Below are 230,686 nucleotides of genomic sequence, written 5' to 3' on the forward strand. Positions count from 1 at the left end.
CTCGCCGGCACGCACGCGGCCTCCACGCTGCGGGAACTGGCTGCGCCGCAACGGCTCCCGGACGATCAGCTGCGCGAGGCGCACGAGCTGATCTACCGGCCGCTGCGGCACCCGGACGGCCCCCCGCAGCCGCAGGTCGAATACAAGCTGCGGCGCTTCGTCAACGACTACGTGGCGCCGCCCAAGACCGCGGCCAAGCTGTCCATCGCGGTGCGCACCTTCGACCGGATGCGCGAGGAGATCGCCGAGATGGGCGCCCACAACCCGCACGAGCTGATGCGCGCCGTGGAGGTGTCGTTCATACGGGACTGCGCCGAGATGGCCGCCCGCTCGTCGCTCACCCGCACCGAATCACGCTGGGGCCTCTACCACGACCGCGCCGACCTGCCCGGCCGTGACGACAGCCAGTGGGGCTACCACCTCAACCTGCGCAAGGGGCCCGGCGGCGAGATGGTGTTCCTGAAGCGGCCCGTCGCACCGTATTTCGTGCCCGTCCCGGAGCTCGACGGCCTGCCGCCGACCGATCAGGCGGTGTACGAGGTGGAGCAGCCGCCGCTGGTCGGCGGGCAGGCCCCGCCCACCACCCGGTCCCGGATCGCCGCGCCCGCAACGGCGTTCGAGCCGCCGTCGCCGCGCATCGCCGAGGTCCTGGCGCTGCAGGAGCCGACGATCGCCGACCTGCGGCCGTACCTGGCCGACGCCGATCCGGGGGTGCGCCGCACCGCGGTGGTCACGCTGACCGAGCACATCCCCGACGGTTACGCGCCCGCCCTGTTCGCGGCGCTGGACGACACCGACGCCGCGGTGCGCCGCGCCGGTGCCGAGGGCGTCCGCGAGCTGGTCGAGGTGCTGCCCGACCCGGGCGGTGTCGAGCCGTACCTGCGCTCGGCCGACACCGTGGTGCGCGCGGCCGCCGTCTACCTGCTGGCCGCGCGCCGCGCCGGTGACGGCGCGCAGTACCGGCGCGCGCTGGACGATCCGGACCACCGGGTGCGCATCGAGGCGGTGCGCGCACTGGTGTCGGTCGACGACGTGGCCGGGGTGGTCGCCGCCACCGGCGACGAAAGCCGGGAGGTCCGGATCGCGGCGGCCGCGGGCCTGGCGACCCTGGGGGACGGTGGTGCGGCGGTGAGCGCGCTGGTGGCCGACCCCGACCCGCTGGTGCGCGCCGCCGCGCTGGCCGCGCTCGGTCAATTGGGTTGCGGGCCGGACGATTTCGCCGCTGTCGAACGCGCCCTGCGGGCGCCGGCCTGGCAGGTGCGGGAGGGCGCGGCCCGCGCGCTGTCCGGCGCGGCGGCCGGGCTCGCGATCCCGCGCCTGGGCGAGGCGCTGGCCGACGCGCACCTCGACGTGCGCAAGGCGGCCGTGCTCAGCCTGACCCGGTGGGCGGGAGAGCCCGCCGCCCGCGACGCCCTGGGCATCGCGCTCAAGGACGGCGACGCCGACGTGCGGGCCTACGCGCGCCGCGCGCTGGACGTCACTTGAGCATGCTGCCCGCGTCGATGGTGACGGGCAGGCCGGTGATGTAGCGGGATTCGTCCGAGGCCAGGAACAGCACCGCGTTGCTGATGTCGGCCGGCTCGACCCACCCGATCGGGAGCACGTGCATGAACTGCGCGGCGACCTTGAGGTCATCCGGGCCCGGGTTTTGCAGGTCCGGCCGGAACAGCTTCATCGTGCCCTCGTTCATGAACATCGGGGTGTTCACGTTGGTGGGGTGCACGGAGTTGACGCGGATGAAGTGCTGACCCAGTTCGACCGCGAAGGTCCGCATCAGCCCGACCACGCCGTGCTTGGCGGCGATGTAGTGGCCGGTGTGGGGGTAGGCCTTCAGGCCGCCGACCGAGCTGGTCAGGATGATCGACCCGCCCTGGCCCTGGGAAATCAGGTGCGGGACACCGGCTTTGACGGTCTTCCACACCCCCGACAGGTTGACGTCGATCATGTCGCGCCAGTCGTCCTCGCTGGTCTTGTCGAGGGTCTGGCCGCCGTTGCCGATTCCGGCGTTGGCGCAAATGATGTCCAGGCGGCCCAGCTGCTCGACGCCGCCGTCCACCGCCGCCTTCAGGGCGTCGTAGTCGCGGACGTCGACCTCGGCGGTCACGATGCGGCGGTTGAGGTTCTTGACGAGGTCGGCGGTTTCGGCGAGGTCATCCGGTGTCGACGGCGGGATCACGGTGTTGCTGCTGACCGGCTTGCAGATGTCGACCGCGATGATGTCGGCGCCCTCCTCCGCCAGCCGCAGGGCGTGACTGCGCCCCTGGCCGCGGGCCGCCCCGCTGATCAGCGCGACCTTGCCCTCCACCCGTCCACCCATGACTGCACCTCACTTGTGTTTGTCGATCGATCAGGAAGCGTTACACCATTCGGTCGCGGTGTCAACCGCGCGGCGTCGCTGCCCTCAGCAGGTTCAGCTGGCGTTCGGCGAAGGCGCGCAGTTCGTCGTGCCCCTGGGTGACGCCGACGGCGCGTTCGTTGCACAGGCTGCGGGCGGTCTGCGCGATCAGCATCGAGATCGCCACCGGCGGGTACTCCTCGAGATCGAAGCCGTTGGCCCGCAGCACCATCGTGACGGCCGCCGTCTCGATGTCGCGCACGCGTTCGGCGTAGGCCTTCAGCTCCGCGCCGATGTCCTTGCGGTGGTTGGCCAGCGCCATGAATTCGGCATTGAGCGTGGTCAGAGCGGGATCGCTGTTCATCAGCCACAGCGCCTGCAGCGGGTCGTCCTCGGCCAGCAGGGCGCGCATGCGCGCCAGCGCGGCGTCGGCGCCGGCGCGCAGCACCGCGACGAACAGGGCGTCCATGGTGGGGAAGTAGTAGTAGACGAGCGCCTGTTTGACCCCGGCCTCGGCGGCCACCCGACGGGAGGTGGCCGCGGCGTAGCCCTCGTCGCGCATGATCCGGGCGGTCGCCTCGATGAGCTTGCCGCGCGCCCCCTCGTTGCTTGACCGGTTCGGGCTGTCCGTGGTACGCATACCGCATCCTAGCAATTTGGTCGATCGATCAAGTATCGAAAGGTTCTGGACCCGTGACCGGTGTCGCCGACGTCGACTACTTCAGCGACCCGCACGTCGCGCAGGATCCCTACGAGTACTGGGACTATCTGCGCGACCAGGGGCCCGTGTTCGGCGAGCCGCACCACGGGGTGGTGGCCGTCACCGGCTACCAGGAGGTGCTCGCGGCTTTCAAGGATTCCGATTCGTTCTCCGCGGTCAACGCGATCGGCGGCCCGTTTCCGCCGCTGCCGTTCACCCCGGAGGGCGACGACATCAGCGAGCAGATCGAGGCGCATCGCCACGAGTTCCCGATCTTCGAGCACATGGTCGTCATGGACCCGCCCGAGCACGACAAGGCCCGTTCCCTGTTGGGGCGGCTGCTGACGCCGCGCCGGCTGCAGGAGAACAAGGACTACATCTGGCAGTTGGCCGATCGGCAGTTCGACGAGTTCATCGCCAACGGCCGCTGCGAATTCCTCGGCGAGTACGCCAAGCCGTTCGCGACGCTGGCGATCGCCGATCTGCTCGGGGTGCCCGACGGGGATCGCGCGCAGATCCGCCGCAACCTTGGCGCCGGCAACGCACCGGGCGCGCGGGTCGGCGCCCTGGATCACGAGCCCGTCGGCAGCAACCCGCTGCAGTACCTCGACGACCTGTTCAGCGGCTACCTCGCCGAGCGTCGCGAACGCCCGCGCGAGGATGTGCTCACCGGCCTGGCCACCGCCACCTACCCCGACGGCTCGACACCCCCGCTGCTGGAGGTGGTGCGCCCGGCGACGTTCCTGTTCGCCGCCGGACAGGAGACCGTGACCAAGCTGCTCAGCTCGGCGGTGCAAGTGCTCGGTGACCGGCCCGAGTTGCAGGAGCGGCTGCGCACCGACCGCGGCCTCGTCGGCGCATTCATCGAGGAGGCGCTGCGCATGCAGAGCCCGACCAAGGTCGACTTCCGGCTGGCCCGCAAGACCACCACGCTGGGCGGGGTGCGCATCCCGGCCGGCACCGTGCTGATGCTGTGCCTGGGCGCGGCCAACCGTGATCCGCGAAAGTTCGACAACCCCAACGAGTTCCGGATCGACCGCAAGAACGTGCGCGAGCACATCGCCTTCGGCCGCGGCATCCACACCTGCGCCGGCGCCCCGCTGGCGCGGGTGGAAGGGCAGATCACCATCAACCGGTTGCTCGACCGCACGCGCGACGTCGCGATCAGCGCGGCCGAGCACGGTCCGCCCACCGACCGCCACTACCGCTACGAGCCCACGTTTTTGCTGCGCGGGCTCACCGAGCTGCACATCGAGTTCACCCCGGTGGACTGAGCGTTACCGCAGGATCCTGGCGTACAGCAGGCTGTCCTGCGGCTCGGGGCCCATGGTGGGGTAGACGGCGTGCCGCGCCAGCCGCCCCTCCAGGACGAAACCGGCGTGCTCGAGTAGGCGCGCCGAGCGCTCGTTGTCGGGGCTGCACGTCGCCCAGACCCGGTACACCGTGGGGTCGGCGTCCAGCGCGGTCAGCAGCAGCTCGAGCACCTCGGACATGTAGCCCTTGCCCCACCACCGCCGGCCGAGGCAGTAGCCGATCTCGACCGAGTGCGGCACGGGGCGCCGGCAGCTGGCCAGCCCGATGACGTCGCCGCGGTGCTTCAGAGCGATCGCCCAGGTGCGCTCCTCGCCGCTGGCGTTGAGCTTTTCGGCGATCACCCGCCGCGTCGCGGCAACGTTGAGGTGCGGCGCCCACAGCAGGTACTTGGTGACCGCGGGATCGCGGGCGACCCGCTGGAACAACGCGCCGGCGTCGTCGAGCACCGGCGGGCGCAGTACCAGCCGCGGCCCCGCGATGCGGTCGGGCGGGTAGGCGACCATCGCGTCAGAGGCCGAGCGCTTGATAGGTCCGGCGGACGAACTTCGGTTGCGCCGTACGAAGTTTCGCGAGCGACGTGTTGCCCGCGACGGCCGTGGCCGCGTCCACGGTCAGGTCGGGCAGGTTCTGGATCAGATACAGCAGGATCAGACCGTCGGCGGACGGGTCGGCCTGCCACCACGTGCCGTAGGCGCCCGGCCAGCTGAACGTCCCGGGCCCGCCGGGCCCGAACAGCGGTGTGGCCTTGGCCGGGTCCGTCACCACCGACAGGTTCAGCCCGAAGCCGCGGCCGACCCAGTACGGCGCGCCCAAAAAGTTGTGGCGCTTCTGCTCGTCGGTGAGCCGGTCGGTCCGCATCAGGCGCACCGACTCGGCCGAGAGCACCCGCACCCCGTCGACCGTCCCGTCGTCCAGCAGCATCCGCACGAACCGCAGGTAGTCGTCGGCCGTCGACCACAGCCCGCCGCCGGCGTTGCAAAACGACGGCGGCGTGATGTGCGGCGGGCCCATGACGCCGTGCTGCAGCTCGTGCTCGTCGGTGAGCCGGTACATCGTCGCCGCGCGCCGGCGCGCCTCGGTGGACACGAAGAAACCGGTGTCGGGCATGCCCGCCGGGCCGAGCACCCGCTCGTCGAGAACCTCGTGGAACGGCTTGCCGTCGACGCGAGAAGCTATGACGCCCAACAGGTCTATGGCGTGGCTGTAGGTGACCCGCTCGCCGGGCTGATGCACCAGCGGCAGCTCGGCCAGCCCGGCGAGCCAGGCGTCCGGCCCCTGGTGGAACGGCAGCCGCATGTAGGCCTTCGCGATCGGCCCGGACACCGAGAACGCGTAGGCCAGGCCGCTGGTGTGGGTGAGCAGGTCCTCGATCAGGATCGCGCGGCGCAGCGGATGCGTGCGGTCCAGCGGGCCGTGCGGGTCGTCGAGCACCCGCACGTCGGCCAGCTCCGGGGCCCACCGCACGACCGGGTCCTTCAGCGACAGCTTGCCCTCGTCGACCTGGCTCATCACCGCGGCGACGGTGACCGGCTTGGTCATCGAGGCGACGCGAAACAGCGTGTCGCGCTGCATCGGCAGGCGCGCGTCGATGTCGCGGTACCCGATCTCGTTGACCTGCAGCAGTTCTCCGCGCTGCCAGACCATCGTCACCGCACCGGCGAGCAGTCCGGCGTCGCACACCTCGCGGATGGAGGCCTGATTGACGTCCAGATTCACGCTGTTCAGGTTAGTGGGCGCCGCGTCGTGGCCGACCGGCGCCAACCTAGGCCGCATGCAGGTCGGCGAGTTTGATCGCGATCCGGGTTTCGACCTCGCTGAGGTCCACCCGGGGACGCCCGGGCGCCGGTGGCGCACCGGATTGATAACGGGCACCTGTGGGAGTGACGAATTCCGCAGTGTGGCAACCCATTTCGTCCACTGACGTCGTGACGCGCCAGCCCGCCGCCTCCTTGGCGTAGTTGCATAGCTCGCACGATCCCAGCCCGTTGGCCGCGGTGGTCGGGCCGCCGCGGTGGCTCGGTTCGGCGTGGTCGCGGTGGCGGATCGGGGCGTCGCAGTAGGGGGTGCGACAGCGTTGATCGCGCAAGCCGATGAACGTCGCCAGCCCCTTCGGGAAGCAGCGCGCCCGCGACTCCATAGTGAGCAGGGCTCCCGAGCGGGGATGCCGGTAGAGGCGACGCAGCGTGGCCCGGGACCGCTCATCGGCGACCGCGTCGCTCACCAGGTGGCGGGCGACCGCCGCCGGGATCGGGCCGTAGCCGTCGACCACCGCGGCGCTGTCGTCGTTACCCAGCAGCGTCTCGTCGGAGAGGCCCAGGTTGACCGCGATCGGTTCGGCCACCTCGGCGGGTCGCCCGGTGACCCGCTCGACCAGCGTGTCGGCCATCACCTGGCCGCGGGAGCGGCCGTCGAACGTGGTGTCGGCCGCGCGCTTGAGCGCCGCGTACACCGCCACGCCCTTGGCCACGGGAAGGAGCGCCGACACCCAGGTCATGGTGTCGGGGGCCGGCCGGATCGTCACCGTGCGTTCGGATTCGGCCTTCGCCGCCCGATCGACCACCGCCTGCGCGTTGAGCCGGTAGGCGATCGCCCGGGCCGCCGCCGCGATGCGCGCATCACCCATCCCGTCCAGCTTCGCCCCGTCGGCACACATCTCGGCGTCCAGCGCGCGGCGGTCCTCGACGTCCAGGCACGCCGATTCCCGCACGATCAGGGTGGCCCGCCACTCCGACAACCGCCCCGCCTCGAGTGCGGCGAGCGTATGCGGCATCTCGTGCACGAGGGCTTTGGCGAATCCGAGATGCCGCCCTCCCCGCGCCGGGGAATCCCGTCGCGCCAGGGCGATCTCGCTGGCCACCCCGCGCCCGCGCTGGGCGGCCGGAACTCCCGCGTCGGCCTCGTTGGAGCGGCGCAGCGCTTCGAACGCCGCGGCCGCGTGCGCCTGGCCCGCGGCGGCCGCCGACTTGACCGCCTCCAGCTCGGCGATCCGCGCGATCAGCGCGGCCTCGTCGGCGTGCGGATCAACCGCGGCGAGTCCCCGGGATTCGAACATGTGTTCGACACTACCACACCGTCCGTCGGGCTCGACTCGGTGCCACCAACCGCGACCGCTACTCGGCTACCACCCGAAGGCCGCGACATGACCACGGCCGACGAGCGTGGCTAGCCTGTTTCGGGCCGCGCATCACGGTGGGGGGGCGCCGTTGGTGCCGGGGGAGCCGGGGGTGCCGGGGCCGGCGCCGGGTGAGCCGGCATTGCCGGGCGTGCCGGAGCCGCCGCCGTTGTCGTCCCCGGGCTGACCGGCGGCGCCGCCGGCGCTGTTCCCGGTTCCGCCAGTGCCGGCATTGCCCCCGAAACCGCCGACGCTGTTGGGTCCGGGACTCAACGAGTCACCGCCGTTGCCGCCGTTGCCACCGTTAGCGCCGTAGCCGCCGAAGCCGTTGCCGCCGTTGCCGCCGCCGCCGCTGGGCTGGGTGGGGCTGCCGGCACCGCCGGTGCCTCCGGCCCCGCCGGCCCCGCCACTCGTGGGGGCGTTGCCGCCGTTTCCGCCGTTTCCGCCGTTGCCCGACCCGGCGGCGGTGCCGCCCGTGCCGCCGGACAGTCCGTAGCCGGGGTTGCCGCCGTTGCCGCCGTTGCCGCCGGTCCCTCCGGGCGCTTGGTCGGAGGCCGCACCGCCGGTGCCGCCCTGACCGCCGGCCCCGCCGAGGCTGCCATCGCCGGCGTTGCCGCCGGTGCCGGCGTTACCGGTGCCCGCCGCGTTCGTCACGTTACCGCCGTTGCCGCCCGCGCCGCCGTTCTTGCCGTAAGCACCGTTGCCGCCTTGGCCGCCGTTGCCGCCCGCTTGGGTGCCGTTGGCCGCGCCGCCGGTGCCGCCCTGTCCGCCGGCCCCGCCGACGGTGGCAGCGGCGCCGTCCGCGCCGTTACCGGCGTTGCCCAGCGCGGAGTCGCCGCCGTTGCCGCCGGAACCGCCGGTGCCGCCGAAGCCGCCGTCACCTCCCTGACCGCCGTTGCCGCCCGCCTGGGTGGCCGAGGCCGCGCCGCCGGTGCCGCCCTGACCGCCGGTGGGGGCCGCACCGCCGGCGGCGCCGGCGCCGCCGTTGCCGCCGGTGCCCGACCCGGCGGCGCTGCCGCCGTTGCCGCCGGCTCCGCCCCCGCCGGCGCCGAACACGAAGCCGCCGCCATTGCCGCCTTGACCGCCGGTACCGCCCGGCTCGGTGGCGGTGGCCGCGCCGCCGTCACCGCCCACGCCGCTGGCACCGGCGTTGCTGCCGACCCCACCGATCCCGCCGGCCCCGCCGTTGCCGGACGGGCCCAGCGCCTTGCCGCCGTTGCCGCCCTTGCCGCCGCCGCTGCCGCTGCCCGGTGCCCCGCCGGTGCCGCCGACGGCGGACGCCCCGGGGCCGCTGGTGCCGCCGTGGCCGCCGTTACCGCCCTGGGTGGCGGCCCCGCCGGCCCCGCCGTCTCCGGCGTTGCCGAGCGCGGAGTTGCCGCCGTTGCCGCCGTTGCCGCCGTGGCCGCCGCCGCCCCCGCTGCCGCCGTTGCCGCCGTTTTGGTTGATGCCGCCGCTGGCCGCGCCGTCGGCGCCGTTAGTGGCGGCGCCGCCCGCGCCGCCGGCGCCGCCGGTCCCGCCGGTGGCTGACCCGCCGGCGTTGCCGCCGTTGCCCCCGTTACCGCCGCCCCCGCCATTGCCGCCGTTGCCGCCGTTGCCGCCGGCCCCTGCGGCGGCCGTGGCCGAGGCCGCACCGCCGGCGCCGGCCGCGCCGGCGTTTCCGGCGTGACCACCGGCGCCGCCGTCGCCGCCGTTGCCGGGGTTGCCCAGCGCGGAGTTGCCGCCGTTGCCGCCGTTACCGAATGCCCCTCCGCTGTTGGCATTGCCGCCGTTGCCGCCCGCGCCGCCCTGGACGGTGGCCGAGGCCGCACCCCCGGCGCCGCCCGCGCCGCCGTCGCCGCCGTCCCCATCCGCACCGGCCGCACCGCCGAGCCCGCCGTCGCCCGACCCGGCGGCGTTGCCGCCGTTGCCGCCGTTACCGCCGGTGCCGCCGCCGCCCCCGCCGAAGTGGCCGGTGCCGCCGTTACCTCCGGCGCCGGCCGCGGCGCCGGCCGAGGCCGCACCGCCGGCGCCACCCGCGCCGCCGTTGCCGGCGTGACCGCCGGCGCCGCCGTCGCCGCCGGCCCCGCCGTTACCCGACCCGGCGGCGTTGCCGCCGTAGCCGCCGTTGCCGAATCCGCCGCCGTAGGTGGGGTCGCCGCCGTTGCCGCCATGGCCGCCCGCCTGGGTGGCCGAGGCCGCGCCGCCGACGCCGCCCGCGCCGCCGTCGGTGCCGGCGCCGCCGTGAGTTCCGGCGCCGCCGGACCCGCCATTGCCGGATGGGCCCAGCGCGTTGCCGCCGTTGCCGCCGATGCCGCCTTCGCCCCCGCCATAGCTGCCACCGCCGCCGTTGCCGCCGTGGCCGCCCGCCTGGGTGGCCGAGGCCGCACCACCGTCCCCGCCCGCGCCACCGGTCCCGGCCGCAACACCGACGCCGGCGTCGCCGCCGTTGCCGCCGTTGCCCAGTGCGGAGTCGCCACCGTTGCCGCCGTTACCGAATCCACCGCCGTAGCCGCCAGTGCCGCCATTGCCGCCGTTGCCGCCGGTGCCGCCGTTGCTGCCCCGCGCGCCGTTACCGCCGGCAGTGCTCACGCCGCCGGCGCCGCCGTTGCCGCCGTTACCGGACCCGGTGGCGTTGCCGCCGTTGCCGCCGGTGCCGGCGTCGCCGCCGCCTCCGCCATCGCCGCCGTTGCCGCCGTTGCCGCCAGCCTGGGTGGCCGAGCCCGCACCCGCGGCGCCGGCCGCGCCGCCATTGCCGGCCAGGCCGCCGTTGCCGCCGACTCCGCCGTTGCCGCCGTTGCCCAGCGCGGAATTGCCGCCATTGCCGCCCCAGTTGCTGTATCCACCGGCGTAGCCGCCGTCACCGCCGTCGCCGCCGTTGCCGCCCGCCTGGGTGGCCGAGGCCGCACCGCCGGCACCGCCCGCGCCACCGTCACTTCCGTTGCCCAGGGAGCCGCCGGCACCGCCGGTCCCGCCGCTGCCGGACCCGGCGGCGTTGCCTCCGTTGCCGCCGACACCGCCATTGCTCCCGCCCCAGATGCCGGTGCCGCCGGCACCGCCGTTGCCGCCGGGATCAGTGGCGGTGGCCGCGGCGCCCGCGCCGCCGGCGCCGTTGGTGCCCTGGTTGCCGCCGGCCCCGCCGGCGCCGCCCGTCCCGCCGCTATTGGCCGCGCCCAGCGCGTTACCGCCGTTACCGCCGTTGCCGCCGACGCCGCCGCCGCCGTAGTAGTCGCCGGATCCGCCGCCGTTGCCGCCGATGCCGCCCGGCCCACTGGTGCCACCGTCGCCACCGTTGCCGGCGGCCCCGCCGGCCCCGCCGACCCCGCCGTTACCGGGGGTGCCCGACGCGGAGTCGCCGCCGTTGCCGCCGTTGCCCGCATTGCCGCCGTAGCCGCCTTGGCCGCCGGCGCCGCCGTTGTGGCCGGCGGCGGTGGTGGCCCCTCCTCCTCCGCCGCTGCCGCCCTGGCCGCCGGCGCCGCCGGTGCCGCCGAGCCCGCCGGCGCCCGACCCGACGGCGTTGCCGCCATTGCCGCCGGTGCCACCGTTGCCGGCGAGGCCGCCGGTGCCGCCGCTATTGCCGGCGCCGCCGGCTACCACCGAGGTGGAGTTGTCGACGCCGCTGCCGCCGTTGCCGCCGGTCCCGCCCTGGCCGCCGGCCCCGCCGTTGCTGGAGCCCAGGCCCACGCCGCCCGCACCGCCGTTACCCGCGTTGCCGCCCTGGCCGGCGGCGATTGTCGCGGTGCCCGCCGCGCCCTGCCCGCCGTCACCGCCGGCGCCGCCGGCGCCGCCGTCGCCGTGCGCGCCCGCCTGCCCGAACATCGACGAGGCGTGGCCACCGGCGCCGCCCACGCCGCCACCGCCGCCGCCACCGCCGGTGCCCCCGCTACCACCGACGGTGCCCCCGCCGGTAACACCCGTCCCGCCGTTTCCGCCGCCGCCGCCGACGCCGCCCTGGCCGCCGGTCCCGCCCGCGCCGAACACCAGCCCACCGTTGCCCCCGACCCCGCCGATACCGGCCGTGCCGCCGTCACCGCCCGTGCCGCCGGTGGGGTTGGCCAGGTTTCCCAGCGCGCCCGCCGCACCGGGCGCGCCGGCCCCGCCGACACCGCCGGACCCGCCGTTGCCGAAGAGCATCGCGTTGCCGCCGAGCCCGCCCGTCCCCCCGTTGACATTGGGCCCACCGACACCGCCGGCCCCACCCGCTCCGCCGTTGCCCCACAAATAGCCCCCGAGGCCCCCGACGCCGCCGGAGCCGCCGCCGACCCCACCCGTGCCGCCGATCCCGCCAGTACCGATCAGCCCCGCCCGACCACCCGGCCCGCCGACCCCGCCCGGCGCCCCCGAACCTCCGGCGCCGCCATTGCCGATCAAGATCCCGCCCGGCCCGCCGGCGTGTCCGGTGCCCGGCGCCCCATCCGTGCCATTGCCGATCAGCGGCCGCCCCAACAACACATTGGTGGGTGCGTTGATCACCGCGAGAACGTCTTGCTCCAACGTCTGCAACGGCGACGCGCTCGCCGCCTCGGTGGCCCCATAGACACCACCGGCGCTGGTCAGCGCCTGCACGAACTCGGCGTGGAACCGCGCCGCCTGCGCGGCGACAGACTGATAGTCCTGGGCGTAGCTGCCGAACACTCCCGCGATCGCCGTCGATACCTCGTCCTGGGCCGCCGCCAAAATCTGCGCCGTCGACCCCGCGGCGGCCGCGTTGGCCGCTCCGACCGACGAACCGATCCCCGCCAAATCCGCCGACGCCGACGTCAACACCTCAGGAGCAACCACCACGAACGACGACATGGACGCCTCCTTGGCCGCACGGAGTGCAAGTGCGTCGACTGTACGCTCGACCAGGGGCGCGTCAACCATGATTGGGGCTTTTGCTGCGGTACGTTCCTGGGCGCGAAGAACAGGCGCTAGCGCCGTTGCGCGCGGACGTACCAGAAGGCCATTTCGACCGGGCTCCCGTCCACCTCGCGGCGCACGGCCGCCGGTTCCAGCGATTCGATGTCCCAGCCGGCGCCGCCGAGGACGTCGCGCAGCGTCGGCTCGGACACCGAAGGCCGCGGCCAATCCGCCTCAGGGTTGGCGTCGGAGAAGCAACTGATGAGCAACGTGGCGCCCGGCCTGGTCGCCCGATGCGCAGCGGCGGCGTAGCTGTGCTTGCCCTCGTCGTCGAGGCAGTGGAACATGCCGCTGTCGACGATGGTGTCGAACGCGTCGGCGTAGCCCTCGAGGCTGGTGGAATCGGTCACCGCGAATTTCACGTCGACTCCGGCGTCGGCGGCGCGCCGCTCGGCGGTGATCAGCGCGGTGGGGGAGATGTCCAGCCCGGTGACGCGATAGCCGTTTGCGGCCAGGTAGATGGCGTTGTCGCCGAGGCCGCAGCCGATGTCGAGCACGTCGCCGTGGACCCAGCCGCCGGTGTGCCAGGCGATGACATTTTCCTTGGGCGCCTTGGTATCCCACGGCGGTGCGGTCATCGGTGGGATCCCCGGCGCGGGGCTCTCGCCTCGGTAAAGCGCGTCGAAGTCCATCCGCTGCAATCCGGACGGAAACCCGGAAAGATTAGAGCCTGTCATTTTCGACAGGGTAGGCCGGAATGCTACGCTGCCCGGCAGTCGACATCCTTTAACGATCCGTCCAGAGAGGCGGAGAAGGAGGTCAGGTCTCGCATGGGTGACGCCAACGGCAGGGAACTGATGTCCGCGGCCGACGTGAGCCGCACCATTTCCCGCATCGCGCACCAAATAATCGAAAAGACCGCACTCGACGGCTCCGGCGGGACCCCGGTGGTGCTGCTGGGGATCCCGACGCGCGGCGTGATCCTGGCGCAGCGGCTGGCCGCCAACATCGGCGAATTCAGCGGGGTGCACGTCGCCCACGGCGCCCTCGACATCACGCTCTACCGCGACGACCTGATGCAAAAGCCCCCGCGGCCCCTGGAGGCGACCTCGATCCCCGCCGGCGGCATCGACGACGCGCTGGTGATCCTCGTCGACGACGTGCTCTACTCCGGCCGGTCGGTGCGCTCGGCGCTGGACGCATTGCGCGACATCGGGCGCCCGCGGGCCGTGCAACTGGCGGTGCTGGTGGACCGCGGCCACCGCGAATTGCCGCTGCGCGCCGACTATGTCGGTAAGAACGTACCGACCTCGCGCGGCGAAAGCGTGCACGTCCTGCTGAGCGAGCACGATGGCCGCGACGCGGTGGTGATCTCGCGATGACGCGGCATCTGCTGGCCGCCGGCGATCTGAGCCGCGACGACGCCACCGCCATCCTCGACGACGCCGACCGCTTCGCGCAGGCCCTGGTGGGCCGCGAGATCAAGAAGCTGCCGACGCTGCGTGGGCGCACCGTCGTCACCATGTTCTACGAGAACTCGACCCGCACCCGGGTGTCCTTCGAGGTGGCCGGCAAGTGGATGAGTGCCGACGTGATCAACGTCAGCGCCGCCGGATCGTCGGTGGGCAAGGGCGAGTCGCTGCGCGACACCGCGCTGACGCTGCGGGCCGCCGGCGCCGACGCGCTGGTCATCCGGCACCCGGCATCGGGGGCCGCGCACCTGCTGGCCGACTGGACCGCCCATGACCACGACGGCCCGTCGGTGATCAATGCCGGCGACGGCACCCACGAGCACCCCACCCAGGCGCTGCTGGACGCGCTGACCGTCCGCCAGCGCCTCGGGGCCATCGAGGGTCGCCGCGTCGTGATCGTGGGCGACATCCTGCACAGCCGGGTGGCCCGCTCCAACGTTCATCTGCTGGCCACCCTGGGCGCCGAGGTGGTGCTGGTCGCGCCGCCCACGCTGTTGCCGGTCGGGGTCGAGGGCTGGCCGGCGACCGTCTCCTACGACTTCGACGCCGAGCTGCCCGCCGCCGACGCCGTGCTGATGCTGCGGGTGCAGGCCGAGCGGATGAACGGCGGCTTCTTCCCCTCGGTACGCGAGTACTCGGTCCGCTACGGGCTTTCCGAGCGGCGCCAGGCGATGCTGCCCGGTCACGCCGTGGTGCTCCACCCGGGGCCGATGGTGCGGGGCATGGAGATTTCGTCCACGGTGGCCGACTCGTCGCAATCGGCGGTGCTGCAACAGGTTTCGAACGGGGTGCATGTGCGCATGGCGGTGCTGTTCCACGTCCTGGTGGGCGCGCAGGAAATGGCGGCATGAGTGTGCTGATCCGCGGTGTGCGGCCCTACGGCGAGGGCGACGGCGTCGACGTGCTGGTCGAGGATGGCCAGATCGCCGAAATCGGTGCGGGGCTGCCGATCCCCGACACGGCCGACGTCATCGACGCGACCGGCCAGGTGCTGCTGCCCGGGTTCGTCGATTTGCACACCCACCTGCGCGAGCCGGGCCGCGAATACGCCGAGGACATCGAAACCGGCTCGGCGGCGGCGGCTTTGGGTGGTTATACGGCGGTGTTCGCGATGGCCAACACCACGCCGGTCGCCGACAGCCCGGTGGTCACCGACCACGTCTGGCATCGCGGCCGGCAGGTCGGGCTGGTCGACGTGCATCCCGTCGGCGCGGTCACCGTCGGCCTGGCAGGCGCCGAGCTCACCGAGATGGGCATGATGGCCGCCGGCGCCGCGCAGGTGCGGATGTTCTCCGACGACGGTGTGTGCGTGCACGACCCGCTGATCATGCGCCGCGCCCTCGAGTACGCGACCGGCCTGGGGGTGCTCATCGCCCAGCACGCCGAGGAGCCGCGGCTAACCGTCGGCGCCGTCGCCCACGAGGGACCCACGGCCGCGCGGCTGGGACTGGCGGGCTGGCCGCGAGCAGCCGAGGAATCGATCGTGGCGCGCGACGCGCTGCTCGCCCGCGACGCCGGCGCCCGGGTGCACATCTGCCACGCGTCGACCGCGGGCACCGTCGAGATCCTCAAATGGGCCAAGGGGCAAGGCATTTCGATCACAGCCGAGGTCACCCCGCACCACCTGCTGCTCGACGACACCCGGCTGGCCGGCTACCAGGGCGTGAACCGGGTGAACCCGCCGCTGCGCGAGGCCGCCGACGCCCTCGCGCTGCGTCAGGCGCTGGCCGACGGGGTGATCGACTGCGTGGCCACCGACCACGCCCCGCACGCCGAGCACGAGAAATGCGTCGAGTTCGGGGCGGCGCGACCCGGCATGCTGGGGCTGCAGACGGCGCTGTCGGTGGTGGCGCAGACGATGGTGGCACCCGGCCTGTTGACGTGGCGCGACGTCGCGCGGGTAATGAGCGAGAACCCCGCCCGCATCGTCGGGCTGCCCGATCACGGCCGCCCACTGGAGGTGGGGGAGCCGGCCAACCTGACCGTGGTGGACCCGGACGCCACGTGGACCGTCGCCGGGTCGGACCTGGCCAGCCGCTCGGCCAACACGCCGTATGAGTCGATGACGCTGCCGGCCACCGTGACCGCCACAGTGCTGCGCGGGAAGGTCACCGCTCGGGACGGGAAGAGCCCGGCATGAACTCGGCAACGCTGGCGGGGTCGCTGATCTTCGCGGCCGTGCTGGTGGTAGTGATCGCGGTGCTCATCCAGCTGACGATGCGCGGCTGGAGGGGCCGCTCGGAGCGACAGGCGGAGCTGATCGGGGATCTGCCCGGCATCCCCCAGCGGGTGGGTACGGCGAGCATCACGACCCGTGGCCACTACTGCGGTTCCATGATGGCTCCGGATTGGAGCGAGCGGATCGCCGTCGGTGACCTGGGCTACCGCAGCAAGGCGGTGCTGACTCGCTATCCCGAGGGCATCATGCTGGAACGGATTCGGGCGCAACCGATTTGGATTCCACAAGAATCAATCCGGGCTATCCGTCTGGAGCGCCGAATGTCCGGCAGGGTCGGGGCTCGCATTGGCATATTGGCGATCCGGTGGCGGGTGCCGTCGGGCGCCGAAATCGATATCGGGTTTCGGGCAAACCACCGCGACGAATACACCGCGTGGCTCGGGCCGCAGGAGGGAGCTGCACGTGGATAAAGCGGTACTGGTCCTCGAGGACGGCCGCGTCTTTACCGGGAAGCCGTTCGGCAAAATCGGCCAGACGCTCGGGGAGGCCGTGTTTTCCACCGGCATGTCCGGCTATCAGGAGACGCTGACCGATCCCAGTTATCACCGGCAGATCGTGGTGGCCACGGCGCCGCAGATCGGCAACACCGGCTGGAACGGCGAGGACGGCGAGAGCCGCGGCGACAAGATCTGGGTCGCCGGTTATGCGGTGCGCGACCCGTCGCCGCGCCCGTCGAACTGGCGCGCCACCGGCACGTTGGAGGACGAGCTGGACCGCCAGGGCGTCGTGGGGATCGCCGGCATCGACACCCGGGCGGTGGTGCGCCACCTGCGCAGCCGCGGCTCGATGAAGGCCGGCGTCTTCTCGGGGACCGCCCTGGCCGAACCGCAGGAGCTGCTCCAGCGGGTGCGGGGCCAGCAGTCGATGCTGGGCGCCGACCTGGCCGGCGAGGTCAGCACCGACGGCGGCTACGTCGTCGAACCCGAAGCGCCGCACCGATTCACGGTGGCCGCGCTGGACCTGGGCATCAAGACCAACACCCCGCGCAATTTTGCGCGGCGCGGCATCCGCAGCCACGTGCTGCCCGCGTCGGCGACCTTCGAGCAGATCACCGAGATCAGGCCCGACGGCGTGTTCCTGTCCAACGGCCCCGGCGACCCCGCCACCGCCGACCACGTCGTGGCGCTCACCCGCGAGGTGCTGAACGCCGGAATCCCTTTGTTCGGCATCTGTTTCGGCAACCAGATCTTTGGCCGGGCGCTGGGCCTGTCCACCTACAAGATGGTCTTCGGCCACCGCGGCATCAACATCCCGGTCATCGACCACGCCACGGGGCGGGTCGCGGTGACCGCGCAGAACCACGGCTTCGCGCTGGAAGGGGAGGCGGGTCAGTCCTTCGACACGCCGTTCGGCCCGGCGATCGTCAGCCATACCTGCGCCAACGACGGCGTGGTCGAGGGCGTCAAACTCAGGGACGGGCGGGCGTTTTCGGTGCAATATCACCCGGAGGCCGCCGCCGGCCCGCACGATGCGAACTACCTGTTCGACCAATTCGTCGACCTGATGGAGCCTCAGCGATGACGCCACCCCCCGCGCCACCCCCGACGCCACCCCCCGCGAGCGTGCGTGTTTGTACGACGACACGCCGCGGATCGCGTACAAATGCGGACCCTCGCGCCGAGGAAGGAAGCCGCTAGTGCCACGGCGGACAGATCTCAACCACGTACTGGTGATCGGCTCGGGACCGATCGTGATCGGCCAGGCGTGCGAGTTCGACTACTCGGGCACGCAGGCCTGCCGGGTCCTGCGGGCCGAGGGCCTACAGGTCAGCCTGGTCAACTCCAACCCGGCGACCATCATGACCGACCCCGAGTACGCCGACCACACCTACGTCGAGCCGATCACCGCCGCCTTCGTGGAGAAGGTGATCGCCCAGCAGGCCGAGCGCGGCAACAAGATTGACGCCCTGCTGGCCACGCTGGGCGGCCAGACCGCACTCAACACCGCGGTCGCGCTGTACGAGAACGGGGCCTTGGACCGCCACGGCGTCGAGCTGATCGGCGCCGACTTCGACGCCATCCAGCGCGGCGAGGACCGGCAGCGGTTCAAGGACATCGTCGCCAAGGTCGGCGGCGAATCCGCCCGCAGCCGGGTGTGTTTCACCATGGACGAGGTCCGCGAAACGGTGGCCGAACTCGGCCTGCCGGTGGTGGTGCGGCCCAGCTTCACCATGGGCGGTCTGGGTTCGGGGATGGCGCGATCCGTCGAGGAGGTCGACCGGATGGCCGGCGCCGGGCTGGCCGAAAGCCCCAGCGCCAACGTGCTCATCGAGGAATCGATCTACGGCTGGAAGGAATTCGAGCTCGAGCTGATGCGCGACGGCAACGACAACGTCGTCGTGGTGTGTTCGATCGAGAACGTCGACCCGATGGGCGTGCACACCGGCGATTCGGTCACGGTCGCGCCGGCGATGACGCTCACCGACCGGGAATACCAACGGATGCGCGACCTCGGCATCGCGATCCTGCGCGAGGTCGGCGTGGACACCGGGGGCTGCAACATCCAGTTCGCGATCAATCCGGCCGACGGCCGGCTGATCGTCATCGAGATGAACCCCCGGGTGTCGCGGTCGAGCGCGCTGGCGTCGAAGGCCACCGGCTTCCCCATTGCCAAGATCGCCGCCAAACTCGCCATCGGCTACACCCTCGACGAGATCGTCAACGACATCACCAAGGAGACGCCGGCGTGCTTCGAGCCCACGCTGGACTACGTCGTGGTCAAGGCGCCGCGGTTCGCGTTCGAGAAATTCCCCGGTGCCGACCCGACCCTGACCACCACGATGAAATCGGTCGGCGAGGCAATGTCGTTGGGCCGCAACTTTGTCGAGGCTCTGGGCAAGGTGATGCGGTCGCTGGAAAGCGACCGGGCCGGGTTCTGGACCAAGCCGGATCCCGACGGCGGCGCTCCGGAGGTGCTGACCCGGCTGCAGACCCCGACCGAGGGCCGGCTCTACGACATCGAGCTGGCGCTGCGGCTGGGCGCCTCGGTGGAAGACGTCGCGCGCGCTTCGGGCGTCGACCCGTGGTTCGTCGCGCAGATCGGCGAGCTGGTCGGGCTCCGCGCGGAGCTGGTCGCCGCACCGGTGCTCGACGCGGGGCTGCTGCGGCAGGCCAAGCACTGCGGGCTCTCGGACCGCCAGCTCGCCGCGCTGCGCCCGGAATTGGCCGGGGAGGGCGGGGTCCGGTCGCTGCGGGAGCGCCTCGGCATCCACCCGGTGTACAAGACGGTGGACACCTGCGCGGCGGAATTCGAGGCCAAGACCCCCTACCACTACAGCAGCTACGAGCTGGACCCCGCCGCCGAGACCGAGGTGGCCCCGCAGGCCGACAGGCCCAAGGTCTTGATCCTCGGGTCGGGGCCCAACCGGATCGGTCAGGGCATCGAATTCGACTACAGCTGCGTGCACGCGGCGACCACGTTGAGCCAGGCCGGATTCGAGACCGTCATGGTCAACTGCAACCCCGAGACCGTGTCCACCGACTACGACACCGCCGACCGGCTGTACTTCGAGCCGCTGACCTTCGAGGACGTCCTGGAGGTGTTCCACGCCGAAACCCAGTCCGGCGCAGGCGGTCCCGGGGTCGTCGGCGTCATCGTGCAGCTGGGCGGCCAGACCCCGCTCGGGCTGGCGCAGCGGCTCTTCGACGCGGGGGTGCCGATCGTGGGCACCCCGCCGGAGGCCATCGACCTGGCCGAGGACCGCGGCGCCTTCGGCGACGTGCTGGCCACCGCCGGGCTTCCCGCACCGAAGTACGGCACCGCAACGACTTTCGACCAAGCCCGCCGGATCGCCGACGAGATCGGCTATCCGGTGCTGGTGCGCCCGTCGTACGTGCTGGGGGGCCGGGGCATGGAGATCGTCTACGACGAGGAGACGCTCAGGGGCTACATCACCCGCGCCACCGCGCTCTCACCCGAGCACCCGGTGCTCGTCGACCGCTTCCTCGAGGACGCGGTGGAGATCGACGTCGACGCGCTGTGCGACGGGGCCGAGGTATACATCGGCGGCATCATGGAGCACATCGAGGAGGCCGGCATCCACTCCGGCGACTCGGCCTGCGCGCTGCCCCCGGTCACGTTGGGCCGCAGCGACATCGAAAAGGTGCGCCGCGCCACTGAGGCCATCGCCCACGGCATCGGTGTGGTCGGGTTGCTCAACGTGCAGTACGCGCTGAAGGACGACGTGCTCTACGTCCTGGAGGCCAACCCGCGGGCGAGCCGCACAGTGCCGTTCGTGTCCAAGGCCACTGCGATCCCGCTGGCCAAGGCGTGCGCCCGAATCATGCTGGGCGCCACCATTGCCCAGCTGCGAGACGAGGGCATGCTGGCCGCCTCCGGGGACGGCGCTCACGCGCCGCCGCACGCGCCGATCGCGGTCAAGGAGGCCGTGCTGCCGTTCCACCGGTTCCGGCGGGCCGACGGCGAGGGCATCGACTCGCTGCTGGGCCCGGAGATGAAGTCGACCGGCGAGGTGATGGGTATCGATCGCGACTTCGGCAGCGCCTTCGCCAAGTCCCAGACCGCCGCCTACGGATCGCTGCCGGCCTCCGGGACGATATTCGTTTCGGTGGCCAACCGGGACAAGCGGTCACTGGTGTTCCCGGTGAAGCGGCTGGCCGACTTGGGATTTCGCGTCCTGGCCACCGAGGGAACCGCGGAGATGTTGCGGCGCAACGGTATTCCCTGCGAGGAGGTGCGCAAGCATTTCGAGTCGCCGCAGCCGGGTCGCCCGGCGATGTCGGCCGTCGACGCGATCAGGGCCGGTGACGTCAACATGGTGATCAACACGCCCTACGGCAACTCGGGCCCGCGCATCGACGGCTACGAGATCCGCTCGGTGGCCGTGTCGGTCAACATCCCGTGCGTCACCACGGTGCAGGGCGCGTCGGCCGCCGTGCAGGGCATCGAGGCGGGAATCCGCGGCGACATCGGCGTGCGGTCGCTACAGGAGCTGCACAGCGCGATGGGCGCGCAGTGACGGGATTTGGAGCCCGGCTGGCCGCGGCGAAACTGGCCCGCGGGCCACTGTGCCTGGGCATCGACCCGCACCCCGAGCTGCTGCGGGCCTGGGACCTGCCCACCACGGCCGACGGGCTCGCCGCGTTCTGCGACACCTGCATCGAAGCCTTCTCCGGGTTCGCGGTGGTCAAGCCCCAGGTGGCGTTCTTCGAGGCCTACGGCGCCGCCGGATACGCGGTGCTGGAACGCACCATCGCCGCGCTGCGCTCGGCCGGGGTACTGGTGCTGGCCGACGCCAAGCGGGGGGACATCGGGACGACGATGGCGGCCTACGCCGCGGCCTGGGCGGGCGATTCGCCGTTGGCCGCCGACGCGGTGACCGCCTCGCCCTATCTCGGGTTCGGCTCGCTGCGGCCGCTGCTCGAGGCCGCCGCGGCCCACGATCGCGGGGTGTTCGTACTGGCGGCCACCTCCAACCCGGAGGGCGGCACCGTGCAGCGCGCGACGTTCGACGGCCGCACGGTGTCTCAGCTGATCGTCGACCAGGCGGCGGTGGTCAACCGGTCCGCCACCCCGACCGAGCCCGGATACGTCGGCGTGGTGCTCGGCGCGACGGTGTTCGAAGCGCCCGACGTGCGCGAGCTGGGCGGGCCGGTGCTGGTCCCCGGTGTCGGGGTGCAGGGCGGGCGGCCCGAGGCGCTCGGCGGCCTGGGCGGGGCCGCTCCGGGCCAGCTGCTGCCCGCGGTCGCGCGGGAGGTGCTGCGGGCCGGGCCCGACGTGTCGGACCTGCGCGCGGCGGCCGAACGGATGCTGGACGCCGTCGCGTATCTGTCTGCCCTGTAGGCGCTGCCGTTTGGGTGTGAACCCTGGGCTTCGGCAGTGAATCGTGGGCGGAAAAATCGCCCGGATGCCACCCTGCGCTCACACTGAAAGCCCTGCGCTCACACTCGAAAACCCAGGCGGGGGCCTCAGTCCGAGGAGACCGCCGTCCCGGGCCGGGCGGTTTCGACGATCACGGTGGTGGCCTTGACGACGGCCACCGCGACGCTGCCGGGCGCGAGCCCGAGCTCCTCGGCGGCCTCGGTGCTCATCAGCGACACCACGGTGTGCGGCCCGCACTGCATCTCGACCTGGGTCATCACCTTGTCGGTGATCACCTTGGTGACCAGGCCGACGAACCGGTTGCGGGCCGAGCTGCCGATGCTCAGCGGGTCCGGGGGCGGGGCGGGCGCGTTGGTCCGGGAAAACTCCGCCAGATCCTCGCTGGCGATGACCTTGCGGCCGGCCGCGTCGTTGCTGACCGACAACGTGCCCTGGTTGATCCATCGCCGGACCGTGTCGTCGCTGACTCCAAGCAGCTCAGCCGCCTGACGGATGCGCAGGTTCGGCACCGCTCGATGGTAACGGAAGCGCCGCCGACCTGCCGGTTGATCCCGCGAACGCGACACGCGCGACACGCAACGGAAAAATCGGTGACGCCCGGCACCCCAGCCCGGGGCCGTCCGGCACCCGGCACCCGCGCCACCGGAGAAGGCGCAGCAACTCGGGTCAGGGCCCGTCGGCAAGCACAAACACGCAGGTAGGGACCTAATTCCGGGCCGTCCGAAGGCCCCTGCCGCCGCCGAAACGGTGGGCCGCGGACGCCGGTTCGGCGCCGCCCCAAGTCCCGTTCGCCGGCCCCGGCGGGCGGGCCCACGCTGGACATTTCCGGAATTAACCAGGGGGTCGGGTTAGATTTCGTCAGGAAGCGTGAGTACGGTCATCTCCGCTGGCTGAAGTACCCGGCAGGAGACAAAGGAGATCGACTTCGGTCGATTGACAGATACGGAGGAATCGTGGCCCTTCCCCAGTTGACCGACGAGCAGCGGGCGGCCGCTTTGGAGAAGGCGGCTGCCGCACGTCGTGCGCGAGCAGAGCTCAAAGACCGCCTCAAGCGTGGCGGTACCAACCTCACCCAGGTGCTCAAGGACGCCGAGACCAACGAAGTCCTGGGCAAGATGAAGGTGTCTGCGCTGCTCGAGGCCCTGCCGAAGGTGGGCAAGGTCAAGGCGCAGGAAATCATGACCGAGCTGGAGATCGCCCCCACCCGCCGCCTGCGCGGCCTGGGCGACCGGCAGCGCAAGGCCCTGCTGGAAAAGTTCGGCTCCTAACCGAACCGGCGACGATGCAGGCCGAACGGCCTGTGGGGGCACCGACCCGGGAGCGCGAGTGAGCGCGAGCGGGGGGCCGGACGTCGCGCAGGGGGCACGCCCGAAGCCAACCGGCGAGGGGCGGGTTGTCGTGCTGTCCGGTCCCTCCGCGGTCGGCAAGTCTTCGGTGGTGCGCTGCCTGCGTGAGCGGCTTCCCCACCTGCAGTTCAGCGTCTCGGCCACCACCCGTGAGCCGCGCCCGGGCGAGGTCGACGGCGTCGACTATCACTTCGTCAGCCCCGCCCGCTTCCAGCAACTGATCGACGACGGCGCCCTGCTCGAATGGGCCGAGATCCACGGCGGGCTGCACCGATCGGGCACCCTGGCCGACCCGGTGCGGGCCGCGGCCGCGTCCGGGCTGCCGGTGCTCATCGAGGTCGACCTGGCCGGCGCCCGGGCGGTCAAGGAGGCGATGCCCGAGGCGGTGACGGTGTTCCTGGCCCCGCCCAGCTGGGAGGATCTGGAAGCCAGGCTGGTCGGCCGCGGCACCGAAACACCCGAGGCGATGCGGCGGCGCCTCGACACGGCCCGCATCGAGATGGCGGCGCAGGACGACTTCGACGAGGTAGTGGTCAACAGTCGATTGGAGTCTGCGTGCGCCGAATTGGTATCCTTGCTGGTGGGAACTGCGCCGGGCCCGACATGAATCACCAAAAAGCGACTAAAAGGCACTGATAAGGCGCGGTCAGACCCATTCCACCGACTTCAAACCGCCAGGAGACTGACCTACGTGAGCATTTCCCCGTCCGACGCGGCGCTGACCGCCGTCGACCAGTTCGACCCGTCGGCAGGCGGGCAGGGCGCCTACGACACGCCGCTCGGCATCACCAACCCGCCCATCGATGAGCTGCTGGACCGCGTCTCCAGCAAGTACGCCCTGGTGATCTACGCGGCCAAGCGGGCCCGCCAGATCAACGACTACTACAACCAGCTCGGCGAGGGCATCCTCGAATACGTCGGGCCGCTGGTCGAGCCCGGGCTGCAGGAAAAGCCCCTGTCGATCGCGCTGCGCGAGATCCACAGCGACCTGCTCGAACACACCGAGGGCGAGTAACAGGCGGGCCGGGGCGCGCTGTGGACGACCGTAAGCGGATCGCGAAAATAGTCGTCGGCGTCTCCGGCGGCATCGCCGCCTACAAGGCGTGCACGGTCGTTCGTCAGCTCGCCGAGGCCGGCCACGACGTCCGCGTCATCCCCACCGAGTCCGCGCTGCGGTTCGTGGGGGCGGCCACCTTCGAGGCGCTGTCCGGCCACCCGGTGCGCACCGGCGTCTTCGACGACGTCCCCGAGGTGCCACACGTCCGGCTCGGCAAGGAGGCCGACCTCGTCGTGGTGGCGCCGGCCACCGCCGACCTGCTGGCCCGGGCGGTGCACGGCCGGGCCGACGACCTGCTCACCGCCACACTGCTGACCGCCCGATGTCCGGTGCTGTTCGCGCCGGCGATGCACACCGAAATGTGGTTGCACCCGGCCACCGTCGACAACGTGGCCACGCTCCGGCGCCGCGGCGCGGTGGTGCTCGAACCCGCGCACGGGCGGCTCACCGGCACCGACACCGGCGCGGGCAGGCTGCCCGAGGCCGAGGAGATCACCACCCTGGCCCACCTGCTGCTCGAGCGCCACGACGCGCTGCCCTACGACCTTTCCGGCTGCCGGGTGCTGGTCACCGCCGGCGGCACCCGCGAGCCGATCGACCCGGTGCGCTTCATCGGCAACCGCAGCTCCGGCAAGCAGGGCTACGCGGTGGCGCGGGTCGCCGCCCAGCGCGGCGCCGAGGTGACGCTGATCGCCGGGCACACCGCCGGGCTGATCGATCCCGCCGGCGTCAACGTCGTGCACATCAGCTCGGCGCAGCAGCTCGGCGAGGCGGTGTCCAAGCACGCCCCCGAGGCCGACGTCCTGGTGATGGCCGCGGCGGTCGCCGACTTCCGGCCCGCCCAGGTCGCCGCCGCCAAGATCAAGAAGGGCCCGGACCCCCAGTCCGATTTGCCGACGATCGATCTGACCCGCAACGACGACGTGCTGGCCGGCGCCGTCCGCGCCCGGGCGCACGGGCAGCTGCCCAACATGCGGGCCATTGTGGGCTTTGCCGCCGAGACCGGCGACGCCAACGGCGACGTGTTGTTCCACGCCCGGGCCAAGTTGGCGCGCAAGGGCTGCGATCTCCTGGTGGTCAACGCCGTCGGCGACAACCGGGCCTTCGAGGTGGACAGCAACGACGGCTGGCTGCTGGCTTCCGACGGCACCGAGTCGGCGCTGCCACACGGTTCCAAGACGCTGATGGCCAGTCGTATCGTGGACGCAATCGTCGCGTTCCTGCACGGCGACAGCGGGTAGCAAGGTTTACTTCGGTGCGGCGTCCACGGGCGCCGGCCGTCGCCCCCGGGCGGACGGACCGAGCCTCGAGCCAGAAGATATAATTCGACTGCCTAATTATCGGAAGGATCGGAATAGTGAGCGAAAAGGGTCGTCTGTTTACCAGTGAGTCGGTGACCGAAGGTCATCCCGACAAGATCTGTGACGCGATCAGCGACTCGGTCCTCGACGCGCTGCTGGCAGAGGACCCCCGCTCACGTGTTGCGGTCGAGACCCTGGTGACCACGGGCCAGGTGCACGTGGTGGGCGAGGTGACGACGTCGGCCAAGGAGGCGTTCGCCGACATCACCAACACCGTGCGCGCACGGATCCTCGACATCGGCTACGACTCGTCGGACAAGGGCTTCGACGGGGCGTCGTGCGGGGTGAACATCGGCATCGGTGCGCAGTCGCCCGACATCGCCCAGGGCGTCGACACGGCCCACGAGGCGCGCGTCGAGGGTGCGGCCGACCCGCTCGACTCCCAGGGCGCCGGCGACCAGGGATTGATGTTCGGCTACGCCATCAACGACACCCCGGAGCTGATGCCGCTGCCGATCGCGCTGGCCCACCGGCTGTCGCGGAAACTGACCGAGGTCCGCAAGAACGGGACGCTGCCCTACCTGCGCCCCGACGGCAAGACCCAGGTCACCATCGCCTACGAGGACGACGTCCCGGTGCGGCTGGACACGGTGGTCGTGTCCACCCAGCACGCCGACGGCATCGACCTGGAGAAGACGCTGGACCCCGACATCCGCAAGCACGTGCTCTCCACCGTGCTCGACGAGTTGGCCCACGAGACCCTGGACTCGTCGGGGACCCGGGTTCTGGTCAACCCGACCGGCAAGTTCGTGCTCGGCGGCCCCATGGGTGACGCGGGCCTGACCGGCCGCAAGATCATCGTCGACACCTACGGCGGCTGGGCCCGCCACGGCGGCGGCGCCTTCTCCGGCAAGGATCCGTCCAAGGTGGACCGTTCGGCGGCGTACGCGATGCGCTGGGTGGCAAAGAACATCGTTGCCGCCGGCCTGGCGGAGCGCGTCGAGGTGCAGGTGGCCTACGCCATCGGCAAGGCCGCCCCGGTCGGGCTGTTCATCGAGACGTTCGGCACCGCGATCGTCGACCCGGTCAAGATCGAGAAGATCGTGCCCGAGGTGTTCGACCTGCGGCCCGGCGCGATCATCCGCGACCTGGACCTGCTGCGCCCGATCTACGCGCAGACCGCCGCCTACGGGCACTTCGGCCGCACCGACATCGAGCTGCCGTGGGAGCAGCTCAACATGGTCGACGAGCTCAAGCGCGCGATCTAAGGCAGCGGGTGGTCGGCGCCCAGCGCCGGCAGCCCGTCGATGCTGCGCCCGTTGCGCTCGATCAGCCGCGCGTAGGCCTCGTCGGTCGCATTGTGGTGGTGCGCGTCGAGCACCGGCCGTTCGTCGACGAGTTCGTAGTAGGGCACCGCGAACCCGCAGGCGTCGGCGATGCGTTCCACGTCGACGACGACGACGGCGCGGACGCCCGCGTGCTGGTCACCGAAATGCGTGAGCAGCCCGGCGAATTCGGCGTCGTCGGGGCGCACCACGCGCCCGGTGCCGAACAGCCGCAGGATCCGCGAGGTGCGGGTGAACGAGCAGAACATGACGGTGATCCGGCCGTTGTCGCGCAGGTGCGCGATCGTTTCCACACCGCTGCCGAACAGGTCGAGATAGGCGACGGCGTGCTCGCCCAGCACCGCGAAGGTGTCGCGATAACCCTTGGGGGAGAGGTTGATTCGCCCTCCTTCGGAGGGGGCGGTGGCAACGAAGAACACGGCCTGCTCCTCGATGAACGCGCGCAGCGATGAGTCGATGCCCGGAAATACCTTTGCCACGCTGCAAATCGTAGCGTCGGCCGCGAAGGCTACGGTTTCGGTGGTTACGGCTTGAGCGCGACCAACCGGATGTCGCCGCGGTAGAACTCGAGCACCCGCGGGTTCATCACCCGCCTCCACAACGGCGGGAACAGCGCCAGCAACAGCATCGCGCTGTATCCGCTCGGCAGTTGGGGGGCGTCGTCGACGTGGCGCAGCACCTGGTAGGGGCGCAGCGGGTTGGCGTGATGATCGGAATGGCGCTGCAGGTGGAACAGCAGGACGTTGGCGATCACCGTGCTGCTGTTCCAGCTGTGCGCCGCACGCACCCGCTCGTAGCGGCCGCTGGCCAGCTTCTGCCGCCGCAGCCCGTAGTGCTCGAGGTAGTTGACCGTCTCCAGCAGGCTGAAGCCCACGATCGCCTGGCCGATCAGCCAGGGCAGCACCACCGGGCCGAACCATACTGAAAGTACGGCGAACAGCGCGGCGCTCATCAGCCACGCACTGAGCACGTCGTTGTGCAGCGTCCAGCGGGTTTTGCCCAGCGCGGCCAACCGCGCCCCCTCGAGGCGCCACGCCGAGCGCACGCTGCCGCTCACCGACCGCGGGATGAAGGCATACAGGCTCTCGTCGAACCGCGCGCTGGCCGGGTCCTCCGCGGTGGCGACCCGGACGTGGTGCCCGCGGTTGTGCTCGACGTAGAAATGCCCGTAGCAGGTCTGCGCGAGCGCGACCTTGCTCAGCCGCCGTTCGGTGCGCTCCCGCGTGTGCCCCAGCTCGTGCGCGGCGTTGATGGCGAGCCCGCCGACAAGGCCGACCGTCGCCATCAGCCCCACCTTGTCGACGAAACTCATTGCCAGCCAACCGCCGCCGCTCCACAGCCAGCAGGCGAACACCAGCGACAGGTACTGGTTGGGGAGATAGAGGTACGTGGCCCAGCGGTAGAACGGGTCGGTCTCCAGCCACGCGAGGATGCTGTCCTCGGGATTGGCCGCGTCGGGGCCGACGAGATGGTCCAATACCGGGATGACCACGAAGGCCAGCAGCGGCACGGTCCACCAGAACAGGCCGACGCCGGTGGCCTTCATCCCCAGCCAGGACGGGAAGACGAGCGCCGGCACGGCCGCCGCGAGGAGCCAGAGGTACCGCTTGGGCTGATTCCAGGACGCGGCGGGCGTCTCCGGTCGACGGACCGGTAGCTGGGCGCTAGGCGAAAGTGGCACGTTCGTCCAAAACGATTCTGTCGGTCGAATTAACAGGCGGTCACCTGTCATGCCCACCCACAATAGCGCATTATGCATACTTACGGTATGCTTACAACGTCGTTACTTAAATCACAGTCTGTTGTAAACCGGAGGCAAGGATGGCTCTCTCGCGGAGGCGCTTTCTGGGCGCCGCCGCCGGTGTCACCGCGGGCGCTCTGGGTGCCGGCGTCGAACTCGGGACCCGGCGAGCGGCCGCGAGCGCACTGCGCCCCCACTACCGGGCCATCGTCGTCGGCAGCGGGTACGGCGGCGGGGTGTCGGCGCTGCGACTCGGCCAGGCCGGCGTCGACACGCTGATCCTGGAACGCGGCCGGTGGTGGAACACCCCCGACGCGGACGGCAAACGCTTCACGCCGATGATGCCCCCGGACAATCGCGCGGGTTGGTTCACCTCCGTCCCGCCCAGCCTGGTGCCGTCGTATCGGGGCGTGTCGATCGCCGAGGTGGCCAAGCATTCGAAGTCGCCGCAGCCGGTTCAGGCCGGGATCTGCGAGAAGGTGGTACACGGCGCGCACACGGTGTTTCGCGGCGCCGCCGTCGGCGGCGGGTCGATGGTCAACGCCGCGATCGCGGCGATCCCGACCCCCGATCAGGTCCGCGCCACCTTCCCCGACATCGCCCCCGACGCCTTTTTCGGGACCTACATCGAGCGCGCCAAGACCATGCTGCGCATCAGCTACCGCGACATGGACTGGTTCGAGAAGACGCCGTGGTTCCAGTACGCCAGGGTCGGCCGGCGGTACGCGGAGGCGGCCGGCTACGGCGTGGACTACAACGGCAGCGCCTACTCGTTCGACTACATGCAAAAGGAAGAGGCGCAACTGGTTCCGCGCTCGGCGCTGAACTTCGAGCAGCAATACGGCAACAACTACGGCAGGGTGGGCAGCGTCGACCAGACGTACATCGCGGCCGCGCTGGCCACGGGCAAGGTCCACCTCAAGCCGCTCACCCAGGTGACCGGCATCCGCCGGGAGCGGTCGGGCGAATACGTGGTGTCCACCCGCGAGATCGACCGGTACGGCAAGAAGGTCGCCGACGACGAATTCGGTTGCGACCAGCTGTATCTGAGCGCCGGGGTGCTGGGCACCAACGAGTTGCTGCTGCGGGCCCGCGAAACCGGGGGCCTGCCCCACCTGAACGACGAGGTCGGCCGCGGGTACGGAAACAACGGCGACATCATGGTCTCCCACATGCTGGCGCCCAGCGACCCCGCGGGCACGCAGCAGTCCCTGCTGGGGATGATCAACCTCGACGGCCGCAACGACCCGGACAACCCGGTGTACGCCAGCATGTTCTCGCTGCCGCTGCCGGTGGAGACGTTCGCGCTGGGCTACTACGTGATGGTGCGCACCGGCGACCGCGCCGACATCCACTACGACCGGGCCAAGGATTCCATCGCCATCGACTGGCCGGCGGGCTACACCGAGAACCTGCACGCGCGGGCGCAGGTGGTCTTCGACAAGGTGACCCAGGCCAGCGGCGTGGACTACCGCGACGATCTCTTCGAGGGAAAGGCCTTCGCGCCCAACACCGTTCACCCGCTGGGCGGGGTGGTGCGGGGCAAGGCCACCGACGGTTACGGCAGGGTAAAGGGCTACGACAACCTGTTCGTCAACGACGCCTCGCTGCTGCCGGGCTACCTGGGCTGCAACCCGTTCATGTCGATCACCGCGCTGGCCGAACACAACATCGAGGGGATCCTGCAGGGGCGCAAGGACTAGCTTGTCTCAGGCGCTGAACCGGTAGTCGTCGAGCCGGAATCGCCGGCTGCGCCAGTACGTCTCCACCGTGGTGGCAGGCCGCAGCGGCACGTCACCGTTCTTGTCGAAGTAGTAGCTGTTGGCCAGCCGGCAGCTGTCCTGCCAGAAGATCTGGCGGTGGCGCTTGCGCATCATCTCGGCGAAGTACCGGTGATTGGCCTCCTCGGTCACCTCGACGCGGGTGGCGCCCTCGCGGCGGGCCCGCTTGAGGCAGCGCACGATGTGATGGGTCTGCGTCTCGATGAGCGCGAAATACGAGGAGCCGACGTAGCCGTACGGGCCGAACACACTGAACATGTTCGGGAAACCCGGGACGCTCACGCCCTCGTAGGCCTGCAGCCGGTGCTCGTCCCAGAACCGGCTCAGCGACTCACCGCCGCTGCCGATGACGGAAAAGGTGGGGACGTTGTCGGTGTCCATCACCTTGAAGCCGGTCGCCAGGATCAGCACATCGATCTCGTGGTCGTGTCCGTCGGTGGTGGCCACCGCCGACGGCGTGATCTTGTCGATCGGCTCGGTGACCAGCCGCACGTTGTCGCGGTTGAACGTGGCCAGGTAGCCGTTGTGGAAGCCCGGCCGCTTGCAGCCCACGGCGTAGTCGGGGGTGAGCTGCTCGCGCAGCACCGGGTCGGTCACCTGCTGGCGCAGATAGCTGCGGCCCGCCGCGGCCATCCGCCTGGCCAGCGGGAACACGGTGAAGTATTGCGCGGCGAGCGGGAAGGTCAGCTCGACGAAGGCCTGGCTGAGCAGCCGCTGGACCACCTTGCCGCCCGGGACGCGCATCGCGAGTCGGGCCGGCGCGGGCAGCGGCACGTCGAACTTGGGGAAGCACCAGATCGGGGTGCGCTGAAACACGGTGAGCTGGGAGACGATCGGCGCGATCTCGGGGATGACCTGCACGGCCGAGGCGCCGGTGCCGATGATCGCGACGCGCTTGCCGGACAGGTCCTGGCCGTGGTCCCACCGCGCGGTGTGCATGGTGGTGCCCGCGAACGAGTCGACACCGTCGATGTCGGGCAGCTTCGGCACGGTCAGCACGCCGCTGGCGCTGATCAAGAACCGGGCGGTCACTTCGCCACCGGGGTCGGTCTGCACCCGCCACAGGCGGTGTTCGTCGTCGAACTCGGCGGAAAGCACCTTGGTGTTGAACCGGATCCGCGGCCGCAGGCCGTATTTGTCGACGCAGTGTTCGGCGTAGGCCTTCAGCTCGTGGCCCGGCGCGTAGGTGCGCGACCAGCGCGGGCTCTGCTCGAAGGAGAACTGATAGGAGAACGACGGAATATCCACGGCGATACCGGGATAGGTGTTCCAGTGCCAGGTGCCGCCGACGCCGTCGCCGGCCTCGACGATGAGGTAGTCGGCGAGACCGGCCCGGTCCAGCTTGATCGCCGTACCGATGCCGGAGAATCCGGCGCCGACGATCAGGGTGTCGTAGTCGGGTTTAACGCTCATGTGCGCCCCAGGATAGTCCGCGGGGCGGGGGGATCTCTATGGGTGCAGCGCCGCGCGCAGCGCCGCGAGCCCGCGATCCATCCCGGCGGTGGCCGCCGGCACCACGCCGGCGTAGCCGAGGTAGCCGTGCACCATCGTCTCGGCGTTGTGCACCTGCACCGGGACCCCGGCGGCGGCCAGCAGCTCGCCGTAGCGGATGCCGTCGTCGCGCAGCGGGTCGTGACCGGCGACGCCGATGTAGGCCGGCGCCAGCCCGGAAAGGTCCGTCGCCCGCCCCGGCGCCATGCCCGACGGCGGGTCGGACAGGTCGACTTCGCCTGCGTACCAACGCGAGAACGCGGCGATGGCCGCCGAGTCCAGGATCGGCGCGTCGGCGTTCTCGGTGAACGACGGCAGCGACGCGTCCCACAGCGTGGAGGGGTACCACAACAGCTGGAAGACCAGGGCCGGCCCGCCTTCGTCGCGGGCGCGCTGCGCCGTGGCCGCGGCGATCGTCCCGCCGGCCGAATCGCCGGCGACCGCCATCCGGGCGGTGTCGGCACCGAGCTCGGCGCCGTGCTCGGCGACCCACAGCGTTGCGGCCCAAGCGTCTTCGACGGCCGCGGGGTAGGGATGCTCCGGCGCCAGCCGGTAGTCGACGGACACCACGATCGCGTCGGCGCCGGCGGCGTGCTGGCGCGCCGTGCCGTCGTGGGTATCGAGGTCGCCGACGACGAACCCGCCGCCGTGGAAGAACAGCACCACGGGCGCGTCGGTACCCGGATCGGCTGAGGGCCAATAAATCCGGGTCCCGAGGGGTCCGCCGGGGCTCGGGATGTCCCGGTCCTCGACCCGCAGTTCGGGATGCAGCGGGCGGCGGGGCAGGTCGCGGAGCCGTTGACGCGCCGCCTCGACACCATCTTCGGTTGATAGCCGGAACGGAACCGCATCCAGTACCTTCTCCAAGATGGGATCGATACCAGGGTTCTCATCGGCGATGTCCAAGCTGGGCATGGAAGTACCGTACGCACCGCGCCTGGTGTCCGGCGGCTGGGTGGTGGCCGGGTGGGCGGGCCTCGCCTACGGCGTCTATTTGACCGTGCTCGCGTTGCGTTCGCCGCCGGGAACGGATTTGACGGGGCACTGGGTGCTGCAGCCGCCGTTCAAGGCGGCGATGGCGGTATTGCTGACGGTCGCGGCGGTGGCGCACCCCATCGTCCGCGAGCGGCGCTGGCTGATGCCGGCGCTGCTGCTTTCGGCCGTCGGCGACTGGCTGCTGGCGATTCCGTGGTGGACGATGTCCTTCGGGCTGGGGCTCGCGGCATTCCTGTTGGCGCACTTGTGTTTCCTGGGCGCGCTGGTGCCGCTGGCCCGGACGACGCGCCCGCGCCTGGCCGCCGTCGTCCTGGTGTGCCTGGCGTCGGTGTCGCTGCTGGCGTGGTTCTGGCCGCACCTGGGCCGCGACAAGCTGACGATTCCGGTGACGCTCTACATGATCGCGCTGACGGCGATGGTGTGCGCGGCGCTGCTGGCGGACCTGCCGACCATCTGGACCGCGGTGGGCGCGGTGTGTTTCGGGGTGTCGGACGCGATGATCGCCATCGGGCGGTTCATCCTCTACAACGACGCGCTGGCGGTGCCCATCTGGTGGTTGTACGCCGCGGCCCAGGTCCTGATCACCGCCGGGTTCTTCTTCGGCCGCGAGGAACCCGAATACCAGCCCGACTATGCGTACGAGTACGACTACGACGCCGACTACGACGCCGAATATGACGCCGAGGCCGACCAGGGCTAGTTGTCGGTCCCGTTGGCTAGCAAGGTAACTCGGCGCACCCCCGTCGAGGTCGAGCCGATCGCCCGGGTGCTGCCGATGCTCTCGGTGCCGCATCTGGACCGCGAATTCGACTACCTGGTGTCGGCCGAGCAGTCCGACGACGCCCAGCCCGGCGTGCGGGTGCGGGTGCGCTTCCACGGCCGCCTGGTCGACGGGTTCGTGCTGGAGCGGCGCAACGACACCGACCACACGGGCAAGCTGGGCTGGCTGGATCGGGTCGTCTCGCCCGAGCCGGTGCTCACCCCGGAGATCCGGCGCCTGGTCGACGCGGTGGCGGCGCGGTACGCCGGGACCCGGCCCGACGTGCTGCGGCTGGCCGTGCCGGCCCGGCACGCCAGGGTGGAGCGGGAAGCCGCGGCCGTCCTGCCGTTGCCGGTGGTCGGGCCCGTGGACCCGTCGGCCTGGGAGGCGTACGCCCGCGGCGGGCAGTTCTTGGCGGCGCTGGCCGAGTCCCGCGCGGCCCGGGCCGTCTGGCAGGCGCTGCCGGGCGAGCCGTGGGCCGACCGGTTCGCCGAGGCCGCGTCGCAAACGGTCGCGACGGGGCGCTCGGCGCTGGCGATCGTGCCCGATCAGCGGGACCTGGACACCCTGTGGCGGGCCGCGACGGCGCTGATCGACGAAAAATGCGTGGTGGCGCTGTCGGCGGGGCTGGGCCCCGCGGCCCGCTACCGGCGCTGGCTGGCGGCGCTGCGGGGCGCCGCGCGGCTGGTGATCGGCACCCGCAGCGCGGTGTTCGCGCCGCTGAGCGACCTGGGGCTGGTCATGGTGTGGGCCGACGCCGACGACAGCCTGGCCGAGCCGCGCGCGCCGTACCCGCACGCCCGCGAGGTGGCGATGCTGCGCGCGCACCAGGCCCGCTGCGCGGCGCTGATCGGCGGCTTCGCGCGCACCGCCGAGGCGCACGCGCTGGTGCGCAGCGGGTGGGCGCACGACATCGTCGCCGCGCGGCCCGTGGTGCGAGCGCGCACCCCGCGCGTGATCGCCCTCGACGACAGCGGCTACGCCGAGGAACGCGACCCGGCGGCCCGCACCGCGCGCGTCCCGTCCATCGCGTTGCGCGCCGCGCGCTCGTCGCTGCAGGACGGGGCGCCGGTGCTGGTGCAGGTGCCACGGCGCGGTTACGTCCCGTCGCTGGCGTGCGGGCGCTGCCGCGCCATCGCCCGGTGCCGGCAGTGCACCGGTCCCTTGTCACTGGCGGGGTCGCTGCAGGAACGTGGCCCGGGCGCGACCTGTCGCTGGTGCGGTCGGGCCGAACCGGCGCTGCGGTGCGCGCGCTGCGGGTCGGACGCGGTGCGCGCGGTGGTCGTCGGGGCGCGGCGCACCGCCGAGGAGCTCGGCCGGGCGTTCGCCGGCACCCCGGTCGTCACCTCGGCGGGCGACGCCATCGTGGACGCGGTTGCCGCCCGCCCGGCCCTGGTGGTGGCCACGCCCGGCGCCGAGCCCCGCGCGGACGGCGGGTATGGGGCCGCGCTATTGCTGGACACGTGGGCGCTGCTGGGCCGCCAGGATTTGCGCGCCGCCGAGGACGCCCTGTGGCGCTGGATGAGCGCCGCCGCCCTGGTGCGCCCTCGCGGCGACGGCGGCGTGGTGATCGTGGTCGCCGAATCATCCATTCCCACAGTGCAATCGCTGATCCGCTGGGATCCCGTCGGGCACGCGGAGGCCGAACTGACCGCGCGCGCCGAGGTCGGGCTGCCGCCCAGCGTGCACATGGCGGCCCTGGACGGCACCGCCGCGGCCGTGGCGGCACTGCTTGACGAGGCCCGGCTACCGGGCCAGGACCACGCCGACGTGCTCGGCCCGGTCGACCTGCCGCCGGGCGTGCGCCGCCCGGCCGGGACGCCCGCCGGCGTGCCGGTGATCCGGATGCTGCTGCGGGTGCGCCGCGCGCAGGGCCTGGGGCTGGCGGCCGCCCTGCGGCGGGGCGTCGGTGTGCTCAGCGCCCGGCAGAACCACGAGCCGGTGCGGGTGCAGATCGATCCGCTGCACATCGGATAGCGTGAGCCGCGCCGAAGCTGCGTGGTGGCGATAATATTCGTGAGAAATAATTTCGGGTCTCGGCTGTTACACTTTCATCTCTTTGGCGGGTCTTTGCTGTTGGCCCGGGCAAGGGTCCGGAGGAGGGGCGCCATGGCGGCGGACAACGCGACGGCAGCTGACGATTCGCTGGACGTGATCACCGATGCGCTGCTGACGGCGTCCCGTTTGCTGCTGGCGGTCTCGGCCCGCTCGATCGGGCAGGTCGACGAGACCATCACCATTCCGCAATTCCGGACCCTGATAATCCTGTCCAACCGCGGCCCGGTCAACCTGGCCACGCTGGCCGGCCTGCTCGGGGTGCAACCCTCGGCCACCGGCCGGATGGTCGACCGGCTCGTCGCCGCCGGGCTGATCGACCGCCTCCCGCACCCCACGTCCCGGCGCGAACTGCTGGCGGCGCTGACCAAGCGCGGCCGCGAGGTGGTGCGCCGGGTCACCGCGTACCGGCGCGCCGAGATCGCCGCCATCGTGGAGAAGATGCCGCCGCCCGAGCGCCACGGGCTGGTGCGGGCCCTGACCGCGTTCACCGCCGCCGGCGGCGAGCCCGACGTCCACCTGGACGCCGATCTCGACCTCTAGTCACTTTCTGTCGGCGGTGGCCAGCCGCTGGCGGTGTGGGGCGCTGATCGCGGAGATGCTCCCGGGTCGGAGCGCGGGCGTCGAGTGTGAGCCCCAAGGCTTCGAGCGCGAGCCCAGGGCGCTGGTTGTGAAGGTAGGGCGGGTTTCGGCGCGGATTCCCGCCCGGGATTCACTTTGAAAGCCCAGGCTTCACACCCGAAGCGCTGGGCTCACGCCGAATGCGAGGATCCGGTTCTTCCTAGACTGTGCCCGTGCGCCTCGTCTTCGCCGGTACCCCCGAACCCGCGCTGCCCGCGCTGCGGCGCCTGCTCGAATCGCCCCGGCACGAGGTGGTCGCGGTGCTGACGCGGCCCGACGCCGCCGCCGGCCGGCGCGGCAAGCCGGAGCCGTCCCCGGTGGCCCGCGAGGCGCTCGAGCGTGGCATCCCGGTGCTGCGCCCGGCGCGGGCCAATTCGCCGGAGTTCGTCGCCGAGCTCGCGGAGTGGGCGCCGGAGTGTTGCCCGGTCGTGGCCTACGGCGCGCTGCTGCGCGACGACCTGCTCGCGGTGCCCGCGCACGGCTGGATCAACCTGCACTTCTCGTTGCTGCCCGCCTGGCGCGGCGCGGCGCCCGTGCAGGCCGCGATCGCCGCGGGGGACACCGTGACCGGGGCGACGACGTTCCAGATCGAGCCGAGCCTGGATTCCGGGCCCGTGTACGGGGTCGTCACCGAGACGATCCGGCCGACCGACACCGCGGCCGATCTTCTCGAGCGCCTTGCGGATTCGGGTGCCGCGCTACTGTCGGCCACCCTGGACGGCGTCGCCGACGGCACGCTGACGCCGCGTCCGCAGCCGGCCGACGGCGTCAGCGTCGCGCCGAAGATCACCGTCGAGGCGGCCCGGGTGCGCTGGGATCTGCCGGCGCCGGTCGTGGAGCGGCGCATCCGCGCCGTCACGCCCAACCCTGGCGCGTGGACCGTCGTCGGCGACCTCCGGGTCAAGCTCGGTCCGGTGCAGCCCGACCCAGGCGGCCCAAAGCCGTTGGGGCCTGGTGCCATTCACGCCGACCGCAAATCCGTGTGGATCGGCACCGGCACGGAGCCGGTGCGCCTGGGCCAGATCCAGCCGCCCGGCAAGAAATTCATGACCGCCGTCGACTGGGCCCGCGGCGCCCGGCTCGATCCCGCGGCGCGCGCGACATGAGCGCCAAACCACGCAAACGGCGCACCCCGCTGGACCCCGCGCGCGGCGCCGCCTTCGAGGTGCTGCGCGCCGTCAGCGAGCGCGACGCGTACGCGAACCTGGCCCTGCCCGCGCTGCTGCGCCAGCGCGGAATCAGCGGGCGCGACGCCGCTTTCGCCACCGAGCTGACCTACGGCACCTGCCGCACCCGCGGGCTGCTCGACGCGGTCATCGGCGCGGCCGCCGGGCGCGCGCCGGAGGCCATCGACCCGGTGCTGCTCGACCTGCTGCGCCTCGGCGCCTACCAGTTGCTGCGCACCCGCGTCGACGCGCACGCCGCGGTGTCCACCACCGTCGAGCAGGCCGGGATCGAATTCGACTCGGCGCGAGCGGGTTTCGTCAACGGGGTGTTGCGCACGATCGCCGGCCGGGACGAGGAATCCTGGGTCGCGGAGCTGGCCCCCGACGGGTCCAAAGACCCGGTCGGGCACGCCGCGTTCGTGCACGCGCACCCGCGCTGGATCGCCCAGGCCTTCGCCGACGCGCTCGGTGCGGCCGCGGGCGAACTCGACGCGCTGCTGGCCAGCGACGACCGGCGGCCCCAAGTGCATCTGGCGGCCCGCCCGGGGGTGCTGACCGCCGCCGAGCTGGCCGACGCGGTCGGCGGCACCGTCGGGCGGTATTCGCCTTACGCGGTGTACCTGCCGGGCGGTGATCCCGGGCGGCTGGCGCCGGTGCGCGACGGCGCGGCGCTGGTTCAGGACGAGGGCAGCCAGCTGGTGGCCCGCGCGCTGACACTGGCGCCGGTCGACGGCGACACCGGCCGCTGGCTGGACCTGTGCGCCGGGCCGGGCGGCAAGACCGCGCTGCTGGCCGCGCTGGGTTCGGACGCCCGCGTCACCGCGGTGGAGCCGGCGCCGCGCCGCGCGGACATGGTGGCGGAGAACACCCGCGGGCTCGGGGTCGAGGTGCTGCGCGTGGACGGGCGGGAGAGCGGTCTCGAGCCGGGCTTCGACCGGGTGCTCGTCGACGCGCCGTGCACCGGGCTGGGCGCGCTGCGGCGCCGGCCGGAGGCGCGGTGGCGCCGCCGGCCGGCCGACGTGCCGGCCCTGGCCAGGCTGCAGCGCGAGCTGCTGGCCGCGGCGATCGCGCTGACCCGCCCCGGCGGCGTCGTCCTGTATGCGACCTGCTCGCCGCACCTCGCGGAAACCGTTGGGGTGGTTGCCGACGCGCTGCGCCGCCATCCGGTGTGCGCGCTGGACGCCCGGCCGCTGTTCGAGCCCGTCCAGGACGGTCTGGGGGATGGGCCCTATACGCAGCTGTGGCCACACCGACACGGCACCGACGCGATGTTCGCGGCGGTGCTGCGTCGGTTGCCGGAAACTAAGTAGTCTGTCGCACATGCCCGCCAGCAACGGTCGACCGTTGATCGCCCCGTCGATCCTGTCCGCCGATTTCGCCCGGCTCGCAGACGAGGCGGCAGCCGTGCGCGGCGCCGATTGGCTGCACGTCGACGTGATGGACAACCACTTCGTGCCGAACCTGACCATCGGCCTGCCGGTGGTGGAGGCGCTGTTGGCGACGACCGAAATCCCCATGGATTGCCATCTGATGATCGAGGACCCGGATCGGTGGGCGCCGCCGTACGCAGAGGCCGGCGCCTACAACGTCACCTTCCACGCCGAGGCCACCGACAACCCCGTCGCCGTGGCCCGCGACATCCGCGCCGCCGGCGCCAAGGCCGGGATCAGCGTGAAGCCCGGGACCCCGCTGGAGCCGTACCTGGAAATCCTGCCGCACTTCGACACCCTGCTCATCATGTCGGTCGAGCCGGGCTTCGGCGGGCAGGACTTCATCCCCGAGGTGCTCGGCAAGGTGCGCACCGCCCGCAAGCTGATCGACGCGGGGGAGCTGACGATTCTGGTCGAGATCGACGGCGGCATCAACGAGGACACCATCGAGCAGTCCGCCGAGGCCGGCGTCGACTGCTTCGTCGCCGGGTCGGCGGTGTACGGGGCGCAGGACCCGGAGGCCGCGGTGGAGGCGTTGCGGCGACAGGCCGCCGCCGCGTCGGCGCACCTGCGCGCATGAACCAGCCCCAGTCGGTCAACAGCATCGACGCGGCCATGCGCCTGGCGATCGAGCACTCCTACCAGGTCAAGGGCACCACGTACCCGAATCCCCCCGTCGGGGCCGTCATCGTGGACCCGGAGGGCCGGGTGGTCGGCGTCGGCGCCACCGAGCCCGCGGGCGGCGACCACGCCGAGGTGCTGGCCCTGCGCCGGGCCGGCGGCCTCGCGGCCGGCGGCATCGCCGTGGTCACCCTCGAGCCGTGCAACCACTACGGCAAGACCCCGCCCTGCGTGAACGCCCTGATCGAGGCCCGCGTGGGCACGGTCATCTATGGCGTCGGCGACCCGAACGCGATCGCCGGCGGCGGCGCGGGCCGGCTGCAGGCCGCCGGGGTGCAGGTGCGCTCCGGCGTGCTGGCCGACGAGGTGGCCGCGGGGCCGCTGCGCGAGTGGTTGCACAAGGTGCGAACCGGGCTGCCGCACGTGACGTGGAAGTACGCCAGCAGCGTCGACGGCCGCAGCGCCGCCGCCGACGGCACCAGCCAGTGGATCTCCAGTGAGGCCTCCCGCGCGGACCTGCACCGCCGCCGCGCCATCGCCGACGCCATCGTCGTCGGCACCGGCACCGTGCTGGCCGACGACCCGGTGCTGACCGCCCGCCGGGCCGACGGCTCGCTGGCCGAGCGCCAACCGCTGCGCGTCGTGGTCGGCACGCGCGAAATGCCGCCGGAGGCAAAGGTTCTCAACAACGACGCGCCGACCATGGTGATCCGTACCCACGATCCCGTGGAGGTGATCAAGGCGCTGGCCGACCGCACCGACGTGCTGTTGGAGGGCGGCCCCACCCTGGCGGCTGCGTTCCTGCGGGCCGGGGCGATCAACCGCATCCTGGCCTACGTGGCGCCGGTGCTGGTGGGCGGGCCGGTTGCGGCCGTCGGCGACGTGGGGGTGCCGACCATCGCGCGGGCGCTGCGCTGGCAGTTCGACGGGATCGACCGGGCCGGCCCCGACGTGGTGCTCAGCCTGGTGCCGCAGAGCGGCTAACGTGAGCCGGTAGGCGACATCGAGCTGTGGATTCCGCTCGGCCGTGGCGGAAATCGTCAGCCTGCCGAATTAAGATCCCGACGATGAGCAGCCTTTTGTCCACTCTGCGCCATTGAGCCGTAAGTGGCCTTCCAAGCGGGGCAAAGCGCTGGAACGAATCATTGAGAAGCATTGTGGGCCCCCGCTCAGACGAAGCGGATCGCACCGCCGTTACCAAGGGACTACCAGGCAGTTCACGTTCGCATACCATGATCGTGACGACATCACGGGGAACCTAGTCCGTCGGATTTTGGTTGAAGATGTGGGTCTGAGCGAGGACGAGGCGTGGAGAGAGGTGAGGTGATGGAAGCACAGAGCGTCATCTATCGCCTCGATGCTGCGCGCACGCCGCCGTGGCAGTTCCATTCGATGCCTGAAAGCACCGTCGGTGGTGCCAACACACTGGATGATGCGCGCGAGGCGTATCGCGATGCTCTCCGCTTCTCATTCGATACGGACCGGATACCACCCATCCACGAATACATTGAGCAAGAGGCGCACCTCGGTATCTGGGTTCGGACCCCCCTGCACGCTCCTTACCGAGAGAGCGCCGTCAAAGAGATTGCTCGTCAGATTTCCTTCTATCCCAAAGAAGACATCGATTGGTTTTATCGGAGCACGACTGCTGGCGGAGATCCCGTTATCGTTCCCGTTTCCCCGGATGAAACGCTGGACGGCATCTTTGCACAGATGACCGCCTTCGATTCCCTGATCCTGATGGCGGGACTCGGCGACGGAGGCTTGTACCCGAAGAAGCTGATGTGGCTGGTCATAGCTGGGCTGGCAGCACAGCGGGGCATGCTTGAGGAACCGCCACTGGGACTGGACGAGCTTGGGCTCACCGCGGCCACGCCGTTACGCGAAGTATTCGCCACTGCCCTGAGGCACTACGAGCGGCTTGGGAGCGATCGCGTCAATCGCCCGCTGGCCCTCCTAGCGCCCGCTTAAAACTCGGCAGGATCTCGAGCGTTGAGCGAATCGATGTCTCACGAGATCGGGACCGGTTCCTGCTCGGGGACTTCCGGCTCCTCGGCGTGCTCCGGGCGGCCCACGATCAGCAGCCCCAGCAGCGCCCCGATCACGCAGACGCCCGCGGTGACGGTGAAGATCTCGCCGTACATCGCCGCGAACGACGGCAGGACGTTCTGCGCCTGGGCGACCGCGCGGTCCACTTTGCTCAGGTCGGTGGGCAGCGCGCCGTTCTTCTCGTTGAGGATCTGGTAGAAGCGGTACAGCCCCCACGCGCTGAGACCGGCCACACCGATCAGCATGCCGGTCATCCGCGACACCACCACCGCCGCCGAGGCGATGCCGTGCTCGGCGGCGGGGACGACGCGCAGGGCGGCCGACGTCAGCGGCCCGATGACCAGCCCGAGCCCCAGCCCCGCGATCAGGAGGTCGTTGTTGACCGCGACGCCGCCGATCATCAGGTCGTTGTTCATCGCGGGCACCGAGAACAGGCCGAAGAAGCTGTGCCGGTAGTGCGGCAGGTCGACCGGCCAGTGCGAGATCAGCAGGTAGCCGCCGGCGGCGATGAGCAGCCCGACCACGGTGACGGGGCGGTCGCCGACCCGAGTGGCGATGAAGCCGCCCAGCAGCGCCCCGATCGGCAGCGCGATCAAAAACGACGTCAGCATCCCGGCCGCCTTGGCCTGGTCCAGGCCCATCACGCCCTGACCGAACAACTCCACGTCGACCAGCGTCACCATCAGCGCGGCGCCGGCGGCGAACGAGGCGCCCATCGAGGCCAAAAACGGCCGGAACTGCACGCCCGCCGGGTTGATCAGCCGGGTGCGCGCGAAGCGCTCCCACAACAGGAAGGCCACCCCGAAGACGGCCGCCGCGATCACCAGCGGCGGCCCGTAGCTGGGCAGGGCCTCCTGACCGTTCGGGTTGGGGTTGTACAAGCCGATGACCGCGAGGCCGAGCGTGATGGCGATCAGCACCCCGCCGATCACGTCGATCTTCTCCGGCGCCTCGCTGCGGTCGTGCTTGGGCAGGCTGATCTGGATCAGCGCCATCGCGACCAGGGTCAGCGGGACGTTGATCCAGAACACGTCGCGCCAGTCGCGCAGCAACCAGACGATGAGGATCCCGTACAGCGGGCCGAGCACGCTGCCCAGCTCCTGGGCGGCCCCGATGCCGCCGAGCACGGCCGCGCGGTTGCGCTGCGCCCACAGATCGGCGCCCAGGGCCAGGGTCACCGGCAGCAGCGCGCCGCTGGCCACGCCCTGGATGGTGCGGCCGGCGATCAGCACGGGCAGGCTCGACAGGTGGAAGTTCTGGATCGGGTAGCCGAGGATCACCAGGTCGCGCAGCGGGTGGCCCATGAACTCCACGGTCATGCTGGACACGTCGAAGTTGCCGATCTGCACGGCCAGCGCGGTGATCACCGAGCCGATCATGAACGTGAACAGGCTGACCTGGAGCAGCCGCTTGCGGCCGAACCGGTCGGACGCCTTGCCCAGCAGCGGCATGGCCGCGATGTAGCCGAGCAGGTACATCGTGACGATGGGGGTGATCCGCTGCAGCTGGTTAATCGGGATGCCGACGTCGTGCATGATGTCGCGCATGATGGTGACCACGACGTACGCGTCGAGGGCACCGAGCAGCACCGCCAGGCTGCCCGCGCCGATCGCTACCCGGCGTCCCGCCAGTCGCCTCATGAGCCCGCGGGCTTGTTGATCTGCAGGGGCTTGTTCCAGTTCGACACGGTCATCTGGACGCCGTTGCCCTGGCTCTGCTGCAGGCTGACCTGGGCCAGGTCGTGGTTGCCGGTTTCCACGATCCACACCGTGGCCGGCACCGGCCCGGTCGCCTTGAACGGTGACACGATCTTGTTCACGGCGTCGGCCGAGACGTTGCCGCTGATGCGCACGGTGGTCTGGCCGCTGATCTGGTCGCGGCCCTCGGCCTTGGCGTCGGTGAAGTGTGCCAGCACGTTGGCCACTCCGGTGTCGGGGTTCAGCAGCGCCGAGGGGTCGTACACCTGGGAGGCCGGTCCGACGTCCATCATCGTCTTGTCGCCGGGGTTCAGCGCGTTGGTGTAGAGGTCACCGTCCACGACGACGAAGTCGGCGCTGATGTCCGACCCGAGGTAGGTGAGCTGGGCGTTGCCCTGGGCCGCGGTGTTCGGCGACGTGGTGAGGTCGCCGGTCAGGTTTTTGACGGGCAGCCCGGCGATCTTGCCGGTCACGGTCAGCACCAGGTGCGCGCTCTTCAGGTTCTTGGTGGTGTCCGCGGACTGCTTCACCAGCGTCCCGGCGTCGGGCAACGGGCCGCCGCTTTTCGACGAGCTGAACGAGCAACCGGCCACCAGGGCGGCGGCGAGGCCCACGAAGGCAAGGACGACCGATAGACGGCGGGGGTTTTGCATACCCTGCATCGTAAAGGGTGCCCGGCAGCGGCTCGGTGAACGCGGCGCGCACCTGGCCGCGCATCGCCCCATTAACCTGGTGCAATGTTCACCGGAATTGTCGAGGAACTCGGGGAGGTGACGGGCCGCGAGGTCCTCGCCGACGCCGCGCGGCTGACCGTTCGCGGGCCCGTGGTGACCGCCGACGCCCGACACGGCGATTCGATCGCGGTCAACGGGGTGTGCCTGACCGTGGCCGAACTGCTTCCGGACGGCCGGTTCACCGCCGACGTGATGGGCGAGACCCTGAACCGGTCCAACCTCGGTGACTTGCGCGTCGGCGGACGGGTGAACCTGGAGCGCGCCGCGGCCGTCAACAGCCGCCTCGGCGGGCACATCGTGCAGGGCCACGTCGACGGCACCGGCACGGTGGCGGCCCGGACGCCCTCGCAGCACTGGGAGGTGGTGCGCATCGAGATCCCCGCCGCGGTGGCCCGCTACGTCGTCGAGAAGGGCTCGATCACGGTCGACGGGATTTCGCTGACGGTGTCCGCGCTGGGCGCCGACCCGCGGGACTGGTTCGAGGTGTCGCTGATCCCGACGACGCGCGAGCTCACCACCCTGGGCGCCGCCCCGGTCGGGACGCAGGTGAACCTCGAGGTCGACGTCATCGCCAAGTACGTCGAGCGGTTGATGGCCAGGTAGACGACCGAAACACGACGCGGTCACTCGCCGAGACGTAAGCCAGTGTCACGTTCTGCGGCGTGTCGTGTGTGCCGTTTAAGTGTCGCGGCGCGTGAGGCGCTCCCACTCAGTAAGCCATGGCAATATCCGCGCGGCCGCGGTGGTTCATACTGGATGTCACACTTGGGCCTCCCGGCCCCTACGACAGCTAGGCAGCAGATGACGAGGTTGGACTCCGTCGAGCGGGCGGTTGCCGACATTGCGGCCGGTAAGGCCGTCGTCGTCATCGACGACGAGGACCGCGAGAACGAGGGCGACCTCATCTTCGCCGCGGAAAAGGCCACCCCGGAGATGGTGGCCTTCATGGTCCGCTACACCTCGGGGTATCTGTGCGTCCCGCTGGACGGCGCGATCTGCGACCGGCTCGGGCTGCTGCCGATGTACGCGGTGAACCAGGACAAGCACGGCACCGCCTACACCGTCACTGTCGACGCGAGACTCGGTGTGGGAACCGGGATTTCGGCGTCCGACCGCGCCACCACGATGCGGTTGCTCGCCGATCCTGCCGCCGTCGCCGACGATTTCACCCGCCCCGGCCACGTGGTTCCGTTGCGCGCCAAGGACGGCGGCGTGCTGCGCCGGCCCGGCCACACCGAGGCCGCCGTGGACCTGGCCCGGATGGCGGGGCTGCAGCCCGCGGGGGCCATCTGCGAGATCGTCAGCCAGAAGGACGAGGGCTCGATGGCCCAGACCGACGAGCTGCGGGTGTTCGCCGACGAGCACGACCTCGCGCTGATCACCATCGCCGACCTGATCGAATGGCGCCGCAAGCACGAGAAGCACATCGCGCGGATCGCCGAGGCGCGGATCCCGACCCGGCACGGCGAGTTCCGCGCCATCGGCTACGCCAGCATCTACGAGGACGTCGAACACGTCGCGCTGGTCCGCGGCGAGATCGCCGGGCCCAACGCCGACGGCGACGACGTGCTGGTCCGCGTGCACTCCGAATGCCTGACCGGCGACGTGTTCGGTTCACGCCGCTGCGACTGCGGTCCGCAGCTGGACGCCGCGATGGCGATGGTCGCCCGCGAGGGCCGCGGCGTGGTGCTCTACATGCGCGGCCACGAGGGCCGCGGCATCGGCCTGATGCACAAACTGCAGGCCTATCAGCTGCAGGACGCGGGCGACGACACCGTCGACGCGAACCTCAAGCTCGGGTTGCCCGCCGACGCCCGCGATTACGGGATCGGCGCGCAGATCCTGGTCGACCTCGGGGTCCGCTCGATGCGGCTGCTGACCAACAACCCGGCCAAGCGGGTCGGGCTGGACGGGTACGGGCTGCACATCATCGAGCGGGTGCCGCTTCCGGTGCGGGCCAACGCGGAGAACATCCGCTACCTGATGACCAAGCGCGACAAGATGGGCCACGACCTGGCCGGGCTGGACGACTTCCACGAATCCGTGCATTTGCCCGGCGAATTCGGCGGTGCTCTGTGAGTGGTGGTGGCGGCATACCGGACGTGCCGCCGCTCGACGCGTCCGGCGTGCGGCTGGCCATCGTCGCGAGCACCTGGCACAGCGAAATCTGCGACGCCCTGCTGGCCGGCGCCCGCAAGGTGGCGACCGAGTCGGGCATCGACGACCCGACCGTGGTCCGGGTGATCGGGGCGATCGAGATCCCGGTGATCGCGCAGGAACTGGCCCGCAACCACGACGCCGTCGTCGCGCTCGGTGTGGTGATCCGCGGCCAGACACCGCATTTCGACTACGTGTGTGACGCGGTGACGCAGGGGCTGACGCGGGTGTCGCTGGACGCGTCCACCCCGGTCGCCAACGGCGTGCTGACCACCGACAACGAGGAGCAGGCCCTGGACCGGGCCGGCCTGCCGCAATCGGCCGAGGACAAGGGCGCTCAGGCGACCGGGGCGGCCCTGACCACCGCGCTGACGCTGCGCGACCTGCGCGCCCGGTCGTGACCACGCCGAGCCGCGAGGACTGGGACGTCGAGCTGCGTCCCCACCGCACGCCGTTATTCGTCTATGCCGCAGCGTTTCTGATCGCCGCCACGCACATCGTCGTGGGGCTGTTGCTCAAAATCAGATCCAGCGGCGTGATCTTTCACACCTCCGACCAGGTGGCGATCGCCGTTCTCGGTCTGGTGATCGCCGGCGGCGTGCTGTTGTTCGCGCGCCCGCGGCTGCGGGTGGGCCCGGCCGGGTTGTCGGTGCGAAACCTGTTCGGGTACAAGCTGATTCCGTGGCATGACGTGGTCGGAGTGTCATTTCCCGCCGGTAAGCGGTGGGCGCGCATCGACCTGCCCGACGACGAGTACATCCCGCTGATGGCGATCCAGGCCGCCGACAAGGAGCGGGCCGTCGAGGCGATGGACACCGTGCGATCGCTGCTGGCGCGCTACCGCGAGGACCCGCCCTCGAACCTCTAGCCTTCGGCGTCGAGGCTCCAGGTGCTGGGCATCATCGGCATGGCGGAGTTGTCCGAATCGCCGGGCAGCGTGGTCAATCCCCCGGCGGGGGCGGCACCGGCGTGTTGGGTGGTTCCGGCGAATCCCATTGCGCCCGCGCCGTGCTCGGAAGCCGCGTCCAGGTATTCGTGCCGGTGGCCCCGGTCGACCAGTCCCGCGCGACGGCGGCGCCGTCGCGCCTGTTCCTCGGTGGCCGCAGTGGCCGTTGCGGCGGCGGCGTCGGGCGCCGGCGCGCTTCGCCGGGCGGCGGCGGCGACGCTCATCGGCGCGCCGGACCCGAGGCCGGGAGGGCCGACCAGGTAGGGGAAACCGACGCCCGGGGCCGCGACGGCGGTGGGTGGCGGCGGCGGGGCGGCGCCGGGCGCCGGGGCCGCGGCGGGCACGGGCGCGGGTGCCGGCGCCGGCGCGAGCGCCGCCGCGGGCGCACCGGGGCCGGGGGCCATCGCGGCAACGGGCCCAACGTGACCCGGTGCGGGCGCCGGCTCAGGAACGGCAGGCACCGGGGCGGGGGCGGCCCCCGCCAGCCCGGCCAGCCCGGCCGCCCCCGCGATACCCCCCAGCAACGCGGGGGCGATCAGGCCGGCCGAAAGCTCAGCCAATTGCGTCAATTGCGGGGCGAAGGTGAGATATACCTCGCCCGACCAGCGCGGAATCCAATACGTCAGGGTGCTGTAGAGCACCTGACCGTTGGTCGAATTCGGGTTCGTCAGCTCGTTCTCGAACGCGGTGATGACCTTGCCGACGCGCTCCGACCACCAGTTCGGATCGGTGGGGCCCGGACCTTCGTCGTGGCTGCCGCCGGAGTTGTTGGCGGCGGCTTTCAGGATCCGCGGCGCCGGGGCGGTCTGCGGCGTCGAGGCCACCGCGGCGCTGGACACGGTCTGGTAGGTCGTCATCGTGGTGGCCGCCTGGATCCACATCCGCGCGTAGTCGGCCTCGTTCAGCGCGATCGGAATCGTGTTGATCCCAAAGAAATTCGTCGCCACCAGCACCGCGTGGGTGGCGTGGTTGGCGGCCAACTCGGCCAGGCTCGGCATGGCCGCCACCGCGGCGACGTACGCCGCGGCCGCGGCCTCGTGCTGTCCGGCCGCCGCCGTGCTGTTGGCGCTGGCCTGCATCAGCCACGCCAGATACGGCACGTGGGCGGCCACGTACGACTCCGCGCTGGGACCCTGCCACGCCCCCGCCTGCACCGCCGCCAGCAGCGCGTCGAGTTCTTCGGCGGCCGAGGCATATTCGGCGCTCAACGAGTTCAGCGCCGCCGCCGCGGAGATCAACGACTCGATGCCCGGGCCGCTGCTCAACAGCGCCGAGTGCACCTCCGGCGGCGACGCCATCCAGCTCACGGCGCAATTCTTCCCCGCCGCCTGGCAGTTCCGCAATATCGACGCTAAGAGGATTCTCAGCCCGCAGGTGCGGATTATTAGCTCGGATCGGCCCGTTGCAGCGGAGGCAGCGGCTCAACCCTGCGGCAGCCGGACCAGGAACCCGGCGGCCAGCAGCGTGCGCGCTAACTCCGTCTGTTGCGGCGCGGTCAACCCCGGCAGCTCGTGAACGCGAAACGCCTTGGTGCTCTTCGCGATGAAACGCAGGGCGGCCTCGTGGTCGGCGCCGACGCCGATCGACAGTTGAGCAAACTGCAGGGCGGCGCCGCGGCCGTCGGCCACCACCCGCGCGTAGAGCGGCCGGTACCTGGCCACCCGTGTTTGCCCGTCGATCCCGACGGAGTCCGAGATCCGTCCGACGGGCGGGCAGCGGCCGCGCCGGGCGAGGACCTCCTCCATCGCGGCGAGGCCTCCGGCGATCAGGCTCGGGTCCTCGACGACGTCGCGCAGGAGGTCGCCGAGGCCGGCGCGCAGCGCGTCGTCGTCGAGGTGTCGCGGCGGCAGCCGGGCGTGCAGGCGGTCGTCGCGCAGGCTGAGCGCATGTAGCGCGTGGGTGATGAGCGTGAGCACGGTCGGCGCGTGGATTCCGACGGTCAGGTGCAGCGACGGCTCCGACGCGGTTTCGGCCGCGTGGACCCGGCCCCGCGGCAGGTACAGGACGTCGCCGGGCTGCAGACGCAACTGGCTCGGCAGCGGAATGTCGCCGGCCACTCCCTCCCGGCGCTGGATCTCGTGCGGGGGCACCACCCCGTCGTCGGACAACCGCCACACCTTGGATCCCTGGATCTGCAGGACCAACACGTCGTGCGGGTCGTAATGCGGCTCGAAGCCGGTCGATTCGGGTGGCGTGAGGTAGGCGTTGACCCGGGTGGGGAAGTTCAGCTCGACCTCGATCGAATGGGACAGCGACGCGATCGCGCGAAGGTATTGCTCGATCCCGTTGAGGACGACGGTGTAGCCGTCGGCGAAGGCGCCGCGGACGCGGGTCACGTCGAGGCTGCCGTCGGGGCAGGCGTCCAGCGTCTTGCCGCCCCGGACCAGGCGCAGCGCCGACGGCTCCGGCCGGACGCTCTCCAAAAGCCCGTCGACGGCCGAGGTGCCACGCAGCAGGCCGTCGAAATAGCCCGCCCGGCCGCGCTGGACGTGGTGGTGCGTCACGCCCCAAACGTCGTCGAGGAAGCCCTGCACGCTGAGCGGCTGGAGCAACCAGGCCAGGGAGGGCTCGGCGGTAACCATGACGGTGTCAGCATCGCAGCCGGCCAAACGGCTTGTCGAACGGGTCGGGGGCGGCTACTAGCCTGGGGACGTGCCAGATCCCGCCACCTATCGCCCCGCGCCCGGGTCCATTCCGGTCGAGCCGGGCGTCTACCGGTTCCGGGACTCCTACGGGCGAGTCATCTACGTCGGCAAGGCCAAGAGCCTGCGCAGCCGGCTGACGTCGTACTTCCAGGACATCTCCGCCCTGCACCCGCGAACCCGGCAGATGGTGACCACCGCGGCCAAGGTCGAGTGGACGGTGGTCAACACCGAAGTCGAGGCGCTGCAGCTGGAATACAACTGGATCAAGGAATTCGATCCGCGCTTCAACGTCCGCTACCGCGACGACAAGTCGTACCCGGTGCTCGCGGTCACCCTCAACGAGGAGTTCCCCCGGCTCATGGTCTATCGCGGCCCGCGGCGCAAGGGGGTCCGTTATTTCGGGCCGTACTCGCACGCGTGGGCGATCCGCGAAACGCTGGACCTGCTCACCCGCGTGTTCCCTGCTCGCACCTGTTCGGCCGGAGTCTTCAAGCGGCACAAGCAGATCGACCGCCCGTGCCTGCTCGGCTACATCGACAAATGCTCGGCGCCGTGTATCGGCAGGGTCAGCGCCGAACAGCACCGCCAGATCGTGGACGACTTCTGCGACTTCTTGTCCGGCAAGACCGATCGGTTTGCCCGCGAGCTCGAGCAGCAGATGAACGCCGCGGCCGAGCACCTCGATTTCGAGCGGGCCGCGCGGCTGCGCGACGACCTGTCGGCGCTGAAGCGCGCGATGGAAAAGCAGGCCGTGGTGCTCGGCGACGGCACCGACGCCGACGTCGTCGCCTTCGCCGACGACGAGCTGGAGGCCGCCGTGCAGGTGTTCCACGTGCGCGGCGGCCGGGTCCGCGGCCAGCGCGGCTGGATCGTCGAAAAATCCGGGGACCCGGGCGATTCGGGTGAGGAGCGGTTGGTCGAACAGTTCCTGACCCAGTTCTACGGCGAGCAGGCCGAACTCGGTGGCGCCGCCGACGAGGCCGCCAACCCGGTGCCGCGCGAGGTGCTGGTGCCGTGCCTGCCGTCGAACTCCGACGAGCTGACCAGCTGGCTGACGGGCCTGCGCGGATCCCGGGTCGCGCTCAGGGTCCCGCGCCGCGGCGACAAGCGCGCGCTCGCCGAAACCGTGCAGCGCAACGCGAAAGAGGCGCTGCAGCAACACAAGCTGAAGCGGGCCGGCGACTTCAACGCGAGATCCGCGGCGCTGCAGAACATTCAGGACGCACTGGGCCTGGCCGACGCGCCGCTGCGCATCGAGTGCGTCGACATCAGCCACGTGCAGGGCACCGACGTGGTGGGCTCGCTGGTGGTGTTCGAGGACGGCCTGCCGCGCAAGTCGGACTACCGCCACTTCGGGATCCGGGAAGCCGCCGGGCAGGGCCGCTCCGACGACGTCGCCTCCATCGCCGAGGTGACCCGCCGCCGCTTCGCCCGGCATCTCACCGACCAGAACGACCCCAATATGCTTTCGGCGGAAGGGAAGTCGCGCCGCTTCGCCTACCCGCCCAACCTGTTCGTCGTCGACGGCGGCGCGCCGCAAGTCAACGCGGCCAGCGGCGTGCTCGACGACCTCGGCATCACCGACGTCGCGGTGATCGGGCTGGCCAAGCGGCTGGAAGAGATCTGGGTGCCCGCCGAGCCGGACCCGATCATCATGCCGCGCAACAGCGAGGGCCTCTACCTGCTGCAGCGGGTGCGCGACGAGGCGCACCGCTTCGCCATCGCCTACCATCGCAGCAAGCGATCCAAGCGAATGACCGCCTCGGCGCTGGATTCGGTGCCAGGATTGGGCGAACACCGGCGCAAGGCGCTGGTCACCCACTTCGGATCGATAGCCCGCCTCAAGGAGGCCACCGTCGACCAGATCACCGCCGTCCCGGGCATCGGCGTGGCCACCGCCACCGCCGTTCTCGAGGCGCTAAAGCCCGAGCAACCGGAAGCCCCGCAATGACGAGCCAGGCGGGCATCGACGTCGTCCTGGTGACGGGATTGTCCGGCGCCGGGCGGGGTACCGCGGCCAAGGTGCTCGAGGACCTCGGCTGGTATGTCGCCGACAACCTGCCGCCCCAGCTGATCACCCGGATGGTCGATTTCGGCCTCGCGGCCGGGTCGCGGATCACCCAGCTGGCGGTCGTGATGGACGTGCGGTCACGCGGGTTCACCGGCGACCTGGATTCGGTGCGCACCGAGCTGGCCACCCGCAACATCACCCCCCGCGTGGTGTTCATGGAGGCCTCCGACGACATGCTGGTGCGCCGCTACGAGCAGAACCGCCGCAGCCACCCGCTGCAGGGGGAGCAGACGCTGGCCGAGGGCATCGCCGCCGAGCGCAGGATGCTGGCCCCGGTGCGCGCCACCGCCGACCTGATCATCGACACCTCGACGCTGTCGGTGCGGGGCCTGCGGGAGAGCATCGAGCGCGCGTTCGGCGGCGATACCGGCGCGTCCACCAGCGTCACGGTCGAATCGTTCGGCTTCAAATACGGCCTGCCGATGGACGCCGACATGGTGATGGACGTGCGATTCCTGCCCAACCCGCACTGGGTCGACGACCTGCGTCCGCTCACCGGCCAGCATCCGGCGGTGCGCGATTACGTGTTGGGCCAGCCGGGCGCGGCGGAGTTCCTCGACGCCTACCATCGATTGCTGAATCTGGTCGTCGACGGCTATCGCCGGGAGGGCAAGCGGTACATGACGGTCGCCATCGGCTGCACCGGCGGCAAGCATCGAAGCGTCGCGATCGCCGAGGCGCTGATGCAGCTGCTGGGCGCCAACCAGCAGCTGGCGGTGCGGGTGCTGCACCGGGACCTGGGCCGCGAATGACCGGCAACATCGTCGCGTTGGGGGGCGGCCACGGCTTGTACGCGACGCTGTCGGCCGCGCGCCGGCTGACCCCCCACGTCACCGCCGTGGTCACCGTCGCCGACGACGGCGGCTCGTCGGGCCGGCTACGCAGCGAACTGGACGTCGTGCCACCCGGCGATTTGCGAATGGCGTTGGCGGCGTTGGCATCCGACAGCCCGTACGGGCGGCTGTGGGCGACCATCCTGCAGCACCGATTCGGCGGCAGCGGCGCCCTGGCCGGCCACCCGATCGGCAACCTGCTGCTGGCCGGGCTCAACGAGGTGCTGGCCGACCCGGTCGCCGCCCTCGACGAGCTCGGCCGCATCCTCGGCGTCAAGGGCCGGGTGCTGCCGATGTGCCCGATAGCGCTGCAGATCGAGGCCGACGTCTCCGGGCTCGAGGCCGACCCGCGGATCTTCCGGCTGATCCGCGGGCAGGTGGCGATCGCGACGACGCCGGGCAAGGTGCGGCGGGTGCGGCTGTTGCCGGCGGACCCGCCGGCCACGCGGCAGGCCGTCGACGCGATCATGGCCGCCGACCTGGTGGTGCTGGGCCCGGGCTCCTGGTTCACCAGCGTGATCCCGCATGTGCTGGTGCCCGGGCTGGCCAAGGCGCTGCAGGCCACCGCCGCCCGCCGCGCGCTGGTGCTCAACCTGGTCGCCGAGCCGGGGGAGACGGCCGGCTTCTCGGTGGAGCGCCACCTGCACGTGCTGGCCCAGCACGCGCCCGGGTTCACCGTGCACGACATCGTCATCGACGCACAACGGGTGCCGGGTGAGCGCGAACGCGAACAACTGCGGCGCACCGCGACGCTGCTGCAGGCGGAGGTCCACTTCGCCGACGTCTCCGGACCTGGTACACCTTTACATGACCCGGGCAAGCTCGCGGCGGCGCTGGACGGGGTCCGAGCCGGCCACGGTGGTGGTCCAAAACGCTCGGGAGCCCCCTCGGCAACGACCACGAAGGAATTTCGCGTGGACGGCGAAAGGGGTGACGACGCGTGGCAATGACGACCGAAGTCAAGGACGAGCTGAGCCGCCTGATCGTGAAGTCGGTGAGCGCGCGGCGCGCGGAGGTCACGTCCCTGCTGAGGTTCGCCGGCGGGTTGCACATCGTGGCGGGCCGGGTGGTCGTCGAGGCCGAGGTGGACCTGGGCAACGTCGCGCGCCGGCTGCGCAAGGACATCTTCGAGCTCTACGGGTACAACGCCGTCGTGCATGTGTTGTCCGCCAGCGGAATTCGCAAGAGCACCCGCTACGTGCTGCGGGTGGCCAACGACGGCGAGGCGCTGGCCCGCCAGACCGGGCTGCTCGACATGCGCGGACGCCCGGTGCGGGGGCTGCCGGCCCAGGTGGTCGGCGGCAGCGTCGGCGACGCCGAGGCGGCGTGGCGGGGGGCGTTTTTGGCGCACGGGTCGCTGACCGAGCCGGGACGCTCGTCGGCCCTGGAAGTCAGCTGCCCCGGCCCGGAGGCCGCGCTGGCGCTGGTGGGCGCGGCGCGCCGACTCGGGGTCAGCGCCAAGGCGCGCGAGGTGCGCGGCGCGGACCGGGTGGTGGTGCGCGACGGCGAGGCGATCGGCGCGCTGCTGACCCGGATGGGCGCCCAGGACACCCGGCTGGTCTGGGAGGAGCGCCGGATGCGCCGCGAGGTCCGCGCGACGGCCAACCGGCTGGCCAACTTCGACGACGCCAACCTGCGCCGCTCGGCGCGCGCGGCCGTCGCCGCCGCCGCCCGGGTGGAGCGCGCCCTGGATATCCTCGGCGACACGGTCCCCGAGCACCTGGCCTCGGCGGGCAGGCTGCGCGTCGAGCACCGGCAGGCCTCGCTGGAGGAGCTCGGCCGCCTGGCCGACCCGCCGATGACCAAAGACGCTGTGGCCGGGCGCATTCGGCGCCTGTTGTCCATGGCCGACCGCAAGGCCAAGGTCGACGGCATCCCCGACACGGAGTCGGCGGTGACGCCCGACCTCTTGGAGGATGCCTGACCGCGGGCTACCGTCATTGCATGAAACGGCTTTCGAGTGTCGATGCGGCATTTTGGTCTGCGGAAACCGCGGGCTGGCACATGCACGTGGGTGCCCTGGCGATCTGCGATCCCAACGATGCGCCCGAGTACAGCTTCGCCCGGCTGCGCGAGCTGCTCATCGAGCGGCTGCCGGAGCTGCCGCAGCTGCGGTGGCGCGTCACCGGCTCGCCGCTGGGCCTGGACCGGCCGTGGTTCGTCGAGGACGAGGAGCTCGACGTCGACTTCCACCTGCGTCGCATCGGCGTGCCCGGCCCGGGCGGCCGCCGCGAGGTCGAGGAGCTGGTCGGGCGGCTGATGTCCTACAAGCTGGACCGCTCGCGGCCGCTGTGGGAGATGTGGGTCATCGAGGGGGTCGAGGGCGGGCGGATCGCGACGCTGACCAAGATGCATCACGCCATCGTCGACGGCGTCTCCGGCGCGGGCCTGGGCGAGATCCTGCTGGATGTCACGCCGGAACCCCGTGCGCCGCAAGAGGAAACGGTCGGGTCACTGGTGGGATTCCAGCTTCCCGGCCTGGAGCGCCGCGCGGTGGGCGCGCTGATCAACGTCGGCATCAAGACGCCGTTCCGCATCGCCCGGCTGGTCGAGCAGACGCTGCGTCAGCAGGTCGCCGCGCTGGGTGTCAGCAGCAGGCCGCCGCGCTACTTCGAGGCCCCCAAGACCCGGTTCAACGCGCCGGTGTCGCCGCACCGGCGGATCACCGGATGCCGCGTCGAGCTGGCGCGGGCCAAGGCGATCAAGGACATCTACGGCGTCAAGCTCAACGACGTGGTGCTCGCGCTGGTGGCCGGCGCGGCGCGCGGTTATCTGGAGAAGCGCGGCGAGCTGCCGGTCAAACCGCTCATCGCGCAGATCCCGGTGTCGACGCGGACCGACGCGGAAAAAAGCGACGTCGGCAACAAGGTCAGCTCGATGACGGCGTCGCTGGCCACCGACATCGACGACCCCGTCGAGCGGCTCAAGGCGATCCACGAAAGCACCCAGAGCGCCAAGCTGATGGCCAAGGCGCTGTCGGCGCATCAGATCATGGGGCTGACCGAGACCACGCCGCCGGGTCTGCTGCAGCTGGCCGCGCGGGCCTACACCGCCAGCGGGCTGTCGCGAAACCTGGCCCCCATCAACCTCGTTGTGTCCAACGTCCCGGGTCCGCCGTTCCCGCTGTACATGGCGGGCGCCAAACTGGATTCGCTGGTGCCGCTGGGGCCGCCGGTCATGGACGTCGCCCTGAACATCACCTGCTTCTCCTACCAGGGGTACCTGGACTTCGGCTTCGTCACGACGCCGGAGGTGGCCAACGACATCGACGACATGGCCGATCGCATCGAGCCGGCGCTGAGCGAACTCGAAGCGGCCGCCGCGCGCGACTGATCGGGCCTGCTCGCCGCCCGTCTTCCAGTGCGCCGTACGTGAAGCTGTGGCGAGAAAACCTTGAATTCACCGCCGAAATTTCGCCATGAGTGCACGCTCGGCGACGCGCCCTATTCGCCGCCCGGCGGGCGCGTCGCGTACACCCACGACAGGAACCGCGCCACGGCATCGGCGGAGCGGTGCGCGCGCGGGGAGCTGAAGATGTCGAAAGCGTGCTGGGCGTATGGCAATTCGGCGTAGGCGACCGGCGACTTGGACACCGCGCGCAGCTCGTCGACGAACTCCTGCGCCTCGCCGACCGGGATCAGGGAGTCGTCGTGGCCGTGCAGCACGAAAAACGGTGGGGCGTCGGCGCGTAGCCGCCGGATGGGGGAGGCGTCGACGTAGATGTCGCGGTGGGTCGCGTATTTGCGCTTCACCACGAACTTTTCGAGCAGCCCGACGAACTCGGGGCGGCCCTCGCCCTCGGTGGAGAACCAGTCGTAGCGCCCGTACACCGGGACCGCGGCGACGACGGAGGTGTCGGCGTCCTCGAAGCCCGGCTGGAACGTCGGGTCATTGGGGGTCAGCGCCGCCAGCGCGCACAGGTGCCCGCCGGCCGAGCCGCCGGTGATCGCGACGAAGTCCGGGTCGCCGCCGTAGCGGGCGATGTTCTCCTTGACCCAGGCCAGCGCCCGCTTGACGTCGACGATGTGGTCGGGCCACGTGTGCACGGGGGAGACCCGGTAGCCGATCGACACGCACACCCAGCCGCGCGCGGCCAGGTGGCTCATCAGCGGGTAGGCCTGGGGCCGGCGCATGCCGATCACCCAGGCGCCGCCGGGCACCTGCACCAGCACCGGGGCCTTGCCGTCGCGGGGCAGGTCGCGGCGCCGCCAGATGTCGGCGAGGTTCGCCCGGCCGTGCGGTCCGTAGGACACCACGTTGGTCTTCTCGACGTAGCGCCGCCGCGCCACGGTGTTGCCCAGCGGCAGGTTGCGCCGTCCGCGGCGGGTGGGCTCGCGCTGCGGCAGCTTGTTCAGCGCCTCCCGGTAGTCGTCGCCGAGTTGCTCGCGCAGGCCGGCCTCCAGCACCGGGGCCGGGGTGGTGACCCCCCGGTACTTGATCACCGCAAGGATCGCCCAGGACGCGGCCGTCAGCGCCAAAGCCGCCGTGCCCCGACGCCCGGCGAAGTCGCCGCGCCGGCCGCGGCGCAGCACGTCGGCCAGGGAGACCGAGAAGTACACGCCGGGCACCTCGGAGGCCGGCCAGCCGAACCAGAACACCAGCACGGTGCTGTAGCCCTTGCGGGCCAGCGGGCGTAATCCATTGGCGGCGTTGGCCAATTCCAGCGCGGCGCGCGCCAGCGGCCGCGGCTTGGGTTTGCGCCACCGCATCAGTCGGTGACCTTCGCGTGCAATTCGTTGCGCAGGATCTTGCCGGTGCTGCCGCGCGGCAGTTCGTCGAGGACGGCGATCTCGCGGGGCACCTTGTAGTTGGCGAGGTTGTCGCGCACGTGCTGCTTGAGGTCGTCGGGGGTGGCCGATCGGCCCGGCTCGAGCACCACGAACGCCGCCAGCCGCTGGCCGTACTGCTCGTCGTCCACGCCGATCACCGCGGCCTCGGCCACATCCGGGTGCGCGGCAAGGGTTTTCTCCACCTCGATCGGGTAGACGTTCTCGCCGCCGGAGACGATCATCTCGTCGTCGCGGCCGACGACGAACAGGCGCCCTGCCTCGTCGAGGTAGCCGACGTCGCCCGACGACATGAACCCGGCATGAAAGTCCTTCGTCGTGCCCGAGGTGTAGCCCTCGAACTGCGTGTCGTTGCGGACGTAGATGCCGCCGACCTCGCCCGTCGGCAGCTCGTTGAATTCGCCGTCCAGGATGCGGATTTCGGTTCCACCGGCCGGGCGGCCCGCGGTGTCGGGGGCCGCCCGCAGGTCGGCCGGGGTGGCGGTGGCGATCATGCCGGCCTCGGTCGCGTTGTAGTTGTTGTAGATCACGTCGCCGAACTGGTCCATGAACGCGGTGACGACGTCGGGGCGCATCCGCGAGCCGGAGGCCGCGGCGAACCGCAATGTCTTGCAGCTGTAGCGGTTTCGCACCTCATCGGGCAGTTCCATGATGCGGTCGAACATCACCGGCACCACCGCCAGGCCCGTGGCCCCGTTGCGGTCGATGAGATCCAGGGTGGCCTCGGGGTCGAACTTTCGGCGGGTGACCACCGTGCAGGCCATCGAGGCGGCGAAGATCAGCTGGGAGAAGCCCCAGGCGTGGAACATCGGCGCGACGATCACGATGGTCTCCTCGGCGCGCCACGGCGTGCGATCCAGGATCGCCTTGAGCGTGCCGATCCCGGCGCTGCCGCCGGTTTGGTTGGCGCCCTTGGGTGTTCCGGTGGTGCCGGAGGTCAGCAGGATCATCCTGCTCTTGGCGCCGGTGCGCCGCGGCTGCCCCCCGGCGTGCTCGGCGATCAGCCGCTCTAGTTTTTCCAAGGCCAGCCCGTGGTGCCCGTCGGTCCACGCGACGATGCGGGTGACGCCGGGCCGGTCGGCGAACGCGCGGTCCACCGTCGCGGTGAACTCCTCGTCGTAGATGACGGCGTCGACGCCCTCGCGGTTGACGACGTCGGCCAGCGCCGGCCCGGCGAACGACGTGTTGAGCAGCACGACGTCGGAGCCGATCCGGCTGGCGCCCACCACCGCCTCGACGAACCCGCGGTGATTGCGGCACATCACCCCGACGACCTTCGGCTGGCCGTTCGGCAGGCCCTGCAGCGCCGCGGCCAGCGCGTTGATCCGCTCGTCGAGCTGCCGCCAGGTCAGCGTGCCGAGCTCGTCGATCAGGCCGGGCCGGTCCGGGCAGCGCTGGGCCGCGCCGGCGAAACCCACGGTCATGCCCATGCCCTCGCGGCGCATGGCGGCGGCCATCTTCAGGTAGCGGTCGGGCCGCATCGGCGCGATCATTCCGGCGCGCCGCAGCGTGCTGATAACCCCGAGGGCCTCGTTGACACGGGATGCCATGGCTCAGCCCAGGATCGGGAATCGGCGCTTGGCGGCCAGGTCGCTGAGCCCCTGCTGCATCACCGAGCGCACGTGGGCGTCGACCTCGTCGACGTCGGGGTCGTCGCCGAACTGCGCGGCGATGTCGATCGGTTCGAGCACTTGCGTGACGATCTTGGTGGGCAGCGGCAGGTTCGGCGGGACCGCGGCGGAAAACCCGAACGGGAAGCCGAACGACAGCGGCAGAATGTCGCTGCGCAGCAACCGTTTGATGCCGAGACGCTGAGCCAGCCAGGTGCCGCGCGACAGGTAGAGCTGGGTCTGTTGCCCGCCGATGGACACCGCGGGCACGATCGGCACCCCGGCCTCGATCGCCGTGCTGACGTATCCCTTGCGGCCGTTGAAGTCGATGACGTTCTCCGACAACGTCGGCCGGTACGCGTCGTAGTCGCCACCGGGAAACACGACCACCACGCCGCCGGACCGCAGCGCGGTCGCCGCGTTCTCCCGGTGGGCCCGGATGTAGCCGGTGCGCCGGAAGAACTGCGCCGTCGGCCCCATGAAGAGGATGTCGTGGCTCAGCGTGTAGACCGGCCGGCCGTAGCCGAACTTCTCGTAGAAGTGGGCGCTGAAGATCGGGACGTCCATCGGGAACATGCCGCCGGAGTGGTTGCCGACGACCAGGGCGCCGCCCGCCGGGAAGGAATCCAGGCCCCGGACCTCCGACCGGAAGTAGGTCTTGAGGAACGGGCGCAGCACGCCCATCAGTCGCTGGGTCAGGCCGGGATCGAACTTGTCGATGTCCGGGATCTCTGGGCTGTCGCTGTCGGTCACGGATAGATTGTATTCGCGAGCCGGTTTCACCTCCGACGGGATTGAGGCCACCCATGGGATTCATGGCACCGGAGTTGCCCGACGCCGACCCCGACACCTGGCAGGCGCAGTCGCGGGCCACGCGGCTGCAGATCGTGACCCGGCACTGGGCCGAACACGGCTTCGGCACCCCGTACGCGGTGTATCTGCTCTACGCGCTCAAGATCGCCCTGTATGTTGCCGCCCCGGCCGCGATCATCTCGCTGACCCCCGGGCTGGGCGGGCTGGGCCGCATCGGCGACTGGTGGACGCAGCCGATCGTGTACCAGAAGTTCATCGTCTTCACGTTGCTGTTCGAGGTGCTGGGCTTCGGCTGCGGGTCCGGGCCGCTGACCGGGCGGTTCATGCCACCGATCGGCGGGTTTCTGTATTGGTTGCGCCCCAACACGATTCGGCTGCCCGCCTGGCCCGGCAAGGTCCCGTTCACGAAAGGCGACACCCGCACCGCCGTCGACGTCGCCCTGTATGCCGTCGTGCTGGCCGGCGGGGTGTGGGCGCTGGTGTCGCCCGGGCACGGGGGAGCGGTCACCGCCGCCGGGGACGTCGGGCTGATCGACCCTGTCGCGGTGGTGCCGACGATCGTCGCCCTGGTGCTGCTGGGGCTGCGCGACAAGACGATCTTTTTGGCCGCGCGCGGCGAACACTACTGGCTCAAGCTGCTGGTGTTCTTCTTCCCGTTCGTCGACCAGGTCGCGGCGTTCAAGATCATCATGCTCGGCTTGTGGTGGGGCGCAGCCACTTCCAAGCTCAACCACCACTTCCCGTACGTCGTGTCGGTGATGACGAGCAACAACGCGCTGCTGCGCCCCAAACTGTTCCTGCGGCTCAAGCACGCGCTGTACCTCGACCCGGTGGACGACCTGCGGCCCTCGTGGGTGCCCAAGTTCATGGCCCACGTCGGCGGGACCACGGCGGAATTCATCGTCCCGGGGGTCCTGGTGCTCGTGGCGGGCGGCCAGCCGTGGCGGTGGTTCCTGATCGCGTTCATGGTGATCTTCCACCTCAACATCCTGTCCAACCTCCCCATGGGGGTGCCGTTGGAGTGGAACGTGTTCTTCATCTTCTCGCTGTTCTATCTGTTCGGGCACTACGGCTCCATCACCGTCTACGACTTCGACACCCCGCTGCTGCCCGCCGCCCTGATCATCGTGCTCGCCGTCGCGCTGATCGCGGGAAACATGTTTCCCCAACAGATTTCGTTCCTGCCAGCGATGCGCTACTACGCGGGCAACTGGGCCACCAGCGTGTGGTGCTTCCGCCCGGGCGCCGAGGAGAAGATCGAATCCACCGTCGTCAAGAGCTCGGCGCTGGTCACCAAGCAACTGGCCACCATGTACGACCCGAAGACCGCCGAAATCATGATCGACAAGGTCGCGGCGTTCCGCGCCATGCACGTGCACGGCCGGGCGCTCAACGCGCTGTTGCCGCGCGCTATCGAGAACGAGGCCGACTACAAGATCCGCGAGGGCGAGATCGTCGCCGGCCCGCTCGTCGGCTGGAACTTCGGCGAGGGCCACCTGCACAACGAGCAGCTGCTCGAGGCGGTGCAGCGGCGCTGCGGGTTCGCCGAGGGCGACGTCCGCGTCATCGTCCTCGAAGGACAGCCGATCCACATCCAGAAGCAGTGGTACCGCATCCTCGACGCGCACGCCGGGGTGATCGAGGCGGGCTACGTCGAGGTCGCCGACATGCTGACCCGCCAGCCGTGGCCCGAGCCCGGCGACGAAATCCCCGTGCACGTCACCACATGACGACGGCCGTCGTGGTCGGCGCCGGGCCCAACGGGCTGGCCGCCGCGATCCACCTGGCCCGCCACGGCGTTGACGTGCAGGTGCTCGAGGCCCGCGACACGCTCGGCGGGGGAGCGCGCTCGGGCGAGCTGACGGTGCCCGGCCTCATCCACGACGTCTGTTCGGCTGCGCATCCGATGGCAGTGGGTTCACCGTTCTGGGAGGAGATCGACCTGCCGAGCTACGGGCTGACCTGGAAGTGGCCGGAGGTCGACTGCGCGCACCCACTCGACGACGGCGCCGCGGGGTTGCTGTATCGGTCGATCGACCGAACCGTGGCCGAAATGGGCGCCGACGGACGGCGGTGGCGGCTCGCGGTGGGCGATCTCGCCGCCGGCTTCGACGAGCTGTGCCAAGACCTGATGCGACCGGTCCTGCATGTTCCGCACCACCCCATCCGGCTTGCTGCCTTCGGGCCGCGCGCGGTGCTGCCGGCCACGGTGCTGGCTTGCGGGTTTCGCACCGAGCGGGTGCGCGCGCTATACGGCGGCCAGGCCGCGCACGCTTACACCCGGCTCGACCGGCCGCTGACGGCCGCAATGGCGCTGATGTTCATGGCCAGCGGGCACCACTACGGCTGGCCGGTAGCCGAGGGCGGATCGGGGTCGATCATCGCGGCGCTGGCAACCGTCCTGGCCGAACACGGCGCTGCGATCACCACCGGCGTCACAGCGACCAGCCGCAAAGACATTCCCGACGCCGACATCGTCATGCTCGACCTCACCCCGGCCGCGGCGCTGCGGCTCTACGGCGACGCCATGCCAGGTCGCATCAAGCGCTCCTACCGGCGCTACCGTCAGGGGTCCTCGGCCTTCAAGGTCGACTACGCCATCGAGGGCCACATTCCCTGGACCAATCCCGACTGCGGCCACGCCGGCATCGTGCATCTGGGGGGGACATTCGCCGAGATCGCACATAGCGAACGGGAGCGGTCGCAAGGACGGATGTACCGGCGGCCGTTCATCATCCTTGGGCAGCAGTACCTGGCCGACCCGTCACGCTCGGCCGGCAATATCAACCCGATCTACGCCTACGCCCACGTGCCGTTCGGCTACACCGGCGATGCCACCGAGATCATCACCGACCAGATCGAGCGCTTCGCGCCCGGATTCCGCGATCGCGTCGTCGCCACCGTCACCAGCGGTACCGCCGATCTGCAGGCCTACAACCCGAACTTCATCGGCGGCGACATCATTGGCGGCGCCAACGACGGCCTGCAGGTCATCTTCCGGCCGCGCGTCTCGGTCAACCCGTACGCGACCGGTGTCCCTGGCGTGTACCTGTGTTCGCAATCCACCCCGCCGGGCGCCGGCATCCACGGGCTGTGCGGCTACCACGCCGCGGACTCGGCGCTGCGGTGGCTGCGGATTATTCCTGCACGATCACCGGGTCGCCGACGCTGACGTTGTCGAAGTACCACTCGGCGTCGGCGGGGCTCAGGCTGATGCAGCCGTGGCTGACGTTCTCCAGCCCCATGGCGTTGACGGCCCACGGCGCCGAGTGCACGAACAGGCCGCGCCCGGAGATGCGGACCGCGTAGTCCACCGGGATCACATAGCCGTCCGGGTCGTCGACGGGGATGCCGACGCTGCTGGAATCCATGACCACCGAGCGTTCTTTGGACAGGACGGTGTAGGTGCCCACCGGGGTCGCGTACTCGGGCCTGCCCATCGAGGCCGGCAGCACCCCCTGCTCGCCGAAGTGGGGCCGGTGGTGCGGCGCGGGCAGCGACGGCGGCGGTCCCGCCTCGACCCCGTCGATGCTCACGGTGAACGTGTGCTGGGAGATGCTGGCCACCCCGACGACGGCGGGGCCGGTCTGGAATTCGGTGGCCACGCCGCCCACCGACAGCGCCACCGTGCTGTGCGCCGGCCAGAACCGGTCGGGAGCCCAGCGCACGACGTCATTGTCAAGCCATTCGTACTTGCCGGTCATCGCCGGAGCCGACGTGATCGCGAGGGCGCCTTCGGCGGCCTGCCGGTCGGTGACCGGCGCGCGGAACGTCACGACCACGGGATGCGCCACGCCCACCACCGCGCCGCGCGTCGGCACGATCGACGCGATTGCCGACCCATACGGCTGGTAGCCGGCCGCCAGGCGCACGTTGACCGGCCCACCAACCACACTCGCGGCGATCGCGATCACCGCGAGAACACAGCGAACGACGGCACGCATGGCTCCAGTTCCTTTTGAGGGGGCGCCCCGGCACCCAATGTGCCGGGGCGGGTGGACAATTCGATCCCGTGTCAGTGCGCGGGGCCGGGCGCGATCGGCTGACCGGGCACCGGCCCACCGGCCGGCGGCGGGCCCACCGGGTCACCCTTGCCCGCATAGGTTCCCGACATGTCGATGATGGGAGCGCCGGCCGGCAGCGGCGCACCCACCGGGCCGCCGGCCAGAATGGGCGCGCCCACCGGCAGCGGCGCACCGATCGGCAGCGGCGCGCCGATCGGCAGCGGCGCACCGATCGGCAGGGGAGCGCCGATCGGCAGCGGGGCGCCGACGGGCACGGGCGCGCCGACGGGCAACGGGGGCCCCAGGGCGATCAGCGGGGCACCGACCGGCACCACCGGCAGGGGCCCCGGCACCGCCAGCGGGACACCGGACATGTCGGTGACCGGGGCGCTGGCCGTGCACACCTGGCCGGTCGCCGCCGGCGCGCCGGCCGCCCCCGCCCCGCCCGCGGCAGCCGGCCCACCGGCGATCGGGCCGCCGGCCGCCGGCGCCTCGCCGGACATCCCCTCGACGCACGCCGTCCCGCCGGTCTTCAGCGGACCGGCCGCAGCAGTCGGGCTCAACGCTATGGCGGCCCCGCACAGCCCGGCGATAGCACCCACTTTGATGTAGAACCGATCAAAGACCGTCATCCCGGCCCACTCCTTCAGCACTCAGTTTTTCCGCAACATCCGGGGCAGCGAAACCGCATAGCCGTACCGCAGCCGTGTCGAATGTAGGGCCGCCGATCGCTATTGGACACGCGACGATTCCGGGGCTTATAGAACCGATACAAACCAGACACGCTCCGGTGACCGCGGGTGTTTGCGCCCCGGTAAAAGCCCAGCACTCTTCCCGGCCGAGGGTGGCGCGCGTCACTGATCTAGGCTGGCGGCGAGCGCTTCATCAGCGGACTGATGAGCACATGAGAAGACAGGGAGAGATGACGTGACGGTCCGAGTAGGCATCAACGGCTTCGGTCGAATCGGACGCAACTTCTACCGGGCCTTGCTGGCTCAACAGGAGCAGGGCGGCGCCGACATCGAGGTGGTCGCGGTCAACGACCTCACCGACAATGCCAGCCTGGCGCACCTGCTGAAATTCGACTCCATCCTGGGCCGGCTGCCCTACGACGTCAGCCTCGAGGGCGACGACACGATCGTCGTGGGCACCACCAAGATCAAGGCGCTGGAGGTCAAGGAGGGCCCGGCGGCGCTGCCTTGGGGGGACCTGGGCGTCGACGTCGTCGTGGAATCCACCGGCATCTTCACCAACGCCGCCAAGGCCAAGGGCCACCTGGACGCCGGCGCCAAGAAGGTGATCATCTCGGCACCGGCCACCGACGAGGACATCACGATCGTGCTGGGCGTCAACGACGACAAGTACGACGGCAGCCAGAACATCATCTCCAACGCGTCGTGCACCACGAATTGCCTTGCGCCGCTGGCCAAAGTGCTCGACGACGAGTTCGGCATCGTCAAGGGCCTGATGACCACCATCCACGCCTACACCCAGGACCAGAACCTGCAGGACGGGCCGCACAAGGACCTGCGCCGCGCCCGCGCCGCCGCGCTGAACATCGTGCCGACCTCGACCGGCGCCGCCAAGGCCATCGGGCTGGTGATGCCCAACCTCAAGGGCAAGCTCGACGGGTACGCGCTGCGGGTGCCGATCCCCACCGGCTCGGTCACGGATCTGACCGCGGAGCTGAAGAAGTCCGCCACCGCCGACGAGATCAACGCCGCGATGAAGGCGGCCGCCGAGGGCCCGATGAAGGGCATCCTGAAGTACTACGACGCGCCGATCGTCTCCAGCGATATCGTCACCGACCCGCACAGCTCGATCTTCGATTCCGGCCTGACCAAGGTGATCGACGACCAGGCCAAGGTGGTGTCCTGGTACGACAACGAGTGGGGCTACTCCAACCGCCTCGTCGACCTGGTCGCGCTGGTCGGCAAGTCGCTGTAAGCCCGTGAGCGTTCCGACCCTCTCCGACCTTCTGGCCGAAGGAGTTTCGGGTCGCGGCGTGCTGGTGCGCTCCGATCTGAACGTGCCGCTCGACGAGGGCAGTATCACCGATCCCGGCCGCATCACCGCGTCGGTGCCGACGCTACGGGCGCTGGTCGACGCCGGCGCCAGGGTCGTGGTCACCGCGCACCTGGGGCGCCCCAAAAACGGGCCCGACCCGAAACTGTCGCTGGCGCCGGTCGCCGCGGCGCTCGGCGAGCGGCTCGGCCGGCACGTGCAGCTGGCCGGCGACGTCGTGGGCTCCGACGCGCTGGCCCGCTCCGAGGGGCTGACCGACGGCGACGTGCTGCTGCTGGAAAACATCCGCTTCGACGCGCGCGAGACCAGCAAGGACGACGGCGAACGGCTGGCGTTGGCCCGGCAGCTGGCCGAATTGGTCGGGCCGGACGGCGCGTTCGTCTCCGACGGCTTCGGGGTGGTGCACCGCAAACAGGCCTCGGTGTACGACGTCGCCACCCTGCTGCCGCACTACGCCGGCACGCTGGTGGCCGAGGAGATCCGGGTGCTCGAGCAGTTGACCAGCTCGACCACGCGGCCCTACGCGGTGGTGCTCGGCGGTTCGAAGGTCTCCGACAAGCTCGGCGTCATCGAGTCGCTGGCCACCAAGGCTGACAGCATCGTGATCGGCGGCGGCATGTGCTTCACTTTCCTTGCCGCGCAGGGTCTTTCGGTGGGCACGTCGCTGCTGGAGGCCGAGATGGTCGACACCTGCCGCCGGCTGCTGGACACCTACGCCGACGTGCTGCGGCTACCCAGGGACATCGTGGTCGCCGAGAAGTTCGCGGCGGACTCGCCGCCGCAGACGGTGTCGTGCGACGCCATCCCGGGCGACATGATGGGGCTGGACATCGGGCCGGAGTCGGTCAAGCGCTTCGCGGCGCTGCTGTCCAACGCCAGCACCGTCTTCTGGAACGGCCCGATGGGCGTGTTCGAGTTCCCGGCGTTCGCCGCCGGCACCAAGGGGGTCGCCGAGGCGATCGCCGCGGCGACCGGCAAGGGCGCCTTCTCCGTGGTGGGCGGCGGCGATTCCGCGGCCGCGGTGCGCGCGCTCGGCATCCCCGAGGACGCCTTCTCGCACATCTCCACCGGCGGCGGCGCGTCGCTGGAATACCTCGAGGGCAAGACGCTGCCCGGCATCGAGGTACTGGGCCGTGCCCAGCCGATTCACACCGAGTGATGGGAGACTCGTGATCCGCAAGCCACTGATCGCCGGCAACTGGAAGATGAACCTCAATCACTTCGAGGCGATCGCGCTGGTGCAGAAGATCGCCTTCGCGCTGCCGGACAAGTACTACGACAAGGTCGACGTCACGGTCATCCCGCCGTTCACCGACCTGCGCAGCGTGCAAACCCTGGTCGACGGCGACAAGCTGCGGCTGACCTACGGCGCCCAGGACCTGTCCCAGCACGACTCGGGCGCCTACACGGGCGAGATCAGCGGCGCCTTCCTGGCCAAGCTCGGCTGCAGCTTCGTCGTCGTCGGGCACTCCGAGCGGCGCACCTACCACCACGAGGACGACGCGCTGGTGGCCGCCAAGGCCGCCGCCGCGCTCAAGCACGAACTCACCCCGATCGTGTGCATTGGCGAGCACCTCGAGGTCCGGGAGGCCGGCGACCACGTGGCCCACTGCGAGGGGCAGCTGCGCGGCTCGCTGGCCGGGCTGTCGGCCGAGCAGATCGCCAAGGTCGTCGTCGCCTACGAGCCGGTGTGGGCGATCGGAACCGGTCGGGTGGCCAGCGCGTCCGACGCTCAGGAGGTGTGCGCGGCGGTCCGGTCGGCGTTGGCGTCGCTCGCCTCGGCGCAGGTCGCCGACACCGTGCGGGTGCTCTACGGCGGGTCGGTGAACGCCAAGAACATCGGCGACATCGCCGCGCAGGACGATATCGACGGGGCGTTGGTCGGCGGCGCGTCGCTGGACGGCGAGCAGTTCGCGACGCTGGCCGCCATCGCCGCCGGCGGCCCCCTGCCTTAGGGGCGCCGGCGCACCGGTAGGCTTTTCGGCATGGAATTGGCCCTGCAGATCACCCTGGTCGTCACCAGCGTGCTGGTGGTGCTCTTGGTGTTGCTGCACCGCGCCAAGGGCGGCGGCCTGTCGACGCTGTTCGGCGGCGGCGTGCAGTCGAGCCTGTCCGGGTCGACCGTCGTCGAGAAGAACCTCGACCGCCTGACGCTGTTCGTCGTCGGCATCTGGCTGGTGTGCATCGTCGGCGTGGCCATGCTCATCAAGTACCACTGACACGTCCCTTCCACATCGCCGAGTGTGAAATACACGACGCGACACGCCGGCGACGCGTCGTGAGCTTCACTTTCGACCGGCCGGCGCCGACTCCCGAACGGGCGTGCCGTCCCCTCGCCGCCGATACTGGACCGCATGGCTGACGCCCCCGAGGGCCCCGACACCGCGCTGGAACCCATCGGCGCCGTCCAGCGCACCCGCATCGGTCGCGAGGCCACCGAGCCGATGCGCGCCGACATCCGCCTGCTCGGCGCCATCCTCGGCGACACCGTGCGCGAGCACAACGGCGAGGAGGTCTTCGACCTCGTCGAGCGCGCCCGGGTCGAGGCCTTCCGGGTGCGGCGCTCCGAGATCGACCGGTCCGAGATGGCGCGCATGTTCTCTCGCATCGACATCCACCGGGCGATCCCGGTCATTCGGGCGTTCAGCCACTTCGCGCTGCTGGCCAACGTGGCCGAGGACATCCACCGCGAGCGGCGGCGCGACATCCACGTCGCGGCCGGGGAGCCCCCGCAGGACAGCAGCCTGGCCGCCACCTACGCCAAACTCGATCGGGCGCAACTCGATTCGGCCACCGTCGCCGACGCGCTGCGCGGCGCGCTGGTCTCCCCGGTCATCACCGCCCACCCCACCGAGACGCGGCGGCGCACGGTGTTCATCACCCAGCACCGCATCACCGCGTTGATGCGGCTGCGGGCCGCGGGGCACACCGAAACCGACGACGGCCGCGACATCGAGCTCGAGCTGCGCCGCCAGGTGCTGACGCTGTGGCAGACCGCGCTGGTGCGGGTGTCGCGACTGCAGATCACCGACGAGATCGACGTGGGCCTGCGGTATTACCCTGCCGCGTTGTTCCGGGTCATCCCGCAGGTCAACGCGGAGGTGCGCGGCGCGCTAAGGGATCGCTGGCCCGACGCCGACCTGCTTTCCGCGCCCATCCTGCAGCCCGGGTCCTGGATCGGCGGCGACCGCGACGGCAACCCGAACGTGACCGGCGATGTCGTGCGCCGCGCCGCCGGCAGCGCCGCGTTCACCGCGCTGGCGCACTACCTGGCCGAGCTCACCGACCTCGAGCAGGAGCTGTCGATGTCGGCTCGGCTGATCGCGGTCACCGACGAGTTGACCGCGCTGGCCGAGGGCTGCGACGAGACGGCCCGCGCCGACGAGCCCTACCGCCGGGCGCTGCGCGCGATCCGGGCCCGGCTTACCGCGACGGCCGCGCAGATCCTGGACCGCCGCCCGCAGCACGAGCTCGACCTCGGGATGCCGGCCTACGCCGCGCCGGGCGAACTGCTGGCCGACCTCGACGTCGTCGACGCTGCGCTGCGCGGGCACGGCGCCGCGCTGCTCGCCGACGACCGGCTGGCCCGGCTGCGAGAAGCCGTGCACGACTTCGGTTTTCACCTGTCCGGTCTCGACATGCGGCAAAACTCCGACGTCCACGAGGAGGTGGTCGGCGAGCTGCTGGCCTGGGCCGGGGTGCACCGCGACTACGCCTCGCTGCCCGAAGACCAACGCGTCGAACTGCTGGCGGGCGAACTGGCCACCCGCCGCCCGCTGGTCGGTGACCGCGGCGTGGGGGCACCGCCCGCTTGCGGGGGGCTGTCCGACCTGGCCCGCGGCGAGCTGGGCGTGCTGACCGCCGCCGCTCGCGCCGTCGAGCTCTACGGCCCGGCCGCCGTGCCGAACTACGTCATCTCGATGTGCCGATCGGTGTCCGACGTCCTGGAGGCCGCCATCCTGTTGAAGGAGGCCGGCCTGCTGGACGCCTCGCGGCCGGAACCCTATTGCCCCCTGGGGATCTCGCCGCTGTTCGAGACCATCGACGACCTGCGCAACGGGGCGCCGATCCTGCAGGCGATGCTGGACCTGCCGCTGTATCGGTCGTTGGTGGACGCGCGGGACGGGCGCCAGGAGGTGATGCTCGGCTACTCCGACTCCAACAAGGACGGCGGGTACCTGGCCGCCAACTGGGCGGTGTACCGGGCCGAGCTCGACCTCGTCGACATTGCCCGCAAGACCGGAATCCGGTTGCGGCTCTTCCACGGCCGCGGCGGCACCGTCGGCCGCGGCGGCGGCCCCAGCTACGAGGCCATCCTGGCGCAGCCCCCGGGCGCGGTGAACGGGTCGCTTCGCCTCACCGAGCAGGGTGAGATCATCGCCGCCAAGTACGCCGAGCCGCAACTGGCGCGGCGCAACCTGGAGAGCCTGGTGGCGGCCACCCTGGAGTCGACGCTGCTGGACGTGGAGGGCCTCGGCGACGCGGCCGAACCGGCCTACGCGGTACTCGACGAGATCGCCGCGCTGGCGCACCGCTCCTACGCCGAATTGGTCCACGAGACACCGGGTTTCGTCGACTACTTCATGGCTTCCACGCCCGTGGGCGAGATCGGGTCGCTGAACATCGGCAGCCGGCCCACCTCCCGCAAGCCCACCTCGTCGATCTCCGACCTGCGCGCCATCCCGTGGGTGCTGGCCTGGAGCCAGTCGCGGGTGATGCTGCCCGGCTGGTACGGCACCGGGTCAGCGTTCGAGCGGTGGATCGCGGCGGGCCCCGAAAGCGAGCGGGTGGACATCCTGCACGGTCTCTACGAGCGGTGGCCATTCTTCCGCAGCGTGCTGTCCAACATGGCGCAGGTGCTGGCCAAGAGCGACCTGGGCCTGGCGGCCCGCTACGCCGAGCTGGTGGCCGACGAGTCCTTGCGGCGCAGGGTCTTTGACAAGATCGCCGACGAACACCGGCGCACCATCGCCATGCACAAGCTGATCACCGGCCACGACGACCTGCTCGCCGACAACCCGGCGCTGGCGCGCTCGGTGTTCAACCGGTTTCCGTATCTGGAGCCGCTGAATCACCTGCAGGTGGAGTTGTTGCGCCGCTACCGCTCCGGCGACGACGACGAACTCGTGCAGCGCGGCATCCTGCTCACCATGAACGGGCTGGCCAGCGCGCTGCGCAACAGCGGCTAAGGCAGCTTGATCGCCGACACGTACATCTGCAGGGTCGGCATGAACAGATCGATGTCGTCCAGCTGGCTGCCCAGCATCACGGCGTCGGTGGTGGCGACGAGCACCTGGGCGAAGGTCCGGGGCGGGATCAAAAGCGCCCCACCCAGCCGGTCGATGCCCTCCACGATGAACTTGGCCAGCGACTCGACGACCTCGGATCGCTTGGCGGCCACCCGTTCCCGCGCGTCGGGATTGCGAAGCAGGTACAGGGTGAACTCGTGGCCCAGCGCGGCGTGCTCGGCGCCGCGGTCGCAGCTGAGCTGGCGCCAGCGCGCGGCGATCTGCTCGAGCTCGCGGGCCCCGATGTGCGTCGCGGCGGCCATCACCTCGGCGAAGTTGTCGAAATAGCGGCGCCAGTAGCGGTCGCTGACCGCCAGGAAGAGGTCTTCCTTGGTGGCGAAGTGCTTGTAGATGGCGCCCTTGGTGTAGCCCGCGGCCCCCGCGATGTCGTCCAGAGATGCTGCCATGAAGCCCTTTTCGGCGAAGACCTCCTCCGCGGCGTCGAGCAGCACCGAACGGGTGTGTTCGAGGCGTCGCTCCCGCGTCCAACGCTCAACCATGCCGGCGATTGTGCCACAAGAATCTGAGAATACTCTTGGTCAACCAGATACCGATTGGTATATTTCCGGGTGGCCGGCCGACGACCCCATGAGGAGACAGCGTCATGACCGAACTGTCCAGCAAGAAGAGCGCGTCGCTGGAGTCGCTGGGCGTCCAGCCTCGATCCAGGGCCAAGCCCGTGCGGATCTGGGCCGCCGCCGGGGGCGTCATTCTGGCTTTCCAGCTGTACGTATGGATCCGGTGGCTCACCGGGCCCCACTTCGAGCGCGTCGCCCCGGGACCGACCGAACCGCCGATGTTCATGAAGGCGATCCTGTTCACCTGGACCGCCGTGATAGTGGTCGGCCTGCCGATTGCCTTCTGGTGGTTCATCATTCGGCCGTGGCGTCGGGAGCGGCGAATCACCCTCGACGGCATGCTCCTGATCTCATGCGGCCTGCTGTTCTTTCAGGATCCGCTGCTGAACTACTTCAACACGTGGAGCACCTACAACACCTGGATGTGGAACCGGGGCTCGTGGGTCCAAGACATTCCGGGTTGGGTGTCGTTCGGCAAACCGGGCGCCATGATGGCCGAACCGTTCCTGATGAACGCGCCCGGCTACTTCTTCGTGCTGCTGTGCACGATGCTCGGATGCTGGGTCATGCGCAAAGCCAAGCAGCGGTGGCCCAACATCAACACCTTCGGCCTGATCGGCGTGGTGATCGCCTGGACATTCTTATTCGACTTCGTCATCGAGGGCCTGTTCCTCATGCCGATGGGGCTGTTCACCTACCCCGGCGCTATTCGCGCTCTGTCGGTCAATCCGGGCACCTACTACCAGTGGCCGCTCTACGAAGGGCTGATGTGGGGCGGTGTACAGGCCGGTCTGTGCTGCATGCGCTACTTCACCGACGATCGCGGCCGGACCTTCGTCGAGCGCGGGCTCGACCAAGTCCGGGGCGGGCTCGCCCGACAGCAGTTGACCCGCTTCCTGGCGATCTTCGCCGCGTGCAGCGCCTTCTTCTTCGTCTTCTACAATCTGCCGGCCCAGTGGTTCGCCATGCACCAGGATCCCTGGCCCGACGACATCCTGAAGCGCTCGTACTTCCTGATGGGCATCTGCGGCGGAGACACCGACCGGCCCTGCCCCGACCCTGCGCTGCCGGTGCCCCTGACGAATTCCGGCTACATCAACCACGACGGCCAGCTGGTCCTGCCCGATGGCGTAAAGCTCCCCAAGAACGTTCCCCTGGAGCGCGGGAAGTGACGAGCCGGGCGCCCACCGAGACGATCGGCGGAGCGACCTCGCCCAGTGACCAAGTCCAAGCCCCGGCCAAGCCGGTGCGGATTTGGGCCGTCGTGGGCGGTGCGATCCTGGCGCTGCAGGTGTACGTGTGGATCCGCTGGATCACCGGGCCCTATTTCGAGCGGGTGCCCACCGGGCCGAGCGATCCGCCGATGTACATGAAAGTGCCACTGATGGCGAATGCCGTCGTGCTCTGGGTCGGCCTGCCGTTCGCGCTGTGGTGGTTCATCGTCAGGCCCTGGCGCCGCGAGCGACGAATCACGTTGGACGGCATGCTCTTTGCGTCGATGGGCCTGATGTTCTTCCAGGACCCGTTGCTGAACTACTTCAACACGTGGTGCACCTACAACACCTGGCTGTTCAATCGGGGTTCGTGGTCCTCGCACATCCCGGGGTGGGTGTCGCCCGAGGAACCTGGCCGCCAGGTGGCCGAACCGCTGCTGACGAACGCGCCGGGATACGCCTATGGCGTTCTGCTGATCACCATCGTCGGCTGCTGGGTCATGCGAAAGATCAAGGGGCGCTGGCCAAACATCAGCAACCTGCGGCTGATCGTGGCCACCTACGGGATCGCGTTCCTCTTCGACTTTGTGATGGAGGGACTGGTCCTGCTGCCGATCGGTTTCTACACGTATCCCGGTTCGATCCGGTCGGTGTCGATCAACGCCGGCACCTACTACCAGTGGCCCGTCTACGAAGGGCTGATGTGGGGAGGCGTGCAGGCCGCGCTGTGCTGCCTGCGCTACTTCACCGACGATCGCGGCCGCACCGTCGTCGAACGCGGCCTGGACCACGTCCGGGGCGGGCTCGCGCGCCAGCAGTTCACCCGTTTTCTGGCGATCTTCGCGGGGGTCAGCGCGTGCTTCTTCGTGTTCTACAACATCCCCGCGCAATGGATCGGCATGCACGCAGACCCGTGGCCCGAAGACCACCTGAAGCGTTCGTACTTCAACGGCGGCATCTGCGGTGACGGGACCGGCACGCCATGCCCGGATCCCGCGCTGCCGATGCCGACCAAGCGCTCCGGTTACGTCGATCAGGATGGCAGGCTTGTTCTTCCGCCGGGCGTGGAGCTTCCGAAAACCATTCCGTTCGATCGGGGGAAGTAATTGTTGAACAGTCAACCCGCAACCGTTCGCTCCCTTTCGGACGCGCCGTTCTACCGTGCCGTCGGCGACGAGGTGGAGGTCTTCCGCGCGGCGGCGCGCCGCGGTCTGCCCGTGTTGTTGAAAGGCCCCACGGGATGCGGAAAGACACGATTCGTGGAGGCGATGGCCCACCAATTGGGCCGGGACCTGATCACCGTTGCGGGCCACGAGGACATGACGTCGGCCGATCTGGTGGGTCGTTTCCTGCTCAAGGGCGGTGAAACCGTCTGGGTGGACGGGCCTTTGACGCGCGCGGTGCGCGAGGGCGCCATCTTCTATCTGGACGAGGTGGTGGAGGCGCGCCAGGACACCACCGTGGTCATCCATCCGCTCGCCGACCACCGCCGCGAGCTGCCCGTCGACCGGCTCGGCACGACACTGCAGGCGGCACCAGGATTTCAGTTGGTGATTTCCTACAACCCCGGCTACCAGAGCGTCCTGAAGAACCTCAAGGAGTCGACCCGTCAGCGCTTCGTCGCGATCGAGCTCGGCTATCCGTCGCCGGAGGTCGAGACCGAGGTGGTTGCCTACGAAGCCGGGATCGACACCGAGACCGCACGTGCCCTGGTCAAGCTCGCGTACGCCATCCGGAACCTCGAGGGCTCACCGTTGCGTGAAGTGTCCTCCACGCGCATGTTGATTCTCGCCGGTGGCCTCGCGGCCGAAGGGCTGAACCTGCGCAGTGCGGTGCACGCGGCCGTCGTTCAGGTGCTCTCCGACGACGACGATGTCATCCGCGCCCTCGACGAACTCGTCAACGCTGTCCTGCCCCAGAAGTGACCGACGCTTCCGATCCCGACAACCCTGGCCGGTTCCGGTTCCTCGCCACCCACATCGCCGGCCGGTCCGTCGACGTCACCGAGGCGCCCGCCGGCCAGCCCGCGCACACCGACGGCCGGTTCATCTTCGTCTCGCCCGGCCCGGTCGGGGAGCGGCGCCGCGAGATGGTGGTCCAGGCCGCGCTTCTCGGTGCGGGAAGCCTCGATCCGCGATTGGTTCGGGGCTTGCGGGCGCGTTCCACATTGGCGCGCCGCTACCTGGCGCTCGAAGGTCGGCGGGTTCTCGCCGAACTCGCCCGGCAGATGCCGCTCGATCCGGGGCTCCTGCCGGACGGACAACCCAGTACCGCGAGCGCCGATGAGTCACTCGAGGTGGCCAAGAGCCGAACCAATGTTCCCGACCCACCGGGGTGGTTCGGTGTCATCAAACCCTCCCGGTTGATGGCGGCGCCCGCCGCGCCGGGCGGACAGCCCACCGACAAAGACCTCCAATTGCAGTTCGATCCCATCGACATGCCCGAGGCGGAGCACGACGACCAAGACGACGGCGGGCAGTCCGGGGGGAGCAAGATCCTCAAACTGTTCGAAAGTCCGCTCTTCAACAACCGATCGATGTCGGACTACTTCCGCAAGATGTTCGGCGGTTCGCGTTCTTCCGGAGAGGCGGCCGCGGGCTCCGAGATGACAGTTCGCTCACTGCGGCGGGTACAAGAAATCGGGCCGAATGCCCGTCCTCTGCCCACGCCGATCCAGTTCACCGACGACGACAAGCCCGGCGCGGCGATGGGCGTGGGCGGCGCCCTGTATCCGGAGTGGGACGTCTTCAACGACCGGTACAAGCCCGACTGGTGCCGGGTCATCGACTTTCCCCTGACCGCCGCCGCCGATGTCGCCGATGCCGGTGTGGCGCACGACGATGTGCTGCGGCGCCGCCTGGCCCGGGTCGGCCTGGGCCCGAAGGTCCTGCGCGGCCGGGCCGACGGGGACGACCTCGACATCGAGGCGCTCATCGACCTGTTCGTCGATCTGCAATCCGGCTTTTCCCCGCCCGAACACGTCTACCTGGAGCGGCGCAAACTTGCCCGCAATCTCGGCGTGCTCATTTTGATCGACGCGTCGGGGTCGGCCACCGACAGCGACCCGGACGGCCTGGCGGTGCATGACCACCAGCGGCGGGCGGCCGCCACCCTGTCCGTCACACTCGAGGAGCTCGGCGACCGCGTCGCTGTCTACGCATTCCGATCTCAAAGTCGCCACGCTGTCCATCTGCCGGTCATCAAGACGTTCGACCAAAGTTTCGGCGCCATCGGACGGGCGCGGCTCAATCAGCTCCAACCGGCGAGCTACACCCGCCTCGGCGCCGCCATCCGCGGCGCGGGGGAGATCCTCAAAACCGAAGCGGGAACGCCGAATCGGCTGCTACTGGTCCTCTCCGACGGCTTCCCCTACGACGACGGCTACGAAGGCCGTTACGCCGAAGCCGACGCCCACAAGGCGCTCGAAGAACTCCGCGCGGATGGCGTTGCGTGCCTTTGCCTTTCCCTCGGTGCCGCCACGGCCACCGATGCGCTCGAACGCGTCTTCGGTTCCGCCAGCCACGCCAGGGCCGCGACCCTCAGCGAGCTGAGTCCCCGCATGGACGAGCTGTTTTTGTCGTCGCTGCGGGAACTGGCCGCGCCCCAACCGTCGAGAGGATAGCCATGAAGGTGTTGTTGACGGGCGCGCTGGGCAACATCGGCCTGCCCACGCTGGAGGCATTGCTCGCCGAGGGGCACGACGTCGTCGCCTTCGACATCGAATCCCGCCGGGCACACAAGCTGGCGTCGGGTGTGCGGGGGGCGGTGCGCTTCGTGTGGGGCGACATCACCGACGCCGAATCGGTTCGCCTCGCCCTGGACGGCGTCGACGCGGTGATCCATCTGGCCGCCATCATCCCGCCGTACTCCGAGCAGCGGCCCGAGCTGGCCCGGCGGATCAACCTCGACGCGACGCGCGGGCTGATCGCGCAGATGGAGGCGTCGCCCACCGCCAACCGGCTGGTCTTCGCGTCGTCGCAAGGGATCTTCGGCGACGTCCAGGATCGCCACCCGCCCCTGCGCGCCGACAGCCCGGTGTCTCCGACCGACGAGTACGGGCGCCAGAAAGTGGCTTGCGAGCAGGCGATCCGGCAGTCGCGGCTGCGGTGGAGCATCCTGCGCCTGGCGGCCGTGACGCCCATTCACCTGCAGGCGCAGGACCCCAGCATCATGTTCGAGTTCAGCCCCGACGCGCGGTTCGAGTTTTTGCATCCCACCGACGCCGGGACGGCGTTCGCCCGCGCGGTGGGCTGCGCGGAGGCGGTCGGGCAGACGCTGTTCATCGCCGGCGGCCCGGACTGCCGGATGACCTACTACGACTTCGTCAACGCCCTGATGACGACGATCGGGATCGGCCCGATCCCGGCCGACGCCTTCGTGCGCCAAGAGCCGCCCCGCTTCTTCGGCGATTGGGTGGACACCGAGGACAGCCAGCGCCTGCTGGGCTACCAGAAACGCGGGCTCGCCGAGCAATTGGCGGACATGAAAAAAGACTTCGGGATGCTGGTGCCGCTGATCCGGGTGGTGCGCCCGCTCGCGACGTGGTTCGTGATCCGCAGCTCGAAATATTTCCAGCAGAACCGGCGAGCCGGCTGAGCGGCCTACTGCACGGTCCGGTTGCGCAGCTTGTCCATCACGCCGCGTACCGCGTTCTCGGTGACCGCCAGCGGCGACATCACCGTCTCGCCCATCTTCAGCATGGTGTCCACCCGCTTGACGATGGTCTCCAGCGGCTCGACCAGCACGACGAGCCGCCGGGCAAGGTCGTCCAGGCTGGACAGCGTCCCGTCGAGGTGGTCGAGGCCGCTCTCCATGCGTTCCACGGTGGCGTTGAGATTGGACAGCGAGCTGTTCAGCTCGGTCATCGTCCGGCTGAGCCCGTCGAGCACGTCTTCGACCTGCTCGACGGTCTTGTCGGCGTTCAGGGCGGCCTGGGTGAGGGTCTTGATCCGGCTTCGCTCGGGCCCGCCGCGCACGGTTCGATCTGCCATGAGGGTAATTATGCGCGCCGCGCGGTCAGTGCGGGAGCTTGGACGCGGCGGCTTCGTCAAGCAGCCAGCGGGTGGTTTCCTGTCCGACGGCACCGGCGGCCGGCACCGACGCCGGGGCCGCGCCATTGATGGCGGCGGCCGCCGCGTCGGCCTTGCCCGCCCCGGACACCATCAGCCACACCTCGCGGGAGCGGCGAATCGCGGGAATGGTCAACGTGATTCGCTGTGGCGGCGGCTTGGGGGAGTCGTCGACGGACACGACCATGCGGCTCGTCTCGAGCACGGCGAGGGTGTCCGGGAAAAGCGAGTTGATGTGGCCCTCGGGCCCCATGCCCAACAGGTGGACATCGAAATTCGGCACCGCTTGGCCGTCGTCGGCGTTGGCGGCCAGCAACTGCTCGTACGCCAGCGCCGCGGCGGGCAGGTCCGCGCCGAACTCGCCGTCGCTGGCCGGCATCGGGTGCACCTGGCTGCCAGGGATGTCGACACGGTCCAGCAGGGCCTCGCGCGCCTGCTTGTCGTTGCGCTCGTCGTCGTCCTCGGGGACGTAGCGTTCGTCACCCCAGAACAGGTGCACATTGGACCAGTCGACGGGCTGGCCGGCCAGGTAGCGCAGCAGCCCGATGCCGGTGCCGCCGCCGGTGAGCACGATCAGCGCCCGTCCCCGCGCCGCCACGGCGGATCGGATGGTCGCGACCAGGCGGGTGCCCGCTGCCTCGACCAGGGCGTCGCTATCCGGGAAAACTTCGACGATCGGGCTCATACGTACTCCACCTTTTCGATGCCTTCGAGCGCTGTCCGGTAGATTTCGTCGGCGTCCAGCCGCCGCAGGTCCTCGGCCAGGCATTCACCGGTTTCCCTGCGCGCCAACGGAACCAGCGCGTCGGGTTTGGCGGTGCGGCTCAGCGTGGCCGTCCTGCCCTCCTGGGGCCGGCTGAGCGCGATGGTCTCGCTGTTGCGGGTCAGCTCCACTTTGAGGTCACCGACCGCCCGGCGCACCGGACCGTCGATGCGGCTGGCCAGCCAGCCGGCCAGGATGTCGAGGGCGGGCTCGGTCTTCAGCCCGGAAACCAGCGCCGACTCGATCGGTTCGTGCGGCGGCTGGTCGACGGCCGACGTCAGCAGCGCCCGCCAGTAGGTGATCCGCGACCAGCACAGGTCGGTGTCGCCGGCGGTGTATCCGGGCAGCCGGCTCTTGATCGCCGACAGCGGGTCGACGCCGTTGGTGGCGTCGGTGATGCGCCGGATTGCCAACCGCCCCAACGGATCCTGGGCGGGCTTGTCCGGGGCGATGTCGGGCCACCACGCCACGACGGGGATGTCGGGCAGCAGGAACGGGATGACCACGCTGGCGGCGTGGCCGGCCAGCGCCCCGGACAGGGTCAGGATCACCACCTCGCCGGCGCCGGAGTCACCGCCCGCGCGCAGCTGTGCGTCCAGGCGCGGCTCCTCGGCGTAGGGATTGCCGCGCATCGTGACGATGATCCGGCTGGGGTGCTCGTGGCTGGCGTCGTTGGCGGCCTTGAGCGATTCCTCCAGCACGGCCTCGCTGTCCGGCGCGATGAGCAGCGTCAGCACCCGCCCCATGGTGACGGCGCCGATCTTTTCGCGCAGCTCGTCGAGCTTCTTGTTGACCGCGTTGGTGGTGGTGCCGGGCAGGTCGACAATCACGGCCGCCGCCATTCCCGGCCGGTGCGGCGCAGCATTTCGAACGCCGAATCCGGGCCCCAGGTGCCCGCCTCGTACGGGTCGGGCTTGCCGTGCGCCGCCCAGTTTGCCAGGACGGGATCGAGGATCTCCCAGGCCAATTCGACCTCCTCGTTGACCGGGAACAGCGACGGCTCGCCGAGCAGGACGTCGAGGATGAGCGCCTCGTAGGCCTCCGGGGATTCTTCGGCGAACGCCGACCCGTAGGAGAAGTCCATGTTGACGTCGCGGACCTCCATCGCGGTGCCGGGCACCTTCGAGCCGAAGCGCAGCGTCGTGCCCTCGTCCGGCTGGATCCGGATGACCATGGCGTTGGCGCCCAGCTCGTCGGTCATGGTGGCGTCGAACGGCAGGTGCGGTGCGCGCTTGAACACCAGCGCGATCTCGGTCACCCTGCGGCCCAGCCGTTTTCCGGTGCGCAAGTAGAACGGCACCCCCGCCCACCGGCGGGTGTCGACCTCGAGCGTGATGGCCGCGAACGTCTCGGTGGTGGAGTCCTTGGCGAACCCCTCCTCGTCGAGCAGCCCGACGACCTTCTCGCCGCCCTGCCAGCCGCCGGTGTACTGCCCGCGACTGGTGGTCTCGTCGAGCGGTTCGGCCAATTGCGTCGCCGAGAGCACCTTGATCTTCTCGGTCTGCAGCGCGGCCGGGTTGAAGCTGACCGGTTCCTCCATCGCGGTCAGCGCCAGCAGCTGCATGAGGTGGTTCTGGATGACGTCGCGCGCGGCGCCGATGCCGTCGTAGTAGCCGGCCCGTCCGCCGAGCCCGATGTCCTCGGCCATGGTGATCTGCACGTGATCGACGTAGTGGGAGTTCCAGATCGGGTCGAACAGCTGGTTGGCGAATCGCAGGGCCAGGATGTTGCGTACCGTCTCCTTGCCCAGGTAGTGGTCGATCCGGAAGACCGCCTCCTCGGGGAAGACGGCGTTGACCGACTTGTTCAGCGCCTGAGCGCTTTCCAGGTCGTGGCCGAACGGTTTCTCGATGACGACGCGGCTCCAGCGGTCGCCCTGCGGGCGGGCCAGGCCGGACTTGTGCAGCTGCTCGCACACCACCGGGAAGGACTTGGGCGGGATCGCCAGGTAGAACGCGTGGTTGCCGCCGGTGCCGCGCTCGGCGTCCAGCTTCTCCAGCGTCTCGGCGAGCCGGGCGAACGCCTCGTCGTCGTCGAAAGCGCCAGGCACGAAACGGAAGCCCTCGGACAGCCGCTCCCAGTTCTCCTCCCGGAACGGGGTGCGGCAGTGGTCCTTGACCGCCTGGTAGACGACCGTGCGGAAATCCTGGGTCTGCCAGTCCCGGCGGGCGAAACCCACCAGGGAGAAGGTGGGGGGCAGTAGCCCGCGGTTGGCCAGGTCGTAGATGGCCGGCATCACCTTCTTGCGGGCCAGGTCGCCGGTGACCCCGAAGATCACCATCCCGCAGGGGCCGGCGATCCTGGGCAGCCGCTTGTCCTGCTTGTCCCGTAACGGGTTACGCCACTGCGCGGCAGCGCGGGCCGGGCTCATTTGGAGGCGGAGTCCAGCTGCTTCTGTGTCTCCCCCAGCAACTCGGTCCAGGACTCCACGAACTTGTCGACGCCCTCTTTCTCCAGCACCACGAAGACGTCGGTGAGCTCGACCCCGACCGCGGCCAGCTTGTCGAACACCCCTTGGGCGGCCTGCGCGGTGCCGGTGACCGTGTCACCCTTCAGGTCGCCGTGATCGGCGACCGCGTTAATCGTCTTCTCCGGCATGGTGTTCACCGTGTTCGGCGCGACCAGCTCGGTGACGTAGAGGGTATCGGGGTAGTCGGGGTTCTTGACGCCGGTGGAGGCCCACAGCGGGCGCTGCACCCGGGCACCGTCGGACTTGAGCGCCGAGTAGCGCTCACCGCCCTCGAAGACCTCCTGGTACGCGGCGTACGCCAGCCGGGCGTTGGCCACACCGGCCGTGCCGCGCAGCGCGAGCGCGTCGTCGGTGCCGATCTTCTCCAGCCGCTTGTCGACCTCGGTGTCCACCCGGGACACGAAAAACGATGCAACCGAATGGATCTTGGACAGGTCGTGCCCGGCCTCGCGGGCCTTCTCCAACCCGGCGAGGTAGGCGTCCATCACCTGGCGGTGGCGTTCCACCGAGAAGATCAGCGTGACGTTGACCGAAATCCCTTCCGCCAGAACGGCGGTGATGGCGGGAATGCCGGCCTTGGTCGCCGGGATCTTGATGAACAGGTTGGGCCGGTCGACGATCTTCCACAGCTCGACGGCCTGCGCGACGGTCTTGTCGGTGTCGCCGGCCAGCCGCGGGTCGACCTCGATCGACACCCGGCCGTCGACCCCGTCGGAGGCCTCCCATTCACGCGCCAGCACGTCGCACCCGTTGCGCACGTCGTCGGTGGTGACCGTGCGCACCGTGGCGTCGACGTCCGCGCCGCGCTCGGCCAGCTCGGCGATCTGGCCGTTGTAGGCGTCGCCCTCGGCGAACGCCTTCTGGAAGATCGACGGGTTAGTGGTCACGCCGACAACGCTTTTGGTGTCGATCAACTCCTGCAAGTTGCCCGACTGCAGCCGTTCCCGCGACAAGTCGTCCAGCCAAACGGACACGCCCGCGGCGCTCAGCGCCGCAAGGTTGGGGTTCTGACCGGCCATGTGAATCACCCTTTCTCAGTTGTCGACGACCTGCTCCGCGGCGGCGGCGACGGCCTCGGCGGTGAAGCCGAACTCGCGGAACAGCGTCTTGTAGTCGGCGGATTCGCCGTAGTGCTCGATCGACACGATCCTGCCGGTGTCGCCGACGAGCTTGTGCCAGGACTGCGCGACGCCCGCCTCGACGGCCACCCGCGCCGAGACCGACGGCGGCAGGACGCTGTCGCGGTATTCCTCGGACTGGGACTCGAACCACTCCACGCACGGCATCGACACCACCCGCGCGACAATGTCGCGGTCCGCCAACAACTTCTGCGCCTCGACAGCGAGCTGCACCTCGGAGCCGGTGCCGATCAGCACCACGTCAGGCTCGTCCCCGCCGTCGTCACCCAGTATGTAGCCGCCCTTTTGGACGCCCTCGAAGTCGGTGCCCTCCAGCACCGGCAGGCCCTGGCGGCTCAGGATCAGCCCGACCGGCCCGCTGCCGTTGCCGCGCGCGAGGATCGTGCGCCAGGCATAGGCCGTCTCGTTGGCGTCGGCCGGGCGCACCACCGACAGTTTCGGAATGGCGCGCAGCGCGGCGAGGTGCTCGATGGGCTGGTGGGTCGGGCCGTCCTCGCCCAGCCCGATGGAGTCGTGGGTCCACACGTAGATGGTGTCGATGTCCATCAGCGACGCCAGCCGCACCGCGGGACGCATGTAGTCGGAGAATTGCAGGAAGGTGCCGCCGTAGGCGCGGGTCGGGCCGTGCAGCACGATGCCGGACAGGATGGCGCCCATCGCGTGCTCGCGCACCCCGAAGTGCAGCGTGCGCCCGTACCAGTGCGCGGTGTAGTCCTTCGTCGAAATCGACGGCGGGCCAAAGGAATCCACCTCGTCCATGGTGGTGTTGTTGCTGCCCGCCAGGTCGGCCGAACCGCCCCACAGCTCGGGCAGCTTCGGCCCCACCGCCGAGAGCACCTTGCCGGACGCCGCGCGGGTGGCCAGCTCCTTGGATCCCGGTTCCCAGCGCGGGATGTCGTCGTCCCAGCCGTCGGGCAGCTTTTCGGCGGTCAGCCGGTCCAGCAGCGCCTTGCGTTCGGGCTCGCGTTGGGCCCACGCGTCGAACTGCGGTTGCCACTTCTCGTGGGCTTCCTTGCCGCGATCGACCAGCTTGCGGGTGTGGGCGATGACGTCGTCGCGCACCTCGAAGTTCTTGTCGGGATCGAATCCCAGGACCTTCTTGACGGCGGCGACCTCGTCGTCGCCCAGGGCCGCACCGTGCGCCTTGCCGGTGTTCATCAGGTTGGGTGCCGGGTAGCCGATGATGGTGCGCAGCTCGATGAACGACGGCCGGTCGGTGACGGCCTGGGCTTTGGCGATCGCGTCGGTGATCGCGACGACGTTCTCGCCGCCCTCCACCCTCTGCACGTGCCAGCCGTAGGCCTCGTAGCGTGCGGCGGTGTCCTCGCACAGGGCGATGTTGGTGTCGTCCTCGATGGAGATCTGGTTGTGGTCGTAGAAGACGATGAGGTTGCCCAGCTGCTGCACGGCCGCCAGCGACGACGCCTCCGACGTCACACCTTCCTCGATGTCGCCATCGGAGGCGATCACATAGATGTAATGGTCGAACGGGCTGGTCCCCGGCTCGGCGTCCGGGTCGAACAGGCCCCGCTCGTAGCGCGACGCCATCGCCATCCCGACGGCCGACGCCAGCCCCTGGCCCAGCGGGCCGGTGGTGATCTCGACGCCCTTGGTGTGCCGGAACTCCGGGTGTCCGGGCGTCTTGGACCCCCAGGTGCGCAGCGACTCGATGTCGGAGAGCTCCAGGCCGAACCCGCCCAGATACAGCTGCAGGTACAGCGTCAGGCTGCTGTGCCCACACGACAGCACGAACCGGTCGCGGCCCAGCCAGTAGGTGTCGCTGGGGTCGTGGCGCATGACGCGCTGAAACAGCGTGTAGGCCAGGGGGGCCAGGCTCATCGCCGTCCCGGGATGGCCGTTGCCGACCTTTTGGACGGCGTCGGCGGCCAGCACCCGGATCGTGTCGACCGCAGCCGAATCGATCTCGGTCCAGTCGTCGGGCAGGTGCGGTTCGGTCAGCGTGGAGATCTCTTCGAGTGTGGTCACAACCTCGGTCCTTGGGTCATCAAGCTGATATTGCTCACCCTAATGCGGGAGCGCCGGCTCTTACAGCGCAGAGTCTCGGATACCCACGGCCGGCCGGTGTGAAAAATTACGCGGCGGCCGATCGGGCCCGGTGATCAGTCCGGGGATCCGGCATAAATCCGCGGAGGGGACCCTGAGGGCAGGCCACTGCCCCCACGCGGTCTACCATCGTGCGTAGTAGATGCTGCGCGCTGCTGCGACCCCGAGGAGTTATTGCGTGAGCGTTCGCGGGCGCGTCGCGCCCCCCAGCCCAGGACTGAGCACGCGGGTGCGCGGCACGCTCTTGGCGTACCTGGCGCTGACCAAGCCGCGGGTGATCGAACTGCTGCTGGTCACGGCGATACCCGCCATGCTGCTCGCCCATCGCGGCACGGTGAATCCGCTGCTGATCCTGGACACCCTGATCGGCGGGATGCTGGCCGCCGGGGGCGCCAACACGCTCAACTGCGTGGCCGACGCCGACATCGACAAGGTGATGAAGCGCACCGCGCGCAGGCCGCTGGCGCGGGCGGCGGTGCCGACGCGAAACGCATTCGTGTTGGGGCTGGTGCTCAGCGTGGGGTCGTTCTGCTGGCTCTGGTGGACGACCAACCTGCTGTCCGGGCTGCTGGCCGTCGCCACCATCTCGTTCTACGTGTTGATCTACACACTGGTGCTCAAGCGCCGCACGTCGCAGAACGTCGTGTGGGGCGGTGCGGCCGGCTGTATGCCGGTGATGATCGGCTGGTCGGCCATCACGGACACCATCGCCTGGCCGGCGCTGGTGATGTTCGCGATCATTTTCTTCTGGACGCCGCCGCACACCTGGGCTTTGGCGATGCGCTATAAGGACGACTACCGGGCGGCCGGCGTGCCGATGTTGCCCGTCGTGGCGACCGAGCGTCAGGTCACCAAACAGATCCTGATCTACACCTGGCTGACCGTGTTCGCGACGCTGGCGCTCGCGCTGGCCACCGGTTGGTTGTACGCGGCGGTCGCCCTGGTCGCCGGGGTGTGGTTTTTGGCGATGGCCCACCAGCTCTACGCCGGCGTGCGCGCCGGCGAGCCGGTCAAGCCGCTGCGGCTGTTCCTGCAGTCGAACAACTACCTGGCGGTGGTGTTCTGCGCGCTGGCGATCGACTCGGTCCTCGCCCTGCCGACGCTGCTCTGAGCCGCTAAGGCAGCAGCACGATCGAGCCCGCCGTCTTGCGGCCCTGCAAATCCTCATGCGCGCGGGCCGCCTCGGCCAGCGGGTAGCGCCCGCCCACCTCCACGGTGATGGCACCGCCCGTGATCGCCTCGAACAATTCTCGTGCCCGCCAACCGAACTCGTCGGCCGTGCGGACGAAGTGAGCCAGGCCGGGCCGAGTCAAAAACACCGAGCCGGCGGCGTTGAGGCGCTGCGGGTCGACGGGTGGAACCGGTCCGCTGGCGGCGCCGAACAGCGCCAGCGTGCCGCGGACGGCCAGGCTGGCCAGGCTGGCGTCGAAGGTCGTCGCCCCCACCCCGTCGTACACCACCGGCACCCCGTCGCCTCCGGTCAACGCGCGAATCTTGGCGCCGAACTCCGCCGCGTCGTCGGGATAGGGCAGCACCTCGTCGGCGCCGGCCCGCTTCGAGATCTGCGCCTTCTCCGGTGTCGAGACCGTCGTGATGACGCGGGCGCCCAGCAGTTTGGCCCACTGCGTCAAAATCAGTCCGACGCCGCCGGCGCCGGCATGCACCAGCACCGTGTCGCCGCTCTGCACCGGATAAAGCGATTTCAAAAGGTAATGCGAAGTCAAACCCTTAAGCAGCACCGAAGCCGCCACCTCGGACGTCACGTCATCTGGCACCCTTGCGGTCAAAGATGCTGGTGCCGTGGAGAATTCGGCATAGCTGCCGGACGCCATCGGGGTGACCACCCGATCGCCCGTACGCAGGCCGCCGACGCCCTCGCCGGTGTCGACGACGTCGCCGCACAGCTCCAGGCCGAGAATGAACGGCAACTCTCGTGGATATAGCCCGGAACGGTAATAGGTGTCAATGTAGTTGACGCCGATGGCCTCGGAGTTGATCAACACCTCGCCGGGGCCGGGCTCGGGCCGGGCCGTCTCCACGTAGCGCAGAACTTCGGGGCCGCCGATTTCGCTGACTTCGATTGCGTGCATGGAGATATCATGCCCGGGCATGAAGCTGGCGCGGCCGGACGTCTTCCATCCGCGCATCGTGCTGGCCGGTGAGCAGGGCGACGACGCCGGCCTGGTGGCGGCGCTGAGGCATCGCGGCCTGCACGCCCGCTGGTTGGCGTGGGGCGAGCCGCAGACCGGTCGCGCGGACCTGGTGATCCTGCGCGCGGCCCCCGCGGCCGGCGAGTTCGCGGCCTGGCGCAAACACGTGAAGCGCCTGCTGAACCCGCCCGACGCGGTCGCCTGGAATCTGGATGAGAAATACCTGCGCGACCTCGAGGGCGCCGGCGTGCCCACACTGCCCGGCGGGAAACCGGAGGCGGCGCTGATCTTTCTGGGCGGCAAGCAGTCGCATTCCTGGCCGGTGCGGCCGGAGTTCGAGTCGTGGGACCTCGGTTACGTCGCGATCGCGGCGGCGGCCGAGCGCGTCGGAATCACCCCGCGCGACTTGCTCTACGCGCGCGCCGACGTGACGGGGGACCGCCTCGTGGCGCTCGACCTCGTCGCGCCCTCGCTGGGCTGGCAGCACCTGGACGCCGCGGCCCGCGACTCGGCCCAGCGCGAGTTCGCGCTTGCCGTCGAATCAGCTTGCGAGCGGCTCGGGTTGGGCCCGCTCTCGCATCGACGCCCATAGCGCCGCGGTGGCCGCGGTGCACGCCGCCGCCCCGGCGACGTGCACGGCCACCAAGACCGCGGGCACCCCGGTGTAGTACTGCGCGGTGCCGACGGCGGCCTGCGCGCACACCAGGACGAGCAGTACGCCCAGCCGCAGCAGGACGGCCCGGCCCGCGCGCACCGCCAGCAACCCGAAGCCGAGCCCGACCAGCAGGGCCAGGTAGGAAACCAGCAGCGACGAATGCGCGTGCACCAGCGTGGTGATCTCGACCTTCAGCCGGGGCACCGTGCGGCTGGGGCTGCGGTCACCGGCGTGCGGGCCGGCGGCGGTGACCAGGGTTCCGGTCACCAGCACCGCGGCCAGGTTCAGCCCGGTCAGCGCCGTGAGCACGCGCAGCGGGCGGGCCACCCGCTCCCGAACCACGCCGCTATCGGGCTCGCCGACCTTGACGAAGAGCAGCACCGACAGCCACACCATCGCCATCGACGTCAGCAGGTGCACGGCCACCGTCCACCACAGCAGCCCGGTGCGCACCGTGACGCCGCCGATGACCGCCTGCACCACCGTCGACGCCGGCATCAACCACGCGTAGACGAGGACCTCGCGCCGCCGGCGCGCCCGGGTCACGGCCAGCACGGCCAGGGCCGCGGCGATGACCACGGCGAAGGTGACCATCCGGTTGCCGAACTCGACGGCCTGGTGGATCCGCGGCACCTCGGCGTGGGCCACCGGGACGAAGCTGCCCGGAAAGCACTGCGGCCAGGTGGGGCAGCCCAGCCCCGACGCGGTGACGCGCACGATCGCGCCGGTGACGGCGATGCCGCCCTGGGTGAGGATGACGAGCGCGGCGATCGCCTGCTGGGCGCGCGGGCTGGGCTCGGGAAGCAGATCGATTAGCCCCAGCAGCGTTCGTCGTAGCACCGCCCGATCGTAGCGACGACTACGTCATGTAGTAGAAGCGGCCGTTGACTCTGCGCTGAGGGCGCCTCGTACTCGAACTTTTACGCCCTGGACGCAGAGTCAATGAGCAAAGCACTCAGGTGAAGCGGAACCAGCGCAGCGCGGCCAGCGCGGCCAGCGCGCCCCACACCGCGAGGACGACGACGCCGAACCAGTCCACCGACAGCGTCATCGCTTGCGACAGCGCCTCGGTGAGCGCGCCCGACGGGGTCAGCCGGGCGGCCCACTTGACCGCGGTCGGGATCATCGAGGTTTCCAGGGTCAGCGCGCCGAGGCCGGCGAAGACGAACCACATCAGGTTGGCCACCGCGAGCACGATCTCGGCCCGCAGCGTCCCGCCGAGCAGCAGCCCGAGGGCGGTGAAGCCCGCGGTGCCCAGCGCGATCACCGCCGCGCCCAGCGCCAGCGCGGCGGGGGCGGGCCGCCAGCCCAACGCAAAACCGATGGCGCCCAACAGGATTGCCTGCAGGAACACCACCGTGACCACCGCCAGCGACTTGCCGGCGATGATCCCCCAGACCGGCAGCGGGGTGGCCCCGAGCCGCTTCAACGCCCCGTAGCGGCGGTCGAAGGCGACCGCGATCGCCTGCCCGGTGAAGGCGGTCGAGATGACGGCCAGGGCCATGATGACCGGCGTGAACACCGCCGCCCGATGCCGGCCGAATTCACCGAACGGCAACAGGGTCAGGCCGACCAGCATCGTGATCGGGATGAACATGGTCAGTAGCAGTTGCTCGCCGTTGCGCAGCAGCAGCCTGAGCTCCAGGCCGAACTGCGCCGCGAGCATCCGGGGCACCGCGCTGGGGCGCGGGTCGGGGGTGAAAGTCCCGGCGGGAAAAGGGGATTCGGTCATGGCCGCAACTTCCTGCCGGTCAGGTCGAGGAAGACGTCCTCGAGGCTTCGTTGCTCGACGCGCATGTCGGTGGCCAGCACGTCGATGCGCGCGCACCACGCCGTGACGGTCGCCAGCACCTGCGGGTCGACCGGGCCCTCGACCAGGTACTCGCCCGGCGTCACCTCGCTGGCTTTGTAGTCCTCCGGCAGGGCGGCGGTCAGCAGGGACAGGTCCAGGCGGGGCGGTGCGGTGAACCGCAGCTGGTCTTTGGCGCCCGAGCGCATCAGCTCCGTCGGCGTGCCGGAGGCCACCGTCGCCCCGTTGTCGATGATGACGATCCGGTCGGCGAGCTCCTCGGCTTCCTTGAGCTGGTGGGTGGTCAGCAGCACCGTCACGCCGTCGCGGCGCAGCGCGTCGATCAGTTCCCACACCAGCAGCCGGGCGTGGGCGTCCATGCCGGCGGTGGGTTCGTCGAGGAACACCAGTTCGGGCCGTCCGACCAGCGCACACGCCAGTGCCAGGCGTTGCTGCTGCCCGCCGGAGAGCCGCCGGTAGGTGGTGCGCGCGGCGTCGGTCAGCCCCAGGGTGTCCAGCAGCCACGCCGGGTCCAGCGGGTCGGCGGCGTAGGCGGCCACCAGGTCGAGCATCTCGCCCGCGCGCGCCGCGGGGTAGCCGCCGCCACCCTGCAGCATCACCCCGATGCGCGCCCGCAACCGCGCGTTGTCGGCGATCGGGTCCAGGCCGAGCACCTCGATCGTGCCGGCGTCGGGACGCACGAAGCCCTCGCACATCTCGACCGTCGTGGTCTTGCCCGCGCCGTTGGGTCCGAGCAGGGCCAGCACCTCGGCGGCGTGCACGTCCAGATCGAGTTCGGAGACGGCGGTGGTCGACCCGTAGCGCTTGCTCACCCCGCGCAGCCGGACGACCGCTTCGGGGACGTGGGGGGCCGAGGTCACGTGGAGTCAGCGTAGGCGTCGGGCGCGGGCTCGGAAGCGCGGGTGGCCCCGCCCTCGGGCACGCTGCCGGCAACCGCGGGCCGGTCCGGCTCGCGCTGCCCGTTGGGCGGCCTGCGCCAGGGCAGGCGGGTGTAGGTCACGGCGATCAGCGCCAGCACGATGATGCTGCTGGCCAGAGTGGCGTCGACGATCTGGAACAGCGCGAAGCGGTCGCCGTTGGCCGTCGGGCCGAAGATCCCGACGATCAGGGTGATCAGGATCGCCGCCACCCGGAATCCGGTGCGGGTCGCCCAGGCCGCCAGCGGGATGATCGCCCACAGCAAATACCACGGCTGCACGACGGGAAACAGCAGCACGGTGACGCCCAGCGCGACGCCCAGGCCGCCGATCGGGTGCAGGCGGCCGCGGAAGACGGCGAACAGCAGCCAGGCCACCATGATCGTGATGATCAGTACGCCGATGCCACGCGTGAGCCCCAGCACCGCCGTGGTGTGGTCGCCCAGCCCCAGCAGGATTCCGACCTGCCCGGTGCCCAGGGCCAGCAACGTGGGCGGGGACATCCAGCTGCGCACCACGTTGGCGGTGCCCAGGGTGTAGATCCAGCCGAATCCCAGCCCGCTGGCCCAGCCGACGAGCGCCATCACCGCCAGCGACAAGGCGGTCATCGCGCCGCCCGCGAGGAACAGCGCCCGCAGGCTGCCCCCGCAGCGGTAGGCCAGCGCCACCGTGACGAACCCCAGCGCCAGCAGCGACGGCAACTTCACCTGCGACGACAGGGTGATCAGGACGGCGCCCGCGAGCAGCATCCCCAGCGGTCGCCAGTCCGGGCCGGGCCGCCACGACGTGGGCAGCAGTTGCGTCGAGTCGATACCGCGCAGCGCGAACTCGGCGCCGGCCAGCATCAGCCCGAGCATCAGCGCCTCGTTGTGAACGCCGGCGACCAGATGCATGATCAGCAGCGGATTGGCCGCGCCCAGCCACAGCGCGCTGACCTCGGCGACGCCGCAGCGGCGGGCCAGCCGCGGGGTGGCCCACACGATCAGGCCCACCCCGATCAGCACCACGATCCGGTGGCAGAGCACGGCGGCGACGATGTTCTCCCCGGTCAGCGCCGAGATCCCGCGCCCGATCCACAGGAACAGCGGGCCGTAGGGCGCCGGCGTCTCCCGCCACAGCGTGGGAACGGACAGCGTGAACACGTGCGACAGCCCCAGCCCGGACGCCGGGCCGACCCGGTAGGGGTCGAGGCCCTCCAGCGAGATCTGGCTCTGCGCCAAATAGGAGTAGACGTCCTTGCTGTACATCGGCGGCGCGATCAGCAGCGGGAGGACCCACAACAGCAGGGTGCGGTCGAGGTCGCCGCGCGACATGCGCCGGTTGCCCAGCGCGAACCGGCCGAGCATCAGCCAGGCCAGCGCCATCATGACCGCCCCGGTCGTCGTCATCGTCAGCGACACGGTCTGAATGCGCGAAGGCAGGTTGAGCAGCCGAACCCCGAAGGTGGGGTCCTGCACGACGGGCCGGGCGCCCGCGCCCAGCGCGCCGATTGCCATCACGAAGGTTCCGGCCGCGCCGAACAGCCGGGTGCGCTGCAGCGCGGTCAGCTCGGTATCGTTCAGCGGCGAGCCCACCGCTTGCTCGTCGCCGTGCAGGCTGGCGATCGACGAGCTGAGCGTGTGGTGGCGGGCAGCCATCAGAGCAGACTAGCCGTCCGGCAATGTGACCAGCGCAACGCCGGGACAGGGCACCCTTGCTAGACCGATCCGCGGAATTGCGTCACACTGGTGTTGTGAAAATCCGAACCAGCCTGGATGACGCCGCGCCCGTCGCGGCCGTGTCAGTGCAGGACGGCCACACGCGGCGCGCCATCGTGCGTCTGCTGCTGGAATCCGGATCGATCACCGCCGTCGAGATCGGTGAGCGGCTCGGCCTGGCACCCGCCGGCGTGCGGCGCCACCTGGAGGCGCTGATCGAGGCGGGCGACGCCGAGTCGGCGCCGGCCGCGGCCTGGCAGCAGGTGGGGCGCGGGCGTCCCGCCAAGCGCTTCCGGCTGACGGCGGCCGGCCGCGCCAAGCTCGACCACGCCTACGACGACCTGGCCGCGGCGGCCATGCGCCAGCTGCGGGAAATCGGTGGCGAGGACGCCGTCCGCACGTTCGCCCGGCGGCGCATCGACGCGATCCTGGACGGTGTCCAGGCCGCCGACGGTCCCGACGACGACGCCGTCGAGGCGGCCGCCGAGCGGGTGGCCGGGGCGCTGACCGAGGCCGGCTACGTGGCCACCACCGCCCGCGTCGGCGGGCCCATCCACGGGGTGCAGATCTGCCAGCACCACTGCCCGGTGTCGCACGTCGCCGAGGAGTTTCCCGAGTTGTGTGAAGCCGAGCAGCAGGCCATGGCCGAGGTGCTCGGAACCCACGTGCAGCGGTTGGCGACCATCGTCAACGGCGACTGCGCCTGCACCACGCATGTGCCGCTCACCACCGAAGCCGATCCGGCAGTTCGACGCACAGCCCGCGTCGAACCCACCACGAGCAAGCAAGGAGCGCCGTTATGACCCTCAGCCCAGAGGCCACCAAGGCCGCTGTCGCCGCGGAGCCGATGACCCAGGAAGAGGCGATCGCCTCGCTGGGACGGTACGAGTACGGCTGGGCCGACTCCGACATCGCGGGTGCCAGCGCGCAGCGCGGGCTCTCCGAAGCGGTCGTGCGTGACATCTCGGCGAAAAAGAGCGAGCCGGAGTGGATGCTGGAAGCCCGGCTGAAGGCACTGCGGACCTTCGTCAAGAAGCCGATGCCGACGTGGGGTTCCGACCTCAGCGGCATCGACTTCGACAACATCAAGTACTTCGTGCGGTCCACCGAGCAGCAGGCGCAGAGCTGGGAGGACCTCCCCGAGGACATTCGCAATACCTACGACCGCCTGGGCATCCCGGAAGCCGAGAAGAATCGCTACGTCGCCGGCGTGGCGGCCCAGTACGAGTGCCTGGCCGGCGACACCCTTGTGTGGACGGCCAACCGCGGTCAGATCCCGATCAAAGATGTTCAGTTCGGCGATCGGGTGTTTTCGTACGACGAAGACGCCGAGCGCTTTGTGGTTGCGCCGGTCAAGGCGTCGGCGCAGACCGACACCCGGCTCACTTACGCAGTGCAGACGACGCGCCGCAGCATCCGCGCGACCGACAATCACCCGATGCTGGTGCTGCGCGACGAGCGCAAGCCAGGTCGCCAGCGCCGCCGGTACGCGCGCCGCTGGGTGACTGTCGGCGAGATCACGCCGGGCGATTTCATTGCCGTGCCACGGCAGGTGCCCGAATTTGGTGCCAGCGTGGATCTTCCGAGCATTGCCGGGTTCAAATCACCGGCAACGAGCTCCGTCGACCTGATGTGGCTGTTGGGCCTGTACATCGGCGACGGCAACCTGCACCTCTCGACGAGGACGTATCGCGTTCAATTCGCAATCCCGGCAATGGATGCCGAGCTTCGTGCCGAGCTGGCACGCGTCGTCGGTGATTTGTTCGGGCTCCGTTGTGTCGAGGCCGACGAATACCGCGTCGTGGTGAACTCCAAGGCGCTGACCGAATTGATTGTCGAACTCGGCTTCGGCGGCCTGTCGCTGACGAAGCGGGTGCCCGACTGGGTCTACGGCCTGCCCGTCGATCAGCGGCTCGCGTTCCTCGGCGGCTGGGTCGACGCTGACGGCTATGTAGGCCCCGACAAGAGCGGTTCGATCTTGTTGACCTGCGCCAATGAGCCGCTCATCGGTCAAGCGCGCGAATTGGCGCAGCTCTCCGGATTGCGGACCGGCGGCCCGTGGTCGTTCACCCAGCCATACCGCCACGCGCCCGAGCGCACGCAGATCGCTTGGCGGCTCGGCATTTCCGGCGACTTCGAGCGCCTCGGCTGCCGGAACCCCAAGCGCACGGATCGCTTCGGGCGTCGCCGTTACATGCATTCGTCCAGCAGCGCGAACGGGACGACGATCCGGGCGCACTGTAACGATTGGCTCGGCTTCGAGCGCGTCAAGTCGATCGAGCCGTACGAGGTCGAACCGGTATACGACATCGAGGTCGACGGGCCGCACAATTTTGTCGCTGAAGGTCTCGTCGTGCACAACTCCGAGGTCGTTTACCACAAGATCCGGGAAGACCTTGAAGCACAAGGGGTTATCTTCGTCGACACCGACACCGGTCTGCGGCAGTACGAGGACATCTTCAAGCAGTACTTCGCCACGGTGATCCCGGCCGGGGACAACAAGTTCTCCGCGTTGAACACCGCCGTGTGGAGCGGTGGGTCGTTCATCTATGTGCCACCCGGTGTGCACGTCGACATCCCGCTGCAGGCCTACTTCCGGATCAACACCGAGAACATGGGCCAGTTCGAGCGGACGTTGATCATCGTCGACGAGGGCGCCTACGTCCACTACGTGGAAGGCTGCACCGCGCCGGTGTACTCGTCGGCCTCGTTGCACTCGGCGGTGGTGGAGATCATCGTCAAGCCGGGTGGACGCTGCCGCTACACCACGATCCAGAACTGGTCCAACAACGTCTACAACCTGGTCACCAAGCGGGCCCGCGCCGAGGCCGGCGCCACCATGGAGTGGGTCGACGGCAACATCGGGTCGAAGGTGACCATGAAGTACCCGGCGGTCTGGATGACGGGCGAACACGCCAAGGGCGAGGTGCTCTCGGTGGCATTCGCCGGCGAGGACCAGCACCAGGATGCGGGCGCCAAGATGCTGCACCTGGCGCCGAACACCTCCAGCAACATCGTGTCCAAGTCCGTGGCCCGCGGCGGCGGTCGCACGTCCTACCGCGGCCTGGTGCAGGTGAACAAGGGTGCCCACGGGTCGCGCTCCAGCGTGAAATGCGATGCGCTCCTGGTCGATACGATCAGCCGCAGCGACACCTACCCCTACGTCGACATCCGCGAGGACGACGTCACGATGGGCCACGAGGCCACCGTGTCGAAGGTCAGCGAGAACCAGCTGTTTTACCTGATGAGCCGCGGGCTGACGGAGGAAGAGGCCATGGCCATGGTGGTGCGCGGCTTCGTCGAGCCGATCGCCAAAGAGCTGCCCATGGAGTACGCCCTGGAGCTCAACCGGCTGATCGAGCTGCAGATGGAAGGCGCGGTCGGCTAGTGACGAATCTGACCGAAGCGGTTGAGGGTTCGGGCCTGACCGCACTCAACAAGGGGGAGCTGTTCTCCTCCTTTGATGTTGACGCATTCGAGGTCCCGCACGGCCGCGACGAGATCTGGCGATTCACCCCACTACGCCGGTTGCGCGGGCTGCACGACGGTTCCGCGATCGCCACCGGCAAGGTGCAGATCGACGTCAGCGAGCACCCCGGTGTACGGACCGAGACCGTGCGGCGCGGTGACGAGCGGCTCGGCCAGGGTGGTGTTCCCGCCGATCGGGTTGCCGCCCAGGCGTTTTCGTCGTTCAATGTCGCGACGGTGGTCACCGTGGGGCGGGATGCGCGGGTCGACGAGCCGATCAACATCACCGTCGACGGCCCCGGCGCAGGCGCGACCGCCTATGGGCACCTGCAGATCCGCGTCGAGGAGCTCGGCGAGGCGGTCGTGGTGATCGACCAGCGCGGCAGCGGAACGTACGCCGACAACGTCGAATTCGTCGTCGACGACGCCGCCCGGCTCACCGTGGTGTGGCTCGCCGACTGGGCCGACGACGCCGTGCACGTCAGCATGCACCACGCCAAGCTCGGCAAGGATGCGGTGCTGCGCCACGTCGCCGTCACGCTCGGCGGCGAGCTGGTGCGCATGACCGCCACTGTGCGCTTCTCCGGCCCCGGCGGTGACGCCGAGCTGCTGGGGCTGTACTTCGCCGACGACGGCCAGCACCTCGAGTCGCGCCTGCTCGTCGACCACGCGCAGCCGAACTGCAAGTCCAACGCGCTCTATAAGGGTGCGCTGCAAGGAGATCCGGAGTCGCAGCGCCCGGATGCCCACACCGTCTGGGTGGGTGACGTGCTGATCCGCGCCGAAGCGACCGGTACCGACACCTTCGAGGTGAATCGCAACCTGGTCCTCACCGACGGGGCGCGTGCGGACTCGGTGCCCAACTTGGAGATCGAGACCGGCGAGATCGCCGGCGCCGGACATGCCAGCGCCACCGGGCGTTTCGACGACGAGCAACTGTTCTACCTGCGCTCGCGTGGGATCCCGGAAGACCAGGCCCGGCGGCTGGTGATCCGCGGCTTCTTCGGCGAGATCATCTCCAAGATCGCGGTGCCCGACGTCCGCGAACGCCTCACCGCAGCCATCGAACACGAACTGGCCATTACCGAATCGAGAGCAGCTTCATGACGACTTTGGAAATCAAAGACCTGCACGTCAGCGTCGACAACCCCAACGCCGCTGAGGGAGAGCGAGAGATTCCCATCCTCAACGGCGTCGACCTGACCGTGAAATCCGGTGAGACGCACGCGCTGATGGGCCCCAACGGCTCCGGCAAGTCCACGCTGTCCTATGCCGTTGCCGGACATCCGAAGTACCGGGTGACCTCGGGTTCCATCACCCTGGACGGCGAGGACGTGCTGGCGATGAGCACCGACGAGCGCGCCCGGGCGGGCATCTTTTTGGCCATGCAGTACCCCGTCGAGGTGCCCGGGGTTTCGGTGTCGAACTTCTTGCGTTCGGCGGCGACCGCCGTGCGGGGGGAGGCCCCGAAGCTGCGGCACTGGGTCAAAGAGTTCAAGGGGGCGATGACATCGCTCGAGATCGATCCCGCGTTCGCCGAGCGCAACGTCAACGAGGGATTCTCCGGCGGCGAGAAGAAGCGCCACGAGATCCTGCAGCTGGAGTTGCTCAAGCCCAAGATCGCCATCCTGGACGAAACCGACTCCGGGCTGGATGTCGATGCGCTGCGGGTGGTCAGCGACGGAGTGAACCGCTACGCCGAAGCCGAGCACGCCGGGATCCTGCTGATCACGCACTACACCCGCATCCTGCGCTACATCCACCCGGAATACGTACACGTATTCGTCGGTGGCCGCATCGCAGAATCCGGCGGCCCGGAACTGGCCGACGAACTCGAGCAGAACGGTTACGTCCGCTTTTCCCAAGCGGCCGCCGCGGGGGCGTAAACGTGACCCGCTCGGTGACCCCGCTGGACGTCGCGGCGATCCGCGCCGACTTCCCCATTCTCAAGCGCGTGATGCGCGGCGGAAAGCAGCTGGCTTACCTGGATTCCGGCGCGACGTCGCAGCGTCCGCTGCAGGTGCTCGACGCCGAACGCGAGTTCCTGGTCACGTCCAACGGCGGGGTACACCGCGGCGCGCACCAGCTGATGGAAGAGGCCACCGACGCCTACGAGCAGGGCCGTGCCGACATCGCGTCATTCGTGGGTGCGCTCGCCGACGAGCTCGTCTTCACCAAGAACGCCACCGAAGCTCTCAACCTGGTGTCATATGTGCTGGGCGACAGCCGATTCGAGCGCGGCGTCGGTCCTGGCGACGTGATCGTCGTCACCGAGCTCGAGCACCACGCCAACCTGGTTCCGTGGCAGGAGCTGGCCCGGCGCACCGGGGCAGGGCTGCGCTGGTACGGCGTCACGGACGACGGGCGCATCGACCTGGACTCGCTGCGGCTCGACGAGCGCGTCAAAGTCGTCGCGTTCAGCCATCATTCCAACGTCACCGGCGCGCTGGCCCCGGTGGGCGAGCTGGTCTCGCGGGCCAGGGCCGTGGGCGCGCTGACCGTGCTGGACGCCTGCCAGTCGGTGCCGCACCGGTCGGTCGACTTCCGCGCGCTCGACGTCGACTTCGCCGCGTTCTCCGGGCATAAGATGCTGGGCCCCAACGGGATCGGTGTTCTCTACGGCCGCGCCGAACTGCTATCGGCGCTGCCACCGTTCCTCACCGGCGGCTCGATGATCGAGAACGTGACCATGGAAGCGTCCACCTATGCGGCGCCACCGCAGCGCTTCGAGGCGGGCACCCCGATGACCTCTCAGGTAGTCGGGTTGGCCGCGGCGGCCCGATACCTCGACGACCTCGGCATGGACGCGGTGGAAGCCCACGAACGCGAGTTGGTCTCGGCGACCATCGAGGGCCTGTCGGGCATCGACGGCGTGCGCATCATCGGGCCCGCCTCGACGGAAAACCGTGGTTCCCCGGTGGCGTTCGTGGTCGACGGCGTGCACGCGCACGACGTCGGGCAGGTGCTCGACGACGAGGGCGTCGCGGTGCGCGTCGGCCACCACTGCGCGTTGCCGCTGCACCGCAGGTTCGGGCTGGCGGCCACGGCGCGGGCGTCGTTCGCGGCTTACAACACCCTCGACGAGGTCGACCGCCTGGTGGCCGGCGTGCGCCGCGCCCTGGATTTCTTTGGGAGAGAATGACCTTGCGCCTAGAGCAGATCTACCAGGACGTGATCCTCGATCACTACAAGCACCCACAGCACCGCGGGTTGCGGGAACCGTTCGGCGCAGAGGTGTTTCACGTCAACCCGGTCTGCGGTGACGAAATCACGCTGCGGGTCACACTGTCCGACGACGGTGCGCGCGTCGTTGACGTCTCCTACGACGGGCAGGGCTGTTCGATCAGCCAGGCGGCCACCTCGGTGCTCACCGAACAGGTGATCGGACACAGCGTGCCCGAGGCGCTCGACACCATCGCCGCGTTCATCGAAATGGTGTCGTCGCGGGGAACTGTCGCGGGCGACGAGGACGTCCTGGGAGACGGAGTCGCGTTCGCCGGAGTGGCCAAATACCCGGCGCGGGTGAAGTGCGCCCTGCTGGGATGGATGGCATGCAAGGATGCGCTGGTTCGGGCCGGCGCGACTGAACACGTACTGGCCCATGCCAGTAGAGCCCTCGAGGAGGTCAGGGATGAGCGAAACCACCGCACCGCATGACGAGTTGCTAGCCGATGTGGAGGAGGCGATGCATGACGTCGTCGACCCCGAATTGGGCATCAACGTCATGGATCTCGGCCTGGTGTACGGCTTGGAGGTCAGCCACGGCGAGATGGGCCCGGTGGCTTTGATCAACATGACGCTGACGTCGCCGGCTTGTCCGCTGCAAGACGTGATCGCCGACCAGTCACACAGCGCGTTGGTCGGCGCCGGTCTGGTCGACGACATGCAGATCACCTGGGTGTGGGACCCGCCGTGGGGCCCGGACAAGATCACCGACGACGGGCGCGAGCAGCTGCGCGCTTTGGGCTTCACCGTCTGAACTCGCGCGCTGGAAGCTTCCGGCCACGTCCTTAGTGGTGGTGGAACGGAATGTGGATGGGCAGGTGGGGCAGGTGCAGATGCGGGTGCGGGCGCCCCATCGGCGGGCACGCCTGCAGGGCGATCGTCACCGCTTGCAGCGCGCCGCCGCTGTTCGTTCCCTGGGCCCCCATGCATGTGCCGTTCCCGATCGCGTCAGAGCTCGAGGGTGTCTGCTTGTTGTAGGTGGTCGAGTCGGCGACAGTCACATTGGTGGGCGCCGGTTGCGGGCCGAGGCCGCTGACGGCGATGGTGTTACCCGAAACCGAGGTGACCATCCCGTAGAAACCGGCCGGCGGCGGACACTTCCCGTCGATGGCGGGCGTGACCGTCACGGCTTGCGCAGTGATCGCGGCAGGGGGAGGAGCGCTCTGCGGAGCGGCGCGCACGTTGATGCAACTGCCTTCAGTGATGTCGGCCAGCTTGGCGGGGGTCTGCTCGACGACCCTGGTCTGCGGGGTGAAGTCCACCGTGGCCGATCCCGTGCGCGTCCGGAGCTGGATCGTGCCGCCCGAAACCGACTGGACCAGGCCCTCGACGTAGTCCTTGGGGATGGGCGGCGGTGGCGGGGGAGCCGGCGGGGGCGGCCCGCCCGGTGCGGCGCTCGACGGGACCGCCGTCACCGCCGGCTTGCCGTCGTTGCTGTTGTTGGTCGCGCCGTCCGAGTGGCACATGGCGACGCTCAGCGCGAGGGCGGCGATGACGGCGACCAGCGCGATTTGGGCCAGGCGGGGCTTGACCGTCAAGGCAGGCATCGACGCGCTCCGATCGTGAATCACCGGTTTTGACGCCGGGTACCCGCTCGGAGCCGGATTTCACGAACCGGTAGCGCGGATCACCCGCCCTGGCCGTGCGTCCCCTTGCTCGGGCACTTGCCGTCCTGGGCCGCGCGCAGCTTGATGGTCGTCGCCTGCAGCGTGCCGCCGTTGTCCAGGGTGCCGCGCGCCGAGACGCACTTGCCCTGCGCGATCGCGTCGGGCGTCGCGGTGACGGTCTTGGAGTACGTCGTCTTGTCGTCCACGGTCACCGGCGTCTGGGTGGTGTTGCCGCGGTCGTCGGTGCCCGCGACAGTGACGGTGTTGCCCGTCACCGAGGCGACCGAGCCGCGGATCGGCTTCGGTTTCGCGGGCGGCGGCGTCGCGGTGCCCGAAGGAGGCGGCGGCGTGCTCGAGCCCGGCTGGTTCTCCTTGGGCTTCGGGCAGGTGCCGTTGACCGAGGGGCTGACCCGCACGGAGGCCGCGGTCACCGACTGCCCGCCCTGGGCCTCCTGCGTGGGCCGCACGGTGACGCAGCTGCCGTTCGTAACGTCACTCAGCGTCGCCGGTGCGATCTCGGTGATCTGGGTCGTGGCGGTGAAGTTGACGGTGGCGTTGGAGTTGTCCTCCTTGGTCACCTGGATCGAGTTGCCCGCCACCGACGCGATCAGCCCTTTGACCTGTGCTTCGCCCTGGGCGGGCGCCTGCGAGGTGGCCGTCGAGGTCACCGTCGACGTGGAGGTGGACGTCGACGTCTGGCCTGACTGATTCGACGAGCCGCACGCGGCGACGGACAGCGCGGTGGCGCCGGTGACGGCGAGGATGGCGAACCGGGTGAGACGGGGCGCGGGACAGGTGGCGGGCATCTAGTTTCCCCAATCGTGAGTTGGACCACGAAAAGATGTACCCGATTCAGCTGTGTCTGAGCTGTGCGTCAGAACGCGTCTTCGGAAATGCGCATGAGGTCACCGTCGAGAGACTCGATGACCCGGCGCTGCGCGGTGAGCCGGGGGAGCATGTTCCTGGCGAAGAAGGCCGCCGTCGCGATCTTGCCCCGATAGAACGGTTCGTCGGTTCCGGCGGCCGCACTCGCCAGCGCCGCGTGGGCGACGCCGGCCTGCACCAGCAACCGCCAGCCGATCAGCAGGTCGCCGACCGCGAGCAGGTAGCGCACCGAACCCAGCCCCACCTTGTAGATCTCCGTCGGGTGCTGCGCGGCCGACATCAGGTATCCGGTCAGCGCGCCCGTCATCGCCGTGACGGCGTCGAGCGCGGTCTGCACCAGGTCGGCCTGTGGTTGCAGCGCCTCGTCGCAGGCGTCGATGGTCTCGCTGATCTGCGCGGTCAGGAACTGCAGCGCCTTGCCCCGGTCGCGAACGATCTTGCGGAAGAAGAAATCCAGCGCCTGGATGGCGGTGGTCCCCTCGTAGAGCGAGTCGATCTTGGAATCGCGGATGTACTGCTCGATTGGATAGTCGACCAGGAATCCCGAACCCCCCAGCGTCTGTAGCGACTCGGTCAGGACCTCGTAGGCGCGCTCCGAGCTCACGCCTTTGACGATCGGCAGCAGCAGGTCGTCGATGCGATGCGCCATGTCGGCATCGGCACCCGAAACCCGTTGCGCCACATCGGGATCCTGGTGGGCGGCGGCATACATGTAAAGCGCGCGCAGCCCCTCGGCGTACGCCTTCTGCGTCATCAGGCTGCGGCGCACGTCGGGGTGGTGAATGATCGTGACCCGCGGCGCGGTCTTGTCGGCCATCTGGGTGAGGTCGGCTCCCTGCACCCGCTCCCTGGCGAAGGCCAGCGCGTTCAGGTAGCCGGTGGACAGCGTGCCGGCGGCCTTCACGCCGATCGTCATGCGCGCCTGCTCGATCACGGTGAACATCTGCGCGATCCCGTTGTGCACGTCGCCGACCAGGTAGCCCACGGCCGGGGTGTCGCCGTCGCCGAACGTCAGCTCGCATGTCGGGGAGGACTTGATGCCCATCTTGTGCTCCAGCCCGGTGGCGAAAACCCCGTTGCGGGAACCGAGTTCGAACGTCTCGGGATCGAACAGGTACTTGGGCACATAGAACAGGCTCAGCCCCTTGGTGCCCGGGCCGGCGCCCTCCGGCCGGGCCAGCACCAGGTGGAAGATGTTCTCGGCCGTGTCGCCCACGTCGCCGCCGGAGATAAACCGCTTGACACCCTCGATGTGCCACGTGCCGTCGGGTTGCGCGACGGCCTTGGCGCGCCCGGCCCCGACGTCGGATCCCGCGTCGGGCTCGGTGAGCACCATGGTGGCCTGCCAGCCGCGCTCCACACCCATTGCCGCCCAACGCCTTTGCTGCTCGGTGCCCTCTTCGTACAGCGCCTGCGCCATGAACGGGCCGAAGTTGAAGAAATTCGCCGACGGGTTGGCGCAGAGGATCAACTCGTTGACCGCCCAGGCCAGCGGGGGCGGCGCGGGCATGCCGCCGATCTCCTCGGCCATGCCCAGCCGCCACCACCCGGCCTCCTTGATCGCGCGCACCGTCGCCGCCAATTCCGCTGGGACGCTGAGCGTGTGCCCAGCCGGGTCGAAGACGGGCGGGTTGCGGTCGGCGGCGGCGAACGATTCGGCGACCGGGCCCTCGGCCAGGCGGGCGGCTTCGGCCAGGATCGTGCGGACGGTGTCCTCGTCGAGGTCGCCGTAGCGCCCGGCGCCCAGGACGGCGCCCACGTCGAGCACCTCGAACAGGTTGAACTCGAGATCCCGGACGTTAGCGATGTAGTGGCCCAACGCAATTCCCTCCGCCCCGACTGCTCAGCGCTCAGTCTGTCGGACGAGGGAAAACGTACGCAACCGTAGGTAGGCCAGCTATCCGTGCGCGCCGTTGACGCCGAACAGGATTCCGCGCTGGCCGCCGAGGCCATTTGGATGGCCGCCCCTGCCGCCGTTGCCGATCAACTGCGCGTTGCCACCGTTGCCGGCGTTGACGTTGGCATCGCCTCCGGCCCCGCCGTCGCCGATCAGCCCGGCCTGGCCACCGTTCCCGCCGATGCCGCCCATCGGGGCGGCGCCACCGGCACCGCCGTTGCCGTAGAGCAACCCGCCGGTGCCGCCGGCTCCCGCCTGGCCGGCGTTGAATTCGACGCCGCCGCCGCCGCCGTTACCGATGAAGAAGGCCCTGCCGCCGTTGCCGGCGCCGCCGAGGGAGCTGCCGCCGCCGTCACCGCCGTTTCCGTACAGCAGTCCGCCGTTGCCTCCGGCGCCGCCGGCCCCCATGCCGTTGGGACTGGTACCGCCCGTGCCGCCTGCTCCGAACAGCAACGCCGAGCCGCCGAGACCGCCGGCACCGCCCCCGCCGCCGCTGGCGCCGCCTGCGCCGCCATTTCCGAAGAAGAACCCGCCCGTGCCGCCCGCACCGCCATTAGCACCCAGCCCACCTGTGCCGCCGGCCCCGCCGAAACCGACGAACCCCGCGTCGCCGCCGCGGCCGCCGTTCTGACCGGCGACCGTGCCGGCGCCGCCCGCGCCGCCGTTGCCGAACAGGATTCCGCCGGCCTCGCCGGCCTGGCCGGGCGCGCCGTTGTTCCCGTCGCCGAGCAGGGGACGGCCCAGCAGTAGCCGGGTGGGAGTGTTGATCGCGTCGAGCAGCGCCTGCAGGGGGTTGGCGGCGGCCGCCTCCGTGGCCGCGTACGCCTGCGCGCCGCCGAAGAGGGTCTGCACGAATTGGTCGTGGAAGGCCGCGGCCTCGGCGCTCAGCGCCTGATAGCTCTGGGCGTGGGCGCCGAATAGCGCCGCGACAGCAGTCGATACCTCGTCGGCGCCCGCGGCTACCACCGCGGTGGTCTGGGCCGCCGCCGCGGAGTTCACCTCGCTAATTGCCGAACCGATGCGCGCCAGATTCCCGGCCGCGCCCGACAGCAACCCCGTATCAGCGACTAAAAATGACATTCCGCACCTCCGGTGAAGCCCCAGCAACGCAAAATTCTACCGCTATTCGGGCCGGCGCGGGAGGGCAATCAGTGCCGGGAGCACGGTGAATTTAGTTGCACACGTACATATTTCACTGTGGGTTCAATACGCACGGTTCATATTCGGTGCGCATCTGAGAGATATGTGAATTCAGGCGTTGGCAAATTCGCTCGGAAAGCCAGGCGACCGCGCCCGCTCCGACGTACGCTCGGGCAGACGTGAGTACCCAAGACCTGACCAACGAGACCTTCAAGCGCACCGTCTACGGCAACGACAACGTGCTCGTCTACTTTTGGGCGCCGCTGTGCGCGCCCTGCGAGGTGTTCGGCCCCACCTACGACGCGTCGGCGGACGAACACCCCGACATCGTCCACGGCAAGGTCAACTACGAAACCGAGCAACAACTGGTCGGCGCCGCCCAGGTCACGCTGCTGCCCACGCTGATGGCCTTCCGCAAGGGCAAGCTGGTGTTCAAGCAGGCCGGCATCGCCAACCCCGCGGTCATGGACGACCTGGTGCGCCACCTGCGGGCCTACCGGGTCGATCCGGCCGAGATTCGGCGCGACCTGATCTGAGCCGGGAACATCACGCCGGTCGCCTACGTTAGGCCGGTTGTGACAACACGTGATCTCACTGCCGAGCAGTTCAACGAAACCATCGAGGGCAACGACATCGTGCTCGTCGACTTCTGGGCCTCCTGGTGCGGCCCCTGCCGCCAGTTCGCGCCGACGTTCCAGGCGTCCTCGGAGAAGCACCCCGACATCGTCTACGCCAAGGTCGACACCGAAGCCGAACAGCAGCTCGCGGCGGCCGCCCAGATCCAGTCCATCCCGACGCTGATGGCGTTCAAGAAGGGCAAGCTGCTGTTCAACCAGCCCGGGGCGCTGCCCCCGGCGGCCCTGGAGGACCTGGTGCAGCAAATCAAGGACTTCGACATCGACGCGGCGGTGCAGGCCGAGCAGTCCTGATCTTCCCGATACCACCCGCCCGGGCGGTACGCGTTACCTTTCACGGGTGAGTTTGGTACTGGTAGAGCAACCGCGGCCCGGCGTCGCGCTGATAACCCTCAATCGGCCCGAGCGGATGAACTCCATGGCGTTCGACGTCATGGTGCCGCTCAAGGAGGCCCTCGAGCAGGTCACCTACGACAATTCCGTGCGGGTCGTCGTGCTGACCGGGGCGGGCCGGGGGTTCTCCTCGGGCGCCGACCACAAGTCGGCGGGCGCGGTCCCCCACATCGACGGGCTGACCCGCCCGACCTACGCGCTGCGCTCCATGGAGGTGCTCGACGACGTGATTTTGGCGCTGCGCCGGCTGCATCAGCCGGTGATCGCCGCGGTCAACGGCCCGGCCATCGGGGGCGGGCTGTGCCTGGCGTTGGCGGCCGACATCCGGGTGGCCTCGACCAGCGCGTATTTCCGGGCGGCGGGCATCAACAACGGCCTGACCGCCAGCGAATTGGGGCTGTCCTACCTGTTGCCGCGGGCCATCGGCTCGTCGCGCGCGTTCGAGATCATGCTGACCGGCCGCGACGTCACCGCCGAGGAAGCCGAACGCATCGGACTGGTTTCCTGCCAGGTGCCGGAGGCTCAGCTGCTGGACACCTGCTACGCGATCGCCGCGCGCATCGCGGCCTTCTCGCGGCCGGGAACCGAGTTGACCAAGCGCACACTGTGGAGTGGACTGGACGCCGGTAGCCTGGAAGGGCACATGCAAGCCGAAGGCCTGGGACAGCTGTTCGTCCGCCTCCTCACCGCCAACTTCGAAGAAGCGGTTGCCGCGCGCGCGGAGAAGAGGCCGCCGGTGTTCACCGACGATAAATAGTCAGGCGCAGGGAGCGGAATCGTGATCACGGCCACGGACCTGGAGGTCCGCGCGGGTGCGCGCATCCTGCTCGCACCGGACGGTCCGGACCTGCGCGTGCAACCCGGCGACCGCATCGGGTTGGTCGGCCGTAACGGCGCCGGCAAGACCACCACCCTGCGCATCCTGGCCGGCGAGACCGAGCCGTACGCCGGGTCGATCGTGCGCGCCGGCGAAATCGGTTATCTGCCACAGGATCCCAAAGAAGGCGATCTCGACGTGCTGGCCCGCGACCGGGTGCTGTCGGCGCGCGGGCTCGACGTGTTGCTCACCGATTTGGAAAAGCAGCAGGCGCTGATGGCCGAGGTCGCCGACGACGACGCGCGCGACCGCGCGATCCGTCGCTACGGGCAGCTGGAGGAACGGTTCGTGGCGCTGGGCGGTTACGGCGCCGAAAGCGAGGCCGGCCGGATCTGCGCGAGTCTGGGCCTGCCGGAACGGGTGCTGACGCAGCAGCTGCGCACGCTGTCCGGCGGGCAGCGCCGCCGGGTCGAGCTGTCGCGCATCCTGTTCGCCGCGTCGGACTCCGGCGCCGGGTCGTCGACGACGCTGCTGCTCGACGAGCCGACCAACCACCTCGACGCCGATTCGCTTGGCTGGCTGCGCGATTTCCTGCGGGCACACACCGGCGGGCTGGTGCTGATCAGCCACAACGTCGAGCTGCTCGCCGACGTCGTCAACCGGGTGTGGTTTCTGGACGCGGTGCGCGGCGAGGTCGACGTCTACAACATGGGCTGGCAGAAGTACCTGGACGCCCGCGCCACCGACGAGCAGCGCCGCCGCCGCGAACGCGCCAACGCCGAACGCAAGGCCGCCGCGCTGCGCACGCAGGCCGCCAAGCTGGGCGCCAAGGCCACCAAAGCCGTTGCGGCCCAGAACATGCTGCGTCGCGCCGACCGGATGATGGCCGCGCTCGACGAGGAGCGCGTCGCCGACAAGGTGGCCCGGATCAAGTTCCCCACCCCGGCCGCGTGCGGGCGCACGCCGCTGGTCGCCAAGGGGCTGAGCAAGTCCTACGGCTCGCTGGAGGTGTTCAGCGGCGTCGATCTGGCCATCGACCGCGGCTCCCGGGTGGTGGTGCTGGGTCTCAACGGCGCCGGCAAGACCACGCTGCTGCGCCTGCTCGCCGGCGTCGAAACCCCCGACAGCGGGGGCCTGGAACCCGGGCACGGCTTGCGGATCGGGTATTTCGCGCAGGAGCACGACACGCTCGACACCGACGCGACCGTCTGGGAGAACATCCGCCACGCCGCGCCCGAGTCCGGCGAACAGGAGCTGCGGGGCCTGTTGGGCGCGTTCATGTTCAGCGGTGCGCAGCTCGACCAGCCGGCGGGGACGCTGTCGGGCGGCGAGAAGACCCGCCTCGCGCTGGCCGGTCTGGTCGCGTCCACCGCCAACGTGTTGTTGCTCGACGAGCCGACCAACAACCTCGACCCCGCGTCGCGCGAGCAGGTGCTCGACGCGCTGCGCAGCTATCGCGGCGCGGTGGTACTGGTTACGCACGACCCGGGAGCCGCGGAGGCCCTCGACCCGCAACGCGTCGTGTTGTTGCCCGACGGCACCGAGGACTATTGGTCCGACGAGTACCGGGATCTCATCGAGCTGGCGTAAATTTCAGCCAAACTCGCACGCGATCGACGGCGCGTTCCTACTCTGTCTGCTGGGGATCGAGTCCAGCGGGGGAGGACCATTGGGGACGCTGAAGAGCGCATCGAAAAAGCCGAAGAAGACGCGCGAGCAGCTGTTGGGTGAGTTACGCAACGCCTACGAGGGCGGTGCCAGCATCCGCGCTCTGGCCGTCAGCACCGGCAAGTCGTACGGGTCGGTTCACAGCATGCTGCTCGAGTCCGGCGCCACGCTGCGCGGCCGCGGCGGACCCAACCACACCTCGCGGCGGCCCAAGTCCACGCGAGCGTAGCGTCACTGCGAAAGTTCGTCCCCTCATTCGCAGTGGCGCTACGCTCGCCGTCCAAATCAGTTGCGCCGCAACGACTTTTCCACCAGATCCAGCACGGCGGACAGCCGCAGCGGATCCTCGCCGGACGCCAGCCGGGCCACCAGGCCGTCGAGCACCAGCTCCAGGTAGCACTGCAAGACGTCGCCGGGGACGTCGTCGCGCACCCGCTGCGCCTCCTTCTGGCGGCGCAGCCGGTCTGTCGTCGCCGCCGCCAGCTCGGCCGATCGCTCCGCCCAGCCGCGGCTGAAAACGGGGTCGTTGCGCAACTTGCGCGCGATCTCCAATCGGGTAGCCAGCCAGTCGAATTGGTCGGGCGCGGCGAGCATGTCGCGCATCACCTGGATGAGGCCCTCGCGGGACGCCACATCGGCCATCCGCTCGGCGTCCTCGTGGGCCAGCGCGAAAAACAGGGCGTCCTTGTCCCGGAAGTGGTGAAAGATCGCACCCCGCGACAGGCCGACCGCCTTCTCCAGCCGGCGCACCGTGGCCTTGTCGTAGCCGTACTCGGCGAAGCAGCGGCGGGCGCCGTCGAGGATCTGACGGCGCCGGGCCGCCAGATGGTCCTCGCTGACTTTCGGCATGGCCAGGGCCCGGCTCGCCGCCGGGCTAGCCCGACTTCAGCATGTTGCGCAGCACGTACTGCAGGATGCCGCCGTTGCGGTAGTAGTCGGCCTCGCCGGGGGTGTCGATGCGCACCACCGCGTCGAACTCGACTGGATCGCCGGAGTCCTTGCTGGCCTTGACCTTCACCGTCTTCGGCGTCTTGCCGTCGTTGATCGCCTCGATGCCGGTGATGTCGAAGACCTCGGTGCCGTCGAGTCCCAGGTCCTGCGCCGACTTGCCGTCGGGGAACTGCAGCGGGATGACGCCCATGCCGATCAGGTTGGACCGGTGGATGCGCTCGAAGGACTCGGCGATCACCGCCCGCACGCCAAGCAGCAGCGTGCCCTTGGCCGCCCAGTCGCGCGAGGAACCCGACCCGTACTCCGTGCCGCCCAGCACCACCAGCGGAATATCTTGCGCGGCATAGTTTTGCGCCGCGTCGTAGATGAACGCCTGCGGCGCGTCATCCTGGGTGAAGTCGCGGGTGTAGCCGCCGGCCACGTCGTTCAGCAACAGGTTGCGCAGCCGGATGTTGGCGAACGTGCCGCGGATCATCACCTCGTGGTTGCCGCGCCGCGAGCCGAAGGAGTTGTAGTCCTTGCGCTCCACGCCGTGCTCGTCGAGGTACTGCGCCGCGGGGGTGCCGGGTTTGATGCTGCCGGCGGGGGAGATGTGGTCGGTGGTCACCGAATCGCCGAGCAGCGCCAGCACCCGGGCGCCGGTGATGTCGGCGACCGGTTCGGGGTCGGCCGACATCCCCTCGAAGTACGGGGGCTTGCGCACGTACGTCGAATCCTCGTCCCACTCAAAGGTATTGCCGCTGGGCGTGGGCAGGTTGCGCCAGCGCTCGTCGCCCTTGAACACGTCGGCGTAGTTCTTGGTGAACATCTCCTGGCTGATCGCCGAGGCGATGGTGTCGGAGACGTCCTTCTGCGACGGCCAGATGTCCTTGAGATAGACGTCCTTGCCTTCGTTATCAGTACCGAGCGGCTCCTCGTCGAAGTCGAAGTCCATGGTCCCCGCCAGCGCGTAGGCGACCACCAGCGGCGGCGACGCCAGGTAGTTCATCTTTACGTCGGGGTTGATGCGGCCCTCGAAGTTGCGGTTGCCCGAGAGCACGGCAGCCACCGAAAGGTCGTTGTCGTTGATCGCCTTCGAGATCTCGTCGGGCAGCGGCCCGGAGTTGCCGATGCACGTCGTGCAGCCGTAGCCGACCAGATAGAAGCCGAGCTTCTCCAGGTAGGGCCACAGGCCGGCCTTGTCGTAGTAGTCGTGCACGACCTGCGAGCCGGGCGCCATCGTGGTCTTCACCCAGGGCTTGGACGCCAGCCCCTTCTCGACGGCGTTGCGCGCCAACAGCGCGGCGCCCAGCATCACCTCGGGATTGGAGGTGTTGGTGCACGACGTGACCGCGGCGATCACCACCGCGCCGTGGTCGAGCTCGAACTCGCCCAGTTCGTCGGATTTCACCGCGACCGGGTTGCTCACCCGGCCCTTGGCGTGCCGGGCCGCCGACTCCACGGGCTTGTGGTCGTCGGCGTGGCCGTTGCTCAGCGCGCCCGGGTCGCTGGCCGGGAACGTCTCGTCGACCGCCTCGTCCAGCTTGGAGTAGTCCTGCTTGTCGGGGTCGTCGCCGACGTAGTTCGGAATCTGCTCGCGGAACGTGGATTTGGCGTCCGACAACGCGATGCGGTCCTGCGGTCGCTTGGGCCCGGCGATCGACGGCACCACGTCGGACAGGTCGAGCTCGATGTATTCGGAGAACGCGGGCTCGTGCTTGGGGTCGTGCCACATGCCCTGTTCCTTGGCGTAGGCCTCGACGAGCGCCAGCTGTTCCTCGTTGCGGCCGGTGAAGCGCAGATAGGAGATGGTCTCCTCGTCGATCGGGAAAATCGCTGCGGTGGAACCGAATTCGGGGCTCATGTTGCCCAGGGTGGCGCGGTTGGCCAGCGGCACCTCGGCCACGCCCTCGCCGTAGAACTCGACGAACTTGCCGACCACGCCGTGCTTGCGCAGCATCTCGGTCACGGTCAGCACGACGTCGGTGGCCGTCACGCCGGCCTGGATCTCGCCGGTCAGCTTGAAGCCGACGACGCGTGGGATCAGCATCGACACCGGCTGGCCGAGCATCGCGGCCTCCGCCTCGATGCCGCCCACGCCCCAGCCGAGCACGCCGAGACCGTTGACCATCGTGGTGTGCGAGTCGGTGCCCACACAGGTGTCCGGGTAGGCCACGCCATCGCGGTCCATCACCACGCTGGCCAGGTACTCGATGTTGACCTGGTGCACGATGCCGGTGCCCGGGGGCACCACCTTGAAGTCGTCGAAAGCGCCCTGCCCCCAACGCAGGAACTGGTAGCGCTCGCCGTTGCGCTCGTACTCGATCTCGACGTTGCGCTCGAAGGCGTTGGCGGTGCCGAACAGGTCGGCGATCACCGAGTGGTCGATCACCAGATCGGCCGGCGCCAGCGGGTTGACCTTCTCCGCGTTGCCGCCCAACTCGCCGATGGCCTCGCGCATGGTGGCCAGGTCGACGATGCACGGCACGCCGGTGAAGTCCTGCATCACCACGCGCGCCGGGGTGTACTGGATCTCAATGCTGGGCTCCGCCTTGGGATCCCAGTTCGCGATGGCCTCGATGTGGTCCTTGGTGATGTTGTGGCCGTCCTCGTTGCGCAGCAGGTTCTCGGCGAGGACCTTGAGGCTGTAGGGGAGTTTCTCGGTGTTGGGAACGGCGTCCAGGCGATAGATCTGGTAACTCTTGTCGCCGACCTTGAGGGTGTCGCGGGCTCCGAACGAGTTCACAGATTCTTTGCTAGTCACTTCAACTCCCAAGGATTAAATTCTTCCGCCGGCGGGCTGTGTCGGCGGCGCGGTGCAACTTTAACAGTACGCTTGTCCTGCATTACGGCGGCACCTCCTAACCAGTCTTGTCTCGGAAGCCGCCCGTTTAAACCCCCGTGGATGCTCCAATCCACGCCGGCCGTCGCGCTAGAGTGACCGCCGTGACCGGGCACGAGTTCCTGCCGCTCTACATTCCGCAAGACGTCGACATGACCGCCATCAAGGCGCAGGTCGCCGCCGACGGCGTCAGCGCGCCGCCCGCCGCCATGCCCGGGCTGCTCGACGTCGTCAACCAGGCCCGTGCCGACGGCATCAACCTCAAGATCGTGCTGCTCGACCACAACCCGCCCAACGACACCCCGCTGCGCGACATCTCGACCGTCGTCGGCGCCGACTACCACGACGCCACGGTGCTGACCCTCAGCCCGAGCTACGTCGGCACCTACAGCACCCAGTTCCCGCGGGTCACGCTCGAGGCGGGCGAGGACATCGCCAAGACGGGCAACCCGGCGGTCTCGGCGCAGCACTTCCTGCACGAGCTGAACACGCCGGAGTTCCCGTGGACGGGGCTGACCATATTCCTGTTGCTCTTCGTGTTCGCGGCGGCGGTCGGCACCCGGTTACTGCAGCTGCGCAGCCGGCGCGCAGCAACGCCGGCCCGCGTGGCCGACACCCCGGCCGAAGCCCCCGGTGACGCCTAGTCACGGCGTCTAGCACCGCCATCCCGCGCCGGTCGCAGCGGCGCGCCCGCGGCCCCGAGCGCGTGCGGCAAACGGGGCAGATCACCGTTCGGTCACATTAAACGCACGTCCAGAGTGCAGTTTGTGACGATCATTTCCCCTGCGTCATGTGTGACGTACGGTGCAAATGATGCTCGTGTTGTTATGGCCGTCCCCCGTGAATGATCGTGCCTTCCCTCGCCGCCCGCGTTGAGCCGTAGGAGACCTGACTCGAATGAGACGCATCCGCTCGGGCTCCGCCGCGCGACCGGCCGCGAGGCTGGTCCGGCCGCTGCTGCCGTCGGTGCTGAGCGTGGCGATGCTGGTGTGCACCCCCGGTCTCGCGGACGCCGATCCCGCCAGGGACGACTCGGCCGGGCTGGCCACGCTGATCGCGGACGTCGCCAACGCCAACCAGCGCATGGAAGACCTGACCGCCGAGATCGAGACCGAGCAGGAAAGCGTCAACAAAGCCCTGGTCGACGTGGAGACCGCGCGGGACAACGCGGCGGCCGCCCAGCACGACGTCGACGCGAGCCGGCAGGCGGTCACCGACGCCAACACGGCGATCGCCGCGGCGCAGCGGCGCTTCGACACCTTCGCGGCGGCCACCTATATGAACGGCCCGTCGGGCGCCTACCTGACGGCGACGAGCCCCGAGGACATCATCGCCACCGAGAGCGCCTCGCGGACCCTGACCGCCAGTTCCGCGGCGGTGATGGACAAGCTGCAACGGGCCCGCACCGAGCAGGTCAACAAGGAGTCGGCGGTGCGGCTGGCCAAGCAGAAGGCCGACAAGGCCGCCGCGGACGCGAAGGCCAGCCAGGACGCCGCGGTGTCCGCGCTGACCAATTCCAAGCGCAAGTTCGACGAACAGCGCGAGCGCGCGATCCGCCTGGCCGCCCAGCGGGACGCGGCCCAGGCCAAACTCGAGGCGGCCAAGCGCGAATGGGCGGCACGCAACGGGACGCCGGCCGTTCCGGTGTCGGGCGATCGCTGGGACCCGGGCGCGCCGGCCGGCGCACCGCCCGCCGGGGGCCGCCACTGGGACGGGCTGTGGGACCCGACCCTGCCCATGGTGCCCAGCGCCAACATCCCGGGTGACCCGATCGCGGTGGTGAACCAGGTGCTCGGCATCTCGGCCACCTCGACGCAGGTCACCGCCGGCATGGGGCGCAGCTTCCTGCAGCAGCTGGGCATCCTCAAGCCCGACGACACCGGCATCACCAACGCGGCGCCCGGCCGGGCGTCCCGGATCCCGCGCGTTTACGGGCGGCAGGCCTCCGAGTACGTGATTCGGCGCGGCATGTCGCAGATCGGGGTGCCCTACTCCTGGGGCGGCGGCAACGCGGCCGGCCCGAGCAAGGGGATCGACTCCGGTGCGGGCATCACCGGATTCGACTGTTCGGGCCTGGTGCTGTACTCGTTCGCCGGGGTGGGCATCAAGCTGCCCCACTACTCGGGCTCGCAGTACAACCTGGGCCGCAAGATCCCGACCTCCCAGATGCGCCGCGGCGACGTCATCTTCTACGGCCCCGGCGGCAGCCAGCACGTGACGATCTACCTCGGCAACGGGCAGATGCTCGAGGCCCCCGACATCGGTCTGAAGGTCCGCGTGGCGCCGGTGCGCACCAGTGGCATGACGCCGTACGTGATCCGCTACATCGAATATTAACGAGGACCTATGCGCCCCAAGCGGTTTCGCCTGATCCACCTGGCCTCCAGCGCCACGGTGGTGGCCGGGATGATGCTGTCCATTGTCGGCCCGGCCGCCCCCGCCGCCGCCGACCCCGGCGGCTGGGATCCCACGTTGCCGGCCACGATCAGCGCGGGCGCCCCGGGCGACCCGCTCGCGGTCGCCAACGCCTCGTTGCAGGCCACCGCCCAGGCCACCCAGACCACGCTGGACCTGGGCCGGCAGTTCCTCGGCGGGCTCGGAATCAACCTCGGCGGCAACGACGCGCCACCCCCCGCGGCCGCCGCCAACCCCGGTGGCAAGATCCCGCGGGTCTACGGCCGGCAGGCCATCGAGTACGTCATCAAGCGCATGGGATCGCAGATGGGGGTGCCGTACTCGTGGGGCGGTGGCTCGCTGCAGGGGCCCAGCAAGGGCGTCGGCGACGGCGCCAACATCAACGGCTTCGACTGCTCGGGGTTGATGCGCTACGGCTTCGCCGGGGTCGGGGTGCTGATCCCGCGGTTCTCCGGCGACCAGTACAACGCCGGGCGCCACATCCCGCAGAACGAGGCCCGGCGCGGCGACCTGATCTTCTACGGCCCGGGCGGCGGCCAGCACGTCACCATGTACCTGGGCAACGGCCAGATGCTGGAGGCCTCCGGCAGCGCCGGCAAGGTCACCGTCAGCCCGGTGCGCAAGCCCGGCATGACGCCGTTCCTGACTAGGATCATCGAGTACTGATCGCGGGCCCGGCGGCCCATCGGCTGGGCGAGCGTCGACGGAATTACGCAGGCCTGGAATAGTTGGACGAGGGCACGTCGCTGCCCGGCAGTCGTGTCCGATTGAGTTGCGGAGGGTTCTTGATGACAACAGCAGGTGGGCCGCCTCCGGGCGCCGGCAACTACCCGGGTCAGTCTGGCCCTCCCGCGCATGAGGCGCCCCCCGGCGGCGGTAACGGCCTGGCCGCCGAGGTCCACACGCTCGAGCGGGCCATCTTCGAGGTCAAACGGATCATCGTCGGCCAGGACCAGCTCGTCGAACGGATGCTGGTCGGCCTGCTGTCCAAGGGCCACGTGCTGCTCGAGGGCGTTCCCGGTGTCGCCAAGACGCTGGCCGTGGAGACGTTCGCGCGGGTGGTCGGCGGGACGTTCGCGCGCATCCAGTTCACGCCCGACCTGGTGCCCACCGACATCGTCGGTACCCGCATCTACCGGCAGGGCAAGGAGGAGTTCGACACCGAGCTCGGCCCGGTGGTGGTCAACTTCCTGCTGGCCGACGAGATCAACCGCGCGCCGGCCAAGGTGCAGTCGGCGCTGCTGGAGGTCATGCAGGAACGCCAGGTCTCGATCGGTGGCAAGAGGTTCCCGCTGCCCAACCCGTTCCTGGTGATGGCGACGCAGAACCCGATCGAGCACGAGGGCGTCTACCCGCTGCCCGAGGCCCAGCGCGACCGCTTCCTGTTCAAGATCAACGTCGGCTACCCGACGCCCGAAGAGGAGCGCGAGATCATCTACCGGATGGGCGTGCGCCCACCGGAGCCCAAGCAGATCCTCAACACCGGCGACCTGCTGCGGCTGCAGGACATCGCGTCCAACGTCTTCGTCCACCACGCGCTGGTCGACTACGTTGTGCGCGTGGTCACCGCCACCCGGCACCCCGAGCAGCTGGGCATGAACGACGTCAAGACCTGGATCTCGTTCGGCGCGTCTCCGCGCGCCTCGCTGGGCATCATCGCCGGGGCGCGCTCGCTGGCCCTGGTGCGCGGGCGCGACTACGTCATCCCGCAGGATGTCGTGGAGGTCATCCCCGACGTGCTGCGGCACCGCCTGGTGTTGACCTACGACGCGCTGGCCGACGAGATCTCGCCCGAGATCGTCATCAACCGCGTCCTGCAGACGGTCGCCCTGCCGCAGGTGAATGCCATTCCGCAGCAAGGTCATTCGGTGCCGCCGGTGATGCAGGCCGCGGGCGCGGCCAGCGGTCGGTGACCGATACGCCTCCCGCCGGGAAGTCCGCGGCCAACCCTCCGCCGTCGTTCCAGCGCGGGCAGATCGACGACCCGAAGCTGTCGGCGGCGCTGCGCACGCTCGAGCTCACCGTCAAGCGCAAGCTCGACGGCGTCCTGCACGGCGACCACCTCGGCCTGATCCCGGGGCCGGGCAGCGAGCCGGGGGAGTCGCGCGAGTACCAGCCCGGCGACGACGTCCGGCGCATGGACTGGGCCGTCACCGCGCGCACCACCCACCCGCACGTCCGGCAGATGATCGCCGACCGCGAGCTGGAGACCTGGCTGGTGATCGACATGTCGGCCAGCCTGGACTTCGGCACCACGGTGTGCGAAAAGCGCGACCTGGCCGTGGCGGCCGCGGCGGCGATCACCTTCCTCAACAGCGGCGGCGGCAACCGGCTGGGCGCGATCGTGTCCACCGGCGCCACCATGACGCGCGTGCCGGCCCGCTCGGGGCGCCAGCACGAGCAGACGTTGCTGCGCACCATCGCGACGACGCCCAAGGCGCCGGTCGGCGTGCGCGGTGATCTGGCGACCGCCATCGACGCGCTGCGGCGGCCCGAACGCCGCCGCGGCATGGCGGTGATCATCAGCGACTTCCTCGGGCCGATCAACTGGATGCGCCCGCTGCGCGCGATCGCGGCCCGGCACGAGGTGCTGGCCATCGAGGTGCTCGATCCGCGCGACGTCGAGTTGCCCGACGTCGGCGACGTCGTGTTGCAGGACGCCGAGTCCGGCGTCACCCGCGAGTTCACCATCGACGCGCAGCTGCGCGACGACTTCGCCAAGGCCGCCGCGGCGCATCGCGCGGAGGTGGCCCGCACGATCCGCAGTTGCGGGGCCCCGGTGCTGACGCTGCGCACCGACCGCGACTGGATCGGCGATATCGTCCGCTTCGTCGAGTCCCGCCGGCGCGGGGCCCTGGCCGGGCGGCAGTGACTCGGATATGACCTTGCCCCTGCTGGGCCCGATGACCTTGTCGGGCTTCGCGCATTCGTGGTTCTTCCTTTTTCTGTTCGTCGTCGCCGGGTTGGCCGCGCTGTACATCGTGCTGCAGCTGGCGCGGCAGCGGCGGATGCTGCGGTTTGCGAACATGGAGCTGCTGGAAAGCGTTGCGCCGCAGCGGCCTTCGCGCTGGCGGCACGTGCCGGCGATCCTGCTGGTGTTGTCCCTGGTGTTCTTCACCGTCGCGATGGCGGGACCGACCAACGACGTGCGGATACCGCGCAACCGCGCGGTGGTGATGCTGGTGATCGACGTGTCGCAGTCGATGCGCGCGACCGACGTGCAGCCCAACCGGATGGCCGCCGCGCAGGAGGCGGCCAAGGCGTTCGCCGACGAGCTGACCCCGGGGATCAACCTGGGCCTGATCGAGTACGCGGGCACCGCGACCGTGTTGGTGTCGCCGACCACCAACCGGGAGGCGACCAAGAACGCGCTGGACAAGCTGCAGTTCGCCGACCGCACGGCCACCGGGGAGGGCATCTTCACCGCGTTGCAGGCCATCGCCACGGTCGGCGCGGTGATCGGCGGCGGCGACACGCCGCCGCCGGCGCGCGTCGTGTTGTTCTCCGACGGCAAGGAGACGATGCCGACCAACCCCGACAACCCCAAAGGTGCGTTCACCGCCGCGCGCACCGCCAAGGACCAGGGCGTGCCGATCTCGACGATCTCGTTCGGCACGCCCTACGGGTTCGTCGAGATCAACGACCAGCGCCAGCCCGTCCCGGTCGACGACTCCACCATGAAGAAGGTCGCCGAGCTGTCGGGGGGGAACTGGTACAACGCCGCGAGCCTGGCCGAGCTGAAGGCGGTGTACGCGTCGCTGCAGCAGCAGATCGGCTTCGAGACGATCAAGGGCGACGCCAGCGCGAGCTGGTTGCGGCTGGGCGCGCTGGTGCTGGCGCTGGCGGCCGTCGCGGCGCTGCTGATCAACCGCCGGCTTCCCACCTAGTTGCTTTTTCGCGAGCCGAACCTGGCTGCTATTTCGGGCGGCGGGTTTCGCAGTGCGGTTGGGTTCGTGATGCCCGTGCTGCGCGGACTCGCTGAATGATGTCCGCGGGATGATCCCTGGCGATGACACGGATCACAATCCACCCGTAACGGTGTGTCAGCGTCTCGTGCCTGCGGATGTCTTTCCGAACGTGGTACGGGTCGGTCAGGTGATGACCCCCGTCGTACTCGGCCGCGACTTTGATCTCCTCCCAGCCCATATCCAAATATGCTTCCGCCCAACCCCATTCGTTGCGGACCGCGATCTGTGTCCGGGGGCGCGGAAAACCCGCGCGAATCAGCAACAGTCGTAGCCAGGTTTCTTTCGGCGACTGAGCGCCGCCGTCGACGAGGTCGAGAGCGGCGCGCGCGGACTTGATGCCACGGCGGCCCCGATAGCGCTCGACCAACAGCTCGACGTCAGCCATTTTCACATCGGTGGCCTGCACCAGGGCGTCGACCGCGGCGACTGCGGAGTCCAGCGGCAATCGGCTGGCGAGGTCGAGGGCCGTCCGCTCACGCGTAGTGACGCGCATGCCGTCGATCAGACAGATCTCGTCTTGCTCGATGCGGTCTTCCCAGGTTTGGACTCCCGGCTCGCGGCGACTGTTGGCATAGATGACCGCTGCGGGAAGGTCCGCGCCGATCCACTTGGCGCCATGAAGAGCGGACGCCGAGTAGCCCGCCAGCACGCCGCGCTGTCGCGAGCGCAGCCACAGCGCCTTTGCCCGCAATTTCGCGGTGATCTGCGAATCCCTCGGCACATACACGTCTTTGTGGACAGCGACGTACCGGCTGCGCAGTTGGTAGGGCGTCAGCGTGCCCGCAGATAGGGCCTGGCTGCCCATAAAGGGATCTGTCATGGCCGAAAGTGTGCTGCGCCACACCGACACCTCTTCGCGAGCCGAACCAGGCTGCGAAATTCGATGCCCAAGTTCGCAGCCTGGTTCGGCTGGCGGATAGCTAAGGCGATAGGTTGGCCGGGTGACTGACGCAGCCACCAATAGACCCGCATTCGTGTCTCGCTCCGTCCTGGTGACGGGCGGAAACCGGGGGATCGGGCTGGCGATCGCACAGCGGCTGGCCGCCGACGGCCACAAGGTGGCCGTCACGCACCGCGGCTCCGGGGCGCCCGACGGGCTGTTCGGCGTCGAGTGCGACGTCACCGACAACGACGCCGTCGACCGCGCCTTCACAGAGGTCGAGGAGCACCAGGGCGCGGTCGAGGTGCTGGTGTCCAACGCCGGCATCTCCAAGGACGCATTCCTCATCCGGATGACCGAGGAGCGGTTTGAGGAGGTCATCAACGCCAACCTCACCGGGGCGTTCCGGGTGACCCAGCGTGCGGCGCGCAGCATGCAGAAAAAGCGGTTCGGCCGGATCATCTACATCGGCTCGGTCTCCGGCAGCTGGGGCATCGGCAACCAGTCCAACTACGCGGCGGCCAAAGCCGGCCTCATCGGCATGGCCCGCTCGATCTCCCGGGAGTTGTCGAAGGCCGGGGTGACCGCGAACGTGGTCGCCCCCGGCTACATCGACACCGAGATGACCCGCGCGCTCGACGAGCGGATCCAGAAGGGAGCACTGGAATTCATTCCGGCGAAGCGGGTCGGCACCGCCGCCGAGGTCGCCGGGGTGGTCAGCTTCCTGGCCTCCGAGGACGCGAGCTACATCGCCGGTGCGGTCATCCCGGTCGACGGCGGCATGGGCATGGGCCACTGATTTCCATTACGACACAAGGTATTAAGGACGGATATGGCAGGACTGCTCGAAGGTAAACGGATTCTGGTCACCGGGATCATCACCGACTCGTCGATCGCGTTTCACATCGCGCGGGTGGCCCAGGAGCAGGGGGCCGAGCTGGTGCTGACCGGATTCGACCGGCTGCGGCTGATTCAGCGCATCGCCGACCGGCTGCCGAACAAGGCCCCGCTGATCGAGCTCGACGTGCAGGACGAGAAGCACCTGGCCACCCTGGCCGACCGGGTGACCGAGGCGATCGGCGACAAGCTTGACGGCGTGGTGCATTCGATCGGCTTCATGCCGCAGACCGGGATGGGCATCAACCCCTTCTTCGACGCGCCCTACGAGGACGTCGCCAAGGGCATCCACATCTCGGCGTATTCCTATGCATCGCTGGCCAAGGCGCTGCTGCCGATCATGAACCCCGGCGGCGGGATCGTCGGCATGGACTTCGACCCGTCGCGCGCGATGCCGGCCTACAACTGGATGACCGTCGCCAAGAGCGCGCTGGAGTCGGTGAACCGGTTCGTGGCGCGCGAGGCCGGTAAGTACGGTGTGCGGTCGAATCTGGTTGCGGCCGGGCCCATCCGGACGTTGGCGATGAGCGCCATCGTCGGCGGCGCGCTCGGTGAGGAGGCCGGCGCGCAGATTCACCTGCTCGAGGAGGGCTGGGACCAGCGCGCCCCGCTGGGATGGAACATGAAGGACGCCACCCCGGTCGCCAAGACGGTGTGCGCCCTGCTGTCCGACTGGCTGCCCGCCACCACCGGCACCGTCATCTACGCCGACGGCGGCGCCAGCACCCAATTGCTATAGGCCACAATGAATTTTGACGCCGTCCTGCTGCTGTCCTTCGGCGGACCGGAGGGCCCCGAGCAGGTGCGGCCGTTCCTGGAGAACGTCACCCGCGGCCGCAACGTGCCGCCCGAACGCCTCGACGACGTCGCCGAGCACTACCTGCATTTCGGCGGCGTCTCCCCGATCAACGGCATTAACCGCGCGCTGATCGCGCAGCTGCAGGCCGAGCAGGACCTACCGGTCTACTTCGGTAACCGCAACTGGGAACCCTACGTCGAGGACACCGTTACCACCATGCGGGACAACGGTGTTCGTCGTGCCGCGGTGTTCACCACGTCGGCGTGGAGCGGCTATTCCAGCTGCACGCAGTACGTCGAGGACATCGCCAGGGCGCGCCGCGCGGCGGGGACCGACGCGCCCGAATTGATCAAGCTGCGGCCGTATTTCGATCACCCGCTCTTCGTGGAGATGTTCGCCGACGCCATCGCGGCGGCGGCCGCCACGGTGCCCGGCGACGCGCGGCTGGTGTTCACCGCGCACTCGGTCCCGGTGGCCGCCGACGAGCGCTGCGGTCCACGGCTGTACAGTCGCCAAGTCGCCTATGCCGCAAGGCTTGTCGCCGCGGCCGCCGGATACACCGACTACGACCTGGTCTGGCAGTCGCGGTCGGGCCCGCCGCACGTTCCGTGGCTGGAGCCCGATGTCGCCGATCACCTCACCCGCCTGACGGCGAAGGCGCTCGTCGTCTGCCCGATCGGGTTCGTCGCCGACCACATCGAGGTGGTCTGGGATCTCGACCACGAGCTGCGCGCCCAGGCCGGGGCCGCCGGAATCGCCTTTGCCAGGGCCGCAACGCCCAACGCCGACCGGCGCTTCGCCCGGCTGGCCACCGACCTGATCGACGAACTGCGCCACGGCCGGGCACCGGCGCGGGTGAGCGGACCCGAACCGGCGCCGGGCTGCCTGGCCAGCGTCAACGGCGAACCGTGCCGTCCGCCGCACTGCGCAGCCCGGGAAACCTAGTCGGCCCAGGCCGAGTGCAGGATCGCGGTTACCGCCGCCATCCGCGCCGAGCGCACCACCGCGGTCAGCGGCCGCAGCGCATCGCTGGCGATCTGGGCCTGCGACGACGACTGCGGGCCGATCCCGGCGAGCCCGGCGCTGACGGCGATGATCGCGTCGACGTGCGCGGCGTTCTCCAGCACCCGCAGCGCGCGCGACGGCGCGTGGTCGGGAATGCGGTGTTGCCGTGCCGATTCCAGCAGCTGTTCGACGAGCCCCCGCGGGTCGTCGACGTCGGATGCGGCGGCTCCCAGCCCGATGGTGCCAAGCGCGTCGGCGGCCGACCGAACCGCCGACCGCAACCCGTACTCGGCGTCGCCGAGCTCGTAGTGGTCCAGCACGGGCGCGCCGGGCAGCGAATACACCGTCCATGCCAGCCCGCACAGTTCGGGCACGCCGTCGTCGGCCTCGTCGAGATCGTCGTAGTTGAACTCGGGGACCAGCCCGACGGCCGCGGCGGGATCGTCGGGGTTGGCCATGATGACCGCCTCACCGGCGGCCAGGGCGTCGGACTCGAACTGCGTACCCGGGGCCAGCCCCCGCACATCGCCGGGCACGGGCAGCAAAAGATTGATCGCCCCGCGGGTGCGGGACCGGCCGACGGCCGCGCGCAGCGTCTGCAGCAGCGTGACCGTCCCCGCGTCGTGGACGTCCGGCCACGGCAGGCCGGTGTGGCCCGCGGCGACGGCATCATACGCGGTGACCGATTGCTTTGGCGCCCAGAGGGATAACGCGTCCAACACGTCGTCGGGCGCGGCCCTGCCCGCGAGCCAGGCGTTGGCCCACACGGACAGCGAGACACTGGGACACCACATGATCTCGGAGTGTAGTTGTTTGGTTCGGCAAAGTCGGTTTACGCGTATCCTGGCCGCATGCCCGCCGCGGTGATCTGGCTGATATTCGCGCTGGTGCTTGCCGGTGCGGAGGCACTAACCGGCGATATGTCCCTGCTGATGCTTTCCGGGGGCGCGCTGGCCGCCGCGGGCACCACGTGGTTGCTGGGCTTGCCGGTGTGGGCCGACGCGGCGGTGTTCGTGGCCGTGTCGATCCTGTTGCTCGTCGGGGTGCGGCCTGCGCTGCGGCGGCGGCTCGCGCCCGCCGCGGGGCTGCCGACCGGCATCGCCGCGCTGGAGGGCAAGAGCGCGCTGGTGCTCGACCGCGTCGCGCGCGACGAGGGCCAGGTGAAGCTGGACGGCCAGGTGTGGACGGCGCGGCCGCTCGACGAGAACGACGTGTACGAACCCGGCGACCGGGTGACCGTCATGCAGATCAACGGCGCTACGGCCGTGGTGTTCAAGCACATGTAATCCCTCTGGAAAAAAATGGAGGACTCGATGATTGCTCTATTGGTGGTGGCGCTCGTGCTGGTGGTCTTCGGGATCATCATCGTGGCCAAGTCCGTCGCGCTGATCCCGCAGGCCGAGGCCGCGGTGATCGAACGGCTGGGCCGCTACAGCCGCACGGTCAGCGGGCAGCTGACGTTGCTGGTGCCGTTCATCGACCGGGTGCGCGCCCGGGTGGACCTGCGCGAGCGGGTGGTGTCGTTCCCGCCGCAGCCGGTGATCACCGAGGACAACCTGACGCTGAACATCGACACGGTGGTGTACTTCCAGGTCACCGTCCCGCAGGCGGCCGTCTACGAGATCAGCAACTACATCGTCGGTGTCGAGCAGCTCACCACGACCACGCTGCGCAACGTGGTCGGCGGCATGACGCTGGAGCAGACGCTGACCTCCCGCGACCAGATCAACGGCCAGCTGCGCGGCGTGCTCGACGAAGCCACCAACCGCTGGGGCCTGCGGGTCGCGCGGGTCGAGTTGCGCAGCATCGACCCGCCCCCGTCGATCCAGGCGTCGATGGAAAAGCAGATGAAGGCCGACCGCGAGAAGCGGGCGATGATCCTGACCGCCGAGGGCATGCGCGAGGCGGCGATCAAGGAGGCCGAGGGCAACAAGCAGGCGCAGATCCTGGCCGCCGAGGGCGCCAAGCAGGCCGCGATCCTGGCCGCCGAGGCCGACCGGCAGTCGAGGATGCTGCGCGCCCAGGGCGAGCGGGCGGCCGCATACCTGCAGGCGCAGGGGCAGGCCAAGGCCATCGAGAAGACGTTCGCCGCGATCAAGGCCGGCCGGCCCACCCCGGAGATGCTGGCCTACCAGTACCTGCAGACGCTGCCGGAGATGGCGCGCGGCGACGCCAACAAGGTGTGGGTGGTGCCCAGCGATTTCAGCACGGCGCTGCAGGGATTCACCAAACTGCTGGGCGCCCCGGGCGAGGACGGCGTGTTCCGGTTCCAGCCCTCCCCGGTCGAGGACGCGCCCAAGCACGCCACCGACGACGACGCCGAAGTCGCCGACTGGTTCTCCACCGAGACCGACCCCGCGATCGCGCAGGCCGTGGCCAAGGCCGAGGCGATCGCGCGGCAGCCCGTCGACGGGCAGCCCGGCGCGCCGCCCGAGCTGACCCAATAGGCTCTGGGGTATGAGTGTGCTGACTTCACCGAAAACCTATGTGGCGCTTGCGGCTTTCCACGCCGGCGACGCCGTCGCATGCGGGGTCCAGGTGGCCCCGATCAAGAAGATCCTGGACGACCTGGGGGTGCCGGAGGAGATCCGGCCGGCGCTGCCGGTGGTCAAGGCCGCGGCGGCGCTCGGCCTGTTGTCGGTCAGCCGTTTCCCCGCCCTGGCAAGGCTGACGACGGCGATGCTGACGCTGTACTTCGTCCTGGCGGTGGGCGCCCACATCCGGGCGCGCGACAAGGTCGTCAACACCCTTCCGGCCGCGACGTTTCTGGTGACATTCGCCGCGATGACGCTGAAGGGGCCGGACCGGGGTTAGGCCGCGCGGCGTCGGGCACCGGCTAATCCAAACGCAACTCGACCAGCGGCAGCGGGGCGTCGGTGTCGGTGATCGCGGCGCCGAGCGTCTCCTCGAGCACCGGGCGGAACCGCTCCCAGGTTCGGGGATGCCGGTCGCGGTAGGCGGCCAGCGTGCGGTCGACCTCCTGCTGGTCCAGGACGCGCGCGGTGGCGCGCCGGGGTGCCCGGCTGCCGGCGTACACCCGGACGCGCGGGTTGGCCTGAATGTTGCGGAACCACTGGGCTTTTCGTCCGAAGCCTGACGCGATGACGTAGACGCCGGGGGAGGGGTGATCGACGACCTCCAGCACGGCGTAGCGCGGCGCGCCCGACTTGCGGCCGATGTGTTCGAGCATCAGGATGCGCGAGCCGAACAGCGCGCCCGCGCGGGCCTTGTAGATCCAGACGGGGGCGCGCACGAACCGGCGGGAGCGCAGCAGCCACGCGCCGGCCGCCGCCAACGACGGGGGGTGCGGCTTCGACATGCCTGCCATCCTTCCAGGGGCGGTCGAATAGTCGCAGGGTGTTTCGGGTAAGCCTGGTACCCAATGAGTCGAAATGCGCCCCACCGTGGGTCGGCGCCCGACGAGATCACGGTGGTCGACGCCCGCGCCACGCATCGGTCGATCCAGGGCACCGCGATCGGCAACTTCATGGAGGCCTACGACTTCACGCTGTTCAGCCTCGTCGCGACCATCCTCGCGCAGAAGTTCTATCCCGGGGAGAACTCCGAGGCCGGCAGCCTCATCGCCACCTTCGGGACGATGACGGCGGGGTTCGTGGTGCGGCCGCTCGGCGGGTTCATCTTCGGCCCGCTCGGTGACCGCATCGGGCGCAAGCCGGTGTTGGTGATGACGATCTCGCTGATGGCGGTCTGCGCGTCGGTGACCGGTGTGCTGCCCGTCTACCACACCATCGGGGTGTGGGCACCGATCCTGCTCACCGTCGTTCGGATCTGCCAGGGCCTGTCGTCCGGTGGCGAGTACGCGGGCGCCATGACCTACATCGCCGAGCACGCGCCCGACGAGAAGCGGGGAATGCTCGCCGGCTTCCTGCCCGTGGGCACGCTGGCCGGTTTCGTGGTGGGTGCCGCGCTGGTGACGACGCTGCAGACCGTCCTGCCGACCGGCGACATGCTGGCCTGGGGCTGGCGGGTGCCGTTCCTGCTGGCCGCCCCGCTCGGTTTGATCGCGGTCTACCTGCGCTCGCGGATCGAGGAGTCGCCCGACTACGAGGAGATGCACGCCCGGCAGCCGCCGACCTCGGGTCGCAAGCAGTTCGTCCAGACCGTCGTGCGCCAGTGGAAGGCGCTGCTGATCTGCATGGGGGTGGAACTCGCGGTCACCGACACCAGCTACATGGTCAGCGGGTACGTGCCGACCTACCTGAAAAAGACCGCGAGCGTGGGGGACACGGCGGCCCTGGTGATGGTCCTCATCGTGCTGGCCGTGCTGACCGTTGGCGTGCTGCTGGTCGCCATGCTCTCCGACCGGGTCGGCGTCAAACCGCTGATGTGGCTGGGCTGCGGCCTGCTGGTCGCCGTTTCCATACCCGCGTTTTCGCTGATGCGATTCGGTCAGGCTTATCCGACGAAGTTCGCCGGCGTCCTGCTCGTCGGCCTGCCGATGCTATTCCTGAGCAGCCTCGAGCCGGTGATCCTGCCCGCGCTGTTTCCCACCAACGTGCGCTACGGCGCGGTATCGATCGGGTTCAACATCGCGGTGTCGGCCTTCGGCGGCACCACCCCGTTGATCGCCGAGACGCTGGTCGCCGGCACCGGTAACGCGATGTGGCCGGCATACATGCTGATGTTCGCGGGGATGGTCGGCGCGGTCACCCTGATCTTCGCCCCGGAAGTGGCCGGCCGACCGCTGCTGGGCTCCGGGCCGTCGGTGGAAAGGCCCGTGACCGACGTCGGCGGATAGCGCGAGGCCCGTCGTTGATGTGCTTGACGCGGTATGCCTGACGAGCTTGACGAGCTTATCCAATAGGGAGGACCGCCTTCTTCGCCACGAAGAGGCACGCCGGCATCCGGTATCAGACCCGATTCACCACCGGCCCGACAACCAACGGCGTCGCGCTGTTCGGCGATGCGGGCCAACCCAATTGGCCCACCGACCCGCATGCGCTCGGCGGCGTCCAAGCCTGCGCGCAGGCCGGGATCACGGTGGTCCACCCCCCCACTCGGCGGCAGGTACGGATCGTGCAACCGGCCGATCAATCGTCGAGCGTGGGGAGCAACACTGCGCAGGAAATGCCTGGCGCGCGCAGGATCCGTCGGTCCAAAGTCACCAGCGGGGCTGACAACATCTCCGCGAGCGCGACGTAGGCCGCGTCGCAACTCGACAGAGTTGGTCGTAGCTGCCAGGCGCGCTCCGCAAGCACGTCGTATGGCCACAGGTCCACCGCCAAATCGACGAGATCGGCGTGGGCCTGAGCGGCCTGGTCGGCGCCGATCGCTCCGCTGAGTTCCGCGCGCCTGATCACGTTGGCGCATTCGTACGGCAACAACGCTGGCGCGTAGAGGTCCGCGTCCACCAACTGCGTGGTTGCCCAGCGCCCATCGCTGCCGGAATCCAGCAAGACGGCGACCACTGCCGACGCGTCGCAGACGACCCGTTCACTCACCGGCGATCGGCGTCCTTCGCGGCGACGATGGCAGAAGCATCGAGCCGGACCTTCGTCGCGTTCACCCGGCCGCGGGCACGGGCGACGACGTCCCGCGCCGCCGGCTTGTCGGCCGTCGCGACCAGCAGGCCGCGCAGGTATTCCTGCAGGGACTGTCCGGACCGCGCGGCGCGCGCGGCCAGCTCGTCGCGGACCTCGTCCGGGATTCCCCGAATCGTGACAGCCACCATGCATGCAGAATAGCAGCAATAGCATCATACTGCTGGTAACCCGGCGGGGGAGTGGAATCGATGATCAGCCGACGAATTCGATGTCTGCTCCATGTCCATGCGAACTCGCCAGTCGCCGGTCGCAAGTGACCAGTGGCGCGGCGAGGCCCTCGGCGAGTGCCACGTACGCGCCGTCGGCGACGGTGTGAGCGCTGCGCAGTTCGTAAGCCCGCTCGACGAAAGGCTTTGTCGGCCAACGCCGCACCGGCAGGTTTTGGAAATCCGCGACGGCGACGAGCCCTTCGTGATCGCCGAGCAGCCCGCGCACAACAGCCCGGCGTATCGCACCGATCACTTCGATGTCGAACTGAGCAGGGGCGTGCAAAGCCTCGGCACGCAATCGCCGGGCCACTGCCGCCCCCGATGGCGTCGCAAAGATCAGTTCGACGGCCGCCGAGGCGTCCAGAACGATCACTCGGATCGCGCCTCGCCGACCAATTCGGCCGCGGTCACGCCCAGTTCGCGGCGCGGTAAGGCCGCGAGCCGATCGAGGACCTCGTCGAGGGGCGGTTCTTCGGCGATCTCGCGCAGTCGGACCAGCAGGAAGTCGCTGAGGCTCATGCGCTGCGCCGCCGCACGGGCTTTTAGCTCGTGGACGAGTTCATCGGGCACGTTCCGAATCTGGACCATCATCGGCATGCTCTGACGATATCTTACATGTTCTTAGCATGCATCCCGGGAGACGGTCCATCTGGCTCTGAACCCACGGCTTTGACAGTGAACACAGGGCGGCGATCCGGCGATTTCTGCGACCTGGACTCACGATCGACGCCAGGGATTCACACTCGCCTGCGCGATCAGGTCAGACCGCGGGGTGCGCCTCGCGGTGGTCTCGCCGGTAGTGGCGGATCTCGACGACCAGCCCGGTCACACCCACCGCCGCCGTGCACAGCGACACCAAAACCAGCAGCGGGCTGAGGCGACCGGCCAGCGCGTCGCCGAGGATCACCACGGCCGCGGTGCCGGGCAGCAAGCCGGCCAGCGTGGCCGCCGTGTACGGCAGCGCCCGCACGGTCGACGCGCCGGCGGCGTAGTTGATCGCCGAGAACGGCACGGCCGGGATCAACCGCAGCGACAGGATGGCCAGCCAACCGCGTTGGCGCAGGCGCCGATCCACGGTGTCGATCGAGCGGTGCCGGACCAGCCGGCTGAGCTGCCATCCGGCCGCGCGCACCAGCAGCAGCGCGAGCACCGCGCTGGCGGTGCTGGCGGCCAGCGCGATGACGACCCCCAGCGCCGGGCCGAACAGCAGCCCGGCGGCCAGGGTGAACGCCGTGCGGGGCACCGGCACCACCGTGGCCACCACGTGCGCGCCCAGGAACGCCAGCGGGAACCAGGGCCCCACCGATTCCGCCCAGTCCCGCATCTGCACCGGGGTCGGCAGCGGAAGCCAGGCCGCCACCAGGATCAGGGCTGTGATACCGGCCACTGTCGCGAACCCCCGCGGCCGGGACAGCTGGCGCGCCGCCGCGCCCAGGGCGCGGCCGAGGTCGCGCAGCGTCTCGGCGATTTTGCAGGTGGCGGAAGCCGTCACGCCAGTCAAGGTTACGGGGCGCAGGTGAATAACTCGTTTCCCGCGCCTGGCGTTTCCCTGCTGTCCTGAAGGCCACGGCGCATCTCACGGTTTTTTGCGCGGAGGCCCGATCAACTAGCCTCGTTAGTACGTGGCAGACCCCCAATTGCTGGGAAAAAGGGAGCAATCGGTGTCCATTGATGTACCCGAGCTCGCCGACCTAGAACAGGTTCGCGGGCGTTGGCGCACTGCGGTCGCCGGTGTGCTGTCCAAGAGCACCCGCAAGGAACCCGAGCAGCTGGGCGACGAGCCGGAGCGGTTGCTGGAGAACCCGACTTACGACGGGATCGCCGTGCGGGCGCTCTACACCGCGCTCGACGAGCTGCCCGAGCCGGCGCTGCCCGGTGAGTGGCCCTACGTGCGCGGCGGCGACGCGCGCCGCGACGTCAATGCGGGCTGGAAGGTGGCCGAGGCTTTCGCGGCCCTCAGCGCGGGCGATCACGACAACGCCGCGCTGCTGGGTGCCCTCGCCGACGGCGTCAGCGCGCTGGTGATCCGGGCGGGGGAGCCCGGGCAGCTCCGCCAACTGCTCTCCGGGGTGTACCTCGACCTGGTGCCGGTGATCCTCGACGCGGGCGCCGGGTGCCCCGCGGCGTGCGATGCGCTGCTGGGCCTGGTCGACGAGCTGGAGCCGGGCAAACGCGACGCCCTGTCGATCGACCTGGGGGCCGACCCGCTGACCGCGCCGCTGAGCGGTCGGGAATCCGCGCCGGCGGAGCAGGTGGTCGCCATGGCGACGCGGGTGGCCGCCGGTCGCGGGGTGCGGGCGATCACCGTCGACGGGCCCGCCTTCCACAATCTGGGCGCCAACGCGTCCTGGGAGCTGGCCGGCAGCGTCGCGGCCGCGGTGTCCTACCTGCGGCTGCTCACCGACGCCGGGATCACGGTCGGGCAGGCGTTGCGGCAGATCAGCTTCCGGCTGGCCGCCGACGACGACCAGTTCGTGACGATCGCCAAGATGCGCGCCGCGCGCCAGCTCTGGGCGCGCGTCGCCGAGGTCGTCGGCGACGCCGAGGGCGGCGCGGCCGTCGTGCACGCGGAGACCTCGCTGCCGATGATGACCCAGCGCGACCCCTGGGTGAACATGCTGCGGGTCACGATCGCCGCCTTCGGCGCGGGGGTCGGCGGCGCCGACACCGTGCTGGTGGCCCCGTTCGACGCGGCCATCCCGGGCGGCTTTCCCGGTGTGGCGAACGGCTTTTCGCGGCGCATCGCGCGCAACACCCAGCTGCTGCTGCTGGAGGAGTCGCACGTCGGGCAGGTGTTGGATCCCGCCGGCGGGTCGTGGTTCGTCGAGGACCTCACCGGGCAGCTGGCCGAGCGGGCGTGGCAGCAGTTCCAGGAGATCGAGGCGCGCGGCGGTTTCGCCGACGCCCGCGACTACGTCGCCGAACGGATCGCCGAGGTGGCCGCGCAACGCGCCGACGACGTCGCCCACCGGCGCACCGCGATAACCGGCGTCAACGAATACCCAAACCTGGAGGAACCACCTCTGCCGCAAGGGGATTCGTCGTCGTCGGTGCGGCGTTACGCGGCGGAATTCGAGGCGCTTCGCGACCGTTCAGACGCCCACCTGGAGCGCACCGGGTCGCGCCCCAAGGCGCTGCTGCTGCCGTTGGGTCCGCTGGCCGAGCACAACATCCGGACGACGTTCGCGGCGAACCTGTTGGCATCGGGCGGGATCGAAGCCGTCAACCCGGGACCCCTCGATGCCGCCGGGGTCGCCGCGGCGGTCGCCGACGCGCAGGCGTCCGTGGTCGTCATCTGCGGCACCGACAAGCGCTACCGCGACGAGGCCGCGGCCGTGGTCGAGGCGGCCCGAAACGCCGGCGTGGACAGGGTCTACCTGGCCGGACCGGAGCAGGACGCCGAGCACCGGCCGGATGAGTATCTGACCGCGAAAGTCAATGCGGTGCAAGCTTTGTCGAACCTGCTCACCCGATTGGGGGCCTAGCCGCTATGACGATGACGACCCCCGCGATCGGCAGTTTCTCCGACGTCCCGCTGCACGGCGACCGCGACGCGGCGCCACCCACCGAGGCGGCCGTGCAGAAGCACGTCGCCGCGGCGGCCTCCGCGCACGGCTACGCGCCCGAGCAATTGCAGTGGCACACACCCGAAGGCATCGACGTCAATCCCGTGTACATCGGCGCCGACCGCGCCGCGGCGGCCGCCGACGGCTACCCGCTGAACAGTTTCCCCGGCGAGCCACCCTTCGTGCGCGGCCCCTACCCGACGATGTATGTCAACCAGCCGTGGACGATCCGCCAATACGCCGGGTTCTCGACCGCCGCCGACTCCAACGCGTTCTACCGCCGCAACCTCGCCGCCGGGCAGAAGGGCCTGTCGGTGGCCTTCGACCTGGCCACCCACCGCGGCTACGACTCCGACCACCCCCGCGTGCAGGGTGATGTCGGAATGGCCGGTGTGGCAATCGATTCCATCCTCGACATGCGCCAGCTGTTCGACGGGATCGACCTGTCTGCGGTGTCGGTGTCGATGACGATGAACGGGGCCGTGCTGCCCATCCTGGCGCTGTACGTGGTGGCCGCCGAGGAGCAGGGGGTGCCGCCGGAGAAACTGGCCGGCACCATCCAGAACGACATCCTCAAAGAGTTCATGGTGCGCAACACCTACATCTACCCGCCCAAGCCGTCGATGCGCATCATCTCCGACATCTTCGCCTACACCAGCGCCAAGATGCCGAAGTTCAACTCCATCTCGATCTCGGGCTACCACATCCAAGAGGCCGGCGCCACAGCGGATTTGGAGCTGGCCTACACGCTGGCCGACGGCGTCGACTACATCAAGGCGGGCCTGGACGCCGGGCTGGACATCGACAAGTTCGCGCCCCGGCTGTCGTTCTTCTGGGGCATCGGGATGAACTTCTTCATGGAGGTCGCCAAGCTGCGCGCCGGGCGGCTGCTGTGGAGCGAACTGGTGGCGCAATTCGGCGCCAAGAACGCCAAATCACTTTCGCTGCGCACGCATTCGCAGACCTCCGGCTGGTCGCTGACCGCGCAGGACGCGTTCAACAACGTCGCGCGCACCTGCATCGAGGCGATGGCCGCCACCCAGGGCCACACGCAGTCGCTGCACACCAACGCCCTGGACGAGGCGCTGGCGCTGCCCACCGACTTCTCCGCCCGCATCGCGCGCAACACCCAGCTGGTGTTGGCGCAGGAGTCGGGCACCACACGGCCCATCGACCCGTGGGGCGGCTCGTATTACGTGGAGTGGCTGACCCATCGGCTCGCGCAGCAGGCCCGCGCCCACATGGCCGAGATCGCCGAGCACGGCGGCATGGCGCAGGCCATCGACGACGGCATCCCCAAGATGCGCATCGAGGAGGCCGCCGCGCGCACCCAGGCCCGCATCGACTCGGGCCAGCAGCCCGTGATCGGGGTCAACAAGTACCAGGTCGACGAGGACCAGGAGATCGAGGTCCTCAAGGTCGAAAACGACCGGGTGCGCGCCGAGCAGCTGGCCAAACTCGACGACCTGCGCGCCAACCGCGACCAAAAGGCCGTCGAGGCCGCCCTGGCCGAGCTCTCGCGCGCGGCGGCGGCGCCCACGCCGCGTCCTGGCACGGAAGACACAGACGGGCTGGGCAACAACCTGCTGGCCCTGGCGATCGACGCGGCCCGGGCCAAGGCCACCGTGGGCGAGATTTCCGACGCGCTGGAAAAGGTCTATGGCCGCCACCAGGCGGAGATCCGTACTATCGCCGGGGTCTACCGTCACGAAGCCGGAAAGGCCGCCAATATCGTCACCGCCACCGAGCTGGTCAAGAAGTTCGCCGAGGCCGACGGCCGCCGGCCCAGGATCTTGGTGGCCAAGATGGGCCAGGACGGCCACGACCGCGGCCAGAAGGTGATCGCGACGGCGTTCGCCGACATCGGGTTCGACGTCGACGTCGGGTCGCTGTTCTCCACGCCGGAGGAGGTGGCCCGCCAGGCCGCCGACAACGACGTGCACGTCATCGGGGTGTCGTCGCTGGCCGCCGGCCATCTGACGCTGGTGCCGGCGCTGCGCGACGCCCTGGCCGAGGTGGGGCGGCCCGACATCATGATCGTGGTGGGCGGCGTGATCCCGCCCGGCGACTTCGACGAGCTGTACGCCGCCGGGGCCACCGCGATCTTCCCACCCGGCACGGTGATCGCCGACGCCGCGATCGGTTTGCTGCACAAGCTCGCCGAGCGGCTGGGCTACGACCTGGGATAAGCCTCGCCCGCTCGGCGCCGGTCTTTGCTCCCGTGATTTATCGGAGCAATTTGTCGCATTTCAATAATTCCGCTCGTTCGTTCAATTTAGAGTACCGGCGTGACCCATACGCCAGTCACCGGCAATCGCGCACGTATCTACGCGTTTGCATCGATCTGGCTGGCGATTTGGGCGATCACTCACATCGTCATTGTGGCCACCGTTTTTCCGAATGCTATTTTCTGGCTGACCTACTACCTCGCGAACTATCGATTTGGATTCATCCGGCGCGGGCTCGGTGGCGAATTGATCCGCATGTTCCCCGCTGCGCACTACTTCACCGCCGCTTATACCCTGATGTGGACGTCGGTCGCAGTTTGGCTGGCCGCCCTGGCCGTGCTGATGCGGTTTGTGCTATTCGCCGGTACGCGATCGGAGCGCAAGGTATTGCTCGCGCTGGCCGTGCCGGTGCTGCCGTTCGCGTTCTTCTATGCCGTCTACTCGCCGCGTCCCGAGCTCTTTGGCATGACGGCATTGCTGGCGTTCGGAATCGCGTTGGCGAAGGCTCAAACACCGCGCGCCAGAATGGCTTTCAGCGCGCTGTACGGGGCCACGATGGCCCTGTTGGCACTGATGCACGAGGCGATCCCGCTGGAATTGGCGCTGGGCGCAATTCTGGTGGTCCTTGTCCTGTCCAAGGACGCGGTGCCCGCAGCGCAACGGATCTGCACCGTTTTGGCCGTCGGGCCGGGAATCGGCTCGGTGCTGATGGTCGCGGCGCTGGCGCAACGCAATATCGGCCAGCAGATTTGCGCGCAGATTCCGCACGGCATGATCGAAGATCCCTGGGCCGTTTCGACGTCGCCGCAAGGGGCCGTCGACTACGTGCTCGGTCATCTCGAAAGCCGCTCGGACTACCACGACTGGGCGTGCCGCAACGCGGTGCCGATTCTGGACGCCGACCCGCTGGCGGCCATCCGGATGGTGTCCCATTTCGGCTTCGGCCACCTTTTCGGCGCGTTCGTGCTGGGGTTACTGTTTTTTGCCGGCACGATATGGGCCATCCGCTACTTTTCCGGTGTTCCCGTCAGGGTGTTCGTCGGCGAACTGCGAGGCCACGTTGCGTTGCCCATCCTGGCAACCGGATTGCTGATTCCGCTCTTTTTGACCGGCGTCGACTGGACTCGCTGGTGGGTGCTGATGACCTTCGATGTGGCCATCGTCTACCTGCTGTATGCGATCGGCAGACCGGAGATCGAGCAGGCGCCATCGCGACGGAACGTGCTGGTGTTCATGGCGGTCGTCATGGCGCTGGCGGTGATACCGACCGGAGCCGCCAGCAACATCGGCGGCTAGACTCGAAACCCGGCTTCCGGCAAGCACTTTCGCCAACATGCGCGTGTCAGCGCACATCGCTGCACGGTCGGCGGAGGGTTCCGTGCACCAAGCCTGGACCGATGCCGGCGCGGTTGCCCCACGTCCGGCGACTTGAACGATTCTGGTACGTGAGTGTGCCTTGTCCACTTAACATACGTGGGTGACCACGCGCGAGGCCGACGTCAGGCCTATCGGAGGGGTGCAGCGCGAGCGCAAGCCAGAGCCCAAATTCCGCGACGACATCGAGGGCCTGCGCGGCTTCACGCTGCTGGCCATCCTGGGCTTTCACATCGCCATGCCCGGGCTCGGCGGCGGTTTCGTGGGCCCGGACATCTTCTTCGAAATCTCGGGCTTCGTCATCACCGGGCAGCTCTGGCGCCAGGTGAGCACCACCGGCACCGTCGGGCTGCGCAAGTTCTACGGGGCGCGGGCCCGCCGGCTGCTGCCGGTATCGGCCACGGTCGGCGTCGTCACCGCGATCGCCGCGGCCGTCCTGCTCACCGGGGTGCCGGCCCAAAACGCCTTGAAGGACGCCATCGCCTGCGCGCTGTACGTCCCCAACTTCTGGTTCATCGTCCAACAGGTCGACTATTTCGCCGGCGGGGTGCCCTCGCCGTTCCAGCACTACTGGACCCTGGGCGTGGAGGAACAGTTCTATCTGTTGTGGCCGCCCATCATCGTCGGCGCCGCGTGGCTGATCGGGCGGTGGCGTCGGCGCACAAGGACTGCCGCGCCGCCGTCGAAAGCCCCGTATGTGGTGCTTGTCGCGCTGATCGCGGCCGTGTCGCTGGCGCTGTCGCTGCTGGTCACCTACGTGATGCCGCTCGCCGCGTATTTTTCGCTGCCCACCCGGGCCTGGCAGTTGGCCGCCGGCGCGCTGGTGGCCCTGACGGCCGAACAATGGCGCCGGCTCCCCGCGCCGGCCGCGGTGCTCACTGGCTGGGTCGGCCTGGCCATGGTCCTGGTGGCCTGCGTCTACTACACCCCGGACATTCCCTACCCCGGTGTCGCCGCCGTGTTGCCCGTGCTGGGCACCGCGCTGCTGCTCGGCGCCGGCTGTTCGACACCGACGCAAGGCGCAGGACGCCTGCTGGCCTGGTCACCGATGCGGGCCATCGGACGGTTGTCGTATTCCTGGTACCTGTGGCACTGGCCGGTGCTGGTGTTCGCGCCGATTGTGGTGGGCCACCCGCTGGGCCTGGTCGGCAAGTTCATCGCGGCCGTCGTCGTCTCCGGCGGACTGGGGTGGCTCACGCTGCGCTACATCGAGAACCCGCTGCGCTACGCGGATCCGCTGCGCAAGTCCCCGATGAAAAGCCTGGCCGTCGGCGGCATCGCCACGTCGGCGGCGGCCTGTGTGGGCGTCGTGCTGCTGATGTGGGTGTCTTCGATGCCGGCGCCCGTCCCGGTTGGGCACGGCGCGGCGATCCCGGGGCTGACGATCACCGCTCCGCCCGTCCCGGCGGGGGACGACGCCGCGACCTACGAGGCGGCGGTACAGAACGTGTTCGCGCAGGTCCAGGCGGGGGTCGCGGCATCCGCCGAGCTGAAGTACGTGCCGTCGAACCTGAGCCCGTCGCTCGCCGACGCGGCGGGTGAAATCCCCAAGATGCAGTTCGACGGCTGCCTGCGCCTGCCGTTCCAGAGCGGGCAGCCCGAGTGCGCGACGGGCGATACCGCCGCGACGACGACGGTGGCCATGGTCGGCGACTCGCATGCCTCGATGTGGATTCCGGCGTTCCGGGAGATCGGCGCGCAGCGGTCCTGGCGAATGGAAACCATGGCCAAGGCCGCCTGCCCCATGATGGACCTGCCCGTCACCAACCGCCTCTTCAGCGGCCTGGTCGAGCGCTTCGAACACTGCGAGCAATGGCGCGGACAGGTGATGTCCCGGCTGCGCGCCGAGCATCCCCGCCTGGTCATGGTCAGCGTTTTCCGGGGGTACACCGCCAGCCACAGCAACGGTTTCCTGTCGGGTTTTTCGTCCTACGACCCGGCCTGGATCGACGGCCTGACCCGCCTGGTGCGCGAGCTGCGCGCCACCGGCGCCAAGGTGCTGGTGCTGGGGCCGCTGCCGCATCTGAACGCGTCGGTACCGGGCTGCGTGTCCGAGCACCTCGACGACGCCACCGCCTGCTCGCCACCCATGTCGACCGCGTTCGACCGGGCCGGCATGGCCGACGAGATCGCCGCCGTCAAAGCCGGCGGCGGGCAATACGCCGACCTCACCGACCTGTTCTGCACCAAGAGCCGCTGCCCGGTCATCATCGGGAACACCCTGGTTTATGTCGACGCGGGTCACCTGACCCTCGAGTACTCGCGGCTGCTGGCGCCGGCGATCATGTCGCTGGCGGACCGGGCGCTGCATAACTGACGCTTATCGGCTCACGAATTGCCCTGTGCGAAGATCTCGGCGATGAGTAGACCCGCGCCGAGCGCTGGTTTCGCGAGCTGACCGACAATGTGACGATGAGCTCCCAGAAAAGCGACACAGTCGACGAACTGGCGGCTGCCGTGCGCGGCGGCGACCGCGCGGCGCTGCCGCGGGCCATCACGCTGCTGGAGTCCACCCGCGCCGACCACCAGAAAAAGGCCCAGCAGCTGTTGCTGGTGTTGACGCCGGACTCGGGCAACGCCCATCGCGTCGGCATCACCGGGACCCCCGGGGTGGGGAAGTCGACCAGCATTGAGGCGCTGGGCATGCACCTGATCGAGACGGGCCACCGGGTGGCGGTGCTGGCCGTCGACCCGTCGTCGACCCGCAGCGGCGGCTCGATCCTGGGCGACAAGACCCGGATGGCGCGCCTGGCAACCCATCCGGACGCCTACATCCGTCCGTCGCCGACATCGGGCACGCTGGGCGGGGTCGCCAAGGCCACGCGCGAGGCCATCGTGCTGTTGGAGGCCGCCGGGTTCGACGTGGTGCTCGTCGAGACCGTCGGCGTCGGCCAGTCCGAGGTGGCCGTGACCAACATGGTCGACACCTTCGTGCTGTTGACTCTGGCCCGCAGCGGCGACCAGCTGCAGGGCATCAAGAAGGGCGCGCTGGAGCTGGCCGACATCGTCGTGGTCAACAAGGCCGACGGGGACCACCTCCCCGAGGCACGCAAGGCCGCGCGCGAGCTGTCCGCCGCGATCAGGTTGATCCATCCGGGCGAAACCCTGTGGCGGCCACCGGTTCTCACCATGAGCGCGACGGAGGGAACCGGGCTGGCGGAGCTATGGGAGACGATCGAGCGCCATCACCGGGTGCTCGGCGAGGCCGGCGAACTCGACGAGCGCCGGCGCGCCCAGCAGGTCGACTGGACCTGGCAGATGGTCCGCGACATCGTGCTGGACCGGGTGCTGTCCAACCCTGAGGTGCGCAAGATCCGCGCCGACGTAGAGCGCCGGGTCAAGGCGGGGGAGCTGACCCCCGCGCTGGCGGCCCAGCAGATACTCGAGGCCGCCTCCGGGTAGGGCCTCATTCAGTCGGCCGGTTGTGTCCTTCATCGGGGATGATCGTGTGAATCAGATCGACGATCTGCTGTTGCCCGGCGGCTGCGGCGTCAAATCTTCCGCGCATCTCGGTGAACCCCCGACCGACATCTTCCTGGAGAAGACCGAACTCCGATCGAAGATCAACGAAGTCCGATCGAAGATCAACGAAGTCCTCGCGCAGCGCATTGAAGCCTGCGGCTGTCGCGCGTCGGAGGTCGCGGAGCTCGCTGCGAAATTCGCTGACGTCGCGGTCGGCGGCCCCGGCGAGGACGCGAGCGGCCGCGGCGTCTTGCTCGCTTCCCCGGACGCGCTCGGTCAGGTTATGCACCTGGTGCTCAAGGTCGGTGACGCGTGATTCGAGATCCCCGGGCTCCATGACCAAGAGCATATCGGCGCCCGCCCGCAACCGGCATCCCTCGATTGGCAGGGCTGTGGATTACGGCTTCGCTGTCGCCGCTCACTCGTCGCCGCCGGCCATCTCCCGCAGCTCATCGGTGGATTTGGGCAATCCGGGGTTCCCCGCCTTATCCCGGGCAACCGCCTCCATGAGGCGCCGGGCATTTTCGGGTGAACGCAGCAAGTAGATGGTCTCGTGCCACGAATCGTAGTCGTCCGCGGACATGAGAACGGCCTCTCCCGCCTCGGGGGTGACGTGGTGTATGGCCTCATTATCCCCGATGCGAATCGTGCGCAATACCCGCTCCGAGGAGGTACGCGGGGCAACCACGCCCGGCCCGGGGACCAGCAAATACAGGACGACGCGTCTCGCTAACGGATAGGTAAATAAATGACTGTTTGCCAGACGGAAGGTATGAAATCCAAGTAAATTCGTTAGTGTGACGACGAAGTCCGGGATCGATCGCCGCGCGGTTCCCTCCCACGATGGCCCTGACGCAGGTCGTCGTGTGTCCGGCGCGGCGGACCCACATTTTGCGTGCGTCGTTCGCAGTTTCTCCGCGATGTTCCCCGGGCGCCGGTTCGGCGGCGGGGCGCTGGCGGTCTACGTCGATGGTCAGCCCGCCGTCGACGTGTGGTCCGGCTGGGAAGACCGGGACGGACGCGTGCCGTGGTCGGCCGACACCGCGCCCATGGTGTTCTCGGCGACCAAGGGGATGGCCGCGACGGTCATCCACCGTCTTGCCGACCGCGGGCTCATCGACTACGAGGCACCCGTCGCCGAGTACTGGCCGGAGTTCGCGGCCAACGGCAAGGCGGACCTGACCGTGCGCGAGGTGATGAGGCACACCGCCGGGCTCTCCGGCCTGCGCGGCGCCACCCAGGAAGACTTGCTGGATCACGTCGTGATGGAAGAACGACTGGCGGCCGCGTCCCCCGGGCGCCTGCTCGGCAAATCCGCGTACCACGCGTTGACGTTCGGCTGGCTGATGTCCGGGCTGGGCCGGGCGGTGACCGGGAAAGGCATGCGGGCGCTGATCCGCGAGGAGCTCGCCGAGCCCCTGGGCACCGACGGCCTGCACCTGGGCCGGCCCCCGGCGGGGTCCCCGACGCGCGCCGCGCAGATCATCATGCCGCAGACCATCATCGGCAACCCTGTCGTGAGCTACCTGACGAACAAGGTCGCCAACCAGCTGTCCGGCGCCTACCGGTCCATGTACTTCCCGGGCATCATCGCGGCCGCCCAGGGTGAGGTCGCGCTGCTGGACGCCGAGATCCCGGCGGCCAACGGCGTGGTGACGGCCCGCGGGCTGGCACGGATGTACGGCGCGATCGCCAACGGCGGCGAGATCGACGGCACCCGGTTCCTGTCCCGTGAGCTGGTCGCGGGGCTCACCGGCAAGCCGAGCCTGCGGCCCGACCGAAACCTGTTCGTGCCGTTGGCTTTCCATCTGGGCTATCACAGCCTGCCGTTCGGCAACGTGATGCCGGGCTTCGGCCACGTCGGGCTGGGCGGCTCGGTCGGCTGGGCCAATCCGGCGGAGGGAATCGCGTTCGCGGTCGTGCACAACCGCCTGCTGACGCCGTTCGTATTGACCGATCATGCCGCGTTCGTGGGGCTCTACAAGCTCATCCGCGACGCGGCGGCCAAGGTCCGCGAGCGCGGGCTGCAGCCGGTGACCGAGTTCGGGGCGCCGTTCTCCGAGCCGGGAGCCGTCGCCGGCTAGGCTTGATTCGCTTGTGGCACAGGAAACTTCGCTTCCAGACGCCGCTATCAGCAGCTAGGCCACCTAGCTGGCGTCGCGCGACGGCCTCGGTCATCTTCGGTTGATCCGCCAGCCCGTGTTGGGCGACGGGGCCGGCCAATGGCCGTACGGCCACCGGGCAGGCCGAACGAACCAGTTGCCGAAAACGGCCATGCTCGGAGCTATTGAATTCATAGGCTCCCATCATCGGGTTCCAGATCAGGTGAGTGTTCGCCCCTGTCATCGTTCAAGCCCTGGGTCGGGTATGCGATGTGGGGCGGTGGGGGAGTCCGCGCGTGGGGAGTCAACCGGGAGTCGTAAGTGTCCGACAGCTGAGAGAGGCTGCCGCGGACCAAAACTGGGATACCGTGCCGGTTTCGACCGGCGCGTTACGAACCGCGTCGTCTCGGCGGAAAGGCATGTTCGTCATGCTGGCGGCCGTGTTCTGCGCCGTCTTTGGCTCCAAGCTCATCGTCATTTCGGCGCTCGGTTCGCCGGTGCCCCTATTGGATCAATGGGACGTGGAGGCCGCAGGCCTGTATTCGCCGTATCTGAAGGGCACGCTCTCCTTCCCTGACCTTTTCGCCGCCCATCTCGAATACCGCATCCCGGTTTTCCGCCTGCTCGCGCTGGCGCACCTCGAGTTGGCCGGCGAGTGGAACACACGCCTCGAGATGATCTTTGGCGCAGTGGGGCACACGGCGGCGGTCACATGGCTCGCTGCGTTGCTGATGCCCCTCGTGGCGCGGCAGCGCCGGATGCTCCTGGCGGGCTTCGTGGCATTTTTGTTCGGGTTCCCGGTGGTCTACGAGAACGCGCTGTGGGGATTGCAGCTGGAGGTGTACCTTTCGTTACTCTTCGGCATCGCGACTCTGGTCGCATTCGCCGCTGCGCGTCCGTTCTCTGCGCGCTGGTTCGGCGGCTTGGTGGCGGCGGTGCTCAGTTACTTCTCTTTTGCCACCGGCGTGGCAGCCATCCTCGCCGCGGGTGTGCTAGTGACCATCCAGCTGGCAATCAACGTCAGAAAGCGACGGGGTCGGGAGCTGGCCGGCCTCGTCGTCATGGCATCGATCGCTCTGGTGATGGTCTTGTGGACGGCGTCGGGCGCTAACCCGATGAGCACGGCGTGGACGTTTATCCAGGGGCTGACGTTGCTCTTCATCATTGCCGGGGCGGCACTCGTCCCAGCGGTGTGGTTTTTATACCGCGCCACGGCTGAGCGCCCTCGCATCGCCGATCGCTCCTGGGTGGCAGTCGGAATCGTGGTGTGGCTCGTCATACAGTTCGTACTTCTCGCCTACGGTCGGGGGGCCGCCGTAGGGGTGCGATATATGGACTTCGTCCTGCCCATGTATCCGGTGGGGCTAGTGGCGGTGTTCGGTCTCGGAAGCAGAGCGCAAACCGCGAGGTTCGGCGGGCACGCCGGGGTCGGCGCCGCGGCGTGGTCATTTGCCGTCGTGGCCGTCATTGCCCTGTTCGGTTATCACGGCTCAGTCCTGGGCGCCATGGACTGGAGCAAAGCCGCCGGCCAACAAACGGCCGATGTCCGGGCTTTTCTCGCCACCGGCGACGTCGGCCAGCTCAGGCCAAAGGGCCCGGGTGGGCATGGGATACAACTTTCCCACCCAAGCCCGCAGCGGCTGTCCAGAGTTCTCACCGATCCCGAAGTCAGGGCAATACTCCCGGTCGAGCTCCGGCCTCCCGATTCCGGCGTCGCCGAAATCCGCAAGCGGATGTGGCTCAAGGGAACGTTTGCCAGGGGCACCGCCGCCGCGGTCCACCTCATACCTGCGGCTGGGCCGGCGTTGCTCGCAACTGCACTGGCTTTGTTCTTCGCCGTTGCAGCCAGACGCAGCCAGCCCGGGTGGGAAGTGGTCGCATGCGCCGCGAGTAGCCCCACCCGACATGCCGCCAAGCATCGTGGCCGCTTTGTGGTTACACCAGCGGCTGGCAAGGTCGGCAAGCATTTGTCCAATCGGCACAGCGGGTGGTGGCGACATCGACGGCACCCAATTCCTGTCCCGTGAGCTGGCCGCGACGCTGACCGACACGCGGCATTAGGCGGCCGCGGCACCGGGCAAGAGTGTGAATCTCGGGCTGTCGGGCGCGCTGCTGGGATAAGCTGCCGGGCGGCTGTGCCGGGGAACACCTACCGCGGACGCGGAGAACGGGGGAGACGGCAGTGCGATCACCCCGGGATGCGATAGCTGGTGCGATACCGGCGGCCAGGCGGCGGTGCGCCGCGGTCGCCGTCGCATCGGAGCGCAACATCCTGCTCGGCACCATTCTGCTGGCGTCGGCGGTCTCGGTTGTCACGGGATTTGTTCTCGCCCAGTACTACTCCATCGACATCATCTCGTCCCTCGTATTCGTGCCGGAGGACTGCTACCTCGACTGGGGCACGAAGGTCGGCCGGCACTGCTTCAGTGACTACGCGATGCCGGTGACTTTCGGGATGCGGCCCAACCCATGGGCGGGCTTTCCCATGCAGACTCACGAGGGAATCAAGCTGGCTTACAACAACTACCTGGCCGCAGGGATGCTTCCGCAGCTCGCCTTTGGGCTGCTGGGTAAATGGCTGGGTGCGCCGGGGCTCGGATTAGTTGGCTATCAGTTCGTTTTGACGCTCGCGTGCCTGACGCCCGCCGCGTGGGCGGCCCGGGGTGCGTGTGGGCTGGAGCGAATCGTGGTGTTCATCGCTTGCGGAGTCGCCGCCGTTCCCGCGTGGATGATGATCGATCGCGGCAACTCGGCGGGATTCGTGGTGCCCGTCGCGTTGGTTTTCCTGGTGGCTTTGTGCCGGCGACGCTGGGGCCTGGTGACGACCATGGTCATCCTTGCCGCGTTGGTGAAACCACAGTTCGCCGTACTAGGCGTCGCCTTGTTCGCCGCCCGCCGATTGCGATGGGCGGGCACCGCGGTGGCCGGGGTCATCATCTCCAATCTCGTCGCGTATGCGTTGTGGCCGCGGGACTTTCCCGAGACGATCGCGCAGTCGATCCGCAACATGTTGGGATATGGGGGTGGCGGCGGCGGGACGTCCCAAGCGGTTGTCGCAGGCTTCAACGTGTCCTTTGCGAAGGGGCTCCTCGCGATCCCCGACGGCATCAAGGCCGCCGAGACGGGCGGGATGGTGCCTGATGGCTTCCTCGCCGGCCCGCGATCGATGATCGGATACGCCATCCTCGTGGTCGTCGTCCTCGCCATCCTCGTTCTTGGGCGGCGTATCCCGCCGGTCATGGTGGGCGTCGTGTTGCTTGCTACGGCTTCTCTCTTCCCGGCCCTGAGTCAGCCCTACTATCTGGTGTTCGTGTTGCCGGTCGCGGCGCTGGTCGTGCGGGACCCAGACGGGCCCCCGGGGACGGGGATTTTCGACCGACCCGAGACTGTCGGCGCACCTCGTCGAGCTGTTGGTGTTTGCGTGAGTCTTGCTGCGGCGCTGTGCATTGCCCAGATCGCGCTGCCCTCGCTCCCTACCCACGCGGGCGATATAGCGGGACAAGTGGGATCGACCGCGATAACCGACGCTAGGTTGGTAACCGCTACCACGATATTTTTCGCGCCACTCTTGTGGCTGCTGACCTGTGGGTTCATCCTCGCGTCCTACACGCGGCGACGGGCTCCGTCGAGCGCCATGGACGGAGTGCCGGCTCAAGAAAGCCCGACGGCTGCGCCGTTGCCAGCGACTGAGTTCACCACCAAACGAAAGACGCAATTCTCACCACACGAACCGACGTAATCTGCAAAACTTCCTCCGGCGGTTTCCGTCTGTTCGGTGCCGTTTAGTCGAGGCGGTGGGATGCAGTGACACGGTTCGCAAACGAGCCACTTGATGTGGCTCCGGCGATTGAAGAGCAGGACGGCACACACTCCGGGCTTGATGAGCCCAGTGCCGATTCAACTCTGAGGCGTAGCCGAATTGTTAACCGAAGTAATATCTTCCAGAGTATTGCGTTTGCCTTTTGTGTTCTGTTCGGGTTGGCCCTGATCGTCAACATTGAGCCGGCCTGCGACGGGGTCTGGTTCTGGTATAGCTACTTCTTTCGCGGCGGGCAGCACCTTTATTCCGATATGCATCTCGCGCTGCAGCCGCTGTACGTGATTGAAACCAGCGCCTTCACGGCCGTGCTGGGCAACGGATGGCTGGTGTCGAAGATTCCGGCGGTACTGCATCTCTTGGCATATTGCACGGCACTTCTTCTGCTGGTCAGGCACTCCAAGCTCTCCGACGCGCGCAAGGCGCTCCTGCTCACGTGCTCTTTTTTCGTGTCCACCGCCTTCGGGGCGTACGTGTTCTCCGACTTCCATGTGCTCGCCGACTGCTTGGTGCTCTACTCGCTGGTAGCCCTGCTATCGCTTAGAACGTCGTCTGACGTTCGTCGTGCCTTCGGACTGGTGGCAATCCTTGGCGTCCTCTCCGGTCTGACACTGACGACCCGGATCAACGATGGAGCGGCGCTGTTTGCGGGGGTTCTGCTCGCTATCGTGTGCATGGCTCCGTCGAAGAAATTACTTTCGCTCCTGACGTTTTGCCTCACAACCGTCTGCACCCTCCTGTTTGTCGTGCTACTTACGGGAGACTCGCTGCGCGAGTACGCCATGAATACGATCTTCGCCGCGGCAGGTATCAAGGGCGGCGGTGGCGGGTTACTAGGGCAACCATTGCGGCTGCCGTGGAACACGGCTGGCTGGCTGATTCATGGTCCGCCCAAATGGGTGTGCATCCATGCACTCGCTACGGCGTTCGTCTTTGTCTTCCTGGTGCTGCGCCCGCTCAGGGGGAGACGCGGATGGTGGGAACTTGGATTGGCCATCCTGGGGACCGTCGTGGTGGTGGCTGAAATTCGCCAGATGGGCCTCTTTGTAGAGAACGCGTCAGTGTCGAGCCTGTCCGGCCTGGTTGTCCTGCTGGCGTACGGGATTGGCATTTGGGTAGCAACGAGATTTGCTCGGTGGTTGTTCGACCCTAAGCGTCCGAACGGGTGGGACACGCGAGAGATCCTGCTGCTAATACCGCTCGGCCAAATCGCCTCGGGATCGTTGTCTTCGGGTGGAACGCATTACAGCAATATCCTTGGAGCGGTGGGGGTGTTCATCCTGCTGCTGGGGATCAGTTCTCCCATTCACTTAAAGAATGGGTGGGTACGCGACTTCCTGGCCGCGGTGGGCATTCTGCTGGTGGTCTGCGCCGCTACCAACCGGTTCCACGATCCATATCGTTGGCATACCTACCGGGAGAAGCCAATGTTCGCGGCTCGGACTTTGTTCAAACATCCCGACTACGGCCCAATGCTTATCGATCGCGATCTACTGCAAATGATTCAGCCGGTCTGTCAGAAGATACGAGAGGGGGGCTCGAGTGACGAGTTGTTGTCGTTACCGTACCCCGGTGCCAACTTTTTCTGTTCAGTACCGCCTTGGCACGGCTACGTGCAGACCTTCTTCGACACAGCCGGCAAGGAGACGATCCAGAGCTTGATGGATGAATTGCGGCACTCGCCACCGAAGTGGATCTTGTACCAGAGGCAACTGACGACTCTCCGCTTGCATGAGATCGTGTATAACGCGGGCAACCCGCTGGAGCACCGGTACCTCGACGAACTCATCGAGAAGAACCTGGGCGAAAAGCGGTGGCAGGTGGTCTATACCAGCGACTATGGCACCGCCCACCAGTGGGGTCAGTTGTGGGACAACGAATGGATTTTGATTCGTACTCGCTAGCGCGGCAGACCTTCTGTCGCTGTCAGCGGCAGTAGTAATAGCCGCTCGCTCTATCTACGCGACTTCCCGTCCTGAATGTCCGTGGCGGCGCGCCGGAATGAGAAGTGACGATGGCCGAAGTAACTCAGCGCCGTGGTAGCCGCCACGATGATTGCCTGCGCCGAAATACGCCCTAGGCCAAGCTCGACCAGCACCGGCAACGTGACGAAGTTGATGGCTGCTCCCGTGAGATAGACGCTCCAGAAGCGCACCAGGTCACGAAGCACTTGGCCTCGGACCCGGAACACGAACGTTCGGTGCATCACGAACGCGAATAACACGGCCAGCACATGTGTGATGCCTAGTGTCACTAGAGACCCGGCGACCTTTCCGAGCCGATGGTCAACCAAGACACCAACGGTCTGCGAACACGCGACGAAGATTCCGAACCCGGCTACCGTATTGATTCCGCCGACGACCAGGAATGCCACGCGTTGATCGCGCACTAGGCGGGTCAGCGGACCCGGGGGCGCCGCTTCGGGCGGCAGGTCGAACTCAGTCATCCGAGGCCTTCGAAGGCGGCGATCTGCTTCCGGGTCACAGCGAGCGCGTCGGCACCGTCATGCACGCGCCGCTCCCAGTCGATGGTCCAGCCGAGGGCGTCGCGGAAGCCGAGGCGATTGCGCCAGCCCAGTTCCCGCTCCGCCTTGGCGGCGTCGAGGGCCAGGAGGTTCGCCTCGTGCGGATGTTCCCCGGGTTGAGGTTCCCAGTGAGCGCCGCCGCCCCACAGCTCGGCGGCCAGCGTGGCCACCTGCCCCACCTCGACGAAGCTGTCGCGACCCGGCCCGAAGTTCCACTGCCCGAGGCCCGAACCGGCCAACAACGCGTCGGCCAGGGTGAGATACCCGTTGAGGCAATCGAGGACGTGCTGCCACGGCCGCACCGCGCGCGGGAACCGCAGCTGAGGCGCCTCGCCGCGCCCGTAGGCGGCCACCAGGTCGGGCAGCAGCCGTTCGCGGCTGACGTCGCCGCCGCCAATCACGTTGCCGCCGCGGGCTATTGCGGTGGGACGGCCGGGAAAGCTGCGTACCCAGGACTGGGTCAGCAGGTCGGCCATCGCCTTCGACGCGCTATACGGGTCGTCGCCGCCAAGGGGGTCGGTCTCGACGTAGCCGGCCTCCTGGTCGACATTGCGGTACACCTTGTCGGTGGTGATCACGACGTGCGCGCGCACCGATGGGGTGGCCGCCACGGCCTGCAGAACATTCAGTGTCCCAAGGGCATTGGTCTCGTAGGTATACCGCGGATCGCGATAGGACTCGCGGACCAACGATTGGGCGGCCATGTGTATGACGACATCGGGAGCCGCCGCCGACACCGCCGACGAAGTGGCGTCGGCATCACGGATGTCCACCCGGAAGTCAGAGACCAAGTGGTCTGCCAGCCCCGCCCGTTTGAATAGGCTGCCCTCGGCGGCTTCGAGGGCAAGACCCGACACCCGGTGCCCGCGGCCCAGCAGCAGTAGCGTGAGCCACGGTCCCTTGAAACCGGTGTGCCCGGTGACCAGGTAGTGCACGGCTATCGCGAGGTTTCGGCCATGTATTCGTGGATCGAGTCCGCCACGAAGTCGAGCATCGGCCTGGTCAGGCCCGGGTAGGTGCCGACCCAGAACGTCCGGTTCATCACGATGTCCGTGTTGGTCAAGTTCCCGACGATCCGGAAGTCGACGTCTCGGTAGGCCGGTTGTTTGACGAGGTTGCCGGCGAACAGCTGGCGGAAGCCGATCTTGCGCTCGTCGAGGAACTGCATGAACTTGGTGCGGTCCACGGGATGCTCGGGATCCAGGGTGATCGGGAAGCCGAACCAGGACGGCTCGGATTTCGGCGTGGCCACCGGCAGGATGAGTCCCTCGACCCCGGACAACCGCGAGGTCAGGTAGTCGAAGTTCTCCTTGCGGGCCTGGACGAACCCGTCCAGCTTCGTCAGCTGCGACAGGCCCAGCGCGGCCTGCATGTCGGTGGCCTTCAGGTTGTAACCAATATGGCTGTAGATGTACTTGTGGTCATAACCCTTGGGCAGGTCGCCCAGTTGCCACTCGAACCGCTTCTGGCAGGTGTTGTCTTTACCCGGCGCGCAGTAGCAGTCGCGGCCCCAGTCGCGGAACGACTCGACCTGCTTGCGCACCAGCGCCGACTTGACGAACACCGCGCCACCCTCACCGGTGGTGATGTGGTGCGCCGGGTAGAAGCTCACCGTCGCGGTGTCGCCGAAACTGCCCGTGCGCTGGCCGTCATAGGTCGAGCCGAGCGCGTCGCAGGAGTCCTCGACCAGCCACAACCCGTGCTCGTCGCACAATTCCCGCACCGTGTCCAGGTCAAAGGGGTTGCCCAGGGTGTGCGCGATCATGATCGCCCGGGTCTTGGGCCCGACAGCCTCACGCAGGAGCCCCGGGATGGCGTCGTAGGTGCCCAGTTCGATGTCGACGACGACCGGGCGCATCCCGTTCTGGATGATCGGGTTGACCGTGGTGGGAAACCCGGCGGCCACCGTCAGCACCTCGTCACCGGCCTCCAGCGGTCGCTTTCCGAACCTCTTCTTGTAGCTGGCCAGCTTTCGGCTGGTCAGGGCGCTCAACGCACACAGGTTGGCGCTCGACCCGCTGTTGACGAAGACGGCGTCACGGGCCCCCACATAGCGGGCCAGGCCGCGCTCGAACAGGGGATGGAACCGGCCCGCGGTCAACCAGCCGTCGAGGGACGCGTCGACCAGCGCAGCAAAGTCCTCTTCGTCGAGGACCTTGCCCGAAACCGGGACCGGTGTGGTGCCGGCGACGAACTCGGACGTCGCGAGCTTGCGCTTCGCGTAGCCGCGGACCGCCGCGAGGATGTCCTCGCGATCCTGCTCGAGCCTGTCCTTCGAGGCACCGGTATCGAGTCGTGAAATGAGGTCTCCTCAGGTGTCTGTGATTGATCTAGTATGCGCGACGCCAAAACGCCTACGGGCGCGCCGCTGCATTGCTAGTGTGTCACCTGCCGCGACGCTCTGTCTGCGAAATGGCGACGGGGGATGGATAGCGTTGAGATGGGAAGACTCGACATGAAAGCCGTAATACTCGCAGGTGGTCTGGGTACACGCATGCGTGAGGAGACCGAGTTCCGCCCCAAGCCGATGGTCGAGATAGGCGGTCGGCCGGTGCTGTGGCACATCATGAAAATCCTTGGCCACTACGGTATTTCCGAGTTCATCGTGTGCACGGGCTACAAGAGCGAGTACATCAAGAACTACTTCACCAACTATGGCGCGGCCAACCTGGACTTCACGGTCACCCTCGGTGACCACTCGAGCATCCGCTACCACGGCTCGCATGCCGAATTCAACTGGCAGGTAACGGTTGCCGACACGGGCCTGGACACGATGACCGGTGGTCGCATCAAGCGCATCCAGAAGTACATAGGCTGCGAGACGTTCCTGTGCACCTACGGCGATGGCATCGCCAACGTAGACATTCACGCGTTGATGAAGTTCCACCGCTCGCACGGAAAGCTCGCGACGGTCACGGCGACCCAGCCGATGAGCCGGTTCGGCGTCATCGACCTAGAGGAGGACGGCGCGGTCGCCACCTTCCGAGAGAAGCCAAAGACCGACGACTGGATCAACATCGGCTACTTCCTGTTCGAGCCCGGCGTGTTCGACTACATCGACGGCGACGACTCGATACTCGAGGATAAGCCGTTGTTGCGGCTAGCGGAAGAACACCAGATTGCGGCATACCCGCACCATGGTTTCTGGCAGCCGATGGATACTTACCGCGAATCGCAACTACTGAACAATCTGTGGAGCAGCGGAAGCCCGCCATGGAAGGTGTGGAAGTAGGTGCGGGAGTGAAGAAGAAGATCGCCGTCATCGCTCCCGCCTTCAACGAAAGTGAGTGCGTCGAGGAGCTGGCGCGCCAGCTGACCAAGGTATTCGACAACGAGTCGGCGTACGACTTCGAGGCGATCATCGTCGAAAACGGCTCGAGCGACGACACGATGGACAAGTTGCTCGCCATACGCGCGGCGGACCCACGATTCAAGATCTTGCAGTTGGCCCGCAACTTCACGATGGATGGCGGGATCACGGCCGGCCTCAACGTCGTCGACGCCGACGCCGCTGTGCTCATGACCGCCGACCTTCAGGACCCGCCCGACTTGATCCCGGAAATGATCCGCAAGTGGGAGGAGGGTTACGAGAACGTCTACGGCGTGGTTACCGAGCGCAGTGGCATCAGCCCCATTCGCGCGATGAACTCAAAGCTGTTCTACTTGCTGGCAGGCAGGCTCACCCACGACCGAATCACGCGAGACGCCAGCGATTTTCGCCTGGTCGACCGGAAAGTTTACGAAGCGGTTCGCTCAATGGATGAACGAAACCGGTTCGTCCGAGGTCTGTTCTCCTGGGTCGGATTCAGATCGATCGGGATCCCGATGGTCCGTCCGCCGCGCTTCGCAGGTGAGTCCAAGGCCTACAGCTTCGGACTCGTGAACATGGCTCTCAAGGGCATCTTCGCGCATTCATACCTGCCACTGCGCCTTATCACCCTCATGGGTTTCTTTTTGAGTTTCATCGCAGCGGTTTCCGTCCTTCTCTTCGCTTGCCGGTTCGTCTTCTATGGAGTGCCATTCCCCGGCTTCGGCACGATCATCTGCGTCATGTTGATCGGCTTCGGGATCGTCACGCTGTTCCTCGGTGTCGTTGGCGAGTACCTCGCGCTCATCTATGAGGAAGCGAAGCAGCGACCGAACTTCGTCATCAGCAGGAAGGTCGGCATATGATCGCCCTCTGGGAGGTCTGGGGCCGGCTGATCGACTGGTTGGTTGGGCGCCAGACCGCTTTTTCCAATTTTGGCTTGAAGGCACGCCGTACCCGATACGCTGTGGGCGGCAGGGGTGCCATCCGGGGGCGAATCCGCGTAGCCGCGTAATTCCCGGCCCGGAGGCCACTCGTCCCGCACCAAACGGAGAGGTCATTCGTAGTGTTACAGGAAACGAAAGCCCCGAAGCACGTCGTACAATCGCGCATTCCAGACTGGCTCTTCATCTTCGAGATGGCCAACAACCATATGGGCGACGTCGACCACGGAGTGCGACTTATCCGTGAGTTCGCCTCGGTCGCCAAGGATTTCGACTTCACCTTCGCCTTCAAGATGCAGTATCGCGAGCTCGATACCTTCATCCATCCTGAGTACCAGGGGCGCTCAGACATCAAGTACATCAAGCGTTTCGAGGAAACGCGCTTGAGCCGCGAGCAGACACGCAAGCTCGTCGACGCGATCCGCGACAACGGGTTCACGCCCATCTGCACGCCCTTCGACGAAGAATCGGTCGACCGGGTGGTGGCCGACGGCTTCGACATCCTCAAGATCGCGAGCTGCTCGCTCACCGACTGGCCGCTGCTGGAAAAGGCGGTGAGCAGCCCGCTGCCGATGATCGTGTCGACTGCGGGATCCACTCTGGACGAGATCGACAACGTCGTCGCCTTCCTCAAGCACCGCCAGAAGGACTTCGTGCTGATGCATTGCGTGGCCGAATATCCGACGAGCAACGACAAGCTCCAGCTCAACCAGGTCGACTTCCTGCGGCAGCGCTACGAGGAGGTCCGGATCGGCTACTCGACCCACGAATTCCCGGCCGAGACGCTGCCGGTGGCCGTCGCGATCGGCAAGGGCTGCACCGTATTCGAAAAGCACGTCGGCTTGGTCACCGATAAATACGGCCTCAACGGTTACTCCGCCGGACCCGATCAGGCCCGCGCGTGGCTCGAGGTGGCGCAAGAGGCCCGTTCGATCAACGGCATCGCCGGCGAACGCTCCCAGGCGACGCCGGACGAGCGGGACAGCCTTATGTCGCTGCGCCGCGGCGTCTTTGCCAAGCACGACATCAAGGCCGGCGAGAGGATCGGCGGCGGCGACGTCTTCATGGCGATCCCCACCCAGGAGGGCCACGTCACCGCCAACGACTGGTCGAAATACACGCATTTCTATGCGGCGACGGACATTCCGAAGAACGGGGCGGTCCTCGCCTCCAACACCAGGCGCGAGGAAGTGCGCGAACAGGTCTTCTCCATAGTCCAGCGCGTGAAATCGCTGCTCGCCCGCGCGAATGTGGTGATTCCCGGCCAGGCCGACCTCGAAATTTCGCACCACTACGGCATCGACAAGTTCGACGAGTTCGGCATCACCATGATCACGGTGGTGAACCGCGAGTATTGCAAGAAGCTGATTGTCGTACTGCCGGGCCAGCAGCACCCCGAGCAGTATCACAATCAGAAGGAAGAGACATTCCACATTCTCTACGGCGATCTTGAAATCGCGCTTGACGGCGAGGGCCGCGAGTGCGGGCCCGGGGACGTCATCACCGTCGAGCGCACCGTGCGTCACGCATTTACCAGCAAGAACGGGGCGATCTTCGAGGAGATCTCCTCGACTCATCACAAGGACGACTCGTACTACACCGATCCGAAGGTCAGCGAAAACAAAGAACGCAAGACCTTCCTCACGCACTGGATGTGATGGGAACAGCCACTGCGGTGTCCGAAGGGGCTAGCCCTACCAGGACCATGCGCCTCGCGGACTACCTGTTTACGCTCGTGCGGGACGAGGGCGTCGACGCGGTCTTTCTGGTGCCTGGCGGCGGGGCGATGTATCTCGTCGACGCGCTCGGGCAGAACCGAGACCTCCGCTATGTCCCCACCCATCACGAGCAGGCGGCGGCCATCGCCGCCGAAGCGTATTCGCGCATCAATGGTCATCTCGGCTGTGCGCTCGTCACAACCGGGCCGGGTGCGACCAATGCGATCACCGGGGTGACCGGCGCCTGGATCGAATCGGTGCCGCTACTTGTCATTTCGGGGCAGGTCAAGCGCGCCGATCTGATGGGTGACAGTGGCGTACGGCAAAGGGGCCCACAAGAAGTCGACATCGTCTCCATGGTCAAGCCGATCACCAAGTATGCGGTGACGGTGCACGATCCCGCGGAGATCCGATATCACTTCGAAAAGGCGGTACACCTGGCCACCACCGGCCGGCGCGGCCCGGTCTGGCTCGACATTCCGCTAGACGTGCAGGCCGCACAGATCGACGCTTCCGAGCTCCGCGGCTATGCGCCGGAAACGGCCGCTGGCGACACGAGCCTCACCGCCGGCGCGGTTGCGGTCGTCGATCTGGTCAACGCGGCCGAACGGCCGATCATTTTGGCGGGGCACGGCATTCGCCTCGCAGAGGCGGCTGAGGATTTCCGGGCTCTTTACGAAGCGCTTGGCATTCCGGTGGTGACCACATGGAACGCGGCCGATCTGATTCCCTCGGGCCACCGGCTTTCGGTCGGGAAGCCCGGCACGGTGGCGCTGCGCCCGCCCAACTTCGCGGTCCAGAACAGCGATCTCATCCTCGCCATCGGCGCGCGGCTCGACAATGTGGTGACCGCCTACAACCCCGCGAAGTTCGGCCGTCAGGCACCCAAGGTCATCGTCGACGTCGACCCCGCCGAGCTAGGTAAGTTCCCCGCCGACATGGATATCGCCCGGGCAGTCTGCGCCGACGCGCGGGACTTTGTTCGCGCGATGCTGGAGCACAAGGCGCGCATCGCCGCCAAGGACCGCTCGTCCTGGCTTGAGCGCTGCAACGAGTGGAAAAGGCGTTACCCGATCAACGACGGCGCACCCTTCCCGGCTTCCGGCGTCATCAGCCATTACCACCTCACCAAGGTGCTGGCCGATGAAATTGCCGAGGACACACTCATCGTCACCGGCAGCTCCGGTTTGGCCGTGGAGATCTTCTACACGGGCTTCGCGAACAAGCCGGGACAGCGCATCTTCCTTACCTCTGGCCTCGGTGCAATGGGCTACGGCCTGCCGGCGATGGTGGGAGCGGGCGTCGCTTCGGGCGCGGAATCCCTTATCGGGATCGAGGGTGACGGCAGTCTCATGATGAACGTCCAAGAGCTGCAGACGATCCGGATGCTCAACCTGCCGCTCAAACTCTTCATTTTCGACAACGGTGGCTACGCCTCCATCCGCAACACTCAGCGCAACTATTTCGAGGGCCGGTTCGTCGGAACCGGCCCGGAGGGGCGGCTCGGGCTGCCGGACTTCGTGGCGCTTGCCCAGGCAAACGGCATCGAGTCAATGCGCATCAAGGATGCGGCCGACCTGGTCTCGGGCGTGCGCGAGGCGCTCTCGCGACCCGGACCGCTCATCGTGGATGTTCAGGTTCAGAACGACGAGGCGCTGTGGCCGAAATCGGCCGCGCTGCCCCAGCCGGACGGATCGATTCGCTCGATGCCGCTCGAAGACATGTCACCGCTGCTGTCGCGAGAGGAGTTCGGTGCCAACATGATTGTGCCGCTGGACCCCGCCTCTGAGAACCTGCCTGAGCAGCTCATCGAACAGTCCAAAAATGCCGCCAAGCCTTAAGGCGGACTCGGCCGCCTCGATCCTGTTCGATCTGGACGGCACGCTCGTCGACAGCGCCCCGGCGATGACGCGCGGCCTCAACGAGCTGACGCGCCGGCGCGGTGTGCCGCCCGTCGACGTTGTGTCGGTGCGCCGCTGGGTGAGTCTTGGCGGAGAGGCGATGCTGCGGGGGGCGCTCGGCGGCGAGCTCGATCTGCCCGCCGATCTCGACGAGTTCCGCAACATCCTGCGCGGCCAAATCGCCGATCCCGCCGACCTTTATCCAGGCGTGCCCACCATGCTCGAGGCGCTCAAACAGGGGGGCTACCGAATCGCCGTCTGCACCAACAAGCGCGAAGACATCGCGGTGCCCTATGTCGCGGCCCTCGGTATCGCGTCCCATCTCGACGCTGTCGTTGGCGGGGCATCCGGCCGGCGGCTCAAGCCTGATCCGGAGCTCTGTCACATAGCGCTGGCGCGAATCGGCGTACGAGCCCATGACGCAATCTTCGTCGGCGACAGTGAGATCGATGCGGAAACTGCGGTGGCCGCGGGGCTTCCGTTCATCCTCGTGACCTTTGGCTATCCCCATGGTGATATCGACGCGATCCCCGCGGACGCTCGGCTCGATAGTCTGGACGCGGTTCCCAGCCTGGCCGGCACGATGTTCGCGGAAGGGCGAAGGCGACAGTCGGAGGGGACCCGCACATGAATGCTTCCGCCGATGTCCAATCTCTGCTCTGCCCGATTTGCGGGGCTACGGGGACCATCCAGGCGCATGCCCGCATCGCCCCGTTTATTCTTGAGCTGCAGGGCGATCCGAAGGACGCCCAGCGCGATACCCTCCTCTGCGCTTGCGGCAGATGCGATTTCGTCTATTTTTCCCATCGGTTTGATGACGACACGCTAGCGGCAATGTATTCGGGGTATCGCAACGAACGATACCTATCGATCCGACGGCATTGGGAGCCTTGGTACTCGAGCGCTCTGAATTCGGTGATGGAGCCGGGCTCGGAAGTGGTGGCCGAGCGTGTCGGGTTCGTGGCCAAGATCGTCGAGTCCTATGTTCCGATCGACTCTCTCCGAAATATCGTCGACTACGGAGGTGACGAAGGACAGTTCTTTCCCCCCGGCTACTCGGGTCCTAAGTACGTGATCGACGTTTCGGGAAAGGATTTGGTCGACGGCGTGCAGGCTGCCTCATCTCTCGATGAGCTCCCTGACAGACCTCATTTGGTGGTCGCGTCCGGCGTTCTGGAGCACCTCGTCGACCCAGCCACGGTCGTCAAAGAGATCCGAGCAGCGGTGGCGGACGACGGGTTATTCTATGCCGAGGTGCCACTGGACCGGCCCAAAGTGCGTAGATGGCACGCGGGGCCGACTTACCGCCGTTTCCTCAGCCTGGTTTCGACGAGCCGGGGCAGTTGGATCGCCGCTGATTTTGTCGCGGGCGTCGCGCGCAATTTTGGTCGGGGGGTGCCGCGGCTGGGGGCCGTCAAGCAGAGCGAGCACATCAACTACTTCTCGACACAGTCGTTGCAGGCGTTGCTCGCTGGCGGGGGCTTCCGTGTCGTCGCGACGCGCGCCGACCCGACAGCGAGTTTCGAGGGGCTGCGACTCGGCCGATTGGGGATGCTGGCTGTCCCGGCGTGAGTAAGCCGTTCAGGCGTGCCCGAGCACTCCGCGAGCGGTGATCGCGATCTGGCGATCCAGGGGTTCGCCCGCCAAATCCCATCGCTGACGACACGTTTCCCAATCCTGGCCATCGGAGTGATACCGATCCGGGTCGCGTGGATCGACGTCGCCGCGACTGATTACCGCGTCGGGACGCACCACTGCCGCAACTCGCGCGGCGAGCTCGGCCATCTCCACCAGCTGTCCGCCGCTGTCTATTGTCGTGGGGCCGACACCGCCTTCGGCGATGCCCACAGCGAATAGTTCCTCGGCGAGGACGTAACGGCGAAACACCGGACGGCGCGCCACGATTCGGATGGCTCCCGCGTCGGCGTCGCGGATCATCGAGCCCAGCGCGTAGCCCTGCGGTTCCTGCACGTGTGCTCCCGAGATGCTCCACGCCCGCAGGACGATCGGGATCGCGTCCGTGCCGGCGGCGGCGTCGAACAGGCGATACTCGGCCTCACGCTTGAGGTAGCCGTACGGGTTGTCCTCAATCGGGCCGTCGAGTGCGTCGTGCGGGTGGACCGCCGCCCCGCTGGAAACCGTCAGCGCAAGACGGACGCTCGGCAGCTGAGTCGCGTACACCAGGTGCTCGGTCTGAGCGCGGTTGATCGCGACATACTCGTCGAGGGGCATGACGGCAACTCGGCCCCGCGTGAGAAACGCGCAGTCCAGCACGACGGTCGGCGCGAACGCGGTCACCTCCGCGCCGTCCCATACCCGGCACTCGACCTCACGATTAGCCACGTGGATGGTTCGGGCCCGGCTGGCCAGGGCGAGGGTGGGCAGGCCGAGCGGCGCGAGCAGGTCGAGGGCCGTCCTGCCGAGCCAGCCGGTCGCGCCGGTGACGAGTACCCGGTCGTTGCCGAGCGCCCCCGCCGCGAGTGCACGCGCGCCCGCGCTCACGAGCTCACCCGCTTGCAGATTCGTCAGCGATTCACCACTTTCCGTCTCGAGGGCAGCTTGCGGCGGATCATCTCCTTCGCCGAGGCCCCGATGAACCGGGGCAACTGCTTTTTAAACTCCTCGTCCTCTCGCTTGCTGAGGCCCGACATGTCGTTGTAGTCCGCGACGACGATGTCCATGTAGCGGGTGACGAGGGCCGGATTCGCGAAGCAGCGGATATTGAAATCCCAATCGGCCCACAGTCGGTAGCGCAGGTTGTAGGGCCCGATGCCCGCGAAGAGTTCGCGACGATAGAAGATGGCCTGGTGGCAGATGTTCTGCTCGAACAGCAGCCGGTCGAGGTCGAAAGCGCCGGCGTAGCGGGAGGACTTCGAGCGCAGGATCACGTCCCCATAGGCGAGGTCGCACGGTAGGTGTTCTCCGATGAAGGCGGCCACGTGCGCCAATGTCTGTGCCTCGTGCAAAGTGTCGTCGGCGCCGAGGAAGAACAGCCATGCCCCTGAGGCCAGCTCGACGCCGTGGTTCATCGCGTCGTAAGGGCCGTCATCGGGACCGCAGTGGATGACGAGGCGCTCGCTGAGGCCGCGGGAGTGGTCCTTCGCAATGTCGGGGGTTCCGTCGGTTGAGCCGCCGTCGACCAGGACCAGCTCGAAGGCGGCGCATGTCTGCTTGGCGATGCTGTCGAGGCAGGCGGGCAGGGTGGCCGCCACGTTGAAGGTGGGAACGATGATCGAAAACAACGGTGCCGCAGCCATCCTCGTCAATCGTCCTCACGGAAAAAGATGCCGTCCGCCTGCAGCGTCCGGCCGTTGCGCATGTCGGTGAAGCAGGGCGACAGCCCCGTCAGCGTGAAGCCCAAAGACGAGGCCGTGTCCAGCGCCTCACGGATGAGCATGCCGCCGTCGTACAGGGGCAGGAAGGACAGTTCGAGTTGCATGCCGACGCAACGGTCGCGCACCGTGGCAGTGCCGCCCGCCAGCACTTGTTTCTCAAAGCCCTGGACGTCGACCTTCAGATAAACCACATCCTCCGGTCCCAGGACCTCCGGCGCCACTGAATCGAGCCTGCGCACGGGAACCTCTTCGACGCCAACGTAGTTCGCGGGCGGAAACGCATCTTGATGGCTCTTCAACATGGGCAACACCGAACTGCTTTCACCCGAGTTACCCGCGACGTTGATCGAGACGGATCCATCGGAATCACCCAGCGCACAGCGCTGACACTCCCACAGCGGATCGGTCGAGGATGCGCGTTCCACAAGGGCAAATGGCCCGGCTAGGGGTTCGAACGAAACAATGCGGCCCGCGAAGCCGGCAGCGCGGAGGCCGGCGGCGTACTGACCCGAGTTGGCGCCGACATCGAGGACGACGTTTACTCGATGAGATTCGAGCTGACGCATGAAATTGCGCTTCCAGTCCAGCTCCGGGTGGTAGCGCGAAACGTCGATGCCGCTGCGACGCACGATGTTTCGAACACGGTGCGACAAGTTCACGTCATTGCCTCGCCGTCGCGGCGTGTTTGCGGTACCACGCCACCGTGGCCTCGACGCCGTCGCGCAGCCCGATCGAAGGTTGCCACCCCGCGTTCCGCAAGGCCGAGACATCGAGAAGCTTTCGGGGTGTCCCGTCCGGCTTCGTTGTATCCCAGCGGGTTTCGCCGCCGTAGCCAACCGCATTGGCGACCATCTCGGCGATTTCTTTGATCGTGTGGTCGACGCCGGTGCCAACATTGATGTGGCCGGGCCCGTCGAAGTGTTCGAGCAGGTGCAGGCACGCGCTTGCCAGGTCATCGACGTGCAGCAGCTCGCGTCGCGGCGTACCGGTGCCCCAGTTTGTCACCTCCGGCGCGCCACTGGCTTTGGCCTCGTCGTACCTGCGGATCAGTGCGGGAAGCAGGTGCGAGCCGGCCGGCGAAAAGTTGTCGCCGGGTCCGTACAGGTTGGTCGGCATCGCCGAGATCCAAGGCAGGCCGTGTTGACGCCTGACCGCCTGCACCTGGAGGATGCCGGCGATCTTCGCGATCGCGTATGCGTCGTTGGTCGGCTCCAGCGGGCCGGTGAGCAGCGCACTCTCGACGATGGGCTGCGGTGCGAATTTCGGGTAGATGCACGAGGAGCCAAGGAACAGCAGTCGCGGCACCCGCGCGGCCACCGCGGCGTCCAGCAGGTTGACCTGGATCTGGAGGTTTTCCGACAGGAACTCGGCCGGATAGGTGTTGTTGGCCATGATGCCTCCGACTCTGGCCGCGGCATCGATAACCACGTGCGGCCTCGCCTCGAGAACGAAGTCGAAGGCCGCAGCCCGATCCGTCAAGTCGAGTTCCGCGCGTGTACGCACAACAAGGTTGGTGAATCCATCGGCCTCGAACCTGCGTAACAGGGCTGACCCGACGAGACCGCGATGCCCGGCGATGTAAACCGGGGCCGCGCGGTCAAGCTCACCGAACGGTTTGTCCGTATTCATGTCCAACCGCCGATGATCGGCTTGTCGATCCACGGCCTGCCCTCACACTCCAACGCGGCGATGTCCGCGTCGACCATGATTCGCGCGAGTTCGGTGGTATGTGTGGACGCCTTCCAACCGAGCGCCTCGGCGGCCTTTGTCGCGTCGCCGATCAGCGAATCCACTTCGGTAGGCCGCAGATAGCGCTCGTCGAACTTCACATATTTCTGCCAGTCCAGACCGACGTGTTCAAAAGCGGCTTGCGCGAACTCGCGCACGGTGAACCCGCGTCCCGTCGCCAGCACGAAATCCTCGGGCTCGGCGGTCTGCAGCATCCGCCACATGCCTTCGACGTATTCGGGCGCATAGCCCCAGTCGCGAACCGCATCGAGGTTGCCCAGATAGACGTCGGACTCGATCCCGGCCTTGATACGGGCGACGGCTCGGGTGATCTTCCGGGTTACGAATGTCTCACCGCGCCGTGGTGACTCGTGATTGAACAAGATGCCGTTGACGGCGAACAGCCCGTACGCTTCCCGATAATTTCGCGTCGCCCAGTAGGAGTAGACCTTGGCAGCGCCGTACGGCGACCGCGGATAGAACGGCGTGAGCTCGTTCTGCGGCGGCGGCGACGCCCCGAACATCTCAGACGATGACGCCTGGTAAAAGCGGCACTGCACCTTGGAGAGCCGCACGGCTTCTAGCAGCCGAATGGATCCCATTCCGGTGGTGTCGCCGGTGTGCACGGGTTCGTCGAAGCTGACGCGGACATGCGACTGTGCTGCGAGGTTGTACACCTCGTCGGGCTGGATGGTGCTGAGCAGCGTAACCAGGCGCGTTCCGTCGGTGAGGTCTCCGTAGTGCAAGAACAGTCGGACACCCGCTTCGTGGGGATCACGGTAGAGGTGATCGATCCGCGACGTGTTGAACGTCGAGGCACGACGGATCAGACCGTGGACTTCGTACCCCTTGCTCAGCAATAGTTCGGCAAGGTAGGAGCCGTCCTGGCCGGTGATTCCCGCTACGAGCGCTCGCTTCACTGAATTCCCACTTCTGTCTGCAAGGGCGGCACCAGCGTCTTTGAAGCCTCTTTGCTAGCCGCTTTTGCTCGGTTTCAAAGTACAGGACCGAGGTTCCCGGTCGGCTGATCTTCGATCGACGCCCGGAGGGAGGCCGAGTAGTCGAGCATAGGATGCGATCACCCCGGCCGGACGTCCTCAGTCCCGGGCAGTGCTGGTCATAGGCGGCGCGCCAATTCGGCGGTAACGCCGCGGGATACGGCCTGAAAGAGTAGCGTCCCCCGTGATGTGGACGATGGTGCTGTTCATCGGGTTCGGGATGGCGATTGACCCCGTGCGGTTGGGTATCGCGGTCGTCCTGCTTTCCCGGCGGCGGCCCATGGTCAATCTGCTCGCATTCTGGGTGGGCGGCATGGCGACGGCCGTAGGCCTGGGGATCGCAGTCCTGGTACTGGCGCACGATGTTGCGCTGGGCGCGATTCGAAGTGCGGATTCCATGATCAACTACGTGAGGTCTGAGGTTGCGATCCTCGCGGGCGGCCGCCTTCAGATCACCATTGGCCTGATCATGTTGCTGTTGGCGGTCCGCATGGTGGCCCGGCAGCGGGCGCGGCTGGGGCTGCCGGCAGCGGTGGGCGGCGGACCGGCGCTGGCGCTGACGGAGCCTCCACTGAGTCCGTTCGCGCGGCTGGGAGCCCGCACCCAAGAAATGCTGAACTGCGATGTTGTGTGGCCGGCGTTTCTGGTCGGCGCCGGGGCGTCATTCCCGCCCTACGAGGGCGTCGTCGTCCTGACCATCATCATGGCGTCGGGCGCCGCTCTCGGTACGCAGCTCACTGCGTTTATCGTGTTCACCCTCATCGTCCTAGCGGTCATCGAGATTCCGCTCCTCGCCTACCTGGCGATGCCGCAGCGGACCGAAGCGGTCATGCTGCGAGCCCAAAACTGGGTACAAGGGCATCGCTGGCAGATCTCCCTGACAATCCTCGTCGGTGTGGGACTCATCTTCATTGCTCAGGGTGTGACCAAGCTCTGAGTCCCGACCAGGCAGACGAATCGACGACCCCGCTCGTCTCCGTGTGCGTCCCGATGTACAACAACGGCGCCACCATCGAGCGCTGCCTGCGCAGCATCCTGGACCAGCAGGGCGTCGACTTCGAGATCGTCGTCGTCGACGACGCCTCGTCGGACGACGGCGCCGCCGTCGCAGCGCCGCTGCTGCGCCCCGGGGACCGGCTGGTCAAAAACCAGCCCCGCCTGGGCCTCAACGGCAACCACAACAAATGCCTGGAACTGGCCCGCGGGCAGTACATCCAGTTCGTCCACGGCGACGACTGGCTGCTTCCCGGCGCCCTGGCCACCCTCGCCCGCTGCTTCGAGGACCCGGCCGTCGGGTTGGCGTTCGCGCCCCGGCAGGTGGTGGGCGACGACGAGCGATGGCAGCGCCGGTACGGCAAGCTGCACAGCCGCTTTCGGGGCCTGCGGGAACGCAACGACGGGCCCTCGTTGGTGCGCCAGGTCGCGCTGGGGGGCGCCAAAGACAACTGGGTGGGCGAACCGACCTGCGTGATGTTCCGGCGCCGGCTCGCGCTGGAGGTCGGGGGCCTGCGCAACGACATCTACCAGCTGGTCGACATCGACTTCTGGTTGCGCCTGATGGCGCGATCGACCGTGTGCTTCGTTCCCCGTGAACTGTCGGTGCGCAGCCATTTCAAGGGGACCGAGACGACGCACGTCATGGCCTCGCGCCGGTATCTGCTCGACCAGCTGCGCATCCTCAGCTGGTTGGCCGTGGATCCGGTGTCGCCGCGCTCGACCCGGATCATCGCCCGGCTCTGGTGGTTTCCCGCCTGGGTCGCGCTGGTGGTGGAGATCGCCGCCTTCGGGCCGCAGCGGCGCGTACACCTGAAGGCCTTGGCGCGAGCGCCTTTTCGCGAGTTTCCCTACGCGCGGCGGCTGGCGGCGGACCTTGGCGGCCAGGCCGAACTCGTCGAGCGTGCCTGAGACATCCTCGCGCGGCGCCGCACGGTAGATTGTTTGCCGGCCGGGCCGGGCGCCGGTCCGGGGGTGCGGCTTTCGGGGGAGGGGCTGATGGGTCGGAGATGCGGGCCGGAGGCGGGTGCGGCGGTGGCAGGCCGGCGGTGCGCGGGGGCGCCGGGCTTCGGTTACAACCTTGCGGTTCCTGGCCAGAAACGGTTTGGACGAAGGTAGGGTATTGTCCGTGGTTCAGTCTTCCATCCCCGCCGTGCTGCGTGAGCGCGCGAGTCTGCAGCCCAACGACATGGCGTTCACATACCTTGACTACGACCAGGATTGGGATGGTGTCGCCCACACGCTGACCTGGTCGCAGCTGTATCGGCGGGTGTCGAACCTGGGCGAGCAGCTCAAGGCCAGCGGGTCCACCGGTGACCGGGCGCTCATCCTCGCCCCCCAGGGACTCGACTACGTCCTGGCCTTTCTCGGCGCCCTGCAGGCCGGGCTCGTCGCGGTCCCGCTGTCGGTTCCCTATGGCGGTGCGCACGACGAACGCACCATCTCGGTGCTGGCCGACACCTCGCCCTCGGTCGTCCTCACGACGTCGTCGGTCATCGACAACGTCCGCGCCTCGGTGCAGTCGCAGCCGGGGCAATCCGCCCCCTCGATCGTCGAAATCGATTTGCTGGACCTCGAGACCCGGCAGCGCCCCGCGGGGCCGCGGCCCCGCCCCGGCGCCACCGACGAGGCGGACTTCATCTACCTGCAGTACACCTCCGGGTCCACCCGCACGCCCGCGGGCGTCATGGTCTCCAACCGCAATGTCTTCGCCAATTTCGAGCAGATCATGGGGGACTTCTTTGCGCCCGAGGGCGGGGTCCCTCCGTCCGACCTCACGGTGGCGTCGTGGCTGCCCCTCTACCACGACATGGGCCTGCTGCTGGGCATCATCATGCCGGTCCTCGCCGGCCGGCCGACGGTGCTGAGCAGCCCGGTCGGTTTCCTGCAGCGACCGGCGCGGTGGATGCAGATGCTGGCCCGCAACGGCTGCACGATCTCGGCGGGACCGAACTTCGCCTACGAGCTCGCGGTGCGCAAGACGTCCGACGACGACATGGACGGGCTCGATCTCAGCGGCGTGCACACCATCCTCAACGGCGCCGAGCGCGTGCAGCCCGCCACCCTCAAGCGATTCGCGGACCGCTTCGCTCCCTTCAAGTTCGACCCCAAGGCGCTGCGCCCGTCCTACGGCATGGCCGAGGCGACGGTGTACATCGCGACGCGTCAGGTGGGCGACCCGCCCGAGATCGGTCACTTCGATTCCGAGAAGCTGCCCGGCGGCGAAGCCCAGCGCTGTGAAACCGGAAGCGGCACACCGCTGGTCAGCTACGGCAATCAGCAGTCGACACTGACCCGCATCGTCGATCCGGACACCAGCCGCGAGTGCCGCGACGGCACCGTCGGCGAGATCTGGGTGCAGGGCGGCAACGTGGCCGCCGGCTATTGGCAGAAACCCGAGGAAACCGAGCGCACCTTCGGCGCGAAGATCCTCGAGCCGTCGCAGGGCACGCCCGAGGGCCCGTGGCTGAGAACCGGGGACTCGGGTTTCTTCTCCGACGGCGAGCTGTTCATCATCGGCCGCATCAAGGACCTCTTGATCGTCTACGGCCGCAACCATTCTCCCGACGACATCGAGGCGACGATCCAGGAGATCACCGCCGGGCGGTGCGCGGCGATAGCGGTCCCGGACCGGGGCGTGGAAAAGCTGGTCGCGATCATCGAGATGAAAAAGCGGGGCGGCGACTCCGAGGAGGAAACGGCCGACCGGCTGCGCGGCGTCAAACGCGAAGTCACCTCGGCGATTTCGAAGTCGCACGGCCTGAGCGTGGCGGATTTGGTTCTGGTGTCGCCCGGCTCGATCCCCATCACCACCAGCGGCAAAATCAGGCGATCGCAGTGCGTCGAGCTGTACCGTCAGGAAGAGTTCGTCCGGCTGGACGCCTAGCGAAACCTAAAGCGGCGGCTGTTTCCCGTTGCCGCCGTTGGTGACGGCGCCCGCGCCGAACAGCGGCAGCGGGTTGTCGGCGTCATCGGAGTCCGGTTCCTCGCCGTGACCATTGGAGCCGGAGCCGTTGCCGTTTCCCTTGGCGCCGACGGTGATTGGCCGCTGCGACTGCAGGCCCTGGCCGAACACCGGCAGCGAGTGGCCGGGGTCCGGGTCGGCCTTGCGCTTGCCGTTCTTTCCGTTCTTGCCGGCGCGGGGCGTCGCCGCGTCCGCCGAGTCCCGCAGATCGTTGGTCACGTGATCGGGCAGGGCGCTGAGGTCGAACAGGGGGAGGGCGTGCTGGGGCAGACGCTCGGTCTTCGCCACCGCCCTCGACGTCCCCGACGTCCCCGTGGCGACGCCGGTTGGGCGCGGCCGGCGCGGCTTGTTCCGCGACTTGTGGCTCGGGGGAACGAGTTTCAGGCGGACCAAGAGGTCGTCGGGGATCAACGGCTGACCAGCCGCGGGCGCTGCCGCGGCACCAGCGGCCGCCGGGTGCAACGCGTCGGGGGCGGGAATCACCTTCATCCGCACCAGCTGGTCGGTCAGCTGTTGCAGCTGTTGCTGCTTCTTCTGGTGGGCGCCGTACACCTGCGCCGCGCTCATGCCCAAATGCGATGGCCACCAGTTCTTCTGGCCGATCATCGAGGCCAGCGCCGGCACCGTGATCGTTCGCACCAGGAAGGTGTCGATCAAGATGCCGGTACCGAGGATGAAGCCCGCCTCGGCCATGGTGTAGATGCTGGCGGTCATCAACCCGAACATCGAGGCCGCGAAGATCAAACCGGCCGAAGTGATCACGCCGCCGGTGGACCCGACGGTGCGGATGACGCCGACGCGCACGCCGTGCGGTGACTCGTCGCGGATGCGGGAGATGAGCAGCATGTTGTAGTCCGCCCCGACCGCGACGAGCAGGATGAACGACAACCCGGGCAGGCTCCAGTGCAGGTTTTGGCCCAAAATCAGCTGGAACACCAGCACACCGAGGCCCATGGCCGACAGGTACGACAGCAGCACCGATCCGATGAGGTACAGCGGCGCCACGACCGCCCGCAACAAGCCGACCAAAATCAGGAACACGATGATGATGGTCGCGAAGACGATGAACCCGATGTCGTCGTTGTAGAAGTCGCGGGTGTCGCGGAGCCCGCTGGGAATTCCGACCACCGACACCTTGGCGTCGGCGAGCAGTGTGTTCGGCATCGCCGAGTCGGCGGCCTTGATGATCTTGGCGATCTGGTCCATCGCGTCGGTGGTGAACGGGTTGAGCGCGCTCTGCACCAGATACCGCGCCGCGTGTCCGTCGGGCGAGATGAAGATCGCGGCCCCTTGCTTGAACTCGTCCTTGGTCATGACCTGCGGCGGGATGTTGAAGCCGGCCATCGACGGCCGCTCGGCGTTGTGCTTCATGTCCAGCAGGAACTGCGACGCCTGGTCGAGGCCGTTGCCGATGTTTCTGGTCTGGTCGACCAGCTGTTTGACGCCTCCGGCGACGGCGCGGCTGCCGTCGGCGAGGGCGTTGGCGCCCTGTTGCGCCTGGCCCATCGTGGTTTGCAGGTTCTTGATCGTCTTCATGGCGCCGGACGCCTGGGACAGCGTTTGCTGGACCTTGTCCAGCGCCTGCCCGACGGTCATCGCGCCCTGGGCCGCTTGCAGGTTATGGGCCATGATCTTCAGCGAGTTCAGGGTCCCGTCGTCGTTTGCCTGCACCATCGCGGCCAGCCCGGCACGTGAATTCACACAGCCCGGGTCGGTGTTGCATTCGGGGCTGTTGTTGAGCGCCGACAGCATCGGGCCCGCCCACTGGGCGATGTTTTCCGCGTTGACCGTCGACGAGTTCAGATTGTTGCCGAGCGACTTCATCTGTCCCGTGAGCGCGGCGCCCTGGTCCAGGGCGGCGATGGTGCGGTCGCCGCCGGCCATCTGTTCGAGCGAGGTCAGGATCCCGACCACGCCGCTGAGGCTCGACACCGCCCCGGTGACCTGATCTCGAAGTTGCGCCAGGGCGTCGGCCAACTGGTTGGAGCCGTTGACCAGCCTGTCCAAGTCGTTGCCGTGGTTGACGATCTGGTTGGACCCGTCGGCGAGTTTGTTGCCGACCTCCCCGGCCTGGTACGAGACCTTGGTCTGCTCGAGCGTCTCACCGTTGGGCCGGGTCAAGCCCCGCACCATGGTGATATCGGGGACCTGGGCGACCCGGCTGGCCATCTGCTCGAGGTCGGCGAGGGCGGCCGGCGATCTCAGGTCGTGCGAGGGCGACTGGATGAACATCACCATGGGGCTGAGCGCGTTCTGCGGGAAGTGGCGATTCAGCGCGGCGTATCCCTTGGAGCTGTCCACCGTATCCGGCATCGACTTGAGGTCGTCGTAGTTGAACCGCATCACCGTCGTGCAACTGGCCAGGGCGATCAGCACGACCAGGCTGCCCACCAGATGGGCTTTGGGCCGGCGCACGACCCGCGTGCCCATGATGCGCCAGGTGCGGGTGGTCAGGTCTTTCCGCGGCTTGATCCAGCCCCGCCGCCCGGCGAGCACGAGCAGGGCGGGCAGCAGGGTGGTGGCGGACAGCAGCGAGACCATGACCGAGATCGCAATCGCCGGGCCGACACCGTTGAACACTTCAAGTTTGGTGAAGACCATCGCGACGAAGGTGACCGAGACGGTGGCCGCCGACGCGGCGATCACCTTGCCGATCGACATCAACGCCATCCGGACGGCGTCGTCGGAAGTGTGGCCCCGACGCACATAGTCGTGATAGCGACTGATCAAAAAGACGGCGTAGTCCGTTCCCGCCCCGATCATGACCGCGCTCATCAGCACGATGCTCTGCAAGTTCACCGGGATGCCCACGTTCGACAGCGCCGACAACACGCCCTGCGTGGTCCCGATGGACGCACCGATGTTGGCCAGCGGCACCAGCATGGTGACCACGTTGCGGTAGATGACGAACAGAATGATCAGCACGCTGACAACGGTGCCGATCTCGATGAAATGGGCGTCCTCCTCGGCCATTTCGGTGGCGTCGATGAGGGCCGCCAGCGGTCCGCTGACATACGCGCGCATGGACGTGCCCTCGGTCACCTGGCTGGCGATGTCGCGCACGCGCTTGTAACTGGCGATCGTCGCCGGCGAGGTGGGCGCGCCCGCGAACGACACCGGCAGGATGAAGGACTTGCCGTCCTTGCTCGCCAACACCTCCCGCATCTGCGGCGCGGCCAGGAAGTCCTGCACCGTCAGCTGGTCCTGCGTGTCTGCCTTCAGCTTCTCGACGAGCTTGGCGTAGACGGCCTCGTCGCCGGGGTTCGGGCCGCTCTCGTCGGTCAGCACGATCATCAGCAGGGCCCCGCCGGCCCCCAACGGATTCGCCGAAGCCGCGCTCGAGGACGGCTTGTCGGGCTTGGCTTCTGGTGACCCGCCGGGTCCCCCGGCGCCCTCGGGCTTCGTGCCGGCCTCGGGCTTCTTGTCGCCCGACATCCCCGGTATCGGGGCGAACGCCTTCGCCATCTCCTGGTTGGTGACCACCGTCGGGGCGTCGTCGGGCAGGGGCTTTTGTTCGTGCTGTCCGGCCACTACCATCAGCGGAGGAAAAAGCAGCGCCAAAGCACCCGCGACCGCGATCCAGCCGGCGATGACAAGCAGGGGCCACCGCACGACGACAACGCCGATGCGATCGAAAATTCCCCCAGGCTTGGCTGCCTCGCCCGACACCCGATCGATCCTACAATCCGGTGCACACTCTCGCGGGCTAATCAAGATCTCCCGGGCGACCGTGACGTTGCCGTGACCTTGGGCGCGTAACCGCTGGTCAGGATGGTGCGGATGGCCGGGTCGCGGACCGTCCGGAAGAAGAACGTCACCCATTCGGCGCTGCCGCGCCGAGGATCCATGCCACACTCTTCCCCGTGGCTCTCAGATACCGCCTGCAATCGAACGCGCTCGTCGGGAAGGTGACCACCAAGTATCTGCTGCCGCTGGGGACCCGGCAGGTCGGCGATGACGTGGTGTTCTTCAACTTCGGCTACGAGGAGGATCCGCCGATGGCGCTGCCATTGGACGCCTCCGACGAGCCCAACCGCTACTGCATCCAGCTCTATCACCAGACCGCCAGCCAGGTGGACCTGACCGGCAAGCGGGTGCTGGAGGTCAGTTGCGGTGCCGGCGGCGGCGCCTCGTACATCGTGCGCAGCCTCGGCCCGGCCTCCTACACGGGCCTCGACCTGAACCCGGCGAGTATCGAGCTGTGCAAGAAGCGGCATCAACTCCCGGGGCTGGATTTCGTGCAGGGCGACGCGCAGAACCTGCCGTTCCCCGACGGGTCGTTCGACGCGGTGGTCAACGTCGAGGCCTCCCACCAGTACCCCGACTTCCCGAGGTTCCTCGCCGAGGTGGCGCGCGTGCTTCGCCCGGGTGGCCACTTCCTGTACACCGACTCCCGCCGGAATCCCGTTGTGGCCGAATGGGAGTCGGCGCTCGCGGAGGCGCCGCTGCGCAAGGTGGCGGAACGCGACATCGAGCGGGAGGCCAAGCGCGGCCTGGACGCCAACACCCAACGCTCGCAGGAGGCCATCGGCCGGCGCGCGCCGGCGTTTCTGGCCGGGCTGACCCGCTACGCGGTCAGCGTCTTGGACTGGGACCTGCGGCGCGCCGGCGGGTTCTCCTACCGCATTTACCGCTTTGTCAAAGACTGACGCCGGTCGGCCCGGGCTGCGCCGATGAAGTTCGTCGTGGCCAGCTACGGCACTCGGGGGGACATCGAACCGTGCGCGGCCGTCGGCGTGGAGTTGCTGCGCCGCGGGCACGACGTCGTTATGGCGGTGCCGCCCAACCTGATCGGCTTCGTCGAGTCGGCAGGGCTCGCCGCCGCGGCCTACGGGCGCCGAGACTCCCAGCAGCAACTCGACGAGGATTTCCTGCACAAGGCGTCCTGGAAAATCCAGAATCCGGTGAAGTTGGCGCGCCAGGCCATGGAGCCGGTCACCGCGGGCTGGGTGGAATTGGGTGAGATGCTGGCGCCGCTGGCCGACGGCGCCGACCTGCTGCTGACGGGCCAGATCTACCAGGAGGTCGTCGCCAACGTCGCCGCCGGCTACGACATTCCGCTGGCCGCCTTGCACTTCTACCCGATGCGGCCCAACGGCCAGATCGCCTTCCCTGCCCGGTTCCCGGCGCCGATTGTCCGCTCCGCGATGAAGACGCTCGACTGGATTTACTGGCGGGCCACCAAAGGCGTCGAGGACACCCAGCGCCGCGGGTTGGCCCTGGCGAGGTCCACCCGCCCCGCGCCGCGGCGGATGGCCGAACAGCAGGCGCTGGAAATCCAGGCCTACGACGAGGTTTGCTTTCCCGGGCTGGCCGCGGAGTGGGACAGCCGGCGGCCGTTCGTCGGCGCGCTGACGATGGAGTTGCCGACGGACGCCGACGACGAGGTCACCTCGTGGATCGCCGCCGGGACGCCGCCGATCTACTTCGGTTTCGGCAGCATGCCGGTCGGGTCGCTGGCCGACCGGGTCGCCATGATCGCCGCGGCGACCGCGGCGCTGGGGGAGCGCGCGCTGATCTGCTCGGGACCCGCTGCCGCCGCGGACATCCCGGACTACGGCCACGTCAAGGTCGTGCGCGCGGTGAACCACGCGGCCGTCTTTCCCAGCTGCCGGGCGGTGGTCCACCACGGCGGCGCCGGAACCACCGCGGCGGGACTGCGTGCCGGCGCCCCGACCCTGATTCTGTGGGTCACCTCGGACCAGCCGATCTGGGCGGCCCAGATGACGCGTCTGGGGGTCGGGCGGGGCCGGCGATTCTCCAATACCACTCGGGAAACGCTGATTTCGGACCTCAGGGCGGTGCTGTCCGCGGATACGGTGGCCCGCGCGCGCGACATCGCCACCCGGATGACCAAAGCCCCGGCCAGCGTGACCGCCGCCGCCGACCTTGTCGAAGCCGCGGCCCGTCGCGCAAAGACCCCTCCGCCCCGATGAGACCGCGGTATGCTCCCGTTGTGTCCCTGCTGATTACGGTGCCGGTGTTCGGGCAACACGAGTACACCCACGCGCTGGTGGCCGACCTGGAGCGGGAGGGCGCCGACTATCTGATCGTCGACAATCGCGGCGACTATCCGAAGATCGGCAACGAACGCGTCACCACCCCCGGCACGAATCTCGGCTGGGCCGGCGGCAGCGAGCTCGGATTTCGAACGGCCTTCGCGGAGGGCTACTCCCACGCGATGACCCTCAACAACGACACCCGGATATCGAAGGGGTTCGTCGCCGGGCTGCTCGACCCGCGTCTGCCCGCCGACGCGGGAATCGTCGGGCCGATGTTCAACATCGGCTTTCCGTACGCGCTGGACGGCGAAAAGCCGGACGCCGCCGACTACGTGCCCCGGCCGCGGTACCGCGTGGTGCCGGCCGTGGAGGGAACCGCACTGATGATGTCCCGGGCATGCTGGGACGGCGTCGCCGGAATGGATCTCGCCACGTTCGGGCCTTACAACGGGTGGGGGCTCGACCTCGACCTCGCGCTGCGTGCCCGCAAGGCCGGATTCGGCGTGTACACAAGCGAAATGGCGTATTGCTACCACTTCGGGCGCCAGACCGCCAAGACCCATTTCGGTGGCCGCCAGTACCATTGGGGCGCCAGCTGGACGATGATCCAGGGGTTGCGCCGAAAGCACGGCTGGGTTGCGGCCATGGGGATCCTGCGGGAGATGGGCACGGCGCACAAGCGCAGATGGCACCGGTCGTTTCCCCTCACCGACGAGGCGTCCGCCAGAAGCTAGCGGGCGGCGCCCTCCAGCAGATCGGCGGCGGTGGCGACGCTGGCCGCGGGTGTGGACATCCGGGGAGCGATCTGGCGGGCCCGGGCCACGCATTTCGGGTCCATGATCTGGCGCAGCTGAGCGACAAGGGATTTGCGGGTGATCCTGAGGAGGCGCCGCGCCGATCCGACCTTGAGCCGCTTGACCTGAGCGGCCCAGATGAACTGATCGGCCACGTCCCACAGCACCAGCGTGGGCAGCCCCGCCCGCAGGCTCGCGGCGGTGGTGCCCGCGCCGCCGTGGTGCACGGCCGCGCGGCACATCGGCAGAATCGTGCTGTAGCTGACCTGGCCGACCAGCTTGACGTGGTCGGGATGCACCGTGGACCCCGCGGCGTCGGAATAGATCAGCGCCCGCGCGCCCACCTCCGCGCAGGCCTCGGCGATCATGCTCACCGTTTCGGCGGGGGAGCGCACCGGCGTGCTGCCGAAGCCGAAGTAGATCGGCGCCGATCCCGCCGAAATCCACTCCGCGACTTCGTCATCGGTGTGCGCACCCAGCTCGAGCGTCAGCGCGCCGACGAAGGGCCGCCGGCCGTTCCATTCCGCCGCCAGCTTCGGGAACACGGCCTCGTCATAGGCCTGGATTTCCAGCGTCCCGTTGTCGCCCATCCGCTGCCACGCCGGAATCGGTGTCGGCGGCAGGCCCAGTTCGCGGCGCTGCGCGTCCTCGTCGGCCTTGGTGATGATGTGCGAGTACAGCCACCACGCCGCCTTCAGGGTCGCGCGGGCGGCGGGAGCGGGCGACGGCAGGAACGGGACGCCGATCTGTCCGTTGACCCGCACCGGGAAGTGGTGCAACCCGGCCACCGGAATGCCGTGGTACTCGGCCACATTCGCCACCACGCCGTGGTAGGTCTGGCCCGTCAGCAGCAGGTCGGCCCCGTCGGCCAGCGTGGTGAGCGTCCGGCTCATCTCCGCCCAGCCCTCGACGAAGAGTTCCCTGACATCGCGGAACACGTTGGCCGGGTTCTGGATCTTGTGGGCGTTGTGGGTGAAGTCGGCGACCGCCTCCACCTGTTCGCGGGTGTCCGGCCCGTAGGCGACGCCACGCAGCCCCGCGGCCTGTACGAAGCCGATTAGGTTGGGCGGCACCGCCATTCGGACTTCATGCCCCCGGCGCTGCAGTTCGGCGCCCACCGTCGCGCACGGCTCGATGTCGCCGCGGGTCCCGTGGGCCGCCAAGACAAACTTCATCGGCGAAGGTCAGCCTTTGGGGAACGAAGCGCTGGGATGCTTACCTGGCTACGCGGACCGCAACCGGAGACAGGCTGCCGGCGACCACGCGGTCGAACACCGACTTCAACTGCTCGGTCCAGCGTGTCACGGACTCACGGGCGACCGGGTTGCTCGGGTAGGACACCATGATGGAGACCTCGTCGAAGAGCCGAAAGACCGTGGAGTACTTGTACGCCGGGCTGCGACCGTCGGTGAACGCGGTGGCGTTCACACCGTCCAACGCGGTGGCGACAACCCCGGACAGCGGGGGAAGGCCCGCATCCATGTAGCTCATCATGGTGAACTGCGGTCCGGCCTTCTTCAGCCACGGGGCCAGTTCCAGCACGCGGTCGTAGGGCACGTGCGCGCAGTTCATGTTCGCGTCGAACGAAGCCTGCGCCGCGCGGGCGGTCTCTTCGAACGAGTTGGGGTCGATGGGCACGGTGAACGGCACCACACCGGTGAACCAGCCCACCGTCATGAAGTCCGCCGGGCTCTTGCGCTTGTCCGTGGGTGTGAGCCCGTAATACGTTTCCGCGCCGGTCAATTCGTAGTGCGCGAGGGCCGCGCAGGCGAACAGCCCGCCGCTGAATCGCGCGCCCGCGCGCTGGCACAGCGCCTCGAACTGGATCATCTGGTCCGGGCCGAGCAGCTGCTGCACGTGGACGTCACCGCCGCACGCGATCGACTGATCACCCAGCGGCAGCGGGAAGTCGGGCAGGCTGCCGCCGTTGGCCTCGGCGAACTCGACCCAGGTGCGCACCTCGGGCGAGTCCAGCGTCATCGAGTTCACCGTCTGGTTTTCCCGCACGCAGAACTCGTCATAGCTGGCCGCCGGCGGCAACGACACCGGCGCCTTGCCCTCCAGGATCGAGTTGTAGTTCATCAGGATCTCGACATACAGCCCCGACAGCAGCATCGGGTCGCAGTGCAGATGGTCGACGACCGCGTACAGCGTGAAACGGTCTTCGTACTGAATGACGCCGAACCGGAAGCAATCCCACTGCAGCGGGTCGGGGGTGGCCATCACGTGGTCGTGCCATTGCTGCTTGGTCAGCACGCCGTATTCCTTGGCGACGAATTGGATGTCGCTGGGGTTCTTGATGGTGTGCCGGACGATGTTTTGCGCATCGTTGTATTCGAACCAGCTGTGGTACGTCGCCTGGCGGCGCAGGTGCGCGTTGATCAGGTAGCTCATCGCGCGGATGTCGCACTTGCCCGGGACATCCCACGAACCCATGACCGTTCGTGAGTAGTCGAGGCCGCGGTCGCGGAAGTCGACGAAGCCACGAAGGTGGCCCGCCTGCATGGAGCTCGCCGGAACGGCGCTCACCGGTGCGTTCCGCGCTTTTGCAAGCGATCCGGGTGTCGGCTGCCACGTCACGACGCGTCCCGCCCCGGGGTCCCAATCGTAGGCGCTTCCAACCCGCAGGCTGTCGTGCTCGGACCCTCCGCCTATGAACACGATTTCCTCCTATATCCAACCCGCTGCAGTAACGGCGACCTTGCCATCAGGAGATCAGTCATGCAGGTGCGCTTTCTTTTGGCGCCAGCTTGTCGAACAGGTGATCCGCTAATCCTCTCACCGTTGTGATGTCTGCGGAGGTGATTCGGACACCAGTTTGTGCCTCGATGTGAGTGCGCAACTCGAGGTTGCCCAAGGAGTCAAGGCCGTATTCGGACAGTGTCTGGTCGGGATCGATGTTGCGGCGCAGGATCAGGCCGATCTGCTCGGCCAGCAGGCGCCGCAACCGTCCGGGCCATTCCTCGAGCGGCAGTTCGGACAGTTCGGCGCGCAACTTGCTTGAACCCGACCGCTTTTCGCCCGCGGACTTGAACATTTCGAAGAACTTGCTGCGCTCCGCGAAGGACGCGATCCACGGTGTCCCGATCAGCGGGCCGTAGCCGCTGTACGGGCGGTCGTGGCGCAGCAGCGCCTCGAACGCGTAGGCACCCTCGTCGGGTGCGATCGCGGCGCCGCTGCCCTCGGCGAAGTCCGCACCGCGGCCGATCTCGCCCCAGGCCCCCCAGGCGATTGCCGTGGCCGGCAGGCCCTGCGCGCGGCGCCAGTGGGTGAAGGCGTCCAGCCAGCTGTTGGCCGCGGCGTAGGCGCCCTGGCCGGGCGAGCCCAGCAGGGCGGCCGCCGAGGAGAACAGGCAGAACCAGTCCAGGTCCGCGGATGCGGTGGCCTGGTGCAGGTTCCACGCGCCGTAAACCTTGGGCTCCCAGTCGCGGTCGATCAGCTCGTCGGTGATGTTGGCCAGCGTGGCGTCCTCGACCACCGCGGCCGCGTGCAGCACGCCGCGCAGCGGCAGCCCGGTGGCGGTGGCCGTGGCGACCAACCGCTCCGCGGTGTCGGCAGCGGCGATGTCGCCGCACTCCACGATCACGTCAGAACCTATCGCTCGGACGAGCTCGATCGTTTCAAGCGTCTTCAGGGTGGGCTGCGAACGCGAGCTGAGCACGATGCGGCCCGCACCGGCGGCGGCCATCTTCTCGGCCAGGAACAGACCGAGGCCGCCCAGGCCACCGGTGATGATGTAGGAGCCGTCCTTGCGGAACACCGGCGCCTGCTCCGGCGGCAGCACCACGCTGCTGCGCCCGGCCTGCGGGATGTCGAGGATGAGTTTGCCGGTGTGCTCGGCCGCGCTCATCACGCGAATCGCGGTGGCCGCCTCGGCAAGTGGGTAGTGCGTGCTCTCGGGCATCGGCAGCACGCCCTCGGCGGTCAACCGGTAGACGTTGGACAGGATCTCGCTGACCTGCTGCGGGTGGCTGACCGACATCAGGCCCAGGTCGACGCCCCAGAACGCCAGGTTGCGGCGGAACGGGAAGAGACCCAGCTTGGTGTCCCCGTAGATGTCGCGCTTGCCGATCTCGACGAACCGCCCGCCGAGCGCGAGCAGCTTGAGCCCGGCCAGCTGCGCGGCACCGGTCACCGAGTTCAGCACGATGTCCACGCCGTAGCCGTTGGTGTCGCGACGGATCTGGTCGGCGAACTCGACCGTGCGCGAGTCGTAGACGTGCTGGATTCCCATGTCGCGCAACAGCTGTCGACGGCCCTCGCTGCCGGCGGTGGCGAAGATCTCGGCGCCCGCGGCGCGGGCGATCGCGATCGCGGCCTGCCCGACGCCACCGGTTCCGGAGTGGATCAGCACCTTGTCGCCGGTGCGGATGCGGGCCAGGTCGTTCAGGCCGTACCACGCGGTGGCGTGCGCGGTGGTCACCGCGGCCGCCTGGGCGTCGGTCAGCCCGTCGGGCAGCGGGGTGGCCAGGCGCGCGTCGCAGGTGACGAACGTGGCCCAGCAGCCGTGGGGGGACATGCCGCCGACGCGGTCGCCGATCTGGTGGCTGGTCACGTCGGGCCCGACGGCGGTGACCACACCGGCGAAATCGGTGCCCAGCTTGGGCAGGATGTTGTCCAGGCTCTGGTAGCGGCCGAACGCGTTGAGCACGTCGGCGAAGTTGATACTCGACGCGGTGACCGCGACCTCGATCTGCCCGGGGCCCGGGGGAACCCGGTCGAACGCGGCGAACTCCATCGTCTGCAGGTCACCCGGCATGCGGATCTGCATGCGCATCCCGTCGCGCTCGTGGTCGGCGATGGTGGCCAGCCGCTCTTCGGGCCGCAACGGGGTGGGGCACAGCCGTGCGGCGTACCACTCGTCGTTGCGCCAGGCCGTCTCGTCCTCGCCCGGTCCCGTCATCACCAACTGGCGCACCACCTGCTCGGCGCCGGTCTGCTCGTCGACGTCGATGTGGGTGGTGTGCAGGTGCGGGTGCTCCGAACCGATCACCCGCAGCAGGCCGCGCAGGCCGCCCTGGTCGAGGTTGGGGACGTCCTCCGAGAGCACCTTCTGGGCGCCGCGGGTCACGACGTACAGTCGCGGCGACTCACCTTCGAGCTCGGGCAGCTCGCGGGCGATGCGCACCAGGTGGTGGATGTAATCGCTTCCGCGCGTGGCGCTTTCGTCGTCCGGGTTGCCATTCTTGGGCTCGGTGAGCACCACGACCCCGGCGTAGCCGCCCTTTTCGACCTCGGCGCGCAGCCGCTCGGCGATCAGCGGGTGGTCGGCCTGCACGGGCCAGGACAGGGAGGTGCATTGCGCATCGTGCAGCTTCATCGCGTCGGTGTAGGCCGCCGCCACCAGGTCGGCCGCGTCGGAGGTGCTGACCAGCAGCCACGCCCCGGTCTCGGCGACCGTCGCCTCGGGCAGCTCGCGTTGCTGCCATTCCACGGTCAGCAGCCGGTCGGCCATCACGCGGGCGCGTTCCCCGCTGGGCGAGACGCCGGTGCCCATCTGCAGGCCGCGCACGGCCAGCAGCACGTTGCCCTGCTTGTCCAGGATGTCCAGGTCGGCCTCGACGGATCCGCCGGTGGCCGCGGTCACCCGCGAGTAGCAGTAGCGGGCGGTGCTGACGGGACCATGGACGCGCAGCTGGCGGACGCCGAGCGGCAGCAGCAGGCCGCCGAGGCTGGCGTTGGCGACGCTCGGGTGCGCGGCGACCGACTGGAAGCACGCGTCCAGCAGTGCGGGGTGCACGCCGTAGTTGGTCTGCTGGGTCCGGATCACGCTGGGCAGGCCGATCTCGGCCAGCACCGTGGTGCCGGTCCCCTCGGCGGTGTGCGCGGCGTCCAGGCCGGTGAAGGCGGGGCCGTACTGGATGCCGCACAGGTCCATCACGTCGCGAAGGTCGTTGCCCGCCAAGCGACTCGGGTGCGCCGCGAGCAGCGCCTCGATGTCCACCGCGGCGGGGCGCTCGGCGGCCTCCGGGGCGTTCCGCAGCTCGTGCAGCACCGCGGACGCCCGCCGCGCCTGCATCCCGTCCTCGTTGGTCTCGACCGCGAAGTTCAGCGCCCCGGGCACCTCGGCGGTGGCGGTGAGGCTGACTTGCGTCTGCTCGTCGAGCATCAGCATCTGCTCGAAGCGGACGTCGCGCACCTCGGAGGCCTCGCCGAAGACGTTGCGGGCGGCGGCCAGCGCCATCTCGCAGTACGCCGCGCCCGGCAGGGTGGCCGTGCCGTGGACCTGGTGGTCGGCCAGCCAGGGCAGCGTCTCGGTGCCGATCTCGGCCTGCCACACGTGGCGCTCGGGCTCCTCGGGCAGGCGCACGTGCTGGCCCATCAGCGGGTGCACGGCGACGCTGGAAGCCAGCGCGCGGGAGCTGTGGCCGTCGCGGCTCAGCAGCAGGCTGCGGTGCGTCCAGGCCGGCAGCGGCGAGTCGACGAGGTGCCCGTGCGGGTAGAGAACCGAAAAGTCAACGGCCGCACCGGTGACGAACAGGTCGCCGAGGAAGCCGCGCAGCCCGTGGGGCATGGGCTGTTCGCGCCGCATCGCGGCGAGCGCGGCCACCGTCATGTCGAGGCTGCGCGCGGTCTGGTCGACGGCGTGGGTCAGCAGCGGGTGCGGTGACAGCTCGCCGAAGACCCGGTAGCCGTCCTCCATCGCGGCGTGCACCGCCGCGGAGAACCGCACCGTGTGGCGCAGGTTGTCCACCCAGTAGTTGGCGTCGCAGTAGGGCTCCTCGCGCGGGTCGAACGAGGTGGCCGAGTAGTACGGGATCTCCGGCGTCAGCGGCTCGATCTCGGCCAGCACGTCGTAGAGCTCGTCGAGGATCGGGTCCACCTGCGGGGAGTGCGAGGCCACGTCGACGGCCACCTCGCGCGCCATCACGTCGCGCTGCTCCCACACCGCGACCAGCTCGCGGACCGTCTCGGTGGCGCCACCGATCACGGTGGACTGCGGCGAGGCCACCACCGCGACGACGGCATCGTCGACGCCGCGGGCCATCAGCTCCGAAAGCACTTGCTGCGCAGGCAGTTCCACCGATGCCATCGCGCCAGAGCCGGCGATCGTGGTCATCAGTCGCGAGCGGCGGCAGATGACCCGCGCGCCGTCCTGCAGGGACAAAGCGCCGGCGACGACGGCCGCCGCGGACTCGCCCATCGAGTGGCCGATGACCGCGCCGGGCCGGACCCCGTAGGACTTCATCGTCGCGGCCAGGGCGACCTGCATGGCGAAGATCGTCGGCTGGATCCGGTCGATGCCGGTGACCTTCTCCGGAGCGGTCAGCGCCTCGGTCACCGAGAAGCCGGACTCCTGGACGATCAGCGGCTCGATCTCGGCGATGGCGGCCGCGAAGGCGGGCTCGTTGGCCAGCAGGTCGGCGCCCATCGCCGCCCACTGCGAGCCCTGCCCGGAGAACACCCAGACCGGCCCGCGCTCCTCTTGGCCCACCACGTCCTGGTAGAGGCCGTCGCCGTCGGCGAGCTCGCGCAGCTCGCGCACCAGCTCGGCGTTGTCGCGGGCCAGCACGGCCGTGCGCACCGAGCGGTGCCCGCGCTTGCGCGCGAGCGTGTAGGCCAGGTCGGGCGTGGCCAGGTCGGCTGTGTGCGCCTCGACCCAGTCAGCCAGCCGCCCGGCGGTGTCGCGTAGCCCCTCGGCCGACGAGGACGACAGCGGGAACAGCATCGTGCCGTCGTGGCCGGGCTTGGTCACCACGCCGTTGGGCGACAGCGGCGCGGGAGCCTGTTCGACGATGGCGTGCACGTTCGTGCCGGAAAGTCCGTACGCCGACACCGCCGCGCGGCGCGGTTGGTCAGCTTCCAGCGGCCACAGCGTGTTCTCTTGCGGCACAAAGAGTCCCGTGTCGATGCGGGCCATCTCGTCGGGCAGGGCCTCGAAATGCAGGTTCTTCGGGACCACGCCGTGCTGGACGGCCAGGACGGCCTTCATCAGCCCGAGCGCGCCGGCGGCGGCCTGCGTGTGCCCGAAATTGGTCTTCGCCGCCCCGAGCACGCAGGGGTTGTCGGTGCCGTATACGTCGGCGAGGCTTGAGTATTCGATCGGGTCGCCCACCGGGGTGCCGGTGCCGTGCGCCTCCACCATGCCGACGCTGCGCGCCTCCACGCCCGCGGCGGTCAACGCGGCGCGGTACACCTGCGACTGCGCGTCGGCCGACGGGATCGCGATGTTCATGGTGTGGCCGTCCTGGTTGGCCGCCGTGCCACGAATGACGCCCAGGATCCGGTCACCGTCCCGCTGCGCGTCGGTCAGGCGCTTGAGCAGCACGATCACGCAACCTTCACCGGACACGAAGCCGTCGGCCTTGACGTCGAAGGCGTGGCAGTGCCCGGTGCCCGACAGCATGCCGCCGGCGGACGCCGAGGCGGACCGGCGCGGTTCGAGCATCACGTTGACGCCGCCGGCGAACGCGAGGCTGCTTTCCCCGTCGTGCAGGCTGCGGCAGGCCTGGTGGATGGCGAACAGGCCCGACGAGCACGCGGTGTCCGTGGTCGACGCCGGGCCGTGCAGCCCCAGGGCGTAGGAGACCCGGCCGGACGCCATGCTCGAGATCGTGCCGGGGTTTCCGTAGGGGCCGTCGAAGGCGTCGGTGGTGGCGTGGATGAATTTGTAGTCGTCGTGCATCAACCCGACGAAAACGCCGGTTTCCTTGGCGATGGTGTCCTTGGTGAGACCGGCGTGCTCCATGGCCTCCCAGGCGGTTTCCATGAGCAGCCGGTGCTGGGGGTCCATCGCGGTCGCTTCTTTTTCGGTGATGCCGAAGAAGTCGGTGTCGAACTCGCCGACGTCGTCCAGAAACGAGCCCCACTTGCAGACCGACCGCCCGGGAACCCCCGGCTCGGGATCGTAGTAGTAGTCCATGTCCCAGCGGTCCGCCGGAATTTCCTTGACAAGGTCGTCCCCACGCAGCAAGGCTTCCCAGAACAGGTCAGGTGAGTTGATGCCCCCCGGCAGCCGGCATGCCATCCCGATGACGGCTACCGGAGTAACGCCCGCCTTACCCACTGTTTGTCACCTCTCCGTGCTTATCCACAAGTTCCTATCACTGCTGCTCAGCTCTTTTCGGAGCTTCGAAGAATCTCGCCGAATTTTTTTGTGCGAGCTTGCAACTCCGCAGCAAAGCACAATCAACCCACCGACCCCCGCAATCGAAGCTCGCCGTAAGAACGTGGCGCGATCAGCAGCGTAGCGGGTCAGCACGTTACGCGTGGAAAATTCGTGCGATCGTACAAAAATTTAACAACGAGCCGCGGGGTGCGGCGGACATCAAGCTTGGCCGACAGCCCAGACACATACTTTTTGAACGAATTCTGGCCGCTGAACTGCACTCACGTCCCTGCCAGAGGCGCTGTGCCGCAAGGCTGTCCGGTCATATTGCGGGCGTCTGTCGGCCCCTGGGCTGCGCGGCCTCGCCGGTTGGGCGCGCGGCACGTCCCGGCCCGAACCCGAACGGCCGCGGCGGAGACCAAATTGGACACGCCGATGCGCTGGCATCAGGGATGCGTGATCCGGTCATGGTAGGGGCTATTGCGAAACGCCGCAGGAAATCGCCGAAATCTTTAAGATTGCAACTTAGGCGGCGATTAAATGCCGATGCAGATTCGGCGTGATCTGCTCGATATCAGCGTGGCGGGGCGCACTGCCGGCGGTGTGACCCTCGTCACGATCGCTTCCGGAGGTCTGAACCGATCGCCTTGCCGCCGTATTGGTTAGTGCGCCAAAGAAATTCGCGCCGCGTGCGTTTGGCTCGACCGGCGTCGGCGGCCGGCACGATTCGCGTTTGCCCTTGTCGCTCCGGGCTTTTCGGTCGATACCTGGCTACGATGGCCGTGATGACCGCCCGGGTGCCCAGACTGCCGGTCGACGAGGCCAAGGCCGCCGCCGACGAGGCCGCAGTACCCGACTACATGGCCGAACTCAGCATCTTCCAGGTGTTGCTCAACCATCCGCCGCTGGCGCGTGCCATCAACGATCTGCTGGCCACCATGCTGTGGCACGGTGCCCTCGATTCGCGGTTGCGCGAGCTGGCGATCATGCGGATCGGCTGGCTCACCGCGTGCGACTACGAGTGGACCCAGCACTGGCGCGTCGCGTCGCGGCTGGGTGTGAGCGCCGACGACATGCTCGGGGTGCGCGATTGGCGGGAATACGCCGGCTTCGGGCCCGCCGAGCGCGCGGTGCTGGCCGCCACCGACGACGTGGTGGCCGACGGCGCCGTCAGCGCCGCGAGCTGGGAAGCCTGCTCCCGCGAGCTGGGCGGCGACACCACGATGCTCATCGAGCTGGTCACCGCCATCGGGGCGTGGCGCATGGTCGCGTCGATCCTGCACAGCCTCCAGGTCCCGCTGGAAGACGGCGTGTCGAGCTGGCCGCCGGACGGTACGCCGCCCTCGCAGTAGGCCGCGCGGACTCTCGATTGACTTATCAGTCAGTAACTCTTAGCGTCGGAAAATGCGAACCAGAGCCGCCGAAATGCTCGGCGTTGAGTTTCCTATCTGCGCCTTCAGCCATTGCCGCGACGTGGTCGCCGCGGTCACCAACGCCGGCGGGTTCGGGGTCCTCGGCGCCGTCGCGCACAGCCCCCAACGCCTCGACAACGAGCTGACCTGGATCGAGGAGCAGACCGGTGGCAAGCCGTACGGTGTCGACCTGCTGCTGCCGCCCAAGTACGTCGGCGCCGACAAAGGGGGGATCGACGCCACCCAGGTCTCCGAGCTGCTGCCCGAGGAGCACCGCGCGTTCGTCGACGACATCCTGGACCGCTACGGCATCCCGGCGCGCACGGACGGCCAGCGGGTGCCCGGCTCCCTGAACATCTCGCCCAAGGGCTACGAGCCTCTGCTCGAGGTCGCGTTCGCCCACGACATCCGGCTGATCGCCAGCGCGCTCGGGCCACCGCCCGCCGACCTCGTCGAGCGGGCCCACGGCCACGACGTCCTGGTGGCGGCGCTGGCCGGCACCACCCGACACGCGCAGCGGCACGCCGCCGCCGGCGTCGACCTGATCGTCGCCCAGGGCACCGAGGCCGGCGGCCACACCGGCGAGGTGGCGACCATGGTCCTGGTCCCCGAAGTGGTAGATGCCGTGGCGCCGGTGCCGGTGCTGGCGGCCGGCGGCATCGCCCGCGGCCGGCAGGTCGCCGCCGCGCTGGCGCTGGGGGCGTCGGGCGTGTGGTGCGGGTCGGTGTGGCTGACCACCGAAGAGGCGGAGACGACCCCGGCGGTCAGGGACAAGTTCCTGACGGCCAGTTCCTCGGACACCGTGCGGTCGCGGTCGATGACCGGCAAGCCGGCGCGGATGCTGCGCACCGCCTGGACCGACGAGTGGGCGCGCCCGGACACCCCCGATCCGCTCGGGATGCCGCTGCAGACCGCGCTCGTCACCGACTCCCAGGTGCGCATCAATCAGGCCGCGACGCACCCGGACTCCAGGGCCGCGGAGCTGGCCACCTACTTCGTCGGCCAGGTTGTCGGCTCGCTCGACCGGGTTCGCCCGGCGCGCTCGGTGGTGCTCGACATGGTGGAGGAGTTCATCGACACCATCGGGCAACTCGACGGCCTGGTCGATACGTGACCGATTTGGTCCGAGGCACCCGCCGTCGTCGCGCGGTCAGCGCCGAGGAGAAGTCGCAGCGGCGCGAGCAGATCATGGCCGCGGCCAAGGAAGTGTTCGCGCGCAAGGGTTTTCATGCGACGACGATCGCCGACATCGCCAAGCGCGCCGGCCTGTCCTACGGCTCGGTCTACTGGTACTTCGACTCCAAAGACGAGCTCTTTCACGCGTTGATGGCCGCCGAGGAGGGGGCGCTGCGCGCCCATGTCGCTTCGGCACTGGCCGCGCTCGGCGTCCCGGCGCGCAGCTTCGGGGAAGAAAAGCCGCTGCGGGTCGCAGTGCGGGCGACGCTGGAGTTCTTCGAGTCCGACAAGGCCACCGTCAAGCTGCTGCTGCGCGACCCGTATGCGCTGGGCGAGCGCTTCGAACGGCACCTCGGCGGCATCTACGAGCGGTTCATCGACGACATCGAAGCCTTCGTCGTCGCCGCCCAGGAGCGCGGCGAGGTGGTGGCGGCCCCGCCGCGCATGGTGGCGTACACGCTGGCGGCGCTGGTCGGGCAGCTCGCGCACCGCCGCCTGAGCACCGACGACGACGTCACCGCAGCTCAGGTGGCCGATTTCGTCGTCGCCCTGGTGCTCGACGGGCTGCGCCCGCGCGCGGGTCAAGATTCCGACACGACGCTCGGCGGGATTTGACCATGCCCTGCCCGTCGTGCATCATCGGTCGGGTAGCACCTCGTTAGGTGAGGCTTCTACACGAATACAGGCCACTGACCCCGAACGTCCAAAGACGCCCCGGGTCAGGACAGCTCCTCCCGGCTTAAGGGTTGAGCCCAGGTGGCTTCCGGTAACGGACACGTCGTGTAGTGCCGAAGCTCTGACGAGAGGGGTGCGGTTCTCCGGCGGTCGCCGGATTCTGTGCTCCTTGCGGTGCGCGCACATCGCGCGGGCAGCCGCGCGCCGTCGTGACGTCGAGGAGGTGAGGGACGTATGAGTTCCAGCGATAGTCCGGGTCGAAATCCGGGCGTTGTCTCGTCCCGATCCGGTCTCCGGCGCGACGTTCGCGGCTAGCTGATCAGCTTCGCGGCCAAGCGTTTTGGGCCCGGAATCGCCCCGAGACAACTCAGTTGATCGAGTTCTCGCTTCCCGATTCCGCTTCTAGGAGAAGACCATGACCGCAGCCCTGCACGACGAAGTCGTGACCGCAGTACCCGCGCCCAAGCTGACGGTGGTGCGCGACGACGACACGACTCAGGTTTGCCGGCCCGCGGCGCGCCGCGTCGAGAGCCGGACCATCGTCATCACCGACCCGCTGGTGGACGGCGCCGCTCACCTGCTGGCCGTCGGCGTGCGGCACGTGTACGCGGCGCTGTGGCGCGTCGGCCTGCTCGACATCCAGGCGTGAGCGCCCACGCCGTAGTATTGATGCACTGGCGTCGATCCGGCCATCACCGGGGAGCCTTCGGAAGAACAGCCGGCCCGGCTTACTAGAACCGAACGGGTGGGCCCGTCACAGCCCTCGATGAGCGGCCGCGCGCGAGCGCGGCAAGCGGGGTGGTACCGCGGCGCTCGCGCACCTGGCGCGTCGTCGTCCCCGGCCAGATACGTGGCACAGGGAGACGACGCGTTGACTTACCCCAAGCCGGCCGGCGGGGCGCCCGACTTTCCGGCGCTCGAGCTCGAAGTCCTCGACTACTGGGCCCGCGACGACACGTTCCGGGCCAGCGTCGCGCGCCGCGACGGCGCCCCGGAGTACGTGTTCTACGACGGGCCGCCGTTCGCCAACGGGCTGCCCCACTACGGGCACCTGCTCACCGGCTACGTCAAAGACATCGTCCCGCGGTATCGCACCATGCGCGGCTACAAGGTGGAGCGCCGCTTCGGCTGGGACACCCACGGGCTGCCCGCCGAGCTCGAGGTGGAGCGCCAACTCGGGATCACCGACAAGTCCCAGATCGACGCCATGGGCATCGCCGCGTTCAACGAGGCCTGCCGCGAATCGGTGTTGCGCTACACCGACGAGTGGCGCGCCTACGTGACGCGCCAGGCGCGCTGGGTCGACTTCGACAACGACTACAAGACGCTGGACCTGTCCTACATGGAGTCGGTGATCTGGGCGTTCAAACAGCTGTGGGACAAGGGTCTGGCCTACGAGGGCTATCGGGTGCTGCCGTATTGCTGGCGCGACGAAACCCCGTTGTCCAACCACGAATTGCGGATGGACGACGACGTCTATCAGAGCCGGCAGGACCCGGCGCTGACGGTGGGTTTCCGCGTGGTGGGCGGCGCGCTCGACGGGGCTTACCTCCTGATCTGGACGACGACGCCGTGGACGCTGCCGTCGAACCTCGCCGTCGCCGTCAACCCGGACGTGACGTACGCCGTGGTGCGGGTGGGGGAGCGGCGTTACGTGCTGGCCGAGGCCCGGCTGGGCGCCTACGCGCGTGAGTTCGGTTCCGAACACCCGGAGGTGCTGGGCACCTACAGCGGGTCTTCGCTGTTGGGGATGAGCTATGTGCCGCCGTTCCCGTATTTCATGGACGCGCCCAACGCTTTTCGGGTGCTGGCCGGCGACTTCGTCACCACCGAGGACGGCACCGGCATCGTGCACATGGCGCCGGCCTACGGCGAGGACGACATGGCGGTCGGGGACGCGGCCGGCATCGCGCCGGTGACGCCGGTCGACGCCAACGGCCGCTTCGACGCCACGGTCCCGGATTATCAGGGGCAGCACGTCTTTGACGCCAACGCGCAGATCATCCGCGACCTGAAGAACGGCGCCGGCCCGGCGGCGGCAAACGGGGCGGTGCTGGTCCGCCACGAGACCTACGAGCACCCCTACCCGCACTGCTGGCGGTGCCGCAATCCGCTGATCTACCGGGCGGTGTCGTCGTGGTTCGTCGCGGTGACGCAGTTCCGCGACCGGATGGTGGAGCTCAACCAGCAGATCACCTGGTATCCCGAGCACGTCAAGGACGGCCAGTTCGGCAAGTGGCTGGCCGGCGCCCGCGATTGGTCGATTTCGCGAAACCGCTACTGGGGCACGCCGATTCCGGTGTGGAAGTCCGACGATCCGGCGTATCCGCGCATCGACGTGTATGGCAGCCTCGACGAGCTGGAGCGCGATTTCGGGGTGCGGCCGGACAATCTGCACCGGCCCTACATCGACGAGCTCACCCGGCCCAACCCCGACGACCCCACCGGTCGCAGCACGATGCGCCGCATCCCCGATGTGCTCGACGTGTGGTTCGACTCGGGATCGATGCCGTACGCGCAGGTGCATTTCCCGTTCTCGAATCACGACTGGTTCGACGGGCACTATCCCGGCGACTTCATCGTCGAGTACATCGGGCAGACCCGCGGCTGGTTTTACACGCTGCACGTGCTGGCCACCGCGCTGTTCGATAGGCCGGCATTCAAAACCTGTGTGGCGCACGGGATCGTGCTGGGCTCCGACGGCCAGAAAATGAGCAAGTCGCTGCGCAACTACCCCGACGTTTCCGAGGTGTTCGACCGCGACGGCTCCGACGCGATGCGATGGTTTTTGATGGCGTCGCCGATCCTGCGCGGCGGCAACCTGGTCGTCACCGAGCAGGGCATCCGCGAGGGCGTGCGGCAGGTGCTGCTGCCGTTGTGGAACGCCTACACCTTCCTGGCGTTGTACGCGCCCAAAGTCGGTACCTGGCGGGTCGATTCGGCTCATGTGCTGGATCGCTACATCCTGGCCAAGCTGGCCGAGTTGCGCGACGATCTCACCGAGTCGATGGAGACGTGCGACATCTCCGGCGCGTGTGAGCAGCTGCGGCTGTTCACCGAGGCGCTGACGAATTGGTATGTGCGGCGGTCGCGGTCGCGGTTCTGGGAGGAAGACGCCGACGCGATCGACACCCTGCACACCGTGCTGGAGGTGGCCGCCCGGCTGGCCGCCCCGCTGTTGCCGTCGGTGACGGAGATCGTCTGGCGGGGCCTGACCGGTGAGCGCTCGGTGCACCTGACCGACTGGCCCGAAGCGGACGTGGTGCCCGCCGACCCCGATCTGGTGGCCGCGATGGATCAGGTCCGGGAGGTGTGTTCGGCCGCGTCGTCGCTGCGCAAGGCCAAGAAGCTGCGGGTGCGCCTACCGCTGCCGAAACTGACGGTGGCCGTGGAGAATCCGCAGCGGCTCGAGCCGTTTGCCGACCTGATCGCCGACGAGCTCAACGTCAAGCGCGTCGAGCTGACCGACGCGATCGACACCTACGGCCGCTTCGAGCTCACCGTCAACGCGCGAGTGGCCGGCCCGCGGCTGGGCAAGGACGTGCAGGCCGCGATCAAGGTGGTCAAGGCCGGCGAGGGCGTCGTCAACCCCGATGGCACCCTGACCGCCGGGACCGCGGTGCTGCAGCCCGAGGAGTACAGCTCGCGCCTGGTGGCGGCGGATCCGGATTACACCGCGGCGCTGCCCGACGGGTCCGGACTCGTCGTGCTGGACGGGACGGTCACTCCGGAGCTGGAGGCCGAGGGCTGGGCCAAGGACCGCGTCCGCGAGTTGCAGGAGCTGCGCAAGTCGACCGGGCTCGACGTCTCCGATCGCATCAGCGTGGTGATGTCCGTGCCCGCCGGCCGGGCGGACTGGGCGCGGGCGCACGCCGACCTGATCGCGAGGGAGATCCTGGCCACCAGCTTCGCGTTCGGCGAGCCGGCTGGCGCTGTGGAAATCGGTGACGGCGTGCGGGTGGCGATCGCTAAAGTCTGACCCGCGAAAGTGCCGCTGCCGCTTTCGCGGAGGGGCTATGACGAAGACGCCGTTTGTCGGTACAAAAGCCGTTCGTGCGGGCGCCTTCGCAGAGCGTGGGCTACGACGGTCGTGTACACGGATCTACCGAAATGTCTATCACCAACGCGGCAGCGCGCTGACTGCGAAAGATCGTGCGGTCGCCGCATGGCTGTGGTCGGGAAAGAAGGCTGTCGTCGCCGGTAACTCGGCGGCGGCGCTGCTCGGGGCGGAGTGGGTCGATGCCCACGCGCCCGCCGAGCTCATCACGGATCGCAAGCGGCCGCCGCCGCTGATCATCGCCCGCAAGGAGACGCTGCTGTCCGGCGAGACAGCGGTGGTCGACGGTGTGCCCGTGACCTCGGCCGCCCGCACCGTGTTCGACCTCGGCCGACGGGCGGGGTTTCAGACCGCCGTCATTCGCATCGATGCTCTCGCCCGGGCTAGCGGCGTGACGGTCGACGAGGTTATGCCGCTGATCGACGCGCACCGCGGCGCTCGCGGTGTAAAGCAGTTACGTCGGGTTCTGGCACTGGTCGACCCGGGCGCCGAATCTCCGCAGGAGACGCGGACCAGGCTGGTACTGATCCGCGGCGGACTGCCCAGGCCGCAGACCCAGATCGTCGTGCAAGACGAGTGGGGCTGGCCGTTCGCCCGCACCGACATGGGCTGGGAGGAGTGGCTCGTCGGCGTCGAATACGACGGGCCCCAGCACTGGACCGACCCGACAATCCGCGCCGCCGACATCGAACGCACCGCCAAACTCGAGCGCCGGGGGTGGCGGCTGGTTCGCGTGAGTGCCGACCTGCTGCGCTATCGCCCGCATGTGATCGTCGCGCGGGCGCGCGATGCGCTGCGGGCCGCGGGCTACCCCCTTTGACCGCGAGAGTGCAACTACCGACACGTTTCTCGAGTAGAGGCGTCGGTAGTTGCACTCTCGCGGTTAGGGTTTGAGCGCGCGCCAGCGCAGTCTGCGGCCATTGGCCTGGACTTCTACATCGTCAAAACCCGCCGTGCGCAACCGATCCGGCAACGTGTCCGGTGACACCGGGTTGCAGGTATCGCGAAAGTGCAGGATAGAGAACAGCGTTGAAGCCGCACTGTCGCTGCCGGCGAACACGCCGCCGGGTCGCAGCACCCGGAACGCCTCGGCGAACAACTGGTCCTGCAGCGCAGGTGTGGGCACGTGGTGGAGCATCGTGAAACACACCACCGAGCTGAATTCTTGTGCCGCCAAGCCGGTGTTCGTTCCGTCGCCCTGGATGATCCGGGCCCGGTCGCCGTACTTGGCCTTCAACCGGTCCGCCATCGCCCGGTCGATCTCAACCGCGGTGTAGTGCGGCGCTTTGTCGATCAGCACCCGGATGTTGGCGCCGTAACCGGGGCCGATCTCCAGCACACTGTCGCCGAGGTCGACATCGCCGAGCACCCACGGCAACAGCGTGTCTTCGACCGCTTTGAAGTAGCGGCCCGAACTACAACACATGCGGTGGCACAGGTTCATCGCCATACGCGAAGAGGCTAGCCCAATAGCATCGACGGTTGTGGACTCGCGGTGGGTGCTGCACCTGGACATGGATGCGTTCTTCGCGTCCGTCGAGCAGCTCACCCGGCCCACTTTGCGGGGCCGGCCGGTATTGGTCGGCGGCCTGGGCGGGCGGGGCGTGGTGGCCGGCGCCAGCTACGAGTCCCGGGTGTTCGGCGCGCGCTCGGCCATGCCGATGCATCAGGCGCGCCGGCTGGTCGGCGTGACCGCGGTGGTGTTGCCGCCGCGCGGGGTGGTGTACGGGGTGGCGAGCCGCCGGGTCTTCGACACCGTGCGCGCCGTCGTGCCCGTCGTCGAGCAGCTGTCCTTCGACGAGGGCTTCGGCGAGCCGCCGCACCTCGCGGGCGCGTCGGCCGAGGACGTCGAGGCGTTCTGCGAACACCTGCGGCGACGGGTGCGCGACGAGACCGGCCTGGTGGCCTCGGTCGGCGCGGGCTCGGGCAAGCAGATCGCCAAGATCGCGTCGGGCCTGGCCAAACCCGATGGCGTCCGGGTGGTTCGGCGCGCCGAGGAACGGTCGCTGCTGGATCGGCTGCCGGTGCGGCGGCTGTGGGGCATCGGCCCGGTCGCCGAGGAGAAGCTGAATCGGCTCGGTATCGAAACCATCGGGCAGCTGGCCGCGCTGACCGACGCGGAGGTGGCCAACATCCTGGGCGCGACGGTGGGCGCGGCGCTGCACCGCTTGGCGCGCGGCATCGACGACCGGCCCGTCGCCGAGCGCGCCGAGGCCAAGCAGATCAGCTCCGAGTCCACCTTCGCCGCCGACCTCACCAGCCTCGAGCAGCTGCGCGACGCGATCGACCCGATCGCCGAGCACGCCCATCAACGGCTGCTGCGCGACGGCCGCGGCGCGCGGACCGTCACGGTGAAGCTGAAGAAGTCCGACATGAGCACGCTGACCCGATCGGCCACGCTGCCCTACGCGACGACGGAGGCCGGCGCGCTGGTCGCGCTGGCCCGGCGGCTGCTGCTCGACCCGCGCGAGGTCGGGCCGATTCGCCTTCTGGGCGTGGGCTTTTCGGGGCTGAGCGATGTGCGCCAGGAGTCGTTGTTCCCTGACCTGGAGATGTCGGGGGAGGCCTCGGAGGAACACCACGTCGAAACCGCGGCCGAGGAGATGTTCGCGCCGGCCCCGGAAACCGCGCGCTGGCGGATCGGCGACGCCGCGGGGTGGCGGGTGGGAGACGACGTCAGACACCGCGAGTTCGGGCACGGCTGGGTGCAGGGCGCCGGCCACGGCGTGGTGACCGTGCGGTTCGAGACGCGAGCCTCGGGGCCGGGCCAGGCGCGCACGTTTCCCGCCGACACCGGCGACCTCGCCGGCGCCAACCCCGTCGACTCCCTGGACTGGCCCGACTACCTGGGTGCCCTGCAGGCCGACGCGCCGCTAGCCCCAGCGGGCGATGACATCGGCGACGGGTAGCCCGGCGGCCAGCGCGGCCATCACCAGCACCCGGGCCTGCGGCGGCCGCAGCCGCGGCACCATGATCGCGCCGGCGGCCGCCATGTCGTGGCCGGGGCCGTAACCCGCGCTGACCCGCCCGCCGGGGACCCGGGTGGACACCGCGACGACCACCCCGTTGCCGCAGTGGCGGCGCACCCCGTCGACGACCGCGGGTCCGGCGTTGCCCGAACCCAGCGCCTCCAGCACGAGGGCCCGGGCGCCGGCGGCCACGCAGGCGTCCAGCGCGACCGCGTCGCTGCCGAGATAGGCCGCGACGACGTCGACGCGCGGCGCGCCGGCGGCGCCCAGGTCGCCGAGGTACGGCCGCGTCTTGGGACCGGTCAGCGTCGCCGCGCCGTTCACGGTGCCGACCAGCTCGCCGGCGAAGCCGCTCAGGTCGTCGGTGGCCGCCTTGTGCAGGCCCAGCGGCTGCAGCACCCGGCCGGCGAAGCACAGCAGCACCCCCAGGCCGCGCGCGGCCGGGCTGGCCGCCACTGCGAGGGCGTCGCGCAGGTTGGCCGGGCCGTCGGCGTCGGCGGCGTCGGCGCCGCGCATGGCGCCGGTGAGCACGACCGGGACGTCTCCCGCGTGGGTGAGGTCCAGCCACAGCGCGGTCTCTTCCATGGTGTCGGTGCCGTGGGTGACGACCACGCCGTCGGCGCCGCCGTCGGTCGCGGCGCGCACGGCGGCGCGCATCCGGTCCCAATCGGCCGGCGTCAGCTCCGAGCTGTCGAGGGCGAGCAGGTCGACGACGTCGACGTCGAGCCCGGCCGCGAGATCCGCGCCGCTGTAGGCCGGCCGGCGCACCCCGTCGGCGCCCGTGCGGGTCGATATCGTCCCTCCGGTGGCGATGACGGTGAGGCGCGGCATGGTGGCATCATCGCGCGTCGGGGTTAAGGAATGATGGGGACGTGCCCGACAAACCCACAGAACCGGCCGAGCCCCGGCCGCCGCGGCGGCTGCGCCTGCTGCTGTCGGTGGCGGCGGTGGTGTTGACCCTGGACATCGTGACCAAGGTCCTCGCGGTCAAGCTGCTGCCGCCCGGGCAGCCGGTGTCGATCATCGGCGACACCGTGACCTGGACGTTGGTGCGCAACTCGGGCGCGGCGTTCTCCATGGCCACCGGGTACACCTGGGTGCTGACGCTGATCGCGACGGGCGTGGTGGTCGGGATCTTCTGGATGGGCCGGCGGCTGGTGTCGCCGTGGTGGGCGGTCGGGCTCGGGATGATCCTCGGCGGCGCGATGGGCAACCTGGTCGACCGCTTCTTCCGCGCCCCCGGGCCGCTGCGCGGCCACGTCGTGGACTTCTTCTCGGTCGGTTGGTGGCCGGTGTTCAACGTCGCCGACCCGTCGGTGGTGGGCGGCGCGATCCTGCTCGTCGTGCTGTCGGTGTTCGGCTTCGACTTCGACACCGTCGGCCGGCGAAAGGCCGACCAGCATCAATGACCGAACGTTCGATGCCCGTGCCGGAGGGCCTGGCGGGCCTGCGCGTCGACGCCGGGCTGGCGCGTCTTTTGGGACTCTCCCGTAGCGCGGCGGCGGCGCTGGCCGAGGACGGCGGCGTCGAACTCGACGGGGCGCGGGCGGGGAAGTCCGACCGCCTCACGCCCGGCGCCTGGCTGCAGGTGCGGCTGCCCGACGCGCCACCGCCGCTGGAGAACACGCCCGTGGACATCGAGGGCATGACGATCCTGTATTCCGACGACGACATCGTCGCGGTCGACAAGCCCGCGGCCGTGGCCGCGCACGCGTCGGTGGGCTGGACCGGGCCCACGGTGCTCGGCGGGCTGGCCGCCGCCGGTTACCGGATCACCACCTCCGGCGTGCCCGAGCGGCAGGGCATCGTGCACCGCCTGGACGTCGGCACCTCCGGGGTGATGGTGGTGGCACTCTCCGAGCGCGCCTACACCCTGCTCAAGCGGGCGTTCAAGCAGCGCACCGTCGACAAGCGCTATCACGCGCTGGTGCAAGGACATCCGGATCCGTCCAGCGGGACGATCGACGCCCCGATCGGGCGGCACCGCGGCGGCGAGTGGAAGTTCGCGGTCACCAAGGACGGCCGCCACAGCCTCACCCATTACGACACCGTCGAGGCGTTCGTCGCCGCCAGCCTGCTCGACGTGCACCTGGAAACCGGTCGCACACACCAGATTCGGGTGCATTTCGCGGCGCTGCACCACCCGTGTTGCGGTGACCTGGTGTACGGGGCCGATCCGAAGCTGGCGAAACGGCTTGGGCTGCAACGGCAATGGCTGCATGCGCGGTCGCTTTCGTTTGCCCATCCGGCCGACGGCAGGCGGATGGAGATCGTCAGCCCCTACCCACCCGATCTGCAGCACGCGCTGGACGTGCTGCGCGACGAGGGCTGATCAGGCTGATGGTCGCGACCCGCTGCGCCCGGCTTTGCCGCGCTTGCGATCACTCAGCCGGCTTGCGGGCCTCGACGAGCACCCGCGTGGCGTGTCCGACGAAGGGCCCGTCGGCCTCGATGCGCTCGTGCAGCTCGCGCAGCCGGTCGCGGTAGCGCGCCACGGTGAAGTCGGGCACCGTCCAAACCACCTTGCGCAGGAAGTAGATAACGGCGCCGATGTCGAAGAACTCGGCGCGCTGCCGCTCCATGCGCAGGTCCACGACCTCGAAGCCCGCGGCCTCCGCCTGCGCGCGCACGGTATCGGGATGAAACTCGGCCCACTTCTCCGGCTGTGGTCCGATGAAGTACTCGACCAGCTCGCCCATCGTGGCGGGCCCGATGTGCTGGGCGAAGTAGGTGCCGCCGGGCCGGAGCACGCGCAGGATGTCGGTCCACCACACCGAGATCGGATGGCGGGTGGTCACCAGGTCGAACGCCTCGTCGGCGAACGGCAACGGCGGCTCGTCGCGGGTCCTTATGACCACCACACCCAGCGGGTGCAGGCGCTGGGTGGCCAGCGCCGCGTTGGGGGGCCAGGTCTCGATGGCCGCCATGGTCGGCGGGAACGGGCCCGCGCCGGACAGCACCTCCCCGCCCCCGGTGTGGATGTCCAGCGCGGCCGTTGCCGTGGCCAAACGGGCGCTCAACGACCGCTGGTAGCCCCAGGACGGCCGCTCCTCCGTCGCCCGCCCGTCGAGCCAGGAGAAGTCCCAGCCGTCCACCGATACCGAATCGGCCTCGTCCACCAGATCTTCGAATGTGCGACCCATGGGTTGCATTGTGGTGTCGATCGCGCGTCGCCTCAATCGTCATTGCGATGAAACGATTACGGGAAGCCATGGAAAGGGGACGATCATGCAGTACTGCCTGCTCATGCACTATCAGGAGGGCAGCGAGCTCGGTCTGACCGAGGAGGACATGGCGCCGGCACGGGCGGCGTTCGCCAAATACGCCGACGATCTGGACGCGGCCGGCGTGCTGATCGGCACCCAGGTGCTGCAATCCGCCGTCGCCTCGACCACCTTCACCGCCCGCGACGGCACACCCAGAATCCAGGACGGGCCGTTCGCCGACACCAAGGAACGGCTCGGCGGGGTGTTCGTCATCGACGTGCCCGACCTGGACGCCGCGCTGGCCTGGGCGAAGCGCTGCCCGGGCGCCGAGTGGGGATCGGTCGAAATCCGGCCCGTCGCAGTCACTTACGCTCGCGGGAAGGGATGGTACAGCCCTGAATGAGGTGCAGACCCGGGTGGCCGGGCTGGTCCGCGGCTCCTACGGCCGGCTACTGGCGGTGCTGGCCGCCCCGAACGGCGACATCGCGGCGGCCGAGGACGCCATCGGCGACGCGCTCGAGCGCGCGCTGACGCGCTGGGCGGACGAGGGCATACCGGCCAACCCGGAGGCCTGGGTACTTACCGTGGCCCGCAACCGGCTGCGTGACCGGTGGAAGTCGCACGCCTACCGAAAGACCGGCCCGCTGCCCGAAACATGGGATGTCACCGGCGATTCCCCGCACCCGCCGACGATCCCCGATCGCCGCCTGGAGCTGATGCTGGTCTGTGCGCACCCGGCGATCGCCGCCGACTGCCGCACCGCGTTGATGCTGCAGACGGTGCTGGGTATCGACGCGGCGGCGATCGCGCGGGCATTCTCGCTGCCGCCCGCGGCCCTGGCCCAGCGCCTGGTCCGCGCGAAGCGCCGGATTCGTGACGCGCGAATCCCGTTCGTGGTTCCGGCGCGCGCGGACCTCGACGAACGGCTGCCGGCCGTGCTGGAGGCCGTCTACGGCGCATGGGCGATCGATTGGCAGCTGGAGCCGTCGGGGTCACCGATCGAATCGTTGTCCGCCGAGGCGCGGCATCTGGCGCTCGTCCTGGCCGAACTGCTGCCCGACGAGCCGGAGGCGCTCGGGCTGGCGGCGCTGCTCTGCCTGTCCGAGTCGCGGCGACCCGCGCGGCGCACGGGCCACGGCGAGTTCGTGCCGCTGGACGAGCAGGACACCCGGCTGTGGGACCCGGCGCTGATCGCGCGCGGGGAGGCGTTGCTGCAACGAGCGCACGGGTTTGGCCGTCCCGGCCGCTACCAGTACGAGGCGGCCATCCAGTCCACGCACTGCGCCCGCGCGCGGGGCGGGCACGTCGACTGGGCGGCGCTGCGCAAACTGCATCGGGCACTGCTGCGCGTCGCCCCGTCGTTGGGCGCGGCGGTGGCGCTGGCCGTCGTCGACGGCCACGCCGACGGGCCGGAGGCGGGACTGCGCGCGCTCGACGCGATCGCCGACCCGGCGATCGCGCGCTTCCAGCCGGCCTGGACCGCGCGTGCGCATCTGCTGGCCGAAGCGGGCCGGCGCGCCGGGGCCGCGGAGGCCTACCGCAGGGCCATCGACCTCAGCACCGACGCCGGCGTCGCGCGGTATCTGAGCCGACGACTCGCCGAGGTCGCCGGGGAGCGGTGATGCGCGCTCAGACCTCGGCGCCCTGGGGAGTTGCCCGCCAGTTAGTGCGCGATCGCGCCCGGATTATGTTCTGTGACAAGGGGATTGCTGGTACGTGGCTTCGAGGGGGGCGGTCGCGAGAGGTCCGACACTCCCGTTGACCTGACGGAAATGCGCATCCGGTGGCCGACCGATGCCCTAGGTTGGGTGCTATGACCCACGTCACATTACTTGTCGGAGCTCGTCGGGACCCGTCAGGAGCCGAACGCCGATGAATCTGTTTGGCGACTTGACGAATCTGGTGGAAAAGCCGTTCGCGGTGGTCTCCAACATCATCAACACCCCCAACTCCGCCGGGCGGTATCGACCGTTCTACCTGCGCAATCTGCTGGATGCGGTGCAGGGCCGCACCCTCGAGGAGGCCGTCGAGGGCAGGACCGTCCTGATCACCGGGGGGTCGTCGGGCATCGGGGAGGCCGCCGCCAAGAAGATCGCCGAGGCCGGGGGCGCGGTGGCGCTGGTGGCGCGCACGCGGGAGAACCTCGAGAAGGTCGCCTCGGAGATCCAGGGCAACGGGGGAACCGCCCACATCTATCCGTGCGATCTCACCGACATGGACGCCATCGCCGCGATGGCCGACCAGGTCCTCGACGACCTGGGCGGCGTCGACGTCCTGGTCAACAACGCGGGGCGGTCGATCCGCCGGTCGCTGAAGCTGTCCTACGACCGCATCCACGACTACCAGCGGACCATGCAACTGAACTACCTCGGCGCGGTCCAGCTCATCCTCAAGTTCATCCCGGGGATGCGGGAACGCGGTTACGGGCAGATCATCAACGTCTCGTCGGTCGGGGTGCAGACCCGGGCGCCGCGGTTCGGCGCCTACATCGCCAGCAAGGCCGCGCTGGACAGCCTGTGCGACGCGCTGCAGGCCGAGGTCGTCAACGACGACGTCAAGTTCACCACCGTGCACATGGCGCTGGTGCGCACGCCGATGATCAGCCCCACCACGATGTACGACAAGTTCCCGGCGCTGACGCCCGACCAGGCGGCCGGCGTGATCACCGACGCGATCGTGCACCGGCCGCGGCGCGCGAGCTCGCCGTTCGGGCAGTTCGCCGCCGTCGCCGACGCCGTGAACCCGGCGGTGATGGACCGGGTGCGCAACCGCGCGTTCGCCATGTTCGCGGACTCCGACGCGGCCAAGGGCGGCGAAGCACCCAGTGACGCAGCGCCTTTCGACAAACGAAGCGAGACGTTCGTGCGGGCTACCCGCGGGATACATTGGTGACACGATGAGCCTTCCGAAACCCGACACCCAGTCGACCGTCGTCATCACCGGTGCTTCCTCGGGCATCGGCGCCGAACTGGCCCGCGGCCTGGCCCGCCGCGGCTTCCCGCTGTTGCTGGTCGCGCGGCGCCGCGAGCGCCTCGACGAAATCGCCAACGACGTCGGCCAGGAATTCTCGGTGGGCGTCGAGGTGATGCCGCTGGACCTCAGCGACGCCAAGGCCCGGGCGCGGCTGGGGGACCGGCTGCGCAACGAGCCGATCGCCGGGCTGTGCAACAGCGCCGGTTTCGGCACCAGCGGGGTCTTTCACGAGTTGCCGCTGGACCGCGAGAGCGAAGAGGTGATCCTCAACTCGCTGACGTTGATGGAGCTCACGCATGCGGCCCTGCCCGGCATGATCGAGCGCGGTGCCGGCGCGGTGATGAACATCGCCTCGATCGCCGGATTCCAGCCGTTGCCCTACATGGCGGTGTATTCGGCCACCAAGGCGTTCGTGCAGACGTTCTCCGAGGCGATCCACGAGGAGCTGCACGGGACGGGCGTGTCGGTCACGGTGCTGTGTCCGGGGCCGGTGCCGACGGAGTGGGCCGAGATCGCCAACGCCGAGCGGTTCAGCATTCCCGTCGCGCAGGTCTCGCCGCGCGACGTCGCCGAGGCGGCGATCGGCGGGATGCTCGCCGGCAAGCGCAGCGTGGTGCCCGGCATCGTGCCCAAGGTCGTCAGCACCGGCGGCCGGTTCGCCCCGCGCAGCCTGTTGTTGCCGGGGATTCGGATCGGCAACCGGTTCCGTGGGGGCCCGAGCAAGTAGGGCGGGTTGGGGCGTTTCGGCTGTCACATGCGTTTCTGCGCGGGTTGGGTCTCTCGTTTGCCCGCCTACGAGCGACAAACTCGTTGAGACGCGGCCCCGCGAGCTGGCTCTGCGATCGATTGTGAAATGTAGGTTTTGATTGTGAGGCCTGGGCGGGATCCGGGCCGAAATTTCGCCCTGCGCTCACTTTGAAAGCCGAGGATTCACAGTCGATGCCGGGCGGGGCGGCGGGGCCGGGGTGGCGCTGGGGCGGTGGCCCTGAGCTGAGCGGGACGCCCTGGGTTCACGCTCGGCGTCCGGCGGCGGCTACGTTTGGCCTATGGCTTCCGTCGAAATGAACGCCGACGTGCCGATGACCCCGCAGGACATGTGGGAGCACGTGTCGGACCTGTCGGACCTGGGCGATTGGCTGGTGATGCACGAGGGCTGGCGCAGCGAGCTGCCCGACGAGATCGCCGAAGGCACCGAGATCGTCGGCGTGGCCCGGTCCAAGGGCCTGCGCAACCGGGTGACGTGGACGGTGACGAAGTGGGACCCGCCCCACCAGGTCGCGATGAAGGGATCCGGCAAGGGCGGGACGAAATACGGCGTCACGCTCACCGTGCGGCCCGCCGGTGACGGCTCCACGCTCGGGCTGCGGCTGGAGCTCGGGGGACGTCCGCTGTTCGGCCCGGTCGGTTCGGCCGCGGCGCGTGCCGTCAAGGGTGACGTGCAGAAGTCGCTGGAGCGGTTCGTCGAACTGTACGGTTGACCGTTTCACGGGGGACGCCCTGCAGGCGCCGTTTCAGGGCGGCGATCCTGAGTAGCTGAATGGTCAGGTTCGTGGCTCCCAGCATGGGAAACAGCCCGATATAGATTCGCAGGGACCTGATTCCGTGTAGTTCGAGAGTGCAGAACACGATGAAGCAGCCGATGGTGAAAATCGCGGCGGGGATCGAGTAGGTCAACAAGGATCGCCGATCGGCAATGTACTGCGCCGCGAAATCGAATTCGTCCTCCGTCATCGGTGCGCGGTGGCGGACCTTGTCCAAAACCCTTCTGGCGCCGCCGATTTCCTCGCCGATCGGTGTAGGGGGCCGTTCCAAGAGCCGCTTTACGGCGGCAAAGACAAAAGCGGCGAACACCAACTCGGCCACGCCGGCGAGTATTGCCAGATAACCAAACAGGCCCAACTCTATCTACTCCTCTGTCGAGCGAGACGCTATCAAGCCCTGGATCGCGTTGCCGCTGACGGTTTTTCGGGCGTCACGGCGGAGTCTCCGTCTTCCCAGAGCAGGAGTTGACGAACGGCGGGGCGGGACCCGTACGGGCGCAGCATCGTGCTGGCTGGCCGCGGGCGCACGCGCTGGGGCCACCAGAACCAGCGCCCGAGCAGCGCGGCGACCGACGGCGTCATGAACGACCGCACGATCAGCGTGTCGAACAGCAGCCCCAACGCGATCGTCGTCCCGATTTGGCCCAGCACCAACAACGACGCGGACACAAAGGAAGCCATGGTGAAGGCGAACACCAAACCGGCAGACGTCACCACCGCCCCGCTGCCGGCCATGGCGCGGATGATGCCCGTATTCAAGCCGGCGTGAATTTCCTCCCGGAACCGCGAGATCAGCAGCAGGTTGTAGTCGGATCCCACCGCCAACAGGATGATGACGGACAGCGCCAGGCAGATCCAGTACAGCTTGATCCCGAGGATGTCCTGCCACACCAGCACCGAAAGCCCGAACGATGCGCCCAGCGAAAGGGCCACCGTGCCGACGATGACGATCGCGGCGACCAGGCTTCGGGTGATGATCACCATGATGAGCAAAATCAGGCTCAGCGCGGCGATTCCGGCGATCAGCAGGTCGTATTTGGCGCCGTCGGCGATGTCCTTGTATGTCGCGGCCGTGCCGGCGAGATAAATGTGGGAGTCGCCCAACGGGGTGTTCTTCACGGCCTGTTTGGCCGCCTCCCGGATCGGGTCGATGTGCGAAATGCCTTCGGGCGTCGCGGGATCACCCTCGTGGGAGATGATCATGCGCGCGGCCTTGCCGTCCGGCGACAGGAACAACTTCAGACCCCGTTTGAACTCGGGGTTGTCGAAAGCCTCCGGCGGCAGGTAGAAGGAGTCGTCGTTCTTGGCGGCGTCATACGCCTGCCCCAACGCGGTCGCGTTGTCGGTGCTCGCCCGCGTCTGGGCGTTGATGCCGAGGTTCGTGGCGTAGTTCGACAGGGTCAGGCCCAGGTTCTTCTCCTGGTCGGCGATCTGCGGCGGCAACAGGGTCACCAATTTCTGCTGGCCCGCATCCAACTTGTCCAGGCTCGCAGTCAGTTTGACGAACTGCGCACTCAGCTGATCGATGCCGTCGATGGCGTCGAAAACGGACCGCAGGGCAAAGCACGCCGGAATGTCGTAACAGTGCCTTTCCCAATAGAAATAGCTGCGGATCGGCCGGAAGAAGTCGTCGAAGTTGGCGATCTTGTCGCGCAGGTCGTTGATGACGGCGATCGTGTCGTGAAAGCTTTGGGTCTCGTCGTGCGTGGAGGCGGCGAGCTGTTTTTGCAGGCTGTACTGCTGGTTCAGGATGCCGATCGTGTCTTTCAGATTGTCGGCCTGCTTGAGCAGATCCTGTGCGCGCTCCTTCTGGTACTGCAGGTTTTCGATGCTGCCGATGCTGCCGGCGCTGATCTGGAAAGCCAGCGAGGTGTGCTCGATCGGGGTCCCCAGCGGCCTGGTCATGGACTGCACCTGGGCGATTCCGGGAAGGTGGGCGATGGCTTTGGCCACGCGTTCCAGGTTGATCATGTCGGCCGGATTGCGCATGTCGTGGTCGGTTTCGATCATCAACAGTTCGGGGTTGAGCCGGGCTTGCGAGAAATGCCGCTCCGCGGCCGCATAGCCCACATTGGCCGGGGCACTGGCCGGCATGTACGCCCGCGCGTCGTAGTTCGTCTTGTATCCGGGCAAAGCAAGCAGACCGACGAGGGCGACCCCGATCGCCACCACCAGGATGGGGCCGGGCCAGCGCACGATGGCGGTGCCGATGCGCCGCCAGCCGCGCGTCGCCATTTGGCGCTTCGGATCGAACAACCCGAAAAGGCTGCCCACGGTGATCACCGCCGGGGCCAGCGTGAGCGCGGCCAGCAATGCGACCCCGATCCCTATCGCGGCCGGAATACCCAGGCTCTGAAAGTAATTCAGCCGGGTAAAGCGCAGGCACAACACCGCGCCGGCGACGGTCAGGCCGGAGCCCAACACCACATGGGTCGTCCCGCGGTACATGGTGTAGAAGGCGGTTTCACGGTCCTGCCCGGCGTGCCGCGCCTCGTGATAGCGGCCGACGAAGAAGATCGCGTAGTCGGTGCCGGCGGCGATGACGAGCAGCGTGAGCAGATTCGTCGCATACGTCGAGAGCCCGATCAGCCCGACGCTGCCCAGAAACGCGACGATGCCCCTGGCCGCGGCCATCTCCACGATGACGGTGACCAGCACGAAGACCGCCGTGACGGAACGGTAGACCCAGAACAACATCGCCAGGATCACCAGCACGGTGACCACGGTGACCTTGAAGATGCCTTTGCTGCCGACTTCGAACTGGTCCGTGACCAGCGGCGCCGCACCGGTCACGTAGGCCTTGACGCCCGTCGGCGCGGGCGTGTGCGCGACGATCTCGCGGATGGCGTCGACGGATTCGTTGGCCTGCGCGTCGCCCTGATTACCCGCGAGGTAGACCTGAACGTAGGCGGCCTTGCCGTCTTTGCTCTGCGAGCCGGCCGCCGTCAACGGGTCCCCCCAGAAATCCTGGACGTGCTCCACATGCTTGGTGTCGTGCTCGAGCTTGCGGACCAGGGCGTCGTAAAACCGGTGGGCATCCTCGCCCAGCGGCTTGTCGCCCTCCAGGACGATCATGGCCGCGCTGTCGGAATCGAATTCGTGAAAAGCCCTGCCGATGTGCTGCATCGCCTGAAACGACGGCGCGCTCGGGGTGTTCAGGGAGACGTTGTGCGCCTTGGCCACGTCCTCCAAGTTCGGGACCGCGATATTCGAGATCGCGGCCATCGCCACCCACAGCAGCAGGATCGGCACCGAGAACCGGCGAATGGCCTGCGCCAGGGCGGGTTTCGAGGCGCGATCCTCGCTCATGCGGACTTCACCAGGCAAAAGGTGTAGGCGTTCACTTGGTTGACGATCCTTTCGTCCTTGACGTCACCGTCCACCGTGATCCGACAGCCGAGGGAATCGCTGTTGCCCTGCGCCACGAGGTTGCTGAAGGCTCCGGGTTGGGTCGTCACCATGGTCAGCGTCCAGGGCAGGGCCGCGTCCAACACCTGCCGCGGCTGCACGTCGATGTCGACGTAGTTGATGGTCGCCACCGCGCCGGGGTCGCCGAAGACCTCGAGGGTGATGTGCTTGGGGCTGAACGGTTCGGTCTGATCCGAGATGCCGCCGCCCGCCGAGGTGTTGTTGTGTGACCCGAAGACCCCGTGCAGTCGATACACGCAGAACGTGGCGACGGCCACGACCACGACGGCGACCAGCACCATCCAGCCCCGCCTGACAAGGGATGTCAGCGAAAACCTTTGCACCCGTTGGCCTTTCGATACTCGTGCGAAGCCTACGGTACTGACCAGTACTGCTCAATAGACGTGAGCGTACACTGCCCGGGCGCGGCTTATCAAGGGGCCTGATACCGGGTGGGGCGGGTGAGGCCGGGGACGACGAAGCCGTCGACCAAGGCCTGCACGGTCTCCCGGGTGGGTGGGCGGCCGGGGATGATGGAGCGAAAGATCAGGTAGCCGGGCAGCAGGTCCCACAGCTCGTCGGCGATCGCGGCCTCGGCGATCTCGCCCCGGTCGACGGCCCGCCGGAGGACGTGCTCGAACAGGGCCTTGCGCTGATCGATGAACTGATGCTGCAGCGCGTCGTTGAGTGCGGGGTGGCGCGACACCTCGACCAGCACCGCGCGGATGGTGCCGGCGTGCTGGTGGCCCTGCCGGCAGATCGTCTCGCCCAGCTGCAGCAGGTCTCCCCGCAGCGTGCCGGTCTCCGGCGGGACCGCGACCTGCCGGATGCCCTCGATGAAAGCGGCCAGCACCAACTCGGCCTTCGACGGCCAGCGCCGGTACACCGTGGCCTTGCTGGCCCGGGCCTCGCTGACCACGGCGTCGACCGTCAGCCCGTCGTAGCCGTGCTCCTGCAGCAGCCGCAGCGTCACCGCGAGCAACTCGGCCTCACGCGGCGACCACGGTGATGCCCCTGCGTCCCGGTGGGCCGTCATAGCGCTCACCTTAGGAGACACACGACGCGACACGCCGGGGATGCGTCGGTCCCCGGTCATAGACTGGCGTCCCTATGAACCAGTCGTCCTTCGTGCACCTGCATAACCACACCGAGTACTCGATGCTGGACGGGGCCGCGAAGATCACGCCGCTGCTCGACGAGGTCGAGCGGCTGGGCATGCCCGCGATCGGGATGACCGACCACGGCAACATGTTTGGGGCCAGCGAGTTCTACAACGCGGCGACCAAGGCCGGGATCAAGCCGATCATCGGCGTCGAGGCGTACATCGCGCCCGGCTCGCGGTTCGACACCCGCCGCATCACCTGGGGTGACCCCAGCCAGAAGTCCGACGACGTCTCCGGCAGCGGCTCCTACACGCACCTGACGATGCTGGCCGAGAACGCCGCCGGCCTGCGCAACCTGTTCAAGCTGACCTCGCTGGCCTCCTTCGAGGGCCAGCTGAGCAAGTGGTCGCGGATGGACGCCGAGCTCATCGCCGAGCACGCCGAGGGCATCATCATCACCACGGGCTGCCCGTCCGGGGAGGTGCAGACGCGGCTGCGGCTGGGCCACGACCGCGAGGCGCTGGAGGCCGCCGCCCGGTGGCGGGAGATCGTCGGGCCGGACAACTACTTCCTCGAGCTGATGGACCACGGGCTGTCCATCGAACGACGGGTCCGCGAGGGCCTGCTCGAGATCGGCCGCACGCTGGGCATCCGCCCGCTGGCCACCAACGACTGCCACTACGTCACCCGCGACGCCGCCCATAACCACGAGGCGCTGTTGTGCGTGCAGACCGGCAAGACGCTGTCGGACCCCAACCGCTTCAAGTTCGACGGCGACGGCTACTACGTCAAGTCGGCCACCGAGATGCGCCAGATCTGGGACGACGAGGTGCCCGGCGCCTGCGACTCGACGTTGCTGATCGCCGAGCGGGTGTCCTCCTACGACGAGGTGTGGACCCCGCGCGACCGGATGCCGGTCTTCCCGGTGCCCGAGGGCCACGACCAGGCGTCCTGGCTGCGCCACGAGGTGGCCGCCGGGCTGGGCCGGCGCTTTCCCGCCGGGCCGCCCGACGGCTACGTCGCTCGGGCGGACTACGAGATCGACGTCATCTGCGGCAAGGGCTTCCCGTCGTACTTTTTGATCGTCGCCGACCTGATCAACTACGCCCGCTCGGTGGGCATCCGGGTCGGGCCCGGCCGGGGCTCGGCCGCCGGCTCGCTGGTCGCCTACGCGCTGGGCATCACCGACATCGACCCGATCCCGCACGGCCTGCTGTTCGAGCGGTTCCTCAACCCCGAGCGCACCTCGATGCCCGACATCGACATCGACTTCGACGACCGCCGTCGCGGCGAGATGGTGCGCTACGCTGCCGACAAGTGGGGTTCGGACCGGGTGGCCCAGGTCATCACCTTCGGCACCATCAAAACCAAAGCGGCGCTGAAGGATTCGGCGCGCATCCACTACGGCCAGCCCGGGTTCGCCATCGCCGACCGGATCACCAAGGCGCTGCCGCCGGCGATCATGGCCAAGGACATTCCGCTGTCGGGCATCACCGACCCCGGCCACGAGCGGTTCAAGGAGGCCGCCGAGGTCCGCGGCCTGATCGAGACCGATCCCGACGTGCGCACCATCTACCAGACCGCGCGCGGGCTGGAGGGCCTGATCCGCAACGCCGGGGTGCACGCCTGCGCGGTGATCATGAGCAGCGAGCCGCTGACCGAGGCGATCCCGCTGTGGAAGCGCCCGCAGGACGGCGCCATCATCACCGGCTGGGACTACCCGTCGTGCGAGGCCATCGGCCTGCTGAAGATGGACTTCCTCGGCCTGCGCAACCTGACGATCATCGGCGACGCGATCGACAACATCAAGGCCAACAAGGGAATCGACCTCGACCTGGAGTCCGTCCCGCTCGACGACCAGGCCACCTACGAACTGCTCGGCCGCGGCGACACGCTGGGCGTGTTCCAGCTCGACGGCGGGCCCATGCGCGACCTGCTGCGCCGCATGCAGCCGACCGGGTTCCAGGACGTCGTCGCCGTGATCGCGCTGTACCGGCCCGGCCCGATGGGCATGAACGCCCACAACGACTACGCCGACCGCAAGAACAACCGGCAGGCGATCAAGCCCATTCATCCCGAGCTCGAGGAGCCGCTGCGCGAGATCCTCGCCGAGACCTACGGCCTGATCGTGTATCAGGAGCAGATCATGCGCATCGCGCAGAAGGTGGCCAGCTACTCGCTGGCCCGAGCCGACATTCTGCGCAAGGCCATGGGCAAGAAGAAGCGCGAGGTGCTGGAGAAGGAGTTCGAGGGGTTCTCCGACGGCATGAAGGCCAACGGCTTCTCGGCCGGCGCCATCAAAGCCTTGTGGGACACCATCCTTCCGTTCGCCGACTACGCGTTCAACAAGTCGCACGCCGCGGGTTACGGCCTGGTGTCCTACTGGACGGCCTACCTCAAGGCGAACTATCCCGCGGAGTACATGGCCGGGCTGCTGACCTCGGTCGGCGACGACAAGGACAAGGCGGCCGTCTACCTCGCCGACTGCCGCAAGCTGGGCATCACGGTGCTACCGCCCGACGTCAACGAGTCCGGCCTGAACTTCGCGTCGGTGGGCGCCGACATCCGCTATGGGTTGGGCGCGGTGCGCAACGTCGGCGCCAACGTCGTGGGCTCGCTGATCCAAACCCGCAGCGACAAGGGCAAATTCACCGACTTCTCGGACTACCTGAACAAGATCCACATCTCGGCGTGCAACAAGAAGGTCACCGAGTCGCTGATCAAGGCGGGCGCGTTCGACTCGCTGGGCCACGCCCGCAAGGGCCTGTTCCTGGTGCACACCGACGCCGTCGACTCGGTGCTGGGCACCAAGAAGGCCGAGGCGATCGGGCAGTTCGACCTGTTCGGCGGCTCGGACGGGGAGGGCCCCGCCGATGCGGTGTTCACCATCAAGGTGCCCGACGACGAGTGGGAGGACAAACACAAGCTGGCCCTGGAGCGAGAGATGCTGGGGCTGTATGTGTCCGGGCATCCGCTCAACCGGGTGGCGCACCTGCTGACCGCGCAGGTCGACACCGCGATCCCGGCAATCCTGGACGGCGACGTCGCCAACGACACCCAGGTGCGCGTGGGCGGCATCCTGGCCTCGGTGAACCGCCGGGTCAACAAGAACGGGATGCCTTGGGCCTCGGCGCAGCTCGAGGACCTCACCGGCGGTATCGAGGTGATGTTCTTTCCGCACGCGTACTCCAGCTTCGGCGCCGAGATCGTCGACGACGCGGTGGTGCTGATCAACGCCAAGGTGGCGATCCGCGACGACCGGATCGCGCTGATCGCCAACGACCTTGTGGTGCCGGACTTCTCCAGCGCCCAGGCCGACCGCCCGCTGGCGGTCAGCCTGCCGACCCGGCAGTGCACCATCGACAAGGTCAGCGCGCTCAAGCAGGTGCTGGCCCGCCACCCCGGCACCTCACAGGTGCACCTGCGGCTGATCAGCGGCGACCGGATCACCACGCTCGAGCTGGACGCGTCGCTGCGGGTCACGCCGTCGCCCGCGCTGATGGGCGACCTCAAGGAGCTGCTGGGCCCGGGCTGCCTGGGGGTCTAGGGCGCTTTGTGCCCGGCTTCGAGCCGCGAGGGTCCGCAAATGTACGGGGTTTACGGCGTGTCGGTGTGCAGACACGGGCGCTCGCGAGTGGGGTCGTGGGGGCCGGTCAGGTGAGGTCCACCCGGACGATGACGCTGTCGGGCCAGACGCCGCGATCGCGGGCGCGCCGCAGCTTTTCACGCAAGCTCAGGTCGCGATGGACGTTGGTGACGCCCGGAATCTTGAGCAGCGGCACGATGTTCCACTGCCACCCGTACCGGTCGTGCAGCATCCGGTTGGCCCGCTCGGCGCCGGCGCCCGCCAGCACGGCGGCGCGGCCGGCCAGCGTGGGCGCGTCCGCGCGGGCCCGGCCGCGGTAGTCGCACGCGGTCAGCGCGACGTGCGGGCGCGCCGCCAGGCGCCGCGTCTTCGGGCCGACCTTGGTGCGGAACACCAACGCGTCACCGTCCCACGCAAACCAGATCGGCGTGTCGACCGGCGTGCCGTCGCGGCGAAAGGAACGGAGCAGGGCATAGCGGGAACGAGTCAGTTCGGGGAGCGCAATGTTGTGCATAGCCACAGTCAACGACTTAGAGTTGACTCTAAGTCAAGTGGGGAGGTGCGATGGCCCTGACGATCGGTGACGTGGCGAGGGAAGCGGGGATCGCGGCGACCACGTTGCGCTACTACGAGCGGATCGGGCTGGTGCCGGCGCCGGGGCGGCTCGGCGGCCAGCGCCGCTACGACCAGTCGGTGCTGGCGCGCCTCGAGGTGATCCGGCTGTGCAAATCCGCCGGGTTCGCGCTGGAGGAGATCCAGCTGCTGTTCGCCGACGACGCCCCGGGCCGGCCCGTCAGCCGCGCCCTGGCGCAGGCCAAGCTCGCCGAGATCGACTCCCGGATGGAGTCGCTGGCCCGGGCACGCGCCGTCATCGAGTGGGGGATGCGCTGCACGTGCCCGTCAATTGACACCTGTACCTGTGGAATTCACGTGACCGGACCCGCCTGAGTTGGAGGAGCAGCAATGAGCGACCCGCATCCCCTTGCCGTGCAGAACTTTTCGCATGTCTGCATCGGCGTCTCCGACATGGACGCGTCGTTGGCGTTCTACACCGCGGTGCTGGGCATGGACGTCGTGTTCGACGTCGAGCTCGACGGGGCCGGGCTGGACTCGGTGACCGGCGGCACCGCGCAGCGGGGCCGCATGATCGGCGGGCTGATCGGCGGCGCGATGGTCGAGCTGCTGTCGCTGGGCGCGATGCCCGACGGCCCGAGCGGCCCGCACCTGGGCTACACCAACATCTCGTTCCGGGTCGACGACCTCGACGCCACCCACGACGCCGTCCGGCGCCACCACCCCGGCGTCCGGGCCGAACCGCCCGTCGACATCGGGGGAGTGCGGATGTTCTTCATCCACGATCCCGACGGCACACCGATCGAACTCATCGAGCTGCCCGGCGGCGCGACGAGCACGGTGCAACTCTGGCGCGCTTCCGGCGCCCCCGAGTAGGAACGTAGGCTACCGAAATGACGACCACCGAACGGCCGGCCACCTTCTGCGAGGCGTTCCAGCGCACCGCGTCGATCGACCCGGACGCCGTCGCGCTCCGGACGCCCGGTGGCGCCCAGGCGTTGACGTGGCGAGAGCTCGCCGCGCAGGTGCGCCAGGTCGCCGCCGGCCTGGCGGGCCTGGGGGTGCGCCGCGGCGACACGGTGTCGCTGATGATGGCCAACCGAGTCGAGTTCTACCCGTTGGAGATCGGCGCCCAACACCTTGGCGCCACGTCGTTTTCGGTGTACAACACGCTGCCCGCCGAGCAGCTGGCCTACCTGTTCGACAACGCCGGCACCAAGGTCGCGATCTGCGAGGCGCAGTACGTGGACCGCATCCGCGCCAGCGGCGCGCCCGTCGAGCACATCGTCTGCATCGACGGTTCGCCGCCCGGCACCGTCTCCGTCGACGACCTGTATGCCGCCGCGCCGGACGACTTCGACTTCGAATCCACCTGGCGGGCAGTGCAACCCGACGATGTCGTCACGCTCATCTACACCTCGGGCACCACCGGGAACCCCAAGGGCGTGGAGATGACGCACGCCAGCCTGCTGTTCGAGGCGCACGGGCTGGACGCCGTGCTGGGCAGCCGGTTCGGCGATCGGACCACGTCCTACCTGCCGTCGGCGCACATCGCCGACCGGATGATGGCGCTGTATTCGCTGGAGGTGTTCGGCACCCAGGTGACCACGGTGGATGACCCGCGAGCGATTGCCGGAGCGCTGCCCGACGTGCGGCCCACGGTCTGGGGCGCGGTCCCGCGAGTGTGGGAGAAGCTCAAGGCAGCAATCGAATTCGTCGTCGCCAACGAGGCCGACGAAGCCAAGCGCCAAGCGTTGCAGTGGGCGCTGTCGGTGGCCGCCAAGCGCGCCGCCGCGCTGGTTTCCGGCGAGCCCGAGCCGGCCGAGGCGGCGGCCGAGTGGGCCAAGGCCGACGAGCTGGTGCTGTCGAAACTGCGTGGGCGGCTGGGGTTCGCCGAATTGCGCTGGGCCGTGTCCGGCGCGGCGCCGATCCCCAAGGAGACGCTGGCGTTCTTCGCGGGGATCGGGATCCCCATCAGCGAGGTCTGGGGCATGTCCGAGCTGAGTTGCGCTGCCAGCGTGTCACATCCGAAAGACGCGCGGCTGGGCACCGTCGGCAAGCTGCTGCCCGGCCTGGAGGGCAGGGTCGCCGAGGACGGCGAGTACCTGATCCGCGGGCCACTGGTGATGAAGGGCTACCGCAAGGAGCCGGCGAAGACCGCCGAGGCGATCGACGCGGACGGCTGGCTGCACACCGGCGACATCATCGACGTCGACACCGAGGGCTACCTGCGGATCGTCGACCGCAAGAAGGAGCTGATCATCAACGCGGCCGGAAAGAACATGTCCCCGGCCAACATCGAGAACGCCATCCTGGCCGCCTGCCCGATGGTCGGTGTGATGATGACGATCGGCGACGGGCGGCCGTACAACGCCGCGCTGATGGTCTTCGACGCCGAATCGGTCGGACCGTACGCGGCCCAACTCGGCCTGTCCGACGCCTCGCCCGCGGCGCTGGCGGCCCACCCGGAGGTCATCACGCGCGTCGCCGCCGGGGTGGCCGAGGGCAACACCAAGCTGTCCCGGGTGGAACAGATCAAGCGCTTCCGGATCCTGCCGACGGTGTGGGAGCCCGGCGGCGACGAGATCACGCTGACGATGAAGCTCAAGCGCAAGCCGATCATGGCGAAGTACGCGGGCGAGATCGAGGAGCTCTATGCCGGGGATGCGCACCCGGACGTCCACGAGCCGTCCGAAGCGGTGCAACCCGCATGAATGGGATACCGCTACGAAAGTTGCTGCAGCGCACCGGGATTCTGGAAGAGTCTACCGGGCCGTTGCCGACCGACGCCGACGAGGTGGCGAAGCTGTTGGCGGCGCCGTGGTACGGCGAGCGGCTGGACAAGCTGGCCGCCGAACTCGGGCGCGACACCGACGACGTGCGTGCCGAGGCCGCCGGCTATCTGCGGGAGATGGCGCCGTCGCTGGACGAGCGGGCGGTGCGGGCCTGGCGCAGCTTTTCCTGCTGGCTGATGCGGGCCTACGACATCCTCGTCGACGAGGACCAGATCGCCGCGCTGCGCAGGCTGGACCGCAAAGCGACACTGGCGTTTGCCTTTTCGCACCGCTCCTATCTTGACGGTCTGCTGCTGCCGGAGGTGATCCTGGCCAACCGGGTCTCGCCGGCGCTGACGTTCGGCGGCGCCAACCTGAACTTCTTTCCGATGGGGGCCTGGGCCAAGCGCACCGGGGCGATCTTCATACGGCGCCAGACCCGCGACATTCCCGTCTACCGTTTCGTGTTGCGGGCCTACGCCGCCCAGCTCGTGCAAAACCACGCCAACCTCACCTGGTCGATCGAGGGCGGGCGCACCCGCACCGGCAAGCTGCGGCCCCCGGTGTACGGCATTCTGCGTTACATCACCGACGCCGTCGACGAAATCGACGGTCCGGAAGTGTATTTGGTCCCGACCTCCATCGTCTACGACCAGCTGCACGAGGTGGAGGCGATGACCACCGAGGCCTACGGCGCCGAGAAGCGCCCGGAGGACTTCCGCTTTTTGATCCGGCTGGCGCGACAACAGGGCGAGCGGCTCGGCCGCGCCTACCTGGATTTCGGCGAGCCGCTGCCACTGCGCAAGCGCCTCGAGGAGCTGCGGGCCCTGGATACCTCCGCCCCCGGGGCAGGAACCGAAATCGAGCGCATCGCACTGGATGTCGAGCACCGGATCAACCGCGCGACCCCGGTCACCCCGACGGCGGTGGTCAGCCTGGCGCTGCTGGGCGCCGACCGGTCGTTGTCGATCAGCGAGGTGCTGGCCACCGTGCGGCCACTGGCGAGCTACATCGCCGCGCGCAACTGGGCGGTGGCCGGCGCCGCGGACCTGACCAATCGCTCGACGATCCGGTGGACGCTGCATCAGCTGGCTGCGTCCGGTGTGGTCAGCGTCTACGACGCGGGCACCGAGCCGGTCTGGGGGATCGGGGCCGACCAGCACCTGGTCGCGGCGTTCTACCGCAACACCGCCATCCACATCCTGGTCGACCGCGCGATCGCCGAGACGGCGTTGCTGGCGGCGGCGGAGACCGCTTCCGACGGCTCCGTCCTGCCGGCGACCGTGCGCGACGAGGCGCTGAGCCTGCGCGAGTTGCTGAAGTTCGAGTTCCTGTTCTCCGCGCGCGCCCAGTTCGAAAAGGAGCTCGCCGACGAGGTGCGGCTGATCGGGCCGGCCGACGACCCCGTGGACACCACGCGCGCCGCCGGCGCGGCCGACGTGCGGTGGCTGCTGGAACGGGCCGACCTGCTGCTGGCGCACCTGGTGTTGCGCCCGTTCCTGGACGCCTACCACATCGTCGCCGACCGGCTGGCCGCGCTCGAGGACGAATCGTTCGACGAGGACGCGTTTCTCACCGAGTGCCTGGAGGTGGGCAAGCAGTGGGAGCTGCAGCGCCGCATCGCCAGCGCCGAGTCGAGGTCGATGGAGCTGTTCAAGACCGCGCTGCGGCTGGCACGGCACCGCGAGCTGGTGGACGCGTCCGGGCAGCCGGACGTCGCCGCGCGCCGCCGGGAGTTCGCCGACGAGATCGCCGCGGCCATCCGGCGGGTCAACACGATCGCGGAGTTGGCCCGGCGGACAGTCATGTCCGACTGTCACCCGCCCGCGCCGCGAGACGCTTCAGGGGCGTAGTCAGACAGCCGTGGTGCCGCCGTCGACAATCAACTCCATGCCGTTGACGTAGCTTGAGTCCTCCGAGGCGAGGAACAACGCAACCGTCGCAATCTCCTCGGGGCTGCCGTTCTTTGCCCGTGGGATCACTGCCTCGAAATGCGCCTGCGCCTCCGCGTCCAGCTGCTCCAGCAACGGCGTGGCGACCTGTCCCGGGGTCAGCACGTTGACCCGGATCCCCCTGTCCTTCAACTCGGACAACCACACGCGCGCGTAGGCCTGCAGTACTGCCTTGCTCGCCGCGTACACGCTCCAGGACGGATAGCCCCTGACCGACGCGATCGACCCGGTCATGAAGATCGAGCCACCGTGATTGAACAGCGGCAACGCCTTCTGCACCGTGAACAGCGTGCCGCGCGCGTTCAGCCCGAAGGCGGCATCGAAGTGCTGCTCGGTGATCTCGCCGAGCTTGCGCTGCTCGCCCGTCCCGGCGCTGGTCCACAACACGTCGACGGCGCCCTTTTCCCGCCTGACCGTGTCGAACAGACGGTCCAGATCGTCCAGGTTTGCCGAATCAGCCTGTACGCCGGTCACATTCCGGCCGATCACCTCCACGGCTTCATCCAGCGCTCCCTGGCGCCGGCCCGAGATGAAGACGTGAGCTCCTTCGGCAACGAACAACTTGGCGCCGGCCAATGCCATACCGCTTGATCCGCCGGTGATCACCGCTACCTTGCCGTCAAGCTTTCCCATGATCACTCCATCGATCGATGACCTGGCCGGCGAACTCGAGCATCTGCTCAAGGGTGGGGAACATCGCGAAGGCATCCACGATCGCCTCATCGGCACCGGACTTGGCGAGGCGCTCGAGCCTGGCGGCAACGGAGTCAACGGACGTGGCCGGTTCGAGGTTGATCCGCATGGCCGTCTTCAGCGCGTCCGGATCCCGTCCTGCGTCCTTCGCCGCACGGCGCGCAATCTCCCACAGGTGGTCGGTGACCTCGTCCTGCAGCCCCTCGACCCCGAGCCAGCCGGTGCCGCTGCGGCCGACCCGGCGCATCGCGGCCTCGCTGACGCCGCCGATCCAGATGGGCGGACCGCCGGCCTGGACCGGGCGCAGGTCGGCATGGACCGGCGGCAGCGAGAAGAACTCGCTGTCCCAGGACACCGGGGTGGTCGTCCACCACTCGTGCAGGAACGCCAGCACGTCATCGAGCATCCGCCCGCGCCGGCGCCAGTCCGCGCCGCGGGCGATGTCGTGCTCGTCCTTCATCCACCCGATTCCCACGCCAACGTCAAGGCGTCCGTCGCTGAGCACGTCGAGGGTGGTCAGCAGCCGGGCCAGGTGTACCGGCTCGTAGTAGAAGGTGCTGAGGGTGCTGGCGTTCAGCCGCACCCGGCTGGTCGCGGTCGCGGCGACGGTCCACAGCAGCACCGGATCGAGGTAGCGCTTCATCTGCGGCGGGTAGGGCTGCTCTGTGCCCGGATAGGTGCTGTGCATATCGACCGGCGTGACCAGGCGATCACCGACCCACAACGTGTCGTAGCCGAGGTCCTCGAGCCCGCGGCAGAACGCGCTCAGACCGGCGGCGCTGCTCACAGCGGGGCCGACAAAGGGAAGTGCGAAACCAAGCTTCATCGCGAATCCTCTCGATGATCTATCAACCATTATTTGGAGGGGGCGATGCGGCTCAGGCGGGAACGGCGGCGCCGAGGGCGAAGTCGAAATTGCCCACCCCGTGGCGGGCGAGGCCCATCATGACCAGGCCCGTTCCTTCCAGCCAGTGCGTCATGTGCAAGTCGCCGACGTCCAGTGGGCGCAGCCCGAGGCTCTCGATGAACGCCGCGACGCCCGCCTTGGCGCGCGTGTCGTCGCCGGCGATGAAGACGTCGAGCGGCCGGCCCTGGGCAAGGACGACACCGAAGACGGTGTTGAACGCCTTCACCACGCTGGCGCTGGCCGGCGCCGCCTTGGCAACCTCCTGCGCGATCGAGGTGCCATCGGGGATGGCCAGCCCGTCGGCCGCGGAATTGAAGGGGTTGCTGATGTCGACGATGACCTTGCCCGCGAGGGCGTCTCCGTACTGGGCGACGACCGGAACGACATCGGCGTACAACAGGGAAACGATGACGATGTCCCCGGCCGGGACGGCGCCGAACTCTCCCGTCGTGGTGCTGCCGCCGAGAGCCCTGGCCAGGTCAGCCGCCTTGGACTGATCGCGGCCGATGACCTCGACGGTGTTGTCGCCCGCTACCGCCAGCGCGCCGATGACTCGGGCCATGTTGCCGGTGCCGATGATGCTGATGCTGCTCATGAGGTGTCCCATCTTGAATAACGATCGGAAAGGTTGATCACTCAACCTTATTGGATATTCGTTGATGCGTCAACCAATCGGGTAGCATGGGGGCTGATGGAATCGAACTGGCTGAACCCTCGCGAAGACCGCGCCTGGCGGGCCTTCCAGCACGCGCATCATCAACTCGACGTGCACCTGAACCGGGGCCTGCAGGAATCGGGCCTGTCGGGCGCCGACTACGAGATCCTGGCGGTGCTCTCGAGTACCGACGGGGACCGCATGCCCGCCCGCGACCTGTGCAACGCACTGGGCTGGGAGAAGAGCCGTGTCTCCCACCAGGTGCGGCGCATGCAGTCCGACGGGCTGATCTGTCGCGAGCCCAACCCGCAGGACGCCCGAAGCACCATGGTGTGCCTGCTGCCGGCCGGCCGCGCCGCGATCGAGAAGGCAGCGCCCGGGCACGTGGCGGACGTCCGCCGGAAGTTCATCGACTTGCTCAGCCCGGCTGAGCTCGACATGCTCGCCGCCCTCAACGAACGCGTGCTGCGCCACCTGGCCGACGACCATGACTCGCCCGCCGAAGACGAGCCCTTATAGCCACCATCAGCCGTGGGCATTTCGACCCGCCGGGCCGGCTCCCGGATACGCCGTCGGCCTACAGTTGTTGGCATGCCGCTTACCGGGGAATACGAACCCAGCCCATTGGATTGGTCGCGCGAACAGGCCGACAAGTACGCCGAATCCGGCGGAACCGAGGCCGCGGACATGAAGGGCAAGCCGATCATCCTGCTGACCACCGTCGGCGCCAAGACCGGCAAGCTCCGCAAGACCCCGCTGATGCGCGTCGAGCACGGCGGCGAGTACGCCGTCGTCGCCTCGCTGGGCGGGGCCCCGAAGCATCCCGTCTGGTACCACAACATCAAGGCCAACCCGCGCGTCGAACTGCAGGACGGCGGCGTCACCCGCGACTACGACGCCCGCGAGGTGTTCGGCGACGAGAAGGCCGCCTGGTGGGACCGGGCCGTCGAGGCCTGGCCCGACTACGCCGAGTACCAGAAGAAGACCGAGCGCCAGATCCCGGTGTTCGTGCTGACCCCGGTCGGCTGACCGGCGCTGGTCGCAGGCACTGTCGGCATGACGTGGCACCATTGATCGGTGTCCGCTGAACTGAGTCAGAGCCCGGGAGGTCTGCCGCTGTGCGCGGCCGACATCGACGCCGCGGCGCAGCGGATCGCCCCGGTGGTCACCCCCACCCCGTTGCAGCACAGCGACCGGTTGTCGGCGATCACCGGCGCGCAGGTCCACCTCAAGCGCGAAGACCTGCAGGTGGTGCGCTCCTACAAGCTGCGCGGCGCCTACAACCTGCTGGTCCAGCTGTCCGAGGCGGAGCTGGCCGCGGGCGTGGTGTGCTCGTCGGCGGGCAACCACGCACAGGGCTTCGCGTTCGCGTGCCGGGCGCTGGGGGTGCGCGGGCGCGTTTACGTGCCGGCCAAGACGCCCAAGCAGAAGCGCGACCGGATCCGCTACCACGGCGGGGAGTTCATCGAGCTGATCGTCGGGGGCTCGACCTACGACCTGGCCGCCGAGGCGGCACTCGCGGACGTCGAACGCACCGGCGCCACGCTGGTCCCGCCGTACGACGACGTGCGCACCATGGCCGGGCAGGGCACCATCGCCGTGGAGCTGCTCGATCAGCTCCAAGGCGAGCCGGACCTGGTGGTGGTCCCGGTGGGCGGCGGCGGCTGCGTCGCCGGCATCACCACCTACCTGGCCGAACGGACGGCGAACACGGCGGTGCTCGGCGTCGAGCCGGCCGGCGCCGCCGCGATGATGGCCGCGCTGGCCGCCGGCGAGCCGGTGACGCTGGACCAGGTCGACCAGTTCGTCGACGGCGCGGCGGTGAAACGGGCGGGCGCGCTGACCTATGCCACGCTGGCGGCCGCCGGCGACATGGTGTCGATCACCGCGGTCGACGAGGGGGCGGTATGCACGGCGATGCTGGACCTGTACCAGAACGAGGGCATCATCGCCGAGCCGGCGGGCGCGCTGTCGGTCGCGGGACTGCTGGAGGCCGACATCGAGCCCGGCTCCACGGTGGTGTGCCTGATCTCGGGCGGCAACAACGACGTGTCACGCTACGGCGAGGTCCTGGAGCGCTCGCTGGTGCACCTCGGGCTCAAGCACTACTTCCTGGTGGACTTCCCGCAGGAGCCGGGCGCGCTGCGCCGGTTCCTCGACGACGTGCTCGGGCCCAACGACGACATCACCCTGTTCGAGTACGTCAAGCGCAACAACCGGGAAACCGGCGAGGCGCTGGTGGGCGTCGAGCTGGGATCGGCCGCCGACCTCGACGGGCTGATGGGCCGGATGCGCGCGACGGACCTGCACGTCGAGGCCCTCGACCCCGGCTCCCCGGCGTACCGCTATCTGCTGTAGGTGCCTGGTGACATGAACGAGCCGTATGGGTTGGGTACGGCCGGGTTCGGCCTGGTCAGCGCCGGCACCCTGGTCTTCCTGGCGCTGCTGGTGTGCGCGGCGATCTGGGCCGCCCGGCGCGAGCGGCTGTTCGGCCGGCTGTCGGCGCTGGGGTCCGACGCCGCCGTGCTCACCAGCCGCGGACTGACCTGGGCGCGCGAGCAGATCCGGGCGAGGGGATGGGCCTGGGCCGGGCGACTGCCCGCGGACGAGGTCGCAGCCGCCGCGCTGCTGCTCGGACTGGGGGTGGTGGTCGCCGTCGCGGTGGGCTTCACCGAGGTGCTCGACGACGTGCTCGAGGGCGACGGCATCACCGGGATCGACCGGCCGACGTCCCGGTGGCTCGCGGCACACCGCGACCTGTGGCTGACCACGGTGCTGCGCGCGGTCACGATCGGAGGCGATCCCCGCTTCCTGGCCGCGCTCGCCTTCCCGATTGCCGTCGTCGCCGGCCGGCGCTGCCGTTCGTGGCGACCGGTCCTGCTCGCCGTGGCGGCGGGCGCCGGGATCGCGCTGATCCTCTTCACGGCCAAGGCCCTGGTGGGCAGGGAACGTCCGCCGCTGCCGTACGCCGCCGTCGACGCCGACGGCTATTCCTTTCCGTCCGGGCACGCGACCGGCACCGCCGCGATCCTGGTCGTCACCGCCTGGATCGTGACGCGCTGGCTGATCACCCCGTGGGTGTGGCGGGTGGTCGTGTGGGCCGTGGCGATCGACGCGGCGCTGGTGATCGGATATTCGCGGATCTACCTGGGCGTGCACTACGTCAGCGACGTGCTGGCCGGCTGGCTGTTGGGCCTGGCCTGGGCCGGCGTCGTCATGCTGGTCGGATCGTGGTGGACCGGCGGGCGTCAGCTCAAGTAGGCCGGCACCGGCGTGCCGGGCTCCAGGTCGGCGGCCGGCACCGGCGGTCCGGACGTCAGGTTGATCGGCACCACGCCGGCCCAGTGCGGCAGCGCCATGTCGTCCGCGTCGTCGACGGGACCGCCGCTGCGCACCTTGGCCGACACCTCGGCCAGGTCGAGGGCGAGCACCCCGGTCGCGGCGAGCTCGCGCGCATTGGGTGTGCGGCAGTCGTCGGCGCGTCCCGGCGCGATGTGGTCGAGCAGGCCGCGCAGCGCCCGCAGCTTCTCCGCCGGGTCCTCGACCACGCGCGCGGTACCCAGTGCGACCACCGAGCGGAAGTTCACCGAATGGTGCATCGCCGAGCGGGCCAGCACCAGCGCGTCGACGAGGGTGACGGTGACGCAGACCTCGAGGCCCGCAGGCGCCTGTTTGGCGGCCAACATCGGGCCGGCGCCGGTGGAACCGTGCAGGTAGAGCGCCTCGCCGAGGCGGGCATGCGTCGTCGGCAACACCACCGGGCCGTCCGCGCCGAGATAGCCCAGGTGGCAGATCAGGCCCTCGTCGAGGATGGCGTGCACCGTCTGGCGGTCGTAGGCGGCGCGCTCCCGGTAGCGGGTGGGCGTGGTGCGCGGGGTGGGGCGGTAATCCACGGCGTTGCCTTCCAGCATTGTCCTAGTACATAATGATTCTCGTGCCAGTACAATATAGCGGGACGGGGGCCGAGTCCATAGCCGCCAGCGTCGAGGAGGCCATCTCCGGCGGCGGCCTGGCGCCCGGCGACGCGCTGCCGCCGATCCGCGAGTTGGCCGGCGGGCTGGGCGTCAACGCGAACACCGTGGCCGCGGCGTACCGGCTGCTGCGCGACCGCGGGGCGGTCGAGACGGCCGGGCGCCGCGGCACCCGGGTGCGGCACCGCCCGGCGACCACGCCACGCTCGCTGCTGGGCCTCGACGTGCCCGCGGGCGTGCGCGACCTGTCGACCGGGAACCCCGATCCGGCGCTGTTGCCGATCGCGCTGGCCGGGCTGCCGCGGCCCAGGGCGCTGCTGTACGGGGAGGCGCCGATGTCGCCGGAGCTGCTCTCGCACACCCGCGCGGCCCTGGCCGCCGACGGCGTCCCGGCCGGGCATGTGGCGGTGACCAGCGGCGCGCTGGACGGCATCGAACGGGTCCTCACCGCGCACCTGCGCCCGGGCGACCGGGTGGCCGTCGAGGACCCCGGCTGGGCCAACCTATTGGATCTACTTGCCGCGCTTGGCCTTTCGGCCGAGCCCATGCGCGTCGACGACGACGGGCCACTGGCCGCGGACCTGGCGCGGGCGCTGGAGCGCGGCGTGCGCGCGGCGGTGGTCACGAATCGCGCGCAAAACCCGACCGGTGCGGCGCTGTCGGCGGAGCGCGCGGATGCGCTGCGCGCCTTGCTGATTGGGCGCGACGTGCTGCTGGTCGAGGACGACCACTGCGCGGGCATCGCCGGCGCGCCGCTGCACACCCTGGCCGGATCGACCGGCCACTGGGCGTTCGTCCGCTCGGCGTCCAAGGCCTACGGCCCCGACCTGCGCGTCGCGGCGCTCGCCGGGGACCGCCGCACCGTCGAGCGCGTGCACGGCCGGCTGCGGCTCGGGCCGGGCTGGGTGAGCCACCTGCTGCAGGATCTGGCGGTGAGCCTGTGGTCGGACCCGGCGGCGACGCGCGTCGTGGAGGAGGCCGAGGCGCGCTACACCGGCAACCGCACGCGGCTGCTTGTGGCGCTCGCCGAGCGCGGCGTCGCCTGCTGCGGGCGGTCGGGGCTCAACGTGTGGGTGCCGGTGGCCGACGAGACCGTCGCGATCACCCGGCTGATCGGCGCGGGCTGGGCCGCCGCGCCGGGATCGCGATTCCGGATCCGCACGGCGGCGGGAATGCGGGTCACTGTTGCCGATCTGGACGCCGACGAGATCGAACCGCTCGCCGATGCCATCGCCGGCGCGGTGCGCGGCACCGGGCGCTCTAGCGTGTAGGGATGCCCGCGGCGCGGGCGATTTCGCCGTAGGTGGCCGCGAGGCTCGCCAGGGACGCGTGGGCGTTGCGGCCGCTCGGGTTGGGGACCACCCACAGCTCGGTGCGCGGGTAGGGCGACAGCTGCTTGCCCGCCGTCGCCCGTGGGTCGTCGAAGGCTTTGCGGTAGGCGGTGATCCCCAGGACGGCGACGACCCGCGGCGCGAATCGCCGAATCGTTCGGTGCAGCCTGCGCCCGCCTTCGACGAGCTCGTCGGCCGTGAGTTCGTCGGCGTTGGCGGTCGCCCTCTCGACGAGGTTCGTGATGCCAATCCCGCGGCCCAGCAGGTATTTCCGGTCGGTCGGCGCAAACCCCGACGAGGCGTCGATCAGATGCTCGGTGATGCCGGCGCGGTAGAGCGCCGGCCAGAACCGGTTGCCGCGGGGGGCGAAATGGGCCTGCACCGCAACGGTTCTCAGGCCGGGATTGATTCCCACGAACAGCAGCCGGACATCGCCGGAGATCACGTCCGGCAGGGTCTTGCCACGGAACCGTTGCAGCTCGTCGCGGGTGAACCGGATCTCGTCCATAGCACAGTATTGCCTCCGGCCGGTGGCTGCGGGCGGGCGCACCGTGCGGTAGATGGGGCAGAGGTGTGTAATCGGCGTATGGCGCGCGTCAATATCGACATCGATGATGAACGTGTCGCCGAGGTAATGCGGAGGTTCGGGCTTGCCGCCGAGCAGGCGGCCGTGGATCTTGCCTTGACAACGCTTGGTCGGTCCGAGGTTGAACGCGGGAATTTGTGCTCGGACTCGAGGGGATCGGGTGGGATGGCGATCTCGACGATCTGCGAAGCGGACAGCCGGACAAGTCCTGAGCCTGATGATCGTGGTCGACACGTCCTGGTATCAACGAACCGCACGGTCGTGGACCCCGTCGCGGATCAGGTGCTGACTCGCGCTGAAGCCGCGGATCTCGCGCTGGACACGCCGCCGCTGGGCCTCGAGTCGGGCGAACTTCATCTCGCGCTCGGACAGCGAGATCAAGAACTCCGCAACGAGAGCGCTAAGCGACTTGTTCAGCTCGGCCGCCCGAATCCGTGCCCTGCGGTAAACATCGTCAGGCACCGAGACGGTGATCTTCTTCATCCGCTCACGGTATTACAAATCAACGAGGCTGTGATGCCGCGAGCAGACGCAAATGTTCGTATTTTCTCGGCGCGTCGGGTGATTTTGCGTCTGCTCGGCAATAGTCGATCAGCGCGCCGACAGGATTGCGAACGAGTGGCCTCCCAGCACGGTGCTATCCGCGCCGATCTTCGGTTCGCCCCAGGCGAGCACCACCTCGCCGGCCACGGGCACGGTCACCGGTGCGGCGCCGAGGTTGCACGCGATGCGCAACCGGCCGCGGTGGAGCACGATCCAGCGTTGCCCTTCGTCGAAGTCGACGGTGAGGTGTGTCAGCCAGGGGTCTTCCAGGTCGGCGTCGTTGCGGCGCAACGCGATCAGGTCCCGGTAGACGCCGAGCAGGCGGGCGTGCTCGCCGGAGCCGACCTCGTCCCAGTCGAGTTTGGAGCGCAGGAAGGTTTGCGGGTCCTGGGGGTCGGGGATGTCGTCGGCATCCCAGCCGTGCTCGGCGAACTCGGCCTTGCGTCCCTCGGCGGTGGCCCGCGCCAGCTCGGGCTCGGGGTGCGAGCTGAAGAACTGGAACGGGGTCGACGCGCCCCATTCCTCGCCCATGAAAAGCATTGCCGTATAGGGTGTTCCGAGGGCGAGCGCGGCCTTGACCGCCACCTGGCCGGCGGTCAGGTTCTGCGAGGGCCGATCGCCGAGGGCCCGGTTGCCGACCTGGTCGTGGGTGCAGGTGTAGGCCACCAGCCGGGTGGCCGGAATGCCTGATTTCTCGGTGGTGTCCAGCGGCCGGCCGTGGCGGCGGCGCCGGAACGACGAATAGGTGCCGGCGTGGAAGTAGCCTCCCCGCAGTGTTTCCGCCAGTGTCGCCAGCGAGCCGAAGTCCGCGTAGTAGCCCTGTCGCTCGGCGGACACCGCGGTGTGGATGGCGTGGTGGATGTCGTCGGCCCACTGCGCGGTCAGCCCGTAGCCGCCGCCGGAGCGCGGGGTGATCAGCCGCGGGTCGTTGAGGTCGCTCTCGGCGACGAGCGACAGCGGGCGGCCGAGTTGAGGTGCCAGCCAGTCGGTTTCGGTGGCGAGCTCCTCGAGGATGTGGATGGCCGTGGTGTCGACCAGCGCGTGCACCGCGTCCAGGCGCAAGCCGTCGGCGTGGAAGTCACGCATCCAGCGCAGCGCGCAGCCGATGATGTAGCGGCGCACCTCGTCGGAGTCGGCGTCGGCGATGTTGATGCCCTCGCCCCAGGGGTTGCTCGCCGACGACAGGTACGGGCCGAACCGGGGCAGGTAGTTCCCCGACGGGCCGAGGTGGTTGAACACCGCGTCGATCAGGACGCCCAGGCCGCGCGCGTGGCAGGCGTCGACGAAGCGGACCAGGCCGTCGGGCCCGCCGTAGGGCTCGTGCACGCTGTACCACAGCACCCCGTCGTAGCCCCAGCCGTGGGTTCCCGCGAACGAGTTGACCGGCATCAGCTCGACGAAGTCGACGCCGAGATCGACCAGATGGCCCAGCCTTTCGGCGGCGGCGTCGAACGTGCCGGCGCCGGTGAAGGTGCCGACGTGCAACTCGTAGATCACCGCACCCTCGACCGGGCGGCCCCGCCAGTCGCCGTCGGTCCACGCCGCCGCGGCGGGGTCCCACAGCTGCGAGCGCTCGTGCACCCCGTCGGGCTGGCGGGGCGAGCGCGGGTCGGGCAGCACGGTGGGGTCGTCGTCGAGCAGGAATCCGTACCGCGCGTTTGCGGGAGCGTCGACGCCGGTGTGCCACCACCCGTCGCCGGAGCGCGTCATCGGGTGCACGGTGCCGTCGACATCCAGGCGTACCTGGGCGGGTTTGGGCGCCCAGACCCGGAATTCAGTCATGGTGGCGTTCCAGCAGCACGACGGGCAGGTCGGCGAACAGCTGGGCCGCGGACGTCGGCCCGTCCGCGACCGCCCCGCTGAGCGTGTCCTTCCACGTCCCGTCGGGCAGCGGCAGCACGGTGTTGCCCCAGCCTTTTTCGGCCAGCCGCACGGTCCAGCGGGTCACCGCGACCAGGATGTCTCCGCCGTTTGAACCGCGGCTAAACGCCACGACGTGCTCGCTCGCCTCACCGTCGGCGAGCACGGGCGCGTACCCGCCGCGCAGGAACGTCTCCGGATGGGAGCGGCGCACCCGAAGCGCCGTGGCGACGACGCGAATCTTGGGATGTTGCAACTCTTTGAGGGCCGCGCGGCGGGCGGCGTAGTCGACCGCGCGACGGTTGTCGGGGTCGACGAGGCTGTCGTCCCACAGCTCGGTGCCCTGATAGACGTCCGGTACCCCGGGCACGGTCAGCGCGAGCAGCTTCTGGCCCAGCGCGTCGCTGGCGGCGTGCGGGTTGAGCTTGGCCACCAGCTCGGTCAGCTGTCCGGCCACCGGGCCGTCGAGCACGGTGTCCACCCAGCGGTGCACCGCGTCCTCGAAGGCCTCGTCCGGGTCGTGCCACGAGGTGTGCCAGGCCGCCTCCCGGATGGCCTTCTCGGCGTAGGCGTGCAGCCGCTCCCGCAGCTCGCCGGTGACCTGGCCACTGACCGGCCACACGCCGAAGATGTTTTGCCACAGGAACTGTCCGGTCGCCGGGTCGGGGGAGGGAGCCCGGACCTCCCAGCGGGCCAGGAACTCGGTCCACAGCGACGGCACCTGGGACAGCACGCCGATGCGGGCCCGCACGTCCTCGCCGCGCTTGGTGTCGTGGGTGGTCAGCGTGGTCATCGTCTGCGGCCACAGCCGGGCGCGCACGGCGGCGCTGTGATGGAACTCCGCCAGCCCCACCCCGAAACGCTGCGGTTCGCCGCCCACCTCGTTGAGGGAGACCAGCCGGGCGTCGCGGTAGAACAGGCAGTCCTCGACGGCCTTGGCGGTCACCGCCCCGCACAGCTGCTGCAGCCGGGTGGCGGGCTCGCGATCGTGGGCCAATGCCGCGGCGAGTACCTCCAGCGCGGGCCCCAATTGTGGTGACCGGGCCTGGGTTTCGGCCAGCGCGGTCGGCAGCAGCGCGGCCAGGCCGGGGTAGTCGCTGCGGTAGACGCCGATGTGGGTGAGCAGCGCGGCGATCGCCTCGGGCAACAGGGGGTGGTCGGTGCCCGCCGCCGCGGCGACGGCCCGTCGCAGCCGGGCCAGCTCGCTGGCCAGGGTGTCGGTGGCGGCGCGGATCTTGAGCTCGGCGAGCAGCTTCGGCATGGCCCGGTAGTCGATGCCCGCCGAGCCGACGAGCGCGGTAAGCGCCCCTTCCCCGGCCGGGTCGACGAAGACGCCGCCCACCTGCCGCAGCGCGTCGTAGCCGGTGGTGCCGGCGACCGGCAGCGTGGGCTCCAGCGCCTCGTCGACGGCCAGGATCTTCTCGATGACGATCCAGGCGTCCGGGCCGACCAGCTCGCGCAGCCGGGCCAAATACCCGCAGGGGTCGGACAATCCGTCGGGATGGTCGATGCGCGCGCCGTCCACCAGGTGGTCGGCGAACCAGCGGGCGACCTCGCCGTGGCTGGCGTCGAAGACCTTTCGATCCTCCTGGCGCAGCCCGGCCAGCGAGGTGATCGAGAAGAAGCGCCGATAGCCACACACCCCGTTGCGCCAGCCCACCAGCCGATAGTGCTGGCGGTCGTGAACCTCCGGGCCCGTTCCGCTCCCGGTGTCGGGCGCGATCGGCAGCGCCAGGTCGCCCAGGCGCAGCAGGTCGCCGTCGACCTTCAAATCGCCCGCGTCGTCGTCGGAACCCAGTATCGGCAGGATGATTCGGCCGTCGTCGTCGAGGTCCCAGTCGATGTCGAAATACGTTGCGTACGGCGAGGAACGGCCATGCCGCAGCACGTCCCACCACCACGCGTTCTGCTGGGGGTCGTCGATGCCCACGTGGTTGGGGACGATGTCGACGATCAGGCCCATGCCGCGCGCCCGGGCCGCCGCGGACAGCCGGGCCAGCGCGTCGGGGCCGCCCAGTTCCGCCGACACGGCCGTCGGGTCGATGACGTCGTAGCCGTGGCTCGAGCCGCGGGCCGCGGTCAGGATGGGGGACAGATACACATGCGAGACCCCGAGTTCGTCGAGGTAATCCAGCAGGCTTTCGGCGTCGGCGAGGGTGAACGCGAACCCGCTGGACTCGCCCCGTAGCTGCAGCCGGTAGGTGGACGAGACGGGTAAGGCCATGCGTCACAGCGTCTTACGGAGTATCAGCAGTGAATGCGCGGGCAGCGAGACCTTCTCTTCGGCGCTGACCACCCGGTCCGCCTCGCCGGTGGGCTCGTTGGTGTCCAGCTCCACGGTCCATTCCCGTGCGTAGTCGCCGTTGGGCATCGCGAACTCCACCGGTTGGTCGCCGGCGTTGAAGCACAACAGGAACGAGTCGTCGACGACGCGCTCGCCGCGAGCGTTCGGCGCGGTGATGGCCTCCCCGTTGAGGAACACCGCCACGCACTTGTGAATGCTTTCGCCCCAGTCCTCGTGCGTCATCTCGCGGCTACTGGGATTCAGCCAGGCGATGTCGCGGACCTCGACGCCGCTGCGGATCGGCTCACCCTCGAAGAACCGGCGCCGGCGGAATGCCGGGTGGTTGGTGCGCAACGTGGTCACCTTGCGCGCGAAGGCCAGCAGGTCGGAGTTCTTGTCGACCAACGACCAGTCCATCCAAGACAATTCGGAGTCCTGGCAGTAGACGTTGTTGTTGCCGTTCTGGGTGCGCCCGATCTCGTCGCCGTGGGCGATCATCGGCGTGCCCTGGCTGACCATCAGGGTCGCCCAGAAGTTGCGCATCTGCCGGGCGCGCAGCGCCACGACGTCGGGATCGTCGGTGGGGCCCTCCACGCCGCAGTTCCACGACCGGTTGTGGCTTTCCCCGTCGCGGTTGTCCTCCCCGTTGGCCAGGTTGTGTTTTTCGTTGTAGGACACCAGGTCGGCCAGCGTGAACCCGTCGTGGGCGGTGACGAAGTTGATGCTGGCGCTGGGGCGCCGGCCCGTCACCTCGTAGAGGTCCGACGACCCGGTCAGCCGGGAGGCGAACTCGCCCAGGGTCGCGGGCTCCCCCCGCCAGTAGTCGCGCACAGTATCGCGATACTTCCCGTTCCACTCCGTCCACAAACCCGGGAAGTTTCCGACCTGGTAGCCGCCCTCGCCGACGTCCCACGGCTCGGCGATCAGCTTGACCTGGCTGACCACCGGATCCTGTTGCACCAGGTCGAAGAACGCGCTCAACCGGTCGACGTCGTGCAGCTCGCGGGCCAGGGTGGCGGCCAGGTCGAAGCGGAACCCGTCGACGTGCATCTCGGTGATCCAGTAGCGCAGCGAGTCCATGATCAGCTGTAGCACGTGCGGGTGGCGGGGGTTGAGGCTGTTGCCGGTGCCGGTGTAGTCCTTGTACAGCCGCAGGTCCTCGTCGACGAGGCGGTAGTAGGCGGCGTTGTCGATGCCGCGGAAGTTGATCGTCGGGCCGAGGTGGTTGCCCTCGGCGGTGTGGTTGTAGACGACGTCGAGGATGACCTCGATGCCGGCCTCGTGGAAGCTGCGCACCATGGACTTGAACTCGGCGACGCTGGAGCGCCTGTTGGCCGCGTACTGGTTGTGCGGCGCGAAGAAGCCAAAGGTGTTGTAGCCCCAGTAGTTTCGCAGCCCGAGGTCCAGCAGCCGCGCGTCGTGCATGAACTGGTGGACGGGCATGAGCTCGATGGCGGTGACGCTGAGCGACTTGAGGTGGTCGATGATCACCGGGTGGGCCAGCCCGGCGTAGGTGCCGCGCAGCTCGGCGGGCACGCCAGGGTGGGTCTGGGTCATGCCCTTGACGTGGGCCTCGTAGATGACGGTCTCGTGGTAGGGGGTCAGCGGCGCGCGGTCCGAGCCCCAGTCGAAGAACGGGTTGCTCACCACGCTGGTCATGGTGTGCCCGAGCGAGTCCACCATGGGCGGGGTCCCGGGGTCGGCGCCGTCGTCGACGTCCCGGTCGAGCGCCTCCAGGTCGTAGGAGTACAGCGCCTGCCCGAAGTCGAAATCGCCGTGGAAGGCCTTGCCGTACGGGTCCAGTAGCAGCTTGCTCGGGTCGCAGCGGTGCCCGGCCGCCGGATCGAAGGGGCCGTGCACGCGGAAGCCGTAGCGCTGGCCGGGCGTGATGTTCGGCAGGTAGGCGTGCCAGACGTAGCCGTCGACCTCGTCGAGGGGGACCCGCGTCTCGCCACCGCCGTCGATCAGGCACAACTCGACCCGCTCCGCGATCTCGGAGAACAGCGAAAAGTTGGTTCCCGCACCGTCATAGGACGCGCCGAGCGGATAGGGGTTGCCCGGCCACACGGTGGCCAGCCTGGGCTGGGCCCTGCCGGCATCTGCTTCGCCGGAGTCTGCTTCCCGGCTTGATTTGTTCGTCGGCATCACTTGACCTTATCCGCGCCCGGGATGCGCCGGCCCGTCACCACCAGCCGGTGTTGGCCCCGATCTGACGGCCCAGCTCGTCGGTCATGGTCCGCACATAGGTGGGCGACAGGTGGTGGGCGCCGTGGTAGACCAGCACGTTTCCCTCGACCGGGCGGCAGACGTCGGCGCGGCAGATCGCGTCCGACATGTCGAGGATCTTCAGCAGCGGAAACTGTGTGACGAAGTCGAGGGTCTGGTTGCGGTCGGACAGCAGGTCGGAGCGCTTGACCGCGCAGGACTGCGCGCTGCCGCCCTTCTTGGCCAGGCAGTCCGCGGGGTCGAACGGTTTGCCGTTCTTGACCAGCCACGGCGTGTCGCGCATGCCGAGGATCGGAATGTTGTTGTCGGCCAAGGTCTTCCAGATGCCGATGTAGGTCGCGGGCATCACGTCGCCGCTTTTGATGTTCCACGGCCGCGTCGTCGTGGTGAACACGTAGTCGGGGCGGTCGGAGACCAGCTTGTCCATGGTCCGTTGCACCCACTCGCGGCACTGCGGGTACGGGGCGTTGTTGCCCATGATCAGCGGCACTTCCTCGGTGGACAGCGGGCAGCCCATCTTGAGGTAGGTCACCACCTTGAAGTGGTGCTCACGGCCGAGCACGTCGAGCGCGGGCAGCCAGTGCTCGGCGTGCGACCCGCCGGCCAGAGCGATGGTCCGGGTTGCGGCCACGTCGCCGTAGGCGCAGTTGACCACCGCCGGGTTGACGAAGTCGCTGATGCAGCCGTCGCGGGTCGAGGCGGGCAGGTCGTCCTTGACCTCCAGGACGCTGGGCCGCATCGGCAGCGCCGGCACCCGCACGTGTTCGGTCAGGGCGCGCGCGCCCGGATAGTCCAGCGGGTTGAGCACAGACAGCTCCTTGCCCGCGGCGCGCAACACCGTGACGTGCTGGCGCCAGGTGAACGACGTCGCGGTCAGCGTGACGCCGAGCAGCACCACCACCGATCCCAGCGCCATCGTGGGCCGGCGCAGGCGCGCCCACCCGGGCAGCGCGGGACCCGTCGGCCTGCGGGCGCCGGCGGGGGACCGGGACCGCAGCGGGTCCTCGACGAGCCGCGTGGTCAGGTAGGCCAGCACCCCGGACACCAGCAGCACCACGGTGCCCTCGACGAAGTCGGCGTGCCGGTGGCCGCTGTAGGACAGCCAGAAGATCAGCAGCGGCCAGTGCCACAGGTACAGCGAATAGGCCATCGCGCCCAGCGCCACCAGCGGGCCGGCCGCCAGCAGCCGGTTCGGCAGCGGCATCGCCTCGCCCCGCAGGTTGGCCCCGGCGAGGATCATCAGCATGGCGGCCCCGACGGGCACCAGGGCCCACGGGCCGGGGAATTCCTTGACGCCGTTGATCAGCGCCCCGCACGACAGGATCGCGGCCAGCGCGACGGTGGCCACCGCGCCGCGCAGCCACATCGGCCAGCGGACGCGCGGCACCACGGCGCCGACGAGCGCGCCCAGCAGCAGCTCCCAGGCCCGGGCGAAGCTGTCGTAGTAGGCGATCGCCTGGTTGTCCCGATGAGCGACGATCGCGTATACGAAGGACGCCACCGTCAGCGCGCCGAGCAGCGCCACGAACACGGCCCGCGGGCGCGGCGCCCGCAACCGCGCCACGAGCCAGGCGCACCCCGCCATCAGCAGCAGGAAGGCGACGTAGAACTGGCCCTGCACCGACATCGACCAGATGTGCTGCAGCGGGCTGACGGCCTCACCGGCGCGCAGGTAGTCCGAGACGGTGTTGGCCAACTCCCAGTTCTGGTAGTAACCCAGGCTCGCCAGGCTCTGGTCGGCGAAGGTCTCCCAGCGGGTCTCCGGCTGCACCAGGATGGTCAGCACCGCGCAGCCCGCCAGGACCACGACCAGGGCGGGAAGCAGCCGTCGCACCAGGCGCGTCACCTCGGCGACCGGCGACAGCGTCAGGTGCGGGTTGAGCGCGGCGCGCAGGATCTTTCCGCCGAAGAAGAACCCGGACAACGCCAGGAACACGTCGACGCCGCCCGACACCCGCCCGAACCAGACGTGGAACATCGCGACGAGCGCGATCGCGATGCCGCGCAGGCCGTCGAGGTCGTACCGGTAGAACCCGGCGGCGCGGGTCCCCACAGAAGCTGGCTCGCCCACCGGTTTCGCAGGGACAACCGGTGGGCGGGTCGGCGGGTTCTGGATGAGGCTGAGCATGGTTCGACCGCTAACTTACCCAAACCCGGCGCCCGGTCCCGAACGCCGGCGTTGCGGCGTGGCCGCGCAGCGCGCCCGCCGGGGGAGCTACCGCGTGATGCCGAACGGCGCCTGCTGCGCGGGCACCTGCGGCGCAGGCGCTTGCAGCAACGGCAGCTGCTGCAACTGCGCCTGCTGCAGCGGCGCCTGCTGGGCGGGCGCCTGCTGCACCGGGACCGGTTGGGCCGGGACCTGCTGCGCGGGCACCTGCTGCGCCGGGACCTGCTGGGCGGGCACCTGCTGCGCGGGCACCTGCTGCGCCGGGACCTGTTGGGCCGGCGCCAGCTGCACGGGCGATTGCTGCACCGGGGCCTGCTGGAACGGCGTCTGCGGCGTGCCGAGCACCCGGACCAGATACGGCGTCATGCCGTTGGCGCGCACCGGCGAGACCTGGACGACGTCGCCGACCTCCAGCATCTGGTTGTTGCCGAGGTACATCGCGACGCTCTGGGTGCCCTCGGGGCCGTAGAAGATCAGGTCGCCGCGGCGCGCCTGCTGCGGCAGCACCTTCTGGCCGACCCGGTACAGCTCACCCGAGGAACGCGGCAGCTTGATCCCCGCGCCGGCGTAGGCGTACTGCATCAGACCCGAGGCGTCGAAGCCGACCGTCATGGCGCCGCTGCCCTTGCCGCGGGTGGGGCCGGTGATGCCGCCCCCGGCCCACGAGAACGGCACGCCGCGCTGCGACAGGCCGCGCATCACCACGACGTCGGTGGCCTGCTGGTAGTCCATTGACCGCGTGCCCGGGTCGGCTGCCGCGATGCCGGCCGTGGCCAGCGGCGCGACCAGCATCGCGAAGCCGATCGCGAATGCGTAGATGCGTTTCATCTCCGATCCCCACCTTCTTGGGTCCTGGGCCGTCGTCGCGGTGACTTCGCGACGCCGACCGCTGTTGCAGGCGGCGCGGGCCGCCCCGTCGGGGCCGGACGCCGCTGCATGACGCTTGGAGCGAGCCTCGCCGGCTCAGCCGGCTGAATTCACACCAGTCACTACAGACACTTTTACCCCAGAACTGGGGGCCCGAAAATAGCTGCTGAGCTCCCCGAACGATTATTTGTCGTACCGTGACCGGACGGTGACTGGCGCGCCGAATTCCGGGCGCCAGGTTGTGATTTGGGTCTCAGGTCGGCCAGAGCCAGTAGCGCTCGCTGTAGGCGGTCAGCAGGGAGCCGGCCACGGAGCTGAGCACGAGCAGCGCGAGCGCCAGGACCGGCCAGAAGGACATGTACCAGCCCTTCAGCAGGGACACGATCGGGCCGATCGCGGCCGCGGCGATCGCCGCGCCGATGCCGCCCCACGCCAGCGGGCCGATGTAGTAGTCGATCCCCAACGGCACCGCCCCGCACGCGTCGCCCTCACACACGCGCCCGAGGAAGCCGAAGAGCCGCGCCGGCCAGGCCGTCGCCGTGGCCAGGACGACGAGCGCCACCAGCAGCGTCACGGTGCAGACGACGTCCCAGGGCGCCAGTCGCAGCCGAAGCACCCGGGGCGCCGTGCGGTCGGGCCGGTCGGGCGCATCGGGCTCCATGGCCCTAGATGCTCCCCGACGGCGGGGATTTGCGCGAACCGACTGCTCTACGCTCGATGCCTATGCGTGCGGCGAGGGCCGGGCTGACGCCCGGGCAGATCAGCGCGATCGACGCGGCGCACGTGTGGCACCCCTACAGCACCATCGGGCGGGAGTCGGTGGCGCCGCTGGTGGCCGTCGCGGCCCGGGGCGCCTCGCTGACCCTGATCCGCGACGGCGAGCCCGTCGAGGCGCTCGACGCGATGAGCTCCTGGTGGACCGCCATCCACGGGCACGGCCACCCGGACCTGGACGCGGCGCTGGCCGCGCAGCTGGCCACCATGAACCACGTCATGTTCGGCGGGCTGACCCACGAGCCCGCGGCCCGGCTGGCGCAGCTGCTGGTGGACATCACGCCGGCGGGGCTGCAGACGGTGTTCTTCAGCGATTCCGGGTCGGTGTCGGTGGAGGTCGCGGTGAAGATGGCGCTGCAGTACTGGCGCGCCCGCGGCCGGCCCGGCAAGCGGCGGCTGATGACCTGGCGGGGCGGCTACCACGGCGACACGTTCACGCCGATGAGCGTCTGCGATCCCGACGGCGGCATGCACTCGCTGTGGACCGACATCCTGGCGCCGCAGGTGTTCGCCCCCCAGGTGCCGGCGGGGTACGACCCCGCCTACAGCGCGGCGTTCGGGGAGCTGCTGGGCGAGCACGCCGCCGAGCTGGCCGCCGTCGTCGTCGAGCCCGTCGTGCAGGGGGCCGGCGGGATGCG

General features: G+C 69.0%; 198 protein-coding genes, 1 pseudogene and 1 riboswitch (2 of these 200 only partly in view). Of the genes and pseudogenes, 117 read left to right on the top strand and 82 right to left on the bottom strand.

Going from position 1 to position 230,686, the window contains the following annotated elements:
* Nucleotides 1-1,485, top strand: the 3' portion of a protein-coding gene (locus AC5Y43_RS02335; protein WP_499968887.1) for a fumarate reductase/succinate dehydrogenase flavoprotein subunit. It extends 1,200 nt beyond the left edge of the window; 1,485 of the gene's 2,685 nt are visible here — the last part of the coding sequence; its start codon lies off the left edge, out of view; the stop codon is at nucleotides 1,483-1,485.
* On the opposite strand, the gene AC5Y43_RS02340 is transcribed toward AC5Y43_RS02335, so the two are convergent.
* Both AC5Y43_RS02340 and AC5Y43_RS02345 read right to left on the bottom strand, forming a co-directional pair.
* Nucleotides 1,478-2,317: a mycofactocin-coupled SDR family oxidoreductase gene (locus tag AC5Y43_RS02340; protein ID WP_499968889.1), complete on the bottom strand. Its 840-nt coding sequence runs from the start codon at nucleotides 2,315-2,317 to the stop codon at nucleotides 1,478-1,480. The genes AC5Y43_RS02335 and AC5Y43_RS02340 overlap by 8 nt on opposite strands.
* Nucleotides 2,318-2,378: 61 nt before the next feature.
* On the bottom strand, nucleotides 2,379-2,975 hold the full coding sequence (locus AC5Y43_RS02345; RefSeq protein WP_499968891.1) for a TetR/AcrR family transcriptional regulator: 597 nt from the start codon (nucleotides 2,973-2,975) through the stop codon (nucleotides 2,379-2,381).
* A gap of 53 nt (nucleotides 2,976-3,028) precedes the next feature.
* Between AC5Y43_RS02345 and AC5Y43_RS02350 the strand changes: the two genes are divergently transcribed.
* Nucleotides 3,029-4,309, top strand: a complete 1,281-nt coding sequence (locus AC5Y43_RS02350; protein WP_499968893.1) for a cytochrome P450 — start codon at nucleotides 3,029-3,031, stop codon at nucleotides 4,307-4,309.
* Between the two features lie 3 nt (nucleotides 4,310-4,312).
* On the opposite strand, the gene AC5Y43_RS02355 is transcribed toward AC5Y43_RS02350, so the two are convergent.
* From AC5Y43_RS02355 to AC5Y43_RS02375, 5 genes are all read right to left on the bottom strand, one after another.
* Nucleotides 4,313-4,852, bottom strand: coding sequence for a GNAT family N-acetyltransferase (locus AC5Y43_RS02355; protein WP_499968896.1), 540 nt, complete (start codon nucleotides 4,850-4,852; stop codon nucleotides 4,313-4,315).
* Nucleotides 4,853-4,856: 4 nt separating this feature from the next.
* Nucleotides 4,857-6,065, bottom strand: a complete 1,209-nt coding sequence (locus AC5Y43_RS02360) for a serine hydrolase domain-containing protein (RefSeq protein ID WP_499968899.1) — start codon at nucleotides 6,063-6,065, stop codon at nucleotides 4,857-4,859.
* Nucleotides 6,066-6,111: 46 nt separating this feature from the next.
* A complete protein-coding gene (locus AC5Y43_RS02365) occupies nucleotides 6,112-7,401 on the bottom strand; it encodes an HNH endonuclease (protein WP_499968901.1) in 1,290 nt (429 codons plus the stop codon).
* Between the two features lie 132 nt (nucleotides 7,402-7,533).
* Nucleotides 7,534-12,234 carry a PE family protein gene (locus AC5Y43_RS02370; RefSeq protein WP_499968903.1) on the bottom strand — a complete coding sequence of 1,567 codons (4,701 nt, stop codon included), beginning with the start codon at nucleotides 12,232-12,234 and terminating at the stop codon, nucleotides 7,534-7,536.
* A gap of 116 nt (nucleotides 12,235-12,350) precedes the next feature.
* A complete protein-coding gene (locus tag AC5Y43_RS02375) occupies nucleotides 12,351-12,980 on the bottom strand; it encodes a class I SAM-dependent methyltransferase (protein ID WP_499969383.1) in 630 nt (209 codons plus the stop codon).
* A gap of 129 nt (nucleotides 12,981-13,109) precedes the next feature.
* Here AC5Y43_RS02375 and pyrR point away from each other — a divergent pair, with 129 nt between their 5' ends.
* From pyrR to pyrF, 7 genes are all read left to right on the top strand, one after another.
* Nucleotides 13,110-13,661, top strand: a complete 552-nt coding sequence (gene pyrR, locus AC5Y43_RS02380; RefSeq protein WP_499968905.1) for a bifunctional pyr operon transcriptional regulator/uracil phosphoribosyltransferase PyrR — start codon at nucleotides 13,110-13,112, stop codon at nucleotides 13,659-13,661.
* Nucleotides 13,658-14,602, top strand: coding sequence for an aspartate carbamoyltransferase catalytic subunit (locus tag AC5Y43_RS02385; RefSeq protein WP_499968908.1), 945 nt, complete (start codon nucleotides 13,658-13,660; stop codon nucleotides 14,600-14,602). Before pyrR ends, AC5Y43_RS02385 begins: the two co-directional genes overlap by 4 nt.
* On the top strand, nucleotides 14,599-15,891 hold the full coding sequence (locus tag AC5Y43_RS02390) for a dihydroorotase (protein WP_499968911.1): 1,293 nt from the start codon (nucleotides 14,599-14,601) through the stop codon (nucleotides 15,889-15,891). The genes AC5Y43_RS02385 and AC5Y43_RS02390 overlap by 4 nt, the downstream gene beginning before the upstream one ends.
* On the top strand, nucleotides 15,888-16,400 hold the full coding sequence (locus AC5Y43_RS02395) for a PH-like domain-containing protein (RefSeq protein WP_499968913.1): 513 nt from the start codon (nucleotides 15,888-15,890) through the stop codon (nucleotides 16,398-16,400). The genes AC5Y43_RS02390 and AC5Y43_RS02395 overlap by 4 nt, the downstream gene beginning before the upstream one ends.
* A complete protein-coding gene (carA, locus tag AC5Y43_RS02400; protein ID WP_499968916.1) occupies nucleotides 16,393-17,511 on the top strand; it encodes a glutamine-hydrolyzing carbamoyl-phosphate synthase small subunit in 1,119 nt (372 codons plus the stop codon). Before AC5Y43_RS02395 ends, carA begins: the two co-directional genes overlap by 8 nt.
* Before the next feature lie 115 nt (nucleotides 17,512-17,626).
* Entirely contained in the window at nucleotides 17,627-20,968 is a 3,342-nt protein-coding gene (gene carB, locus AC5Y43_RS02405) for a carbamoyl-phosphate synthase large subunit (protein ID WP_499968918.1), read from the top strand.
* Nucleotides 20,965-21,792, top strand: coding sequence for an orotidine-5'-phosphate decarboxylase (gene pyrF / locus AC5Y43_RS02410; protein WP_499968920.1), 828 nt, complete (start codon nucleotides 20,965-20,967; stop codon nucleotides 21,790-21,792). The genes carB and pyrF overlap by 4 nt, the downstream gene beginning before the upstream one ends.
* A 125-nt stretch (nucleotides 21,793-21,917) precedes the next feature.
* On the opposite strand, the gene AC5Y43_RS02415 is transcribed toward pyrF, so the two are convergent.
* Complete coding sequence (locus AC5Y43_RS02415) at nucleotides 21,918-22,340, bottom strand: TOBE domain-containing protein (protein WP_499968923.1); 423 nt, start codon at nucleotides 22,338-22,340, stop codon at nucleotides 21,918-21,920.
* Nucleotides 22,341-22,784: 444 nt separating this feature from the next.
* On the opposite strand from AC5Y43_RS02415, the gene mihF reads away from it, so the two are divergent.
* The 5 genes from mihF (at nucleotide 22,785) to metK (ending at nucleotide 26,803) form a co-directional block, all read left to right on the top strand.
* Nucleotides 22,785-23,099 carry an integration host factor, actinobacterial type gene (mihF, locus tag AC5Y43_RS02420; RefSeq protein ID WP_046185993.1) on the top strand — a complete coding sequence of 105 codons (315 nt, stop codon included), beginning with the start codon at nucleotides 22,785-22,787 and terminating at the stop codon, nucleotides 23,097-23,099.
* A gap of 58 nt (nucleotides 23,100-23,157) precedes the next feature.
* Nucleotides 23,158-23,784, top strand: a complete 627-nt coding sequence (gene gmk, locus AC5Y43_RS02425; protein WP_499968925.1) for a guanylate kinase — start codon at nucleotides 23,158-23,160, stop codon at nucleotides 23,782-23,784.
* An 84-nt stretch (nucleotides 23,785-23,868) separates the two neighbouring features.
* Nucleotides 23,869-24,192: a DNA-directed RNA polymerase subunit omega gene (gene rpoZ, locus AC5Y43_RS02430; protein ID WP_499968929.1), complete on the top strand. Its 324-nt coding sequence runs from the start codon at nucleotides 23,869-23,871 to the stop codon at nucleotides 24,190-24,192.
* Between the two features lie 20 nt (nucleotides 24,193-24,212).
* Entirely contained in the window at nucleotides 24,213-25,475 is a 1,263-nt protein-coding gene (gene coaBC, locus AC5Y43_RS02435) for a bifunctional phosphopantothenoylcysteine decarboxylase/phosphopantothenate--cysteine ligase CoaBC (protein WP_499968931.1), read from the top strand.
* 116 nt (nucleotides 25,476-25,591) lie between these two features.
* Nucleotides 25,592-26,803: a methionine adenosyltransferase gene (gene metK / locus AC5Y43_RS02440; RefSeq protein WP_499968933.1), complete on the top strand. Its 1,212-nt coding sequence runs from the start codon at nucleotides 25,592-25,594 to the stop codon at nucleotides 26,801-26,803.
* Here the strand turns inward: metK and AC5Y43_RS02445 are convergent.
* Nucleotides 26,800-27,360, bottom strand: a complete 561-nt coding sequence (locus AC5Y43_RS02445) for a pyridoxamine 5'-phosphate oxidase family protein (protein ID WP_499968935.1) — start codon at nucleotides 27,358-27,360, stop codon at nucleotides 26,800-26,802. The genes metK and AC5Y43_RS02445 overlap by 4 nt on opposite strands.
* A 44-nt stretch (nucleotides 27,361-27,404) precedes the next feature.
* Nucleotides 27,405-28,562 carry an alkane 1-monooxygenase gene (locus AC5Y43_RS02450; protein WP_499968937.1) on the bottom strand — a complete coding sequence of 386 codons (1,158 nt, stop codon included), beginning with the start codon at nucleotides 28,560-28,562 and terminating at the stop codon, nucleotides 27,405-27,407.
* A 140-nt stretch (nucleotides 28,563-28,702) separates the two neighbouring features.
* On the opposite strand from AC5Y43_RS02450, the gene AC5Y43_RS02455 reads away from it, so the two are divergent.
* Nucleotides 28,703-30,325 carry a GMC oxidoreductase gene (locus AC5Y43_RS02455; protein WP_499968940.1) on the top strand — a complete coding sequence of 541 codons (1,623 nt, stop codon included), beginning with the start codon at nucleotides 28,703-28,705 and terminating at the stop codon, nucleotides 30,323-30,325.
* Between the two features lie 6 nt (nucleotides 30,326-30,331).
* Here the strand turns inward: AC5Y43_RS02455 and AC5Y43_RS02460 are convergent, their stop codons facing one another.
* Nucleotides 30,332-31,816 (bottom strand): flavin-containing monooxygenase, encoded by a 1,485-nt coding sequence (locus tag AC5Y43_RS02460; protein ID WP_499968943.1) that lies wholly within the window; start codon nucleotides 31,814-31,816, stop codon nucleotides 30,332-30,334.
* 36 nt (nucleotides 31,817-31,852) lie between these two features.
* The gene (lipI, locus tag AC5Y43_RS02465; protein ID WP_499968945.1) at nucleotides 31,853-32,809 is read right to left on the bottom strand and encodes an esterase LipI; all 957 of its coding nucleotides are present in this window, start codon (nucleotides 32,807-32,809) and stop codon (nucleotides 31,853-31,855) included.
* Here lipI and AC5Y43_RS02470 point away from each other — a divergent pair.
* The 8 genes from AC5Y43_RS02470 (at nucleotide 32,808) to AC5Y43_RS02505 (ending at nucleotide 41,514) form a co-directional block, all read left to right on the top strand.
* Entirely contained in the window at nucleotides 32,808-33,590 is a 783-nt protein-coding gene (locus AC5Y43_RS02470; protein ID WP_499968947.1) for a lysoplasmalogenase, read from the top strand. The genes lipI and AC5Y43_RS02470 overlap by 2 nt on opposite strands.
* A 75-nt stretch (nucleotides 33,591-33,665) precedes the next feature.
* Nucleotides 33,666-35,627, top strand: coding sequence for a primosomal protein N' (locus AC5Y43_RS02475; protein WP_499969384.1), 1,962 nt, complete (start codon nucleotides 33,666-33,668; stop codon nucleotides 35,625-35,627).
* A 132-nt stretch (nucleotides 35,628-35,759) separates the two neighbouring features.
* Nucleotides 35,760-36,248 carry a MarR family winged helix-turn-helix transcriptional regulator gene (locus tag AC5Y43_RS02480; RefSeq protein ID WP_499968949.1) on the top strand — a complete coding sequence of 163 codons (489 nt, stop codon included), beginning with the start codon at nucleotides 35,760-35,762 and terminating at the stop codon, nucleotides 36,246-36,248.
* Nucleotides 36,249-36,499: 251 nt separating this feature from the next.
* A complete protein-coding gene (fmt, locus tag AC5Y43_RS02485; protein WP_499968951.1) occupies nucleotides 36,500-37,432 on the top strand; it encodes a methionyl-tRNA formyltransferase in 933 nt (310 codons plus the stop codon).
* Nucleotides 37,429-38,802, top strand: coding sequence for an RsmB/NOP family class I SAM-dependent RNA methyltransferase (locus AC5Y43_RS02490; protein ID WP_499968954.1), 1,374 nt, complete (start codon nucleotides 37,429-37,431; stop codon nucleotides 38,800-38,802). The genes fmt and AC5Y43_RS02490 overlap by 4 nt, the downstream gene beginning before the upstream one ends.
* A gap of 1 nt (nucleotide 38,803) precedes the next feature.
* Nucleotides 38,804-39,502, top strand: coding sequence for a ribulose-phosphate 3-epimerase (gene rpe, locus AC5Y43_RS02495; RefSeq protein WP_499969386.1), 699 nt, complete (start codon nucleotides 38,804-38,806; stop codon nucleotides 39,500-39,502).
* Entirely contained in the window at nucleotides 39,499-40,527 is a 1,029-nt protein-coding gene (gene ribD, locus AC5Y43_RS02500) for a bifunctional diaminohydroxyphosphoribosylaminopyrimidine deaminase/5-amino-6-(5-phosphoribosylamino)uracil reductase RibD (RefSeq protein WP_499968958.1), read from the top strand. Before rpe ends, ribD begins: the two co-directional genes overlap by 4 nt.
* A gap of 342 nt (nucleotides 40,528-40,869) precedes the next feature.
* Nucleotides 40,870-41,514: a hypothetical protein gene (locus AC5Y43_RS02505; protein ID WP_499968960.1), complete on the top strand. Its 645-nt coding sequence runs from the start codon at nucleotides 40,870-40,872 to the stop codon at nucleotides 41,512-41,514.
* 38 nt (nucleotides 41,515-41,552) lie between these two features.
* Here AC5Y43_RS02505 and AC5Y43_RS02510 read toward each other — a convergent pair whose 3' ends face one another.
* Nucleotides 41,553-43,232, bottom strand: coding sequence for an MFS transporter (locus tag AC5Y43_RS02510; protein WP_499968962.1), 1,680 nt, complete (start codon nucleotides 43,230-43,232; stop codon nucleotides 41,553-41,555).
* Nucleotides 43,229-43,951, bottom strand: a complete 723-nt coding sequence (locus tag AC5Y43_RS02515) for an LppX_LprAFG lipoprotein (protein WP_499968964.1) — start codon at nucleotides 43,949-43,951, stop codon at nucleotides 43,229-43,231. The genes AC5Y43_RS02510 and AC5Y43_RS02515 overlap by 4 nt, the downstream gene beginning before the upstream one ends.
* 75 nt (nucleotides 43,952-44,026) lie before the next feature.
* Between AC5Y43_RS02515 and AC5Y43_RS02520 the strand changes: the two genes are divergently transcribed.
* The 4 genes from AC5Y43_RS02520 to AC5Y43_RS02535 all read left to right on the top strand — a co-directional run bounded on the left by AC5Y43_RS02520 (nucleotide 44,027) and on the right by AC5Y43_RS02535 (nucleotide 47,048).
* Nucleotides 44,027-44,626 (top strand): riboflavin synthase, encoded by a 600-nt coding sequence (locus AC5Y43_RS02520; RefSeq protein ID WP_499968966.1) that lies wholly within the window; start codon nucleotides 44,027-44,029, stop codon nucleotides 44,624-44,626.
* A gap of 198 nt (nucleotides 44,627-44,824) precedes the next feature.
* Nucleotides 44,825-46,102, top strand: coding sequence for a bifunctional 3,4-dihydroxy-2-butanone-4-phosphate synthase/GTP cyclohydrolase II (locus AC5Y43_RS02525; RefSeq protein ID WP_499968968.1), 1,278 nt, complete (start codon nucleotides 44,825-44,827; stop codon nucleotides 46,100-46,102).
* Nucleotides 46,099-46,581: a 6,7-dimethyl-8-ribityllumazine synthase gene (ribH, locus tag AC5Y43_RS02530; protein ID WP_499968970.1), complete on the top strand. Its 483-nt coding sequence runs from the start codon at nucleotides 46,099-46,101 to the stop codon at nucleotides 46,579-46,581. Before AC5Y43_RS02525 ends, ribH begins: the two co-directional genes overlap by 4 nt.
* Complete coding sequence (locus AC5Y43_RS02535; RefSeq protein ID WP_499968972.1) at nucleotides 46,578-47,048, top strand: PH domain-containing protein; 471 nt, start codon at nucleotides 46,578-46,580, stop codon at nucleotides 47,046-47,048. The genes ribH and AC5Y43_RS02535 overlap by 4 nt, the downstream gene beginning before the upstream one ends.
* Here the strand turns inward: AC5Y43_RS02535 and AC5Y43_RS02540 are convergent.
* Both AC5Y43_RS02540 and AC5Y43_RS02545 read right to left on the bottom strand, forming a co-directional pair.
* Nucleotides 47,045-48,424, bottom strand: a complete 1,380-nt coding sequence (locus AC5Y43_RS02540; protein ID WP_499969388.1) for a PPE family protein — start codon at nucleotides 48,422-48,424, stop codon at nucleotides 47,045-47,047. The two genes, AC5Y43_RS02535 and AC5Y43_RS02540, sit on opposite strands and share 4 nt — an antisense overlap.
* Before the next feature lie 123 nt (nucleotides 48,425-48,547).
* Nucleotides 48,548-49,708: a cupin domain-containing protein gene (locus AC5Y43_RS02545; RefSeq protein ID WP_499968974.1), complete on the bottom strand. Its 1,161-nt coding sequence runs from the start codon at nucleotides 49,706-49,708 to the stop codon at nucleotides 48,548-48,550.
* Nucleotides 49,709-49,778: 70 nt separating this feature from the next.
* Here AC5Y43_RS02545 and uvrC point away from each other — a divergent pair, with 70 nt between their 5' ends.
* The 5 genes from uvrC to AC5Y43_RS02570 are packed head-to-tail and all read left to right on the top strand — an operon-like array spanning nucleotide 49,779 to nucleotide 56,008.
* Complete coding sequence (gene uvrC, locus AC5Y43_RS02550; protein WP_499968976.1) at nucleotides 49,779-51,722, top strand: excinuclease ABC subunit UvrC; 1,944 nt, start codon at nucleotides 49,779-49,781, stop codon at nucleotides 51,720-51,722.
* Complete coding sequence (gene rapZ / locus AC5Y43_RS02555; RefSeq protein ID WP_499968978.1) at nucleotides 51,719-52,594, top strand: RNase adapter RapZ; 876 nt, start codon at nucleotides 51,719-51,721, stop codon at nucleotides 52,592-52,594. The genes uvrC and rapZ overlap by 4 nt, the downstream gene beginning before the upstream one ends.
* Nucleotides 52,591-53,625: a YvcK family protein gene (locus AC5Y43_RS02560; RefSeq protein WP_499968980.1), complete on the top strand. Its 1,035-nt coding sequence runs from the start codon at nucleotides 52,591-52,593 to the stop codon at nucleotides 53,623-53,625. The genes rapZ and AC5Y43_RS02560 overlap by 4 nt, the downstream gene beginning before the upstream one ends.
* Entirely contained in the window at nucleotides 53,622-54,599 is a 978-nt protein-coding gene (gene whiA, locus AC5Y43_RS02565; protein WP_499968983.1) for a DNA-binding protein WhiA, read from the top strand. Before AC5Y43_RS02560 ends, whiA begins: the two co-directional genes overlap by 4 nt.
* Nucleotides 54,600-54,619: 20 nt before the next feature.
* Nucleotides 54,620-56,008, top strand: a complete 1,389-nt coding sequence (locus tag AC5Y43_RS02570; RefSeq protein ID WP_499968985.1) for a WS/DGAT/MGAT family O-acyltransferase — start codon at nucleotides 54,620-54,622, stop codon at nucleotides 56,006-56,008.
* Nucleotides 56,009-56,118: 110 nt separating this feature from the next.
* Here the strand turns inward: AC5Y43_RS02570 and AC5Y43_RS02575 are convergent, their stop codons facing one another.
* From AC5Y43_RS02575 to AC5Y43_RS02585, 3 genes are read right to left on the bottom strand one after another with little or no spacing between them, the layout of a single operon-like run.
* Nucleotides 56,119-57,384, bottom strand: coding sequence for an alpha/beta hydrolase (locus AC5Y43_RS02575; RefSeq protein ID WP_499968987.1), 1,266 nt, complete (start codon nucleotides 57,382-57,384; stop codon nucleotides 56,119-56,121).
* A complete protein-coding gene (fadD12, locus tag AC5Y43_RS02580) occupies nucleotides 57,384-59,012 on the bottom strand; it encodes an acyl-CoA ligase FadD12 (protein WP_499968989.1) in 1,629 nt (542 codons plus the stop codon). Before fadD12 ends, AC5Y43_RS02575 begins: the two co-directional genes overlap by 1 nt.
* 3 nt (nucleotides 59,013-59,015) lie before the next feature.
* Nucleotides 59,016-59,756, bottom strand: a complete 741-nt coding sequence (locus AC5Y43_RS02585) for a 1-acyl-sn-glycerol-3-phosphate acyltransferase (protein ID WP_499969390.1) — start codon at nucleotides 59,754-59,756, stop codon at nucleotides 59,016-59,018.
* 122 nt (nucleotides 59,757-59,878) lie between these two features.
* Here AC5Y43_RS02585 and AC5Y43_RS02590 point away from each other — a divergent pair, with 122 nt between their 5' ends.
* Nucleotides 59,879-61,615, top strand: coding sequence for a DUF3556 domain-containing protein (locus tag AC5Y43_RS02590; protein ID WP_499968991.1), 1,737 nt, complete (start codon nucleotides 59,879-59,881; stop codon nucleotides 61,613-61,615).
* Nucleotides 61,612-63,057 (top strand): phytoene desaturase family protein, encoded by a 1,446-nt coding sequence (locus tag AC5Y43_RS02595; protein WP_499968993.1) that lies wholly within the window; start codon nucleotides 61,612-61,614, stop codon nucleotides 63,055-63,057. The genes AC5Y43_RS02590 and AC5Y43_RS02595 overlap by 4 nt, the downstream gene beginning before the upstream one ends.
* Here AC5Y43_RS02595 and AC5Y43_RS02600 read toward each other — a convergent pair.
* Both AC5Y43_RS02600 and AC5Y43_RS02605 read right to left on the bottom strand, forming a co-directional pair.
* Nucleotides 63,023-63,829 (bottom strand): L,D-transpeptidase, encoded by an 807-nt coding sequence (locus tag AC5Y43_RS02600; RefSeq protein ID WP_499968995.1) that lies wholly within the window; start codon nucleotides 63,827-63,829, stop codon nucleotides 63,023-63,025. The two genes, AC5Y43_RS02595 and AC5Y43_RS02600, sit on opposite strands and share 35 nt — an antisense overlap.
* 71 nt (nucleotides 63,830-63,900) lie before the next feature.
* A complete protein-coding gene (locus tag AC5Y43_RS02605; protein ID WP_499968996.1) occupies nucleotides 63,901-64,521 on the bottom strand; it encodes a beta-xylosidase in 621 nt (206 codons plus the stop codon).
* A 295-nt stretch (nucleotides 64,522-64,816) separates the two neighbouring features.
* Here AC5Y43_RS02605 and gap point away from each other — a divergent pair, with 295 nt between their 5' ends.
* The 5 genes from gap to ppc all read left to right on the top strand — a co-directional run bounded on the left by gap (nucleotide 64,817) and on the right by ppc (nucleotide 71,103).
* Entirely contained in the window at nucleotides 64,817-65,836 is a 1,020-nt protein-coding gene (gene gap / locus AC5Y43_RS02610; RefSeq protein ID WP_499968998.1) for a type I glyceraldehyde-3-phosphate dehydrogenase, read from the top strand.
* Nucleotides 65,837-65,840: 4 nt separating this feature from the next.
* Entirely contained in the window at nucleotides 65,841-67,073 is a 1,233-nt protein-coding gene (locus AC5Y43_RS02615; protein ID WP_499969000.1) for a phosphoglycerate kinase, read from the top strand.
* A gap of 10 nt (nucleotides 67,074-67,083) precedes the next feature.
* The gene (gene tpiA, locus AC5Y43_RS02620) at nucleotides 67,084-67,869 is read left to right on the top strand and encodes a triose-phosphate isomerase (protein ID WP_499969002.1); all 786 of its coding nucleotides are present in this window, start codon (nucleotides 67,084-67,086) and stop codon (nucleotides 67,867-67,869) included.
* Between the two features lie 30 nt (nucleotides 67,870-67,899).
* On the top strand, nucleotides 67,900-68,133 hold the full coding sequence (gene secG / locus AC5Y43_RS02625) for a preprotein translocase subunit SecG (RefSeq protein WP_499969005.1): 234 nt from the start codon (nucleotides 67,900-67,902) through the stop codon (nucleotides 68,131-68,133).
* A gap of 135 nt (nucleotides 68,134-68,268) precedes the next feature.
* Complete coding sequence (gene ppc / locus AC5Y43_RS02630; RefSeq protein WP_499969007.1) at nucleotides 68,269-71,103, top strand: phosphoenolpyruvate carboxylase; 2,835 nt, start codon at nucleotides 68,269-68,271, stop codon at nucleotides 71,101-71,103.
* On the opposite strand, the gene AC5Y43_RS02635 is transcribed toward ppc, so the two are convergent.
* Nucleotides 71,100-71,702, bottom strand: a complete 603-nt coding sequence (locus AC5Y43_RS02635) for a TetR/AcrR family transcriptional regulator (protein WP_499969009.1) — start codon at nucleotides 71,700-71,702, stop codon at nucleotides 71,100-71,102. The genes ppc and AC5Y43_RS02635 overlap by 4 nt on opposite strands.
* Nucleotides 71,703-71,806: 104 nt before the next feature.
* Here AC5Y43_RS02635 and AC5Y43_RS02640 point away from each other — a divergent pair, with 104 nt between their 5' ends.
* The 5 genes from AC5Y43_RS02640 to AC5Y43_RS02660 are packed head-to-tail and all read left to right on the top strand — an operon-like array spanning nucleotide 71,807 to nucleotide 77,590.
* Nucleotides 71,807-72,952 carry a spirocyclase AveC family protein gene (locus AC5Y43_RS02640; RefSeq protein WP_499969011.1) on the top strand — a complete coding sequence of 382 codons (1,146 nt, stop codon included), beginning with the start codon at nucleotides 71,807-71,809 and terminating at the stop codon, nucleotides 72,950-72,952.
* 23 nt (nucleotides 72,953-72,975) lie between these two features.
* Complete coding sequence (locus AC5Y43_RS02645; RefSeq protein WP_499969392.1) at nucleotides 72,976-74,100, top strand: spirocyclase AveC family protein; 1,125 nt, start codon at nucleotides 72,976-72,978, stop codon at nucleotides 74,098-74,100.
* Nucleotides 74,101-74,919, top strand: coding sequence for a CbbQ/NirQ/NorQ/GpvN family protein (locus AC5Y43_RS02650; protein WP_499969013.1), 819 nt, complete (start codon nucleotides 74,101-74,103; stop codon nucleotides 74,917-74,919).
* Nucleotides 74,916-76,616 (top strand): nitric oxide reductase activation protein NorD, encoded by a 1,701-nt coding sequence (locus AC5Y43_RS02655; protein ID WP_499969015.1) that lies wholly within the window; start codon nucleotides 74,916-74,918, stop codon nucleotides 76,614-76,616. The genes AC5Y43_RS02650 and AC5Y43_RS02655 overlap by 4 nt, the downstream gene beginning before the upstream one ends.
* 2 nt (nucleotides 76,617-76,618) lie before the next feature.
* A complete protein-coding gene (locus tag AC5Y43_RS02660) occupies nucleotides 76,619-77,590 on the top strand; it encodes an NAD-dependent epimerase/dehydratase family protein (RefSeq protein WP_499969017.1) in 972 nt (323 codons plus the stop codon).
* A 5-nt stretch (nucleotides 77,591-77,595) separates the two neighbouring features.
* On the opposite strand, the gene AC5Y43_RS02665 is transcribed toward AC5Y43_RS02660, so the two are convergent.
* The 6 genes from AC5Y43_RS02665 to tkt are packed head-to-tail and all read right to left on the bottom strand — an operon-like array spanning nucleotide 77,596 to nucleotide 84,421.
* Nucleotides 77,596-77,994, bottom strand: a complete 399-nt coding sequence (locus tag AC5Y43_RS02665; protein ID WP_499969395.1) for an ATPase — start codon at nucleotides 77,992-77,994, stop codon at nucleotides 77,596-77,598.
* Between the two features lie 16 nt (nucleotides 77,995-78,010).
* Nucleotides 78,011-78,748: a 6-phosphogluconolactonase gene (gene pgl / locus AC5Y43_RS02670; RefSeq protein WP_499969022.1), complete on the bottom strand. Its 738-nt coding sequence runs from the start codon at nucleotides 78,746-78,748 to the stop codon at nucleotides 78,011-78,013.
* Complete coding sequence (gene opcA, locus AC5Y43_RS02675; protein ID WP_499969024.1) at nucleotides 78,745-79,656, bottom strand: glucose-6-phosphate dehydrogenase assembly protein OpcA; 912 nt, start codon at nucleotides 79,654-79,656, stop codon at nucleotides 78,745-78,747. The genes pgl and opcA overlap by 4 nt, the downstream gene beginning before the upstream one ends.
* Nucleotides 79,653-81,197, bottom strand: a complete 1,545-nt coding sequence (gene zwf, locus AC5Y43_RS02680) for a glucose-6-phosphate dehydrogenase (protein WP_499969026.1) — start codon at nucleotides 81,195-81,197, stop codon at nucleotides 79,653-79,655. Before zwf ends, opcA begins: the two co-directional genes overlap by 4 nt.
* Nucleotides 81,194-82,315: a transaldolase gene (gene tal, locus AC5Y43_RS02685; protein ID WP_499969028.1), complete on the bottom strand. Its 1,122-nt coding sequence runs from the start codon at nucleotides 82,313-82,315 to the stop codon at nucleotides 81,194-81,196. Before tal ends, zwf begins: the two co-directional genes overlap by 4 nt.
* Before the next feature lie 15 nt (nucleotides 82,316-82,330).
* Nucleotides 82,331-84,421 (bottom strand): transketolase, encoded by a 2,091-nt coding sequence (gene tkt / locus AC5Y43_RS02690; RefSeq protein WP_499969030.1) that lies wholly within the window; start codon nucleotides 84,419-84,421, stop codon nucleotides 82,331-82,333.
* A 256-nt stretch (nucleotides 84,422-84,677) separates the two neighbouring features.
* Here tkt and AC5Y43_RS02695 point away from each other — a divergent pair, with 256 nt between their 5' ends.
* Entirely contained in the window at nucleotides 84,678-85,610 is a 933-nt protein-coding gene (locus AC5Y43_RS02695; protein WP_499969032.1) for a heme o synthase, read from the top strand.
* 4 nt (nucleotides 85,611-85,614) lie between these two features.
* On the opposite strand, the gene AC5Y43_RS02700 is transcribed toward AC5Y43_RS02695, so the two are convergent.
* Nucleotides 85,615-86,589, bottom strand: a complete 975-nt coding sequence (locus tag AC5Y43_RS02700; protein WP_499969034.1) for a quinone oxidoreductase family protein — start codon at nucleotides 86,587-86,589, stop codon at nucleotides 85,615-85,617.
* A gap of 19 nt (nucleotides 86,590-86,608) precedes the next feature.
* Between AC5Y43_RS02700 and AC5Y43_RS02705 the strand changes: the two genes are divergently transcribed.
* Nucleotides 86,609-87,241 carry a DcsG N-terminal domain-containing protein gene (locus AC5Y43_RS02705; RefSeq protein WP_499969036.1) on the top strand — a complete coding sequence of 211 codons (633 nt, stop codon included), beginning with the start codon at nucleotides 86,609-86,611 and terminating at the stop codon, nucleotides 87,239-87,241.
* Here AC5Y43_RS02705 and AC5Y43_RS02710 read toward each other — a convergent pair.
* The 4 genes from AC5Y43_RS02710 to mptB all read right to left on the bottom strand — a co-directional run bounded on the left by AC5Y43_RS02710 (nucleotide 87,191) and on the right by mptB (nucleotide 91,668).
* Nucleotides 87,191-88,117: a COX15/CtaA family protein gene (locus AC5Y43_RS02710; RefSeq protein WP_499969397.1), complete on the bottom strand. Its 927-nt coding sequence runs from the start codon at nucleotides 88,115-88,117 to the stop codon at nucleotides 87,191-87,193. The two genes, AC5Y43_RS02705 and AC5Y43_RS02710, sit on opposite strands and share 51 nt — an antisense overlap.
* Nucleotides 88,118-88,259: 142 nt before the next feature.
* The gene (locus tag AC5Y43_RS02715) at nucleotides 88,260-89,036 is read right to left on the bottom strand and encodes an ABC transporter permease (RefSeq protein ID WP_499969038.1); all 777 of its coding nucleotides are present in this window, start codon (nucleotides 89,034-89,036) and stop codon (nucleotides 88,260-88,262) included.
* Complete coding sequence (locus AC5Y43_RS02720; protein WP_499969040.1) at nucleotides 89,033-89,974, bottom strand: ABC transporter ATP-binding protein; 942 nt, start codon at nucleotides 89,972-89,974, stop codon at nucleotides 89,033-89,035. The genes AC5Y43_RS02715 and AC5Y43_RS02720 overlap by 4 nt, the downstream gene beginning before the upstream one ends.
* On the bottom strand, nucleotides 89,971-91,668 hold the full coding sequence (mptB, locus tag AC5Y43_RS02725; protein WP_499969042.1) for a polyprenol phosphomannose-dependent alpha 1,6 mannosyltransferase MptB: 1,698 nt from the start codon (nucleotides 91,666-91,668) through the stop codon (nucleotides 89,971-89,973). Before mptB ends, AC5Y43_RS02720 begins: the two co-directional genes overlap by 4 nt.
* Nucleotides 91,669-91,724: 56 nt before the next feature.
* On the opposite strand from mptB, the gene AC5Y43_RS02730 reads away from it, so the two are divergent.
* The 7 genes from AC5Y43_RS02730 to AC5Y43_RS02760 are packed head-to-tail and all read left to right on the top strand — an operon-like array spanning nucleotide 91,725 to nucleotide 99,175.
* Nucleotides 91,725-92,531 carry a helix-turn-helix transcriptional regulator gene (locus AC5Y43_RS02730; RefSeq protein WP_499969044.1) on the top strand — a complete coding sequence of 269 codons (807 nt, stop codon included), beginning with the start codon at nucleotides 91,725-91,727 and terminating at the stop codon, nucleotides 92,529-92,531.
* Nucleotides 92,528-95,116 (top strand): Fe-S cluster assembly protein SufB, encoded by a 2,589-nt coding sequence (sufB, locus tag AC5Y43_RS02735; RefSeq protein ID WP_499969046.1) that lies wholly within the window; start codon nucleotides 92,528-92,530, stop codon nucleotides 95,114-95,116. The genes AC5Y43_RS02730 and sufB overlap by 4 nt, the downstream gene beginning before the upstream one ends.
* Nucleotides 95,116-96,303, top strand: a complete 1,188-nt coding sequence (gene sufD, locus AC5Y43_RS02740) for a Fe-S cluster assembly protein SufD (protein WP_499969048.1) — start codon at nucleotides 95,116-95,118, stop codon at nucleotides 96,301-96,303. The genes sufB and sufD overlap by 1 nt, the downstream gene beginning before the upstream one ends.
* Nucleotides 96,300-97,082, top strand: a complete 783-nt coding sequence (sufC, locus tag AC5Y43_RS02745; RefSeq protein WP_499969050.1) for a Fe-S cluster assembly ATPase SufC — start codon at nucleotides 96,300-96,302, stop codon at nucleotides 97,080-97,082. Before sufD ends, sufC begins: the two co-directional genes overlap by 4 nt.
* Before the next feature lie 2 nt (nucleotides 97,083-97,084).
* Complete coding sequence (locus tag AC5Y43_RS02750; RefSeq protein WP_499969052.1) at nucleotides 97,085-98,338, top strand: cysteine desulfurase; 1,254 nt, start codon at nucleotides 97,085-97,087, stop codon at nucleotides 98,336-98,338.
* Nucleotides 98,335-98,853 carry a Fe-S cluster assembly sulfur transfer protein SufU gene (sufU, locus tag AC5Y43_RS02755; RefSeq protein WP_499969054.1) on the top strand — a complete coding sequence of 173 codons (519 nt, stop codon included), beginning with the start codon at nucleotides 98,335-98,337 and terminating at the stop codon, nucleotides 98,851-98,853. Before AC5Y43_RS02750 ends, sufU begins: the two co-directional genes overlap by 4 nt.
* Complete coding sequence (locus AC5Y43_RS02760) at nucleotides 98,828-99,175, top strand: metal-sulfur cluster assembly factor (protein ID WP_499969056.1); 348 nt, start codon at nucleotides 98,828-98,830, stop codon at nucleotides 99,173-99,175. Before sufU ends, AC5Y43_RS02760 begins: the two co-directional genes overlap by 26 nt.
* A 31-nt stretch (nucleotides 99,176-99,206) precedes the next feature.
* Here the strand turns inward: AC5Y43_RS02760 and AC5Y43_RS02765 are convergent, their stop codons facing one another.
* The 4 genes from AC5Y43_RS02765 to AC5Y43_RS02780 all read right to left on the bottom strand — a co-directional run bounded on the left by AC5Y43_RS02765 (nucleotide 99,207) and on the right by AC5Y43_RS02780 (nucleotide 103,890).
* Nucleotides 99,207-99,968, bottom strand: coding sequence for a DUF5666 domain-containing protein (locus AC5Y43_RS02765; protein WP_499969058.1), 762 nt, complete (start codon nucleotides 99,966-99,968; stop codon nucleotides 99,207-99,209).
* A gap of 80 nt (nucleotides 99,969-100,048) precedes the next feature.
* Nucleotides 100,049-100,834 (bottom strand): DUF5666 domain-containing protein, encoded by a 786-nt coding sequence (locus AC5Y43_RS02770; RefSeq protein WP_499969060.1) that lies wholly within the window; start codon nucleotides 100,832-100,834, stop codon nucleotides 100,049-100,051.
* 68 nt (nucleotides 100,835-100,902) lie between these two features.
* Entirely contained in the window at nucleotides 100,903-102,732 is a 1,830-nt protein-coding gene (locus AC5Y43_RS02775; RefSeq protein ID WP_499969062.1) for an acyl-CoA dehydrogenase, read from the bottom strand.
* A gap of 78 nt (nucleotides 102,733-102,810) precedes the next feature.
* A complete protein-coding gene (locus AC5Y43_RS02780) occupies nucleotides 102,811-103,890 on the bottom strand; it encodes a PE family protein (protein WP_499969064.1) in 1,080 nt (359 codons plus the stop codon).
* Between the two features lie 239 nt (nucleotides 103,891-104,129).
* Between AC5Y43_RS02780 and AC5Y43_RS02785 the strand changes: the two genes are divergently transcribed.
* From AC5Y43_RS02785 to AC5Y43_RS02805, 5 genes are all read left to right on the top strand, one after another.
* Nucleotides 104,130-104,486, top strand: coding sequence for a thioredoxin family protein (locus tag AC5Y43_RS02785; RefSeq protein WP_499969066.1), 357 nt, complete (start codon nucleotides 104,130-104,132; stop codon nucleotides 104,484-104,486).
* A gap of 39 nt (nucleotides 104,487-104,525) precedes the next feature.
* Nucleotides 104,526-104,879: a thioredoxin gene (gene trxA / locus AC5Y43_RS02790; protein WP_499969070.1), complete on the top strand. Its 354-nt coding sequence runs from the start codon at nucleotides 104,526-104,528 to the stop codon at nucleotides 104,877-104,879.
* A gap of 46 nt (nucleotides 104,880-104,925) precedes the next feature.
* Nucleotides 104,926-105,735, top strand: a complete 810-nt coding sequence (locus AC5Y43_RS02795; protein ID WP_499969072.1) for an enoyl-CoA hydratase — start codon at nucleotides 104,926-104,928, stop codon at nucleotides 105,733-105,735.
* A gap of 21 nt (nucleotides 105,736-105,756) precedes the next feature.
* Nucleotides 105,757-107,385, top strand: a complete 1,629-nt coding sequence (locus AC5Y43_RS02800) for an ABC-F family ATP-binding cassette domain-containing protein (protein WP_499969075.1) — start codon at nucleotides 105,757-105,759, stop codon at nucleotides 107,383-107,385.
* Between the two features lie 88 nt (nucleotides 107,386-107,473).
* Nucleotides 107,474-107,692 (top strand): helix-turn-helix domain-containing protein, encoded by a 219-nt coding sequence (locus AC5Y43_RS02805; protein WP_499969399.1) that lies wholly within the window; start codon nucleotides 107,474-107,476, stop codon nucleotides 107,690-107,692.
* A gap of 56 nt (nucleotides 107,693-107,748) precedes the next feature.
* Here AC5Y43_RS02805 and AC5Y43_RS02810 read toward each other — a convergent pair whose 3' ends face one another.
* Both AC5Y43_RS02810 and acnA read right to left on the bottom strand, forming a co-directional pair.
* Nucleotides 107,749-108,312: a TetR/AcrR family transcriptional regulator gene (locus tag AC5Y43_RS02810; RefSeq protein WP_499969077.1), complete on the bottom strand. Its 564-nt coding sequence runs from the start codon at nucleotides 108,310-108,312 to the stop codon at nucleotides 107,749-107,751.
* A 25-nt stretch (nucleotides 108,313-108,337) separates the two neighbouring features.
* Nucleotides 108,338-111,157 carry an aconitate hydratase AcnA gene (acnA, locus tag AC5Y43_RS02815; RefSeq protein ID WP_499969079.1) on the bottom strand — a complete coding sequence of 940 codons (2,820 nt, stop codon included), beginning with the start codon at nucleotides 111,155-111,157 and terminating at the stop codon, nucleotides 108,338-108,340.
* Nucleotides 111,158-111,339: 182 nt separating this feature from the next.
* Between acnA and AC5Y43_RS02820 the strand changes: the two genes are divergently transcribed.
* The 6 genes from AC5Y43_RS02820 to AC5Y43_RS02845 all read left to right on the top strand — a co-directional run bounded on the left by AC5Y43_RS02820 (nucleotide 111,340) and on the right by AC5Y43_RS02845 (nucleotide 117,537).
* Nucleotides 111,340-111,879 carry an Rv1476 family membrane protein gene (locus tag AC5Y43_RS02820; RefSeq protein WP_499969081.1) on the top strand — a complete coding sequence of 180 codons (540 nt, stop codon included), beginning with the start codon at nucleotides 111,340-111,342 and terminating at the stop codon, nucleotides 111,877-111,879.
* A gap of 253 nt (nucleotides 111,880-112,132) precedes the next feature.
* Entirely contained in the window at nucleotides 112,133-113,572 is a 1,440-nt protein-coding gene (gene ripA / locus AC5Y43_RS02825) for an NlpC/P60 family peptidoglycan endopeptidase RipA (protein ID WP_499969083.1), read from the top strand.
* A 9-nt stretch (nucleotides 113,573-113,581) separates the two neighbouring features.
* Nucleotides 113,582-114,316: an NlpC/P60 family peptidoglycan endopeptidase RipB gene (ripB, locus tag AC5Y43_RS02830; RefSeq protein ID WP_499969087.1), complete on the top strand. Its 735-nt coding sequence runs from the start codon at nucleotides 113,582-113,584 to the stop codon at nucleotides 114,314-114,316.
* 122 nt (nucleotides 114,317-114,438) lie between these two features.
* Nucleotides 114,439-115,563: a chaperone MoxR1 gene (moxR1, locus tag AC5Y43_RS02835; RefSeq protein ID WP_499969090.1), complete on the top strand. Its 1,125-nt coding sequence runs from the start codon at nucleotides 114,439-114,441 to the stop codon at nucleotides 115,561-115,563.
* A complete protein-coding gene (locus tag AC5Y43_RS02840; protein ID WP_499969092.1) occupies nucleotides 115,560-116,522 on the top strand; it encodes a DUF58 domain-containing protein in 963 nt (320 codons plus the stop codon). The genes moxR1 and AC5Y43_RS02840 overlap by 4 nt, the downstream gene beginning before the upstream one ends.
* A gap of 7 nt (nucleotides 116,523-116,529) precedes the next feature.
* Nucleotides 116,530-117,537, top strand: a complete 1,008-nt coding sequence (locus AC5Y43_RS02845) for a VWA domain-containing protein (RefSeq protein WP_499969095.1) — start codon at nucleotides 116,530-116,532, stop codon at nucleotides 117,535-117,537.
* A gap of 28 nt (nucleotides 117,538-117,565) precedes the next feature.
* On the opposite strand, the gene AC5Y43_RS02850 is transcribed toward AC5Y43_RS02845, so the two are convergent.
* The gene (locus tag AC5Y43_RS02850; RefSeq protein WP_499969097.1) at nucleotides 117,566-118,438 is read right to left on the bottom strand and encodes a type IV toxin-antitoxin system AbiEi family antitoxin; all 873 of its coding nucleotides are present in this window, start codon (nucleotides 118,436-118,438) and stop codon (nucleotides 117,566-117,568) included.
* Between the two features lie 121 nt (nucleotides 118,439-118,559).
* On the opposite strand from AC5Y43_RS02850, the gene fabG1 reads away from it, so the two are divergent.
* The 3 genes and pseudogenes from fabG1 to AC5Y43_RS02865 all read left to right on the top strand — a co-directional run.
* Nucleotides 118,560-119,297, top strand: coding sequence for a 3-oxoacyl-ACP reductase FabG1 (fabG1, locus tag AC5Y43_RS02855; protein ID WP_499969099.1), 738 nt, complete (start codon nucleotides 118,560-118,562; stop codon nucleotides 119,295-119,297).
* Between the two features lie 33 nt (nucleotides 119,298-119,330).
* The gene (inhA, locus tag AC5Y43_RS02860; protein ID WP_499969101.1) at nucleotides 119,331-120,134 is read left to right on the top strand and encodes an NADH-dependent enoyl-ACP reductase InhA; all 804 of its coding nucleotides are present in this window, start codon (nucleotides 119,331-119,333) and stop codon (nucleotides 120,132-120,134) included.
* 6 nt (nucleotides 120,135-120,140) lie between these two features.
* Nucleotides 120,141-121,164, top strand: a pseudogene (locus AC5Y43_RS02865) (ferrochelatase); the annotation flags it as partial.
* Here the strand turns inward: AC5Y43_RS02865 and AC5Y43_RS02870 are convergent.
* On the bottom strand, nucleotides 121,136-121,993 hold the full coding sequence (locus tag AC5Y43_RS02870) for an Rv1486c family protein (RefSeq protein ID WP_499969104.1): 858 nt from the start codon (nucleotides 121,991-121,993) through the stop codon (nucleotides 121,136-121,138). The pseudogene AC5Y43_RS02865 and the gene AC5Y43_RS02870 overlap by 29 nt on opposite strands.
* A 57-nt stretch (nucleotides 121,994-122,050) precedes the next feature.
* Here AC5Y43_RS02870 and AC5Y43_RS02875 point away from each other — a divergent pair, with 57 nt between their 5' ends.
* From AC5Y43_RS02875 to AC5Y43_RS02885, 3 genes are read left to right on the top strand one after another with little or no spacing between them, the layout of a single operon-like run.
* The gene (locus AC5Y43_RS02875) at nucleotides 122,051-122,485 is read left to right on the top strand and encodes an NfeD family protein (protein WP_499969106.1); all 435 of its coding nucleotides are present in this window, start codon (nucleotides 122,051-122,053) and stop codon (nucleotides 122,483-122,485) included.
* Nucleotides 122,486-122,512: 27 nt separating this feature from the next.
* The gene (locus AC5Y43_RS02880) at nucleotides 122,513-123,646 is read left to right on the top strand and encodes an SPFH domain-containing protein (protein ID WP_499969108.1); all 1,134 of its coding nucleotides are present in this window, start codon (nucleotides 122,513-122,515) and stop codon (nucleotides 123,644-123,646) included.
* Between the two features lie 10 nt (nucleotides 123,647-123,656).
* Entirely contained in the window at nucleotides 123,657-124,013 is a 357-nt protein-coding gene (locus AC5Y43_RS02885; protein WP_499969110.1) for a DoxX family protein, read from the top strand.
* Nucleotides 124,014-124,035: 22 nt separating this feature from the next.
* Here the strand turns inward: AC5Y43_RS02885 and AC5Y43_RS02890 are convergent, their stop codons facing one another.
* Nucleotides 124,036-124,518 carry a nitroreductase family deazaflavin-dependent oxidoreductase gene (locus AC5Y43_RS02890; RefSeq protein WP_499969112.1) on the bottom strand — a complete coding sequence of 161 codons (483 nt, stop codon included), beginning with the start codon at nucleotides 124,516-124,518 and terminating at the stop codon, nucleotides 124,036-124,038.
* A 63-nt stretch (nucleotides 124,519-124,581) separates the two neighbouring features.
* Here AC5Y43_RS02890 and AC5Y43_RS02895 point away from each other — a divergent pair, with 63 nt between their 5' ends.
* On the top strand, nucleotides 124,582-125,958 hold the full coding sequence (locus AC5Y43_RS02895; protein WP_499969114.1) for an MFS transporter: 1,377 nt from the start codon (nucleotides 124,582-124,584) through the stop codon (nucleotides 125,956-125,958).
* A 292-nt stretch (nucleotides 125,959-126,250) separates the two neighbouring features.
* Here AC5Y43_RS02895 and AC5Y43_RS02900 read toward each other — a convergent pair whose 3' ends face one another.
* From AC5Y43_RS02900 to AC5Y43_RS02920, 5 genes are all read right to left on the bottom strand, one after another.
* Nucleotides 126,251-126,661, bottom strand: coding sequence for a type II toxin-antitoxin system VapC family toxin (locus AC5Y43_RS02900; protein ID WP_499969117.1), 411 nt, complete (start codon nucleotides 126,659-126,661; stop codon nucleotides 126,251-126,253).
* Nucleotides 126,658-126,891 carry a FitA-like ribbon-helix-helix domain-containing protein gene (locus tag AC5Y43_RS02905; protein WP_499969119.1) on the bottom strand — a complete coding sequence of 78 codons (234 nt, stop codon included), beginning with the start codon at nucleotides 126,889-126,891 and terminating at the stop codon, nucleotides 126,658-126,660. The genes AC5Y43_RS02900 and AC5Y43_RS02905 overlap by 4 nt, the downstream gene beginning before the upstream one ends.
* Nucleotides 126,892-126,955: 64 nt before the next feature.
* Entirely contained in the window at nucleotides 126,956-127,345 is a 390-nt protein-coding gene (locus AC5Y43_RS02910; RefSeq protein WP_499969121.1) for a type II toxin-antitoxin system VapC family toxin, read from the bottom strand.
* A complete protein-coding gene (locus AC5Y43_RS02915; protein WP_499969124.1) occupies nucleotides 127,342-127,569 on the bottom strand; it encodes a FitA-like ribbon-helix-helix domain-containing protein in 228 nt (75 codons plus the stop codon). The genes AC5Y43_RS02910 and AC5Y43_RS02915 overlap by 4 nt, the downstream gene beginning before the upstream one ends.
* Before the next feature lie 163 nt (nucleotides 127,570-127,732).
* The gene (locus tag AC5Y43_RS02920; RefSeq protein ID WP_499969127.1) at nucleotides 127,733-128,464 is read right to left on the bottom strand and encodes a TVP38/TMEM64 family protein; all 732 of its coding nucleotides are present in this window, start codon (nucleotides 128,462-128,464) and stop codon (nucleotides 127,733-127,735) included.
* Nucleotides 128,465-128,633: 169 nt separating this feature from the next.
* On the opposite strand from AC5Y43_RS02920, the gene mutA reads away from it, so the two are divergent.
* The 5 genes from mutA to meaB all read left to right on the top strand — a co-directional run bounded on the left by mutA (nucleotide 128,634) and on the right by meaB (nucleotide 137,542).
* Nucleotides 128,634-130,457: a methylmalonyl-CoA mutase small subunit gene (gene mutA / locus AC5Y43_RS02925; protein WP_499969131.1), complete on the top strand. Its 1,824-nt coding sequence runs from the start codon at nucleotides 128,634-128,636 to the stop codon at nucleotides 130,455-130,457.
* A gap of 5 nt (nucleotides 130,458-130,462) precedes the next feature.
* Nucleotides 130,463-132,727, top strand: coding sequence for a methylmalonyl-CoA mutase (gene scpA, locus AC5Y43_RS02930; protein ID WP_499969133.1), 2,265 nt, complete (start codon nucleotides 130,463-130,465; stop codon nucleotides 132,725-132,727).
* A gap of 99 nt (nucleotides 132,728-132,826) precedes the next feature.
* The gene (locus tag AC5Y43_RS02935) at nucleotides 132,827-134,062 is read left to right on the top strand and encodes an Rv1490 family membrane protein (RefSeq protein WP_499969136.1); all 1,236 of its coding nucleotides are present in this window, start codon (nucleotides 132,827-132,829) and stop codon (nucleotides 134,060-134,062) included.
* Between the two features lie 181 nt (nucleotides 134,063-134,243).
* On the top strand, nucleotides 134,244-136,457 hold the full coding sequence (locus tag AC5Y43_RS02940) for an acyltransferase family protein (protein WP_499969138.1): 2,214 nt from the start codon (nucleotides 134,244-134,246) through the stop codon (nucleotides 136,455-136,457).
* Between the two features lie 95 nt (nucleotides 136,458-136,552).
* On the top strand, nucleotides 136,553-137,542 hold the full coding sequence (gene meaB / locus AC5Y43_RS02945; RefSeq protein ID WP_499969140.1) for a methylmalonyl Co-A mutase-associated GTPase MeaB: 990 nt from the start codon (nucleotides 136,553-136,555) through the stop codon (nucleotides 137,540-137,542).
* Between the two features lie 4 nt (nucleotides 137,543-137,546).
* On the opposite strand, the gene AC5Y43_RS02950 is transcribed toward meaB, so the two are convergent.
* Nucleotides 137,547-137,939: a hypothetical protein gene (locus AC5Y43_RS02950; RefSeq protein WP_499969142.1), complete on the bottom strand. Its 393-nt coding sequence runs from the start codon at nucleotides 137,937-137,939 to the stop codon at nucleotides 137,547-137,549.
* An 81-nt stretch (nucleotides 137,940-138,020) separates the two neighbouring features.
* Nucleotides 138,021-138,257, bottom strand: coding sequence for a type II toxin-antitoxin system Phd/YefM family antitoxin (locus AC5Y43_RS02955; RefSeq protein WP_499969144.1), 237 nt, complete (start codon nucleotides 138,255-138,257; stop codon nucleotides 138,021-138,023).
* Nucleotides 138,258-138,399: 142 nt separating this feature from the next.
* Between AC5Y43_RS02955 and lipL the strand changes: the two genes are divergently transcribed.
* The 4 genes from lipL (at nucleotide 138,400) to AC5Y43_RS02975 (ending at nucleotide 145,425) form a co-directional block, all read left to right on the top strand.
* Nucleotides 138,400-139,686: an esterase/beta-lactamase LipL gene (gene lipL, locus AC5Y43_RS02960; RefSeq protein ID WP_499969146.1), complete on the top strand. Its 1,287-nt coding sequence runs from the start codon at nucleotides 138,400-138,402 to the stop codon at nucleotides 139,684-139,686.
* Nucleotides 139,687-140,123: 437 nt separating this feature from the next.
* Nucleotides 140,124-141,731, top strand: a complete 1,608-nt coding sequence (locus AC5Y43_RS02965; protein WP_499969148.1) for a hypothetical protein — start codon at nucleotides 140,124-140,126, stop codon at nucleotides 141,729-141,731.
* A gap of 155 nt (nucleotides 141,732-141,886) precedes the next feature.
* Nucleotides 141,887-143,443 (top strand): glycosyltransferase family 87 protein, encoded by a 1,557-nt coding sequence (locus AC5Y43_RS02970; RefSeq protein ID WP_499969150.1) that lies wholly within the window; start codon nucleotides 141,887-141,889, stop codon nucleotides 143,441-143,443.
* Nucleotides 143,444-143,508: 65 nt separating this feature from the next.
* Nucleotides 143,509-145,425, top strand: a complete 1,917-nt coding sequence (locus AC5Y43_RS02975; RefSeq protein WP_499969152.1) for a hypothetical protein — start codon at nucleotides 143,509-143,511, stop codon at nucleotides 145,423-145,425.
* Nucleotides 145,426-145,475: 50 nt separating this feature from the next.
* Here the strand turns inward: AC5Y43_RS02975 and AC5Y43_RS02980 are convergent, their stop codons facing one another.
* From AC5Y43_RS02980 to rfbH, 3 genes are read right to left on the bottom strand one after another with little or no spacing between them, the layout of a single operon-like run.
* Nucleotides 145,476-145,967 (bottom strand): GtrA family protein, encoded by a 492-nt coding sequence (locus AC5Y43_RS02980; protein WP_499969154.1) that lies wholly within the window; start codon nucleotides 145,965-145,967, stop codon nucleotides 145,476-145,478.
* Complete coding sequence (gene rfbG / locus AC5Y43_RS02985; protein WP_499969156.1) at nucleotides 145,964-146,980, bottom strand: CDP-glucose 4,6-dehydratase; 1,017 nt, start codon at nucleotides 146,978-146,980, stop codon at nucleotides 145,964-145,966. Before rfbG ends, AC5Y43_RS02980 begins: the two co-directional genes overlap by 4 nt.
* Nucleotides 146,981-146,982: 2 nt before the next feature.
* Nucleotides 146,983-148,347 (bottom strand): lipopolysaccharide biosynthesis protein RfbH, encoded by a 1,365-nt coding sequence (rfbH, locus tag AC5Y43_RS02990; RefSeq protein WP_499969402.1) that lies wholly within the window; start codon nucleotides 148,345-148,347, stop codon nucleotides 146,983-146,985.
* Nucleotides 148,348-148,500: 153 nt separating this feature from the next.
* Here rfbH and rfbF point away from each other — a divergent pair, with 153 nt between their 5' ends.
* From rfbF to AC5Y43_RS03020, 6 genes are all read left to right on the top strand, one after another.
* A complete protein-coding gene (rfbF, locus tag AC5Y43_RS02995; protein ID WP_499969404.1) occupies nucleotides 148,501-149,277 on the top strand; it encodes a glucose-1-phosphate cytidylyltransferase in 777 nt (258 codons plus the stop codon).
* Complete coding sequence (locus tag AC5Y43_RS03000) at nucleotides 149,259-150,218, top strand: glycosyltransferase family 2 protein (protein WP_499969407.1); 960 nt, start codon at nucleotides 149,259-149,261, stop codon at nucleotides 150,216-150,218. Before rfbF ends, AC5Y43_RS03000 begins: the two co-directional genes overlap by 19 nt.
* 200 nt (nucleotides 150,219-150,418) lie before the next feature.
* The gene (locus AC5Y43_RS03005) at nucleotides 150,419-151,954 is read left to right on the top strand and encodes an N-acetylneuraminate synthase family protein (protein ID WP_499969158.1); all 1,536 of its coding nucleotides are present in this window, start codon (nucleotides 150,419-150,421) and stop codon (nucleotides 151,952-151,954) included.
* A 47-nt stretch (nucleotides 151,955-152,001) separates the two neighbouring features.
* Nucleotides 152,002-153,855 carry a thiamine pyrophosphate-binding protein gene (locus tag AC5Y43_RS03010; RefSeq protein WP_499969160.1) on the top strand — a complete coding sequence of 618 codons (1,854 nt, stop codon included), beginning with the start codon at nucleotides 152,002-152,004 and terminating at the stop codon, nucleotides 153,853-153,855.
* The gene (locus AC5Y43_RS03015; protein ID WP_499969163.1) at nucleotides 153,839-154,546 is read left to right on the top strand and encodes an HAD family hydrolase; all 708 of its coding nucleotides are present in this window, start codon (nucleotides 153,839-153,841) and stop codon (nucleotides 154,544-154,546) included. The genes AC5Y43_RS03010 and AC5Y43_RS03015 overlap by 17 nt, the downstream gene beginning before the upstream one ends.
* Nucleotides 154,543-155,487 carry a methyltransferase domain-containing protein gene (locus AC5Y43_RS03020; RefSeq protein WP_499969165.1) on the top strand — a complete coding sequence of 315 codons (945 nt, stop codon included), beginning with the start codon at nucleotides 154,543-154,545 and terminating at the stop codon, nucleotides 155,485-155,487. The genes AC5Y43_RS03015 and AC5Y43_RS03020 overlap by 4 nt, the downstream gene beginning before the upstream one ends.
* A gap of 9 nt (nucleotides 155,488-155,496) precedes the next feature.
* Here the strand turns inward: AC5Y43_RS03020 and AC5Y43_RS03025 are convergent, their stop codons facing one another.
* Genes AC5Y43_RS03025 through gmd form a run of 5 tightly spaced genes read right to left on the bottom strand, consistent with a single transcriptional unit; the run spans nucleotide 155,497 to nucleotide 159,898 of the window.
* Nucleotides 155,497-156,417, bottom strand: coding sequence for an NAD-dependent epimerase/dehydratase family protein (locus tag AC5Y43_RS03025; protein WP_499969167.1), 921 nt, complete (start codon nucleotides 156,415-156,417; stop codon nucleotides 155,497-155,499).
* A gap of 23 nt (nucleotides 156,418-156,440) precedes the next feature.
* Nucleotides 156,441-157,172: a glycosyltransferase family 2 protein gene (locus AC5Y43_RS03030; RefSeq protein ID WP_499969169.1), complete on the bottom strand. Its 732-nt coding sequence runs from the start codon at nucleotides 157,170-157,172 to the stop codon at nucleotides 156,441-156,443.
* A 5-nt stretch (nucleotides 157,173-157,177) separates the two neighbouring features.
* Nucleotides 157,178-157,909, bottom strand: coding sequence for an FkbM family methyltransferase (locus tag AC5Y43_RS03035; RefSeq protein WP_499969172.1), 732 nt, complete (start codon nucleotides 157,907-157,909; stop codon nucleotides 157,178-157,180).
* Nucleotide 157,910: 1 nt separating this feature from the next.
* Nucleotides 157,911-158,879, bottom strand: coding sequence for a GDP-L-fucose synthase family protein (locus AC5Y43_RS03040; RefSeq protein ID WP_499969409.1), 969 nt, complete (start codon nucleotides 158,877-158,879; stop codon nucleotides 157,911-157,913).
* Nucleotides 158,876-159,898, bottom strand: a complete 1,023-nt coding sequence (gene gmd / locus AC5Y43_RS03045; protein WP_499969174.1) for a GDP-mannose 4,6-dehydratase — start codon at nucleotides 159,896-159,898, stop codon at nucleotides 158,876-158,878. The genes AC5Y43_RS03040 and gmd overlap by 4 nt, the downstream gene beginning before the upstream one ends.
* A gap of 265 nt (nucleotides 159,899-160,163) precedes the next feature.
* Between gmd and AC5Y43_RS03050 the strand changes: the two genes are divergently transcribed.
* The 3 genes from AC5Y43_RS03050 to AC5Y43_RS03060 all read left to right on the top strand — a co-directional run bounded on the left by AC5Y43_RS03050 (nucleotide 160,164) and on the right by AC5Y43_RS03060 (nucleotide 163,856).
* Nucleotides 160,164-160,913, top strand: a complete 750-nt coding sequence (locus AC5Y43_RS03050) for a GAP family protein (protein WP_499969176.1) — start codon at nucleotides 160,164-160,166, stop codon at nucleotides 160,911-160,913.
* On the top strand, nucleotides 160,910-161,881 hold the full coding sequence (locus AC5Y43_RS03055) for a glycosyltransferase family 2 protein (RefSeq protein WP_499969411.1): 972 nt from the start codon (nucleotides 160,910-160,912) through the stop codon (nucleotides 161,879-161,881). The genes AC5Y43_RS03050 and AC5Y43_RS03055 overlap by 4 nt, the downstream gene beginning before the upstream one ends.
* 217 nt (nucleotides 161,882-162,098) lie before the next feature.
* Nucleotides 162,099-163,856: an AMP-binding protein gene (locus tag AC5Y43_RS03060; protein ID WP_499969178.1), complete on the top strand. Its 1,758-nt coding sequence runs from the start codon at nucleotides 162,099-162,101 to the stop codon at nucleotides 163,854-163,856.
* A 6-nt stretch (nucleotides 163,857-163,862) separates the two neighbouring features.
* On the opposite strand, the gene AC5Y43_RS03065 is transcribed toward AC5Y43_RS03060, so the two are convergent.
* Entirely contained in the window at nucleotides 163,863-167,603 is a 3,741-nt protein-coding gene (locus AC5Y43_RS03065) for an MMPL/RND family transporter (protein WP_499969180.1), read from the bottom strand.
* 41 nt (nucleotides 167,604-167,644) lie between these two features.
* Nucleotides 167,645-167,782, bottom strand: a complete 138-nt coding sequence (locus AC5Y43_RS03070) for a hypothetical protein (RefSeq protein ID WP_499969182.1) — start codon at nucleotides 167,780-167,782, stop codon at nucleotides 167,645-167,647.
* Between AC5Y43_RS03070 and AC5Y43_RS03075 the strand changes: the two genes are divergently transcribed.
* The 3 genes from AC5Y43_RS03075 to AC5Y43_RS03085 are packed head-to-tail and all read left to right on the top strand — an operon-like array spanning nucleotide 167,777 to nucleotide 170,670.
* On the top strand, nucleotides 167,777-168,583 hold the full coding sequence (locus tag AC5Y43_RS03075; RefSeq protein WP_499969414.1) for a phthiotriol/phenolphthiotriol dimycocerosates methyltransferase: 807 nt from the start codon (nucleotides 167,777-167,779) through the stop codon (nucleotides 168,581-168,583). The two genes, AC5Y43_RS03070 and AC5Y43_RS03075, sit on opposite strands and share 6 nt — an antisense overlap.
* Nucleotides 168,584-168,607: 24 nt before the next feature.
* Entirely contained in the window at nucleotides 168,608-169,870 is a 1,263-nt protein-coding gene (locus AC5Y43_RS03080) for a glycosyltransferase (RefSeq protein WP_499969185.1), read from the top strand.
* Entirely contained in the window at nucleotides 169,867-170,670 is an 804-nt protein-coding gene (locus AC5Y43_RS03085) for a glycosyltransferase family protein (RefSeq protein ID WP_499969187.1), read from the top strand. The genes AC5Y43_RS03080 and AC5Y43_RS03085 overlap by 4 nt, the downstream gene beginning before the upstream one ends.
* Here AC5Y43_RS03085 and AC5Y43_RS03090 read toward each other — a convergent pair.
* From AC5Y43_RS03090 to pks2, 3 genes are all read right to left on the bottom strand, one after another.
* Nucleotides 170,667-171,905 carry a glycosyltransferase gene (locus AC5Y43_RS03090; RefSeq protein WP_499969188.1) on the bottom strand — a complete coding sequence of 413 codons (1,239 nt, stop codon included), beginning with the start codon at nucleotides 171,903-171,905 and terminating at the stop codon, nucleotides 170,667-170,669. The genes AC5Y43_RS03085 and AC5Y43_RS03090 overlap by 4 nt on opposite strands.
* Before the next feature lie 40 nt (nucleotides 171,906-171,945).
* Complete coding sequence (locus AC5Y43_RS03095; RefSeq protein WP_499969190.1) at nucleotides 171,946-173,259, bottom strand: condensation domain-containing protein; 1,314 nt, start codon at nucleotides 173,257-173,259, stop codon at nucleotides 171,946-171,948.
* 190 nt (nucleotides 173,260-173,449) lie between these two features.
* On the bottom strand, nucleotides 173,450-179,737 hold the full coding sequence (gene pks2 / locus AC5Y43_RS03100) for a sulfolipid-1 biosynthesis phthioceranic/hydroxyphthioceranic acid synthase (protein WP_499969192.1): 6,288 nt from the start codon (nucleotides 179,735-179,737) through the stop codon (nucleotides 173,450-173,452).
* Between the two features lie 824 nt (nucleotides 179,738-180,561).
* On the opposite strand from pks2, the gene AC5Y43_RS03105 reads away from it, so the two are divergent.
* The 6 genes from AC5Y43_RS03105 to AC5Y43_RS03130 all read left to right on the top strand — a co-directional run bounded on the left by AC5Y43_RS03105 (nucleotide 180,562) and on the right by AC5Y43_RS03130 (nucleotide 187,919).
* Nucleotides 180,562-181,131 (top strand): carboxymuconolactone decarboxylase family protein, encoded by a 570-nt coding sequence (locus tag AC5Y43_RS03105; protein ID WP_499969416.1) that lies wholly within the window; start codon nucleotides 180,562-180,564, stop codon nucleotides 181,129-181,131.
* A 52-nt stretch (nucleotides 181,132-181,183) separates the two neighbouring features.
* Nucleotides 181,184-182,305 (top strand): NAD(P)H-dependent flavin oxidoreductase, encoded by a 1,122-nt coding sequence (locus AC5Y43_RS03110; protein WP_499969197.1) that lies wholly within the window; start codon nucleotides 181,184-181,186, stop codon nucleotides 182,303-182,305.
* Nucleotides 182,306-182,310: 5 nt separating this feature from the next.
* Nucleotides 182,311-182,982, top strand: coding sequence for a TetR/AcrR family transcriptional regulator (locus tag AC5Y43_RS03115; RefSeq protein ID WP_499969418.1), 672 nt, complete (start codon nucleotides 182,311-182,313; stop codon nucleotides 182,980-182,982).
* Between the two features lie 32 nt (nucleotides 182,983-183,014).
* A riboswitch (M-box (ykoK) riboswitch) is annotated at nucleotides 183,015-183,182 on the top strand.
* A 275-nt stretch (nucleotides 183,183-183,457) separates the two neighbouring features.
* A complete protein-coding gene (locus AC5Y43_RS03120; RefSeq protein WP_499969200.1) occupies nucleotides 183,458-183,691 on the top strand; it encodes an Rv1535 family protein in 234 nt (77 codons plus the stop codon).
* Nucleotides 183,692-183,808: 117 nt separating this feature from the next.
* Entirely contained in the window at nucleotides 183,809-187,021 is a 3,213-nt protein-coding gene (gene ileS / locus AC5Y43_RS03125; RefSeq protein ID WP_499969420.1) for an isoleucine--tRNA ligase, read from the top strand.
* Nucleotides 187,022-187,058: 37 nt separating this feature from the next.
* Nucleotides 187,059-187,919 carry a hypothetical protein gene (locus tag AC5Y43_RS03130; protein ID WP_499969204.1) on the top strand — a complete coding sequence of 287 codons (861 nt, stop codon included), beginning with the start codon at nucleotides 187,059-187,061 and terminating at the stop codon, nucleotides 187,917-187,919.
* Between the two features lie 63 nt (nucleotides 187,920-187,982).
* Here the strand turns inward: AC5Y43_RS03130 and AC5Y43_RS03135 are convergent, their stop codons facing one another.
* The gene (locus AC5Y43_RS03135; RefSeq protein ID WP_499969206.1) at nucleotides 187,983-188,549 is read right to left on the bottom strand and encodes a class I SAM-dependent methyltransferase; all 567 of its coding nucleotides are present in this window, start codon (nucleotides 188,547-188,549) and stop codon (nucleotides 187,983-187,985) included.
* 34 nt (nucleotides 188,550-188,583) lie between these two features.
* Between AC5Y43_RS03135 and AC5Y43_RS03140 the strand changes: the two genes are divergently transcribed.
* Entirely contained in the window at nucleotides 188,584-190,008 is a 1,425-nt protein-coding gene (locus AC5Y43_RS03140) for a DNA polymerase IV (RefSeq protein ID WP_499969208.1), read from the top strand.
* Here AC5Y43_RS03140 and AC5Y43_RS03145 read toward each other — a convergent pair.
* Entirely contained in the window at nucleotides 189,973-190,899 is a 927-nt protein-coding gene (locus AC5Y43_RS03145; RefSeq protein WP_499969210.1) for an asparaginase, read from the bottom strand. The genes AC5Y43_RS03140 and AC5Y43_RS03145 overlap by 36 nt on opposite strands.
* Before the next feature lie 41 nt (nucleotides 190,900-190,940).
* Here AC5Y43_RS03145 and lspA point away from each other — a divergent pair, with 41 nt between their 5' ends.
* Entirely contained in the window at nucleotides 190,941-191,477 is a 537-nt protein-coding gene (lspA, locus tag AC5Y43_RS03150; protein WP_499969212.1) for a signal peptidase II, read from the top strand.
* The gene (locus AC5Y43_RS03155; protein ID WP_499969216.1) at nucleotides 191,474-192,400 is read left to right on the top strand and encodes an RluA family pseudouridine synthase; all 927 of its coding nucleotides are present in this window, start codon (nucleotides 191,474-191,476) and stop codon (nucleotides 192,398-192,400) included. The genes lspA and AC5Y43_RS03155 overlap by 4 nt, the downstream gene beginning before the upstream one ends.
* 49 nt (nucleotides 192,401-192,449) lie before the next feature.
* On the opposite strand, the gene AC5Y43_RS03160 is transcribed toward AC5Y43_RS03155, so the two are convergent.
* A complete protein-coding gene (locus tag AC5Y43_RS03160) occupies nucleotides 192,450-193,211 on the bottom strand; it encodes a methyltransferase domain-containing protein (protein ID WP_499969218.1) in 762 nt (253 codons plus the stop codon).
* Between the two features lie 85 nt (nucleotides 193,212-193,296).
* On the opposite strand from AC5Y43_RS03160, the gene AC5Y43_RS03165 reads away from it, so the two are divergent.
* From AC5Y43_RS03165 to AC5Y43_RS03185, 5 genes are all read left to right on the top strand, one after another.
* The gene (locus AC5Y43_RS03165) at nucleotides 193,297-193,677 is read left to right on the top strand and encodes a YciI family protein (RefSeq protein WP_499969220.1); all 381 of its coding nucleotides are present in this window, start codon (nucleotides 193,297-193,299) and stop codon (nucleotides 193,675-193,677) included.
* A 13-nt stretch (nucleotides 193,678-193,690) separates the two neighbouring features.
* Nucleotides 193,691-194,896, top strand: a complete 1,206-nt coding sequence (locus AC5Y43_RS03170) for an RNA polymerase sigma factor (protein WP_499969222.1) — start codon at nucleotides 193,691-193,693, stop codon at nucleotides 194,894-194,896.
* Between the two features lie 250 nt (nucleotides 194,897-195,146).
* Nucleotides 195,147-196,166: an SDR family NAD(P)-dependent oxidoreductase gene (locus AC5Y43_RS03175; protein WP_499969224.1), complete on the top strand. Its 1,020-nt coding sequence runs from the start codon at nucleotides 195,147-195,149 to the stop codon at nucleotides 196,164-196,166.
* A gap of 4 nt (nucleotides 196,167-196,170) precedes the next feature.
* Entirely contained in the window at nucleotides 196,171-196,974 is an 804-nt protein-coding gene (locus AC5Y43_RS03180) for an SDR family NAD(P)-dependent oxidoreductase (protein WP_499969226.1), read from the top strand.
* A 319-nt stretch (nucleotides 196,975-197,293) separates the two neighbouring features.
* Nucleotides 197,294-197,725 carry a type II toxin-antitoxin system Rv0910 family toxin gene (locus tag AC5Y43_RS03185; protein WP_499969230.1) on the top strand — a complete coding sequence of 144 codons (432 nt, stop codon included), beginning with the start codon at nucleotides 197,294-197,296 and terminating at the stop codon, nucleotides 197,723-197,725.
* On the opposite strand, the gene AC5Y43_RS03190 is transcribed toward AC5Y43_RS03185, so the two are convergent.
* The 4 genes from AC5Y43_RS03190 to AC5Y43_RS03205 form a co-directional block, all read right to left on the bottom strand.
* A complete protein-coding gene (locus tag AC5Y43_RS03190) occupies nucleotides 197,673-198,146 on the bottom strand; it encodes a hypothetical protein (protein ID WP_499969232.1) in 474 nt (157 codons plus the stop codon). The two genes, AC5Y43_RS03185 and AC5Y43_RS03190, sit on opposite strands and share 53 nt — an antisense overlap.
* A gap of 32 nt (nucleotides 198,147-198,178) precedes the next feature.
* A complete protein-coding gene (locus tag AC5Y43_RS03195; protein ID WP_499969234.1) occupies nucleotides 198,179-201,097 on the bottom strand; it encodes an MMPL/RND family transporter in 2,919 nt (972 codons plus the stop codon).
* Complete coding sequence (locus AC5Y43_RS03200) at nucleotides 201,094-201,540, bottom strand: MmpS family transport accessory protein (RefSeq protein WP_499969236.1); 447 nt, start codon at nucleotides 201,538-201,540, stop codon at nucleotides 201,094-201,096. Before AC5Y43_RS03200 ends, AC5Y43_RS03195 begins: the two co-directional genes overlap by 4 nt.
* A gap of 89 nt (nucleotides 201,541-201,629) precedes the next feature.
* Complete coding sequence (locus tag AC5Y43_RS03205) at nucleotides 201,630-202,232, bottom strand: TetR/AcrR family transcriptional regulator (RefSeq protein ID WP_499969238.1); 603 nt, start codon at nucleotides 202,230-202,232, stop codon at nucleotides 201,630-201,632.
* A 74-nt stretch (nucleotides 202,233-202,306) separates the two neighbouring features.
* On the opposite strand from AC5Y43_RS03205, the gene dnaE reads away from it, so the two are divergent.
* Nucleotides 202,307-205,846, top strand: a complete 3,540-nt coding sequence (gene dnaE, locus AC5Y43_RS03210) for a DNA polymerase III subunit alpha (RefSeq protein WP_499969240.1) — start codon at nucleotides 202,307-202,309, stop codon at nucleotides 205,844-205,846.
* Between the two features lie 106 nt (nucleotides 205,847-205,952).
* Here dnaE and AC5Y43_RS03215 read toward each other — a convergent pair whose 3' ends face one another.
* Nucleotides 205,953-206,399, bottom strand: a complete 447-nt coding sequence (locus AC5Y43_RS03215) for a PPOX class F420-dependent oxidoreductase (RefSeq protein ID WP_499969243.1) — start codon at nucleotides 206,397-206,399, stop codon at nucleotides 205,953-205,955.
* A 50-nt stretch (nucleotides 206,400-206,449) separates the two neighbouring features.
* Between AC5Y43_RS03215 and AC5Y43_RS03220 the strand changes: the two genes are divergently transcribed.
* From AC5Y43_RS03220 to AC5Y43_RS03235, 4 genes are read left to right on the top strand one after another with little or no spacing between them, the layout of a single operon-like run.
* The gene (locus tag AC5Y43_RS03220; RefSeq protein WP_499969245.1) at nucleotides 206,450-206,833 is read left to right on the top strand and encodes a MerR family transcriptional regulator; all 384 of its coding nucleotides are present in this window, start codon (nucleotides 206,450-206,452) and stop codon (nucleotides 206,831-206,833) included.
* 15 nt (nucleotides 206,834-206,848) lie between these two features.
* On the top strand, nucleotides 206,849-207,334 hold the full coding sequence (locus AC5Y43_RS03225; RefSeq protein WP_499969247.1) for a VOC family protein: 486 nt from the start codon (nucleotides 206,849-206,851) through the stop codon (nucleotides 207,332-207,334).
* 17 nt (nucleotides 207,335-207,351) lie between these two features.
* On the top strand, nucleotides 207,352-209,172 hold the full coding sequence (gene fadD11 / locus AC5Y43_RS03230) for a fatty acid--CoA ligase FadD11 (RefSeq protein WP_499969250.1): 1,821 nt from the start codon (nucleotides 207,352-207,354) through the stop codon (nucleotides 209,170-209,172).
* The gene (locus AC5Y43_RS03235) at nucleotides 209,169-211,085 is read left to right on the top strand and encodes a lysophospholipid acyltransferase (RefSeq protein WP_499969254.1); all 1,917 of its coding nucleotides are present in this window, start codon (nucleotides 209,169-209,171) and stop codon (nucleotides 211,083-211,085) included. The genes fadD11 and AC5Y43_RS03235 overlap by 4 nt, the downstream gene beginning before the upstream one ends.
* Here AC5Y43_RS03235 and AC5Y43_RS03240 read toward each other — a convergent pair whose 3' ends face one another.
* The 3 genes from AC5Y43_RS03240 to AC5Y43_RS03250 are packed head-to-tail and all read right to left on the bottom strand — an operon-like array spanning nucleotide 211,086 to nucleotide 213,379.
* The gene (locus AC5Y43_RS03240; RefSeq protein ID WP_499969256.1) at nucleotides 211,086-211,817 is read right to left on the bottom strand and encodes an SDR family NAD(P)-dependent oxidoreductase; all 732 of its coding nucleotides are present in this window, start codon (nucleotides 211,815-211,817) and stop codon (nucleotides 211,086-211,088) included.
* Nucleotides 211,804-212,703: a TIGR03619 family F420-dependent LLM class oxidoreductase gene (locus AC5Y43_RS03245; RefSeq protein WP_499969258.1), complete on the bottom strand. Its 900-nt coding sequence runs from the start codon at nucleotides 212,701-212,703 to the stop codon at nucleotides 211,804-211,806. The genes AC5Y43_RS03240 and AC5Y43_RS03245 overlap by 14 nt, the downstream gene beginning before the upstream one ends.
* 52 nt (nucleotides 212,704-212,755) lie before the next feature.
* Nucleotides 212,756-213,379: an NADPH-dependent F420 reductase gene (locus AC5Y43_RS03250; RefSeq protein ID WP_499969261.1), complete on the bottom strand. Its 624-nt coding sequence runs from the start codon at nucleotides 213,377-213,379 to the stop codon at nucleotides 212,756-212,758.
* Nucleotides 213,380-213,475: 96 nt separating this feature from the next.
* Between AC5Y43_RS03250 and AC5Y43_RS03255 the strand changes: the two genes are divergently transcribed.
* The 4 genes from AC5Y43_RS03255 (at nucleotide 213,476) to AC5Y43_RS03270 (ending at nucleotide 216,700) form a co-directional block, all read left to right on the top strand.
* Nucleotides 213,476-213,958, top strand: a complete 483-nt coding sequence (locus AC5Y43_RS03255; protein ID WP_499969263.1) for a MarR family winged helix-turn-helix transcriptional regulator — start codon at nucleotides 213,476-213,478, stop codon at nucleotides 213,956-213,958.
* Nucleotides 213,959-214,030: 72 nt separating this feature from the next.
* The gene (locus tag AC5Y43_RS03260; protein ID WP_499969265.1) at nucleotides 214,031-214,468 is read left to right on the top strand and encodes a nitroreductase family deazaflavin-dependent oxidoreductase; all 438 of its coding nucleotides are present in this window, start codon (nucleotides 214,031-214,033) and stop codon (nucleotides 214,466-214,468) included.
* A gap of 48 nt (nucleotides 214,469-214,516) precedes the next feature.
* Nucleotides 214,517-215,797: a threonine ammonia-lyase gene (gene ilvA / locus AC5Y43_RS03265; RefSeq protein ID WP_499969267.1), complete on the top strand. Its 1,281-nt coding sequence runs from the start codon at nucleotides 214,517-214,519 to the stop codon at nucleotides 215,795-215,797.
* Nucleotides 215,798-215,809: 12 nt separating this feature from the next.
* Complete coding sequence (locus AC5Y43_RS03270) at nucleotides 215,810-216,700, top strand: phosphatase PAP2 family protein (protein ID WP_499969269.1); 891 nt, start codon at nucleotides 215,810-215,812, stop codon at nucleotides 216,698-216,700.
* Here the strand turns inward: AC5Y43_RS03270 and AC5Y43_RS03275 are convergent.
* On the bottom strand, nucleotides 216,688-217,350 hold the full coding sequence (locus AC5Y43_RS03275; protein ID WP_499969271.1) for a pyridoxamine 5'-phosphate oxidase family protein: 663 nt from the start codon (nucleotides 217,348-217,350) through the stop codon (nucleotides 216,688-216,690). The genes AC5Y43_RS03270 and AC5Y43_RS03275 overlap by 13 nt on opposite strands.
* 23 nt (nucleotides 217,351-217,373) lie before the next feature.
* Here AC5Y43_RS03275 and AC5Y43_RS03280 point away from each other — a divergent pair, with 23 nt between their 5' ends.
* On the top strand, nucleotides 217,374-218,681 hold the full coding sequence (locus AC5Y43_RS03280; protein ID WP_499969273.1) for an aminotransferase class I/II-fold pyridoxal phosphate-dependent enzyme: 1,308 nt from the start codon (nucleotides 217,374-217,376) through the stop codon (nucleotides 218,679-218,681).
* Here AC5Y43_RS03280 and AC5Y43_RS03285 read toward each other — a convergent pair.
* From AC5Y43_RS03285 to AC5Y43_RS03320, 8 genes are all read right to left on the bottom strand, one after another.
* Nucleotides 218,671-219,240: a mismatch-specific DNA-glycosylase gene (locus AC5Y43_RS03285; RefSeq protein ID WP_499969422.1), complete on the bottom strand. Its 570-nt coding sequence runs from the start codon at nucleotides 219,238-219,240 to the stop codon at nucleotides 218,671-218,673. The two genes, AC5Y43_RS03280 and AC5Y43_RS03285, sit on opposite strands and share 11 nt — an antisense overlap.
* Nucleotides 219,241-219,570: 330 nt before the next feature.
* A complete protein-coding gene (locus tag AC5Y43_RS03290; protein WP_499969276.1) occupies nucleotides 219,571-219,810 on the bottom strand; it encodes a hypothetical protein in 240 nt (79 codons plus the stop codon).
* Nucleotides 219,811-219,918: 108 nt separating this feature from the next.
* Complete coding sequence (treZ, locus tag AC5Y43_RS03295; protein ID WP_499969279.1) at nucleotides 219,919-221,652, bottom strand: malto-oligosyltrehalose trehalohydrolase; 1,734 nt, start codon at nucleotides 221,650-221,652, stop codon at nucleotides 219,919-219,921.
* Nucleotides 221,645-223,954, bottom strand: a complete 2,310-nt coding sequence (gene treY, locus AC5Y43_RS03300) for a malto-oligosyltrehalose synthase (RefSeq protein ID WP_499969281.1) — start codon at nucleotides 223,952-223,954, stop codon at nucleotides 221,645-221,647. Before treY ends, treZ begins: the two co-directional genes overlap by 8 nt.
* Before the next feature lie 3 nt (nucleotides 223,955-223,957).
* On the bottom strand, nucleotides 223,958-226,159 hold the full coding sequence (gene glgX, locus AC5Y43_RS03305; protein ID WP_499969283.1) for a glycogen debranching protein GlgX: 2,202 nt from the start codon (nucleotides 226,157-226,159) through the stop codon (nucleotides 223,958-223,960).
* A 37-nt stretch (nucleotides 226,160-226,196) separates the two neighbouring features.
* Nucleotides 226,197-228,368, bottom strand: coding sequence for an acetyltransferase SucT (gene sucT, locus AC5Y43_RS03310; RefSeq protein WP_499969285.1), 2,172 nt, complete (start codon nucleotides 228,366-228,368; stop codon nucleotides 226,197-226,199).
* A gap of 87 nt (nucleotides 228,369-228,455) precedes the next feature.
* A complete protein-coding gene (ripD, locus tag AC5Y43_RS03315) occupies nucleotides 228,456-229,235 on the bottom strand; it encodes an NlpC/P60 family peptidoglycan-binding protein RipD (RefSeq protein WP_499969287.1) in 780 nt (259 codons plus the stop codon).
* 292 nt (nucleotides 229,236-229,527) lie between these two features.
* Complete coding sequence (locus AC5Y43_RS03320; protein WP_499969290.1) at nucleotides 229,528-229,935, bottom strand: hypothetical protein; 408 nt, start codon at nucleotides 229,933-229,935, stop codon at nucleotides 229,528-229,530.
* Nucleotides 229,936-229,997: 62 nt separating this feature from the next.
* Here AC5Y43_RS03320 and AC5Y43_RS03325 point away from each other — a divergent pair, with 62 nt between their 5' ends.
* A protein-coding gene (locus AC5Y43_RS03325) for an adenosylmethionine--8-amino-7-oxononanoate transaminase (protein ID WP_499969293.1) crosses the window boundary here: on the top strand, nucleotides 229,998-230,686 show its 5' portion. 613 nt of this gene lie beyond the right edge of the window; 689 of the gene's 1,302 nt are visible here — the first part of the coding sequence; it begins with the start codon at nucleotides 229,998-230,000; the stop codon falls past the right edge of the window.

The organism is Mycobacterium sp. NGS57 (assembly GCF_059812405.1).

Coding starts and splice junctions, on each gene's coding strand:
- AC5Y43_RS02340 (WP_499968889.1), bottom strand. CDS start 2,317: ATGGGTGGACGGGTGGAGGGCAAGGTCGCGCTGATCAGCGGGGCGGCC.
- AC5Y43_RS02345 (WP_499968891.1), bottom strand. CDS start 2,975: ATGCGTACCACGGACAGCCCGAACCGGTCAAGCAACGAGGGGGCGCGC.
- AC5Y43_RS02355 (WP_499968896.1), bottom strand. CDS start 4,852: ATGGTCGCCTACCCGCCCGACCGCATCGCGGGGCCGCGGCTGGTACTG.
- AC5Y43_RS02365 (WP_499968901.1), bottom strand. CDS start 7,401: ATGTTCGAATCCCGGGGACTCGCCGCGGTTGATCCGCACGCCGACGAG.
- AC5Y43_RS02370 (WP_499968903.1), bottom strand. CDS start 12,234: ATGTCGTCGTTCGTGGTGGTTGCTCCTGAGGTGTTGACGTCGGCGTCG.
- pyrR (WP_499968905.1), top strand. CDS start 13,110: ATGGGTGACGCCAACGGCAGGGAACTGATGTCCGCGGCCGACGTGAGC.
- AC5Y43_RS02385 (WP_499968908.1), top strand. CDS start 13,658: ATGACGCGGCATCTGCTGGCCGCCGGCGATCTGAGCCGCGACGACGCC.
- AC5Y43_RS02390 (WP_499968911.1), top strand. CDS start 14,599: ATGAGTGTGCTGATCCGCGGTGTGCGGCCCTACGGCGAGGGCGACGGC.
- AC5Y43_RS02395 (WP_499968913.1), top strand. CDS start 15,888: ATGAACTCGGCAACGCTGGCGGGGTCGCTGATCTTCGCGGCCGTGCTG.
- AC5Y43_RS02455 (WP_499968940.1), top strand. CDS start 28,703: ATGGCTCTCTCGCGGAGGCGCTTTCTGGGCGCCGCCGCCGGTGTCACC.
- AC5Y43_RS02460 (WP_499968943.1), bottom strand. CDS start 31,816: ATGAGCGTTAAACCCGACTACGACACCCTGATCGTCGGCGCCGGATTC.
- AC5Y43_RS02470 (WP_499968947.1), top strand. CDS start 32,808: ATGGAAGTACCGTACGCACCGCGCCTGGTGTCCGGCGGCTGGGTGGTG.
- lipI (WP_499968945.1), bottom strand. CDS start 32,809: ATGCCCAGCTTGGACATCGCCGATGAGAACCCTGGTATCGATCCCATC.
- AC5Y43_RS02475 (WP_499969384.1), top strand. CDS start 33,666: ATGCTCTCGGTGCCGCATCTGGACCGCGAATTCGACTACCTGGTGTCG.
- AC5Y43_RS02480 (WP_499968949.1), top strand. CDS start 35,760: ATGGCGGCGGACAACGCGACGGCAGCTGACGATTCGCTGGACGTGATC.
- AC5Y43_RS02490 (WP_499968954.1), top strand. CDS start 37,429: ATGAGCGCCAAACCACGCAAACGGCGCACCCCGCTGGACCCCGCGCGC.
- ribD (WP_499968958.1), top strand. CDS start 39,499: ATGAACCAGCCCCAGTCGGTCAACAGCATCGACGCGGCCATGCGCCTG.
- AC5Y43_RS02505 (WP_499968960.1), top strand. CDS start 40,870: ATGGAAGCACAGAGCGTCATCTATCGCCTCGATGCTGCGCGCACGCCG.
- AC5Y43_RS02510 (WP_499968962.1), bottom strand. CDS start 43,232: ATGAGGCGACTGGCGGGACGCCGGGTAGCGATCGGCGCGGGCAGCCTG.
- AC5Y43_RS02515 (WP_499968964.1), bottom strand. CDS start 43,951: ATGCAGGGTATGCAAAACCCCCGCCGTCTATCGGTCGTCCTTGCCTTC.
- AC5Y43_RS02520 (WP_499968966.1), top strand. CDS start 44,027: ATGTTCACCGGAATTGTCGAGGAACTCGGGGAGGTGACGGGCCGCGAG.
- AC5Y43_RS02525 (WP_499968968.1), top strand. CDS start 44,825: ATGACGAGGTTGGACTCCGTCGAGCGGGCGGTTGCCGACATTGCGGCC.
- AC5Y43_RS02540 (WP_499969388.1), bottom strand. CDS start 48,424: ATGGCGTCGCCGCCGGAGGTGCACTCGGCGCTGTTGAGCAGCGGCCCG.
- AC5Y43_RS02545 (WP_499968974.1), bottom strand. CDS start 49,708: ATGGTTACCGCCGAGCCCTCCCTGGCCTGGTTGCTCCAGCCGCTCAGC.
- rapZ (WP_499968978.1), top strand. CDS start 51,719: ATGACGAGCCAGGCGGGCATCGACGTCGTCCTGGTGACGGGATTGTCC.
- AC5Y43_RS02560 (WP_499968980.1), top strand. CDS start 52,591: ATGACCGGCAACATCGTCGCGTTGGGGGGCGGCCACGGCTTGTACGCG.
- whiA (WP_499968983.1), top strand. CDS start 53,622: ATGACGACCGAAGTCAAGGACGAGCTGAGCCGCCTGATCGTGAAGTCG.
- AC5Y43_RS02570 (WP_499968985.1), top strand. CDS start 54,620: ATGAAACGGCTTTCGAGTGTCGATGCGGCATTTTGGTCTGCGGAAACC.
- AC5Y43_RS02575 (WP_499968987.1), bottom strand. CDS start 57,384: ATGCGGTGGCGCAAACCCAAGCCGCGGCCGCTGGCGCGCGCCGCGCTG.
- fadD12 (WP_499968989.1), bottom strand. CDS start 59,012: ATGGCATCCCGTGTCAACGAGGCCCTCGGGGTTATCAGCACGCTGCGG.
- AC5Y43_RS02585 (WP_499969390.1), bottom strand. CDS start 59,756: ATGGGCGTGCTGCGCCCGTTCCTCAAGACCTACTTCCGGTCGGAGGTC.
- AC5Y43_RS02590 (WP_499968991.1), top strand. CDS start 59,879: ATGGGATTCATGGCACCGGAGTTGCCCGACGCCGACCCCGACACCTGG.
- AC5Y43_RS02595 (WP_499968993.1), top strand. CDS start 61,612: ATGACGACGGCCGTCGTGGTCGGCGCCGGGCCCAACGGGCTGGCCGCC.
- AC5Y43_RS02600 (WP_499968995.1), bottom strand. CDS start 63,829: ATGCGTGCCGTCGTTCGCTGTGTTCTCGCGGTGATCGCGATCGCCGCG.
- AC5Y43_RS02605 (WP_499968996.1), bottom strand. CDS start 64,521: ATGACGGTCTTTGATCGGTTCTACATCAAAGTGGGTGCTATCGCCGGG.
- secG (WP_499969005.1), top strand. CDS start 67,900: ATGGAATTGGCCCTGCAGATCACCCTGGTCGTCACCAGCGTGCTGGTG.
- ppc (WP_499969007.1), top strand. CDS start 68,269: ATGGCTGACGCCCCCGAGGGCCCCGACACCGCGCTGGAACCCATCGGC.
- AC5Y43_RS02635 (WP_499969009.1), bottom strand. CDS start 71,702: ATGGTTGAGCGTTGGACGCGGGAGCGACGCCTCGAACACACCCGTTCG.
- AC5Y43_RS02640 (WP_499969011.1), top strand. CDS start 71,807: ATGACCGAACTGTCCAGCAAGAAGAGCGCGTCGCTGGAGTCGCTGGGC.
- AC5Y43_RS02660 (WP_499969017.1), top strand. CDS start 76,619: ATGAAGGTGTTGTTGACGGGCGCGCTGGGCAACATCGGCCTGCCCACG.
- pgl (WP_499969022.1), bottom strand. CDS start 78,748: ATGAGCCCGATCGTCGAAGTTTTCCCGGATAGCGACGCCCTGGTCGAG.
- zwf (WP_499969026.1), bottom strand. CDS start 81,197: ATGAGCCCGGCCCGCGCTGCCGCGCAGTGGCGTAACCCGTTACGGGAC.
- tal (WP_499969028.1), bottom strand. CDS start 82,315: ATGGCCGGTCAGAACCCCAACCTTGCGGCGCTGAGCGCCGCGGGCGTG.
- AC5Y43_RS02700 (WP_499969034.1), bottom strand. CDS start 86,589: ATGCACGCAATCGAAGTCAGCGAAATCGGCGGCCCCGAAGTTCTGCGC.
- AC5Y43_RS02705 (WP_499969036.1), top strand. CDS start 86,609: ATGAAGCTGGCGCGGCCGGACGTCTTCCATCCGCGCATCGTGCTGGCC.
- AC5Y43_RS02715 (WP_499969038.1), bottom strand. CDS start 89,036: ATGACCGAATCCCCTTTTCCCGCCGGGACTTTCACCCCCGACCCGCGC.
- mptB (WP_499969042.1), bottom strand. CDS start 91,668: ATGGCTGCCCGCCACCACACGCTCAGCTCGTCGATCGCCAGCCTGCAC.
- sufB (WP_499969046.1), top strand. CDS start 92,528: ATGACCCTCAGCCCAGAGGCCACCAAGGCCGCTGTCGCCGCGGAGCCG.
- sufC (WP_499969050.1), top strand. CDS start 96,300: ATGACGACTTTGGAAATCAAAGACCTGCACGTCAGCGTCGACAACCCC.
- sufU (WP_499969054.1), top strand. CDS start 98,335: ATGACCTTGCGCCTAGAGCAGATCTACCAGGACGTGATCCTCGATCAC.
- AC5Y43_RS02760 (WP_499969056.1), top strand. CDS start 98,828: ATGAGCGAAACCACCGCACCGCATGACGAGTTGCTAGCCGATGTGGAG.
- AC5Y43_RS02765 (WP_499969058.1), bottom strand. CDS start 99,968: ATGCCTGCCTTGACGGTCAAGCCCCGCCTGGCCCAAATCGCGCTGGTC.
- AC5Y43_RS02770 (WP_499969060.1), bottom strand. CDS start 100,834: ATGCCCGCCACCTGTCCCGCGCCCCGTCTCACCCGGTTCGCCATCCTC.
- AC5Y43_RS02780 (WP_499969064.1), bottom strand. CDS start 103,890: ATGTCATTTTTAGTCGCTGATACGGGGTTGCTGTCGGGCGCGGCCGGG.
- AC5Y43_RS02810 (WP_499969077.1), bottom strand. CDS start 108,312: ATGCCGAAAGTCAGCGAGGACCATCTGGCGGCCCGGCGCCGTCAGATC.
- ripA (WP_499969083.1), top strand. CDS start 112,133: ATGAGACGCATCCGCTCGGGCTCCGCCGCGCGACCGGCCGCGAGGCTG.
- ripB (WP_499969087.1), top strand. CDS start 113,582: ATGCGCCCCAAGCGGTTTCGCCTGATCCACCTGGCCTCCAGCGCCACG.
- moxR1 (WP_499969090.1), top strand. CDS start 114,439: ATGACAACAGCAGGTGGGCCGCCTCCGGGCGCCGGCAACTACCCGGGT.
- AC5Y43_RS02845 (WP_499969095.1), top strand. CDS start 116,530: ATGACCTTGCCCCTGCTGGGCCCGATGACCTTGTCGGGCTTCGCGCAT.
- AC5Y43_RS02850 (WP_499969097.1), bottom strand. CDS start 118,438: ATGACAGATCCCTTTATGGGCAGCCAGGCCCTATCTGCGGGCACGCTG.
- inhA (WP_499969101.1), top strand. CDS start 119,331: ATGGCAGGACTGCTCGAAGGTAAACGGATTCTGGTCACCGGGATCATC.
- AC5Y43_RS02870 (WP_499969104.1), bottom strand. CDS start 121,993: ATGTGGTGTCCCAGTGTCTCGCTGTCCGTGTGGGCCAACGCCTGGCTC.
- AC5Y43_RS02875 (WP_499969106.1), top strand. CDS start 122,051: ATGCCCGCCGCGGTGATCTGGCTGATATTCGCGCTGGTGCTTGCCGGT.
- AC5Y43_RS02880 (WP_499969108.1), top strand. CDS start 122,513: ATGATTGCTCTATTGGTGGTGGCGCTCGTGCTGGTGGTCTTCGGGATC.
- AC5Y43_RS02885 (WP_499969110.1), top strand. CDS start 123,657: ATGAGTGTGCTGACTTCACCGAAAACCTATGTGGCGCTTGCGGCTTTC.
- AC5Y43_RS02890 (WP_499969112.1), bottom strand. CDS start 124,518: ATGTCGAAGCCGCACCCCCCGTCGTTGGCGGCGGCCGGCGCGTGGCTG.
- AC5Y43_RS02895 (WP_499969114.1), top strand. CDS start 124,582: ATGAGTCGAAATGCGCCCCACCGTGGGTCGGCGCCCGACGAGATCACG.
- AC5Y43_RS02905 (WP_499969119.1), bottom strand. CDS start 126,891: ATGGTGGCTGTCACGATTCGGGGAATCCCGGACGAGGTCCGCGACGAG.
- AC5Y43_RS02915 (WP_499969124.1), bottom strand. CDS start 127,569: ATGCCGATGATGGTCCAGATTCGGAACGTGCCCGATGAACTCGTCCAC.
- scpA (WP_499969133.1), top strand. CDS start 130,463: ATGACGATGACGACCCCCGCGATCGGCAGTTTCTCCGACGTCCCGCTG.
- meaB (WP_499969140.1), top strand. CDS start 136,553: ATGAGCTCCCAGAAAAGCGACACAGTCGACGAACTGGCGGCTGCCGTG.
- AC5Y43_RS02950 (WP_499969142.1), bottom strand. CDS start 137,939: ATGGAGCCCGGGGATCTCGAATCACGCGTCACCGACCTTGAGCACCAG.
- AC5Y43_RS02965 (WP_499969148.1), top strand. CDS start 140,124: ATGTTCGTCATGCTGGCGGCCGTGTTCTGCGCCGTCTTTGGCTCCAAG.
- AC5Y43_RS02980 (WP_499969154.1), bottom strand. CDS start 145,967: ATGACTGAGTTCGACCTGCCGCCCGAAGCGGCGCCCCCGGGTCCGCTG.
- rfbF (WP_499969404.1), top strand. CDS start 148,501: ATGAAAGCCGTAATACTCGCAGGTGGTCTGGGTACACGCATGCGTGAG.
- AC5Y43_RS03000 (WP_499969407.1), top strand. CDS start 149,259: ATGGAAGGTGTGGAAGTAGGTGCGGGAGTGAAGAAGAAGATCGCCGTC.
- AC5Y43_RS03010 (WP_499969160.1), top strand. CDS start 152,002: ATGCGCCTCGCGGACTACCTGTTTACGCTCGTGCGGGACGAGGGCGTC.
- AC5Y43_RS03015 (WP_499969163.1), top strand. CDS start 153,839: ATGCCGCCAAGCCTTAAGGCGGACTCGGCCGCCTCGATCCTGTTCGAT.
- AC5Y43_RS03020 (WP_499969165.1), top strand. CDS start 154,543: ATGAATGCTTCCGCCGATGTCCAATCTCTGCTCTGCCCGATTTGCGGG.
- AC5Y43_RS03030 (WP_499969169.1), bottom strand. CDS start 157,172: ATGGCTGCGGCACCGTTGTTTTCGATCATCGTTCCCACCTTCAACGTG.
- AC5Y43_RS03040 (WP_499969409.1), bottom strand. CDS start 158,879: ATGAATACGGACAAACCGTTCGGTGAGCTTGACCGCGCGGCCCCGGTT.
- AC5Y43_RS03050 (WP_499969176.1), top strand. CDS start 160,164: ATGTGGACGATGGTGCTGTTCATCGGGTTCGGGATGGCGATTGACCCC.
- AC5Y43_RS03070 (WP_499969182.1), bottom strand. CDS start 167,782: ATGGATCCTCGGCGCGGCAGCGCCGAATGGGTGACGTTCTTCTTCCGG.
- AC5Y43_RS03080 (WP_499969185.1), top strand. CDS start 168,608: ATGAAGTTCGTCGTGGCCAGCTACGGCACTCGGGGGGACATCGAACCG.
- AC5Y43_RS03085 (WP_499969187.1), top strand. CDS start 169,867: ATGAGACCGCGGTATGCTCCCGTTGTGTCCCTGCTGATTACGGTGCCG.
- AC5Y43_RS03090 (WP_499969188.1), bottom strand. CDS start 171,905: ATGAAGTTTGTCTTGGCGGCCCACGGGACCCGCGGCGACATCGAGCCG.
- AC5Y43_RS03110 (WP_499969197.1), top strand. CDS start 181,184: ATGCGAACCAGAGCCGCCGAAATGCTCGGCGTTGAGTTTCCTATCTGC.
- AC5Y43_RS03120 (WP_499969200.1), top strand. CDS start 183,458: ATGACCGCAGCCCTGCACGACGAAGTCGTGACCGCAGTACCCGCGCCC.
- ileS (WP_499969420.1), top strand. CDS start 183,809: ATGAGCGGCCGCGCGCGAGCGCGGCAAGCGGGGTGGTACCGCGGCGCT.
- AC5Y43_RS03130 (WP_499969204.1), top strand. CDS start 187,059: ATGACGAAGACGCCGTTTGTCGGTACAAAAGCCGTTCGTGCGGGCGCC.
- AC5Y43_RS03135 (WP_499969206.1), bottom strand. CDS start 188,549: ATGGCGATGAACCTGTGCCACCGCATGTGTTGTAGTTCGGGCCGCTAC.
- AC5Y43_RS03145 (WP_499969210.1), bottom strand. CDS start 190,899: ATGCCGCGCCTCACCGTCATCGCCACCGGAGGGACGATATCGACCCGC.
- AC5Y43_RS03155 (WP_499969216.1), top strand. CDS start 191,474: ATGACCGAACGTTCGATGCCCGTGCCGGAGGGCCTGGCGGGCCTGCGC.
- AC5Y43_RS03160 (WP_499969218.1), bottom strand. CDS start 193,211: ATGGGTCGCACATTCGAAGATCTGGTGGACGAGGCCGATTCGGTATCG.
- AC5Y43_RS03165 (WP_499969220.1), top strand. CDS start 193,297: ATGCAGTACTGCCTGCTCATGCACTATCAGGAGGGCAGCGAGCTCGGT.
- AC5Y43_RS03175 (WP_499969224.1), top strand. CDS start 195,147: ATGAATCTGTTTGGCGACTTGACGAATCTGGTGGAAAAGCCGTTCGCG.
- AC5Y43_RS03180 (WP_499969226.1), top strand. CDS start 196,171: ATGAGCCTTCCGAAACCCGACACCCAGTCGACCGTCGTCATCACCGGT.
- AC5Y43_RS03185 (WP_499969230.1), top strand. CDS start 197,294: ATGGCTTCCGTCGAAATGAACGCCGACGTGCCGATGACCCCGCAGGAC.
- AC5Y43_RS03195 (WP_499969234.1), bottom strand. CDS start 201,097: ATGAGCGAGGATCGCGCCTCGAAACCCGCCCTGGCGCAGGCCATTCGC.
- AC5Y43_RS03205 (WP_499969238.1), bottom strand. CDS start 202,232: ATGACGGCCCACCGGGACGCAGGGGCATCACCGTGGTCGCCGCGTGAG.
- dnaE (WP_499969240.1), top strand. CDS start 202,307: ATGAACCAGTCGTCCTTCGTGCACCTGCATAACCACACCGAGTACTCG.
- AC5Y43_RS03215 (WP_499969243.1), bottom strand. CDS start 206,399: ATGCACAACATTGCGCTCCCCGAACTGACTCGTTCCCGCTATGCCCTG.
- AC5Y43_RS03220 (WP_499969245.1), top strand. CDS start 206,450: ATGGCCCTGACGATCGGTGACGTGGCGAGGGAAGCGGGGATCGCGGCG.
- AC5Y43_RS03225 (WP_499969247.1), top strand. CDS start 206,849: ATGAGCGACCCGCATCCCCTTGCCGTGCAGAACTTTTCGCATGTCTGC.
- fadD11 (WP_499969250.1), top strand. CDS start 207,352: ATGACGACCACCGAACGGCCGGCCACCTTCTGCGAGGCGTTCCAGCGC.
- AC5Y43_RS03235 (WP_499969254.1), top strand. CDS start 209,169: ATGAATGGGATACCGCTACGAAAGTTGCTGCAGCGCACCGGGATTCTG.
- AC5Y43_RS03240 (WP_499969256.1), bottom strand. CDS start 211,817: ATGGGAAAGCTTGACGGCAAGGTAGCGGTGATCACCGGCGGATCAAGC.
- AC5Y43_RS03245 (WP_499969258.1), bottom strand. CDS start 212,703: ATGAAGCTTGGTTTCGCACTTCCCTTTGTCGGCCCCGCTGTGAGCAGC.
- AC5Y43_RS03250 (WP_499969261.1), bottom strand. CDS start 213,379: ATGAGCAGCATCAGCATCATCGGCACCGGCAACATGGCCCGAGTCATC.
- AC5Y43_RS03255 (WP_499969263.1), top strand. CDS start 213,476: ATGGAATCGAACTGGCTGAACCCTCGCGAAGACCGCGCCTGGCGGGCC.
- AC5Y43_RS03260 (WP_499969265.1), top strand. CDS start 214,031: ATGCCGCTTACCGGGGAATACGAACCCAGCCCATTGGATTGGTCGCGC.
- AC5Y43_RS03270 (WP_499969269.1), top strand. CDS start 215,810: ATGAACGAGCCGTATGGGTTGGGTACGGCCGGGTTCGGCCTGGTCAGC.
- AC5Y43_RS03275 (WP_499969271.1), bottom strand. CDS start 217,350: ATGCTGGAAGGCAACGCCGTGGATTACCGCCCCACCCCGCGCACCACG.
- AC5Y43_RS03290 (WP_499969276.1), bottom strand. CDS start 219,810: ATGAAGAAGATCACCGTCTCGGTGCCTGACGATGTTTACCGCAGGGCA.
- treZ (WP_499969279.1), bottom strand. CDS start 221,652: ATGACTGAATTCCGGGTCTGGGCGCCCAAACCCGCCCAGGTACGCCTG.
- treY (WP_499969281.1), bottom strand. CDS start 223,954: ATGGCCTTACCCGTCTCGTCCACCTACCGGCTGCAGCTACGGGGCGAG.
- glgX (WP_499969283.1), bottom strand. CDS start 226,159: ATGCCGACGAACAAATCAAGCCGGGAAGCAGACTCCGGCGAAGCAGAT.
- sucT (WP_499969285.1), bottom strand. CDS start 228,368: ATGCTCAGCCTCATCCAGAACCCGCCGACCCGCCCACCGGTTGTCCCT.
- ripD (WP_499969287.1), bottom strand. CDS start 229,235: ATGAAACGCATCTACGCATTCGCGATCGGCTTCGCGATGCTGGTCGCG.
- AC5Y43_RS03320 (WP_499969290.1), bottom strand. CDS start 229,935: ATGGAGCCCGATGCGCCCGACCGGCCCGACCGCACGGCGCCCCGGGTG.